The organism is Collimonas sp. GW821-FHT07E08 (assembly GCF_059418905.1).
In genome coordinates this window covers 1-229,254 of sequence record NZ_JBWKQR010000010.1, presented here as the reverse complement: position 1 = coordinate 229,254, position 229,254 = coordinate 1, and the positions used below count along the sequence as shown (strand labels likewise).

The following is a 229,254-nucleotide window of genomic DNA, read 5'->3' as shown; positions in this document are numbered from 1 at the left end:
GCTGTGGCGGGTGCATCAGCCGGCGGTGCTGCTGGTGACGCACGATGTCGATGAGGCGGTGCTGCTGGCCGATCGCGTGCTGGTGCTGGACGGCGGCCGCATCGTCGCCGACCTGCGCATCGACCAGCAGCGTCCGCGCAGCGCCGAAAACCACGCTTTCCAGAAAGTGCGGACGCAACTGCTGCAGCTGCTGGGAGTTGAACTCGATGCTGACGCCGGCGCACCCAAGCCTGTATTGCACCTGGTCCCGCCGTCGCCGGCAGCGCCCTTCAACCTGAGCAATTTTTCGATCTGAATCCATGTCAGCCAACCACCTCACCCCGTTGCCAACGCCCGCGCCGTCAATCCTCGACACGCCCGAATTCGAGCAGCTGCTGGCCGCGCTCAGCGCCGAATTTGCCGCCAGCGCCGCCCAGCACGATCGCGACGGCAGTTTCCCGCACCGCAATTTCGAACGCTTGCATGAACACGGCTTGCTGGCGCTGACCGTACCGCGCGCCTTTGGCGGACTGGCTGCCAGCCTGGCGCAAACGCGCAAGGTGATCGCCGCCGTCGCCTATGGCGACCCATCCACCGCCCTGGTGCTGACCATGCAGTACCTGCAGCACACGGCAACCCCGCGCACCACGCGCTGGCCTCAGCACCTATACCGGCAGGTTGCAGCCGATGCGGTGCGCGACGGCGCCCTGATCAATGCATTGCGGGTCGAGCCGGAACTCGGCACGCCGGCGCGCGGCGGCTTGCCGGCGACGGTAGCGCGGCGGGTGCCGGAAGGCTGGCGCATCAGCGGCCGCAAACTGTATTCGACCGGCATCCCGCGCCTGACCTGGCTCACCGTCTGGGCCCGCAGCGACGACCCGGAACCGCTGGTGGGCGCCTGGCTGGTGCGCCGCGACACGCCTGGCATCTCGGTGATCGAAAGCTGGGATCACCTGGGCATGCGCGCCACCGGCAGCCACGAAGTGGTGTTCGACGACGTGCTGGTGCCGGCCGAGCATGCGGTCGATGTGGCGCCGGCCACCAGCCCGCCGGAACTGGATCCATCCTTGCTGCTGTGGATGTCGGTGCTGCTCGGCGCCATCTACGACGGCGTCGCCCGTGCTGCCCGCGACTGGCTGGTCGAATGGCTGCAAACGCGGGCGCCGGCCAATCTCGGCGCCGCGCTGGCGACCCTGCCGCGCTTCCAGGAAGTGGTCGGCCAGCTCGACGCCTGGCTGTTCTCCAACCGTGTCTTGCTCGATGCGGCGATTGCCGGCAACGCCGGCGCCGGCGACGCCAGCCGCATCAAATACCTGGTCACCACCCAGGCCATCGCGGTGGTGGAAAAAGCCATCGAAATCAGCGGCAATCCCGGGCTGTCGCGCAGCAACGCGCTGGAACGGCATTACCGCAACGTGCTGTGCAGCCGCATCCATACGCCGCAGAACGACACCATCCTGGTAGCCGGCGGCCGCGCGGCGTTCGCCGGCCAGCCGCAACCGCAGTCGCCAGTGCAAGCACCGGCCGGCGCAGTACGCGCCGCCTGAACCATCATCCATTTCAAACAAGGATCTGACATGAGCATCGAATTCATCGGCATCTCTGCCACCCAGGAAACTTCCGAAACGCTGTTGCCGCATGGCCCCGCAATCGATAAAAGTTATGTCGGCGCGATTGCCCGCGCCCACGAATACGCCGGCTTCGACCGGGTGCTGGTGGCGCACAGCAGCAGTTCGGTGGACGGTTTCCAGGTCGCCGCCTTCATCGCCCACCAGACTGAACGGCTCGGCATCCTGCTGGCGCACCGGCCCGGCTTCGTGGCGCCGACCCTGGCCGCGCGCCAGCTGGCCACGCTCGACCAGTTCAGCGACGGCCGCCTGGCTGTGCACATCATCAGCGGCGGCGACGATACCGAACAACAGCGCGACGGCGATTTCCTGAATCACGACGAGCGCTACCAGCGCACCGACGAATACCTGGAAGTGGTGCGGAAAACCTGGACTTCCAGCGGCCCGTTCGACCACGAAGGCCGGCATTACCGCGTCAAGGGTCAGAACGCGGTGGTGCGTTCGCCGCAAAAACCGCATTTGCCGATCTATTTCGGCGGCTCCTCGGACATCGCGATCGAAGTCGCCGGCAAGCATGCCGACGTCTACGCGCTGTGGGGCGAATCGCTGGCGCAGGTAAAGGAAACCGTGGACAAGGTGCGCGCCGCCGCCGGCCGCCACGGCCGTGCCGACAAGATCCGCTTCAGCCTGTCGCTGCGCCCGATCCTGGGCGCCACTGAAGAACAAGCCTGGGCGCGCGCCGACAGCATCCTGGAACAGGCCACCGCCAACGTCAGCAACAACGTGTTTTTCGCCAGCCGCACGCAGCAGCCGAAGAACGTCGGTTCGCAGCGCCTGCTGGCGGCCGCGGCGCAGGGCAAGGTGGTCGACAAGCGCCTGTGGACCGGGATCACCGCGCTGACCAAGGCCGCCGGCAATTCGACGGCGCTGGTCGGCACGCCGGAACAGGTGACGGAATCGCTGCTCGACTACTACGACCTCGGCATCACGACCTTCCTGATCCGCGGTTTCGACCCGGTCGCCGATGCCCTGCAATACGGCCGCGAACTGCTGCCGCTGGTGCGCGCCGCGGTAGCGCAACGCGAAGCGGCCGACCAGGCGTCGGCCCAGCAAGCGGCCTGAGCGGCGCCTCCCATGAGCGAAATCGTGGTCGCCAGCCAGTTCGATCCTGCCGTCAACCTGCAGCTCGCGCAGCAAGCCAGCGTGCGCGTCGTCGACCTGCCGCCCGGTCCGCTGGCCGTCCTGCCTGGCGACGCCAGCGTGCTGTTTGCGCTGCCGTTCAGCAAATCCGGCAACGCCGCCGCCCAGGCGGCGCCGATACCGCAAGGCTGGCCGTTCAAACTGAACTGGGTGCAGCTGGCGTCGGTGGGCATCGACTATTACCCGCCATGGCTGTTCCAGGGCCCGGTGGTCACCTCGGCGCGCGGCACGGCGTCGGACGCCATCGCCGAATACGTGCTGGCGGCCATCTTCAGCGCCGCCAAACGCATTCCTGATATCTGGCTGGAAGACGCCAGCCAATGGAAACGACAATCGCTGACGCTGGTGCAAGGCAGCGTGCTGGGCTTGTACGGTTTCGGCTCGATCGGCCGCGCACTGGCGCAACGGGCGCAGGCGCTCGGCTTGCGCGTGCTGGCCGTGCGCCGCTCGGATGCGCCGTTTGAAATCGAAGGCGTGGAAGGCGTCGCCAGCCTGGCTGAACTGGCGGCGCGTTCCGACCACCTGGTGCTGGCCGCTCCCGCCACCGCGGCCACCCGCCATGCGATCAGCCATGCGGTGCTGGCGCAAGCCAAGCCCGGCCTGCACCTGATCAACATCGCCCGCGGCAGCCTGGTCGACGACCAGGCGCTGCTGGCGGCGCTGGACGCCGGCCGCATCGGCCTGGCGACGCTGGACGTGACCGAGCCGGAGCCGCTGCCGGCCGGACATCGCTTTTACAGCCATCCGCAAATACGCCTGTCGCCGCACATTTCGCCCAGCACCGACCATATCGTGCAGGCGCTGCTCGACAAATTCCTCGGCAACCTGCAACGCTTCCGCAGCGGCCAGCCTTTGACCGACGTGGTTGACCTGGCGCGCGGCTATTGAACCCATTCTCACCAACAGGACCACAGACATGAGCACCTCTCCCCTGCATAGCGCGCCGCTGTCCAAGCCGCACCTGCGCGTAGTCGGCAATCCGCACCCGCGGCCGGCGATCTACTCGGCCCCGCGCGACGCCGACGGCAACATCATCTTTGCCGAGCCGCCGCCGCCACCCACGGTGGAAGCCGCGCGCCTGTACCGCAAGCAGCGGCTGGCGGCCTCGTTCCGGCTGTTCGCCCGCTACGGCTACGACATGGGCGGCGCCGGCCACATCACCGCGCGCGACCCGGAACATCCCGACCAGTTCTGGGTCAACCCGGCCGGTGTCTACTTCGGCCATATCCGGGTCTCGGACCTGCTGCTGGTCAGCCACAGCGGCAAGATCCTGCATGGCGACGGCCTGCTCAACCGCGCTGCCTTCGCCATCCATTCCGAACTGCACAAGGCGCGCCCGGACGTGATCGCCGCCGCCCATTCGCACGGCTTGTGGGGCAAGGCTTTCTCGGCGCAGGGGCGCCTGCTCGATCCGCTGACCCAGGATTCCTGCGCTTTCTACGGCGACCATGTGATTTTTTCCGAATACAGCGGCGTGGTGCTGGACACCAGCGAAGGCGAGCGGATCGCCCGCACGCTAGGCCCGCACAAGGCGGCCATCCTGCAAAACCATGGATTGCTGACAGTCGGCGGCTCGGTCGAATCGGCGGTGTGGCGCTACATCGCCATGGAAAACGCGGCCCAGGCGCAGCTGATCTCGGAAGCGGCTGGCCCGACCAAGCCGTTGTCGCAGGAGGTGGCCCGGCACACCGCTTCGCAGATCGGCAGCGACGCCGGCGGCTGGTTCAGCTTCCAGCCGCTGTGGGATGTGGTGACCCGCGAAGAACCGGACCTGTTCGACTAAACCAAGGATGACGATGACGCATCACTATTCGACCGGCCTGAACCGCCGCCGTTTCCTGCAAGCCGGCGCAAGCCTGGGAGCGGGCCTGAGCCTCGGTTTCGGCGCGCGCAACCTGCTGGCGGCGCCGCTGTCGCCCGACACCCTGCTGCGGGTTGCTTCCTACAAGGGCGACGCCACGTCTTTCTACAAAGACGTCGGCGCCGCCGACTTTCCCTACCGGGTCAGCTACGCCGAATTCGCCGGCGGCAACCTGATCGTCGAAGCCATCTCCGGCGGCTCCATCGATCTCGGCGCCATGAGTGAAATCCCGCCGATCTTTTCGGTGCAAAGCGGCGCGCCGCTGAAACTGATCGCGGTGCTGCGCGGCGACGTCAACAACCAGGTGCTGCTGGTGCCGCCGCAATCGGCCGTACGCGACGTCGCCGGACTCAAAGGCTTGCGCGTAGGTTACGTGCGTTCGACCACATCGCATTACCTGCTGCTGCGCTTCCTCAAGGAAAAGGGCTTGAGCTTCGCCGACATCAAGCCGGTCAGCCTGTCGCCGCAGGACGGCCTGGCAGCCTTCCAGAGCGGCCAGCTGGATGCCTGGGTGATCTACGGCCCGCTGATCCAGCTGGCGCGCAAGCAAGGCGCGCGCATCATCAAGACCGGCCTCGGCTACCTGTCCGGCAACTACCTGCTGGCGGCGCATGCCAAGGCCATCGCCGATCCTGCCAGGCACGCTGCCATCGGCGACTACCTGCTGCGCGAGCGCAAGGTCTACGAGTGGATCAACCGCAACCCCGATGCCTATGCGGCCAGGCTGGCGCAGGTCACCGGGCTGCCGAAATGGCTGTTCGACGAACAGCGCAAGCTGCAAAGCCAGCCTACGGCGCTGGTCGCCGTCGACGACGCCGCAGTCCGCTCGCAACAGCAGGTGGCGGACGTCTTCACCGACAACAAGGTGCTGGACCGCCGCATCGATGTCAGCGGCTTGTGGGACCGCAGTTTCAACAGCGTGCTAGCATAAGCCGGCCTGATATCCGCCTGCCGATTTTCCCATTTCAAGAAAGATCACAATGAAAAAAAACAAGATGCTTCCCGGCCTTGCATTTGGCGCTCTCCTGCTCGCCGCCGGCGCCGCCGACGCCCAGGAAATCAAACGCATTCCCCTGCCGAACTCCGACTTTCCCATCCTGCAGGCGGTAGTGGTGCCGCCGAACGCCAGCACCATCTATCTCAGCGGCATCCTGCCCGAGGTCAGCAACAAGGATGCGCCAAAGGGATCGCTCGAAGCGTTCGGCGATACGGAAACGCAAACCGTTTCGGTGTTCCGCCGCATCGAAGCCGCCCTCGCCAGCCAGGGCCTGACGCTGGGCGACGTCATCCAGCTCAAGGTATTCCTGGTGGGCGATCCGCGCAAGGACGGCAAGCTCGATTTCACCGGTTTCCAGGCCGGTTACACCAGGTTCTTTGCAACCAAGGAACAGCCTAACAAACCGGTGCGCTCGGCCTTCCAGATCGCCGGCCTGGCGTTGCCCGGCGCGCTGGTGGAAATCGAAGCGACGGCAGCGAAAGTGCGCTGAACCGCAAACCGCATCCATCCCGCCTGAGCCCGTCCTTCCTCACTCTCAGGCCTGTGCAATGCGCAGGCCGGGACCTCTGCCTGTACTCGACGCCAACGCCATTCCAGCCTCCCGGAAGGCTGGTCGCCGCCCACTCAATCATCTTCACTTCATTCTCATTTCGCATATTTGCATAGAACAATAATTACGTTCTATTATTATCATTTGCTGTATACCATCGCTCAATCGACTAATCACCAGGGAGAGCGAAATGGGCAATACAGCATACGGAAAAACCAGGCGCCAGATAAAACTCGGCACAACCATCCAGGGCGCGGGCACCACCCAATCGGGTTGGAAACACCCGGATGTGGCGCTCGACGCCAGCACCGATTTCGCGCATTACAAGCAGGTGGCGCAAAAAGCCGAGGCAGCGAAATTCGACTTCCTGTTCATTGTCGACAGTACCTTCATCACGCCAAAATCGGCGCCGCATTACCTGAACCGGCTGGAGCCGCTGACCGCGCTGTCTGCCCTGTCCACGGTGACCAGCCGCCTGGGCCTTGTCGGCACGCTGTCGGTCTCTTTCACCGAACCGTTTACGGCAGCCAGGCAGTTTGCTTCGCTCGACCTGCTCAGCCAAGGCCGAGCAGGCTGGAACGTGGTGACTACCGGGCTGGAAGGCGCCGCGCTGAACTACAGCAAGACCGAGCATCTTGCGCACGACGTGCGCTACAAGCTGGCCGCCGAGCACCTGGAAGTGGTCCAGGGCTTGTGGGACTCGTGGGAGGACGATGCCTTTGTCGGTGACCGCAAGACCGGTGTTTTCTTCGATCCCGAGAAACTGCATGCGCTGGATCACAAGGGCGAATTTTTCTCGGTCAAGGGACCGCTGAACATTGCCCGCTCGAAGCAAGGCCAGCCGGTGATCTTCCAGGCCGGCAGTTCGGAAGACGGCCGCAACCTGGCCGCCAGGAGCGCCGATGCCATCTTCACCATCCACGACACTTTCGAGCAGGCGCAAGAGTTCTACCAGGACATCAAGCGCCGCACCGCGGCTTTCGGCCGTGCGCCGGAAGAGATCCTGGTGCTGCCCGGCATCGACCCCATCATCGGCCGCACCGTGGAAGAGGCTGAGCGCAAGTACCAGGAACGAGTCGACCTGATCACCATCGAGGAAGCGCTGGATCAGCTGGGACGGCCGTTTACCTATTTCGACTTCTCCGCCTACCCGCTGGATGCGCCGTTTCCCGAGCTGGGCGAGATCGGCAGCAACAGCTACCGCAGCTATACCGACAAGATCAAGAAGGTCGCCAAGGAAGAGCAGCTGACATTGCGCCAGACCGCATTGCGTTTTGCCGTGCCGCGCAGCAGCTTCATCGGCACGCCGGAACAGGTCGCCGACATCGCGCAAAAATGGTTCGAGCAAGGCGCCGCCGACGGCTTCATCATCGGCACCACTGCCGCCGCCGGCCTCAACGACTTCATCGACCTGGTAGTGCCCATCCTGCAGGCGCGCGGCCTGTTCCGCAGCGAATATGAACACGACACCTTGCGCGGCAACCTGGGCTTGCGATTCGCCGAAAACAGGCACACGCAAGCAACGCAAGCCGCCAAGAAAATCGCGGCATAAGAACAGATACCAATCAGGCAACCAAGCAAGGGGAAAGCATGTCGTCAGCATCACCTGATAAGCAGTCCAGAGCAATATCCCGCAAGCTCAAGCTCAGCGGCGCCGCCATCGCCGTCGGCAGCCTGTTTGCGGCAGGCCAGGCGATGGCCGCCGATAGCGCCAATATCGGCAACGTCCAGGATGTGATCGTCACCACCGGCACCCGCGATAAGCAAAAAGCGGCACGGGAAAGCCTGAGCCCAATCGATGTCGTCAGCGCGGCGGAACTGCAGAAGACCGGCCAGACCGACCTGCGCGATGCGCTGGTCAAGCTGTCGCCCTCGATCACGCGCCAGGCGCTGGGCGCCGACGCCGCCAACCTGACCAGCGCCCTCACCATGCGCGGTCTCAGCCCGAACCATGTGCTGGTGCTGGTCAACGGCAAACGCCGCCATGCCTCGGCCAACATCACCGCCGACTCGGGGCCGCAGCAAGGATCGACGCCGGTCGACATCGACCTGATCCCGGTCAGCGCGGTCGACCACATCGAGATCCTGCGCGATGGCGCTGCCGCGCAGTACGGTTCGGATGCGATCGCCGGCGTCATCAACATCATCCTCAAATCCTCCAGCCGCGGCGGCGCCGCCAGCACCAGCGCCGGCCAGTACAATGCCGGCGACGGCCTGAACTGGGGCGGCGCGGCCGATATCGGCACGCAGCTCGGCCGCGACGGTTTCCTGCACCTGAGCGCCGAGTACCGCAACCAGGACCATACCAACCGCGGCGGCCTCGACAGCCGCACCGGCACCAAGGTCAACAAGATCCTGGGCGATCCGCAAATCGAGCGCGAATCGGTCGCCTTCAACGCCGGTTATGCGCTCAACAACGATGTCGAGCTGTACAGCTTCGGCACCTACGCGCACCGCACCAGCGCCAGCTACCAGAATTACCGCCTGCCGTCAGTGTTGCCGGCGCTTTACCCCAACGGCTTCACGCCGCAGGAAACCAGCAGCGAGGACGATTATTCGCTGACCGGCGGCGCCCGCGGCGACCGTCTCGGCGCCTGGCATTGGGACCTGAGCTCCACCTACGGCGGCGACGACATCGACATCGGCATGCGTGATTCCGCCAACACCAGCCTGTTCGCCGCCACCGGCAGTACGCCCACGGGTTTCCACCTGGCGCAATACAAGAACTTCCAATGGACCAACAACCTGGAGCTGGGACGACCGCTCGACCTCGGGTTCCTGCCGGCTCCCCTGAATCTCTCGCTCGGCGCCGAGCACCGGCGGGAGACGTATGAAGTCGGCGCCGGCGACGCCGCCTCGTCGTTCGGCAGCGGCGCCCAGGCCTTGCCGGGGCTGGGTGCGCTCAGCGTCGGCAAGTTCTCGCGCAATGTGCTGGCCAGCTACCTGGATCTATCGACCAGGTTGACGCCGCAATGGGAAGTCGACCTGGCCGGCCGCTTCGAACACTACAGCGACGCCGGCAACACCACCAACGGCAAGTTTTCGACGCGCTATGAACTCGATCCGCGCCTGGCCGTGCGCGCCACCGTCAGCACCGGCTTCCGGGCGCCGTCGCTGGCGCAGGAGTATTACACCAGCCTGGCGGTATCGCCCACCAGCGCCACCGGTTTGCTAGGCGTGAATTCGGCCGCCGCCAAAAGCCTGGGAGCGCAGCCGCTCAAGCCGGAAAAATCGACCAGCTTCAACCTCGGCATCGTCGCCGAACCGATCGACAAGCTGAGCGTCACTGTCGACGCCTACCAGATCGGCATCAAGGACCGCATCGTGCAAGGCGGCAGCTATTCCGGCCAGACCGCGATCAACGCCCTGACCTCCTCCGGCCTCAACCTGCCGTCCGGCCTGACTTCGGTGCAGGCCAGCTATTTCGCCAACGGCGTCGATACCCGCACGCGCGGCGTCGACATCGTCGCCACCTACAAGACCAGCCTGAAAGAATGGGGCAGGATCGACTGGGATCTCGGCGCCAACCTCAACCAGACCAGCGTCACCAGGGTAGCCAAGGACGCCAACGGCAATATCCTGCTCAACGCGCAGCAGATCGGCTACCTGACCAGCGCCACACCGCGCAACAAGCTGATCCTGGGCGGCGTCTGGAGCAAGGACAAATGGGGCGCCAGCCTGCACCTGACGCGTTTCGGCAAGACTTCCACCGAAGCCACCTACTACACCGGGCCAAACGCATTCTCGACCACCACCTTCAACCACATCGAGAACACGCCCAAGTTCATCACCGACCTGGAAGTGCGCTACGCCTTCACCGGCAATTTCCAGGTGGCGCTGGGGGCCAACAACCTGTTTAATATCTATCCAGCCAAGCTGCCTGTGGAAAACCGCTACCTGGGCGTGTCGCAGTACAACATCTACTCGTCCCAGATCGGCGTCAACGGCGGTTTCTATTACCTGAGAGCCAACTACAAGTTTTGATTCGTGCACAATCCTAGGACGATATAAAACATGCAAAACACTATCAGCAGGCGTCAATTGTTATCACTGGTCGGCAAGGCGGCGGGCGGCGCCGCCATGTACCAAGCCATGAGCAGCCTTGGTTTCGCCGCCCAGTCTACCTATAGCGGACCGCTGCAACTGCAGGGCGCGCCGCGCAACACCACGATCCTGGTCCTGGGCGCCGGCATCGCCGGGCTGGTGGCGGCCTACGAGCTGCGGCAGGCGGGATACCAGGTCAAGGTGCTGGAATACAACAAGCGCGCCGGCGGCCGCGCCTGGACCCTGCGCGGCGGCGACGAATACACCGAACTGGGCGGCGCCAGGCAGCGTTGCGAATTCGACCAGGGCCACTACCTCAATCCCGGCCCCTGGCGCATCCCCTACAACCACCACGCCGTGCTGGACTACGCCAAGCGCCTTGGCGTGCCGCTGGAACCCTTCATCCAGGTCAATTACAACGCCTACCTGCATGCGAAAAAGGCCTACGGCGGCAAACCGCAGCGCTATCGCGAAGTGCAAGCCGACTATCACGGCTACGTTGCCGAACTGCTGGGCAAAGCGGTCAACAAGAACCAGCTCGATGCACCCTTGACACGCGAAGACCAGGAGAGACTGCTGGAGTCGTTGAAAAGCTGGGGCGCGCTTGACAAGGATTACCGCTACCAGTCCGGCCCGCTCAGCAGCGACCGCCGCGGCTACGATGTCAGCCACGGCGGCGGCCTGATGCAGGCCTCAGTGCCGTCCAAGCCGCTGGAACTGAAGGAACTGCTGCAATCGGGCCTGTGGCAAAAGCTGGCCGCAGGCAGCGTACAGGAATTCCAGAGCGCCATTTTCCAGCCGGTCGGCGGCATGGACCAGATCGTGCAGGCGCTGTACCGCCAGGTGCGCGACCTGGTGCAGCTCAACGCCAAGGTAAGCAAGATCGAGCAAGGCGCCGACGGCGTCACAGTTACCTACACCGACACCGACGGCGATGGCGCTCCCCGCCAAGCCAAGGCCGACTGGCTGCTGTGCACCATCCCGCTGTCGATCCTGAGCCAGATCGAGATCGACGCCGGCCAGCCGCTGCAAGATGCGATACGCGCAGTGCCCTATGAAAATTCGGTGAAGATCGGCCTGCAGTTCAAGCGCCGCTTCTGGGAACAGGATGAGCATATCTATGGCGGCATCAGCTATACCGACCAGGCCATCTCCACCATCGGTTATCCCTCGACAGGTTTCGGCCATCCCGGCAAAGGCGTCTTGCTGGGCGCCTACATATGGGGCCCGAACGCCTACGAATTCGGCGCCCTGGCGCCGCAGCAGCGGATACAGCTGGCGCTGCGGCAAGGGGCGCAGCTGCATCCGCAATATCCGGCGGAATTCGAGAATGGAATTGCGGTCAGCTGGAACCGGGTGCCTTTCATCAACGGCTGCTTCGGCGCCTGGACCGATGAATTGCGGGCGCAGCACTATAACAACCTGTGCCAGATCGACGGCCGCATCGCGCTGGCCGGCGAACATGCGTCCTATATCCCGGCCTGGCAGGAAGGCGCGGTCCTGTCTTCGCTGGACGCCATCAGCCGCTTGCACGCGCGTATCAAATCCAAGGCATGAATCGGAAAACCATGAAGAACAGCAGAATCGTTTGGCGGCTGGCGCAAGCCGCACTTCTTTGCAGCCTCGGCAGCACGGCACTGGCCGCCAGCGACGCCAGCGACGTTCCGCTGTCGGACGGCTGGCGCTTTGCCGAGCAAGACGGCGAAAGCCTGTACCGGGCCAGCTGCCAGGGTTGCCACATGGCCAAGGGCGAAGGTGCGGCAGGCGCCGGCCGTTTCCCGGCGCTGGCCGACAATCCGCGCCTGGCGAGCGCCGCCTATCCGGTCTATAACGTGCTGCACGGCTTGCATGGCATGCCCAGCTTCGGCAAATACATGAGCGACGACCAGGTCGCCGCGGTGGTCAACTTTACCCGCACCCATCTGGGCAACCACTATCCCGACGCGGTAACGGCGGAGGATGTCCGCAAACTGCGATGAGCCGCGGCGCCTCGCTCGCCATTTTTCTTATCAGCCGGAAAGAGAACATGAAAATTGCATTTACCCAGCCGGCGCTGATGCGCTGGATACTGGCCGCGGCCGTTGCGCTTGGCTGCCACGCGGCGCTGCATGCGGCCGACACCCCGGTATTGCGGGTCGGCGACCAGCGCCAAGGGACGCGCGGCATCCTGGAAGCGTCCGGCCTGCTGAAGGACCTGCCGTACCGCATCGAGTGGTCCGATTTCCCGGCGGCGCAACCGCTGGGCGAAGCCCTCAACGCCGGCGTCATCGATACCGGTGCGCTGGGCGATGCGCCGCTGATCTTCGCCCTCGCCGCCGGCGCCCGGGCGCGCGCGGTGAGCGTTTCGAAACTGCAGTCGGACGGCCTGGCGATTGTCGCCGGCGCCAATTCGACGGTGACCGACGTCGTCAGCCTGAAAGGCCGGCGCGTCGCCACCACGCGCGGCTCGATCGGCCACTTCCTGGTGATCGTCGCCCTGCAGAAGGCGGGACTCAAGGTCAACGACATCAACCTGCTGTTCCTCAATCCATCCGACGCCAAGGCGGCGCTGGCGGCCGGCGCGGTCGATGCCTGGTCGACCTGGGATCCTTATGTCGCCATCGAAGAACTGCATGACCACGCCAAGGTCGTCGTCAATGCCGTCGGCTTGCGCGATTCGTATACCTACCAGGCCGCTACCGACGACGCCATCCGCAACAAGCGCGCCATCCTGGCGGATTTCCTGCAGCGCGTGGCCGACGGCCAGCGCTGGGCGCTGGCCCATCCGCAACAGGTCGCGGAAGCGCAGGCGCGCATTACCGGCTTGCCGAAAGAAGTGCTGACCTATGTCTACGCCCGCGCCAAGCTGCATCCGGTGCCGATCGACGCGGCGGTGATGCGGGCCCAGCAGCATACCGCCGACGTCTACGAAAGCGCCGGCGTCATCCCGCGCCATCTTGACGTCAGGCCCAGCTTCGATACCAGCTTCACCCTGAAATAGCGCATTCCCCTGCTATTTTTTATTATGCTCAATTTTCATATTTTATTATTATAAATAATTCGTTTTGTAATAATAAGACTCCCCCTATCATCACTTCACGATAGCAGCCGGCATCGCGCCGGCGCTGCCTTCAAGCTCAAGCCCGGACACAGGGCGCATTCCAGAAGACATCGCGTCGCCATATCAACCACACAGGGGAGTTTCATGCGGTCATTGCATCAACACAAGCGCCGGCGGGTGCGCAGCCTATCTTTCGCCACACTGCTGTCGGCGGGCCTTGCCGGCAGCTGCAGCCTGGCTCATGCGCAGCAGGAACCAGGCAACGACGGCGGGAAAAAGGCTGCCGCCAGCGTCGGCCAGGTGCAAGACGTGGTGGTCACTACCGGCGTGCGCGGCGAACAGCGCACGGTGGCCGACAGTCCGGCCCCGATCGACGTCATCAACGGCGAGCAGTTGCAGCATACCGGCCGCGCCGAGCTGAGCGAAGCGCTGGCGCGCCTGCTCCCTTCATTCAATTTCGGCACCAACATCGCCGGCGTCAATTCGGTGATCCGCCCGGTCAGCAACCGCGGCCTGGGCCCGGCCTACACGCTGGTGCTGGTGAACGGCAAGCGGCGCCACAATTCGGCGCTGCTGACCAACGGCGGCGGCGACAGCAGCGGCGTCAACGCCGTCGACCTCGACACCATTCCATTGTCCGCCGTCGACCATATCGAAGTGCTGAAAGACAGCGCGGCGGCGCAGTACGGGTCCGATGCGGTAGCAGGCGTGGTCAACGTGGTCTTGAAAACCGCCAGCCACGGCGGCAGCTTCAGCGTCGATTACGGCAGCCTGTACGGCGGCAACGGCAACCTGGACAACCGCAAGGTGGCAGGCGACATCGGTTTCGAGCTGCCCAACGACGGCTTCATCCATTTCAGCGCCGACGCCCGCAAGCGCGGCCAGTCCTGGTGGAACCTGCCGGCCACCAACACCAACGTCTATTCGCCCGCCAGCAATCCCAAGAACGCCAGCTGGAACCGCGACGGCGCGCACAACGGCGATCCGGGCGTGGAAGCCTACAACGTCGCCTACAACGCCGAATTGCCGCTCAAGAACGGCATCACCCTGTATTCGTTCGCCACCGCGGGCACCAGCAATGTCGTCTCCGGCAACAACTTCCGCCGCCCGAACGGCCTGGCCACCATCTCGCAGATCTACCCTGACGGCTATTTCGCGCTGAACAACGCTAGCTCTTACGATTTCCAGGTGACGGCCGGCGCCAAGGGCAAGTTCGACGGCTGGAACTGGGACCTGAGCAGCGGCTACGGCAAGAACCATGTGCGCCAGTACAGCAACCTGACCATCAATCCCTCGCTGGGACCGGCCTCGCCGACCAGCTTCGATGAACTGGCCACGTTCCAGTTCGAGCAATGGACCACCAACGCCGATTTCACCAAAGCCTTCAACCTCGGCCTGGCCAAGCCGGTGCAGCTGTCCTGGGGCCTGGAGCAGCGCAGCGAACGTTTCTCCACCTATGCCGGCGATCCGCTCGGTTACATCAACGGCGGCTACGTCTTCAAGCCGGGCGACCAGGCCGGCAATCCGAATGTCGGCAGCCCGGCCTCGGTAGGCGCACAAGGTGCGATCGCGCTGGCGCCGCAAGACGCCGCCAATATCCGCCGCAACGTGCAGGCGGCCTATGCCGACGCCGGTTTTTACCCGACCGACAAATGGTTTGTCGACCTTGCCGTGCGCGGCGAGCATTACGACGACAGCGCCGGCAACACCATCAGCGGCAAGCTCAATTCGCGCTATGACCTGACGCCGCAGATCGCCGTGCGCGGCACCGTCGGCTCCGGTTTCCGCGCGCCGTCGCTGACCCAGATCGGTTATGCCCAGACCGACAACCGCACCAACATCAACCCGGTCACCGGCGCGGTTGGCCCCAGCCTGTCGAAACTGTTGCTTAACGATTCGCCGCTGGCGCGTGCGCTCGGCGCGCAAGACCTGAAGCCGGAGAAATCGGTCAATTTCGGCCTCGGCGTAGTCCTGAAACCGGCTGACAACCTCAACATCACGCTGGACGCCTACCAGGTCACGATCAAGGACCGGATCATCCGCACCGGCTACCTGTTCGGCCCGGCCTTGTCGCCGCTGCTGCAATCGTATGGATTGACGGGCAGCGAATGGGTGCAGTATTTCGCCAACGGCGTCGATACCCGCACCCGCGGCCTCGACCTCGTAGCCGACACCACCACCGATTTCGGCCGCCTCGGCGTAGTGCGCTGGAACGCCGCGCTCAACTGGAACCGCACCGATATCACCAGCATCAAGGCGACCCCGGCCCAGTTGAACGGGCTCGGCCCCAATCCGGGCGGCAGCCTGACCTGGTTCGGTTATTCGGCCGGCGGCGGCATCGGCGAACTGACCTCGGCCCAGCCGCGCACCAAGCTGATCCTGGGCGGACGCTGGCTGGTGCGCGATTTCGACATCAACCTGCAGGCCACCCGCTACGACTCCTACCTGTGGCGCACCACGCCAACCCTGTCCTACAAGTTCGGCGCTAAATGGATCACCGACCTCGACGTCACCTATGCACTGACCAAATCCATCAAGCTGACCGTGGGCGCGGCCAACCTGTTCGACGTCAGGCCTGACAAGAACGGCCCGGGCGACGCCAGCACCGGCGCTTCCAGCTTCTATTACGGTCCGTCGCCGTTTGCGCCGACCGGCGGTTTCTACTATGCCAAGGCGACCTATGAGTTCTAGGCACGCACCGCTCGCCGCCTTGCTTCTGCTGGCCGCCCTGGCCTGCGCCGGCTGCGGCAGGCAGCAGCCGACGCCGGCAGCCAAGTCAGGTCCGCCCGATCTCAGCAAGGTCACGCTGGTGCTTGGCGACCAGGTCAATTTCACACGCACCAAGGCCGAAGCCGCGGGCGTGCTGGAAGGTTTGCCTTACAAGATCGAATGGGCCAGTTTCCAGGGTGCGGCGCCCCTGTTCGAGGCAGTGCGTTCCGGCGATGTCGATACCGCGCCGGCGGCCGATACGCCGGTGCTGGCAGCGGCTGCCGGCGGTGCGCCGATCAAGCTGGTGGCGGCGGCGGTGTCGCCGACCGCGCCTGCCGGAGTAGCCATACTGGTGCCGGCGGGATCGCCGATCAAGAATGTGGCGGACCTCAAGGGCCGTTCTGTCATCGTCTCCTCCGCACGCGGCAGCGTAGCGCAATACGTCTTGTTCGGCGCGCTGCGCGAGGCCGGCCTGACCGAGCATGACCTGACCATCGGTTTCATGCTGCCCGGCGACGCCTCCGTGGCTTTCTCGTCCGGCAAGATCGAAGCCTGGGCCACCTTCGGCACTTACCAGGCGTCGGCCGAACTGCACGGCGCCCACGTGCTGCGCGACGGCGTCGGCATCTACAGCGGCACCGGCCTCATCGCCGCGTCCGACAAGGCGCTGGCCGATCCCGGAAAACGCGCAGCGCTGGCCGATGTATTGCAACGGCTGGCGCGCGCCAACGAATGGGTGGCAGAGCATCCCGCCGAATACGCCAAGGTGTTCGCCAGGCTGACCGGCCTGCCGGACGACGTGGTGGCGCTGGTGCTGAAGCGCGAGCATCCGAAACTGGTGCCGGTCGATGCGCAGATCACCGCGCAGCTGCAAAAGATCGCCGACACCTTTTATGAAGCCAAGCTGTTCCCGATCCGGGTCGACGCCGCCAAGCTGGCCGATACCCGGGTTTTCCCGCCGCCTTGAAGCTTGATCCTGAACCGCAGCGGCATTTCCTGTCTGTCCATCCAACTAAGCGAGGCATCATGACCACACCACGACAACTCAAACTCGGTTTCATGCTGCATGGCGTCGGCCCCGGCTGGGGCGACTGGCGCCATGCCGATGCGCATCCGGGCGCCAGCATCGATATCGATTTCTACACCCGCCAGGCGCGCCTGGCCGAAGCCGGGAAATTCGACTTCCTGTTCGTCGCCGACAGCGTGCACATCACCGAAAAATCCAGTCCGCATTACCTGAACCGCTTCGAGCCGCTGACCATCCTGTCGGCGCTGGCGGTGGTGACTTCCCGCATCGGCCTGGTCGGCACACTGACCGTCAGCTACAGCGAACCCTACACGGTAGCGCGCCAGTTCGCTTCGCTGGACCACATCAGCCGCGGCCGCGCCGGCTGGAACGTGGTGACTTCCTGGCTGTCCGGCAGCGCAGCCAACTACGGCAAGCCGCAGCATCCGCCGCATGAGGTGCGCTACCGGATCGCCGCCGAACACCTGCAGACCGTGCAGGGCCTGTGGGATTCCTGGGAAGACGATGCGCTGACCCATGACAAGGCCGGCGGCCAGTTTTTCGATCCCGGCAAACTGCATGCACTGAATCACCAGGGCGCCTACTTTTCCGTACGCGGGCCGCTCAACATCAGCCGTTCGCAGCAAGGACAGCCGGTGATCTTCCAGGCCGGCGCATCGGAAGAAGGACGCAATTTTTCGGCGCGCCATGCCGACGCGTTCTTTACCGCCAGCGAGTCGTTCGAATCGAGCCAGGCTTATTACAAGGATATCAAGGCGCGCGCCGTCAGCTTCGGCCGCGACGCCGGCCGCATCGGCGTGTTTCCCGGGCTGCGCAGCATTGTCGGCGCCACCGAGGAAGAAGCGGAACGCAAATACCAGGAAGCGCTGGCGCTGATCCGCATCGAAGATGCCTTGCCGATGCTGGGCCGTGCTTTCAACGACCATGACTTCACGGCCTATCCGCTAGACGCGCCGTTCCCCGACGTCGCCGCCTTCGGCCACGACAGCAACCGCAGCACCGCCGAGCGCATCGTCAAGCTGGCGCAGGACGAAAACCTGAGCCTGCGCCAGATCGCCCTGCGCTTCGTCAGCCCGCGCCGCGAATTCGTCGGCACCGCGGAGCACGTGGCCGATTCCATCCAGCGCTGGTTCGACGGCGCCGCCGCCGACGGTTTTATCCTGGTGGAGACCCTGCCACGCCAGCTGGACGCCTTCGTCGAGCTGGTAGTGCCGTTGCTGCAGGCGCGCGGCATCTTCCGCCACGACTACAGCCATGACACCTTGCGCGGCCATCTCGGGCTGGATGTGCCGGAAAACCGCTACACCAGCGCGCGCCGCCTTGCAGCCTAGCCGCCTTCCCTTACCTGACTGGAGCATGCCATGCCAAACCACCACAAGGAATCCGTACGCCAGCTGCTGGCCGACCTGCACGCCGAACGCGTCGCCACGATGGACCCGAAGGCGTTGAAAATCAATATCGACCAGCGCCAGCTGCTGGTCGATACGGCAGACCGCAAACGTTTCGCCAAGGCCGGCGACACGCTTGCATCTTTTAGCCTGCAGGAAGTCAACATCGGCGAGCTCACCCTCGACAGCCTGCTGGAACGAGGCCCGGCAGTACTCATCTTCTTCCGCTTCGCCGGCTGCCCCGCCTGCAACATCGCCCTTCCCTACTACCAGCGCCAGCTGGCCCCCGCCCTGAAAAAACTGGACGCAACCCTGGCAGCTGTCAGTCCGCAAGTCCCGGAACGCCTGATCGACATCAAGCTGCGCCACAATTTCGATTTCCTGGTAGCGTCAGACATCGACAACAAGCTGGCCCGCCAGCTAGGCATCCTGTACACCTTCGACCAGCCTTCGCAACAAGCCGCAACCGCCGGCGGCAAGCCCATCGGCGAAGTCACAGGCACCGGCACCTGGGAACTGCCGATGCCAACCGTGCTGGTCATCGACCGTGACCGCACAATACGCTTCATCGACGTCGCACCCGACTGGCTGGTAAGGACAGAAGCGGAACCGATACTGGATGCAGTCAAGGAAATCGTCGCGGAGCAGGAACTGTCGGCGTAGCACCGCTATTGGTTTTGACGTTGGGGTTGCTGTTGAAGTTGCTTTTGGGGACCCGGCCGAAGGGAGGGCAACGGCTTTGCGGTCGCCTTTTCTTTGCTTACTTTCTTTTGGCCGGGCCGCCCCCGGCTTGTGCCCACGGAGTAGTAAACGTTTTAAGTAACGACGAACGAAGGCCGTCGAATGCCACAGCAAGCACTCCGTAGGCCGTTAAATGGGGTCAGAGTAATTTTCGCAAAGGGCGCGAAAAAAAACTCTGACCCCATTTAACTACTGTTTTGACGGTTCCGACACCAAGGCAATCTTGGAGTATCCGGCGTCGTTGATCTCACCCATGGTCTCGATTACCTTGCCATACGCCAGCGACTTGTCGCCGCGTATGTTGATGCGCCGCTCCAGGTCCCCCTCCGACGCCTGCTTCAAGGCCGCCACCAACGACGCCTTGCTCACTTCATTCTTGTCAACGTAAATCTTGCCCTCTCCATCCAGGCTGACAGCAATCGGCAATTTCTCCTCCTTCAAAGGCTTGGCATTAGAGGTAGGCAAATCCACCTTCACCCCCGACGCCATCAACGGCGCCGCCACCATGAACACAATCAGCAGCACCAGCATCACATCCACCAGCGGCGTAACGTTGATATCGCTCACCGGCCCGCCCAGCTGCCCCGCCGCATTGTTCGACAATTTGACCGCCATCTCAAGCCCCCTGCGCAACCAGTTTCGCGCCACCCTTATGCGCATGCTGCTCCAGGCTGATCGTCTTGCCATGCAGCTCATGCCCGCCCTCGGTATCCACCAGCGGCTCCCCCGACTCCAGCTGCCGCGACAGCTGCACCTCGGTGATGCCGATCAAGGTATTGAGCCGGTTAGCGTAGCTGTTCAATTCACCCGAGGCACGGTTATAAGCGATCACGGCAGGAATCGCCGCCACCAGCCCCAGCGCCGTCGCAAACAACGCCTCGGCGATACCCGGCGCCACCACCGACAAACTGGTGTTGTTGGACGCCGCAATTCCCTGGAAGGCGTTCATGATGCCCCACACCGTACCGAACAAGCCGACGAACGGCGCCACCGAACCGACCGTAGCCAGCACCGGCAAGCCGCGCTGCAGCTTTTCGATCTCGATGCCGCTAGCGATCTGCGCCACGCGGTTGATTCTTTCCTTCAGGCTGTCGCGCTCGGCTTCGCTCTGGTGCAAGCCTTGCTGGTGGCTTTCCTGCCATTCGCCGACGATGGCGCGGTAGATCCGGGCAAACGGATCGGCCGGCCGGTTTTTCAGCGCCAGGCCAAGCTTGGTGAGCGAGCGCTGGCCGGCCAGCGCATCGATCCAGGCGCGGGCCCGCTGCTGCAGGCTGCGGAAGCGGAACAGTTTTTCGATGGCGACGCCCCAGCTGGCGACCGAAGCCAGCGCCAGCAACAGCATGATCGCCTTGACGATGGCGTCGGCTTGCAAGAACAACTGCAACGGCGACAGATGCGCGGATAGTTCGGTTGGATGCATGGTCTACTCCTGGAAAAAAATGCGTGTTTAGTTAACTTTGAAAACGATGGCGCCCGCCAGCAGGTAAGAGCTGCCGCCGAGGTCGGGCAGTTTCGGGAATGGCGCCGCGCCCTTGATGGCTTCCACGGCGGCATCGTCCAGCGTATCGCTGCCGGAAGTCTGGATATCGTATTTGAGCAGTTCGCCTTGCGGGCTCAGCGTCAGCCTGTAAGCCACGCGGCCTTCTTCCCTGCGCATCTTTGCCGCGCGCGGATAGCTGGTATGGCGGCTGATGCGGCTATAGACCTGGTTCACATAGTCGCTGGGAATGCCGTCGTTGCTGATTACCCGCGGCTTTGACGGGGCCGGCGGCGCTTCAGGCGCAGCGGCCTTGACCGGATCCGCGGCAGCCGGTGCGACCGGCACGGCCGGGGTGGCAGGCAGCGCTGCAATTTCCGCCTGTTCCGCTGCAACCGGCGTACTACGCGGCGCCGGCGTCGGCAACGGCCTGGCGCTGCTGGCTTTCGCCTGCGGTTTTTGCGGCACTACCTTGGGCGGCGGCGGAGGCTCGGGCGGCGCCAGCTGCCTGGGCGCCAGCACCAGTTCAATCACCCGTTCCGGCGCTGCCGGCGGCAACACGCGCTGTGAAAAACCCCATATGGCGGCAATTGCAGCCACATGCAGGCCGAGCGAGGTCAGCGCGCCGGGCTTTTTCCACCACGAGCGGCCGCTTTCGAGCGACGCCGCGAACACGTCGTTCGGGTGGGATAAGGTAATAATGCTCATGGCAGATGCCTTGCGATTAGATATTCCGATGCGGTCGGCGAAAAGCGCCGGTGCGAGACAGCAATAGCGATACTAATCTCAGCAACAATATGAATAAAAGAATTATTTTTTATATGCAAGTATAAAAAAATTACATAATATATTCTGTATCCGCGGCGCCGGCCGGTTCACCGGCGCGAGTGCTGCCAAGTGCAGCCAGCGCATAAGAAAATAGTAAATAATTCGTTTAATCCAAGGTGGCGCGACATTAACCTGCACGCCTTATGCTTATCGAAAAAGAAAAGGGAAAGATGCCTCATCCACACAATTCCGGCCGGCTGCGTGACTTTGTCACCGCATTTGCCGCCCTGCTCGACAACCGGCCGCCGGAAGCGCAGATCCTGCGCGACGGCGGCGCCCTGCTGCATGCACTGATCGCGGTCGACGACTGGCTGCCGGAGGCCTACGCCCAGCCGCAACCGGAGCGCTACCAGCAATACCTGCTGCATGCCGATTCGGCCGAACGGTTTTCGATAGTCAGTTTTGTCTGGGGGCCGGGGCAGACAACGCCGATCCACGACCATACGGTATGGGGCTTGATCGGCATGCTGCGCGGCGCCGAGTATGCGCAAGCCTACAAGCGCAACGCCGGCGGCGGCCTGCAGGCAGACGGCGCGGCGCTCAAGCTGACGCCGGGCACGGTCGAAACGCTGTCGCCGAGCGCCGGCGACATCCATCAGGTGCGCAATGCCTATGCCGATAGCGTCTCGATCAGCATCCATGTCTACGGCGCCAACATCGGCGCGGTGCAGCGCTCCGTATATGCCGAAGACGGCAGCAGCAAAACCTTCATCTCAGGCTACTCCAACACCCACTTGCCGAATATCTGGGACCGTTCCAGCGAATTGAAAAAAACATGACCAATCTCCGCCAAGCCACTTTTGCCGCACTCTCGTTCCAGCAGATCCATGCCGCACTGCTGGCGCGCCAGGAAATCGCGCTGCTCGACGTGCGCGAAGAAGCGCCGTTCGCCGAAGCGCACCCGCTGTTCGCCGCCAACCTGCCGCTGGGACGCATCGAACTGGAAGCCTATGCGCGCATACCGCGGCGCGACACTGTCGTCGTGGTCTACGACGACGGCGAAGGGCTGGCCGGGCCAGCCGCGCAACGCCTGCTGCAGCTCGGCTACAGCGCCGTGCATCTGCTTGACGGCGGTCTGCAGGGCTGGCGCGACGCCGGCGGCGAAATCTTCCGCGACGTCAATGCGCCCAGCAAGGCGTTTGGCGAACTGGTGGAATCGCAACGCCACACGCCGTCGCTGTCGGCGCCCGAGGTCAAGGCCCTGCTGGATGCCGATGCCGACGTGGTGGTGCTCGATGCGCGCCGTTTCGATGAATACAACACCATGAGCATCCCCGGCAGCGTCAGCGTGCCCGGCGCCGAACTGGTGCTGCGCGTGCGCGCGCTGGCGCCGCGTCCGGAAACCCGGGTCATCGTCAATTGCGCCGGACGCACGCGCAGCATCATCGGCAGCCAGTCGCTGATCAACGCCGGCATCCCGAATCCGGTCAGCGCCTTGCGTAACGGCACCATCGGCTGGACACTGGCCGGGCAGCAGCTGGAACACGGCAAGACGCAGCGTTTTGCCGAGCGTCCCACGGATCCCGCCGGCAGCGGCCACCACCTGCAGGCAGCCAGGTCGAGCCGGCAAGTGGCGGACCGCGCCCGGGTCGGCCGCGCCGGCCTGGCGGCGCTGGCGCAATGGAACGATGAAACCGGCCGCACCACCTACCGTTTCGACGTCCGCACGCCGGAAGAATATGCCGCCGGCCACCTGCCCGGCTTCAGTTCCGCTCCGGGCGGCCAGCTGGTGCAGGAAACCGACCACGCGGCGCCGGTGCGCGGCGCCCGTATCGTGCTGGCGGACGACGATGGCGTGCGCGCCAACATGACCGCCTCCTGGCTGGCGCAGATGGGATGGGAAGTCCACGTGCTGGACGGCTTGCAGTCGGCGCATTTCAGCGAAAGCGGCCATCCGGCGCAGGTCTTGCCGCCGGCGCCGCCGCACGAACCGGTCACCCCACAGCAGCTGGCGCACTGGCTGCAAGACGGGCCGGGCACCGTGCTGCTCGATTTCACCAGCAGCGCCAACTACGTCAAGCAGCACATCCCCGGCGCGCGCTTCGCGCTGCGCTCGCAATTGGCGCAAGTATTGCAGCAGGCGCCAGGCGCCGAGCGTTATGTGCTGACCTGCGGCAGCAGCCTGCTGGCAGGTTACGCGGCCGGCGACGTGCAACGGCTGAGCAGCAAGCCGGTGTTTGTGCTGAAAGGCGGCACGGCTGCCTGGATCGCCGCCGGCTTGCCGCTGGAGCCGGGGGAAACCGCGCTGGCATCTCCTCGCATCGACCGTTACCGGCGGCCATATGAAGGCACCGACAACCCGGTCGCAGCGATGCAGGCATACCTGGATTGGGAATACGGCCTGGTGGCGCAGCTGGCGGCCGACGGCAGCCACGGATTTTTTGTAATCTGACGATCTGAAACTGCGGCAAGAGTTTATGTTTTGCGGAAGCTGGTGCGGTACTCATTGGGCGACACGCCCAGCCGCCGGTTGAACACGATGCGCATGCGGTCGGCGTTGCCGAAGCCGCAATCGTAGGCAATCGCCTTCAGCGCTGCATCGCTGCTCTCCAGCAGGCTGCGGGCCGCGTCGACCCGCGCGCGCTCGACAAATTCATGCGGGGTAAGCTGGCTCACCTCGACAAACACGCGGGCGAAATTGCGCGCACTCATGCCTGCCACGGCGGCAAGCTTCGCCACCGTGAAATTCTCGCCGATGTGTTCCATGACATAAGCCTGGACTTTGGCTACCGGCGAATTTTCATCCGCCGGCGCGCTGAGGAAAGGGCTGAACTGCGACTGGCCGCCGCGGCGCTGCGCCACCACCACCAGCCGTTTGGCGACCGCAAGCGCCAGGCGCGGCCCATGGTCTTCCGCCACCAGCGCTAAAGAAACGTCGATGCCGGCCGTCACCCCTGCCGACGTCACCAGGTTGCCGTCGCGGATGTAGATGCGATCGAGTTCGACCCGGGCGCGTGGGAAACGCAGCGCCAGGTGCGAGGCATTCTGCCAATGGGTGGTGACGTGGCGCCCGTCCAGCAATCCGGCATGGCCCAAGGCAAAAGCGCCGGTGCATATCGCGCCGTAGCGTTGGCTGTGCATGGCCGCCTTGAGAAGCCACGCGGTCATGCCTTGGTCCGGTGCATCGTCCGGCAAGGACGGGCCGCCGGCGACCAGGGCGATATCGTAGCTGCCGCCGGATTCCGCGAATGTGCGGTCCGGCAGCAAGCGCATGCCGTTCGAAGCGCGCACCGGCTCGTGGCTGGCGCCCACCAGGGTCAGCGCGTAGCCGGCACCGGCGGCAAGAAAGCCGTTGGCTTCTGCAAACACGTCCAGCGGCCCCGCCACATCGAGCGCCTGGACACCCGGGAAAATCGCAATCGCAACAGTACGCATTCAAAACGCCTTTGACCGCCTCTGAAAAATCGTGCCCGCCTTGAGCGGCGCTGGCAGGAAAAACCGTACGCTTGGCCGCGTTCAGCGCATGCCTGGCATTGTAGCGGAGCCGGCCTGGATTTACAGTGGACTGCATCGTCATTTGACAGCCAACCCTTTACCAGGAGCATGCAATGAGCAACACTATCGCCGGCATCACCATTCCCGACAGCGCCATGGCGCGCGCCGCCACCCAGCTGGTGCGCGACACCGAATCAGACCTGCTGTTCCACCATTCCACCCGCGTGTTCCTGTTCGGCGCGCTGGCCGGCGCCCGCAAAGGGCTGCACTACAATCCCGAACTGCTGTACGTCGGCGCCATGTTCCATGACATGGGGCTGGTCGGCAGCTACAGCAGCAAGCACGACCGTTTCGAAGTGGACGGCGCAAACGCCGCGCGCGATTTCCTGCGCGGTTACGGCATCGCCGAATACGATATCGAACAGGTATGGGACGCCATCGCGCTGCATACCACACCCGGTATCCCGCAATACAAAAAGCCGGTGGTAGCGCTGGTGACGGCTGGAGTCGAAATGGATGTCCTGGGCATGGCTTACGACGAATTCAGCGAAGAACAGCGCAACCAGGTAGTGCAGGCGCATCCGCGCGGCCCCGGCTTCAAGCAAGGCATCATCGACGCCTTCGCCCAGGGAACCATGCACAAGCCGCAAACCACCTTCGGCAACGTCAAGGCCGACGTGCTGGCGCTGAAAGATCCCGGCTACAGGCGGATCGACTTTTGCAGCCTGATCCTGGGCTCTTCCTGGAACGACGGCAAGCAGCATGCCGCCCACTGCCAGGATCCTGATCACCGGCACGGATAACTGCAGCTCAAACGTCGCTGACCAGGCCGGCGGCAAGCGCCCGCTCCTGGTCCTTGAAAATCGCCATGGCCGTGCTCATGCGCTTGAAGCCCAGTTTTTTGTAAAAACCTTCCTTGCCCGGGACGGCGTAGAGAATGATTTTCTTGTGGCCGGCGGACAAGTCCCTCAGTTTACTGATGATGGCCTTGCCCAGGCCCTGCCCCTGGAAGTCAGGATGTATCGCGACGTCGCAGATATAAGAGCAATCGATGCCGTCCGCCAGCGCCCGGCCGGCGCCGGCCAGGATGCCGCCATCGAATACGAAGCATTTGAACATGCTGTTGGTAAACGCCGTTTTCAGGTCGTCCGGATGCTTCTCTCCCAGCGGCGCTATCTTGTAAAGATGGGAAAGCGCTGCCCAGTCCATGTTTTCCTGCGCGAAAACCCAGTCCATTGTTGCTCCTCCATATCAGTCGGTTTGCCATTATGTGAGGAAAATTGGCAGTAGCACAGAAAATTACTGGTTTTGCCGGGGCTTATCGCTTGTTTAGAATGAGTTCACATCAACAAGAACCGCTAACCTCGAAAGATATTCGATATGCAAAATGAAAAACGGCCGGCATTTCCAACCGAATGGCAAGCGCTGGTTGACCAGGCTGCCGATGCGCTGCGCAAGCTGGCGCTGGATGAAGAGGCCAAGGCCAGGTTTTGCGGCGACCCGGCGCTGCGCCCGTTCATGCACCGTGTCGCCAGGCGCTATGTCGCCGGCCAGACCATCCCGGATGTGCTGCAACGGATCGGCCAGATCAATGCCCGGGGACATGCCGCATCGGCGGAATACATGGGCGAGAGCTGCCGCGACGAAGCCAGGGCCAATGCGGAGACCGGCGTGTTCCTTGCGCTGCTCGGCGCCATCGACGGCGCGAACCTGGATTGTTCGGTCTCGCTTGACTTGTCCCACATCGGTTCCGTGGTCGACCCTGAACTGGGTTTCCTGAACGCCAGGAAAATAGCGCAGGCAGCCGCCGCCAGCGGCCGCGAAGTCATGATTTCGATGGAAGGTTCGGAGCGCGCCGACAATATCTACGCCACGTATGGCCGCTTGCATGCCGACGCCGGACTCGCGAATGTCGGCATCACGGTTCCTGCCAGGCTGCACCGCAGCGCCGGCGATTTGCCGAGGCTGATGCAGTATCCGGGCCGCATCCGCCTGGTGAAAGGCGCCTTTCTCGAGCCGGAACAGCTTGCCTGCAGCCGCAACAGCCCCGAATTGGCGGTGAACTACCGGCGCTTCGCGGCCGGGTTGCTGACCAGCGGGCACAAGTGCTCGATTGCCACCCATGACCGCGCCATACAGGATGAGCTGGCGGATCTGCTCGTCCAGCACGGCTTGCAAGGCCAGCAACACTATGAATTTGAATCGCTCATCGGCCTCGGCACAGAACAAATTGACAGCCTGCAAAAACGCGGCTTCCGCACGCGCGAATATGCGGTCTATGGCGAAGAATATTTCCTCTATGTGCTTAACCGGATCGCGGAAGAGCCGGTACGGCTCTACCAGGCGCTGCTCGACCTCATGCAGCCGGAACCGACGGCTTGAATAGTCCTTTGCGCAAAATAAGATAGACATTTCGCACGATAGTGCTAAACTTCGGTGCATGGATACCCATACCGAAAAAAGCGAGCTCACCCTGGCAGCCATTGTCAATACGGCACTGGACATGGTCGCCACCCAGGGCCTGGAGAGCCTGTCCCTGGGCGAGGTAGCGAAACGGCTCGGCATCAGCAAGAGCGGCGTGTTTTCCCGCGTCGGTTCGCGCGAAGCGCTGCACGAAGCGGTGCTGGACGAATTCGACCGCCGTTTTTCGGCCGCCGTGTTCGAGCCGGCGATGACGCAGGCGCGCGGCCTGCCGCGCCTCAATGCGCTGGTGATGAACTGGATCACGCGCACCTGCAATGTCACCGGCTGCATCTATGTCGCCGGCGCCTTCGAGTACGACGATGTCGACACCCCCATGCGCGAACGGCTGCAGCACAACGTGCTGCGCTGGCGCGGCGTCTTGCGGCGCGCCATCATCCAGGCGCTGGACGCCGGCCACCTGCGGCCTGACACCGATCCTGAACAGCTGGCGTTCGAGATCTACAGCCTGATGGTCGGCCTGATGCACGACGCGCGTTTTCTGCGCGATCCGAAGGCACCCGACCGGGTGCGCAACGCCTACGAACGCCTGACCTCGACCTACCGCAGCTTCAACTACCACGGATGACGCCTTCGGCAGCACAGGTCATCGATTTTTAACGCGCAAATTTCGCACGAGTGTGCGATAAAGGAAATATCATGCTGGTTATCGCCGGATTCGCCCTTCTCGCAGCTGCCCTGGCCCTGTGGCGCCTGGTTTGGCTGACAGCACAAGCCCTGCCCGCCTGCAACGACGACTTCATCTTCTATTGACCTGGAAAAATCACGGCAGTTTGCGCCAGACGCTGGCCAGCCATGGCTGCTGGTCGCGCGGCAATCCCTCGGGACGATAGTAATGCTCGAGTTCGGCAAAACCGGCGTCCGCCATGAAACTGCGCCACGCGGCGAGGTCGTGGTAAGCGCCGTAGCGGCCGCGGTTCCAGCCTTCTTCGTTGCCGCCGCGCGGATTGGAGCTGAACAGCACGCCGCCGGGTTTCAGCGTGGCATGGAACTGGCGCAGCACGCGCGGCAGTTCCTGGCTGGGGATATGGAACAATGCGGCGTTGGCGAAGATGCCGTCGAAACGGCTGTCGGGAAAGTCGAGCTTGAGGAAATCCTGGTGCCAGACTTCGCAGCCGCTGTCGGCGCGCGCCATCTCGACGAAGCGCGCCGCGCCTTCGACGCCGATGGCGATATGGCCGAGCTTGCTGAACGTGCGCAGGTCGCGCCCGGGGCCGCAGCCGACGTCCAGGATGGTGAACGGCGGCGCACCCTGGATATGGCGCAGCAGCGCCGCGATATTCTGGCTGACGTCGTGGTCGCGGGTGCCGTCGCGGAAATCGTCGGCGTGCTGGTTGTAATGCTCCAGGGTAAGAGCGGCAATTTTTTCGAGATCGGAAGGCGGTAGTATCATGCAGCTACTGTAGCGCACCGGGGAAGAATATCCAATACGCTTCGCCTGCGTTGCCGAAACCTCAAGCCTTCCGCTCCCCGGGTATCGGGCGGATAATGGCTTTTCAAGCACCGCCCGCCACCGCCGCGGCCTTCTCAAACTCAAGCAAAGGAGTCACGCCAAATGTCTGCCGAACAAGCGAAATTCGTGTGGTACGACCTGATGACCAGCGACGCCAAGGCCGCCGAATCTTTCTATCAAAGCGTAGTCGGCTGGAACATGCAGGATGCCGGCATGGGCGACCGTTCCTACACCATATTGTCAGCCGGGCCGACCATGGTCGGCGGCCTGATGCCGATCCCGGAAGACGCGCGCGCCATGGGCGTGAAACCTGGCTGGAACGGCTACATAGGCGTCAGCGACGTCGATGCCTATGCGGCGCGGGTCGCGGCGGCCGGCGGCGCGATCCGGCGGCCGCCCGACGACATTCCCGGCATCGGCCGCTTCGCCGTGGCGACCGATCCATACGGCGCGGCATTCATCCTGTTCAAAGGCAACAGCGACGAACAGCCGGCGCCGGTAGCGGCCGGCACGCCGGGCCACGTCGGCTGGCATGAACTGCATGCCGGCGACGGCGAAAAGGCGTTTACCTTTTATGCCGACCTGTTCGGCTGGACCAAGGACGAAGCGCTCGACATGGGTCCGCTCGGCATCTACCAGACCTTCGCCGCCGGCGGCGCGGCAATCGGCGGCATGATGACCAAGACCGAGGACATGCCGGCCGCCTGCTGGCTGTATTACGTCAATGTCGAATCGGTCGACGCCGCCGTTGCCCGCATCGGCCACGGCGGCGGCAAGGTCATCATGGGTCCGCACCAGGTCCCGGGCGGCAGCTGGATCGTGCAGGGCCTGGATCCGCAAGGCGCGATGTTTGCCCTGGTCTCGGCGCACCGCTGAGACCGCGGCGGCAATGCGCCGCAAACCGCATAAGGATATGACAATCGATTATTTGCGGCGCCTGTGCTTAAGCAGGTGTAATGCTGTTTTCAGGATCGCCTTGCCTGCCGGATGACACCGTGGCGAGCAAGGCCGTTCCGCTTTCCGAGCCTTCTCATGACTATCGCCAGCACCTTGCCGCCATCCACCGCAACCGCCGTCCAGCAATTTGAAATCCGTCCGGTCGAGGGGCCGCTGGGCGCGGAAATCACCGGCCTCGACCTGCAGCTGCCGGTATCCGGCCAGGACCTGGCCCGCATCCGCGCAGCGCTGGTCAAGCACGGCTTGCTGGTGTTCCGCGAACAGCGCATCACGCCGCAGCAGCACGTGGCGTTCAGCCGCCGCTTCGGCCCGCTGCAGGTCCATGTGCTGAACCGCTTCCACCTGCAAGGCTATCCGGAAATCCTGATCGTCTCCAACGTGGTCCAGGACGGCCAGCCGATCGGCCTGGTGGACGCCGGCGCCGACTGGCATTCCGACCTGTCCTATATGCCCAAGCCGAGCCTGGGCTCGCTGCTGCATGCGCAGGAACTGCCGGCGGAACAGGGCGACACCTCTTTCGCCAACATGTTCCTGGCCTACGAAACCCTGCCTGCCGACGTCAAGCGCACGCTGGAAGGACGGCGCGCCGTGCATTCCTACGTGTACCGCTACCGGCGCCTGCAGAAACTGTCTCCCTGGCGCGCCGACCTGACCCAGAAGCAGATCGACGAAGTGCCTGAAGTGGAGCATCCGGTGATCCGCGTGCATCCCGAAAGCGGCCGCAAGGCGCTGTTCGTCAGCGAAGGCTTCACCTCGCACATCGTCGGCCTGCCCAAGGACGAGAGCGACGCCCTGCTGCGCTACCTGCACGAGCACGCCATACGGCCCGAAAACGTCTACCGCCACCGGTGGCGCGCGCACGACATGGTGTTCTGGGATAACCGCAGCACCGTGCACTATGCGCCGATCACGCCGCAGCATCTGCGCCGCACGCTGTACCGCACTACCGTCGAAGGCGATGTGCCGGTCTGAACCTTTCGCGGCTGCTTATACACCCCATTTTTCCCGGGCATGCGACAGCCATTGCATCAGGTCTTCCTGGATGGCGCCGATCGGCATGTCTTCGGGAGCCAGCGGAATCGACTGTATCGCGGCGCGCCAGTCGAGGTAATTCGGCGGGCTGCCCAAGGCTGGCTGTGGTTGCCGGCTGCGCCACAGCTCGCGGAGACGGTCCAGTTCGCGCAACCCTATCGTAACCAGTTCATGGCGTGCGGGTGGCTGCTTGCCTTTTGGCGCGCTTTCATCTTTTACCGGTTTGCTCGCTTTGAGCGGCTCGCTGGCGGTCAACGGTGTTCCAGCCTGCGGCCCCAAGACCGGAGGCTCCGATTCAACGACCGGCCTTGGCGGCAGGCGGGCGACGGTCTGCGCCAAGTCGTCCCACGTCGCTCCCGACTGCACCCGGGGATCAATGCCCTGCTCCATGATGGCGTCAGACTGCTGCCTCAGCAGCGCCGCCTGCTCGCCGCCGTCTGCGCCAAGGTAGGCACGCCAGGCTATGGCATTGGCAAGATCGCTGCTCAAGCCGATCTGGATATGCTGCGACTTGAGCGATTCCCGCAGGATGCGGAAAACCTTGACTGCGATGCCTTCCGGCAGGCTCGGCAGCAGCTTGCGCAACTTTTGCAGCGTCAGCGTATCGCGCTCGGCGACGCTTCCGTGCCGGTCCAGCAAACCGGTCGTCTGCAGCTGCCTGAACAGCGCTTGGGCCTTTTCCTGCGGCGTGTCCGTAACCAGCCGCGAAAAAAAACCGCCAACCCCGGTAGCAAGCGGAAACAGCGCTTCCAGCCGCCCGAGATCAATCGGCTTGGGCATCAGCTTGGCACGTTGCGTCGGCCCGAAGACGCCCGGCGCCGTGATGCCTTTCAGGTAATAACGCAATTTTGTGTACAGCGCAAAATAACGGTCTTCGTCCGACAGCAGCGGACCGCCGTCGCCGGCCAGCGCGCCGTACATGATGTACTGCCAGGTGTCGTCGACATTTTTTGCCGAATCGTCGTCCTCGATGCCGATGATGCCGCGTTCGCGGTCGCTGGCCGCGAAACCTTCCAGCGTGACCCAGTCGCCGCCCGATTGCAGGATCTTGGTAGCGTAATGGAAAGCACCGCCAGAACCTGCGACATAGGTCTTGAGCCGCTGCGCATTCTGTTCCGTGATCTTGTTGCCTAACAAGGTGGCGGCGGTGACGTCGCAGGCGCGGTACAGGAGCACGTTGTCCGGACCGTCGACGGCCTCGACTTGGCGCGCCTGGAAGCCGGCGTTATGGAACGACATCAGGTCGACCGGCAGGTCCACCGGCAATGCTGCCGCCAGCGCCGCGACGGCAGCCCGCAATTCAAGCAAGGTGGCGCGCAGAATCGGCGTGCGAGCGAAGCGTGCCAGATTTTCTTCCGCCCTGAAATAAGGAGCCAGCTGTTCCAGCCGTGCTGCGATAGCACCGCGGGTAATGTCGGTGGAATACAGCGCGCTCTCCAGCGTAGCGACGATCTGGCCGGCATCGGCTATCGCTCCGGGTTCGTCGTCGCGGTAAGAGGCCAGCGTCAGCTGGCTGAGGATGAGTTTCTTGAACAGTTCAAGCCTGCGCACCGAGGCCGCCAGTGCGGGATTGATGAAAGCCGGATTGACCTGTCCGTCGGACACAACTGCGGCGGCGTCTATCTCGGCGGTTTTTCCGGCGCGGCGGCCTTCGCGAAACGCGCGTATCTCGGGCAGCACCTGGTCCCGGTACTGCGCCTGCAAGTTGTCCTGGCGCGGCGCACGCCGATCGTCCGGCGCATCGCCGCGAACCCTGGCGGTATCGAAACTCAGGCCGACCCGGTAATAGTCGCGCTCGAACAGCCTGGCCGTGCCGGCTGCGTAAAACAGCAACGGCGAAGCGGAGATGGCGTTGTTCATCGCGCCGATCTGGGTTGCGTTTCCCACATAGAAATCGTGGTTGGGCGTTGCCATCCCGGTCACCATGGAGTTATCGTTGGAGACCGAATAGACCCGCGTCGTGACAGGTTCGCGTTCTATCCGGTAAAGCTGGGTTACCGGCATGGCGGCGGCGGGCGCGGCGCGGCATTCGCCGACGACCGCCGCTGCCGGACCGTAGCGCGTGGCGCGGGCGCCCATGACGTCGGCTTCCTGTTCCAGCCTGCGGTCGTCGTTGAGCGCCACCCCCCTGTCTTGTCTGCTAGCCGCCACCCGGCCCTGCGCCTGCTGCACCAGGTGCCAGGCTTCGTGCGGCAGGCGCCGCTCCTGTCCCGGCGCCAGGTGGATGTCGCTGCCTTGCGCATAGGCATGCGCCCGCAGCTGCGCCGGCCTGGTCGAGTCGTAGTGTACCTTGACATGGTCAAGAGCCAGTCCCGACAGGCCTTCGATCCCTGCCTTCAAATTGTCCGGCAAGCCGTTTCGGCTGACAGCGGCGGCTTCGCGCCGCTGCAACGGGCTGCGCACATACCGGTATGCGCCCATCGGCGCCAGATGGCCGGTGCCGAATGCAGTGGCGCCGGTTCGCTCCGGCAGGTGTTCGCGCACATCGGATGCCGGCTGCGGCGCCGCTTGCGTGCTCAGTTTTTGCACGGATCGCGTCCGCTAGCGGCAGTTGGACGACAGTTAGTCATCGTTATCCCAGCTGAAATCGGCTGCGCTGAACACCTTGCCCAGCTTGTGGTATTCCCGCTCGGTAGCTTGCAGGATATGCTGCTGCGTCACTGCCTGCTGTTGCGCCGCGGCCAGGAAGGCGGCGCTGAGCGCGATGTTGTTGATGTTGCCGCCGCTGAGCGGCGCTTTCTCCGCCAGCAGCGGCAGGTCCAGGTCGGCGGCCAGCGGCGTTGCCGCCGGAAAGGCGTTGCGCCACAGCTGCAGGCGCTGCTCCCTGCCCGGGAACGGGTATTCGATCATGAACTTGAAGCGGCGGGTAAACGCCTTGTCCATGTTCTTCAGCAGGTTGGTCGACAGGATGACGATGCCGGGATAACTTTCTATGCGCTGCAGCAGGTAGCCGGTCTGCAGGTTGGCGTAGCGGTCGTGCGCATCCTTGGTTTCGGTGCGCTTGGAAAACAGGCTTTCGGCTTCGTCGAAAAACAGGACGATATTCATCGCTTCGGCCTGGTCGAACAGCTGCGCCAGGTGTTTTTCGGTTTCGCCTATGTATTTGCTGACGATGCTGGCGAGGTCGATCTTGTACAGGCCCAGGTTGAGCTCGTTGGCGATGATCGAAGCCGCCATGGTCTTGCCGGTGCCCGACGGCCCGTAAAACAGCACGCACAGGTTCCTGCTGTTCTGGTTCTTGCTGTCGAATCCCCAGCTTTCTATTACCTGGTGGCGGTTTTGCGCATACTGCAACACCTCTTGCAGCCAGCGCCTGGTGTCGGCCGGCAGCACGATGTCGCTGAAACGGTAAGCAGTCTTGACTTCCTGCGCCACGCTCAGCTGCTCGCGGTTGCTTTGCTCGCGGCAGGCGTCGAGCAGCAGTTCGGTCATGCTTTCGGCGTCGGGATTGAGCACGCTGCGGCTGGACGCTTCCTTGATCGCCAGCAGGATCTGCTGTTCCGTAAACAGGTAGTTGTTGACCAGCTGCGTCAGCGCCGCCTGGTCCGGATCGAAGCCGGAGGCCGGCAGGTGGCGCAGCCAGACCTGCCGCCGCAGCTGCGTATCCGGCGCCGTGCTCTTGATCAGGATCGGCAGCGCCTGGTGGGCGCTGTACTGGTGGGCAATGTCGCTCAGGCGCCGCGCCGGACCGTTCAGCACCGCCATGTAGCGCTGGCTGTCGAGCAGCGTGCCGCAGACATCCTCCAGCAGGTCGTCGGCGCTGTCCTGGCTGCAGATCCATTGGCAATGGAGCAGCACCAGCACCCGGTTGCACAGCAAGGCGTCGCGGCACAGCAAGCGCAAGCGCGCCAGCAGCGCGGCGCGGTTCTTCCGTTCGCTCAGGTAGGTTTGCCAGACCGCCTTGCCGTCGAGCAGGACGCAATGCATGCCGATTTTCCCGAAGGTGGCGGCGCACAAGCTTTGCTGCAATGGCAGGTCGGGGCCTTGCAGGTGCAGCAGGTAACTGGACAAATGCGTGCATTCCCTGCCGGCATGCTCTATGAAGTGCGACAGCTGCTGCTTCACCTTTTCGTCGACCAGGTGGTCGCCGAGTTCCAGCCGGCTGCCGATTTCCGCCAGGGGCTGCTCCAGCCGCAGTTGCGGCGCGGCGCGCGCCAGCAGATAAGAGACGATGGCAGGATTGAGGCGATAGCCGCCGCTCATGGCGCCGAGGCGGCTGCCGGCCGCCAGCTCGACCAGGTCCCAGTGGCGCAAGGCGGCGTCGCTCATCAGGCTCTGCTGCATGTCGATGCGGTCGGCCAGGCTGCCGCCCAGCATCGTGGCGGCGCTGGCCAGGGAGGTAAAACCGTCGCCGGCGCCGCTGGCATCCGCATCGCCGAACGCTTGCAGGATGGTGCAATAGCGCTGGTCCAGTTCGCCCAGGAAGGCGCACAGCAGCAATTCCTGGTCGCGCCGGCCGAGCTGGAACAACAGCGCCAGGTGCACCCAGGGCAGGAATACCTGGGCCCGGACGCTGGCGGCGCTGCGTTGCGCCAGTTGTTCCCACTGACGTTGCAAGCTGGCGCCGAGCCGGGCCAGCTGTTGCTGCAATTGCAGCGAAGGCAGCTGGCGGCGGCTGGCCTGGCGGTATAAGGCGGCGATCCTGTCATCCGTCTCTGCCGGATTCGCGGCCGGCGCCTCGGCCAGCTGGCGCAGCAGCAAGCCGCGCTCTATCATGCCGTCGCCCAGCTGCTGCAGCGCCTGCAGCAAATCCTGGTTATCGCCATAGGCGCTGCCGTCAATGCTGCTCATCGGGGTCCAGGCCTTGCGGCGGCTTGTCGAAATCGAGCAGCAGCACCAGGCGCTCGGCGTCGCCGCGGTTCCAGGCCTGGTGTTCCACGGTATCGTCGAACACCAGGCACTGGCCGGGAATCCAGCGCCGCACCTGGCGGCCGACGCGGATACCGCAATCGCCGCTGGCGCGCAACGCCAGGTGCAGACGCAGCACCTGGTCGCTGTAGCCGACATGCGGCAGGATCTCGGCACCGGGGGCCAGCCGCGAAAAACCGGCGGCCGACAGGCCCGGCACCAGTTGCAGCAGGCCGGCGGTGTGCGGGCAAAAGATGCAGTTTTCCAGCAGCGGCTGCTGTCCCACGTAGAGCCCGTACACATCCCAGCCGTGGCTATACAGGTTGGTTTCCGGCCAGGCATCGAATTCCTGCCCGGGCAAAGCCAGGCATTCGGCCAGGATCGCTTGCCAGTGCCGGGTCAGCATCTGGGTAAAGGCAAATTGGCTTGGGACGAAAAACATAAGGTGGCTCCTTCGGTTGGCAGGCATTACCAGAACAGGCGCCACTGGCCATCGAACCAGGCGCCGTGGCCTTGCAGCGTGATGCGGTATTGCCCGTCCTGCACCGGCAGGCCGCGCGCCTGGTGATAATAGTCGCCGGAATGCACGAACAGGCTGCCGGCCTGGTAGGCCACCAGGCGGCTGGCGCAGCCCTGCAGCAGCTGCATCTGCTCCTGGCCGCCCAGGTCGCCGATATCGGCCATGCGCAGCGGCCAGATCTTCATGCCTGCGCCCCCCTGCGGCAGAGATAGCGCCAGGGTAAACGACAAGGTGGGCAGCGGCGCGCCGGCCACCACGGCTGGCAGCCCGAGCGCCAGGTGCGCCGTATCGGTATGGATCGGATTGCCGGGAAAACCATGGCCGTCGCGCCGCTGGAACCATGCGCCATGCAGGATATCGTGCTGGTCGCAGGCGGCGAAATCGGCGTGGCCGCCGAAAATATGGAACCCGGGCAGCGCCGCGTCCGGCAGGAAACCGACCGGCTGTCCCAGCCGTTCCTGCAGGCTGGCCAGCAAGGTCGCATAGACCTCGCCGAAATTTTCGCGCAGGAACGGGTTGTATTGCTGCGCCAGCCGCAGGTACGGCTTGGCCGGATTGCCGGTGATGTCGTAGTAGTTGGTCGCGCCCAATGTATAGAACGGCAGGTGCGGATGGCGCGGCAGCCAGAAAGCGTCAAGGTCGAGCAGGCGCTGGACGATGTCGGCGGCTGCAGCCTGGCTGAACAGCTGCAGCTGGAACTCGGGATGGATGGTCGGGGTCGGCATGGGTTTACCAGTACAACAGAATTTGCTGCCCGAGCCGTACCCCGTGGCCTTGCAGCGTGATGCGTTCAAGATCGCCGTCGCACCTGAGCACGGCCTGGTGCGACGCCAGGCCGCTGTGCACCACCAGCTGCCCGCTGCGGTAAGGATGGAAATCCGGCTCGGCGGCCGTGGCGCCGTCGCGCCAGAGATTCAATCCGCTGCGTTCAGGCGTGCTGAGCGGCAGGGTGAAACTGAACATGTCGTCGTCGCCGAGCGCATGTCCCGGAAACACATCGCGGTACTGCAGGTCGCGGTGCACGCTGGCGACCGGCAGGCTGAAGGCCGGATGCGGCAGGTAGATATGGAAACCGGGCCATGCGGCGGCGTCCGTCATGCCGGCCGGCGCGCCGAAGTGATCGCCCAGCAGCGTCGCCAGCGATTGCAGCAGCGGGCCGAAATGGCTTTCCAGCATGCGGTTGTTGCGGCTGCGCAGCGCCAGGTCATGATAGGCGCTGCCTGCGCCGCAATCCAGGTATGCCGCCAGGCCCAGCGTAAAGAACGGCGCCTCGGCATGCCGCGGACGCCAATGGCGCCGCAGCAGCAGCGTGCGCAGCACCCAGTCCTCGCATTCGGCTTCATCCAGCAAGTCGAAGGTAGCCAGCTGGGCGTGGCCGGCGGCCGCTAGCACGGCTTGTCCGCCGAAGCTGGCCGGCCGTGGTTCACAGGTCGCCGCGGTTGCCGTCGCCGACGATGCGCACCAGCGCCCGCGTCAGCAGCCGCCGCTCGTTGTTGCCGAACTGCTTGTCCAGCACCTGCTGCATGTTGTCGAGGAACAGGCCGATGTTGCGGTTGATCAGCGACAGGTCGCGCCGGTTGGCGTCGTTGTCGTTGATCTGCACCAGCGCTCGCACGCCGGCTTCGATCAGGCCGTTTTGCTGGGTGCTGAAGGCATGGCCGCTGAGTTTGCCGAAGCTGGCGATCAATTCTTGCAGGGCTTGCGGATCGACGGTGTTGTCCGTTTTCTGTCCCTGCGGCGCCGCCGAGCAGACGATCTTTTGCAGGCGTCCGAGGAACTGCTGGCGGTCCTGCTCGCTGCTGCCTTGGTTGACGCTGTCGCCGAGGATATGCGCCAGGTCGAGCACCCGGCTGTCGATCGCCTGTTGCGCCGACAGCAGCATGCTGCCTTGTACCTTGCCCGATTGCAGTTCGTCGCGCAGCGTGGTCATGGCCTGTTTCATGATGCTGGCTTGCTGGCCGGCCGGCACCCCTGCATGTCCGTGCGCGCCATCGAGGTCGGGAATCCAGTAAAACTCGACTTGCGGCGCCTGGCCGATTTCTGTGTTCCAGGTCAGCCGCAGGCTCCAGGTCTCGCCTTTGCGCACCGGCATGGTAAACGAGCCGGGCATGGGGATAAGGATCGTGTTCACGCCCTTTTTCCCGTTCTGCATGGTGTAACTGTATGCCAGGCCGGTGGCGTAGACAAAGCTGGTGTTGCTGCCGCTGCTGTCGACGGTAAAGCCTTCCAGGGTGCCGAGGTAATTGGCGCTGAAGGTCGGCTGGCCGACTGTCGCCATGACAAAGCCGTCGCTGGTCGCGACCTGGGTGAAGCTGGTGCCGCCGTCGACCAGGTCGGACTGGTTATACGCGGTGCGGGTTCCGAAACTGCCGTTTGCAATGGTATTCATGATCATTCCTTATGGGTGAACATCGATAAGAATTGCGGCTGGTTGCGACTGAAAAAAAACGGATTGCGGACGGCGCCCCCGTCCTAACTGCCATCGGCGTCTCCCGAACCGTCCCCGACCAGGCGTACCAGCGCCCGCGTCAGCAGCCGCCGCTCGTTGGCGCCGAACTGTAGCTGCAGCACCTGCTGCACGTTGTCGAGGAACAGGTTGATGTTGTTCTTGATCAGGTTCAGGTCGCGCCGGTTGGCCTGGTTGTCGTTGATCTGCACCAGGGCCCGCACGCCGGCGGCCAGCAAGCCGCGTTGCGCCGGGCTGAAGTCGTGGGCGGTGACCTTGCCGAAGGTATCGATCAGCTCCTCGACGTTTTGCCCGAAGCCAGGCAAGGTCGACGCTTGCGCCGGCAATCCCGGGGCGCAGACGATTTTCTGCAGGTCGCGGATAAATTGTTCCCGGTCCGACGGCTCGCTGCTCATGTGCGTCGCGTCGCCCAGAATCTGGGTAAGGTCGCCGACCCGGCGCTGGATGGCTTGCTGCGCGCTGGCCTGCATGCTGCTGCTGATGCGGCCTGCCGCCAGGTCGTCGCGCAGGCTTTGCAGGGTGGCCGCCATGCCGCCGCCTGGCAGCATGGCGGCCGGTGCCGACGCCGTGGCGTTCAGTGCGGCGGGCGCCGGCCCCAGCGGTATCCAGTAGAACTCGACGTCGGGCGCCGCGCCGACCGCGGCGACCCAGGTCAGGGTGAGGGTCCAGGTCTCGCCTTTCTTGACCGGCAAGGTAAAAGAGCCCGGCACCGGGATCGAAATGGTTTGCGCGCTCTTCTTGCCATCCTGTACGTAGTATTGGTAAGCCAGCGCGGTTGCATAGGCAAAGCTGGTCTGGTTGCCGTTGCCGTCGGTAGTGACGCCGGCCAGGCTGCCGCAATAATTGGCGTTCCAGGCCGGCTGGCCGACGACAGCCATGACGTAGCCATCGGTGCTCGCCTTCTGCTGGAACGTGGTGCCGCCATTGGTCAGGCTCGACTGGTTGAAGGCCACACGGTCGCCTATGATCTGCACGCTGCCGTCGGCGTTGATCTTGGTTCCCGCCGCCTGCAGCGCTGCGCCCGCCAGGCTGGCGCCCTGCACCTTCTGGTCGCTGACGATGTTGCCGCTGGCGTGGACGTTGCCTGTCGTCTCAAGCTGGTACGGCGCGCCGCTCGCGCCCACCGCGACGTTGGTCTTGCTTACCGTCAGCAGCGACGAACCGCTCTCGCCTACATCCAGCAGCTTGTCGCTGCTGCCGTCGCCCTTCACCGTGATGCTTTTGCTGGCAGTCAGGGTCTCCACCTGCAGGTCCTTGATATCCACGCTGCTGCCGCTGAAGTTGACGTCGCCCTTGACCTGCAAGGCGTACTTGTTCTGGATTTCTTCCGGTCGGTAGTTGATCGCCACCGTGTTCGGCGTGGCGGGGATGTTGTTGGTAGCGACGATCATCGCCGGCGGAATTCCCTGGCCGCTGGACGGCAGCACGCCGTTGGCGTTATTGGCGGCAAAATAGCCCAGCAGCGAAGGCGTCACCACATAAGCCGACACCGCGGCCGGAAAGATTCCTGTGAGCTGGTCCTTGCTGCCCGGCAGGATCAGCGTCAATTCAGTCTGGCTGATGACCGACTGCACGAACATGGTCTGCGGCAGCGAGATGGACGGCGGAATGATCAGGAGGTCGCCTGGCTGGTATCCGCTGAAATCGGTTTTGTCGCCGGTCACCTGCACGCCCTTGGTGGTGATCGTGCCGACGCCGTCCTTGGCCGGACCGCTGCCCGGCTGATATGTGTATGGCGAGCCGCTGACGTCGATCGCAAACGGCGTCGCCAAGGTCAGCGAAGTCGCGCTGGCGACGGCAACCACGGCGCTGCTCTGGCTGATGCTGGTTTTGGGATCGAAACGGCCGATGATGATCTTGCCGCCAACAGCGGCGGTGCTCTTGAAACTGCTGCCCTTGCCGGTGATGATGCTGCCGTTGCTGCTGATCTGTCCTTGCCCTGGTTTCCTGTCGGCGCCCGGCGCCTGGTAGCTGTAGGCCCAATCCAGCACCTCAAGCGGCAGCTGTTCCTGCAGCCGCAGCTGGGTGTCGCTGAGGATTTCGGCGATGACGCCGGCCTGCTCGACCAGCATGCCGACAGTGATCGTGTCGCCGACCGTGACTTCATCCAGGAACGCCGTCTGGTAACCCTGCAAGACATTGTTGCTGATGGCGGTGACCTGCCCCTTGCCGATGAACGACTGGCCGCCGCCGACGCTGAGCGAAGCCAGCGGGGTCTTGTCGCGGATGCCGACGTTGCCTTCGGTGTAGTACAGGTTGCTGGTCGGGGTGCCGATGGTTTCCCGGATCCAGTAACTGAGGATTGGCAGCCCTTGCAGCTTGGAGCCGTTACCCTCGAAACTCTGGGCCTGGATCGGGCCGCTGGATATCATCGAGCCGGTCCGGATCTGCCCCTGCACATTCAGGTCGTCGGCCTGGATCTTGCCGTTGACGTCGAGCGCCGCCGCCGGGCTGCGGTCGGTCAAGGCGATGCCGACCTTGCGGTCGGCGGTGATCACCAGCGCATTGGGGCCGGCGCCAGCCAGGCCGGCGCTGGTGGCCGATTGCATGCCGAGGCCGACCGTGCCGTCGATATTGATGCGCAGCAGGCTGCTGGCGCTGCCGGTGGCGAAACGCACCAGCGTCGAACGCACATAGGTGTAGCTGATGCTTTGCAGGACCGGATTGAATGCCGCCTCTACCGTGACTTGCAGGCTGCCCGGGTTAATGGCGACAATTGTGCGCCGCTGCGCCAGGCCGAAGCTGGTCTGGCCGTTGCTCATGGTGATCACCGGCGGATCCGAAATCAGCACGTCGCCGACCTGGAAATACGGCGACAGCGTCTTCGACAAAGTCACCAGCGGACCGTCTGACGATAGTGTCCCCTGGCCTTTGAAAGTAATGGCGTCGACCTGCAGGTTGGCCAGCGGCTGGGGATTGCCGACGCCGAGGTTATTGCGGGTGGTCAGCAGCCCCATGAATTCGCTGCGCGGCGCATCCACTTCCAGGTAAGCCTGGTCGCCGCTGCTTTCCTTTTTTGCGCGGATGCTGGGATAACCGTCGCTGTCCGCGTTGCCGAGGAAACCGGCGAGCGCGTCCGGCAAGTTGATGCGGTGGACGCCGGCGCCTTCAGTCACAAAATTCAAGGCGCCCAGGGTCGAGCCGACATAGCGCCGCTCGATGTTGCCCGAACGATAGGTCAGCTGGTTGATCGCGCCCTGGGTGGTGAAGCTGATCACGGCCAGCAGGATGTTCATGGCCGGCTGCTGCAGGTTGCGCACATACTGGATCAGCGGCTGCTCCACGATCCGCTTGTAGCCGGCAACGCCGGTCTCGTTGCTGTAATCGGCATACACCTGGTTGTAGCTGATGCTGAGAAAATAGGTCGCTCCCGCCACCACATTGGCCAGCCTGACTACCTGCGGCTGCAGCAGGATGATCTGGCGGCCCAGGCCGTCGATCGCCATGCCTGGGCTGACCTCTACCTGGCTGGCGCTGCTTTCGGCGTCCCAGAACACCTCGAGCCCGCTGGCGATGCCGCAGATGTACAGGCTTTGATTGTTGAAGCTCTGGATATCCATGTGGTACTGCTGCTCGCAAGCGAAATCGGCGGTCAGCAAGGCTTCGCCGGCGAAATAATTTGGACGTTGAATCAATGGACTGCTCATGGTGCGATTCCTGTCAGGCGTTCTCAAGCGTGGAAGAATTGGACAAGGCCAGCCAGTTCACCTGCGCCGACGGCTCGCTGCTGGCGCGGGTTTCTATCGCCACCAGGTCCAAGGTGAACTGCGAAGTGCCGACATTGCTGACGCTGACCGCATAGGGGACGGAACCGACCACGGTGGCGTGGACGCTGGGCGGCACGTTGAAAGCTGGTCCCTCCGCGGCCAGGTAAAACACCTGTTGCGACGGCGCCCGGTCGCCGACTTTCAGCAGCGTGCGGGTATCGAACGTGACGCTGCCGTGGCGCGCGCCGTCCAGGCCCTGCGCCAGGCTCGACTGGATTGCCGCCGGCTTGCCCAGCACGGCCGGCAGGCGGCTGGTGACCGGTTGCCGGCTGTCGGCAATGCTTTTGATGATGCCGGGGTTGGCGCTGTCCATCGTTACCGTGGCGAGGATGATCGAATAGCTCGGCGGATAGGTCAATGAAGCGCTTTGCAGCACGGCGGCCTGGTCCAGGGTGTCGGTGGAAACATTGGGAGTGGGCGGGTATACCGCATACAGCCCGTAGCTGTCGCCCAGGTTGGTCGCTGCCGGCACCATGTTGCCGCTGGTGCCGGGAAACACCAGGAAATCGCCGCTGGAATCGAAGCCGACGCCGGGCGCCACCACCAGGGTATTGTTCTGCAGCGTGACGTCGAAGCCGTTCAGCACGCCTGGGGTGTACAGGCACTGGTTCTGCAGCTTGATCCAGTTGGAAAAATAATTCTGCTCCAGCGTCATGTTTTGCGCGGTGAGGAACATGCCGTCATGATAATTAAGGCGCACCGCGACGTCGGATGGAATGGGTGGAATGAACGCGCTCATTTATTTTTCCCTTGAAGGCCCAGAAAAGTGTTGATGCCCAGCGTTGCGGCATTGCATATTTGCGTCTCCGGCGTGACCGCCTGCAACTGCATGCTGGGAAAAATGGTGGTGGTGAAACGGCTGGCGGCCGGCTTGATGGCGGCCAGCAGCTGCTGCAGTTGCTGCTGCAGGCGCAGGACCTGCTGCGTGTTCTGGCTGGTGAGGACGAAGCCGCTGTTGAGCGCATTGGGCAGCGTGATCTGCACATTGAACAGCCACGGAAAATAGCCCGACACCACCTGGCTGCCGGCGTGGTAGCGCTCTTGCAGGATAAACGCTCCCTGCGCCTGGCCGGCGACGCGGATGCAGGGCGGGACCGGGTTGCTGACCGTTAGCGTGATCGGCCCCTTGACCGGCACGGCCTTGGCCGGGAATCCGTCTACCGGCATCTGGTACTGCACGCCTTGGATGGTCATTGGCAGGTCCAGCAGCAAATCGAGCATGAAGCCCAGCCCCTGCGGCGTGCCGCGCAACCGGTACAGCGCCAGGATCTGCGCCGTCACCATGCGTTTCTTGTCAATGTTCCAGCTGTTGTCCAGCGTCAGGTCGACCCATCCGCCGAGCCAGTTCAGGAAGCTGTTGAGCCAGGCTTCGATCCCGCTTTGGGCCGAGCCCGCGGCGGGCTGCCCGGCGACGTAGGCTGCCAGCGGATTGGTCACTGGCGGCACCCCGATGTAACTGTCGAGGTTGGCCAGGATGGCCTGCTGCTGGTTCGGCTTTGCAGCCGAAATCGGCGGGATGAAATCCGTGCTGGCCGGATCGAACAGGAAACTGAGGCGCGGATAAAACAGGTTGCCGGCGACGTCCGCGTTCAGCAATTCCTGGATGCCGCGGCGCCCGTCCAGGGCGCCGTCGCCGATGCCGGTCAGCAGCTTCTCGAATATCTTGAGATAGTCGCCGACAAACGCCGAATCCTTGCCGCTGTAGATCGCCGGCAGGTAGCGCTGGTAGCTGGATGGCTGCTTGCTCATGGCTGGCTGCTCGCAGTGATGTCAAGGCAGCGCAAGCGCGGCAAGCCCTGGTACAGCATGGCGCTGCGCCCCGACGGCAAGTCGGCCAGCGTGGTGTTGGCGCCGAGCTGCGCCATCTGGTTGAGGACGATGGTAGGGATGAAGTTATAGTCCATGCTTTCCAGCGCAGCCACGCCCGGCACGCTCAGGATCAGGTGCAGCAGGTCGTCGGCCTGCGGCGCCTGGCCGTAAGGCCAGCCGCGGCCATCGGGACCGCCGGCCGGCAGCAGGTAGCCGAACAGCAGGTTCACCAGCGCATCCAGCGTGACCGACATGACCGTGGCCGCGCTGCAGCGGATCGACAAGGTCAGGTCGATCGCGGTCAGCTGCGCCATCTGCACCCGCACCGCGCTGCCCGCAATCACGCGCGGCTGCAGGTAGTAATTCACCTGGTTCAGCAAAGTCTGTTCCCGCGCGCGCTCGTCTTTTCCCTGCAACAGCAGCAGCCGGCGCATGGTCGTGCTGGAATAGGCATATTGCTGCTTGTTGGGATACAGCGGATAGACATAGTTCCAGGGCGCGTCGCTCAAGAGATAGGCGGTGCTGGCCTGCTCTGCTGCCTGCGCGTATGCTTGCTGCACATACAGCGGAACCGGCACCGGGATGCTGGAGTGGGTTTTCTTTTGCTGCGCCACGGCTTGGTCATACAGCAATTCGATCATGCGGTTGCTCTGCATCGCCACGACCTCGATATTCGGCAAGGTCAGGGCCAGGTATGGGCTTTGCAGGTAAAGCAATATTTCCTTTTGCAGCGTCGCCTTGCCGGCCGCCTGCCCTTGCTCGATTTGCGCCAGCGCCGCCTGCAGTGCCAGGAAATCGAAATCGTAGTAGGTCTGGGCAGCCTTGCTGTATTCGGTCTGGTTGCTGCTGAAGGCCAGCCCCAGCACCCAGCGCAGGAAGTTTTCGTCGGTCAGGGTCGGGATCTGGTTGGCCTGGTACAGCAGCGATTCATCCAGCCAGGCCAGCAGCTGCAGCAAGGTGATGCCGGGATCGCTGTCGTTATAGTCGGTCCACAGCTTGGTGTATTGGGGAATCTTGCGCACCAGCTCGACCACCAGCTGCTGGTAGGTCTTCCGGTCGAGGTCGGGCAATTCGAAGCTCATCGCCCTACTCCAGGTAAAGTAACAACGTCATCTGGCCGGCCACCGGCAGCTGCGCCGGCAATAGCGCGATGTTGCCGTTCTGGTGGCCGTTCAGGTTCAGGCCGAGCACGGTTTCGACCTGCGGCAGCGTGCGCAGGAAACGGCTGACCGCGGAAGCCTGCACGGTTTCCCCGAAGCGCCAGCCTTGCTGTCCGGGACCGCCGAACACCGGCTGGAAAAACGCCTGCAGCTGGCGTCCTATGTTTTGCTGGAGGGCGTTTTTCTGGTCTGGCGCACAGCTGACCGCCAGCTGCGCGCTGACATCGATCGCCACGAAATCCGGCGCCCGGGTGCTGATGCGCGGCGCCAGCGGCGCCAGGCACGCCAGCTTGACGGCGGCCGCTACCTGGTTCAGGATTTCCGGGCTGGTGTAAGGCGCCGGCGCGCTGCTGAGCGCCAGCAAGACGATGCTGATGTCTTGTTGCGGCGTTTCCAGCGCGCGCGCCTGCGCCACCTGCTGGCAAGACTGCGCCGCCAGCGCGCTCAGCTCGCTCAGCTCGACCGCATAACCGCCCGCTTTCACCAGCGCCGGGCTGTTCGCGGCGATATCTGCCACTGTATCGCCGTTGACGCCGCCCGCCGCCGGCGCCGGATTGTCGACGCCGTCGATGTTGCTGATGCCGGGCCGCAGCATGGTCAGGCGATGCGCGCCGGCATTGCCCGCCAGTCCCTGCGTATAGTCGTAATGGGCGGCGACGATGTTGTTGTAGCCGCGCGGCGGGACCATGCCGTTGTAGCCGTCGCCGAAAGTCACCAGGCCGTTCTGGCAATCCAGCGTGTAGACGCGGTCGGTGGGGCCGCAGAACGTGAAATTGTCGACCTGCCGCCATTGCCGGCTGATTTCGCTGCCGGCAGTGGCGTCGCCGGTGCTGTCTTGCGCGGCGTCGTCCTGGGCGACGGTGTCGAGCCCGCGCGCTTCGATCACCTGCAGGTCCAGGTTCGGCAGCACCGGCGTGTAGTCCAGCGCGAAAGTCTGCGACGGCTGCTCGTTGCTTGAGCCCAGCACCTCATCGTCGACGCCGGTGATGTTGCTGGCCATGACCGTATTCGGATAGATGCCGTAGACCCGGATGGTGCGGCTGACATGCGGGTTGTTGATGCGGAACCAGTACGCTGTCTGCGAATACAGGTAGGACGCAGGCATGCCGGCCGGCACGGTGAAACCGACGATGCCGGAACGGCTCAGCCCGTAGCTGCTGTCGTCCACCGGCAGCGCCTGCCATGCCTGGCCGTCGTAGTAGTCCCATTGCAGGCGGCTGCCTGGCGCGGCGCTTTCCTGTTGCAGGTAGAAATACAGGGTCAGCTTGTTGCCCAAGGTGTATTTGTCGAAATCGGCTGTGCTGAAGGCAAAATAAAACCCGGTAAGCACCTCTTCCACCGGCTTGAAAGGGCTGAACAGGAAGCGGCTCATGGTAAAGGCGTTGTAGCTCCAGTAGCGGGTCGGTGGCGCCGCATAGCTGTAGCCGATCTGCAGCGACTGGATATACGGCGGATAAAACTGCGACTGGCTGAACTGGTAGGAAAAATTGACGCCCTCGACATCGTTCAGGTAGGCGATCACGCTGTTTTTCTGCTCCGGCGTCAGGATCGCGGCGGGAATGCTTTCTATCGTATCGGCCACGCTGGTGGTGGTGAAACCGCCGGCCTCGCCATAACCGCCGGCGGCGATCACCGCGCGTATCCACAAGCCGGTGCCGCCGGCGACCGTGGTTTCACCCAGCGCCGGGCATTGGAACTGGATCCGGGTCGGACCGTCGGGATTGTCGTGCTGCAGGTTGCTGGTGGTGTCGACAAACTGGTACTGGCTGGCCTGGGCCAAGGTCTGGTTGAACGACTGCCATTGTTTGCCGTCCCAGAATTGCCAATACAGGGTGACCGGATACTCGACGGCGACCGCGGTCAGCTGGAAGGAAATGTTGACCAGCGCGCCCTTGCGCGCAAAGACGCTGTCGCTGCGGATATAAAAGGCGTCGCCGGCTTGCGGCGACTGGCCGAAAGGATAGGCGCCGTTCGTGATGTCGAGCAGCACCACGTTGCATGCGGCTTGCTGCGGCTGGATCGCATCGCCCTTGAACGTGCATTGGATGCCGGTGATGACCGGCAGCTGCTGCGCCAGCGACGCCAGCACCTTGACCTGCGGGCTGGGCTTGACCAGCAGCCAGTATTCCCGCTGCTGGTCCGGCTCGGCCAGCAGGACGTCGTCGGTGAAACCGGCGCCCGGGTCTTCCTGCCGATAGATTTCCTGCTGCACCTGGGCAATCGTCAGCGCCGCCGCCTGCGGCTTCTGGTCGAGCCGGATTTCCAGCTGCTGGGCGTCGGCCGATTGCGTCAGCTTCGCGCTCAGCGGCGTCAGCGCGCCGTCGAACCACTGTCCGAAATAATCGCTGTAGAGCTGCTTGCCGTACAGCGTGATGGTGATGCTTTGCAGGGCCGGATCGGGCTTGAACAGCTGGCTGTCGCCCATGATGAACCAGTGGCCCAGCGCTTGCTCGGCCGGATCCGCGGTTTCGTCGGCGACGAACAGCGGCACTCCCTCTGTGCTGGCGGCGCTCGAAGCCAAGGCCGGCATGGCGTCGATGTACTGGTCTTGCGCCGGCATGATGGTCATGGCAGCACACAGGCTGGCCGGCACCACCAGCAAGTCCTGGTTGGTCTGGAAGCGGACGGCCTGGGCATCGGCGTCGAGCACCGCCGTCTGCGCCGGCACCGTCTTCGCCGGCTGCTCCGGCTTGAGCGTGAATTGCAGCGGCGCCTGTGCTGCCAGCGGCGGCCGCAGCTGCATGCCCATGCACTGGAAAAATGCCTGCCGCCTTTGGTTCGGAATCTGGTTTTCGATCCCTGCCGTATAGGCCGCCAGCTGTGCAAACAGGTTCAGCAAGACCAGGCCCGGATCCTGGTTGACCGCCTGCGCCGCGCCGACCGGATCCGGCGTGGCCGCGGTCAAGGCCGCCGGCCAGTAGGCGCTCCATTCGGGAGCGTAGGTCTGGGCCAGCTTCAGCGCCTGCTGATAAAACTGCTCGGCAGTGCGGAAGTCCAGGATCGGGTCAGCCATGGCGCGCCGGATTACCTGGCCAAATGCATGACGTTAGGCTGGACATCCGGCTCCTTGCCTTGCATCTGGTCCAGCAGCTCCTGCAGCGCCTGGATTGCGCCGCTGATCCTGAGCAGGGTTTGCTGCAAGTCTTTTTGCTGCGCTTCGAGGGAGCGCAGCTGCGTTTGCCCGGCCTGGTAATTGTCTTTCAGTTCTCTGATTCTGGCCTCGATGATTTCGTGGTTCATGCTTGACTCCGGTTTTATTTAAGATAAAAAGGAAACACCAGGTTGGCCGGCTGGTTGCGGTCGCGGATCAGGTAGTCGACCGCGATCTGCAGGCAGTTCGGCTGCTGCGGCGTAATCGTCACGTTCACCTGCAAGGTCTGGATGCGCGGCTCCCAGCGGTCCAGCGCCTGCTTCACATACAGCTGCGCCAGGCTGACGGCGGTGGCGTTGCCGGCCGCGAACACCAGTTCGTTGATGCGGCAGCCGAAGGCTGGCAGCATCACCCGCTCGCCAGGCGCGGTTTGCAGGATGATCAGCAGCGCCTGCCGGATGTCCTCGGCGCCGGCCGCCAGCTGCACCTTGCCGCCGCTGGTTGCCACCGGGAAGGCCCAGCCCTGGCCGAGGAAATCGCTGTCCGCCGAGCCGTTCATCCTATGTTCACCGTGCTCAAGCCCAGCACCTGCACCGTGGGCGGCGGCCCCTGCGGCCCGGCCGGCGGCACATCGTGGCAGGTTTCGCAGAAGTCGCCGGCGCGCGCCGCCGCCTTGCCGTTGATACGCACCGTCATGCTGCCCATCACTACCCGGCCCAGGTTGGTGGGCGGAACCTGGAAGGCGCCGCTGGCGGGTATGTGCGGCGGCATGTTTTGCGCCATCGAGCCCACGGTCGCCGCCGGCCGGCTGTTGATGCGCACATTCAGGCTGGTGTTGAGCGTGATCTTGCCGTTGAACGGAAACGGCTGCGGCGTCGGCACCGGCCCGCCCGGGCTCGGCACCAGCACGATATGGATATCGGCAGCGTTGACGATGCTGTCGCCCTGCCTGGCGGCGCCTTGTGCCATGTTTGCTCCTAGTTCAAGTCGATCATGGCGGCCGACAGCTTGATGCTCTGCCCGCCCTGCAGCTGCATGGAGGAACCCGACAAGTCCGCCTTGACGCTGCCGGCTGTGTTCTGCACCACCACCTGCGCCCCGCTGATGGTCAGCGTGCCCTTGGCGCTGATGGCGAAATCGCCTTCGCTGCTGATCGATATCTTGTTGTTGGCGGTATCGATCACGATGCGGTTGTTCTTGCTGTCGGTAATGGTGATGTTTTCCTTTTCGGAGTCGTCCAACGTGATGGTTTTCCCACCCTTGGTCTTGATCACGCGGACGTCCTGCTGCTGCGCGGCTTCCAGCGGCGGTTTCTGCACGCCGTTCCACATGAAGCCCAGTACATAGGCCTGGCTGGCGTCGCCGTCGGCAAACGCCAGCAGCGCCGAATCGCCCGGCTGCGGCAGGAAAAACGCGCCGTAGCCGGGGCCGGCGAAAAAGCTCATGACTTGCAGCCAGCCGGATTCGATTTCCTGTCCCTTCAGGATGAACTTGACCTTGACCCGGCCCAGTCCCTTGTCGTCCTTGGTGTTGCTGACCGTGCCCAGGGTCACGCCCAGCGTCATGCTGCCCGAAGAAAATCCTTCATCCATGTTCATACGCCCGTCCTTCTCAGTTTGAATTCAGTCTGGTAGCCTTCGTTGACGTCGTAGCTGTGGACGCTGGAAGTGATGTAATAAATGCCGTTGAAGCGCTGGCTCAGGCCGCTCAGCTTGACATTGACGCCGGCCACCATGTCCGGGTCGCCCAGCACGCTGGTGCTGCCTTCGATGAACTGGTTCAGGTTGCGCTTGTACTGCGCATTGGCGATTGCCTGCAGGGCTTCCGGGGTGCTGAGGTCGGGCCGCTCCAGCTGGATGTCCGAATCCGGAAAGGCCTGCGCCAGCTGGTAGCCGGTTTCCTTGCCGCCCATCTTGTCCTGCGAACTGCCGGAGGACGCCGCCGTCAGCACCTTGTTCGATGCAACGTCATATCCCTTCACCGTGACCTGCTTGCCCATGGTCGGCAATTTCAGGTTGAGCCTGAGGTCGCTGATATCCGTCGGATAGTTCATGGTCTTGACCGGGCTGCCGCCCTCCGCCGACGGTCGGAACACCAGGGTGGTGTCGTCCATCAGCAGCTCGTAGTTGAGCTGCGCGCAACGGCCCATCAGGAAATCGTAGTCGGAGGAATTGTTTTGCAGCACATAGTCGTTGACCATGGCCGGACTGCCCGACAACTTCACGGTCAGGCCGGCCGCGCGCGCCACCTGGGAAACGATTTCATTGTCGTCCAGGTTCAGGTAGGTCCTGGTGCGGGTGCCGAATTTCAGCCAGTACATGCGGTCGAAACCACGGATGGTGGCGGTGGAATAGTCGCTGAAATGCGGCTCGATCGCCGTGATTTGCGCGCTGACCATCTGCTGCAGGCTGTCGAGGCCGAGGAATACCGTGATTTCGTCGCCCGGCTTGAAGATATCCAGGTTGACATCCTGCCAGGCGCCGCCGGATGAAACGATGTTCAGGGTAAAGCTGAACATGGTGGGAATGTTTATCTCGTCTTCCACGCGCACGCTCTGGATCGCCGCGATCACCGAGGTCGGCAAGGCGCTCCGATTTTTCAGTATGCGGAACCCGCCGGTCTGGACGCTAGGCATTGCTGCCTCCGTTGTTGTATGTCTCGCCGTGGACGTCGATGATCACCAGCATGCGTCCGATGTCATGGCGGCCGGGAAAATTCAGCGGATCGTAGATATTGTTGCTTGCGGCGATCAGGCGCCACTGGCTGGCGTCGCCCAGGGCCTGCTGCGCAATCAGGTACAGGCGGTCGTTTTCCTTGACGCGCCACAGCTGGCGGCAATTGAATTTGCCTTGCGCGCGCTGGTCCTCTTCCTTGGTCAGCACCGATTTGAAGGTGACCGACAGTTCCGCCCGCACCGGCACGCCGGAGCTGAGGAACATCGTGAACTTCTGGTCAAGCTTGCTGATCATGCCGACGAACAGCGGGCCGGCCCAGGTGAAAACGACTACCGGCGGTTCGCGCCGTTCGGCGTTGCCGACCGTCGGTTGGGTCAGCGCCACGATCTTGTTGGTCTTGGCGCGGACGTCGGTCTGCTGTTCGTAGGTATCGAAAAACAGGGAAACCGTCAGGTCGTCGTCGTCGACCCGCTGGAACTGGATATTCGAACCTTGCCCCAGCAGCACTACCGTCTTGTTGAGGGACAGTTCGGTCGGGTTGTACATGACAGGAATTTCTTCCTGGGTCTGCTGCACCACGATTTTGGCCATTTCCAGCATCAGCGCCCCCTGCGGTAACGGTCGATGCCGGCACGCTGCTCTATGCTGGCGTGCACCTGCCGCGCCAGCGCCTGCACCAGCTGCGGCGACAGCATCGCCGCCGTCACCACGCTGCGGATATGCTGCTGGTTCTGACGGTCATGCATGATCTCGCGCACCACCTTGGTATGCACCGTATGCTCGATGCGCTCGATCTGCCGCTGCACCTCCGCCTGCCTGGTTTGCGCCTGGCGCCGGTAAGCCAGCGTGGCGGTGAATCCAGCCTGGTAGGGCTGGAGAGAGACCTGGTCGCCGGCAACCGGGCCGTTCATCGGCGCAAGCAAGGTAATGGCTGCCGTCGGCGACGGCGATGAACCAGGCGCTGCCGCGACTTGCAATTGCATGCGGGCCGTCCTTGCGCCGGTTGCCGGCAATCGCGGCAAGATGGATTTATAGACAAAGCCTTGCGCCGTGCCGTCACGTCCGGCACGGCCAGTGCTTCCTGCGATCTGCTGCGCCTGGCTGCCGGACCTGGCATGCAGGCGGTTCCTGCCGGCCAGCTGCGGCAACAGGACATCGCCACGGCGAGCGACGTCCTGACGGCGCAGGGCCTGGTTTTTCCGTATATAGAAACGCTGTTCTTGCCTGGCTATGAAATCATGCCTGTCCAGATAACGGGAATACCGCAACTCCAAGCGCATTTCTGGCGCCGTGGGTTGTGCTGGGCCCATGCCGGACCCGAGCTCCCGCAGCTTGCCTGCCGCATGGATGGGCTGCGGCGAGCCCGGGCGACGGCTGGCGGCCGGCGCGCGGTTTATGGCTCGCACTGCATTGCGCTGAGGCGATGCGGAGCGGAACAATCGTTGCGGCGCTCGCAGCGCTGTTTGCCTGATGATGCCGGCCAGGCGCTGCACCAGCGTCGTTACCGGATGCTTTGCCTGCGCAGCCTGCGTGTACGGCATCAGCAGTGTCAGCGAGGATGCGGCGGAATGGCCCGCCCGCCCGGGCATGGGCTCGGCGACAATTCGTTGAAAATGATCGGCCTGGCCAGGCAATGCCAGGCGCTGCGGCCGTTGCTGGACACGCCCCTTTTTTCCGGATCGCTGCGAACCTGCACCCTCAGCCGGCACGGCCGCGGAACGGAGCAGCGCCTGCCGCTGCAGCACGATGCTGCCAATGCGCCCGATTGCAGGAACGGCGAGCAGCAACCGCGATACCTGCTGCAGGCGTTGCAGGTCATGCTTTTCGAAACGGCTCTCTACCTGCCGCTGCGTTTCTTGCAATATCTGCTGGCGGATTTCCTGAGAAACGGCGGGATGGAGGTGCTGCTGCACCAGCCGCAGCCAATGATGGTGCTGCGAGATATAGTGCGCGATCTTGCCTGGCGGAGCCGACCGCGGCATGTGCAGGAACGCCAGGTCCAGCCCCGGCCAGTATTCCGGCCAGCCCAGGCCGTGGCCGGCCAGCGCCAGCCTGCCGGCGGCGATGCCGGCCTGGAAATCCCTGGCCGCGCCGGCGCACGCCAGGTGCATGGCGTGGTGCCTCCTGCTTGCAAGGGAAACTGGCGTCGGCCTGGTCATCAGCCGCCGCTCCCGCTGTTTTTCTTGATCCCTTCGTGCGCCAGCGTAAAGCTCTGGCTGGCCACCAGGTTCTGGCCCGCGTCCAGGCTCGGGCCCTGCCACTCGATCGGCCAGGCATTGTAGAAATTCCAGCTGACGGTAGGATTGCCTTCATCGTCCAGCAGGTAGATCGAACCGTTCTGGCGTTTGATCTTGCCGTTCAGGGCGGCCTGGTACCACAGCCACATCGGATCCAGCGCGGTGATGCCTGCCTTGAGCACCAGGTCGACATACGTCACCTGCCCGCCAAGCTTGTATTCGAGATCGTTGACGCCGCCCTGGCGCACGCTCTTGACTTCGATCTTTGACTGCAGGCCTTCGACCGTGGTGAAGCCGCCGACCACGATGCCACCGACCTCCACGTAAAAATTGTACGACTTGAAAGGGTTCGCCGGCGGGCCGGATTTGCGCTGCGATACTGCGCCGGATGGATTGCGGCCGGTAGCCATGTCATGCTCCCAAATTTAGGCTTTTGTGCCGATCGTCGCTGTTCATGGCCTGGTTGATCTTGCTGATCTCCCCGCACCAGCGGCGGCGCTCTGCGTGTTCCATTGCCAGGATTTCCCCGTACGACCAGTGAAAGTGGTATGCCAGAAAAGCAATTTCCGCATACAGCTGGTCGGGCGCTACAGGGAAGCGCGCTTTCCCGCGGCTTCGAAACTCTCGATCTGCACCACCTTGTCTTCGCCGTCGACCTGGTTGATGCGGTTGTACAGGTTCTGCAGGTAAGAGAAATCGGCGGCGAACAGGTCTTCGATGACCTTGGTGTTGATCATGTCCAGGCTGCCCAGCCGCACGATCACGCGCGACAGGACGATGATGGTCAGGTAGGCCGGGTTGCTCTGCACCCGGTGGTCTTTCAACGGCAGGATTTCGTCGCCGGCGGTGGCCAGCCGCATCACGCCGTTCTTGTGCAGGTTGCCGTCGCCGTCGCGGTAGCCGAGCGGCAGGGTAAATTCGATTTCGGTGCTGATTGCGTTCATGCTGGCTGCTCCCGGTTAAGACACTCTGGTCATGTATTCGATGGTCAGTTCGAAGGTTTCCACCATCACGTCGCTGCTCGAGGCGTTCAGGCCGGTGCTCTCGTATTTGCTGGGCCAGGCGTTGATGACGTTCCAGCGCGCCTTGGCCGCGCCGCCGGCGTCGAGCAGTATCAGCGAGATGTTTTTCTGCGCGCCTTTGGCGGTGGACCCCTGCAAGGCCACCAGCTGGTGCCAGTTGTACAGTTCCATCGAATCGGTCAAGCCCTTTTTCAGGCTCAGCTTGCCGTAAGTGGTCAGGCCGGAAAACGAACGTTTGTAGACCGGATCGGTGCCTTCCCGGTATTCCACCGTTTCGACCGTGCTGTCCGGGATCGTGGCTTCCGAAAACGCCGCGACCTGGATGCCCGAGATCTCCACCTGGAAGCGGAAACCGCGGTAGGGATTGGTGAGTTGTGTGGCCATGGTGATTCTCCGCAGTCAAATTGGTTTGGAAAGAGGCAGGTCCGTTTCCCCGTTTCCGTCATGAGCCGGAATCCGGGCCAGCGATTTTCTGCGTCATGCGGATGATGACGAACTCGGCAGGAAACACCGGGGCCAGGCCGACATCGATATATAGCTGGCCCAGCGAGCGTGTCTCGGGCGGATTGTTGGAGGCGTCGCAAGTCACGAAGAACGCCTCCGCCGCGCTGGCGCCGAACAGGCCGCCCGACTGCCACAGGGTGGTCAGGAAAGCGCTGATGTCGCGCGTCACCGATGCCCAGGTCTGCTGGTCGTTGGGTTCGAACACCACCCATTGCAAACTCTGCTTCAGGCTTTGCTCGACATAGATGAACAGGCGCCTGACGCTGACATAAGTCCATTCGCTGCCGTTCGCAGCCAGCGTGCGGGCGCCCCAGATCACATTGCCGTAGTTGAGGAAATTGCGGACCGCATTGATGCCGTTCGGATTCAGGAGGTCCTGGTCCGAATCGGTGAGCTGGGTCTGCACCTGCACCACGCTCAGCAGCGCGCCGTCGTTGACCCCGGCCGGCGACTTCCAGACGCCGACATTATTGTCGGTATAGGCGTAACGGCCGAGCGAGGGACCGGACGGCGGCATCGGCACATTGGCGCCGGCGATCGGGTTGTAGATCCAGACCCACGGATAGTAGATGGCGCCGTAGCTGGAATTGAGCGCCGGCGAGGTGGCGCTGCCCGACTTGAAATTGCCGATGCCCTGGACATCCAGGCCGAACGGCGGATCGCTGACATAGAACAGGTTCTTGGCGCCTTCGCAAAACAGCAGCCCGCCGTTGATGGCGGTAGCTTGCGAGGCCTGGTTCGGATTGCCGCCGGCGTCGGCAGCGTTGACTGTGTCCGGGATGGCCAGCAGGCTGATGCCCTGCACGGTGCTGAGCGTGTTGGTGGCGCTCTCGAAATCCCAGGTGGTCGCTGCGCCCCCTGCCAGCGGCGTCGCGCTCTTGCCGCTGTTGGGCGGACGCGTGGTGCCGCTGGTCTCCACCCGCACAAACATCGAAGTCGTATTGACCGCGTTCGCCAGTGCGCCGCCCGGGCTCATGCTGGCCGCGGTGAAGCCGTTGAAAGACTCTAGCACGTAATACAGCGTGTCGCCGATCTTGGTCGGCTGCAGGTTGTTCTGCACCACATAGGCTTGCAAGGTGGCGCCGGACGATCCCGCAGGCAAAGCCTTGAGCGCCGTCGGATCGATCACCACGCTCAGATTGAACACCAGCGAAACCGCGGTGTCGGGGCCGCTGGCGTTGCTGATCGCAAATTTCAGGATATTGGCCCAGGTGCCGGGGGTGACCGCGGTCATCTTGATGCCGCTGGCCGATCCGGTAGCCGCCTTGCCGTTGCCTTTGCTGTCGACGGCGCGCACCACGTAGCAGGCGGTGCCGCCCTCGTTGAAGAATTCGAATACGGCCCACGACACCATGCCGTACCAGACCAGCCCGCCGAACTGGCGCTGGTAGGCGTTCCAGCTGGTGATCAGGGTCGGCTGCGCGGACGGGCCGAACTCGGTGACGCCGACGAAGGCTGCGGTCGAGGTCGACGCGCCCTGGATGTTGCGGGCGCTCGGCACTTCTTCGATGTAAATGCCGGGGTGACGATAGGTGGTTGCCAAGATGATTCCTTCTTAACAATTAACGCATTTCAATATCCACAAACTGCGTGGTTGCGGATTGCAGCAGCAACTGCTTTTCTACGCTTGCATAACCAGCCTTGCTAAAACTCAGCACTACTTGCGTATCCTGGGCCAGCTTGCCGCCCAGGGCCAGCGCATAGCGGCCGTCGTACTTGCCGTAATCCGAACTCAGCGTGGCGGCGCTCTTCGGTTTTCCCTGCCAGTTCGGATAACTGGCGCTGACGCTGACGCCGGCCAGCGGCGATTTGCTGCCGGCCTGCAGCACCTGGCCGCGGATCAGCGTGGTCCCCGGCGGGTAGGGATACAGCGGACTGGGCGCCAGGTAGCAAGGAACGATGGCGGCGGCCAGCGGCAGGCGCAACGGCACCTGGAACGTCACCTCTTGCGCAAAGAACTGCGGCGCCAGGGCGGTAAGCCGGTAATCGCCGTCGTCGAGGTCGCTGAATGCATAAAACGCCTGCGGCTTGGCGAGCGGCATGAACGGCTTCTGGTTCAGCAGGAAGCGCGGCTGGAACCCGACCGCAGGCGCCTGGCTGAAGCCGTCGATCAGCTGCACCACGGCGCTCAGTTTCATGGCAGTTCCTGATAGGCCGGATCGGCCTGGGTCACCATGTCCGCCTGCAGGTCCAGGCCAGATGGAATCCGCACCGGCGACAGCGTGTACAGCTTGGTCAGCTTGTAAGTCTTGTTGGGAAAACCGGCCCAGATATTGCGCAAGGTATCGATCGAACCGGAATCCGGCACGATAGCGATGTTGTCGTTGCCGCTCCGTTTCAGCACCGGATCCAGCCATTCGCCGGACAGCTGGGCGACGTCATGGAACAGCCGCACCAGCTGGTCCACCAGCACCAGCTCCAGTTCGGCCGACCTGGCGTAAGGCACCATCAGGTACAGCAGGTCCACCACCAGCGGGCTCGGCGTCAGCGTCAGCGCGCTCGGCCGCCGCTCGGCCCCGGGCTGGCGGGTCAGGCTGGGCGCCAGGTTGCGCAGGTAGGGATTGAGTTCGGTCTGGTACAGGTAGAGCGACAGCCTGGTTTCATCCTGGCTGTCGATCTCGCCCGGCGAATCGAACACCACCGCCGATTCGGCCTGCAGCTCGGGAATATGGTGGCGGATCAGCCGGCGCAAAGACTCGCTGACGCTGCGCAAGACCTGTCCGCCATCGCTGTTTGGCTGGCTCATCGTTACAGGGTAAACACGGTGTCGGACTGGCTGACGATCTGCGGCTGGCGGTTGCCGATCTGGGCATATACCGTGATGTCGCTGTTGCAGGTAGTCTTCAGGTAAACGTAGTTCAGGTCGCTGGCAGCGTAGACGATATAGGCGTTCAGGTAAAACTCCAACGGGTTGCTGGCGCTCGTGCTTGAGGTATTGTCGGCCAGCACCGAGGTAATGAACGAGAGCGTGTTGACGCCGTACGACATGGACGCCAGCGGAATCGTGCCCATCATGCTGGCCAGCTGGACTCCGCTGGCTTCGGCAAATGGCGGCCCGAGCGACCAGCTGACCTTGCCCAGGCCCTTTTTGGTGGTCAGGGTCAGGTCGATCTTGTTGCCGGCATAGGCGCCGCGGACGGTGAAGCTGATGTTGCGGTAAATGTTTTCCGAACCGACCAGCACCGCGCTGATGCGGCCGTTACGCCATTGCACCGGGCTTTGGGCGCCGATCCTCACGGTCACCACAGCCTCGTTGTTAAGGGTGCAATACCCTTGCAGGTAGTCAACGCCGTCCCGCACCTGCAGGAACAGCGTCAGGGTAAAGCCGCTGCTGGCCTGGTCTATATCCCCGGTGCGGATCGACAGCACCGCATTGTTGAATTCGATCTGCTGGATGCACGATTCGCTTTCGGCGCTTTGCGGCGTGACGTTATACGAAAAACCCAGGCTGTCGCCCGACTTCGCGCCTAGCGACCAGTACGCGCCTGCGGTGGTGAAGGTGAAGTTGAGGTTCGAGTTGGCGGCGACATTCTGGAATTGCAATACCACCGGCAGCAAAGGGAGCGATTCTGGAATGGATGCTGCCGTATCGGGCACGGTGGCCGCGGCAGGCTCGATCGGTTCAACTGGCAGTGCAGTAATCATGACGGCCTTTCACAGGTAAATATCATTCCAGGTCGATGGCAAAGGAACTCAGGCCAATGACGGTGCTGCGGTCGTTGCTCGACTGCAGGGTAACGCTGGCGCCGGGCGGCAGGTCGACCTTGCCCTTGACGCCGTGCTGGTCGGTGCGCAGGTACAGGTTGACCTGTATCTCATTGCAATCCTTGTATGTCTGCAGATACATTTCACGCGCGTTGATCAGGAAATTGCGGACATAGATGACCGGATCGACACGGCTGGAAAAACTCAGGCCGACCAGCCTTTCGCTTTCGCCGCCATCGCTCCAGATGGCGTCCTGGTCGGGCTGCAGCGACAGGAACGCCTTGCTGTTGGCGCGCAGGCTGGTGAAGGTCAGCGTGATCGGCTTGAAGGAATGGCAGTCGCGAAAGCACCGCTCGTTCAGCACATGGCTGGGATTGGCAAGCAAATGCGCACCGAGGTACTGGCGCGCCTGCTCGGGCAGCGTCTTGCGGTCGTTGCTGATCATCTGGGCCACGCTCACGGCCGGCGCCGGCGCGGGTGCTGCCGGCCCGGGACCGGGCGCCGGCTTCGGGTTGGACGGGCCGGCGCCCGCCGCAACCGTGTCCTTGACATTGTTTTTCTCTTTAGCATCCATAGCGGCCGCCATCAGTTGCACATCGGTCGGAAATCAGTTTGGGAACGGAATCGTGAAATTGCCTGTGGGGATGCGGCCGGAATTCGCGTAGCCGAGGAACTGGTATTGGGCATTGACAGGGATGCCGGCCGACTCGAACCTGCCGGACAGGCTGGTGCCCACCGCCTTGAACGGCAGCGTGACCTTGATCGACTGCGGACTGCCGGTGGTGTTTTGCGCTGCCGTCAGCGACAGCGATTTTTGCGCGACGCCGACAGCCGTCAAGGGTGGCGTGGCGCTCCATACCGGACCGATCTGGATCGGCTGGTTGCCGTCCATCGAAATCGCGTTGCTGTCCGTGATGGTGAGCTGCGCCGACAGCGTGTCGGCGCCGTTCTCCGTGGTGAAACTGAATGCAATGGTGTATTCCATAGCCAATCTCCTCTAAGACGGCCGGACTCCGCATCCAAGCGGAATCCGGCCGCACAGCAATGCTGCGGACCATCGGGAACGCCAGGGCTGTTACTTACCCCAAGGGAATTGCGAGAAAGTCTGGTTGACCATCTGCGGCTGGGCAAAGCCAACCTGGGCCTGCACCATCACGCCAGGATCGGACAGCGAGCGCAGGCTGAAATTCTGAATGCCCGCCTGCGCCACCAGGTACAGCGTGACATTGAAGGACAAGGCGCCGCCGCCACCGCCACCGGAAGAAACAGTCGAGACTTTCACCGAGGAGGCGGTGATGATGAAGGAGTTCAGCGGCAAGGCGCTGCTTGACCCAGGCACCGTGATATTGATGCCGCCTGAACCATCGAAAGCCGGGCCTGTGCTCCAAGCCACCGGCAGGTCTACTTTCTGCAAATCGATCCAGATATTCTGGCCAGCCTGGGCATTGGTGATTTGCAGTTGCACTTGTTGATAGACAGTTTCGCTCATGATTGAAAAACCTTTCTAAAGAGAATTGGTTGACATCATCCGCCCTCGGGCAAGTGCATGCCCTCGATTATCCGTCGGAAAAAAACGACAAACCAGCGAAGCAAGCGCCTGTTTTTGGTGAGGGATTTTCTTCTATTGCTTGTCGACAATACGCACTCTATTTCCACAAAGCAACCTATCAAATGTGACAGGTTCTAAGCAAAATTTTTGATGGTACGTTGATCTTTTTTGTTTTTTTAATTTGCGGATGGAGAGATTCGGCTAACCGCGCAGATTTCGGCGGACATGCAATTTCGCGAGAAGCGGCTGGGAAGAAACCGCGGCACATAGAGCGGAACGGATCCGTGCCGGCGCTTTGCAGGAATTGGAAACGCGGCGACCGATAAGGTTCAATAAGCTGTAAAAATGGCAGCCTGCGTTTTTATCTTTGGCGCAACCGTAGCGCGCCGATGCTATTGTTGTTTTTAGCTACGGACTGCTGCCGCAACCGGTTTCTGCGCAAATGTTTTCGCACGCTTTCGGCAAATGAAAAGCCGGCAAGGAACTCTTCCTTGCCGGCCATTGGGGGAAACAATCGCGCCCCCGTCAGAAACTGCTGCGGCCGCGCCCTCTGTTCAGCCCAGCGCGGCGGGCGCGGCGTCGCGCACGTCGATCTGCCTGGGGATCAGCTTCAGGTCGAAAAAGGTGTCGGCAATGAGCTGCTGTTCGGCCAGTATCGACCTGGTGATCGGCTCGGTGCCGAAGGACGAGCGGGCAACCAGGGTATCGACGACCGGCTTGGGCAAGCCCCACACCGCCGACAGTTCCGCCGCCAGGTCGCTGCGGTTGGCCCTGCCCCAGGTATCGATCCTGTTAAGTTCCTCGACAGCGATGGCCAGGACATCGCCATTCTTTTGCGAATAATCCCTGGATGAAAAATAATAAGCGCGATTCTTGACGACGCCGCTGGCGTCGGCCAGGATGCGCGCCGACAAGGTCTTCTCGGCAGCCGCCAGGAACGGCTCCCAGATTACCCAGGCATCGACCACGCCTTTCTCGAAGGCGGCGCGGGCGTCGGCCGGCGACAGCCATGCCAGGTTGACGTCGCCATAGTTCAAGCCGTTCTTCTGCAGCAGCTTGACCAGGAAATAGTGGACGTTCGAACCCTTGTTCAAGGCAATCTTTTTTCCCTTCAGGTCGGCCACCGTCCTGATCGCCGATACAGCCGGAATCAGCACCGCCTCGACTGCCGGCCGCGGCACGGTGGCGGCGATATAGACAATCGGCGTGCCGTTGGCCTGGGCAAAAATCGGCGGCGCTTCGCCGACGTCGCCGAAATCGATGGAGCCGACATTCAACGCCTCCAGCTGCACCGGCCCGGCGCTGAATTCTATCCATTTGACCGTCACGCCCAGCGGCGCGAGACGCTGCTCCAGCGTGCCGCGCTTTTTCAGCAGGCTAAGCAGGCCTTTCTGGTAACCGACGCGCAGTTCACGTTGCGCCGCGCGTACTGCAAACGGCGCAAAGGCCGCAACGGCAGCCATGCCTATGCTCGCCTGCAGCAGACGGCGTCGGCTTGCCTGGTTTTGATTGTTGTCGCTCATGTTGTCTTCCCGATGGAACGGATTACCCTGGTCAAGCTGCAAGCAGCGCTCAGCTCGAGCTTAATAAGAAGGCAAAACAAAACGAACGAATAAAATCATCTCCAGATAGTTGGAATTCATATATGCGGCAACTCTGGCCTATGATTTGCTGGACAAGCAAGACATTGCAACGGCCGGCCGCATTGGAACTTGATCGACTGCGCCCAACGCTGAGCGGCGCGGCCAATGATGTCGCCTGCCCTCCATGCGGTCCTCCAAATGGCAGGAGAACGCGCTCAATTGAGGCCCGCGCCTCAATTGAGCGAAACATGTTGTCCTTCAGTTTGCCGGCGCCAGCCCAGGCGCCTGTACCCGGGCTTCAGCCGCGGAAATAGCGAGCCGGGGTGAACGGCGTCTTGACCACTTCGATAGGCACCGATTTGCCGCGCACCACGGCTTGCAGCTGCGTGCCGACCTGCGCATGGGCGCTGTCGACATAACCCAGCGCCACCGGACCGCCCACCGTCGGCCCGAAACCGCCGCTGGTGATCTTGCCGACCTGCTTGCCGTCGGCGTCGACCAGCTCGGCGCCTTCGCGCGCCGGCATGCGATCCTTGAGCAGCAGGCCGACCCGCTTGCGGCCGACGCCCTGCTCCAGCTGGCGCTGGATCAGTTCCGCGCCCGGATAACCGCCGGCACGGGCGCCGCCGGCGCGGCGCGCCTTCGACAAAGCCCAGCCCAGGCTGGCTTCGACCGGCGTGGTGCTGCCGTCCATGTCATGGCCGTACAGGCACAGCCCGGCTTCCAGCCGCAGCGAATCGCGCGCGCCGAGGCCGATAGGCGCTACCTCAGGCTGCGCCAGCAGCAGCCGCGCCAAGGTTTCTGCGCCGGCATTCGGCACCGAAATCTCAAAGCCGTCTTCGCCGGTGTAACCGGAACGGCTGATGAAACATTCGCTGCCGGCCAGCGTGACTTTGGCGGTCTGCATGAACACCATCTGCGCCGTGTCCGGCGCCAGGCGCGCCATGACCGCGGCGGCAGCCGGCCCTTGCAAGGCGAGCAGGGAACGGTCGTTCAATTCTTCGATCCGGCAATGGCCGGACAGGTGCTTGCGCAAGTGCTCGGTGTCCTGCTGCTTGCAGGCTGCGTTGACCACCAGGAACAGGTGGTCGCCGGCATTGGCGACCATCAGGTCGTCCAGGATGCCGCCCTGCTGATTGGTGAACAGCGCGTAACGCTGGCGGTTCACCGGCAGGTCGACGATGTCGACCGGCACCAGCGATTCCAGCGCAGCGGCTGCGCCGGCGCCGCTCAGGCGCAGCTGGCCCATGTGCGAAACGTCGAACAGGCCGGCCTGGCTGCGGGTGTGGTTGTGTTCCTTGAGAATGCCGGTCGGATATTGCAGCGGCATGTCGTAGCCTGCAAACGGCACCATCTTGGCGCCGAGCTCCAGGTGCAGCTGGTATAACGGGGTGCGCGCCGCTGCTGCGGCGCTGGTGGTGTCACTCATGTGAAATGTCCTTTATCAAAAGCCTGGTCGGATCGTCGCGGCGGGCGCGCGCATGCCGCATGCGGCGCCCGCCTTGGCCTTATTCGTAATCCGACATCGGCGGGCAGGAACAGACCAGGTTGCGGTCGCCATAGACATTGTCGATCCGTCCGACCGGCGGCCAGTACTTGTCCTGGCGCAGCGATTTCAGCGGAAACACCGCCTGCTCGCGCGAATAGGCGCGCGACCATTCGTCAGTCAGGTCCTGGGCGGTATGCGGCGCATGGCGCAATGCCGTCTGCTCCGCCTTGATGTCGCCGTTCTCGACCGCCCTGATCTCTTCGCGGATCGCGATCATGGCGTCGCAGAAGCGGTCCAGCTCTTGTTTCGATTCGCTTTCTGTCGGTTCTATCATCAGCGTGCCGGCTACCGGGAACGACATGGTAGGCGCATGGAAACCATAGTCGATCAGGCGCTTGGCGACGTCTTCCACCGTGATCCCGGTCTTGTCCTTGAGCGGACGCAGGTCGATGATGCCCTCGTGCGCCACCAGCCCGTCGCTGCCGCTGTACAGCACCGGATAGTGCGGCGCCAGCCGGTGCATGATGTAGTTGGCGTTGAGGATCGCCACCTGGCTCGCCTGGCGCAAGCCTTGCGCGCCCATCAGCGTGATGTAGGCCCAGGTGATCGGCAGGATGCTGGCGCTGCCCCACGGCGCCGCGGAGACCGGCGCAATGCCTTTTTCCAGCATGCGGTGGCCCGGCAGGAACGGCGCCAGGTGGGCCTTGACGCCGATCGGACCGACGCCGGGACCGCCGCCGCCATGCGGAATGCAGAAAGTCTTGTGCAGGTTCAGGTGCGAGACGTCGCCGCCGAAGGTGCCCGGCGCGCACAAGCCGACCATGGCGTTCATGTTGGCGCCGTCGATGTATACCTGGCCGCCGTGGGCATGGACGATGTCGCAGATCTCGCCGATGGCTTCTTCGAACACGCCGTGGGTCGACGGATAGGTGATCATCAGCGCCGCCAGGTCCTTGGCGTGCTGGTCGGCCTTGGCGCGCAGGTCGGCGACGTTGACATTGCCTTGTTCGTCGCATTGCACCACCACCACCTGCATGCCGGCCATGTGGGCGGTAGCCGGATTGGTGCCGTGGGCGGAACTCGGGATCAGGCAGATATTGCGCTGGCCTTCGCCGCGGCTATGGTGGTAGGCGCGGATCGCCAGCAAGCCGGCGTACTCGCCCTGCGAACCGGCGTTCGGCTGCAGCGATACCGCATCGTAGCCGGTGCAGACACACAGCATCTGCTCCAGGTCGGCCACCAGCTGCTGGTAGCCCTGGGCCTGGTTGAGCGGCGCAAACGGATGCAGGGAACCGAATTCCGGCCAGGTCACCGGGATCATTTCGGTGGTGGCGTTGAGCTTCATGGTGCAGGAGCCGAGCGGTATCATGCTGCGGTCCAGCGCCAGGTCCTTGTCTGCCAGCGCGCGCAGGTAACGCAGCATCTGAGTTTCCGAATGATGGCTGTTGAATACCGGATGCGTCAGGTAGGCGCTGCTGCGCGCCAGCGCTGCCGGTATTTTTTCTTCGGCGCTGGCTTCCAGAGCGCTGAACGAAGGCAGCGGCTTGCCGATGGCAAAGATGCTCCACAGCGCTTCGACGTCGGCGCGGGTGCTGGTTTCATCCAGCGCGATGCCGACGCTGCCGTCGTCGATCAGGCGCAGGTTGACCGACTGGCTGCGCGCCGCGGCATGGATATCCTGGGTATGGCCGCCGGTATGCACGGTGATGGTGTCGAAGAAGCTGGCGGTCGGCACCGCATGGTGCAGCTGGCGCAAGCCCTCGGCCAGGACCGCGGTCAGCCGGTGCACCCGTTGCGCGATCGTCTTCAAGCCTTGCGGGCCATGGTAAACCGCGTACATGCTGGCGATATTGGCCAGCAGCACCTGCGCCGTGCAGACGTTGCTGGTGGCCTTTTCGCGGCGGATATGCTGTTCGCGGGTCTGCATCGCCAGCCGGTAAGCCGGTTCGCCGCGGCTGTCGATCGACACGCCGACCAGGCGTCCTGGCATGACGCGCTTGTGCGCATCCAGGGTGGCGAAATACGCTGCGTGCGGACCGCCGTAGCCGAGCGGCACGCCGAAACGCTGGGCGGTGCCGATCACGACGTCGGCGCCGAATTCTCCCGGCGGCGTCAGCAAGGTCAGCGCCAGCAGGTCGGCCGCAACCACCACCAGCGCCTGTTTCTCGTGCGCCAGGCGCGCGCTAGCCGCGTAGTCGTTGATCTCGCCGTTCAGGGTCGGGTATTGCAGCAGCACGCCGAAACAGTCCAGCCGTTCCAGGTCCTTGAGATGATCGCCGACCACCACCTCGACGCCGATCGGCGCAGCGCGGGTGCGCAGCACGTCGATGGTCTGCGGGAAGCAGTCTTGCGAGACGAAAAAGATGTTGCTCTTGCTTTTCGACAGGCGCTGGCAGAAGGTCATCGCTTCGGCCGCGGCTGTGGCTTCATCCAGCAGGGAGGCGTTGGCGATTTCCATGCCGGTGAGGTCGGTCACCATGGTCTGGAAATTCAGCAGCGCTTCCAGCCGTCCCTGGGAAATTTCAGGCTGGTACGGCGTGTAGGCGGTGTACCAGGCCGGGTTTTCCAGCAGGTTGCGCAGGATGACGGTCGGCGTGTGGCAATTGTAATAGCCCATGCCGATATGGGATTTGAACAGCTGGTTCTTGCCGGCGATTTCGCGCAAGGCTGCCAGCGTTTCCGCTTCGCTGCGCGGGGCGCCGAGTTTCAGCGGATGGCGCTCGAGGATGGCGCTCGGCACGATTTTCTTGATAAGCGCCTCGATCGAGTCGAAACCGAGGGCAGCCAGCATGGCCTGTTGCTGGGATTGATCCGGGCCGATATGGCGTTCAATGAAATCGGCATGTTGTGCCAGATCTTCAAGAGCAGGCCGTGATTGTGTCATGGGTGCTTCCTTCATTTAATGAACAGTAGAGTTGCGCTTACTTGAGTCCGGCCTTCAAGCCAGGCCCTTGATCATGTCGTCATAAGCTGCTTTGTCCATCAGACTGCTCAACTCGGCGGCATCGTCTATTTTCATCTTGAAGAACCAGCCTTCGCCCAGCGGATCTTCGTTGACCTTTTCGGGCGCATCCGCCAGCGCTTCATTGATTTCGACCACCGTGCCGGCAACCGGCATGTTGATTTCACTGGCAGCCTTGACCGATTCGATCACCGCGGCTTCTTCGCCCTTGGCGATCGCGGCGCCGACTTCCGGCAGCTGCACAAAAACTAGGTCGCCCAGATGGTCTTGCGCGTAAGCAGTGATGCCGACCGTCACCAGGCCATCGTCCCCAACACGCAACCACTCGTGTTCAACCGTGTATTTTTCCTGACCCATGCCCATCTCCTTTATAAAAAACCATGATATTCAAATGACTTATCGAATTTTACGACCGAAACGCCCTGCATGATACCGCCAAACCAGTTCGATTCGACAGCGGGGCATGGAGAGGAATCGGCCAGGGAGAGCTAAGGCCTTGATTCTGCGGGAATTATCGGCGGCAGGAGCAAAAGCGCCGGGAAACCGGCTGAAGGCAGCAGCCGGCTAGCGGTAAAACGCGGTGGGCGTGCTGCCGAAATGTTTCTTGAACATGGCGCTGAATGCGCTCTGGCTGCTGTAGCCCTGGTCTTGCGCGGCGGCGGCGACCTTGCCGCCGCGCGCCAGCTGTTCCATGGCTTGCAGCAGCCTCGCTTGCTGGCGCCAATGGCCGAAACGCATGCCGGTCTGGCGCAGGAACAGGCGGTGCAAGGTGCTGGTGGAGATGCCAAGCTGGCCGGCCCAGGTTTCGATTGTTACCTGCTTGCCGGGAGTCGCCATCAGCAGTTCGCACAGGCTGCGCAGGCGCGCCGCCAGCGGCAACGGCAAATAGAGGGGAAGCACGGTTACCGACGCCAGCTCGTGCAGCAGCAGCTGCAGCATGTGCCAGTTGCGTGCGGCGGCGTCATGCGCGGCCGGATTGCCGTGGGCGGCGGCGATCAGTTCGCGCAGCAAGGGCGAAATATCCAGCACACAGCTGCACGCCGGCAAATGCGGCGAAGCGGCGACGTCCAGCAGCAGCGTGCGCAGCTCGACCTCGCCGTGCATGCGCACCTGGTGATCGACGTGCGCCTGCAGCCAGACCGCCCGGCCCGGCGGCACCATCCAGCGCCCGGCTGCCGCATCGACCGTCATCACGCCCTTGGTCGCATACAGCAGCTGGGCGCAGGAATGGCGGTGCAGCGGGATGACGTGGCCATCCGGGTAGTCCGCGGCCGAGGTCACGACCGACGCATCGGCGGCGTTCAGCGCCTGGTAATCTGATCCTGCTGTCATGTCGTCGGCCTGGGGGGGGGTCAGATCACCTTCTCTTCACGCAGCGCGGCAATGTAATCCTTGCCGTAGCCGAGCTGCGCCAGCACTTCTTCGGTATGCTCGCCCAGCAGAGGCGAGCGCGTGACTTCGGTCGGGCTGTCGGACATCTTGATCGGATTGCCCACCGTCAAGTACTTGCCGCGTGTCGGGTGGTCGATTTCGACGATGGTGCCGGTCTGGCGCAGCGATTCGTCTTCGGCGATTTCCTTCATCGACAGGATCGGCCCGCATGGGATGTCGTACTGGTTCAGGATATCCATGGCCTCGAACTTGGTCTTGCTCATGGTCCATTGTTCGATGCGGGCAAAGATCGGCTTCAGGTGCAGCAGGCGTGCCGCCGGCGTGGCGTAAGCCTCGTCGGTGATCCAGCCCTCCTCGCCGATCACCTTGCAGACCGCCGGCCAGACCGCGCCCTGGGTGATGAAATAGATGTAGGCGTTCGGATCGGCTTCCCAGCCCTTGCATTTCAGGATCGAGCCGGGCTGGCCGCCGCCGGAAGCATTGCCGGCGCGCGGCACCGCCGCGCCGAACTTGCTGTCCGGGTATTGCGGGTATTCGTGCATGGTGCCGGTGCGTTCCAGCCGCTGCTGGTCGCGCAGCTTGACGCGGCACAGGTTCAATACCGCATCCTGCATCGGCGCCAGCACTTTCTGGCCGCGGCCCGAAGTGTGGCGCTGGAACAGCGCGCTGACGATCCCCAGCGCCAGGTGCAGGCCGGTGCCGCTGTCGCCGATCTGGGCGCCGGTGACCATCGGCGGACCGTCGTCGAAGCCGGTGGTGGAAGCCGCGCCGCCGGCGCACTGGGCGACGTTTTCATAGACCTTGCAGTCCTCGTATTTGCCAGGACCGAAACCCTTGACCGAAGCCACGATCATGCGCGGATTCAGTTCCTGGATGCGCTCCCAGGTAAATCCCATGCGGTCCAATGCACCCGGTGCAAAATTCTCCACCAGCACGTCGCAATCCTTGATCAGGGTTTCCAGCACTTCCTTGCCCTTGGGGTTCTTGGTGTCCAGCGTGATCGAGCGCTTGTTATGGTTCAGCATCGTGAAATACAGACTGTCGACCCCAGGGATGTCGCGCAGCTGCCCGCGCGTGGCGTCGCCCTCGCCTGCGCGTTCGACCTTGATCACATCGGCGCCGAACCATGCCAGCAGCTGGGTGCAGGTCGGCCCTGACTGGACATGGGTGAAATCGAGAATGCGCACGCCATCCAGTGCTTTGCTCATGAAAATCTCCTGTTTATATTTATATTTTCACCGTGCTTTTACCTGATAGCCGGTTCTGTCACGATCTTAACTGGATTCAGCCGCTTGTGTAGTCAAGGCAGTCAGCCTGGCTTCCAGTTCCGCCAGCCGTTTGCGCAGGGCGCGGTCCTCGGCGAAACGGCTGCTTTCATCGCGGATGACGGCAACGATCGCCGCCACCTTGTTATCCGCCGTGTGCAGCAGCGCCACCGTGAACGCGATCGACAGGGCATGGCCGTCCTTGTGCACCGCCGGCACCCGCAGCACGTCGTTGCCGTAGCGGGTAATGCCGGTATCCATGGTCTTTTGATAACCATCCCAGTGCCGCTGGCGCTGGCGTTCGGGAATGATCAGGTCGAGCGACTGCCCTAGCGCTTCTCCTTGGGTAAAACCGAACATGCGCTCGGCCGCCGGATTCCACAAGGTGATGGCGCCCCTGGCGTCTGAAATAACGATGGCGTCGCCGACTGCTTCCACCAGCTGCCTGAGATCCAGTTCGGTTGACATATTGCTGCTCCTTGTTGAGGCCCGCATGTAAAAACGGCGTCCTGGGCGGACGCCGTCAACCGTCCTGGGGACGACTCATGAGGTAATTACTCGCCTGCTGCCATCCTCAGACTGCCTGTGCTTTATGCAGTTCGGCAATCTGTCCGGCGCTGTAGCCCAGCACGTCCGCCAGCACCTCGTCGGTATGCTCGCCCAGCAGCGGCGAACCTGTGATTTCCGGCGTCAGGTCGGAGAACTTGATCGGACTGCCGACGGTCAGGTATTTGCCGCGTTCCTTGTGGTCGACTTCGGTGATGGTGCCGCTGGCGCGCAGCGACGGATCGTTGGCCAGCTCTTTCATGGTCAGCACCGGTGCGCAAGGAATGTCGAACTTGCGCAGGATGTCGACCGCTTCGAACTTGGTCTTGTCCTTCAGCCATACTTCTATGGTGTCGAAAATTTCGGTGATATGCGGCTGGCGCGCCTTCGGTGTGTTGTAGGCCGGATCTTCTATCCATTCATCCTTGCCGATCGCCTTGCAGATTGGCGCCCAGGCATGGCCCTGGATGGTGAAATAGATATACGCGTTCGGATCGTTTTCCCAGCCCTTGCACTTGAGCACCCAGCCTGGCTGGCCGCCGCCGCCGGCATTGCCGCCGCGCGGCACCACATCGCTGAATGTGCCGTGCGGGTATTGCGGATACTCTTCCAGGTAGCCCAGCTTGTCCAGGCGCTGCTGGTCGCGCAGCTTGACGCGGCACAGGTTCAGCACGCTGTCTTGCATCGACACCGCGACGCGTTGTCCCTTGCCGGTCTTGTCGCGTCCGATCAGTGCGGTCAGGATGCCGATCGCCAGGTGCATGCCGGTGTTGCTGTCGCCCAGGGCGGCGGCGCTGACGGTTGGCGGACCGTCCCAGAAGCCGGTGGTGGAAGCTGCGCCGCCGGCGCACTGGGCGACGTTTTCGTAGACTTTCAAGTCATCGTAATGGTGGCCGTCGCTGAAGCCTTTGACCGAAGCCACGATCATCTTCGGATTCAGTTCGTTGATGCGTTCCCAGGAAAAACCCATGCGGTCCAGCGCGCCCGGTCCGAAATTTTCGACCAGCACGTCGGATTCCTTGATCAGCTTTTCCAGCACCAGCTTGCCTTCAGGCTTTTTGGTGTCGAGCGTGAGCGACCGCTTGTTGCTGTTCAACATGGTGAAGTACAGGGCATCGACGTCAGGGATATCGCGCAGCTGCGAACGGGTCACGTCGCCGGAACCCGGACGTTCGACCTTGATCACATCGGCGCCGAACCATGCCAGCAATTGCGTGCATGCAGGACCGGCCTGCACGTGCGTGAAGTCGATGATGCGGATGCCGTCCAGTGGTTTTGCCTTGCTTGTTTCTTTGCTCATTTCAAATCTCCTGTTCAACTTGATCGAATTTTTTATGGTGGCCAAGCGGCTTATTTGTACATGGTCTGGGCCATGGTTCCCGGGGCGTACACCGCAGGATCGACCCAGATATTGACCACCGCGCAACGCCGCGTCTTGCGCACCGCTTCCCGCGCCCGCTGCAGCGCCCCGGCAATCTGCGCCGGATCGTGCACCTCTTCGCCATGCCCGCCCAGCATCTCCGCAAACTTGCCGTATGGGATGTCGCTCAGCAGGTTGCCCACATTGCCGCGCTCTTCACCGTACTTCGCCAACTGCCCGTAGCGGATCTGGTTCATCGCCGAGTTGTTGCCGATCACCGCGATGTACGGCACGCCAAAACGGTTCGCCGTCTCCATGTCGAACGACGTCATGCTGAACGCGCCGTCGCCGTAGTAGCACATCACTTCCTTCTCCGGATTGGCCAAGCCCGCCGCTATCGCAAAACCGGTACCCACGCCCAAGCTGCCCAAGGCGCCCGGATCCATCCATTGCCCAGGATTGCGCGGACGCACCGCCTGCGCCGAGATCGTCACCACGTCGCCGCCGTCGCCGATATAGATCGTGTCGTCGTTGAGGAACTCGTTGATTTCATACGCCACCCGGTATGGATGGATCGGCGAACTGTTCGACTTGAACAGCGGCATCAGCTTCTCGGTCGCAATCGCTTCCTGCTGCTGCAGCTGCTTCATCCACGAGCGCCGCTTCTCTTGCGCCGTCTTGTTGATGCGCCCGCTCGCCGCCTGCAGCACCGCGCCCAGGATCGTCCCCGGATCGCCCACCAGGCCCAGCGTGATGTCGCGGTTCTTGCCCACCGTACGGTAATCCTGGTCGATCTGGATCACTTTCGCGTTCAGGCCCAGGCGTTTGCCGTAACCCATGCGGAAGTCGAACGGCGTGCCCACGATCAGGATCACGTCGGCCTTGTCGAATCCTTCGCGCCGGGTGCGGTCGAAGTGATGCGGGTCGCCCGGCGGCAGCAGGCCGCGCGAGGCGCCGTTGAAGTACGCCGGGATATCCAGACCGCGCACCAGGTCGATCGCTTCCTTGTGCCCGCGCGAAGACCAGACCTGGCCGCCGTACAGCACCACCGGACGTTCCGCCTGCACCAGGATGTCGGCCAGCTTCTCGATATCGGCCACATCGCCCAGCGATTTCACGGAAGCACGATACTGGCCGGCAGCAGGAATCACCGCCTTGCTGATATCGATCTCGCGGTCCAGCACGTCGCGCGGGATTTCCAGGTAGGCCGGACCAGGAGCGCCGGCAAAGCAGGCGCGGATCGCCATCGACACCATGTCGGCAACCCGTTCCGTGGAACGCACGCCTTCGGAAAACTTGGTGATCGGACGCATCATTTCGGTATGCGGCAAATCTTGCAGCGAACCCATCATGTGCTGCGTGATGCCGCCCTGGCCGCCGATATGCAGCACCGGGCTTTCCGAACGGAACGCCGTCGCAATCCCGGTCACCGCATTGGTGCAGCCCGGACCTGCCGTCGTCACCACCACGCCCAGCTTGCCGGTCTGGCGCGCATAACCGTCGGCAGCGTGCGCGGCAACTTGTTCATGCCGCACATCGATGATGCGGATGCCTTCGTCGATGCAGCCATCGTAGATATCGATGATATGGCCGCCGCACAAGGTAAAGATGGTGTCCACGCCTTCGTTCTTCAGCGCGCGCGCCACCAGGTGCCCGCCAGACACCACGCCGGCTTCCCGGCTCTTGCGCTTGAGCGTATCGTCGGCAGTCGTGCTCGACACGACGCCAGGCGCTACCTTCGATTCGGTTATCACTGCTGCCATTGCTCCTCCTGTTATCGGTTATCTGCCTCGGCAATACCTCTTGCATTGCTTTAGCTTGATGCCATCTTAGCCAGCTCATGGAGAGGACGGCATTGACCTCGGTCAAGTTTTCACGCATCATCTTCGTAGCTGTCGACCATCCCTTAAAACGCTTCCATGACCCTCATAGAAAACCACCCAGAGAAAAACATCATCCGTGTTCAGCTCAGGCAAAATAATGTTTTAAAAGACTTGGACGAGAGCGAAATGCTCGAGTTGGAATCGCATCTGGTCGTAGTCGATGGCGGTAAAGGAGAAATTCTGCTGCACCAGGGCATCCATGAGATGGAGCAATATTTCATCCTGGACGGCATCCTCAAACGCGTGGTGACAAACCAGCAAGCCAAGGAAATGATCCTGCGCTTCGCCGACGAGCGCGACATGGAGACCAGCTACGCCGCGTGGCGCCTGAAAACGCCGACCCCGTACAGCATCGTGTGCGTATCCAAGGCGCGGGTTGCCAAACTGCCATTGCAGCAATGGGCGGCGTTCATGGACAAGCATCCGAAACTCAAGCAAGCTTTTGAATACGAAGTGATGCGCCTGATGAGCGAAATCATGGCGCACACCATCACCTTGCACTTGCTGGATGCGCCAGGCCGCGTGCATCGCTTCTTGCGCAAGCATCCTGACCTGTATGACCGCATGCCGAAAAAAGAACTTGCGACCTACCTGAATATTTCCCCGGAGACCCTGAGCAGGTTGAAACACCAGGGAAAAATCTGAGCAAATCCAGATAAATCCAAGCAACGATGCGGCATCGTGCATACCCTGTGTATACACGATGCCGCCAAAACACTGAATCCAGCCCACGCAGCCCTCAACCCTGGCCGCATCGATCAAATACTGTTGTATTCCTGGCGGATCCTCTTATATTGCAGCGCGAGATATTGACAGATGGCATACCTGTTATTGGATAATGTCATTAGAAAAGTCATTATTCAAAATATATAATGCAAAGCAGCATAAGAGATTCTTACTTTGACAGGAGCACTACCGTGACTACAGCAACCAACAGCTACACCCCGGCAAGCAGCACTGGTTTTTCCGCAAAAGTGGCAGGCATCGCCTATGCTGTAGCCGCGACTCTTCTGGCCGTCGGCCTGCGCGAGTCCCTCGACGCAGCAACTACCGGCGACAAGACAGACGCCACCTACACCTGGGGCTTGTAATTCCCAGCGCCGCGCGCTCACTCCGGTGATGCCTGCAGGTGTAGCAAAAAACAGCCGATCATCGATCGGCTGTTTTATTTTTAGCAGCCGATTCACAGCGCTCGGCAACCTTCCGGAACAGCGCTCCCGCGCCGCAACATAATATAGATATCCGGTCAGGTTATATCATCAGGAAAACCCAGGGCCAAATCAGGAAGATTGAGCCCGATCAATGCGCGGCCCGCGGCATTTTCGTAGACTGATCCGATTGCCAACTACCGGGATCGGATTCCATGCGCGCCATCACCATCACCGCCTTTGGCGGACCAGAGGTCTTGCAGGTCAGCGAGTAGCCTGTGCCTGCCTTCAAGCCCGGCGAACTGCTGATCAAAGTGCAAGCCGCCGGCGTCAATCGTCCTGACGTATTGCAGCGCGCCGGCCACTATCCGGTGCCGCCCGGCGCCTCCGCACTGCCCGGCCTGGAAATCGCGGGAGAAATTGTCGACGGCGATTTCAGCAATACTGCCTGGCGCAAAGGCGACCTGGCGTGCGCGCTGGTCCAGGGCGGCGCCTACGCCGAATACTGCACGGCGCCGGCGGCGCTGTGCCTGCCGGTTCCTGCCGGCTGGAGCGTGCTGGAAGCGGCCTCGCTGCCGGAAACCTTTTTTACCGTATGGAGCAATGTATTTGACCGCTGCCGCCTGGCTCCGGGCGAAACCTTGCTGGTCCAGGGCGGCGCTTCCGGCATCGGCGTCGCTGCGATCCAGATCGCGACCGCGCTGGGGCACCGGGTGTTCGCCACCGCCGGCTCCGACGAAAAATGCCGCGCCTGCGAAGTGCTGGGAGCGGAACGCGGCATCAATTACCGCACGGAAGATTTTGTCGGAGCAGTCAAGACCCTGACCCAAGGCAAAGGCGCGGATGTGATTCTCGACATGGTGGCGGGCGACTATATCCAGCGCGAGCTGAACTGCCTGGCCGACGACGGCAGGCTGGTGTTCATCGCCATGCTTGGCGGCGCCAAGGCAAACGTCCATTTCGGCCAGGTCCTGCTGCGCCGGCTGACGGTGACCGGATCAACCCTGCGGCCCAGGCCGGTAGCGTTCAAGGCCGCCATTGCCAGCCAGCTGCGCACCCAAGTCTGGCCGCTGCTGGAGAGCGGGAAAATCAAGCCGGTGATTTTCCAGACTTTCCCGCTCGAACAGGCTGCGCAGGCCCATGCGCTGATGGAAACCAATGCGCATATCGGCAAGATCATGCTTTCGCTGTGACAGATTGGCCGCAATAGGCAGAAATAGGCAGCCGCGGGACGACGCCAGGCGCCGCCCCGCGCACCAGGATCAAGTCGAACGTTTCACCGCAGCCGCTGCGTGCGGATCGAACGCTGAGGAATAGGCAGGAACTCCCTTGTCGACCCAGCGCTTGCGCATCGGCGCCAGCACGAATTTGGCGACCAGGCCGGCGCCGATGGTAATGATGGAGGCGGCAAGGAATACCCGGTTCCAGGCGCCGCCGGCGGACAACACCGAGGTCAGCGGCACCAGCAAGGCCGCGGTGCCCTTCGCGGTGTAAAGCGTACCCGCATTGCCGGCGGCGAACTTGCTGCCGAAGGTGTCGGCGCAGATCGCCGGGAAGATGGAAAATATCTCGCCCCAGAACAGGAACACCAAGGCCGCAAACAGCATGAAGGCATACGGGTTATGGCCGTATTCCATCAACCCCAGCAAGGCCACGCCTTCACCGATGAAAACGATGAACATGGTGTTTTCACGGCCGATCTTGTCGGATATGAAGCCGCACAGCGGCCGTGTGAAGCCGTTGCAAAGATTATCGATGGACAGCGTCATGGTGAGCAACGGCAAGGTCACGCCCAACAGCGTCATCGGCAGCTTGGCGATGCCGAAATCCTTGGCGATCGGCGCCAGCTGCGCGGTGGCCATCAGGCCGCCGGCGGCGACGGCGACGAACAGCACATAGATCAGCCAGAACACCGGCGTCTTGATCATCTGTCCGGCCGTGTAGTCGATTTTTGTCATGGTGATCTTTTTGGACACCACCACGCCCGCTGGCGGCACCGGCCTCACCATCATCAAGGCCAGCAGGAAAATGCATACGCCCTGCAGGATGCCGAAGAACAGGAACGCCCTTTCGTAGCCGGACGACTGGATCATGTTGGCGATCGGGATCACTGTCACCGCGGCGCCGGCGCCGAAGCCGGCAGCGGTCAGGCCAGCCGCCAGGCCGCGCCGGTCGGGGAACCATTTCAGCGCATTGCCGACGCAGGTGCCGTAGACGCAGCCGGCGCCTATGCCAGAGATGATCGCCGCGGCATACAGTTCGAACAGGTTGGTCGCCATCGAGTTGATCACCCATCCGGCGCCGGCAAACAGCGCGCCCATGGCGATCACCGGGCGCGGGCCGAATTTGTCGACCAGCCAGCCCTCGATCGGCACCAGCCAGGTTTCCGTCACGATGAAAATGGAAAACGATAATTGAATTGCCGCCTGGCCCCAATGATGCTTGGCATCCATGGGATTGACGAACAATGTCCAGGCATATTGCAGATTGGCGACCAAGCCCATGCAGATGATGCCGATAATCAGTTGAATCCAACGATTAGGAGCTCGCTTGGCGTTACTGGTGTCCATGTATCTTGTCTCCTGATGATTTTAGGATGCTTATTTATTATGGGTGCGCGTTATTGAATACATATCATTCTGGTGCTACCGCAAATATCCCTGTGGCGGCAATATACGGAACTTGCGCCATGATTCATTTTGCGAGAATTTCCTGGCTTAATCCTTGACGACGGTTAAGATTGCCCACTTTGCCGCCGTGCCGGACCAGCCATGCGCCGCGCTTCAGGCGACGCGCTGCAGCTGCACCTGGCCGCGCTCTTCCTCGAAGGTCTTGGCCAGCAGTTTCACCAAGGCGTAGACCGTATCGAGATGCGGCGTCGGCGTCTGCGTCAGGCGCGCCAGTTCGATCACCGAACCTACCAGTGCATCGATTTCCAGCGCGCGCCCTGCTTCCACATCTTTCAGCATCGAAGTTTTATGCTTGCCGATTTTTTCGGCGCCGGCGATCCGCTTGTCGAGCGGTACGCGGAAGGTGATCCCGAGCTTGTGGGCGATGGCCTGGGCCTCGGTCATCAGCGCAGCGGCCAGCGCGCGCGACAAGGGAAACTGGCAGATGTCGACCAGCGTCGAATGGGTCAGCGCGCTGATCGGATTGAAACTCAGGTTGCCCCACAGCTTGAGCCAGATTTCAGAACGGATGTCGTCCAGCACCGGCGCCTTGAAGCCAGCGTTCACGAAGCATTCCGAAATGCGCGTCACGCGTTCGCTGTGGGAACCGTCCAGCTCTCCCAAGGGAAAACGTTCGCCTTCAAAATGGCGCACCACGCCCGGCGCTACCAGCTCGGAGGCCGGATACACCACGCAGCCGATTACCCGCGATGCCGGGATTTTTTCGCTGATCTCGCCGGTCGGGTCGACCGTTTTCAGAATGCTGCCTTCCAGCGCGCCGCCATGCTTGTGGAAGTACCAATAAGGAATGCCGTTCTGCATGGTGACGATCGCCGTCTCCGGCCCCAGCAAGTGATGCAGCTGGTCGGCGATGCTTTCCAGCTGGTGCGCCTTCAGCGCCAGGATCACCAGGTCCTGGCGCCCGGCCAGCCGGTAGTTGTCGGTGGCCTTGGCCCGGGCGATGTGTTCCGAGCCATCCTCCAGGATCAGCTTCATGCCGTTGCGGCTGATGGCGTCGAGGTTGGCGCCGCGCACGATAAACGTGACGTCTTCGCCGGCCAGCGACAGCTTGGCACCGACATAGCCGCCAATGGCGCCGGCTCCTACAATTGCGATTTTCATGATTGCTCCGTGCTAGTAATAAAAAACCTGGAGGCCCTGCTGCTGCAGCAGCTTGCGCCTACTCAAAACGGTTGCTGAGCTTGCCGATGCCTTCGATCTCGATTTCCACCGTGCTGCCCGGCTTCATCGAGCCGACCCCGACCGAGGTGCCGCACAAGATGATGTCGCCGGGATAAAGCGTCATGTCCTGGGAAATCAGGCTTACCAGCTGCGCTGCTGAAAACAGCATGTCGCTGACCGGGTAATCCTGCCGCACTTCGCCGTTCAAGATGGTCCTGACTGTCAGCGTTTCCGGATCCAGCCCGCTCGCCACCACCGGCCCGAACGGGCAGAACGTGTCGCAGCCCTTGGCGCGCACCCACTGTGCAAACGACGGGTCGCGGTTCAGGATGTCGGCTACCGTGACGTCGTTGGCGCAGGTATAGCCAAAGATGTATTTGCCGGCCTCGGCTTCCGCAACCCGGCTGGCGCTCTTGCCGATCACGATGCCCAGCTCGCCCTCGAACACCACCTTGCCGCCGGCGGCCGGCTGGCGGATGGTTTCCTGCGGATCCAGGTAAGAATTCGGCGACTTGATCAGGTAAAGCGGTTCAGCCGGCCGCGCCAGGTTCAGTTTGGCGCCGAGCGCGCCGAAGTTGTTCCACAGCGCCAGGATCTTGCTGGGCTGGGTCGGCATCAGCACCTTCACCTCGGCCAGGTCGACAAACAAGCCGGACGGCTTCGGTGCGGCGAACATGGCGCCTTCCCATATCTGGACCCGCTTGCCTTCCAGGGTGCCGAAGCGGATCGTGTTTTGGTATGTAAACCGTAACCAGCGCTGTATCATTTTCAATCTTCCCCGACCTGTTAAGAATTTGACGGCATCGCCCAGGACCGCAGCCAGGCCATGCAAATATTTGGCGCACACCTGCCCTGTCGCATCCGGTTGCGGATGCGGGCAAGCTGCTGCTATATGGATAAAATGGCGCGAGAGAATGACGCGAGAACCGGAGCGCTGATGCGGACTGCCTTATCCGCCCAGGTTCTTGAGGGGATCACCCGCAAGAACCTCCGGACAAGATCCGATGATGGTCAGACCAGGCGGTCAGGAACGCGGCCTAGCGCTTTCAGTTCTGCTTCTTTCACTTCGTGTTCCGGAATCGATTCATCCATGATCGCCTTTCGCATCGGTTTCAATACAAACCACGCCAGCAAGGCAGCTACCGCATTCATCACGCTGCTGACGACAAACACCGCTTCCCAGCTGCCGGTGGCGGCCGTCAGCATGCTGGAAAATGGCACCAGCAAGGCCGCGGTGCCTTTGGCGGTGTACAAGAGACCGGCGTTGGCTGCCGCATACTTGCTGCCGAACGTGTCGGCGCAGGTGGACGGAAACAGGCTGTAGATTTCGCCCCAGGCAAAAAACACCAGGCCGGTCAGGATCACGAACAGCAGCGGGTCGGCGCCGAATTTATACAGCATCAGGATGCCGAACGATTCCAGCGCAAAGCAGATGAACATGGTCTGTTCGCGTCCGATCTGGTCCGACACCCAGCCGAAGAACGGCCGCGTCAATCCGTTCAGGACGCGGTCGATCGCCAGTGCAAAAGTCAGCGCAGGCAAGACCAGGCCCATGATGTTGACCGGCACGTCCATGACCTTGAAATCCTTGGCGATCGGCCCCAGCTGCGCCGTCGCCATCAGGCCGCCGGCGGCGACCGTGACGAACATCAGGTACATGATCCAGAACACTGGCTGCCGCAGCACTTCGCTCGGCCGGTAGTCGCGCCGGCCCTGCTGCACCTTGATCTTCAAGGCCGCGCTGCCCTTCTTCAGGTAGCTCGGCGCGGCCTTCAGTCCCAGCGCGATCAGGAACACGATCACGCCTTGGCCGATGCCGAAGTAGAAGAATGCGGCTTCATAACCGCTGCTCTTGATCATGGCCGAAATCGGGATGATGGTGATCGCCGAACCGGCGCCGAAGCCGGCCGCGGTAAGCCCCGCCGCCAGCCCTCGCCGGTCCGGAAACCATTTCAGCGCATTGCCGACGCAGGTGCCGTACACGGCGCCGGCGCCGACGCCGCTGATGGCGGCCGCGATGTACAGCATCGGCAAGGAAGACGCGAAGGAATTCAATACCCAGCCCAGGCCGCACAGGATGCCGCCCACCAGCACCACCGGGCGCGGGCCCAGCTTGTCGACCAGGTAGCCTTCGATAGGCACCAGCCAGGTCTCGGTCAGCACGAACACGGTAAAGGCTATCTGGATCGCGGCCTTGCTCCAGCCGTATTTTTCAGAAATAGGATTGACAAACAAGGTCCAACCGTACTGCAGGTTGGCAATCATGGCCATGCAGATGATCCCCATCACAAGCTGCCACCATCGATGGGAATTCGATACCTTGCCCCCCAGGGCACTGTCTTGATTCATGTCTCCGTCTCCAAATTATGGTTGGTTTTCTACGTCGCCATGAACACCGCATTGTGCCTAGCATTGCGCATGGGCGACCAAGAGTTCTATGTCTGCCATGCATCCCTTATCCGTCCGCGTCGCCGTCTTTTGCAGCAATCGCGGAAAATGCATGGTCGCACTGATTGTGCGAGGACTTGTGCCGGCGATCCTTGACTGCGGTCAAGATTAGTAGTTTTCTGTCCCTAAAAAATACCGGGCCAGCCGGGAACAAGTCGAATTCATTAATTCACATGCAACCTGGCGCTTGCGGCTGCGGTTGCAGCCCTGCGCTTGTATCGAAAACCGTGCTGCTTCAGACGCCGACTTCGGCCCGCTGCACTTCCGCCCAGTTGACGCTGAAGCCCGGCTGGCTGCCGGAGGCCTTGATGTTTTCCAGGCATTGCGCCCTGGCGCATTCGATCGCCTTGATCAGGAAATCGGCGTCGTAGGCATTCAGCAAATGGCGCTGGTGGGTTTCGATATAGGTGCAGATCACGTTCTTTTCGCCGGCGCCTGCCAGCAGCGAACGGTAGGTATCGTAATCCCAGTGCCAGCTCAAGCCCAGCTCGTGGAAAGCGGCGTTATAGGCATACAGCGATGTTTCTTCGGCAGGGTCAAAAAAGGTACGCTCGATGGTGATGCTGGCCATGATTCATTTCCTCCTAAATACACGTTTCAGTGATTGGAATTGCCTGATGAATTCATCTGCATTTATCTCCAGACTTGAAGCCATGGTAGGGAAAATAAATCATTAGTCATAGTTAAAGTTTTTGTGCATAATCATTAGCATATACTTATAATACAAAAGGAGGCCGGAATGAAGAACGCTACGCTGCGGCAGCTGAAAACCTTCGAGACCGTGGCGCGCCATCTCAGCTACTCGCGGGCGGCTGAAGAATTGCACCTGACGCAGCCAGCTGTGTCGCTGCAGGTCAAGCAGCTTGAGGAGCATGCAGGCTTGCCCTTGTTCGAGCAGCTGGGAAAGAAGATCTACCTGACCGCCGCGGGCGTGGAAATGCTGCGGCACGGGCGCATGATCATCCAGCAGTTTCGTGAAGCCGAAGACGCCATGGCGCAACTGAAAGGCGTGTCCGGCGGCAGGCTGAATGTCGCCGTGATCAGCGCCGGCGATTATTTTTTCCCGCGCCTGCTGGCAGAGTTCCAGCGCCGCCATGAAAACGTCAGCCTCAAGCTGACCGTGCATAACCGCGAGGAGCTGCTGCGCAACCTGCAGGATAACCAGACCGACCTGGCGATCATGGTCAGGCCGCCGGAAGACCCCGGCATGGTACGGCGCGCATTCGCGCCCCACCCTTACGTCATCGTGGCCTCGCCCCAGCATCCGCTGGCAGGCAAGAAACGGATTCCGATGGCGCGCCTGATGCGCGAACCGTTCATCGTGCGCGAAAGAGGCTCGGATACCTGGAATTCCATGCAGGAGAGTTTTGGCGACCACCTGGCGCAGCTCAATGTGGCCATGGAGATCAAGAGTTTCGAAACCATCAAGCAGGCAGTGATCGCCGGCATGGGCGTCAGTTTCCTGTCGGTCCACACCATCGGCCTGGAACTGCAGGTCGGCAACCTGGTGGTGCTCGATGTCCAGGGTTTTCCGGCGATGCTGAACTGGTACGTGGTGCACCGCCAGCACAAGCAGCTGCCGCCGGTGGCGATAGCTTTCGAGAACTTTCTGATGAGCGACGGCGCTCAGCTGATTGAAACGTTTACCCGTTTCAAATTGAAGCCCTAGGGACAGGCTCCTAGGCCGCCTTCAATTCTTTTGTTTTCCTTGGCCGTCCGCCCAGCTTGCCGTTTTCGCGTGCGGCCCTGGCTTTCGCCTCGGTGGATATCTTGCCGCCCATTTTGCCGATCTCGGACGCCATCCAGCGTTTCGACCCGAGAAAACCTTCCAGCAGCGCCGGCAGGTACAAGTCGGCATCCAGGCGCGGAAAATGAATCCCCAGGCCGGAAGGCGTAATTTCGGCGTCGGCAAGCTCGGCCTGGTGCGCATGCTCCAGGCCTTGCACGTGCTTGGGAGAAAATGCCAGCTCCAGGCCGGAGGCAAGCACAATGACGATGCGCGCTACGCGGCGGTCATAACGCACCTCCACCGCGGCGGGGAATGTTTTCCTGGCAGCGGCGGCGCGCTGGTTGGCCGCTTCAAAAACCTTATCGGTAATGTCCATGTATCTGACTCCACTTGTCGCAAAGAGCAGCCAGGCAGGCGTTAAGCCCGCTCGCAATTTTGTTCAGCTCTCTCTGGGGAAACGCATAATTCTCTCGCAATTCGGCTGGTCCATCCGGGCAATGCAGGTTAAACACTGCCTCGCATCCGCGCCCGATAACATGAACGTGGGCTGGGCGATGATCGTTTGGATAAATCGTTACACGCAGTCCGGAAATTGCCAGTACAGTGGGCATTATAGCAAAAACCCAAGCGTGCTGGGTTATTTTTATTTGTCAGAAATTTAACTTTACTCCAAGTTTGCATAAGGAAAATCAAAAATCGCAGGCGCCTGTCAGAGCACCGCCGCGCGATGGCTGCGCAGGGTCTCCAGCACAATGTCCATCAGGTCCGCGCCGTCGTGCTGGTCCACATGCTGCAGCAGGGAATGCCGCATGCGCGGCTCCCAGAAGCGCTTGATGTGGCTGGCGATGTCGCTTTGCGCCTGCTCCCTGTCTGGCATGGTTTCAAAGAAACTGCCGATCTGGTTCGCCATTTTTATAAGATTGTCCGGATTCATTTTTTTTCCCCTTGCTGGATTGCTTCATTTGCTTACCGCATCCGCCAGCTGACCAGCCTCGCCCGCCAGCAGCCCCAGTTGTTCGCGGTTGAAGCGGCTGTATTGCTGCTGCCATTCGGACGGCTGCGCCACCGGCATTACCTGGACCGCCGTGACCTTGTACTCCGGACAATTGGTAGCCCAGTCGGAATTGTCGGTAGTGATGACATTCGCACCCGATTCCGGAAAGTGGAAGGTGGTGTACACCACGCCAGGCTGCACCCGCTCCGTCACCGTAGCCCGCAATACCGTCTGCCCGGCGCGCGACTCGATGCCGACCCAATCGTCATCCTTGATGCCGCGATCCTCGGCGTCGTGCGGATGGATCTCCAGCCGGTCCTCGCTGTGCCATTCGACATTCTCGGTGCGCCGGGTCTGGGCGCCGACGTTGTATTGCGACAGGATGCGTCCGGTGGTCAGGATCAGCGGATATTTTTGCGTGACTTTTTCGTCGGTGGCGATGTATTGGGTATTGATGAACTTGCCCTTGCCGCGTACGAACTCGTCGATGTGCATGATCGGCGTGCCATCCGGCGCGGCGTCATTGCATGGCCACTGGATGCTGCCCAGTTTTTCCAGCTTGGCGTAGCTGACGCCATGGAAGGTCGGCGTCAGCGCCGCGATTTCGTCCATGATTTCGGATGGGTGCTTGTACGGCATGTCATATCCCAGCGCCTTGGCCAGGGCGATCGTGACTTCCCAGTCCGACAAGCCGGCTTTGGCCGGCATCACCTTGCGCACGCGCGAAATGCGCCGTTCGGCATTGGTGAACGTGCCGTCCTTTTCCAGGAACGACGATCCCGGCAGGAAGACATGCGCATACTTGGCTGTCTCGTTGAGGAAAATGTCCTGCACCACGATGCATTCCATGTTCGACAGCGCCGCCGTCACATGCTGGGTGTTCGGATCGGACTGCACGATATCCTCGCCTTCGCAGTACAGGCCCATGAAACTGCCGTCCATGGCGGCGTCGAACATGTTCGGGATGCGCAAACCAGGCTCAGGGCTCAGCGTGACGCCCCAGGCTTGTTCGAATTCGCTGCGGGCAATGCTGTCCGAGATATGGCGGTAGCCTGGCAATTCATGCGGGAAGGAACCCATGTCGCAAGCGCCCTGCACATTGTTCTGGCCGCGCAGCGGATTGACGCCGACGCCTTCGCGGCCGACGTTGCCGGTGACCATGGCCAGGTTGGCGATGCCGATCACGGTAGTCGAACCCTGTGCATGCTCGGTGACGCCCAGGCCGTAGTAGATCGCGCCGTTGCCGGCAGTGGCAAACAGGCGCGCGGCGCCGCGCATCTCTGCGGCCGGTATGCCGGTGACGGCTTCCATCGCTTCCGGCGAATTGTCCGGGCGCAGCACGAAGGCCTTCCAGTCGGCATACGATTGCCGGTCGCAGCGCTCGGCGATGAAATCGGCTTGTTCCAAGCCTTCCGAAAGGATCACATGGGCCAAGGCTGTGACTACCGCGACATTGGTGCCGGGCCGCAGCTTCAGGTGGTAGTCGGCCTGTACGTGCGGCGACTTCACCATTTCAGTGGTGCGCGGATCGACCACGATCAGCTTGGCGCCCTGGCGCAGGCGACGTTTCATTTGCGAAGCAAACACCGGATGGCCGGAAGCCGGATTGGCGCCGATGATCATGATCACATCCGATTGCATGACCGAATCGAAAGTCTGGGTGCCGGCCGATTCGCCCAGCGTTTGCTTCAAGCCGTAGCCGGTCGGCGAATGGCAGACGCGGGCGCAGGTATCGACGTTGTTGTTGCCGAAAGCAGCGCGCACCAGCTTTTGCACCAGGTAGGTTTCTTCATTGGTGCAACGGGAGGAAGTGATGCCGCCTATCGCATCCTTGCCATGCTTGGCCTGGATCCGGCGGAATTCGCTGGCGGCATACGCCAGCGCTTCGTCCCACGACACTTCGCGCCACGGATCGGTGATCTTGCTGCGTATCATCGGCTTGGTGATGCGGTCCTTGTGGGTCGCGTAACCCCAGGCAAAACGCCCCTTGACGCAAGAATGGCCGTGGTTGGCCTGGCCGTCCTTGTGCGGCACCATGCGCACCACTTCGTTGCCCTTCATCTCGGCCTTGAACGAGCAGCCGACGCCGCAATAGGCGCAAGTGGTGATCTTGCTGTGCTCGGCCTGGCCCATCATGATCACGGTCTTTTCGGTCAGGGTCGCGGTCGGGCAAGCCTGCACGCAGGCGCCGCAGGACACGCATTCCGAATCCATGAAATCTTGCATCTGGCCGGCCGAGACGCGCGATTCGAAACCGCGGCCATCGATCGTCAGCGCGAACGTACCCTGGGTTTCTTCGCAGGCGCGCACGCAGCGGTTGCAGACGATGCATTTGGATGGATCGTAGGTGAAGTAAGGATTCGACTCATCCTTTTTCATCTTCAGGTGATTGTCGCCTTCATAACCGTAGCGGACTTCGCGCAAGCCGGTCACGCCTGCCATGTCTTGCAGCTCGCAATTGCCGTTGGTGGGGCAAGTCAGGCAATCGAGCGGATGGTCGGAGATGTACAGTTCCATCACGCCGCGCCGGATATCGGCCAGCTTGGGTGTCTGGGTCCTGACCTTCATGCCCGGCTCGCACGGCGTGGTGCAAGACGCCGGATAACCTCTGCGTCCCTCTATTTCGACCAGGCACAGGCGGCAGGAACCGAACGGCTCCAGGCTGTCGGTCGCGCACAGCTTGGGCACGCTGATACCGGCATCCATGGCAGCGCGCATCACCGACGTGCCCGCCGGCACATCGACATTGACGCCGTCTATCTCCAGAGTGATCATCCGTTCCGACAGCCGCGCCGGCGTGCCGTAGTCTATTTCATTGAGCTGGTTCATTCTCTGTTTCTCCTGTTTTCCGCTGCATCCAGGTGTACGACCTGGACGCAATGGCTTGACGCTCTGTTCGTGCTTCGGTTGACGCTTAGGCCGCCTTGCCGACTGCTGCAGGCGGCGCGCCAAAATCTTCCGGGAAATGGTTCAGGGCCGACAGCACCGGCAACGGCGTCATGCTGCCCATCGCGCACAGGGAACCGTTGACCATGGTGTCGCACAAATCGCGCAGCAGGTGGATCTGCTGCTGGCGCTGGCCCTGGTTCGCCGGGCTTGCATTGGCGATGATCTTGTCGATCACTTCCACGCCGCGGGTCGAACCGATGCGGCAAGGCGTGCATTTGCCGCAGGACTCGGTCACGCAGAATTCCATCGAATAGCGTGCCTGTTGCGCCATGTCGACGCTATCGTCGAACACCACCATGCCGCCATGGCCGACCGTGCCGCCGACGGCGGCAAAGGCTTCGTAGTCGAGCGGCGTATCGAACAGCGACGGCGGCAGGTAGGGCCCCAGCGGGCCGCCAACCTGCACCGCGCGCATGGCGCGGCCGCTTTCGGTGCCGCCGCCGAAATCGAACAGCAGTTCGCGCAAGGTCACGCCAAACGCTTTCTCCACCAGGCCGCCGTATTTGATGTTGCCTGCCAGTTGCATCGGCAAGGTGCCCATCGAACGTCCCTGCCCGAAATTCTTGTAGAACGCCGCGCCGCGCGCCAGCACTATCGGTACGCTGGCCAGCGTGATCACGTTGTTGATCACGGTGGGCTTGCCGAACAGGCCCTCGATGGCGGGCAGCGGCGGCTTGGCGCGCACCACGCCGCGCTTGCCTTCCAGGCTTTCCAGCAAGGCGGTTTCCTCGCCGCACACATAAGCGCCGGCGCCCTTGCGCACTTCCAGCTGGAAATCCTTGCCGAAACCGAGGATGTTACGGCCCAGGAAACCGCGCGTGTTAGCGATGGCGATCGCTTCGTTCAATACCGCAATCGCGTGCGGATATTCCGAGCGGACGTAGATATAACCGCAGGTCGCGCCAACCGCCAGCGCAGCGATCGTCATGCCTTCGATCAGCACGAAGGGATCGTCTTCCATCACCATGCGGTCGGAAAAGGTGCCGGAGTCGCCTTCGTCGGCGTTGCAGACGATGTATTTCTGGGCAGCCTGCGCGCCCAGCACCGTCTTCCATTTGATGCCGGTCGGGAAAGCCGCGCCGCCGCGGCCGCGCAAGCCCGAGTCCAGCACTTCCTGCACGATGTCGGCGCTTTGCATGGCCAGGGCGTTTTGCAAGCCCAGGTAGCCTTCGTGCGCCAGGTAGTCGTCCAGCGATACCGGATCGGTGATACCGACGCGTGCAAAAGTCAGGCGTTCCTGGTTCTTCAAGTAAGGAATTTCATCGACCAGCCCCAAAGCCAGGCGATGCTGGCCGCCCGCCAGGAAATCGGCATCGAACAGGCCGGCGACGTCATCCGGTTCAACCGGCCCGTAGCCGGTGCGGCCGGCGGCGGTTGCCACCTCGACCAGCGGCTCCAGCCAGAACATGCCGCGCGAACCGTTGCGCACCAGCGTGATTTCCTGGCCGCGCCTGGCCGCTTCGGCCACGATCGCTTCGGCAACTTCATTTGCGCCCAAGGCCAGCGCGGTGGAATCGCGTGGTACGTAGACGGTAATGCTCATGTTCATATTGCTCATGACGCACCTCGCTTAGCTTGCAGCAGCCGGTCCAGCTTGCCGTGGCTGACCCTGGCATGCAATTCATCGTTGATCATGATGGCCGGGCCGCAAGCGCACTGGCCCAGGCAGTACACGGCTTCCAGGCTGAATTCGCCATCCTTGGCGGTGCCGTGGAAATCGCAGCCTAGCGCTGTCTTGGCGTGGGCTTCGAGTGCTGCCGAGCCGCGCGCCTGGCAAGCCTCGGCGCGGCAGATCTGCACCACGTGGCGGCCCGCAGGCTGCTGGCGGAAATAATGATAGAAACTGATCACGCCGTGCACTTCCGCACGCGAAAGGTTGAGTTCTTGCGCGATCATCGGCACGCTTTCGGACGGGATATAACCGGCCGACTCCTGGATCGCATGGAGGATAGGCAGCAGCGCGCCAGGCAATGCCTTTTGCGCCGCGATCAGCGAAGCGATGTGATCCATGTCTACAACTTGATGCATTTCCATTACGGCTCTCCTGCGTGCCGATGCATCCGGATGAACGGTCGTCATCCAGATGCATCGGTTTGCAACATGATGGCTAAACAGCTTATTTGTACATGGTCTGGGCCATGGTTCCCGGGGCATACACCGCAGGATCGACCCAGATATTGACCACCGCGCAACGCCGCGTCTTGCGCACCGCTTCCCGCGCCCGCTGCAGCGCCCCGGCAATCTGCGCCGGATCGCGCACCTCTTCGCCATGCCCGCCCAGCATCTCGGCAAACTTGCCGTATGGGATGTCGCTCAGCAGGTTGCCCACATTGCCGCGTTCTTCTCCGTACTTCGCCAGCTGCCCGTAGCGGATCTGGTTCATCGCCGAGTTGTTGCCGATCACCGCGATGTACGGCACGCCAAATCGGTTCGCCGTCTCCATGTCGAACGACGTCATGCTGAACGCGCCGTCGCCGTAGTAGCACATCACTTCCTTCTCCGGATTGGCCAAGCCCGCCGCTATCGCAAAACCGGTACCCACGCCCAGGCTGCCCAAGGCGCCCGGATCCATCCATTGCCCAGGATTGCGCGGACGCACCGCCTGCGCCGAGATCGTCACCACGTCGCCGCCGTCGCCGATATAGATCGTGTCGTCGTTGAGGAATTCGTTGATTTCATACGCCACCCGGTATGGATGGATCGGCGAACTGTTCGACTTGAACAGCGGCATCAGCTTCTCGGTCGCAATCGCTTCCTGCTGCTGCAGCTGCTTCATCCACGAGCGCCGCTTCTCTTGCGCCGTCTTGTTGATGCGCCCGCTCGCCGCCTGCAGCACCGCGCCCAGGATCGTCCCCGGATCGCCCACCAGGCCCAGCGTGATGTCGCGGTTCTTGCCCACCGTACGGTAATCCTGGTCGATCTGGATCACTTTCGCGTTCAGGCCCAGGCGTTTGCCGTAGCCCATGCGGAAGTCGAACGGCGTGCCCACGATCAGGATCACGTCGGCCTTGTCGAATCCTTCGCGCCGGGTGCGGTCGAAGTGATGCGGGTCGCCCGGCGGCAGCAGGCCGCGCGAGGCGCCGTTGAAGTACGCCGGAATATCCAGACCGCGCACCAGGTCGATCGCTTCCTTGTGCCCGCGCGAAGACCAGACCTGGCCGCCGTACAGCACCACCGGACGTTCCGCCTGCACCAGGATGTCGGCCAGCTTCTCGATATCGGCCACATCGCCCAGCGATTTCACGGAAGCGCGATACTGGCCGGCAGCGGGAATCACCGCCTTGCTGATATCGATCTCGCGGTCCAGCACGTCGCGCGGGATTTCCAGGTAAGCCGGACCAGGAGCGCCGGCAAAGCAGGCGCGGATCGCCATCGACACCATGTCGGCAACCCGTTCCGTGGAACGCACGCCTTCGGAGAATTTGGTGATCGGACGCATCATTTCGGTATGCGGCAAATCTTGCAGCGAACCCATCATGTGCTGCGTGATGCCACCCTGGCCGCCGATATGCAGCACCGGGCTTTCCGAACGGAACGCCGTCGCAATCCCGGTCACCGCATTGGTGCAGCCCGGACCTGCCGTCGTCACCACCACGCCCAGCTTGCCGGTCTGGCGCGCATAACCGTCGGCAGCGTGCGCGGCAACTTGTTCATGCCGCACATCGATGATGCGGATGCCTTCGTCGATGCAGCCATCGTAGATATCGATGATATGGCCACCGCACAAGGTAAAGATGGTGTCCACGCCTTCATTCTTCAGCGCACGCGCCACCAGGTGCCCGCCAGACACCACGCCAGCTTCCCGGCTCTTGCGCTTGAGCGTATCGTCGGCAGTCGTGCTCGACACGGCGCCAGGCGCTACCTTCGATTCGGTTATCACTGCTGCCATTGCTCCTCCTGTTATCGGTTATCTGCCTCGGCAATACCTCTTGCATTGCTTTAGCTTGATGCCATCTTAGCCAGCTCATGGAGAGGACAGCATTGACCCCAGTCAAGTTTCCTTCCTTTTGTTTCTCCGGGCGCAGCTATCCCGCGCAACGCAGGCAAGCGGTAGTGAAACAGAGTGGATTTGACAACAACCGGATCTTGCCGATGTGAGATGCAAGGGCTGCTCAGTCCTTGGCGCGCCCATGGCGGCCGGCGCCGAGCGCGAACCTGGCGGCTCCCGCTTCGCCTTCGGCGAATACAACCGGCACGCCTTGCACGCCCTCGCGGCGCAGCGCCTCGGCCAGCGGCAGGTCCCACTGTTCATAGGCGGAACGGCGGTCGGCCAGCATGCATTGCTGCGGAAAGCCGGCGATCTCGCGCGCCAGCTCTTGCGCCGCCGCCAGCGCCGCGCCGGGCGGCGTGACGCGATTGACCAGGCCCATGGCCAGGGCTTCGGCCGCCGTCACCGGACGGCCGGTGAGGATCAGGTCCAGCGCGCGGCCCATGCCGACCAGGCGCGGCAGGCGCACCGTGCCGCCATCGATCAGGGGTACGCCCCAGCGCCGGCAAAACACGCCGAGCACGGCGTCTTCGTCGGCCACCCGCAGGTCGGCCAGCAGGGCCAGTTCCAGCCCGCCGGCTACGGCGCAGCCGTTGATGGCGGCAATCAGCGGCTTCGACAAGGCCATGCGGCTCGGGCCCATCGGGCCGCTGCCGCCGCCATCGGCGCGCAGTTCGTTGCGCAAGGCAGGATCGCCGATAGCGCTAAGGTCGGCGCCGGCACAGAAATGACCGCCGGCACCGGCCAGCACCGCCACCTTCAGCGCCGGCTCGGCTTCAAACCGTTCCAGCGCCAGGCGCAATGCCTCGGCCATCGGGCGGTCGACGGCATTGCGTTTTTCCGGCCGCGCCATGGTGATGGTGCAGATGGCGCCGTCGGTGTCGAACGAAACGGTATGCATGGCCTTGCCTTTCTGCCTGGCAGGCTGGACGCAACGTGCCCAGCCTACATGGTTTCAATTGCCCGCATCTCGCGCGCCGCCACCGACAGCATCGCCAGGTCGACATTGCCGCCCATCTGGAAATCGGTGAGCAGGCGGCGATAACGTTCCAGCGGCGTACGGCTGGCGGCTTGCCACACTTCGATCATGTCCTGCGACTGTTCCAGCGACGGCGACAGCTGGATCACCTTGGCTGTCAAGGCGCGCTGCAAACCTGTCAGGTCGCTCTGCAAGGCGGTGCGCGCCAGGGTCTGCCAGTGCGAGTCGACCGGCAGCGCGCTGGCCCGCTCGCGCATCCAGCCGAAGTTGAGGTTGACGTCCAGTGCGAAATACACTGCCGCCACCAGTTCCAGGCTGCGTCCGGTGGAGGCCGCCACTTCGGCGATGTCCAGCACTGCGCCGATCAGCTCGGCGCTGGCGACCCGCCGCGCCAGCTGCTCAGAGACGCCGGCCTGTATCAAGGCATCGCGTTTTGCCTTGAGCGCTTCGGCGTCGCTGGCCGCCAGCAGCGAGACCAGTTGCGGCCCCAGCTGGTCCGCGGCCTGGCGGAAACGGGCCACCGTGGCTTCGATCGACGCTTCCTGCGCATGGCGATGCAAGAACCAGAAGCTGGCATGTTCGATCAGTCCGCCGACGTCGACAAACATCTGCGCTTGCAAGGCATCCGGCACCAGGTTGTCGAGGGCGTCGATGTCGCGCCAGATTTCCTCGAAGCCGAACACCTCGCGCGCGATGACGCTGGCGCGCAGCACGTCGACCGGGCTGGCGCCGCTTTCATCGGCCAGCTGGTGGACAAAGGTGGCGCCGACCCGGTTGGCCAGCGTGTTCACCAGGTAGGTCGAAATGATCTCGCGCGCCAGCGGATGGCGCTGCATGGCCTCCGGATAGCGTTCGCGCAGCGGCTGCGGGAAATAGGCAGCCAGCGAACTGGCGATGAACGGGTCTGCCGGCAAATCCGAGGCCAGCAGTTCTTCATACAGCCACATCTTGTCGTACGCCATCAGCACCGCGCGTTCCGGCGTGGTCAGTCCTTGCTTGGCGGTCTTGCGCTCCGCGCACTCTTCTTCCGACGGCAGGAATTCGACCGCGCGGTCGAGCCGGCCGGCGCGCTCCAGGAAGCGGATCAGGCGCGACTCCGGCTCCAGCAGGCTGGCGGCGCGGCGGCCCGCCACCGACAGGGACTGGGTCTGGTAGTAGTTGTCGGTCAACACTTGCAGGCCGACTTCTTCAGTCATTTCCGCCAGCAGCTTGTTACGCTGTTTCTCGGTCATCTCGCCTTCGCTGACGATCAGGCCGAGCATGATCTTGATATTCACCTCATGGTCGGAACAGTCGACGCCGGCGGAATTGTCGATGGCGTCAGTACAGATGCGGCCGCCCTTCTGCGCAAACTCGATGCGTCCGAACTGGGTGCAGCCGAGGTTGCCGCCCTCCGCCACCACCTTGCAGTTGAGCTCGGCGCCGTTGACGCGGATCGCATCGTTGCTGCGGTCGCCGACCTGGGCGTGGCTTTCGCGTGCCGCCTTGATGTAGGTGCCGATGCCGCCGTTGTAGAGCAGGTCCACCGGCGCCAGCAGGATGGCGCGTATCAGCTCGGTCGGCGCCAGTTCGCTGGCGGTCACGCCCAGCGCCGCCTGTATTTGCGGCGTCAGCGGAATGGTCTTCAGGCTGCGCGCATAGACGCCGCCGCCGCTGGAGATCAGGCTGGTGTTGTAATCGGCCCAGCTGGAGCGCGGCAAGGCGAACAGGCGCTCGCGCTCGGCAAAACTGGCCGCCGGGTCGGGGTCCGGGTCGAGGAAAATGTGGCGGTGGTCAAAACCCGCCAGCAGCTTGATATGGCGCGACAGCAGCATGCCGTTGCCGAACACGTCGCCGGACATGTCGCCGATGCCGACCACCGTGAAATCCTGTTCCTGGGTATTGACGCCGATTTCGCGGAAGTGGCGCTTGACCGCTTCCCAGGCGCCGCGCGCGGTGATGCCCATTTTCTTGTGGTCGTAGCCGACCGAACCGCCGGAGGCGAAAGCGTCGCCCAGCCAGAAGCCGTATTCGGCGGAGACTGCATTGGCGTAATCGGAGAAGCTGGCGGTGCCCTTGTCGGCCGCCACCACCAGGTAAGGATCGTCGGGATCGTAGCGCACCACGTCTTGCGGCGGCACCACTTTGCCGTCGACCAGGTTATCGGTCAGGTCGAGCAGTCCGCGCAGGAAGTTCTGGTAGCAGGCCACTCCTTCGCGCAGGTAGGCGTCGCGGTCGCTGGCCGGCGGCGCGCTCTTGAGCACGAAACCGCCCTTGGACCCGACCGGCACGATCACGGCATTCTTGACCATCTGCGCCTTCACCAGGCCCAGCACCTCGGTGCGGAAATCCTCGCGCCGGTCAGACCAGCGCAAGCCGCCGCGCGCCACTTTGCCGCCGCGCAGATGGACGCCTTCGAAGCGCGGCGAATAGACCCAGATCTCGAACATCGGCTTGGGCGCGGGCAGCCCCGGCACCTTGGCCGGATCGAACTTGAACGACAGGTAAGGCTTGGGCTGGCCGTCGGCGCCGCGCTGGAAATAATTGGTGCGCAAGGTGGCGCTGATCACGCCCAGGAACTGGCGCAGGATGCGGTCTTCATCGAGATTCGGTACCTGGTCCATAGCTTCTTCGGTCTGCTGCAGCAAAGACTTGGCCTTGGTTTCGGCGCCGGCCGCCTGGGCCGGGTCAAAGCGCACCAGGAACAGCTCCACCAGCTTGCGCGCAATCGCCGGGTTGGCGGTCAGCGCCTGTTCGATATAAGCGTTGCTGAAAGTGGAGCCGACTTGCCGCAGGTAACGGGCATAAGCGCGCAGGATAGTGACTTCGCGCCAGTTGAGCCGGGCCCGCAGCACCAGCCGGTTGAGATCGTCGTTGTCCGCTTCGCCGCTCCAGACGCGGGCGAATGCATCTTCGAACACACCCTTGATGCGTTCGATCTCGACTTCGCTGTCATCCGCGGTCTGCATGCCGAAATCGTGTATCCAGGCCGGCTCGCCGTCCTGCAGTTCGATGCGGTAAGGCCGCTCCTCGTTGACCTTGACGCCCATGTGCTCCAGCATCGGCAGGCTCTGCGACAGCGCCATCGGCTTGCCGGCGCGGTAGATTTTCAGGCGCAGCGACGCCGGCGCCGCTTCGATCGGACGATACAGGCTCATGGCCAGCCCGGTATCCTGCTGCGCGGCTTCCAGCAAGGCGATGTCGTGCACGGCGGTGCGCGCCGAGTAGTCTTCGCGGAAACCGGCCGGGAACGACATCGCATAACGGCGCAGCAGCCGCGTGCCCTGCTCTTCGCCGCGCTGTTCCAGCAGGGCTTCGGTGAGGTCGTCCTGCCAGCGCCGCGTGGCTTGCACGATGCGCGCTTCCAGCTGTTCGACATTGATGTCGGCGACGCTGCCCGGCTCGGTGCGCACCGTGAACTGGATGCGCGCCAGCACCGATTCCGACAGCAGGGGCGTGAATTCGACGCCGGTGCCGTTGAAGGCTTCCAGCAGCAAGTCCTGGATCCGTTCGCGCAGCTCGGTGTTGAAACGGTCGCGCGGCACGAACACCAGGCAGGAAACATAACGGCCGAAAGCGTCGCGCCTTACGAACAGGCGGGTGCGCTGGCGCTCTTCCAGGCGCAGGATGCCGCTGGCGGTATCGAACAGTTCGTCTTCGTCGACCTGGAACAGTTCGTCGCGCGGGTACTGCTCGAGGATGGTGGCCAGGGTCTTGGCCAGGTGCCCGCGCGGAACAAAACCGGCGCGCTCCAGCACCTTCGCCACCTTGCGCCGCACCAGCGGGATCTCGCTGGTCGGCACCATGTAGGCGGTCGAGGTATACAGGCCGACAATGCGGCGCTCGCCGACCACCTTGCCGCCGGCGCCGTAGCGCTTGACGCCGACATAGTCGAGGTAACCGGCGCGGTGCACGGTGGCGCGCGAATTGGCCTTGGTGATGAAAATCGGCGACTGCGCATCGATGATGCCTTGCGCGCTGACCGGCAGCCTGGTCATGTCGGCGCTGTCGGCGGCGCGCAGGGAGTCGCGCAGGATGCCGAGGCCCGAGCCGGCAATGCCTTGCAGGTAGTTTTCGCCGTCGCTGACCACCAGTTCGTAGTCGCGATAGCCGAGAAACGTGAAATGGTCGTCCATCATCCACTCCAGGAAGGCGCGCGCCTCGGCGATTTCACCCTGCTGCGCGGCATCGCCGTTGTCCTGCTGCTTGAGGTCGTCGATCGCGGCGCTGGCTGCCGTCATCATCTGGCGCCAGTCTTCCACCGCGGCGCGCACGTCGCCCAGCACCTTGAGCACGCCGGCCAGGATTTCTTCCATCCTGGCAGCCTCGGTGCAGCGGTCGACTTCTATATGGATGGTCGACTCCAGTTTTGCCTTGTCGCTGTCCTTGCCGCCATTCTCGCTGGCGCGCTGGATTTTCTCGACCTGGCCGGCGGCGTCGCGCCAGACCCTGAACACCGGGTGGATCACCGCATGCAGGGTCAGGCCCAGGCGGTTGATCTCGGTGCTGACCGAATCGACCAGGAACGGCATGTCGTCGTTGACAATCTCGATCACGCTGTGGCCTGACTGCCAGCCATGCTCGTCCACCCGCGGATTGTAGATGCGCACCCGCGGCGCGCCGCTGGCGAAATGCCGCGCAAACTGCCAGTGGGCGACGGCGGCGCCGTACAGGTCGGCGATGTCGCGGCCCAAGACCAGTTCTTCCCCCACTTGCGCGTAATACTCAAGCAGGAACGGCTGCATGGTGGCGAACACTTCCGGCGGCAGGCGATCGCGCGCGAACTCGACCATCTCTGCCAATTTCTGCTGTTTTCTTTCTATGGCGGTGCTGGGCATGGTTTTCTTTCGAACAGTTGAACGGTGGTTAACTTCGAGTCATATCCTGCTTAGATTCTACCTATCGCAGGCGCAAAACCACAGGCTTTTTAAAAAAACAACCCTGTTCGCCCGCTTTGTCATTCTGCGGTAAAAAGCGTGTGCTAGTTTCCATGGCTTGAGAAGCCCCATGGCATAAGGAAGCAGCAACGATGCAAAGATTTCACAATCCGGTCGCAATCCATTTGGGCGCGGGCAGCCTGCAACACCTGCCGCAGGCCATGGGGCCGGGCACGGCAGCCCTGGTGACATTCCCGGAAGCGCGGGCGCTTGGCCTGGTAGCCGAAGTGGAGCAGCTGCTGGGAGACCGGCTTTCTTATGTCATCGACAACGTGCAGCCCAATCCAGACGTCGCCGAACTGGGCGCGATGTACGAACAGTTCTGGCGGCATGGGCAGGCATGCGAGACCATCGTGGCGCTGGGCGGCGGCAGCGTGATCGATACCGCCAAGGCATTGCTGGTCGGCACCGCCAGCGGCAGTTTCCAGGAATTGCTGGCGCTGCTGGCCGACGCCAGGCCGTTTGCGCCGCCCATGGCCAAGAAGCTGGTCGCCATACCGACCACCGCCGGCACCGGCAGCGAAGTCACGCCATGGGCCACCATCTGGGACGCCGGCCAGCAGAAGAAATATTCATTGCACCTCGATTGCACCTGGCCCACGGCAGCCATCGTCGATCCCGCCCTGATGCTGTCCCTGCCCGGGAAAACCACGGTTTCCACCGGGCTGGATGCCTTGTCGCATGCCCTGGAGTCGATCTGGAACATGAACGCCAATCCGATCTCGGACACCTATGCCGTGTCGGCCATCCGTGACATCCTGGCCTGCCTGCCGGCGCTGGCCGCCGACCTCGGCAATCTCGGCCTGCGTTCGGCCATGGCGCTGGCGGCGCTGAAAGCCGGCCTGGCTTTCTCCAACACCAAGACCGCGCTCGCCCATTCCATTTCCTACGAGATGACGCTGCGCCATGGCCTGCCGCATGGCATCGCCTGCTCGTTCATGCTGCCGATGGTGCTGCGCATGGCCTGGGGCGTCGACCCTTCGCGCGACGCCGTACTGCAACAGGTGTTCGGCGCCGGACCCGAGGCGGCGGAACGACAGCTGCGCCAATTCCTGCTGCAGCTTGGGGTCGGCAGCCGCTTTTCCGACTACGGCGTGACGGCCGAAGAAGCACAGCAGATGGTGCGCCGCGCCATGGATGGTGCGCGCGGGAAAAACTTCATCGGCAAGGACGACACGCTTGTTTTTGCCTGAAACCTGCGTCCCTGATTCTCCTCAAAACGTCATCCCTGGCATGCCGGTTTAGCAACAGCGGCCGATCCAGGAAAATCTTCCTCCTCTGCCGCGCCGGCAAAGCCAGGCACTCAGCCTGGCGCTGTTTTCCACCCTCTCCGTTTTTCCCGGCGGGCGCTGCTCCAGCGCATCTCGCCATGTTCTTTTGACACGCCACATCCTCCTAAAAATATCATAAAAACAATAAATCATTATTAAATTCGTTAAAAACCAATTCAATTAAAATGTTTACGTTGATTAAATCGTTTTTAATGATTACCATAATTCCTGAAGGTAACTTGCTGCGTTGCAGTAGTCGTAACAACCGCTTTGGATGATGCTGGGTCCAAGGCTTGAAAGCGAGTACGGACCTTCATTCGCTTTTTTGATAGTCCAATAAGATAAATCTCATGTCACACTCAACACACTTGACCTTCCTCCAGTATGTTTTGGGACAGGAGCTCCCAAGGCGGATTGCCGACACGGCGATCCTGGCGATTGCCGCCAATGCCGTCGCCTATGTCGTTTTCCACACAAACCTCACCGAAGCGGCGCCAGTCCACATGGTGCTGCTGTATTTCTGTTGCGTGCTGGCGTTCATGCTGTTCGCCAAGCTCGATCTCTACACCGCCTGGCCGGAACGGCCCGCTTCGGCCACGTTCGTGCGGCTGGCGGCGTCCTGGGCGCTGGTGCTGATCCTCGGCATTTTCATGAGCCGCATGGTGCCCGGCATCGGCCGCATCTCGCACCACTGGCTGCTGTACTGGTACCTGACTAGCATGGTCCTGCTGCTGTCGTACCGCTTCGCTTCGTTCGTCGCGCTGACGCGCATGCGCAAGCAGGGTTTTAACTTCAAGCGCGTGATCATTGTCGGCTATGGCGAAACCGGGCAGGAAATGCACCGGCGCGCCATGCAGCAGCCGTGGATCGGTTACGAGGTCAACGCCGTGGTCGGCAGCGCCGAACAGACTGAAAACCTGCAGGACGCCAATATCGCGCGCATCAACAAGCTGGAAGACATCCATGCTTACGTCAGCGCCAACCAGATCGATGAAATCTGGATCACCTTGCCGATGAGCGCGGCGGCGCAGCTGCGCCCCCTGCAGATCCACCTGCGCAATACGCTGGTCGACATCCGCTGGGTGCCGGATACGATGGCGATCCAGATGATCAGCCGCCGCATGACCAATTTCCTCGGCACCCCGACCCTGGAACTGAACCGTCCGGCGCCCAGCGGTGCGCGCGGCATCTGCAAGCACCTGCTGGACAAGCTTTTTGCATTGGTAGCGCTAACTGCGCTGACCCCGCTGTTCGTGGCGATCGGCGTCGCCATCAAGATCTCGTCGCCGGGACCGGTATTTTTCAAGCAGGTGCGGCTGGGCCTGAACGGCAAGAAATTCATGATCTACAAATTCCGTTCGATGAAGCTGCACCAGGAACACAACAAGGTCACCCAGGCTACGCAAGGCGATCCGCGCATCACCCGGATCGGCCAGTTCCTGCGCCGCACCAGCCTGGACGAGCTGCCGCAGTTCATCAACGTCCTGCTGGGCGACATGTCGGTCATCGGTCCGCGCCCGCATGCCTTGCAGCACAACCAGATGTATGAAGAGCTGCTCGACCTGTACATGGTGCGCCACCGCGTCAAGCCCGGCATCACCGGCTGGGCCCAGATCCACGGCCACCGCGGCGAAACCGACACCCTGGAGAAAATGGAAAAACGCGTCCAGTTCGACCTGCATTACATACAAAACTGGTCGTTCCTGATGGATTTCCGGATCCTGCTATGGACCGCGTTCAAGGGCTGGAGCGGCAAGACCGCCTATTGATCAACAGCTTGCCTGGCGCCGCCCGCGGCGCTTTTTTTTACAAATCTATCTTCAAGAGTCATCAGCATGCATAAAAAAATCACCAAAGCCGTATTTCCTGTCGCCGGCCTCGGCACCCGCTTCCTGCCCGCCACCAAGGCCAGCCCCAAGGAAATGCTGCCAGTGGTAGACAAGCCCTTGATCCAGTATGCGGTGGAAGAAGCCGCCGCCGCCGGCATCACCGAAATGATTTTTGTCACCGGCCGCAACAAGCGCGCCATCGAAGACCATTTCGACAAAGCCTACGAGCTGGAAGCCGAACTGCTGGCCAAGAACAAGCAGGCGCTGCTGGAAGTGCTGCGCCAGATCAAGCCCAAGAATGTCGAATGTTTTTATGTACGGCAGGCGGAAGCGCTGGGCCTGGGCCATGCCGTGATGTGCGCCGAGCGGCTGGTGCATGGCGAACCGTTTGCCGTGATCCTGGCAGACGACTTGCTGGATGGGACTACGCCAGTCATGCGGCAGATGACCGACTTGTATGCGGACTATGGCAGCAGCATCGTCGGCGTTGAATCGATCGCCCCGGTGCAGAGCCGTTCCTACGGCGTGGTGGCCGGCACGCCGGCCGGCGAACGCCTGCACAAGCTGCACGGCATCGTTGAAAAACCGGCGCCGGAAGACGCGCCGTCCAACCTGGGCGTGGTGGGACGCTACATCCTGAACGCCTCGATTTTCGACCACCTGCACACGCTCCAGCCAGGCTCGGGCGGCGAACTGCAGCTGACCGACGCCATTGCCTCGCTGCTGCGTCAAGAAGCAGTGATGGCCTACCAGTTCGAAGGCACCCGCTACGACTGCGGCAGCAAGCTCGGCTACCTGCAAGCTTCGGTAAAATTCGCGCTGAAACACCCTGAAGTCAAAAAGGAATTCCGCGAATTCCTCAACAACTTCGTCGCCGACAAGATCTAGGACCGGCCGGCCCTAGTCGTATAGCGTAACCGCCATTGGCGACGGGCCTGCGTTGAGGTCAACGCTGGAAGCTCCTTCCGGACAGGGCTTATCGCCCTGCTGCGGATAAAATTCGCTGATCACGCAGCGCTGTCCCTTGCTCCGCGGAATCGAGAAACCGCCGCCAGGACGCGCCGCAGAACTCCATACGACGTGGACACTGCGTTTTGCCGAAGCCCCTGGCTGGCTATTCAACACCAGCTGATACGCGTCCCCTACTTTCTCGCTGCCGGCCAGCTGGGTATCTTTCAGCTTGCCCAGCAAATGCTTGAGCGCGGGCAGAGCCAGCTTGGCCTGGCCGCTGCTGTCGGTCAGGCCGTAGTTCTGTTCGCGCGCAGCCCGGTCCGGCCCGGTATCTTGCCACTGGTAGATATTCACCAGCGGAATGCCGGCGAATACCGTGGACAGGTATTCCCTGAGCACCAGTTGCGCCTGGCCGCCCTGGTCCCGGGCCGCGGTAAAGTTGGAATATCCCCATTCGGATGCAATCATCGGCAGTTCGCCCTTGCCGTACTTGCGCAGCAGCTCGCGACTCTTGGACGCATCGTCGGCCAGCGTCTCCGGGATTTTCCGGTATGGATGCACCGAAACGCCGCTCAGGCAATTTTGCAGCGAGATGGCCAGCAGCTTGTCATCGGGGATTTTAGGCTGCAGGTTGGGCAGCTTGGCAAAGCCGAAGCCAAAGATGTTTTTCCTGGCGCCGCCCTTTTGCTGTTCCAGCGCCGCGCAGATTTTCTGGATTGCCGGCACCAGGCCGGTTTGCAGCATGCCCGGCTTCAGGAAAGTCGGATTATCCGGTTCGTTCCATAATTCCCACAGGATGTTGGGATCCGCGTACTGGTTCAAGGTGGTCAGCGCGAATTTGGAGAAATTGTCGGCCGCATCCAGCGGCGTCATGGCGGCCGACATCATCCGCTTCGGCTGCACCCAGACCGTAGCGCCGCCGAACAGGGTGATGATCGGTTTCAGCTGGGCCTTGCGCAAGCGCTCCAGCAGTTCCGAAAAGTCCTGCGGCTTGTCGCTGACCGGCGGACGGGTGCCGAACCTGACGTATTCGAAGCCGGCATCCTTGATGGCCGCCAGCTGCTGGCTGGTTATTTGCGATGGATTGATCTGGACGCTGATGGCCGCCGGATAGGCGGAGTGGATGCCGTATTTTTCCCACGCAGACGCATGAGAAGCCGCCAATACGCCGCACACAGGAATAAGCCATGCTGCAGGTAGTTTCATCTTTTGCTCCGGTCGAATAGGATCCTGTTGGACGGTAAAGGCGCTAATTGGTTTACCGCAGGCGAGAAAATAGTTTCTGGTAGCTGGCGATGAACTGGCCGGGAGAAAAACGCGTCAGGTAAGAGGCGCGCGCCGCTTCTGCGTAGTCGCCCAGGCTGGCGCGGTTCAGGTTTTCCAGCTTCTCGGCCAGGTCGTCCGCGGTGCAGTTGAAGATCAGGCCGTTGACCGCATGCTCGACGATATCGGGCAAGGCGCCGCGGTTGCTGGCGACTACCGGAACATAGCTGCGGAAGGCTTCCAGCGCCGTCAGGCCGAATCCTTCGGCGCGCGACGGCATCACCAGCACATCGGCCAGGTCGTAATAGGCGTTGATCTCGGCCTGCCCGATCCAGCCGTAATAATGCACGTTGGCGGCTTCCAGCATTTCGATCTGCAGGTTCGCCAGCACCGGCGCGCCGACGATGTGATACACATATTTCGGCCGTTTCTTTTGCAGGATGCGGATGGCGTCCACCAGGATATCGTAGCCCTTCTGGTGATCCAGCCTGCCGACAAACAGTATATGCAGGTGGCCGTCGTCCGGGTCTTCCTTGGCCGGCGGCAGGATGCGGTCAAGGACGGTATTCTGGATCAGGATGCAGTTGCGGGAGAAACCGAACTTGCGATTGTTGACGTGTTCGTAGCGCGAGATATCGATCACCGCGTTCGGAATGTAAGACATGATTTTTTCGATGGCGCGGGTAACCAGGGTCACCGATTTGCTGCGGTCGCGGAAACTGGCCCAGCCATGGGCGCAATAAATGGTCTTCACCTTCCGTCCCAGCCATGGCTTGGCCAGGCACAGCGCAACGCCGGCGAAGGTGCTGTGGGCATAGACCATGTCCGGGCGCGATTTCCGCACCTGGCGCACGATCGCAAGCGCCAGCTTGAACGGCCCCAGCCCGCCGCGCGAATGAGAGTGATGGTGCACGCGCTCCGCTTTCAGCTGGTCGGCCTGGGCGGCTGGCACCAGGTAGTCGAAACGGCAGTTGAAATCGGCGCTGAGGCGCTCCAGGGTTTCCAGGTAGGTGGCGACGCCGCCCTTGATCGTCTCTGCCACATTCAACACATGCAGCACGGGTTCCTGCTTTTGCATTTAAGTCTCCCGATAGAAATGCGCCGGTGCTGGCGCTGCTGCCGGGTGGCGCGAGAGGATGCGCCCCGGCTGAAGGTAATCGATGCCGAATACGCAGAAAGCATAAGCGGTCAGGTGACGGAAAAACGACCCAAGGTCAGGCTCGAAGAAGGTCTGGATGGCGAAATTGGCGACCAGCAGCAGGAACAGCGGATGTTTGTGGTTATGCCGCCGGAACATGAGGAAGGTCAGCAGCCATAGCGTGAAAGACAGAAATATCTCTTGCACGCGCAGGGAGAAAATGGGAGCGAAATAAAAGCGCAGTGCGGCAAAACCGGCGTTCGGGAAAGCCGTCATGATGCCGTTCGGCGTCAGGACATTCGAGAAAATGGTCTTCGAATCGGACAGCCCTTCTCTTTCCATGTTGATGATGTCGCGCGCCTGCTGCAGCTGGTTCCAGAAATCCCCCGGCAGCACCAGGCAAGCCGCCATGATGCCCAGCACGATCACGGCGCGCAGCTTGCCGCGCGTGCTGAACACGATATGCATGACCGCCATGATGGCGGCGATCAGCACGTAGTAGATGCGGAACTGCCACGCATACAACAGGTAGATCGCAATCACCAGCGCCGTCTTGCCATGGTTGGATATGCGCCAGGTGCAGACATAGCACACCAGCAGGTTCAGCAGGATGACGATGATCTCTTTCGACAGCTTCAGGTTGAACAGCGTGAACGACAGCATCAGGATGCAGGCAAACGCCAGGTCGACCAGCCGCAGCGATTTCCTGCTGATATAGAAGATCACCGAGCAAGTAGCAACCAGCAGCAGCACTTGCGACCAGGCTGACCCGAGGAAAGAAAAAATCACTGCCGTGCTGACGAACGAATTCTGTTCGGCCAGGCTGAGGTCGGTATATTTCATCAGGTCGATGATCGTGGTTTCATCGGTAAAGAAATAACTCGGGAGGAACGCCCGCTGGTACATATAAATGAGTGCGGTCAGCACCAGCATCAAGATCCCGCAAATGAGCCGGATATCGGGTGCGATGCGTTTGTCGAATAAGGAACGCATGGTTGCCTATGCCGCCGCCGTGACAGCCCTCGCCGCTGGATCCGGCCCTGGCGCGGGCGCTTTGCCCGCCAGGCCGGAACGCTCCAGCAAGGCGGCGATCTCGGTTGTCAATTGCTGCGTCAGGCGCAGCTTCTCGCCGGCGCCGTCGACTTGCAGCGCCTGGTACAGCAGCTTGAAAGTGCGGGTGACGTCTGGCACCGGCGCCGGCATGAAAAAGCGGCCGCGCCCGGTGAGCTCGAAAAACGACTGGACCTTGCTGTCCCAGTTCAGGCCGATGCTCGGGATATCCAACGCGTAGGCGACAATGTTGGCGTGCAGCCGGTGCGCGATGATGCAGTCGCATTGGCCGATGTTGGCCACCAGCTGCGACGGCACCCCGGGGCGCGGCAGGTTGACGATTTCCGGATCCAGCCCGGCCGCCAGCGCATCCTTGAACGCCTCGTCTTCCGGCGAACCGTTGGTAAACAGGTGGACCCGGTATCCCAGCGTCACTGCCTGGATCGCCAGTTCCTGGAAATATTTTCCGATGCGCTTGCTGTAATCCTGTTTTTCCATTCCGGCCTGGTTCAATTCCAGCGGACTGGAGATGCAGATTCCGAGCACGTTGCCGGTCGCGCGCGGCGGCAGGAAGGCGGCAAACGTCTGCTGCGAATAGATGCCTGGATCCGGCGTCACCTTGACATCCAGCGGCTGTCCCAGGATCAGCTTCAGGTTCTGCGCCGAAGCGATATCGCGGGTGCTGGCCTGGATCGGCGCCAGGTTTTCCCAGGTGCGCTTGGTCAGGCCGGTGCCGGCGCTCGACATGCTCTTCGACACGCCGACGCCGAATACGGCGACCTTGCCGGATTTTCCGGCAGCCTTGACCGCCTTCGACAGCAGGAACAGCTTGACCGGGAAATTCAGGTGCACGTCCAGCAGCAGCTGGCCGCCGCCGACCACGACCAGGTCAGCGTCGGCCAGCTGGCTTACCCACTTGCGGCGCCAGCGCAGGAAATACTGCAGGCTGAAATAGGTACAGACTGCGTACGGACGCAGCAGCTTCGGCACTTTGCTGACCAGCGATTTTTTCGAGATCCCGGCCTTCACATAATCGTCGCGGCCGGCAATGTCGAGCGCGCTGACCTGCGCGCCGGGAACCCGCTCCAGCAGCAACTGCTTGATGTTTTCATAGATGACGCCATCGCCCAAGTTGGGGCTATAGGGAACAGCGCAGATCACGATTTTCATATGGCCACCACTTTCAGACTTTTACGGATTTGATAAAACATGATGAAAGCAGCGAGTCCGAGGCCGAATACGGTCGGCACGAACACCGTGCTGACCGAGGTCGCCGGGCGCGTGACAAACACCAGCACGAAGCACAGGAAGCCGCCGGCCACCGCCCAGCTGGCGTGGTGGGTCAGCTTGAGCGCCTTCAATACGGTGCGCGTGCCCTGGATCGCCGCCAGGATCATCGGCAGCAGGAAGTAGTCGCGCATGTCGAGGCCGCTGTATTTGGCGCCGAACAGCAAGCCGACCAGCAATTGTCCCGAGAGCCACAGCACCAGGCCGTACACCAGGCTGGAAGCTAGCGTCGTCGCGATCAGCATGCGCGCCATGGCGGCAAACCTGGACGACTTTTCATCGGCCAGCCGCGCCAGCCTCGGCAGGCCGAAGTTCGAGATGGCGATGTTCAGGTACTGCGCCGGCAGCACCAGCGTCATCACCACCCGGAAATTGGCCGCCAGGTCCGCCTGTTGCCTGGACATGTAATAGATCACCAGGCCGTGGGTCATGGCCCAGACCATGACCTGGCTCAGGGAATTGTTCAGGCCGAAGCTGAGCCAGGAGATTTTTTCGCCGGGCACGGGATTCGGATGGGCGTCTTTCTTCTTCGAGCCGATGGCGACCAGTCCGCTGGCCAGCAGCAAAGGCAAGCCGATAGCCGCCAGCAGCTCGCTCAGCTGATAACGGCTGTCCTTGGGAATCATCGCAATTGCCGCGAACACGCCAGCCAGCTGGGCCAGCGCCGGGATCACGGATTTCAAGCTTTTGTTGTCCAGGATCGCAACCGAGCGCACGGTCCAGTACGCCACGAAACCTGCCAGCGCCAGGATCAGTGCATAAATGAAATACGGCGGCGTATCGGGGATGCGCAAGACCAGGTAGGCCACGACCAGCAAGCTCAGCAGCGCCACCGGCAGGTGCAGCTGCAGCAACAGCTTGCGGCCGATCGAATAATTCGATTTGGCGAACACCAGCAACGGTTCCATGACCGTGCAGCCGTGCACGATGTTGAGCAGGATCACCGCCGAATAGATCGCGGAAAACGAGGCGAACGCCTCCACGCTCAGGTAGCGCGCCAGCAGCGCCTGGGTGGAAAAAAACGACAGTGTGAATACTGCTTGCTCAAAAATCACTTGCAGCAGCGCCTTGGCTTTTTTCATGTGCGGGTGCGGTCAGGATTTGACGTCTTGCGGTTTATAGGAATAGGCGGTGTAGCGATAACGTCCCGAATTGCCGTAGCCGTATCGGCGCGTATCCAGCCTGAGGCCGTTGAAGATCACGCCTTTCGCATGGACGCCGCTCTGCGCCAGGCGCTTCATGGATTCGACGATTTCGCCCAGCTTGGTGGTCTCGGCCCGAGCCACCAGGAATGCCGTGCCTGCCAGCGCCGCCAGGATGCCGGTGTCCGACGCCGCCAGCACCGGCGGCGTATCGATCAGCACCAGGTCATAGGAAGCGGAAAATTCTTGCAGCAGTTCGGACATGCGCCCGACCAGGAACAGTTCGGCAGGATTCGGCGGCAAGGTGCCGGTGGAAATGAAATCCAGGTTTGGCACGATGCCTTTATGCAGCGCTTCGTTCAGCTTGCTGCCGCCGGAAATCAGCTCGGACAGGCCTTTGCCGCGGCCCATGCCGAAATACTGGTTCAGGTGGCCCTTGCGCAGGTCGGCGTCGATCAGCAATACGCGCTTCCCGGAAGAGGCAATCACGGCCGCCAGGTTGGCGGAGATGAAGGATTTGCCGACCCCTGGCGCCGGGCCGGTCAGCAGCACGATGTTGTTGTGCGCTTCCAGCATGGCGAACTGCAATGCGGTGCGCAGGCTGCGCAAGCTTTCGATCGCCGTATCGTGCGGCTCGGACACCGCCAGCAGCGCCATCTCCTTGGATTTCGTCTTGATCTTGTAATTCAGCAGCTGCTGGGCGTCGCTCAGCGGCACGGTCGAATACACGCTCAGGCCGGCGTGGCGCTCGATGTCTTCAGGGTTGCTGACGCCGCCGTACAGGATATTGCGCAGCACCGCCGTCACCACGCCGAAGAACAGGCCGAGCAGCAGCGCAAGCGCGAACACCAGCGGCTTTTTCGGGATGACCGGGATTTCCGGCAGCGCAGCGGAATCGACCACGCGCACGTTGCCGATCTTGCCTGCCTTGAGCAGTTTCAACTGCTGGATATTATTCAGCAAGCCGGTATACAGGCTGGTGTTGACGGTCACGTCGCGCATCAGGCGCAATACATCCTGCTCGCTGTTCGGCAATGTCTTGATGCGTCCCGAGATCTTGCCTTGCTCGCTCTGCAGCGCGCCGATCTGGCGATCGATGGCCAGGATCGACGGATGCGAATCGGCAAAGCGGGTGGAAAGGTCCTTGCGCTTCTGCCTCAGCTCCAGGATCTGGGTGTCGGTCGATACCGACTGCTGCAGCACCAGCTTGGCTTCTTCGCCCATGTCGATGGTGCCGACCCGTTCGCGCAAGGCGTTGTACAGGTTTTCCGCCTTGTCCAGCTCGGCCTTCAGCTCCGGCAGCTGGCCGTCCAGGAAATCCAGCGACTTGGTGGCCTCGGCCGATTTGCGCTCGACGTTCTGCTGCACGTACTGGCGGCCGATTTCATTCATGGTGGCGCTCACCAGGTAGGGGTCCGGCCCCAGCAGCTCGGCGCCGATGACGCCGGACTGCTTGCCCTTTTCGGCGATATTGAGCTGGTCTTGCAAATCCTGTATGGTCTTCAGGCGCGAATTGCGCACCAGCTTGAACACGATGCCAGGCTTGGCCCGCATCTGCGCCACGTGCAGCTCGATCACGCCGGCGGCCACGGTGAATTTCTCAGTCTTGCCGACCGTGCCTTCGAACACCTGGTCGAACGCCGAGCTGGCCAGGCTGTAGCGGCCCTTGCCGAGGTTGGTCAGCTTGAAGGTTTCGGTTTCCAGCACCTGCGGCACATTGAAGACGTCGGCATCGATCTTTTCGCTGCCCCAGGCATAACCGCCCATGCCAAGCAGGCCGGGCTCCGACAGGTCCAGGTTATGGCGCGCGATCAAGGCGCCGATGACCGGGAAATATTTCGGCCCCTGGTCGATGAACAGATGCAGGTTGTCGACGCTCCTGGACACCACCAGGCGCGAGCCGAGGATTTCTATTTCGGCCGGCGCGGTGGACTTCACGTCGAACATCGCCGACATGTCGGCCAGCATGTTGCTGGCGGCGGCGCTGGGAGAATTGTCTTCCACCTGCACCAGGATGTCGGCCTTGTAGATGGGCGTGCCGAGGAAAGCGTACAAAGCGCCAAGCAGCAAAAAGCCGGCAGTGATCAGACCGATCAACCAGCGGTTGTCCAGCAGAATATCGAGAATGGCCGCAAGGCTGATTTCCTCATGCTTGTCGGTAAAATTTTGTTGCAGCGGATTGAGTGAAGTCATGGATTATTCAGCTGGTTGGCAAATATTGATAGAGGTACTGACAACATGCATTGCTTGCGAAGGACACGCATCGGCATCGCGCGGCGCCGCCTGGCGGCAAATTCGCAACAGACACGCAACAGGTTCGCCGGCGGTCGCTAGTTGACCGAATCGATGCGCTTTACCCAGTCGTCCACGCCTTGTTCGATCAGGCGCAGGCAACTCTCGAACTCATCGCGCGGACGTTTGTAGGGATCGAACACATCGAACTGGCTGAACTGCCCCAGCCGGAACAATTTGCCGCGCGTGGTCGGGTACTGCTTTTCAATATGCTGTTTCTGCTCGATATCCATCACCAGAATCAGGTCGGCGGACTCGCACAGCCAGGACTGCAGCTGCTGCGCCCGGTGGTCGCGGATGTCGATATCGCGCTGCTCCATCAATTCAATCGACTCCTGCGCGGCGGGCTGCCCTATCAGCGCGCCGATGCCGGCCGAACGGCAATGCAGTCCCGGCAGTTTTTTTGCGAACAGCGCCGCCGCCATGGGGCTGCGGCAGATGTTTCCTATGCAGACGATGAGAATGGACTTGATCAATTTTTCTTATCCACAGCGTTACGCGAATTGACCGCGGTAGTAGAAGTGCCGACCAGCAGTGCAAACACACGGCTGAAACGGACCAGGCCTGGGGCATCGACATACACTACGTCCTTGGCCTGCAGCGGGAAATTTTCCGCCAGCGCCATGCCCACCGGCGATTTACTGTCAAGATGGAACACTTTCGGCATGGTGCCGTCGGGAGCAGCCCGCACCACATAGATCGCGCTTGGATCGCTGGTGTTGGCGTCGACGCCTCCGGCGCCGTTCAATGCATCGCTCAGTGTGAGGCGGCCGTTGCTGCGCAAGGGCAGCAAGCCGGGACTGCGCACTTCGCCGGAAACCGAGACCTGGTTGTCGCTCAGCGGCGCAACCCGCAGCACGTCGCCGTTCTGCAAGATGATGTCGGAAGGGCTGAGGTTGCGCGCGATCAGGTCCGGCACGCTGATTTCATAGCTCTTGGCGCCGCGCACCAGCGTAATCCGGCTGGCGTCGCCGCTGGGCGGAATGCCGCCGGCCTGGTTGATCGCTTCCGACAGCGTCATCGGCACATCGCTCATCTGCTTGACCCCGGCCGAACGCACTTCGCCGTCGACATAGATCTTCTGGCTGCGGTAGCCGATGACGCGCAAGGTGATCTGCGGATCGCGTATATATTTGGCCAGCAGCCCGCGCAATTTCTTTTGCGCCTCTACTTCGGTATATCCTTCCGCCTTGAACAGCCCGACGTAAGGGAACTGCACTTCGCCTTCGTTGCTGATCACATAACCCGGCAGCGTCTGCGCGGTCATGCCGCTGTTGGACAGGTTGCCGGTAGCGCCCAGGGTGTAGGTAAGGTTAGGAACCACCAGTTCAGGATGATCCCAGACGATGATCGACAATATGTCGGCCGGCCCCATGCGATACGGCTGCGGCTTGCCGATCAGTTCCCGGTACTGCTCGCCTTGCCCGGATAGCCGCATGCGTTCGGCGTTTTCCTGCTGCACCAGCTTGAGGGTGATCGGCGTGATCACCGGGACCGACTCAGGATCGCTTGCATCCAGTGGCGAATAGGAATCGAATTTCATGCCTGGGGCAAAGGCACAACCGCCCAGCGCAAACACAAGAGTTAGCAGCAATATTTTTTTCAATTTAATTCACACCGATCCAATTTAACGATACGCAGCTCGAACCAACCCAGGCAATCATGTGAATTTAAAATCAAAAAAACAACAAAAATCGTTTAAAATCACATAAATACCGATTTCAACGATTTTATAGTATTTTTTATTTGAATGACCAGAGATAATTCAATCCGCCTGCAATTAAATGCATTTCAGGCGGCAAAGACCCCTGAACTACCTGGCGCGACGCTCCTCCAATCAGTTGGTGGCGGCTATTTGATAAATTGATAAAATGCGTTCCGATAGATACGTTTGATAGAATGTGCAGCTTGTCCCGCGCCGCCTAACTCCTTAACTGCCCAATTAACCGCCCAATCAATCGCCCAATGTCAGCAGTGAAACTCAATCAAAGCGATGTCACTACGCAAGAAGCAGCCAAGCTGCTGGGAATTTCCGTCACCTCGGTGCAGCAGCTGGTGGAGCGCGGGGTCCTGGTGGCATGGAAGACGCAAGGCGGACACCGCCGCATTCCGCGCGAAGCCATCGAAGCGCTGAAGGCCGAACGCAGCGACCTGCCGATGGACAAGGGCCGTACCGCGCTGTCTTCGACACTGAGCGCATTGATCGTCGAAGACAATGCCCTGCAGCGGATGGTGTATGAGAAGCAGATCGCTTCCTGGGATATCGCGCTGGAGACGCGCTTTTGCGACAACGGCTACCAGGCGCTGATAGAAATCGCCCAGCGCAAGTACGATATCCTGCTGCTCGATATCGTCATGGAAGGCATCGACGGTTATGAGATTGTCAAAACGGTGCTCGCCAATCCCGACCTCAGGCATATCGACATCGCCGTCCTCACCACGCTCAGCAGGGACGAGCTCGATGCGCGCGGCGGCTTGCCTGACGAGGTCCTGTTTTTCCAGAAGCCTATCGTGTTCGAAGAGCTGCGCGGTTTCTTGCGCGGCTGTGCGGCACGCAAGGCGCGCCAGGCTCGTGCAGCATCCGCTGCTTGAACCAACTCAAGTAAAAATAGCGCAATCAGCGCATATCAACCTGCTGGTATCGCAGGAGACAGGTATCGGCCGCTAATTAGGCAATGAGTTTTATGCTTTCATGGATGGGTATCACCAAAGTCGGCGGCAGCACCATCATGCTTCCCGCCGCCGTTGCGATTGCAGCGTGGCTGCTGGCGGCACGCGCGCAACGTCTGTTCTGGGCATGGTGCCTGCTGTTCGGTTCCGCTTTGCTGCTGGTCGCCGCCTCGAAGATTGCGTTCGTCGGCTGGGGCATAGGCATAGACGAACTGGATTTCACCGGTTTCAGCGGCCACGCCATGCGCTCCGCGGCGATCATCCCCCTGCTCTTCTATTTCCTGTTCCAGCAGAAAACCGCTGCCGTGCGGCAGCTTGCGGTAGTGTCTGGCATGGCCTTCGCGGCGCTGATCAGCCTGTCGCGCGTGGTGCTGGATTTTCACTCGGTCTCGGAAGCGCTCAGCGGCTGGCTGCTGGGCGGCGCAGTCAGCCTCGCTTTCATCTGGTGCGCTGAAAGCCTGCCCAAGCCGGTGTTGAACCGCACCTTGATGGCAGTCAGTTTTGTGCTGCTGCTGGCGGCTTCTTTTGCCCGGCCGATACCGACCCAACTCTTGATCGACAAGGCTGCATTGTTATTGTCGGGCCATTCTGCTCTGGCTGCCGAAAGCCGCCGTCACGCCGTGGAAAAATGCTGCGAGCCGCCGGCGCAACAGCCGGCGCCTTGACGCTTCAGTGCTGGAGCTCCAGGCTTTCCAGCTCCAGCAGGAAGTCGCGCACTTCATCCATCGTCAGCGCGATTTCATTTTGCAGCTCGAGGATTTTTTCCGTTGTACAGACCCGTTTTTTCCGGTTGAACTCGATCTCTATCTGATCCAGCAAGCGCACGGCGGCATCAGCGCCAGAGATGAGCAACGTGCCCTTGAGCGCATGGCATTCCTGCGTCGTGGCGCCTACACTCCCGGCCTGCACGGCCGCTTTCAGGCGCGCGAACTGTTCGTTGCCGACTTGCAGAAACAGTTTGCACAAATCGACAAAAACGCCTTTGTCGTTATAGGAATGCTTTAAAAACATTTCCGGGCTGAAGTGATGGCAGATATAAGATTGCATGGTCGGCGGTTGGTTATGTTCCTGAAGCGCTACATCGAACAACGCAAGACAGCGCTTCAACTGGCAGGATCCACTGCTGCCAGGATCTGGACACGGGTCGCCGGCTTGATGACTACGGCATCGAAACCTGCCGCCCGGATCGACAACAACTCCTCCTCCATCGCAAATGCGGTGTACGCCACCATGCGAGGAACCACCTCGTGACTGCCGTCCTTGACCAGGCGGCAGAATTCTTTTCCGTTTATATCGCGCATGCCGACGTCGGTCAACACCACATCGACTGTATTTTTTTCCAGGTAACGCAGAGCCTCGGAAGCTCCGGCAAACACGTGGACCGTATGTCCCGCCCTGGTCAGGATGATCCTGGCGAGGTTGCTGTTGAGAGGATTATCATCCACTACCAATATGTTTTTCATTCACACCTAATCACTGTAAAGCCTTGTTCAAACCGGTATCGTGAAGGCAAAAATCGAACCTTTGCCGACCCGCGACCGTACGGCGATGGTGCCGCCCATGAATTTCACCAATTCCTTGGCCAGCGCCAGGCCCAGGCCGCTGCCGGCTTGCGCCCGCATGTCCGAGCCGTCCACCTGGGCAAATTTTTCAAAGATGACGCGCTGCAATTCCATCGGGATGCCTTCGCCCGTATCCACCACCCGGAATATCAGCACGCCGTCGCCCTGCAGCACGCGCACCGTTACCGCTCCCTGATCCGTATATTTCAACGCATTGTGGATCAGGTTGTTGAGCACCCTGATCAGCTTGCCGCGATCGCAGGCAAACTCGATCGGCAGCGCCGGGCTCAGCACCAGCCTCAAGTCGATCCCCTTGCGCATCGCGGTGGACGCATGGCTGGCAACAATTTTCTGCATCAGCTCGCGCAAATTTTCGGACGCGATGAAAACTTCCATTTTCCCCGCCGCGATGCGCTCCAGGTCGAGCACGGTATTGACCAGCAAGAGCAGATGCGTGCCGCTGTCATGTATTGCCTGCGCAAAATGTTGCTCGTCGGTTCCGACCAGATCTTCCCGCAACAGTTCCGCATAACCCAAAATTCCGTTCAGCGGCGTGCGCAATTCGTGCGACATATTGGCAAGGAACTGCGACTTGGCCTGGTTGGCAAGAGTCGCCACGCGCCCGGTGCTCACCAGGCCGTTCGCCATGAACAGGATGAAGGCGGTGAACACCACCACCACACCGGTGGAAAATGCCGCCAGCACATAACCGCGAAAGCGGTTGTTATAGAACGGCTGCATCGCTTCCTCGACCGAAATGCCGACAATCACCATCAGCGGATAATTTTCCAGCTGGCGATAGGCATACGTCCGCTGCTTGCCGTCGACCACGCCGTTGCTGGTCAGGTAGCCTTGCTGGTGCTGCCTCATCACGGCAAACGACGGCCTGCCAGAAAAATCCATGCCGATCGCCTTGGCGCCGTCCGGCTCGCGCGCCTTGATCGTGCCTTCATCGCCGACCACGCTGATAGCGCCGTCGCGGCCGATATTGATCTGGTGATAAAAACGCGTCACCGCCTCGTTGCTTATCGAGACGCCGACAATGCCGCTGAAGCTGCCGTCGGGCCGGTTAAGGCGTCGGCTGGCTTGCATCGACCATTCCCCCGAGACGCGGTCGCGCGCCGGTTTGGCGAGGAACATCAGCTGGCCGGAATCGTGCCCCTGGTGCAATTGCATATGGCCTGCGACGAGTCCGTCGTTGAGCACGATATCGTCGTTGGCGTAGACCTGCTTTCCATGTTCGTCAAGGATAAAAAAACGGTTCGCCAGGTTGCCTTGCATTAGCCACGCGTCCCGATACTCGAGGCTGTTCATTTTTGCGCCGAAACGCTCGTACTGGAATTTCAGCAGGTCGCTGGCTTCATCGGCCTGCTCGATGACATGGCTGATATTCTCATCGAACGCCCGGGCCACGTTCTGTGCATCGCGCCCGACTTTTTCCAGTTCGCGCTGCGTTTCGCTGGCTTCGTCATATAAGGTAACCACCCATATGCATGCGATTAATGCGCTTGCAAAAAAAAAGATCGCGAGCCGGATATCCGACCGGCGCGGCAAAGCTATTGCTGCATCTGACTTCTGTATTTTTTTCAGCACGGCGGTAAAACTAAAATCGGTCATTGGCAAAACGACCATTGAAATACGTTGTCATTAAAAGAAGATTTCCTGTTTCTTGCATTGACTTGCCTCCACAGCAGGAATATCCGCTACGTCGGGCCCCACAAACAGAGCGCCTTAACCGCCTATGGTTCAATTTCGCCAGCCAAAGAATTATTGCCGCACTGCAATAATAATATAATAGCCCATCTTTTTACTACTGTCAGAATTGTCAGCCGCAACGCGCGCCCGCACTGAAGATGCTTGCAATTTGAAAACGAAAAGGCTACTTTCTAAACTAGGCAGGGTCGCAAAATAATTATTCGAATTGCAGGTTTGTCTGAAGGGATGACTGATGAAAACCGTCGCGCAGATTCTCAAGACCAAGCAGAACCAAACCGTCTACACGATTGCTCCTGACGCCAAGGTGTTCGACGCCATCAAGATGATGTCGGACAAAAGCGTCGGTGCGCTGCTGGTGACGGTGCAGGGGAAAATCGTCGGCATCGTCACCGAACGCGACTATGCCAGGAAGATGATACTCAAGGGCCGCTCGTCGACCGACACTTCGGTGCGCGACATCATGACGTCCTCCGTCATGTATGTGCGCCTGGACGACACCAATGAACAATGCATGGCGCTGATGACCGAGAACCGCCTGCGCCACCTGCCGATCCTGGACGATGACAAGCTGGTCGGCATCATCTCTATCGGCGACTTGGTGAAAGACATCATTTCGGAGCAGCAATTCATCATCCAGCAGCTCGAACACTACATCATGGGACACCCGGCCTGAGCGATTCAGGTATATATTGGAAGCAGCATATTGCAAGCTGCACATTGGAAGTACCTACCGCACGGTGGCCCCAGATGAAACGCTGGCTAATCCTGTCTTTATGTCTCGTGCTCGCCGCCTGCGCGGCCCCGCCGCCGGCGCCGCAAGCTGACAAGCTGTTCAGCGACCGCTTGTTTGCCCCGCCCTCGCAGCACATCAGCGCCGATAATGTATTTGCCGTCAGCCACGCCATGCGCCAATACCTGGCCAGCGACGAGAATGCCCACCAGATGCGCGTAAAGGGCATACAGCAAGGCTTGTTCGATGCGCTGTACAGCAAGAACCGGCTGCAGCTGGAGTACAGCTCAGAACACACCCGCAATGCCGCCGAGACCTTTGCGGCGCGCAGCGGCAATTGCCTGTCGCTGGTGATCATGACCGCTGCCTTCGCCAAGGAACTGGGGCTGCCGGTGCGCTACCAGACCATACTCATGGACCAGGCATGGAGCCGCAACGACGACCTCTATTTTGCCAGCGGCCATGTCAACCTCACCCTCGGCAAACGGCCCAGCGCCATCCGCACCCCGCTCGACCATAGCCGCCTGATGACGATTGATTTCCTGCCGCCGGAAGATACCGAAGGCCAGCGCCGGCTGGACATCGAAGAGAATACCGTGGTGGCGATGTACATGAATAACCAGGCTGCCGAAGCCCTCGCCATGCATCGGCTGGACGACGCTTACTGGTGGGCGCGCGAAGCGATCCGGCAGGACCCGGGTTTCCTCGCTTCCTACAATACGCTGGGAGTGGTGTACCGGCGCCACGGCAATTTGCTGGAAGCCGAACGCACATTCCGCCAGGTGCATGAACGCGAACCGGACAACACCGTGGTCATGTTCAACCTGATCGGCGTCCTTAACGATCTCGGCAAATCAGCGGAAGCAAAACCGCTGGCGGCCAGGCTGGCGCAATTGCAGCCGGAAGCCCCCTTCCAGGCATTCAACCTCGGCATGGCGGCAATGCGCGCCGGCGATTACAAGGCTGCGAAGCTGCACTTCAGCAGGGAAATTGCGCGCGATCCCTACTATCATGAATTCCAGTACTGGCTAGGCATTGCCTGCCTGCGCCTGGGAGAAATCGACCAGGCGGTCAAGCACTTGAGCATCGCCATGCAAAACAGCACGACCAGCAACGACCACGACCTGTATGCAGCCAAGCTCGACCGGGTCAAGTCTTACCGCGCTCCGCTCTTGATTCATTAAGCAGCGCTGCCGCGGCTCACAGTGCGCTGATCGCATGAGCCCGCATAGGGCTTGCCGGCTCGCCCAGGATGCGCGCAAAGCGACAGATTCGCGCAGTCGCGCGCCAATCGTCGATACCTGCCTGGCGCACATCTTGTTTGTTATGCCTTGCATTTTCACGAAGACGATACTCAGCTGTTTCACATAAATTATTGGCGTGGAAATTGCGCAACAAGATAGTTAAATGATGTCAATTATCAGGTTTATTTGCCAAGAACGATCTATGATAAAACTGTCTCCATACAAAAGAGGTGCCGACATGGGATGGCTTAACAGATTGGCGATAAAATATATCCAGACGCCTGAAAAGCTGGCAGAAAATGAACTCCGCGATACACGCCTGGCGCTGTATCAGTCAGAAAGGCAATTGCTGGAAGCGGAAATGCGGGTTGATTATTACCGTAACGTTCTCGGCTTCCTCGAAGCGATTGCCGCCGACGGCGTCGAAAGCGTGGCCGATTCGCAGAGGCCCAAGCACACACCCCAACCACAAGGCCCGCAGCGGCTTACACCAGATCTGAACGCGTACCGCGGAGCTGCTTGACGCGCCAGGATTAAGCCGGTGACAGCAGCGCAATGAACCGGCGCGGCGGTCGCCGCGCCCGCTGGTTGCGTACTGCTGATAATTGATGAAGTGAAGCGCAGAGCTCGCATAGCTGCTGCGGAGCGATCTATTTTTTTGGATCTGCAGTTGCCGGCGCGGCCGCCGCAGCCGGTTCAAATTTCGTGATCACGTAACCGACCGGTATCCATTTGTCGCCGGCCTGCACCATCGATACTTTTTCGACAGTCGGCGCTTTGGCGAAGCGGCCGGTAAACGCGATATTCAAATACTCTCCCGGCGGCAAGTCGGGTGGATTGGTCACATGCACAATCTGCGCCCATTGACGGCTGCCCAACGGCCCCAGTTCGTTCTTCACCGCGCTCAGGTATTTCAGCCAGTCTTCCTTGCTGGTGCTTTTTTGCATGGCAGGTCCGCTGCTGCTCCACATCCGCTCGGCCTGGTTGCTGTCCGCCAGCGCCACCCACTGCGAGGCGGTTGCGATAGCGCCGTCGATCGACGCAGTCGTTTGCGCGTGTGCGGGACTGGAAGCCAGCATGCCGGCCAGCGCAAATCCGGCGGCGCAAGAAATATTCTTCAGCGATAGCAAGGTAGTCATTTTTCTCTTTCCGTGAAATTGATACGGGTTCCAGAAAATCGCCGACAGCCGATTCTTGCCAGAAAGTCTAGCATATCGGCTTTGATTGCTGGTTGACGACGGCGGCAGGAAAAGCACAAATCCAGCGGCATTAAAAAGAAATCCGTACAGGCCTGTTTCCTGTGTTGCTGCGTTATCATTGCGCTATGTATCCAACCCCGTCCCGCTACATAAAACCAGAGCAATGGGCCGTGACTTTCATGCGCACCCTGAGCAGCTGGTGGCATATGCTGCACCTGGTCGGCATCGCGCTGGCCATGGGCGTTTCACCGTCGACCTATCACCGGGCCAACCGCAGCGCGACCTACCGCTATATCTATAGCGGCACATGGCAGATCCTGCCCTGGTTCACCCTGCTGTCGACCTTGCTCAGCCTGGTGCTGATCCGTATCGTGCTGGTCACCGCGCTTAGCTACGGCCTGTCGCGCTATGCGCTGGAAATGATGGTGCGGGTGCTGGTGCTGGAACTGATCCCGCTGTCGGCAGCCCTGTTCGTGGCGCTGCGCGCCGGCCTGGCGTTCAACGGCGCGCAGCTGCCGGCGGCCGCCGCCGGCCAGACCGCAACCGCGCCAGACATCGCACAATTGCAGCTGGACCTGGTGCCGCGCGTGATTGCCAGCGCCTTCTCGGTGATGAGCCTGGCCACTGTGAGCGGCATGATCGTCCTGCTGCTGGCGTATATCAATGTCTACGGCGTCACGCCCTGGGGCCTGCTCGATTACACGCGTACCGTAGGGCGGGTGTTCGATCCGGCGGTTACGCTCGGTTTCGCCCTGAAGACCCTGCTGTTCGGACTGGCGGTGGCGGTCGTCCCGACCGCCGCGATTCTTGAAAGCGCGCGCCGCAATACCACGCTGTCATCCACCCTGCAGCCAGGCGCCACGCGCCTGCTGTTCGTGCTGGTCCTGATCGAAGTCGGGGCGCTGGCAGCGAAATACATCTAATCTGGAAAGCGACCATGGCACTTGCTCCCGAATCTCCTTCTGTCCAGCCACCCGCCAATGTTGAGCTCAAGGCGCTGCTGCTGCTGATCCTGATGGCTGCGCTGGTGTGCGGTTTTGTGCTGTACGTGATGTACGCGCGCGGGGTATTCGAATCCACCCAGCGCCTGGTGCTGGTGGCTGACGACTCCGAGGGCGTGCTGGTGGGCATGGACCTGACCTTCTCCGGCTTCCCCATCGGCCGCGTGCAACGCATCGATCTCGGTTCGGATGGCAAGGCGCGCATCCTGATCGATGTCCCGAGCAAAGACGCCAACTGGCTGCGCACCAGCAGCGTATTTACATTGGAGCGCGGGCTGGTCGGCGACACCCGCATCCGCGCCTTTACCGGCGTGCTCGACGATCCGCTGCTGCCGCCCGACTCGGTGCGCACCGTGCTGCGCGGCGATACCGCGGCGGAAATCCCGCGCCTGGTGGCGACCGCCAGGGAACTGCTGGAAAACCTGCAGACCATCACCGCCGCCGATTCCAGCCTCAACACCAGCCTGGCCAATGTGCAGGCCGTAACCGGCCGCCTGAACGGACAATATGGCGTGCTGGGCGGCGCCTTGGGCGGCGACGAAAATGCCAAGAAAATCATCGCTACGCTGGATCGCGTCAACGCGCTGCTGACCAAGGCCGACCAGCGCGTATTCGGCCAGCCCGGCCAGCGCGGCGTGATGGACGATGCCCAGGCCGCCGTCGTCCAGCTCAACAATGTATTGAGCGATGCCCGCACCAGCCTCAAGAAAGTGGACGCCGTGCTGGCCGAGGCGCAAGCAGTAGGCAGCAATGCCCGCATCGCCAGCAACGACCTGGGCGCACTGCGCGCCGAAGTCGACGCCAGCTTGCGCAAGGTGACCCAGCTGGTCGACGAAATCAACCGCAAATGGCCTTTCGCCCGCAACACGGAGCTCAAACTGCCATGAAGATCGCCTCTCCCCTCGCCTTCGGCGCCGCATTGCTGACCCTCGCCGCTTGCAGCAGCAAACCGCCCGCACCTGAATGGCAGGGCAACGCCTTCGGTTCCATGCAAAGTTTTTCGTCAGCCTATTTGAGCGGCAATACGCGCGTAGCCGACATCGAATTCGCACGCGCCCGCGATGCGGTCGCCAGCACCGGCCGCGCCGACCTGGTAGCGCGCGTCGAACTGACGCGCTGCGCCACGCGCGCCGCCAGCCTGGAGTTCGACAACTGCGCCGGGTTCCAGCCGCTGGCGCCGGACGCCGACGCCGGCGAGCGCAGTTATGCGGCTTACCTGAACGGCCAGTGGCAGGGATTGGACCCTGGTTTGCTGCCGCCCCAGCACAGGACGGTGGTCAGCAGCGGCCGCATCGGCGATATCGAAGATCCGCTGGCGCGCCTGGTGGCGGCCGGCGCCCTGCTGCAAAGCGGAAGGCTGACGCCGCCCGACATCGCCAATGCGGTCGAGACAGCATCGGCCCAAGGCTGGCGCCGGCCCTTGCTGGCCTGGCTAGGAGTGCAATTGCAACGCGCCAAGGCCGCGGCTGACCGCGAAGCCCAGGCGCGCATCCAGCGCCGCATCGACCTGGCGGCCAAGCCTCTCCCCTGAAACAGTCAGGGCGGCGGCGTCAGCGCCGCGCAATTGGAGGTGATCGGTTGGCCGGCAAACAGTTTCTGCACGAACGGCTTTGAATCGACCAGCGACGCCAGCACCGTGCCGTCGTGATCCTGGCCGGCGTAATAATGCTGTTCGATGGTGCTGCCGGCCGTGCAAGCGTCTTTCGCAAACTGATACTGGACCACGGTCGGGATATCGGTATCCAGGGTCCCGGTGCCGACAAATACCGGCGCCGCGAACTTGACCGTCGGATAGTTGGACGACTGCAAGGTTTGCGTAGCCCAGGCAGTGACGTCGCCGTTGAACACATCGGCAGTGACCAGCTTGTTCTGCATGATGTTGTCTTCAATCGGCCCCAGGCACTGGCTCGCCGCCACCGCATAAAACGCCTTGCCCTTGGCGGTCAGGTGATCCGACAGCAGGAAACCCGGCACTACCCGTTCGGCGGTGGCGTAACCCAGCCAGGCATACGCTTCCAGCGTGCCCAGCACCGAGGTAAAACCGCTGGCAGGCACTTGCGCCGTCAACGCGTTCAGATAGGCCAGCACACTTTGCAGCTGGTAAGGAACGCCGGTCGCGACCGTTCCCAGCAGCTTGATTTCGGGCGCATAGCTGGGCGCGTAGGCGGCGGTTGCAATCGCTCCCTGCGCCCCTTGCGATTGGCCGACGATCACCACCGAGCCGGACAGCTGCGGGAAATTCTTGGAAACCGCGCGGATGCTGTCGAGCACGCTGTAGGCTTCCGGCCGCGCATGCAGGTAGGGATGCAGGCCGGGCGTGCCCAATCCCTGGTAATCGGTGGACACCACCGCATAACCTTGCGCCAGCCAGGCATTCAGGTAATCCACGTCGCGCGGATCGCGCACTGTCCACGACGGCGCGCAGACGTCGGCCACGCCGACCGTACCGTGGGCCCAGGCGATCAGCGGCCAGCCGCCGACCGGCGGCGCGCCCTTGGGCAGCTGCAAGTCGCCGGAAACGTAGATCGCGGTCTTGCCGTCGTCGCCATCGGTCGAGCTGTACAGGATGCGCACAGCCTGCGCGGCATTCGACAGCACCTGGCCGGCCGGCAGCGGTTCCTGCTGCAGCAGCACGCCGGGTGTGGCGGGAACAGTCCCGCTCCAGAGGTAAAACGAAGATACGCCGCCATCGGCGGTAAACGCCTTCGATTGCGGGACGACGTTATCGCTGCCGCCGCCACCGCCGCAAGCGCCGAGCGCCAGGCTCGACAGGACTGCGGCTATCAATTTCAAAGAACGGCTGAACTGGGTATGGCGCATGACTTTTGTCCCCTCAATATTTTTTATGTAAATTGAGCCGAGTCCAAAATGGCTGTTGCCATTATGCATCATTATTTGCGGAATCCGCGCCGCCGAGCCCGCCTCAGCGCAGCGATTCCTGCTCCAGCCAGTCGCAAAAATGCTTGATCAAGGGCACTTCGGCCTGGTGCCGCGCCACTATCCACCAGTAGCTCCTGGCGCGGATCACCGGTTCAGCCAGCGGGATCACCAGGCGGCCGCTGGCCAGCTCGTCGGCAATCAGCGGCAACGGCCCGAGCGCTACGCCGAGGCCGTCGACGGCGGCTTGCAAAGCCAGATAAAAATGATTGAACGACTGTTTTTTCTTGCACAGGGCCGGCGCCACGCCGGCTTGCGCCAGCCATTCCGGCCAGGCGTCGGGGCGCGTATCGGAATGCAGCAAGGTATGCGCGGCCAGGTCGCCGGCGGCCCGGATAGGCGCACGCGCCAGCAATGCCGGGCTGCAGACCGGCAACTCGCTTTCGCCCAGGAATTCGCCGCTGACGCAGTTCGGCCAGTGCCCCGGGCCGCGCCGTATCGCAACGTCGAACAGCTCGCCCGACTCACCCAAGGGCTGCTGCGCGGCAGAGGTCGACAATTTCAGCTCGACCCCCGGATACAGGCGCTGGAAGCCGCTCAGGCGCGGCAGCAGCCAGCGCATGGCGAAGGTCGTCAAGGAGTTGATGTGCAATACGCGCACCGTCCCGGATTCACGCAGCTGCCTGGTGGCGGTGGCGATATTATCGAAAGCCGCCTGCACGGTCAGCAGGTAGCGCCGGCCGTCGTCGGTCAGCTGCACCCGCTTGCCGATACGATGGAACACTTGCATGCCCAGCCAGGCTTCCAGGGCCGCCACCTGGCGGCTGACGGCGCCGTGCGTCACGTGCAGCTCTTCGGCGGCGGCTGAGAAATTCTCAAAGCGGGCGGCGACTTCAAATGCGCGCAGCGCTTGCAGAGGAGGTAGTTGACGAGACATGCTTGTGATTATAGATCACAAACAAGCAGTAAAAAAGTCGATTTGTGAGGCTTTAAAAGTTCTGTAACATGCGTCTATCGAATCAATATTCATCGCTCTTTAGGGTAAAACAAATGATTTTTCCGAAAAATGCCGGGAAATTGCATCAACCCTCCACCTTGTGACAAATTCTAGGAGAAGACATGAATACGACCACCGATTTCTGGGACGCCAAGCAGTACATGCACTTCGGCAATGAACGCCTGCGTCCCGCCCTCGATCTGCTGGCGTATGTCCCCGAGCAGGAACCGCAGCGGGTAGTCGACCTCGGTTGCGGCACCGGCAACATCTCCGCCCTGTTAAAGGCGCGCTGGCCGGCAGCCGACGTGCTCGGCGTCGACAGCTCGGCCAACATGCTCGAAGCAGCCGCCGCCTCGGTGCCGGAATGCCGCTTCGAGCGCGCCGACCTGGCGCACTGGCAGCCGGAAGGATTGCTGGACGTGATTTACTCCAATGCGACGCTGCAGTGGCTGCCGGACCATCCCACCCTGTTTCCGCGTTTGCTGTCATTCCTGCGCAGCGGCTCCTGGCTGGCGGTGCAGATGCCGGCGATGCACGACGCGCCGCTGAGGAAAATGCAGCTGGAACTGGCCAGGTCGCCATCGTTTGCGCCTTACCTGCGCGGGGTGCCGCAACAGCCTTCGATCCTGAGCGCTGAAAACTATTACGACCTGCTGAGCTCCCGCACCGGCAAGCTGGATATCTGGGAAACCACTTACCTGCATACCTTGCGCGGCGCCGACGCTGTCGCCGAATGGGCTGCGGGCACCAGCTTGCGGCCTTACCTGGAGGCGCTGCCGGAAGACAAGCGCGCGCCCTTCCGCGCCGCCTATGCCGAGGCGATGCGGGACGCCTATCCGCAGCGCGAGAACGGCGTCACGCTGCTGCCGTTCAAGCGGCTTTTCATCGTCGCCAATGTTTGAGCCTCAATATAATATGCAATGACTACAGAAACCATCACCACCAGCCAGGACATGGCGCGCGCCGCGCCGTCCACCCGCGAACTGTTCTCCGGCTTCCTGATGCTGGGACTGATCGGCTTCGGCGGCGTGCTGCCGCTGGCGCGCCGCATGATCGTCGAGCAGCGCCGCTGGCTGACGCCGGCGCAGTTCACCGACATGCTTGGCCTGTGCCAGTTCCTGCCGGGCGGCAATATCATCAACCTGTCTGTCGCGATAGGCTTGCACTTCCGCGGCGTCGGCGGCGCCCTGGCTTCCCTGCTGGGACTGATCGCCGCGCCGTCGGCGATCGTGATTGCGCTTGGCGTGGTCTACCAGCATTTCCAGGACAATCCCTCGGTGCAGCACATGTTCGCCGGCCTGGCCGCGGCGGCTTCCGGGCTGCTGATCTCGATGGCGCTGAAAATGCTGGCGCCGATCTTGAAAAAGCCGCTGCCGCTGTTTATCGCCTGCCTGTTTTTTGTCTCGATCGCCCTGCTGCGCCTGCCTTTGCTGCCGACCATGCTGGTGCTGGCGCCGCTCAGCGTGATCGCTGCCTGGAAGCTGCCGTCATGACCGATACCCTGCTCGCCCTTGCAACGATTTTCAGCCAGCTGTCGCTGCTCGCTTTTGGCGGCGGCAACACCATCCTGCCGGAAATGCAGCGCCAGGTGGTCGACATCCACCACTGGATGTCGCCCCAGGATTTCAGCGCCATGTTCGCCCTGGCGCAAGCAGCGCCGGGGCCGAACATGATGGTGGTGACGCTGGTCGGCTGGCATGTCGCCGGCTGGCCTGGGGTACTGGTCACCAGCCTGGCGAAATTCGGCCCCTCGTCGCTGCTGACCGGCGTCGTCCTGCACCTGTGGCAGCGCTTCAAGGACCGCCCGTGGCGCGCCACGGTGCAAGCCGGGCTGGTGCCGATGACAGTCGGCCTGGTGGCTGCCAGCGCCGCCCTGATTACCGAGGCCTCGACCCACGCCTGGGGCCTGGCGCTGATCGCCGCGGCTTGCGCCTTTGCGACCTACAAGAGCAAGGTGCATCCGCTGTGGGTGCTGGCCGCCGGCGCGCTGCTAGGCTTGAGCGGGATTGGTCAGGTATAGTCGGTGCTGGACGGCTGCGGCCGCTTTTCACACTTGGCTTTTGTCTGACCAACTATGCAAATTTCCGGCATCCATCACGTCGCCGTCATCGCCTCCGACTACCAGCGCTCCAAGCGTTTTTATACCGAGCTGCTGGGCTTGGCCATCGTCGCCGAAACCTACCGCGAGCAGCGCGATTCCTACAAACTCGACCTGCGCACCCCGGACGGCGTACAGATAGAACTGTTTTCCTTCCCGTCGCCGCCGCCGCGCCCGAGCCGGCCGGAAGCCTGCGGCTTGCGCCACCTGGCGTTCCGGGTGCCCGACGTCGCCCTGGCGGCGCAGGAATTGCGCGGCCAGGGCGTCGCCGTGGAAGACATCCGTATCGATGAATTCACCGGCAAGCGCTTCACTTTTTTCGCCGACCCTGACGGTTTGCCGCTGGAGCTGTATGAGCACTGAGCAATTCGAGTAGCCGTTCTGACAAGCATGGCGGCGCTGGTCCTAAACCCGCCCACCTGTTAGACTTCCCTCCCTTTTAAGCTGGCGACAACCTCATCGTGAAAACCTCATCCTTCTCCACCCTCCCGCTGGCGCCGGCGTTACTCAGCAACCTGGATAGCCTTGGCTACCACGAAATGACCACCATCCAGGCGCAGAGCCTGCCGGTGATCCTCGAGCGGCGCGACCTGATCGCCCAGGCCAAGACCGGCAGCGGCAAGACCGCGGCCTTCGGCATCGGCATCCTGCACAAGCTCAATCCCAGCTATTTCGCGATCCAGGCGCTGGTGCTGTGTCCTACGCGCGAGCTGGCGGACCAGGTCGCCAAGGAACTGCGGCGGCTGGCGCGCTTCGCCGACAACGTCAAGATCCTGACCTTGTGCGGCGGCACGCCGATGGGCCCGCAGATAGGTTCGCTGGAACATGGCGCCCATATCATCGTCGGCACGCCGGGACGCATCCGCGACCATATCGGCCGCGGCAGCATCAACCTCGGCACCGTGCAGACGCTGGTGCTGGACGAAGCCGACCGCATGGTCGACATGGGCTTTTACGAAGAAATCTCAGGCATCGTCAGCGCCTGCCCGGCACGCCGCCAGACCCTGCTGTTTTCCGCGACCTATCCGGACGACATCCGCAAGGCCAGTACGGAATTCCTGCGCGATGCGGTCGAGGTCAAGGTAGAAGCACAGCACGATACCGGCCGCATCGAGCAGCGTTTTTACGAAGTTAGCTACGAGGGCCGCAATGCGGCCGTGGCGCAGCTGCTGAACCACTACAGGCCGGTCTCGACCATCGCCTTTTGCAACACCAAGATCCATTGCCGCGAACTGGCCGACGAGTTGCGCGCGCAGGGCTTCAGCGCGCTGGCGCTGTACGGCGAACTGGAGCAGCGCGAACGCGATGAAATCCTGGTGCGCTTCGCCAACCAGAGCTGCTCGGTGCTGGTCGCCACCGACGTTGCCGCCCGCGGCCTCGACATCCAGACCCTGGGCGCGGTGATCAACGTCGACGTTTCCAAGGACACTGAAGTCCATATCCACCGCGTCGGCCGCACCGGCCGCGGCCAGGACCGGGGACTGGCGCTGAGCTTGTGCGCGCCGAACGAAAAGAAATGGGTCAAGCTGATCGAGGACTACCAGCAAGGACCGGTCAGCTGGTTCGACCTCGATGCGCTGGAACCGGCCGAAGGCGAACCGCTCACCGCGCCCATGCTGACGCTATGCATCATGGGCGGCAAGAAAGACAAGCTGCGCCCGGGCGACCTGCTGGGCGCGCTGACCGGCGATGTCGGCCTGAGCAAGGAACAGGTCGGCAAGATCAGCGTGTTCGAATTCGTGACTTATGTGGCGCTGGATAAACGCATCGCCAAGCAGGCATTCGGCAAACTTAGCAACGGCAATATCAAGGGCAAGAACTTCAAGATGCGGTTCATTTAAATCCAGGCGCCGGCGGGTAGCATCAGAGATATAGACAAATCAACAATTATTTTTGTATGTTCACTCAAACCCCACGGCGGCAAAAGTGTGTTAAATTTCCCAATGGAAACTTTTTTGTGAGCGCGGAAATCCGAGGCCCGCGCCGCAACTGAAGCCAGAAAAGGCATACAGGTCGCGATTCCAAGTGCTAGCTGATGTGACGTTGCAATCCCGTTTCCCAAGCCGTTCCCTGTCGATGGCCTGAACGCGGTTTTGCGGCAGAAGAAAAGAATTTCCTTCCATGAAAAACACACATTTTTTACGGGAGTGCAGGTATGTTTAGTTGGCAAGAGCAGCAAATGCAATCTATGTTGGGCGCGAAATCCGCCCCCGTCCTTTTTAACGCCTTGTCCGGGGTCGCCAAGCAGCTCGGTTTTGACTACTGCGCTTACGACATGCGCTTGCCCTGGCCTGTAGCCGAACCCAAGGTCGTCAGCCTGAACAACTACCCGACGACCTGGCAGCAGCGCTACATGCAGCAGCGCTACGAAAAAATCGACCCCACCGTGGCGCATGGCAGGCATTCGAACCTGCCCATGGTCTGGTCCGACAAGCATGTCGCCAGCAACCGCTCGTTCTGGGAAGATGCGCGCTCGCATGGCCTGCACGCGGGCTGGGCGCAATCCTGCCATGACGCCAAAGGCATTTCCGGCCTGCTCAACCTGTCGCGTTCGGATGACAGCGTCTCGCACAAGGAATTGCGTGAAATCTCGCTCAGGCTGTCGTGGCTGGTGGGGGTTGCGCATGAGGGCCTGTCGCTGCTGCTGATCGAAAAACACATGCCGGAAGCCGCCACGCAGCTGACTTCGCGCGAAATCGAAGTGCTGCGCTGGACCGCCGACGGCAAGACGTCGGGCGAAGTCAGCGAGATCATGAACATCACCGACCGCACGGTGAATTTCCATATCTCGAATACCTTGAAAAAGCTCAACGCCACCAACAAGACCGCAGCGGCCATCAAGGCCGCGATGTTCGGTATCCTGTAACCGCTCCGGGCGCTTCCCCGGCGCCTGAATCCCGCGCAAACCCTGTCAATCCGGCCCTGGCCGGATTTTTTTTGCGCGCCCCTGCCTCACATGCCGCCATGTCCCACCTGTCAACCTTGACAGTTACGCCAAGCGCCCCATGCATTTCAAAATTAATTCACTAATTCTGACTAAGGACACCATTGATGAACGTTATTTCCGGGGCCGCCGCCGAGTTGTCAAGTGAACTATTTTCGAAAATCTCCAGCTACCGCCACAAGGTTTTTGTCGAAACCCTGCAATGGAAACTGGAGACCAAGGATGGCGCAGAACTGGATCAGTTTGACCATGCCGACACGATCTATGTGGTGGCGCAGGACAACCGCGGCGAAGTCAACGGCTGCGCCCGCCTGCTGCCGACCAACCAGCCCTATCTGCTGAGCGAAGTATTCCCGCAGCTGCTGAAAGGCGCCGCGCCGCCATGCACCACCGAAGTATGGGAACTGTCGCGCTTTGCCGCAGTCGATTTCAGCAAGAAAAACGAAACGCCGCTGGGACAGGTTTCTTCATCCAACGCCTACCAGCTGCTGCAAGCCTCGATCGACTGCGCCGCCCACCGCGGCGCCAAGCGCCTGATCACCGTTTCGCCGATAGGCATCGAGCGCTGGCTGCTGCGCGGCGGTTTTAAAGCGCACCGTTCGGGGCCGCCCATGCTGGTCGATGGCCATCGCATTTTTGCCTGCCTGATCGACGTCTAGGGCCTGTTAACATTTGATTTGGGAGTGCGAACGCGCGGCAGGCGTTGCGTGCCTAGGCGCGGCGACGCGACGTAGCGGTGCTACGGCAAGGAGCGGATGGCCGCCCCGAGCAACAACGGCATGCGACGCCTGCAGCCGTTCTGCGTTTTCCGGGTCTTGCGGTAACAACGGCGCCAGGAGCCAGGTGCACAATCAGGCCTCGCGGCAACGCTGCCGGCGGCGATTGACATGCGATGGAAACCTCCCTTATTGTGAATCACGATATCAACGCAATAAGGAAACAGCACAATGAGCATCTGGGGCAAAGCCAATCTATTGCGGGCGCGCGACGGCCATGAGGCCAAGGTGCTGTCGGTCGAGCTGTTCTTCGACCTGGTCTATGTCTTTGCAGTTACCCAGCTATCCCACCATCTGCTGGAAAACCTGACGCCCCTGGGAGCCATCCAGACCCTGGTCTTGTGGTTTGCGGTCTGGCTGGTCTGGCAATACACCTGCTGGGTGACCAACTGGTTCGACCCGGACGCCATGCCGATCCGGCTGCTGCTGTTCGCCATCATGCTGGTCGGCCTGGTGATGTCGGCGGTATTGCCGGATGCATTCGGCGAACGCGGCCTGGTTTTTGCGGTGTGCTACGCCAGCATGCAGATCGGCCGCACCCTGTTTGTGGTATTCCACCTGGGCCGCCACCATGCCCTGAGCAAGAATTTCCAGCGCATGCTTGGCTGGCTGTGCATCTCGGGCGCATTCTGGATTGCCGGTGGCCTGTCGCAAGGTTATTACCGGCTGCTGTTCTGGACGCTGGCGGTAGCCTGCGAATACCTGTCGCCGATGATCGGCCTGTGGCTGCCGGTGCTGGGCCGCTCGCGGACCCAGGAATGGACCATAGAAGGCGGCCACATGGCCGAGCGCTGCCAGCTGTTCGTGATCGTCGCGCTGGGCGAGTCGATCCTGGTGACCGGCGCCACCATCGGCCACATGGCGAACTGGGATGCGCCGACACTGATCGCTTTCCTGGTGGCTTTCGTTGGAAGCCTGGCGATGTGGTGGATCTACTTCGACACCAGCAGCCAGGCCGGCACCGAAGCCATCGTCGAATCCAAGGATCCGGGACGGATCGGCGCGTATTTCCATTACACCCATGTCCTCATCGTCGCCGGCGTAATCATCACCGCGGTCGGCAACGAGCTGGCGATCGCCCATCCGGCCGGCCACATAGAGACCAAATCGCTGGCGGTGCTGGTCGGCGGGCCGATGGCTTACCTGCTCGGCAACGGCATCTACAAGACCGTGGTCTACCGCCTGTTTCCGTTCTCGCATGTAATCGGACTGGCGCTGCTGGCGATACTGGTCCCGTTCGCGTATTACACCGACCAGCTGATGATTTCCGGCCTGACCACCGTGATACTGATCGTCGTCGCCATCCAGGAAAGCATTTCGCGGCGCCGCACGCGGCGCGCCGAATGAGGCAAGGGAACTAAGCCGGGCTGGCGACCCCGGTGCCAGCAGCGCCCGCAGCCCGCAGGCGCGCCACATCACGCGCCGGTGGCGAGCCGAACATGCGGTTGTATTCGCGGCTGAATTGCGAAGGACTTTCATAACCCACCAGGTGTCCTGCGGTGGCGGCATCGCCGACCTGGGTAAACAACAGCCGGCGCGCCTCCTGCAGCCTGAGCTGTTTCTGGTACTGCAACGGCGTCATCGCCGTCACCGCCTTGAAATGATGATGCAGCGAAGAAGAACTCATGTTCGCTTCGCGCGCCAGGTTTTCTATCCGCAGCGGCAGCCGGTAGTCGCGCTTGATCAGTTCGATCGCCTTGACCACGTGCTGCGACTGGCTGTCGGACATGGCGATCTGCTGCAGCATGCCGCCCTGCTCATCCTGCAGCAGCCGGTACAGGATTTCACGCATCGCCAGCGGCGCCAGCACCGGGATGTCCTGCGGCGTCGCCAGCAGCTGCATCAGGCGCAGCACCGCATCGAGCAGGCTGGAATTGGCCCTGCTGACAAACATGCCGCGCGCCGGCAGATCCGGCTTTCTTGCTCGTACCTCGCCGGCCATGATCATGTCGCCGATGTCCTTCGGATCAAGGTCCAGGCGCACGCACAGGTAAGGCAACTCCGGCGTGGCTTGCGTTACGTGGCCCATGACCGGCAGGTCGACCGACACCACCAGGTACTGGGCCGAATTGTAGACATAGACTTCGTCAGCCAGCATCGCCTGCTTCTGCCCTTGGGCAATGATGCACAGGGCCGGCTTATGCAAGCTGTGGGCAGGCGCCGAGGGTTGCGACAGCCGCATCAGGTTGAGCGGCGCTATCGCCGTCTGGTGCACGCCGTCGGCGCCGGTGTATTGCTCAATCAGGCGCGCCAGCTCGATTTGCTTGATCGACACCAGCGGGTCGGCGGCGGTCTCTTGGATTGATCCTGAATCTTTCATTTCCAGCCTCGTTTTCAGCATTTGCAGGGTTTGACCGAGTCTACTATTTTTCGATCTGGCGCGGCGGCGCCGGGCCGCACATCTGGAGGATCAGGCAAGAAGTCGCGACGAAGCGACTATCCCGGGCTGGTTCCCGGCCGCTACATTGATAAGCATGTCTGGCGCCGACGGCGCGGGACCTGACCACATCAAGGAGAAACACATGTCTGGAATCAAGGATAAGGTTGTCATCGTCACCGGCGCCAGCAGCGGCATCGGCGAAGCCACCGCCCGCATACTGGCGGCGCATGGCGCCCGGGTAGTGCTCGGCGCGCGCCGCACCGAACGCCTGGAAGTCCTGGCGGGATTGATCCGCACGGCTGGCGGCATAGCAGAATACCAAGCCCTGGATGTCACCAGACGCAGCCAGCTTGAGGATATCGTGGCGCTCGCCAAAAGCCGCTTCGGCCGGGTCGACGTCATCGTCAACAATGCCGGGGTGATGCGGCTGTCGACGCTGGACCGGCTGAAGGTGGACGAATGGGAACGCATGGTGGATGTCAACATCAAGGGCGTCCTGTACGGCATTGCCGCCGCCTTGCCCGTCATGCAAGCCCAGGGCAGCGGCCAGATCATCAACGTAGCTTCGGTCGGCGGCCACCGGGTGGTGCCCAGCGCGGCGGTATATTGCGCCACCAAGTTTGCGGTGCGGGCGATTTCCGACGGTTTGCGCCAGGAAGTCGACAACATCCGGGTGACGGTGATTTCGCCGGGAGTGACTGAATCGGAGCTGGCAGACAGCATCACCGACCCTGCCGCCAAGCTGGGAATGGAGGCTTACCGCAAGGTCTTCATTACGGCGGAGGCAGTCGCCCGCACCATCCTGTTTGCCATCGAACAGCCGGCGGACGTCGACCTCAGCGAGATCGTGGTGCGCCCGACGGCAAGTGCAGCCTAAGATCGTTGCGTGATGAAAAAAACAGGCCAGCCGGTCACGGCTGGCCTGTCCCACCCCCCTGAATCGAAAACTACGTGCGCCCTTCCCAAGGCACGTACTTGCGCTGCAGCCAGCGCAGGCCATATTCAAAACCGGAAGCAATCAGGGCGATCACCAGGATTCCCATGATGACGACATCGGTCACCAGGAATTGCGCCGCCGACTGGATCATGAAACCCAGCCCGCGCGTGGCCGCAATCAGCTCCGCCGCCACCAGGGTCGACCAGCCGACGCCCAGTCCGATGCGGATCCCGGTCAGCACGTCCGGCACCGCCGACGGCAGGATGACAAAACGGACCAGCTGCCAGCGCGACGCCCCCAGCGACTGCGCCGCCCGCAAGCGGTTCTGGTCGACGCGCCGCACCCCATGCAAGGTGGCGATCGCCAGCGGGGCGAAAATCGCCAGGTAGATCAGCAGCACCTTGGACAGTTCGCCGATGCCGAACCAGATCACGATCAGCGGCAAATAAGCCAAAGGCGGGATCGGCCGGTAAAACTCGATCAGCGGATCGAACACCGCGCGCGCACGGCTGCTCAGGCCGATCAGGATGCCCACCGGGATGGCGCTGGCGATGGCCAGCAGCAGCGCGGCGAATACCCGGGCGACGCTGGTGGCGGCATGCTGCCACAAGGTGGCGTCGACAAAACCGTCGAGCGCCACTGCCTTGAATTTGCCCAGCACCGCCAGCGGCGACGGCAGGAACAGCGGCGGCACCAGCGCCAGGGCGCTGGCCAGCCACCACAAACCCAGCAAACCCGCCACCGTCAGCAGAGTGATGCTGCGCTCTGAAATGACGCGCCGGGCCTTGGTTTTCGGAACTTCCTGGCGCCGCTGGGCAGCGCTTGCCGACACCTCAGGCTCCTGCGGCAACTCAAGTTCAAGCGGTGAAAACGTCACGGACAATTCGCTCATGCCGACACCTCCTCCAGCCCGGCGTCGTTGCGTACAGCCTGGCGCGGATGCAGCAGCTGCTCCAGGATTTCCTCCCGCATGCCGACGAAGCGCGGATCGGACTTGATGCTGCGCGCCGGTTCGCCGGCAGCGAAACGCGCCCCGAATTCAAGCTGGCGCACGCTCTCCACCCGCCCTGGCCGCGCCCGCAGCAGCACCAGGTCGGTCGCCAGGAACAAGGCTTCTTCCACGCTATGGGTAATCATGAAGATGCCTTTGCCGGAGGTTTTCCAGACTTGCAGCAGATGTTCTTGCATGTGTTCGCGCGTCAAGGCGTCGAGCGCTCCCAGCGGCTCGTCCAGCAACAGGAAACGCGGATCCACCGCCAGCGCGCGCGCCAGGCTGACGCGCTGGCGCATGCCGCCGGACAGTTCCCAGATGGCGGCGTCGGCGTAATCCTGCAGCCCGGTCAGCGCCAGGTATTCGCGCGCCTTGGCCTGGCGCTGCTGCAACGGCTGGCCGGCCAGGCGCAGCCCGAACGCCACATTTTCCTGCACCGTCTGCCATGGCAGCAAGGTATCGTTCTGGAACACCACGCCGCGCTCCGCGCCCGGCCCCGTGACCGGCACGCTGTCGAGGCTGACAGAACCCGAACTCGGCGCCAGGAACCCGGCGATCAGGTTGAGCAAGGTTGTCTTGCCGCAGCCGGATTCGCCGATCACCACGGTAAACCGGCCGTCATGCAGATCCAGCGACAGATCGTGCAAGACCGGCCGTACGGCGCCGGGGTAGCGCACCCCCACGGATTGCAGGCGGATCATGCCAACTCCTTATTGCAGCGCGGCTTGTTTGGCAAACGCCGGATTGACATAGGATTGGTAGTCCGGCAATACGCGTTCGACCTTCTTTTGCTCTTGCAGGAAACTGGAAGTCGCCGCCAGCGCCTTGACCGTCGAACCGCTCAGCAGCTGCTCCTGTTCGCTCAAGACAGGAAAGCCGCTGCCGGCCAGCAGCTCGGCGATGTCGCTCTGCTTGGCGGCGGTCAGGCGCGCGATTTTCTCGAACTGCGGCGAACCGGCTTTCCAGTCCGCGCCATGGCTGCGGTAATCGGCGTAGGCTTTGCCGGTGACCTTGACGAAGGCGGTCACGAAATCGGGATGCTTTTGCGCAAAATCCTTGCGCACGATCCAGGCGTCGAATGTCGGCGCGCCCCACTTGGCGACCTCAGCCGAATTGGTCAGGATCTTGCCGGATTCCTTGACCTTGCCCAGCGCCGGATCCCAGACATAGGCGGCGTCGATATCGCCGCGTTGCCATGCCGCGGTGATTTCCTGCGGCCGCAGGTTCAGGATCTGCACCTTGGAGGCAGGAATGCCCCAGTGCTTGAGCGCCGCCAGCAGGCTGTAGTGGGTGGTCGAAACGAACGGCACCGCGATCTTCTTGCCGGCCAGGTCCTGCGCCGTCTTGATGCCGCTGCCGTTACGCACCACCAGCGCTTCGGCCTGGCCGATCTGGGCCGCGACCAGGATGGTTTCTATCGGCAGTTCACGGCTTGCGGCTGCTGCCAGCGGGCTGCTGCCGACATAACCCACCTGGATGTCGCCGGACGCCACCGCAGTGATCACGTCGGCGCCGCTGTCGAATTTTTTCCAGTTGATTTTCCAGCCGCTGGCCTTTTCATACGCGCCGTCAGCCTGGGCCACTTTGGCTGGCTCGACCACCGTCTGGTAAGCAATATTGACTTCCTGTTCGGCGGCTCCGGCGCGGCCGGCCAGCACCGCGATGACGGAAGCAGCCGCCAAGGCTGGCAAACGTTTGAAAATATTGGCAATCATGCAAACCCTCGTTGTGATTGAATCGATCAATGGAATTGAATAGCCTGGCTGATGCAGCGCTAAGGCTCTGGCCCAAAGTTAATCGATTCAGGCAACTTGCAGAACGAAGCTTTTCGGCAATGCTTATATGGTTTTCGCCTGGCGCAGGCGGCCTAAAGAGATAACAAAGTATCCTTTTAAACAAATAAGATACTAAACTATCTTTTTCATATAAAGATACTATACTATCTTTATATCCATAAAAGATAGTTTATTAATCCCATGAAAACCTTGAACGAACTCTCTGCCATCCTGCGCCAAGCCAAGGACCGGCTGGCCTTGCCGGTCATTGCCATGAGCCGCGCCAGCGGGCTGACGACGGTAACGATACGCGGCGTCCTGGCCGGCAAGAACGACCCTCGCCTCAGCACCTTGATGACGATTGCCGATCAGCTGGGACTGGAACTGACGCTGCTGCCCAAGGCCGTGGCCTCTTCGATTGCCGCAAATGCGCCGGCCGAGGAAGAAGTGCAAAGCCTGGTGGCTGCGGCGCTGGCGCGGCAGGGAGCGCGCCAATGAACCTGAGCGCGCTGGATATCTTCGTGGCAGAGCGCCTGGTGGGCGTCCTGTTTCAGTACGGCGACATGGTGCGTTTCCAGGTCGACCCGGCCTACGCGCAAGACCCGCAGCGGCCAACCTTGTCGCTTTCCATGCGCGCCGCCACGCCGCAGCAGGACATGGCCTTGCTGCTCAACCCTCTGGCGGCGATGTTCAACTCGCCAGGCCAGATGCGGCTGCCCGCCTTCTTCCAGAACCTGTTGCCGGAAGGCGTATTGCGCAAGCAGATCGCGTTCGAGCGCAAATGCGCGGAAGACGACCATTTCGAGCTGCTGGCAGCCTGCGGCCGCGACTTGCCGGGCGCGGTCAAGGCCATCCCGACCAGGCTGACGCGGGCGACGATGACGCGGCTGGTGACGCAAGACAAGGAAGCCATCGAAGAAAGCGTGATTGCCGCGCCGCTGGTGGACGGCGTCTCGATCTCTGGCATGCAGCCAAAACTGGCCCTGATCCTGGAAGGCGGCAGGTATGTCAGCCGCACCCGCCACAAAGACGCTCACATCATCGGCAAGCTGCCCACCGCGCAATACGACCGCCTGCCGGAAGTCGAACACTTGTCGCTGCAGCTGGCGCAAGCCGCCGGCGTAACCGTATGCAGCGCCAGCCTGCAGCCGCTGGCCGCGATCATGGCCGAGCATCCGCATGCGGCGGAAGAGCATCAGCAATTCCTGGCCGTGCAGCGTTTCGACCGCGACCAGCCAGGCCGCCTCCATGTCGAAGATTTTTGCCAGATACTGGCGGTCGATCCTGACAAAAAATATACAGGCGCCAGCTACGCCGACATGGCGCTGGTGATGCAAGCCGTGCCGGGACTGGGCGAAGCTGCCTGCCATGAGCTGCTGCGCCGCATCGCCGTCAACGAACTGATCGGCAATTACGACGCCCACCTGAAAAATTTCGGCGTCCGCTACCTGGCCGACGGCAGCATCGAATTCTCGCCTGCTTATGACGTCGTGGCGTACAGCGTGTACCTGAACGGCAGCGGCCATGCCCTCAAGTTTGCCGACGGCCAGGCCAAGCGCTCATTCCTGTCGCCGCTTACCTTGCGCGCCTTCGCCAACCGCAGCGGCCTGCTGGAGCCGCCGCTGCGCCACGTTATCAGCGAGGTCTGCAAAAAAGCCCTGGCGGCGTGGCCGGACCTGATTGCCGCCAGCCAGTTGCTGCCGCACCAGAAAACCAGGCTGACCGACTACTTCATGGAGCGCGGCATCATCGCCGGCTTGCGCGCAAGACAGGCCAGGCAGAGCGCAAAAGCCGCAGCCGGTTAACGCCTGGCGCCATCGATGCAAAAAACGCCCGCCATGCGAAAAAATGGCCGGAATCCGCTAATATCACACCCTTCCCCCGTTTAAGGACAAGCAATGCCAGCAACCGCAGACCAAGCCCAGCCAGGAATCCTCGAAGCACTCGCGCCACTCGGCCGTTCACTCACGTTCCGCCTCGGCGGCCACAGTCCGCAAGCAGCGCTGGCACGGCTGCGCGAAGTTTTTGCGGCGGACTGGGGCGTGGTCGGACTGGGCGCACCCCTGGTCCAGGCGCTGGAGCAGCATGTCGGCGGCCTGCGCCCGTTTCCGGCGCTTGAAGGACAAGGCTGCGCGGCGCCGTCGACCCAGCAGGCCATGTGGATCCTGCTGCGCGGCAGCGACCGCAGCAGCCTGTTCGAGCGCACCGCGCAACTGGTCGAGCTGCTGGGCGACGGATTGGTGTTGGAAGACGCGCTGGATACTTTCCGCTATCGCGACGGCCGCGACCTGACCGGCTACGAAGACGGCACCGAGAATCCCAAGGCGGCGGCAGCCATCGCCGCCGCGCTGGTGGCGGACGGCGCGGGACGCCAAGGCTCAAGCTTTGTCGCGGTACAGCGCTGGATCCACGACCTGCCGCGTTTCCGCGGGTTCCCCGCCGCGCAGCGCGACGCCACCATCGGCCGCCAGATCGCCGACAACGAGGAAATCGAAGATGCGCCGGAATCGGCCCACGCCAAACGTACCGCACAGGAAAGTTTTACACCCGAGGCCTACATGGTGCGCCGCTCCATGCCATGGGACAACGGCTTGCAGCAAGGGACCGAGTTCATCGCCTACGGCGAATCCAGCGACCGCTTCGAAAACGTCCTGCGCCGCATGCTGGGCCATGAAGACGGCATCGTCGACGCCCTGTTCAGTTTTTCGCGCCCGGTCACCGGCGGCTACTACTGGTGTCCGCCGCTGCAGGACGGCCGCCTCGACCTGTCCAGCATCGGCATCTGAGCCGGCACCGGCATGACAACCATCCAGCTCTCCCTGCCTGCCGCGCGCGCACTGCAACTGGCGGCCCAGGGGTTGCTCAGTCCGGTGCGCAAGAAAGCCGCCAAGCAAGACGTGCTGGCCGCCATCCGGCAAATGGGTGTGCTGCAGATAGACACGATCCACGTGGTGGCGCGCAGCCCTTACCTGGTGCTGTGGAGCCGGCTCGGCAATTACCAGCAGTGCTGGCTGGACGAGTTGCTGGAGGAACGTCGGCTGTTCGAATACTGGGCGCATGAAGCCAGCTTCCTGCCGATCGAGGATTACGGCCTGTACCGGCACCGCATGATCGACCCCGGCTCCATGGGCTGGAAGTATTCGGCCAAATGGATGGAAGAGCATGGCGCCGCCATAGAGCTGCTGCTGCAGCATATCCGCCAGCACGGCCCGGTGCGTTCTGCCGATTTCAAGCGTACCGACGGCAAGGGCGGCGGCTGGTGGGAATGGAAACCGGAGAAGCGTTCGCTCGAAGTGCTGTTCACGGCCGGCCGCCTGATGATCGCCAAGCGCCACAATTTCCATCGCATCTACGATCTCGCCGAGCGCATCTTGCCGGATTGGGACGATGCCCGCATGCCGTCCATCGCGGAAACCCAGCGCGCCCTGCTGCTCAAGGCGGTGCAAGCGATGGGAATAGCAAAAGCCAGCTGGATCGGCGACTACTTCCGCACCGCCAAGAGCCGCCCCAGCCCCGATCCCGAGATCCTGGCCGACGACGGCAGCCTGCTGCGGGCCGCGGTGGACGGCTGGCAGCAGCCGCTGTACATCCATCCGGCGCACCGCGAACTGGCGCTGGCCGCCGCCGGCGGCTTGCTGAAACCCAGCGCCACCAGCCTGCTCTCGCCTTTCGATCCGCTGGTGTGGGACCGCAAGCGGGCGCTGGAACTGTTCGATTTCGATTACCGGCTTGAGTGTTACACGCCTGAAGCCAAGCGCAGCTACGGTTATTTCACGCTGCCTATCCTGCATCGCGGCGCGCTGGCGGGACGGCTGGACGCCAAGGCGCACCGCAGCCAGGGCGTGTTCCAGGTCAAGGCGCTGTACCTGGAGCCCGGCGTCCGCACCAGCCAGAGATTCGTGACCGAACTGGCGGCGACACTGCAGCGTTTTGCCGCCTGGCACGGCACGCCGCAGGTGGCCATCGACCAATGCACGCCACGTGCCTTGCGCGCCATGCTCAAGGCAGCGCTGGCTTAGGGCCTTGCTGCCGGCAAGCCTAGCCGGCGTTCAGCAGGTTCCTGTCGATACCTATGCCAAAAGCGCGTGGCCGCCCGATGCCGTAACCCTGGGCGAAATCGACGCCGATCTCGGTCAGCGTGCCGATAATCCGCTCATTGACGGCAAATTCGGCAATCGTCTGTTTCCCCATCAAATGGCCGATCTTGTTGATCGCCTCCACCATCGCATAATCGGTCGGGCTGTTCATCATGTCTTTGACAAAACCGCCGTCGATCTTGATGAAGTCGACCGGCAGGTTCTTCAGGTAGGCAAAGGAAGACATGCCGGCGCCGAAATCGTCCAGCGCAAAACGATAGCCTATGCTCCTCAGTTCCTGGATAAAGTGCGCCGCTTTGGCAAAATTGGCTATCGCGCTGGTCTCGGTAATCTCAAAGCAGATGATCTGCGGCGCGATGCCGTATTTGACGTGCTGTTCCTGCACAAAATTGAGGAAATTGCTGTCGCCTATGCTGGTGCCGGAAAGGTTGATGGCGCAGGTCTGGATTTCCCGGCCGCGCCCTTGCAGACGCATTTTGGCCAGGGTGGCGAATACCGTCGAGACCACCCAGCGATCGACGGCCGGCATCAGGTTGTAGCGTTCCGCGGCAGGAATGAACACCATCGGCAGCACCAGGTTGTCGTCCTTGTCCAGCATGCGCAGCAGTATCTCGAAATGCGCGCCGTGGCTGGGCGGCTTGCCCAACGCGGCGATTTCCTGCGAGAACAGGCAGAACCGCCCGTGCGTGAGCGCCTCGTTGATACGGGTAATCCACTCCATCTCGCCGTGCCGTATCGACAGCTCGCTATCGTCCAGCCGATACTCGTGCACCCGGTTGCGGCCTTTCTCCTTGGCCAGGTAGCAGGCGGCGTCGACCGCGCTCATGATCTGGCCCAGCGTATGCATTTCGCCCGCCAGGTTGATCAGGCCGATGCTGACGCCGATGGTGAACGGCTTGTTGGTCCACACGAACTGGAAGTCGGCAACGGTCTGCCGCAGTCCTTCGGCAATCCGCAGCGAGTGCTCGACCGGGCAATTCTCCAGCAACACGCCGAATTCATCGCCGCCCAGGCGCGCAATGGTGTCGGTATCGCGCAGGCGCTGTTTCAGCAAGACGCTGACCTGCCGGATCAGCTCGTCGCCGGCGGCATGGCCGCAGGTGTCGTTGACCACCTTGAACTGGTCCAGGTCCAGGTACAGCACCGCATGCTGGCGCTGCTGGTCGCGCGAGGTAATCATCGCCACCGTCAGGCGCCGTTCGAACTCGCGCCGGTTGATGAGCCCGGTCAGTTCGTCGTGGCTGGCCTGGTACGACAGCTGGGCCGCATATTCGCGGTCCTTGCTGACATCGTGCAGCACCAGCACCGTGCCGATGGTTTCGCCGCTCAGGTTGCGGATCGGCTCGGCCGACAGGTTAACCGCGACTTCGCTGCCGTCGTCGCAGACCAGCAGCAGATTGGAAGCCCTGTCGGCGGGCATGCTGTTGTCGAGGATCTGGGGAATCAGGTCGGGAATCCGGTTGCCAGAGCTTTCGCCCACCACATTGAGGATTTTTTCCAGCGGCAAGCCGCGCGCCGAGGCTAGCGTCCAGCGGGTCAGGATTTCCGCCGTCGGGTTCAGGTACTCGACCAGGCCGTCGGTGCTGAGCGTAATCACCGCCTCGCCGATCGACTCCAGCGTCACCTGGGCGCGCTCCTTGGCGGCATACAGCTGTTCTTCGGAGCGCTTGCGGGCGGTGATGTCGGTAAACGAACCGGCCATGCGCACCGGCTCCCCCGCGGCGTTGCTGGTCGATTGCGCGCACGAACGCACCCAGCGCAATTCTCCTCCCTTGGTGACAATCCGGAATTCGATGTCGCACGGCGAATTGTCATGCAAGTGCGAAGTCAGTTTGGCGCGTACCGCATCCAGGTCGGAAGGATAGATACAGTTAAGGAACTGCAGCGGGGTCGGCTCGTCGTCTTCCAGGGAATAACCCAGCAATTCCTTCAGGCGCGGCGAATAGTAGATATTGTCGGCCTCGATGTCCCAGTCCCACAGGCCGTCGTTGCTGCCCAGCATCGCCAGGTGCAGCCGCTCCTGGCTGACCTTCAGCGCTTCTTCGAACTGGTTGCTCTTGGTCAGGATATAGCGGGAAATCCAGCTGCCGAAAACCATCAGCCCGACAGCGATGACCAGCGTCGCAAGCAGCAGCAGGCGCTGGACCTGGCGCGACGATTCGCCTAGGCTGGCTGAAAAGCGCAATTCGAGGGGCGTCAATTCCGCATCTATCTCGCGGATGCGGGCAACGCTGGCGATCATTGCCTGTGGATCGGGGTTGCCGGCATTGATCGCCGCGTGCAGACGGCCGGCTTCCGTGCTCAGTTCCTCGATCAGCTTGTCGCCGACCTTCCAGTTCGCGACCGGTTCCCGCAGCAGGCTGAAATTCTTGAAGTTGCGGTACAGGCTGACGATGCCGTCAATGTCGTCGGGGTGATTGCCGCCGTCGAGGAAACCCTGGCGCACCACTTGCAGGTCGGGATCGGCTTTATCCAGTTCGTCCCTGGCGCGCCGGTCGCCGATCGGCACCGCCAGCGCCTTCAGCACCTTCTGGTAGTCGAGGTCGGCATGCGTCACCGTATACTGGTTCAGGTGGAATACCGCCTCCTTCTGCGCCTTCGACCACAAGCTCTCGCCGCCGACAAAGGCGCGCACCGAAGACAGGATATTCATGCTGAACGCCAGCAGCCCCACCATCAAGGCGACGATCGCCAGGAAAGGCAAGATCACCTTGACCCAGCGCATGCCGCCGTCCATGGTGAAAAATTTCTTCAATCGCTGCATCACAAAACCTCACTGATAAAAACAGCACAGTCAGAAAGCTTTAGCGGAATTGCAGGAAATTGCGAAAAACAACACTACTTGAAAGCGGGGCCCGAATGGCCCATCATACGACCAATAGTTTCCTATTGGCAAATTCATTGGCAACGGATAAAAAAAACAGATAAAACAATGCGCGGCTTGCAGCGGGAAAGCAGCCATGAACCGACCATCTGAAGGTATTGGGATAACCACGGTCGGGGCTCGCCGCAGGCCGGGAAATCGCGCCGCGGGCCCAGCGCAAAATTGTCTGAACGTTACCGATACCAGCCGTGCTACCATCGCCGCCTTGCTGTCTTTCTCTTGTCTTTTTTACTTGCCTCATCCATGACCCAGTCTTTGCTCGTCGATAACGCGGCCGCCAGCGATTTTTCTGCCCATCCAGACATTTTGCAGGGGCCGCTGCGGCCTGAGCTGATACGGGAGGAGGTACTGGCAGACCTGCTCGAAGCCACCGCCGCGCGCCTGCCGGACCAGGTCGCCATGGTGTTCGGCGAACGCCGGCTGACTTACCGGGAACTCAACCACTACGCAGACCTGGTCGCTGCGCGCCTGATCGCGGCGGGCGTCGGCCCGGGCCAGATCGTCGGCCTTTGGCTGCCGCGCGGAATCGACCTGCTGGTGATGCAGGCCGGCATTGCCAAGAGCGGGGCCGCCTGGCTGCCGCTGGACGCGGATACGCCGCCGGACCGGATCGCCGTCTGCCTGGAGGACGCGCAAGCGCCGGGCATCGTCAGCTGCCAGCAATTCGCGCCGCGCCTGGACCCGGGCCAATGCCAGGTCTGGACCGCCGAACAGCTGCTGGCGCCCTCCGAGGCGCCGCCGCTGCGGCGCCGGCACGTACGGAGCAGCGATCCGGCGTATGTCATCTACACCTCCGGTTCGACCGGCAAACCGAAGGGCATCGCCATCACCCAAGGCGCGATCTGTCATTTCCTGCGCAGTGAAAACGCGGTGCTGGGCGTTGCCGCCAGCGACCGCGTTTACCAGGGCTTTTCGGTAGCCTTCGACATGTCGTTCGAAGAAATCTGGATCAGCTACCTGGCCGGCGCCACGCTCTGGATCGCCCCCAAGGAACTCGCCTCGGATCCGGAAGCCTTGCCGCTCGCGCTGGCGGCACAGGGCGTTACCGTATTGCATGCGGTGCCGACCCTGCTGGCCCTGTTCAACCAGGATGTGCCAAACCTGCGCATCATCAACCTGGGCGGCGAAATGTGCCCCGAGGCGCTGGTCAGCCGCTGGGCCAAACCGGAATCCGGCCGCCATATCTTCAACACCTACGGTCCGACCGAAGCAACGGTATCGGCCAGCCTGGCTGAACTGCACGCCAACGAAGCGGTGACCATAGGCCGGCCCTTGCCCAATTACGGTTTGCTGGTGATTAAGGTGGTAACTGAGCCGGCGCTGGAAAACGGCTTGCTCTTGCTGCCGCGCGGCGAAGTCGGCGAATTGTGCATTACCGGCCCCGGCGTTGCCAAAGGCTATCTGGGGCGCCCGGAACTGACCGCCGAGAAATTCCTGGCCAATCCCTGGGCCAGCGGCGAACATGACCGCCGCCTGTACCGCACCGGCGACCTGGCCCGGATCGAGGCCGACGGCCGGGTCCAATGCCTGGGCCGCACCGACGACCAGGTAAAGATCCGCGGCTTCCGCGTCGAATTGGGTGAAATCGAAGAAGTATTGGCGCGCCAGCCGGGAGTCGGCACGGTGGCGGTGATATTGCGCCAGGAAGACGGCATCGACCAGCTGATCGCCTTCATCGTCGCCGAAAGCGGCACGGAAATCGTTCCGGCGACGCTGCGCAGCGCGCTGGCCGAACGGCTGCCGCCCTATATGGTGCCGGGCTTCTTCGAAGCGATGCAGGAGATGCCGCGCCTGACATCCGGCAAGATCGACCGCAAGGCGCTGAAAGCCCGGCCGCTGGCGGCGATCAGCGCCGGCGGCCTTGATTCCGACGTCCCTGAAACGCCGGCCGAAGTCGCCTTGTTCACGGCGCTTAACAAACTGTTCCCCGGCCAGCCTATCCAGCGCAGCGCCGATTTCTTCAACGATCTCGGCGGCCATTCGCTGTTCGCGGCAAAACTTGCCTCCGCCCTGCGCGCCAATCCCGATTTTGCCCACGTGACGGTGCGCGACATTTACATGAACCGTACCGTAGGGCGCATCGCCCAGGTGCTGGCCGTGGCGCCGGCGGCCGGCATCGAGGTCGACACCAGCTGGAGCCCACCGTCGGACCTCAAGCGCTGGCTGTGCGGCGCTGCGCAGGCTGCCGCCGTGCCGTGGCTGGTGGCTATGCGCATGATGCAATGGCTGGCGCCGTTTTTCACTTATCACTTTTTCACCGGCGATCCGGGCGATTCGATTGCCCTCGCAATCGTGGTGTCGGTGGGCGTGTTCCTGCTGGCCACCCTGTTTGAGTTCGCCATCGCGATCGCCGCCAAATGGCTGATCGCGGGACGCCTGAAAGCAGGCCGCTATCCGCTCTGGGGCCTGACCTATTACCGCTGGTGGCTGGCGGACCGCCTGATCGAGGCGGCGCCGGCCTACCTGCTGAGCGGCTCGACCTTGTACAGCTGGTGGCTGCGGGCGCTGGGTGCGCGCATCGGCTCGGAAGTCATCATCGGCTCCATGACCTTGCGCGCGCACGACCTGCTTACCATAGAGGACGGCGTGAGCATCGGCAATGCCGTCAACTTTGAAAACGCCCGCGTCGAACATGGCGAGCTGTGGCTGGGGCCGATCACGCTGCAGCGTGAAAGCTGCATCGGTTCCTATGTCGTCATGGAAGGCAACACGAACGTCGGCGCCTTCGGCCATGTGGAGGGCCAAAGCGCCATCAGCGAAGGCCAGGCGGTGCCGGCCGGCCGCATCTGGACCGGCTCGCCGGCGCGCGATGCGGGCGCTTTCGACCAGGCATCCAAACCGCCGCGGCCGCCGGTTACGCGCAGGCGCCAGCTGGGCGAGTCGGTATTTTTCCTGTTCGGCGCCTTCCTGATCACCACCCTGTTCTTCATGCCGGTGTTCCCCAGCTTCATCCTGATCGACTGGCTCGACGATACCGATCGTTTCCCTTGGCTGCAAAGCAACGGCAATGTGCCGTTCCAGCTATCCAAATATTTCGTCATGGCGTTCCCCGCTACTGCGGTGCTGATCGTGTGCACCGCCCTGCTCTCGGCCGGCATCCGCTGGAGCCTGCTGCCGCGCATGCGGGCCGGCAGCTGGCCGGTGCGCAGCAATGTCTATTGCAGCAAATGGCTGGTCAACCAGATCCAGGAATCCAGCCTGAGCGTCTTGCACGGCGTCTACGCCACTGTCTACGCGCCCTACTGGTACCGCCTGCTGGGCGCAAAGGTAGGCCGCCATGCCGAGATTTCGACAGCGCTGGGCGTGGTGCCTGACATGCTGACCCTGGGCGACGATACCTTTATCGCCGACGCCGTATTGCTCGGCGACGAACAGATCGACGGCGGCTGGATGACCATGAAACCGACCGTGATCTCGCGCCGCAGCTTCGTCGGCAACGGCGCTTATGTGCCAGACGGCAGCATCTTGCCGGAAAACGTCTTGATCGGCGTCCATTCGCGTACGCCAGACAACGACCGCATGCGCCCGGGCGACACCTGGCTCGGTTCGCCGCCGATCAACCTGCCGGCGCGCGAGCAGACCAGCGGTTTCCCGGAACACCTGACGTTCCGTCCATCGCGCCGGCGCCGCCTGGGCCGTTCGCTGGTGGAAGGCTTCCGCATCGTTTCGCCGCATGCGATCGTGATCGCGGTCGGCTATACCGTGGTGCTGAACCTGATGCCGCTGGCCGGCGCCGGCCAATGGGGCGAGGTGATTTCCTTGCTCACCAGCGCCGGCCTGCTGTACGGCATCGGAACCTTCATCTTCATCGCCGCCCTCAAGTGGCTGCTGATCGGGCGCTACAAGAAATGCAGCGTGCCCATGTGGACGCGGTTCGTCTGGCTGTCGGAGGGTGTCACCAACCTGTATGAAGGGATCGCGATACCCAACTTCATGAATTACCTGCGCGGCACGCCGTGGCTGCCGCTGGCCTTGAACCTGCTGGGCTGCCATATCGGGCGCGGGGTTTACATGAATACCACCGACATCACCGAGTTCGACTGCGTCACCATCGGCGACTACAGCGAACTGAACGCCCAGGCTTGTCCGCAGACCCACCTGTTCGAAGACCGGGTCATGAAGATCGACCATGTCCACATCGGCAGCCGGGTCTACATGGGGCCGCGCAGCTTTGTGCTGTATAGCGCGACGGTCAACGACAATGCCAAGCTGGGCGCGCTGACGCTGGTGATGAAAGGCGAATCGATCCCGGCGGGCACCAACTGGCGCGGCTGCCCGGCGGCGCCGGCAAAAAACTGAAAGGCGGCTGGGTTTCATCGTTGGCAGCCGCGGCCAGGAGACTTATCAGCCTGGCCGCATTTTCTGCTGCCGACGCCGGATGGAACCAGGCAAAAATTGGGCCAGAAAAGAAAAAAACCGCATAAACATTGATGTTTATGCGGTTTCTCTTTACTTCCAACACCAGTTGCCTGGTGCCCACGGAGGGACTCGAACCCCCACACCTTGCGGCACATGGACCTGAACCATGCGCGTCTACCAATTCCGCCACGTGGGCCGTAATGCGAAGCCCCGTAAGACTCACTGCAATTCCGAAGACAGAATAATACGTGCATTTGATAGCTGCGGTCAATCGGAGTTTGCGATTTTTATGCAATTATTTACTGCCCTTCATAGACGACGCCCCAAATCGGCGCCAGATCAACGCTGCAACATCCATTCATGGGCCGGATCGTTCTTGAAATGCCATTCGCGCCTGGGACCTGCCATCACGTTCAGGTAATAGCTGTCGTAGCCGTGCGGCGCCACTACCGGGTGATATCCGCGCGGCACCATGACCACATCGTGGTTTTCCACCGCCATCGATTCATCCAGCGAACGATCGTCGGTGTACACGCGCTGGAACGCAAAACCCTGCGGCGGATTGAGGCGGTGGTAATAGGTCTCTTCAAGCGAACTCTCTTGCGGCAGGTTGTCGGTATCGTGCTTGTGCGGCGGGTAACTTGAAGAATGGCCGCCGGGCGTCACGACTTCCACCACCAGCAAGTGATCGGCCGGTTCGGTCTGCGGCAGGATGTCGCAGACGTAACGGGTATTGCTGCCCTGCCCGCGCACCGAACGCTTGGCCATGCCGGGTTCGATCAGGCGCGCTGCCAGGCTGCCATGGCCGGGGGCGCTGCAAACCGCAATCTCGGCATCGCCATGGGCGCTGATGGTGACCGCATGGCTGTGCGGCACGTACACGGCATACGGCGAACTTTGGTCAAACACGCTTTGCCGTTCGCCGATTTCTTTCCATGCGTGGTCGCCGGCCTGCACGCTGACCACGCCGCGCAGCACCACGATGCATACCTCGCGCTCGGCGGTATCGAAGCGGATCCGTTCAGCAGCCGCCAGGCGATAGGCGGCAAAGCCGACAAAACGCCAGTTGGCCGATTGCGGCGTGACGCTGACGATTTCCCGCCCTTGCGCCTGGCCTTTGACAAGCAAGCTCATGCTGCCTCCCTCTCGTTGCCGATGGCTTGCACCAGCTCGGCCAGATGGCGGTAGCCCATTTCGGCATATTGATAGCTCGGGGCGACGGCTGGATCCTGCTCCGCCTCGACCACCAGCCAGCCGGCGTAGCCATGGCGATGCAGCAGGCGCAGCAGGCCGCCGAAATCGATGGCGCCATCGCCCGGCACCGTAAACGCGCCGTTGATCACGGCCTGCAGGAAACTCCAGTTGCCGTTGCGCGCCATCTTCACCACTGCCGGCCGCACATCCTTGCAGTGGACGTGGCAGACGCGCTTGGGACAAGTTTCCAGCAGCTGCTCCAGCACTTGCACGGGGTCGCCGCCGGCAAAGGTGATATGGCCGCTGTCGAACAGCAGGCCGACTTCGTCGCCGGTCAGCGCCATCAGGCGTTCGACATCGGCTGGCGTTTCGACGTAAGCGCCCATGTGATGGTGGTAGGCCAGGCGCACGCCGTGCGACAAGGTAAAGCGCGCAAACGCCGTCAGCCGTTCAGCGTATTGCTGCCACTCCGGGTCGGTCAGGAAACGCGGCCGCTTGTACAGGGGATCCGGCCGGCCCTGGATGGCGTTGGCGACTTCGCCGTACACCATGACCTTGGAGCCGTTTTCCGCCAGCAGCCGCAGGTGCGGGCCGACGGCGGCGATTTCATCCTCGACCGAGCCGGTCGCCAGGCGTCCGGAATACCAGCCCGAAATGCATTCCAGCCGGTATTTGCCGAGCACGGCCGCCAGCGCCGCCGGCTCCTTGGGAAACTTGTTGCCCAGCTCGAAGCCGCGATAACCGATCTGGGCGCCTTCCGCCAGCGCCGTTTCCAACGGCGTCTCGCCGCCCAGCGACGGCAGGTCGTCGTTCATCCAGGAAATCGGGTTGATGCCGATCTTTACGTTAAATGTCATGGTTTCTCTCGCTGCATTACATTATTAACACTCACTCTATTAAGCCTCACACTTTTTGGCTATGGCGCGCTTGTTCGTATTCGGCCCGCGCGGCCTGCACCTGCTGCCGCCCGGATACCTCCGGCACCGCCACTTCCCACCAGCAGCCGCCATCCTCGGTGGTACGCGCGGGGTCGGTATCGATGCATACCAGGTAGGTACGGTCGGCGGCGCGCGCCCGCTGCAGCGCCGCTTCCAGCTGGGCGATGGTCTTGACGTTTTCCGCCAGCGCGCCAAGCGACCTGGCATGCGCGGCGAAATCGATGGCCGGCGCGCCCTGCGGTCCTTGCAGGCAATCCTCCAGCATGTTGTTGAACGGCGCGCCGCCGCAAGCCTGCTGCAGGCGGTTGATGCAGCCGTAGCCGCGGTTGTCCAGCACCACGACGATCAGTTTCTTGTCCAGCATGACCGACGTGGCGATCTCCGAATTCATCATCAGGTAGCTGCCGTCGCCCACCATCACGATCACGTCGCGGTCCGGCTGCGCCAGCTTGACGCCGAGCGCGCCGGCAATCTCGTAGCCCATGCACGAATAGCCGTATTCGACGTGGTAGCCGCCCGGGGTCGAGGTGCGCCACAGCTTGTGCAGCTCGGCCGGCAAGGTGCCGGCGGCGCACACCACGATGTCGTGCACGGTCGAATCGATGCTGGAACGCTGCACCGCGCCGATCACTTCGCCGTCATACGGCAAGGCCGGCGCTTCTATTTCCCGCTGGCCGGTGATCTTGTCGACCGTGGTCCGCCAGCTGCTGGCCTGTTCCAGCGCCAGCGCGTGCCAGCCGGTGCTGGAACGCCAGTCCTGCAAGCCTTGCGACAAGGCAGCCAGCCCCAGCCGGGCGTCGGACAGCATCGGCGTGCCCTGCCACTTCATGGCATCGACCGCATTGACATTGATGCTCAGCAGTTTTGCCTGGCCGAACAGGGAGTGCGAACCGGTAGTGAAATCCTGCAGCCGGGTACCGACTGCAATCACCACATCGGCCTTCTGCGCCAAGGCGTTGGCAGCCGGCGAACCGGTTACGCCAAGCGCGCCCAGCTGCAGGGGATGGCGCCAGGCCAAGGCGCTTTTGCCGGCCTGGGTTTCCGCCACCGGCACCGCATGTTTTTCAGCAAACGCACGCAGCGCTTCGGTGGCTTCGCCGTACAGCACACCGCCGCCGGCCACGATCAAGGGCTGCCGGGCGTTTTTCAGCAACGCCAGCGCCTCCTGCAGCTCGTCCGACGCCGGTCCGCGGGCGCGGAACCTGACCGTCTGCGGCGCAAAAAAATCGACCGGATAGTCGTAAGCCATGGCCTGCACGTCCTGCGGCAACGCCAGCGTCACCGGGCCGCATTCGGCGGCGTCGGTCAGCACCTGGATCGCGCGCGGCAAGGCTGTCAGCAACTGCTCCGGATAGCAGATGCGGTCAAAATAACGCGACAGGGGTTTGAATGCATCATTGGCAGACACGCCGCCGTCCTGGAAATTTTCCACCTGCTGCAGCACCGGATCGGGCCGCCGCGAAACGAAGATATCGCCCGGCAGCAGCAACACCGGCAAACGGTTCACATGCGCCAGCGCCGCTGCCGTCAACAGGTTGGTGGCGCCCGGCCCGATCGAGCTGGTGACCGCCATCATGCGCCGTCGCATGTTGGTCTTGGCATAGGCGATGGCAGCATGGGCCATGGCTTGTTCGTTATGCGCACGATAGGTCGGCAGCTGTTCCCGATGCTGGTACAGGGCCTCGCCCAGGCCGGCCACGTTGCCATGGCCGAAGATGGCGAAGACGCCGCCGAACAACGGCGCCTGGCCGCCTGCCGTATCGACCCGCAAGGCGGCCAGGTAGCGCACCAATGCTTGCGCCATGGTCAGGCGTATGGTTTTTGCATTCATGCTGCGCGCTCCGCTGCCGGTTCTTCGCTGCGGCTGGCTTGCCAGACGCCGATGAGTTTCTCGAAAGTTGTCCTTACCTGCCGGATCAAGGCGGCATCGTCTATCTGCCCTTGCAGCCACAGCTTGGACGGTTCATGGAAAATCGTCCGCCCCACCATGAAACCGCGGCAGGTCTTGCTGTGCCGCGAGGCACGGAAACCCGCGGCCAGTTCTTCTACCGGCGCCGCCAGCCCCAGCAGCACCACGCCGCGGCAATAGGGATCGCGCTCGGCAATCAGGCTGTCGATCGCCTGCCACTGCTGGGCCGACATCGATTCCAGTTTCCACCATTCGGGGTAGATTCCCAGGTTGTACAGGCGCTTGATGCCGCGCAGCACGGTATCCTCAGCCTTCGGCAAATCCTTGGGCGGGATGATTTCCAGCAGCAGTTCATGGCCGCTGACCTGCACCGCCTCATACAGGCCGCGGATCTGCGCTTCCTGCTCCAGGCGCTTTTCTACCGCATCGTCCGGATGAAACTGCACCAGGCACTTGACTACATGTTCCTTGGGCCAGCTCAGCAGATGCGAACCAATCGAACGGCCGTAGTCGAATTCCAGCGGATTCGAGAGCGGCAGTTCGACTGTGCGGCCGATCCACCAGCCGCGTCCGGTCGCCGCATTCAGCGCATCCTGGCCATACCGGTCATCGGCCAATATGCCTATCTTCCCTGGCAGGCCCAACGCCTGCTCGGTGGCGGCCACGGCCTGCACCAGCAGCTGCTTGAGCTGCGGCAAGCGCGCTTCGCTGACGCCCGATTCGCGCGCCAGTTCAAAGAACTGGTTGCGATGGTCGAAGGCGAATACATTCACCTCATCCCAGGTTTTGCGCGGCGCCGTGACCCGGTGCAGCCGCTGCAGGTGCGCGTCCCGGTCGGGCCGCTGCATGCGTTCCGCATGGTCAAGGAAATAGGCCAGTTCGACCGGCGTCGGCATCGCCGGCGCGCAGGCATGGCGCGACACCACCAGGGCGCCGCAGGCATTGGCGTATCGGCAGCAGCTTTCATCGTCTTCGCCGTTCAGCCAGCCCTTCAGGAATCCCGACAGGAAAGCATCGCCGGCGCCCAGCACATTGAGCACCTCGACTTGCACGCCCTGGTAGTTGAAACCTTCATCCAGCGAGTTGGGAATGGCGCCATGGATCACGGCACATCCTAGCGGGCCGCGCTTGACCACCAGCGTTGCCTGGCTCACTGCGCGCACCGCTTGCAAGGAAGCGATGATGTCGCGGCCGCCGCCGGCGATCATGAATTCTTCTTCGGTGCCGACCACCAGGTCGAATTTCGGCAAGATCCCTTGCAGGTGCACCGTCACGCCGTCGTTGGCGATGAAACGCGTCTCGCCGTCGCCCTTTTGCGTCAGCCCCCATAGCACCGGCCGGTAGTCGATATCGAGCACCGTGCGGACATTGTTGCGGCGTGCATATTCCAGCGCCAGGCTGCTGCTGCGGTGCACCTGCTGCGTTGAAAAATGGGTGCCGGTAATCAGCAGCGCCTTGCTGGAGGCGATGAACGCCTCATCGATGTCCTCTTCGGCCAGCGCCATGTCGGCGCAATTGTCCCGGTAGAAAATCAAAGGAAAAGTGTCCTTGTCTTTCAAGCCCAGCATCACCAGCGCGGTCAGCCGCTCCGGATCGACCTTGACCTGGCTGACATCGCAGCCCTCGGCCGCCAGCGCCGCCGTCAGGAACTGGCCGTTATGCTCGTTGCCTACCCGCGCCAGCATCGCCGATTTCAGGCCCAGCCTGGCGCAGCCGAAAGCGATGTTGGCGGAAGACCCGCCCAGGTATTTGGCAAAACTGCTGACATCCGCCAGCGGCGCGCCGATCTGCTGCGCATACAGGTCTACCGCCAGGCGCCCGATGCAAACCACATCGAGCTTGCGCCCAGATGCGAAGGTATTGTTAGTGTTTAGCATGAGTGCCTTCCTTTAAACCTGTATGCCTTCCAACTGATTCATCAGCGTCTGCATTTCCGCGCCGCCCGCCATCATGTCCAGGACTTCATCCTTGGTGACGTTGTCCTTGGTGAAGGTGCCCATTGATTTGCCACGGTTGAGCAAGGTGAAGGAATCTCCGATCGGATAGGCGTGATGCACATTGTGGGTAATGAAAATCACCGAAATGCCGCGTTCGCGGGCCTTGTGGATCAGCTTGAGCACATTGAACGACTGCTTCACGCCGAGCGCCGCGGTCGGTTCGTCCAGGATCAGGACGCGGGCGCCGAAATGAATCGCGCGGGCAATCGCCAGGCATTGCTTTTCGCCGCCCGACATGGTGCCTATCGCATGATGCGGATCGCGCACCATGATGCCCATTTCAGCCAGCTTTGCGCGCGCAGTCTCGGCCGCGTAGTTGATATCCATGACGGTGATGCCGAACACTTTCTTGGTCGGCTCGCGCCCCATGAAGAAATTGCGCGCCACCGACAGCAGCGGCACCAGCGCCAGGTCCTGGTACACGGTGGCCACGCCGACATCCAGCGCCTCTTTCGGCGAATTGAAGGAGACCGGCTTGCCGTCCACCAGGTACTCCCCTTCGGAGGGCTTGTGCACGCCCGCCAGCGTCTTGATCAAGGTCGACTTGCCGGCGCCGTTGTCGCCCAGCAGACAATGCACCTCGCCTTTTTTCAGGCGCAAGGTGACATTTTGCAGGGCGATCACCGAACCGAAATACTTGCTGACATTTTCCAGGGCTAAAATGGTATCGCTCATGATTACCTCGCCTCCGTCACGCGGCGACGGACATAGTTGTTGAACAATACCGCCACCAGCAGCATCACGCCGAGGAACACACGGAACCAGTCGGAATTGAGATTGGTATAGGTGATGCCGATCTGCACCACGCCGAAAATCAGGGCGCCGAAGCAGGCGCCGATCACCGAACCGTAACCGCCGGTCAGCAAGGCGCCGCCGATCACGGCAGCGATGATGGCTTCGAACTCCTTTTGCAGGCCGCGGTCGGCCGCGGCCGAGCCGACGTCGGCTACCTGCAGCACGGCAAACAGGCAGGCGCAAAAGGCGGTAAACACAAACAGCGATGTCTTGACCCGCTTCACCGGCACGCCGACATTCTTGGCGGCGTTGGCGTCGCCGCCGACAGCGAAGATCCAGTTGCCGAACCGGGTGCGCGCCAGGACAAAGCTGGCCCCCAGCGCCAGCACCAGCCACCAGACGATGACTTTGGGGATGCCGGCGACCAGCGGCTGGCCATTGCTCATGGCAGCGATCCAGCCATGGCTGGCCATCCAGCGGAACAGTCCGCTGCCGAGATTGCCGGTGAACAGCCAGCTGCCCAGCCAGTCGTTGGCCGCCAGGTCGCCGACGCCGCTGACGATGGTGCGGTTGGCGAACATGATCGACAGCGCCAGCGTCAGGCCGCGCAAGATGAACATGAACGCCAGCGTGACGATGAAGGAAGGCAGCCGGGTCTTGACCACCAGGTAGCCGTTGAGCCAGCCCAATGCCATCGAACCGGCGAAGGCAAACATGACCGCCAGCCAGAACGGCCAGTGGAAGTAGACAGTGGGAATCGCCACCATCATGCCGGCAAAGCCGATCATCGAACCGATCGACAGGTCGAACTCGCCGGCGATCATCAGCACGCAGGCGCCGATCGAAATCAGGCCCAGGTAGGCCGCCACCTGCATCCAGTTGACCACGCCGTCCAGGTTGAACATGCCGGAATCGCCGGCGGCAAAACCGAATACGATAAAGACCAGGATAGCGCCTGCCAGCGAGGCGAATTCCGGCCGTCCGAGGAAGCGCTTCAAGGAGCCTTCCTGGCGCACCCGTTCGTCTTTCGGCGCGCTCTTCTGCTGCGCCGGGCCACTGCCGTCCGCGCCTAGCTTGTCAGCGTGCGCACTGCTTGAATTCATGGTTGTATCTCCTGCATGTATTAACTTAACCGCGTTAGCCGCGTGTCGGACCGGCCGGTTGAGGCATGGCGAGATGCGGTGGGCGTAACAAGGCCCGGGGTGCATCGTCCCCCTGGATTTCCGCCTGGCTGCCCGCGCCGTCGCCGTCACGGGCAGCCGTGTAAGACAGGGCCCCGATCAGCGGTACTGGCCGGCGTATTTCAACACTTTGTCGAGATTGTCCTTGGTGATGTAGCCTGGACCGGAACTGATGTGGCGCGGTCCGTAGAGCGGCGCCAGGCCATATTCGGCCAGCCGTGCCTGGAATTTCGGATTGGCTTTCAGCTTGGCCTGGATGGTGGCGACATCAGTGGTCTTGTTTTGCGTCATGATGGCCAGCACGGCGACCGGGATATAACCTTGCAGGTAGGGCTGCTGGTCAATCGCAAACTGCACCGAGCCGTCCTTGATGCCTTTGGCGACTTCTTCGGAGAGGTCGAAGGTGGCGAACCACATCTTGCCTTTCAAGCCCATCTTTTGCAGCGCGCGCAGGCTTGGCGAGGCTGAATCCGGACCGAGCGCCAGCACTGCCTGGGTGCCGGGATTGTTGCGCAGGTAGGCGCTGACCTTGCTCTCTATGCCGGTCGGGTCCTGGCCTGCGTCCAGCGTCGATTTTTTATAGTCGGCGCCGATGGCTTCGGCAAAACCGCGGCAGCGTTCAAACGAGGACGGGTTGGTAGCGTAATGGTTGACGCACAGGAAAGACTTGATGCCAGCGGCCTTGGCCTTTTCCCCGGCGCCCTTGCCTGCATCGTATTCCGGCTGGCCGACGTGCATCACCGCGCCCAGCTCTTCACTTTGCTGCTGGGTGCCGGAATTGATGGTGACCAGCGGGATCTTCTTGGCCGTGACGTTTTCCATGGCTTTTTTCAGCACGCTGAAATCGGCAATGCTGGCGATCACGCCATCGTAGTGGCGGGCCGCCGCCTGTTCGATCAGGCGCGACATGTCGGCCAGGTCGCCGTTCGGCGGGTTGCGGTAATCGACCGTGACGTTAAAATCTTCGCCGGCCTGCTTGATGGCGTTCTTGATGGTGTTCCACCAGGAATCGGAGTCCGGTGCGTGGCTGATCAGGACGAATTTTTCATTTGCGGCATAACTGGGGTTCATGGCGCCAAAGCTCATCGCCAGCGCCGTCACCATCAAGGCCCTGGCCAGGCCCTTGCATCTGAGTCGTTGCATAGTTGTCTCCGTTGTTGTTTTGTTCACTAGCTTTTAGGCTGATCGCCCGGATCCGACAGCGTCGTCGGTATTAAACAATAGAACAAGCAGGTGCAATATGCAACGTTTTTTTCAATTAAATTTAAATTAGAATTTTATTTTCACTTGCCAAATTTTCTTTATAATTGCTTCACGACATAAACCAGAAAGAACACCATGGCAGATACGCCGACTGTCGACCAGCTGATGCTGCAAATCGCCGAACAATACGCAACGCTTTCGCGCCAGCTGAAGATTATCGCCACCTATGTGGAACAGCATCGCAGCAGCCTGATGCTGGAACGGATCAGCGACATCGCCGAGCATTGCGATGTGCAGCCGTCCGCCATCGTGCGTTTTGCCAAGCAGTTCGGCTTCAGCGGCTTCAGCGAGATGCAGGCGGTGTTTCGCGACGCCTATACGGCGCAGGCGATACCGTCGCAAAACTACCAGCAGCGGATACGCAAGCTGATCGACGCCAAGCCGACCCCGCTCACCGGCGGCTCGATGGCGCGCGAATTCATCGCCGCCAGCCGCAGCGGCCTGGACGAGCTGTTGAACGGCATGGACGACGTGCAGTTCGACGCCGCGGTCAAGCTGCTGCAGAAGGCCGATAACATCTACGTGATCGGCGTGCGCCGCTCTTTCCCCATCGCCAGCTACATCGTGTACGCCTTGCAGCACACCAACAAGCGCGTGCACCTGCTGTCAGGCCTGGGCGGCATGATCCGCGAGCAGATCCGCAGCATCGGCAAGAATGACGTCGTGATCGCGATCAGCTTTACTCCTTACGGCAAGGAAACCCAGGCTTGCGTGCGGCTGGCGCACCACCACCAGGCCAAGTCGCTGGTCATCACCGACAGCCAGCTGAGTCCGCTGGCGCGGCACGCGTCTGTCTTGCTGACGGTGAAAGAAGGCAGCGCCTTCGCCTTCCGTTCGCTGACCAATGCGATGTGCCTGTGCCAGGCGCTGTTTATAGCCTTGGCTTATAGGTTAGAGCTTAATGTAGAAGAAACCGGCGCAATTGAAGGTTATGATGAATAAAAAGCACTGAAACTGCGCTAATATTTCCCAGGCAATGCCGCCGCACATTCACAATGACGTTCTGAGGTGGCATGCCTTAAGGAAAGTCATGACGGAACTTAAACATATCCCGAGCAAACGCCCGCAGGCGCAGAAGTCGAACCTTCCTGCGGGCAACTGCCATGCAGGCGTATTGGACACAAGGGTCAGCAAACTTGAAGAGTTTGCAGGAGACGCGCGTGAGCGCCTTTCCCGTATAGAAACAAGGCTGGATACCTGCGCCACAAAATCCGATTTGAAAGACCTCGAATCCACCATGCACAGAGAATTTTCCAGCATGCATAAGGAGTTTTCTAACATGCATAAGGAATTCTCTAACCTGCATAAAGAATTCTCCAGCATGCGCAAGGAGTTGCATGGACTGACCTGGAAACTGATCGGCGCGACAGGCATGCTGGTTTCAATCGTCTATTTCATCGCGCCCCAGGTAAAGCCTTAATCCCGGTCCATCCCTTCTTTTCCCATCACGCCTGCCGGTCCAGCCCAATGCTGCTGCATGCGACACGGCAATGACAGCTACAGCAACACCGCCTGCCTTGACAGCAGCGACTCACGCAAGGCAATACCGATCCGGGTCGCCTCGGTAGCGTCATCCAGGGTGAGCTCCAGCTTTTGCTCGCGGCGTATCGCATCCACGAAAGTACTGACCTCGGTCAGGAAGGCATCCTCAAAACGCTCGAAGAAACTGGGCAGGCATTCGTTGCGGACGCCATGGGCATCGGCAATCTCCACACGGTTCTTGCGCGGATTGCCGCCCACTGTCAGGCGTCCCGCCGTCCCCGTGATTTCCGTCATGGTGTCATGCCCGTGCGCCATCGTGCGCGAGGCATAAAAGGTGGCAATCTTGCCGTTGTCGAACTCGCAAATGGCGACGCCGTTATCGACGTCCTGGAACTGCTGCAGGTCCTGGTGGATGGCGCGGGTGCCGCCGGCATAGACCCGGACCGCCCGCGGGTTGCCGAGCAGCCAGCGCGCCAGGTCGATATCGTGCACGCTGCAATCGAGGAAGATGCCGCCGCTGGTGGCGGCGAACTTGACGAAAAACCCATCCGGATCGTGCTGGTCGCAAGTCTGCGAATACACCATGAACGGCGCACCGATGGCGCCCTGCTGGATTTTCTGGTACGCATCCTGGTAGCTGGCGTCGAAACGGCGCACAAAGCCGATCATCACCTTCAGCTGCGGATGGCGTGCCGCCTCGGCGCTGACCCGGCGGCAATCTTCCAGGTCCAGCGACAAGGGTTTTTCGCAAAACACGTGTTTGCCGGCTTGCAAGGCTTGGATGATCTGCTGCGGGTGCAAGGATGTCGGCGTCACCAGGAACACCGCATCCAGCCCGTCATGCGCCAGCAAGGCTTGGTAATCGGCATACAGGTAAGGCACCTGCAACGTGTCGCGCGCCCATTCGAGTTCCGCCGGCAAGGGACTGCAAGCTGCCACCAGCTCAGCGCCGGCCACCCGCGACATCAGGTTTTCCGCATGGCGCCGCCCTAGCCTGCCAAGGCCGACGATGCCAACTTTCAATGTCCGCGGCCGGCTCATTTGGCCAGCTCGATGGTGCGGTTTTCACGCCACGACAGGGTTGCCGCCTCAGCCAGCTCCAGGGCCTTGACGCCGTCTTCTATCGTGGTGCGCACGGCAACCCGGTTGACCACCGCATCAAAGAAATGGGCGATCTCGCTGGCATAGGCAGCGCGATAGCGCTCCAGGAAAAAATGTTCCGGCTTGTCCTGGCTGACGCTGTGCCCGGTGGCGGCGCTCACTTCGGTCGGCTTGTGATTGCCGGCCTGCAGCATGCCTTTGCTGCCCAGCACTTCGAAACGCTGGTCGTAGCCATAGGCGGCGCGGCGGCTGGTATTGATCTGGCACAGGCGGCCGCGCCGGCTGCGGATGGTGACAGCGGTGCAATCGATGTCGCCGGCTTCGGCGATCGCCGGGTCGGTCAGGCAGCTGCCGGTGGCCGAGATGCTGACAGCCTCGTCATCCAGTATCCAGCGGAAAATGTCGAAATCGTGGATCAGCATGTCCTTGAATATGCCGCCCGAGCTCTTGATATACGGCACCGGCGGCGCGCCAGGATCGCGGCTGGTGACGATCAGCATTTCCGGGTCGCCGATTTCCCCTGCGGCCAGGCGCGTCTTCAGCGCATGGAATGTCGGATCGAAGCGGCGCTGGAAACCGATCATGCAAGTCACGCCGGCGTCCGCCACCGCGCGCGCGCATGCCTTGGCGCGCTCCAGCGTCAGGTCGACCGGCTTTTCGCAAAAGATCGCCTTGCCTGCCGCCGCCGCCCGCATGATCAGCTCTGCGTGGGTGTCGGTGCTGGAAGCAATCAGCACCGCGCCGATGCCGGGATCGGCCAGGACGCTATCGATATCCGCCACTTGCGCGCCGTGCTGCGCCGCCAGTTCCTGCGCCGCCTGGAGGTTGACGTCGCTCACATATTTCAGCCTGGCGCCCGGCTGCAGCACCAGGTTGCCCGCATGGATCTTGCCGATACGGCCGGCGCCGAATACCGCAACGTTCATCATGGTTCATCTCCGTGTCTATGTTTGTATTTTGGTCTGCTTGCCGCTTTCTGCCATTGTAGGCACGATTCCCAAAAATAGAAACAATTTTTCGTTTAATTTTTTAATCGAATATTTTTTGCATGACAGGCAAGCTACATTGACTGCCATGCATTTCCAGGATTTAACGCAAGCGCAGCTTGTAGCGCGCGGCAAGCGTGGCGAGCACGCTCAGCAATGCCCCGCCGATCACGTAAAAGGTCACCGCCAGCTTGTTCTCTGTAACCGCAATCAGCCAGGTAATCGTCATGCCTGCAAAGCCGCCGAAAATCATCACCGCGATGTTGTAGCTCAGGGACATGCCGGTGCCACGGGTCTGGACAGGAAAAATGTCAGACAGCAGCGCCGGCATCGAGGCGAAATACATGGTCATCAGCAAGCCGATGACGCCTTGCACCAGCAGCAGGTTGATAAAGCTCGGGTTGAGCGACAGCCAGGAAAACAACGGGTAAGTCAGCAGCACGAACAGCACGCTGCTGCCCAGCATGAACGGGGTGCGGCCATATCTGTCGGACAACTGGCCGACCACCGGCGAAAACAGCAGCATGATCAGGCCGGCCAGGATGGTGGCGCTGAACGAGGCAGTCGAAGTCATGCCCAGCTGCTTGACCGCATAGGTCGGCATGTACACCACCAGGTAGACCGACACGGTAGCCATGATGACGCTGCCGGAACCGATCAGCAGGCGCATCTTCTGGCTCGCCATGATGTCGCGCAGCGGCGTGCGGGTGGCGTCGGCCTGGGCGAACTCAGGCGACTCTTCCAGGTTCTTGCGGATGTAATAGCCGGCCGGCCCGATCAGCAGTCCGAAGAAAAACGGCAAGCGCCAGCCCCAGGATTCCAGCTGCTCGGTGGAGAGCTGCGACGACAGCAGCGCACCCGCCAGCGCCGCCAGCACGATGCTCAGGCCCTGGCTGGCGACCTGCCAGCTGGAAAAGAATCCGCGCCGGTGCGGCGCATGCTCCACCAGGAAAGCGGTCGAGCTGCCGAATTCGCCGCCGGCGGAAAAACCTTGCAGCAAGCGCGCCAGCACGATACCAGCCGGCGCCCACAGGCCGATCTGCGCGTAGGTCGGCATGATGGCGATCAGCAAGGTGCCGATCATCATCAGCAGGATCGACAGCGTCAAGGCCGCCTTGCGGCCGACCCGGTCGGAATAGGCGCCGATGACGACCGCTCCCAGCGGCCGCATGAAAAACGAGACGCCGAAGGTGGCAAAGGTAATCAGCAGCGAGACGGTCTGGTTCGAGGTCGGGAAAAACAGCTTGGCGATGGTGACCGCCATGGCGCTGTACAGCAAGACATCGAACCATTCCAGGGCATTGCCGATGGACGATGAAATGACTGCGCGCCAGGTCTGCGGGTGCTGTTCGAAAGGCGTTGCGACGGTGCTTCTGCTTGCAATGCTGCTCATAGACATATCCTTTTTTTGTTTGACCACGGTGATACCCCGGTTTCGGTTATTTTCTGAACCCTTTCTTGCGCTTGAATTCTCCCTCTCCTTGCCCTTTCCCTATCCAGTTTTGATGTTGCATCACAGCATGGATTCATCTTGCCAGCCACGCGGCGAGCACGTATAAAACAAATGTAATCGATTACATTTAATTTGGCCACAGCAAACGAATTCCTCACATGCCGCCTAAATCCACGTCTGCCTCGATCTCCGCTGTCGCCCTGCATGCCGGCGTATCGGTGGCTACCGTATCACGCGTCATGAACGACATGGATGGCGTGCGGCCAGGGACCCGCGACAAGGTCATGGCCTCCGTGACGGCGCTCGGCTACCGCCTGAACCACCTGGCGCGCAACCTGCGCACCGCCGCCAGCCGCCTGCTGCTGACCATGGTGCCGGACGTCGGCAATCCGTTTTATTCGGAGATCGTGCGCGGCATCGACAGCGTGGCGCGCGAGCACGGTTATTTCGTCATGCTGTGCGATACCGGCGCCGAAGCCGGACGCGAAAGCGCCTACTTCGACCTGTTGCGCACCCACCGCGCCGACGGCGCAATCTGCCTCGATCCCGACACCGTGCAGCACGCCCTGGCCAACGAATCGAATGTCCTGCCGTGGGTCGCCTGCTGCGAATTCGATCCCGGCATCGCCGTGCCGTATGTCGGCGTCGACAACTACCGCGCCGCCGGCGACGCCGTGCGCCACCTGATAGCCCGCGGCCATACCCGGATCGGCCTGGTCAACTCGGACCAGCGCTATCGCTATGCGCGCGAGCGCCAGCGCGGTTACCTTGACGCCTTGCAGTCCGCCGGATTGCAGGCGCGCCCGGAATGGCGGCGCCAGGTCGACAGCCTGGACTACGAAGCCGGCAAGCACGCCACCCTGCAAATGATGGCGCAGCCGGACGCGCCCACGGCCGTATTCGCAGTATCGGACACGCTGGCCATCGGCGCCCTGAGCGCCCTGCGCCAGATGAACAAACGGGTGCCGGAGGAAGTTGCCGTGGTGGGTTTCGACGATATCGCCATCGCCGCGCAGACCTGGCCGGCGCTGACCACCATCGCCCAGCCCATGCGTGCCCTCGGCGAAACCGCGGCGCAGCTGTTGCTGCAGCGGCTGGCTGATCCGGAAGCGACGGTGCAAGGCGTGCTGCTGCCTCACCAGCTGGTCCAGAGAGAAAGCAGCTGACCATGAGCGTCGCCGTCCGCTTCGAGAATATCCGCAAGGATTTTGGCGCGGTGCGTGTGCTGCATGGCGTCAGCTTCGACCTGGAACTGGGCCGGGTCTACGGTTTGCTGGGTGAAAACGGCGCCGGCAAATCGACCTTGATGAAGATACTTGCCGGTTATGAAAACATCACTGAAGGCGAACTGCTCATCGACGGCCAAAGCCGCCATTTCACCGGTTCGCGCCAGGCCGAGGCATGCGGCATCGTCCTGATCCACCAGGAATTCAATCTGGCCGAGCACCTGACCATCGCCCAGAACATTTTCCTCGGCCATGAAAAACGCAAGGGCTGGCTGCTGGATGACGCCGCCATGCGCAGCGAAGCCGCAGCCTGCCTGGCCCAGGTGGGGCTGGACTTGAGCCCTGACACCAAGGTCAGCGCCCTGATCGTCGCCGAGAAACAGCTGGTGGAAATTGCCAAGGCGTTGTCGCGCAAGGCGCGCCTGCTGATCATGGACGAGCCCAGCGCAACGCTGACATCGAGCGAGACGCAAAGGCTGTTTGCCCTGATGGCGCAGCTCAAGCAGCAAGGCGTCACCATCATCTACATCTCGCACAAGCTCGACGAAATCGAACACCACACGGATGAAGTCATCATCATGCGCGACGGCCGTTTCATCACCCGCGAACCGACCGCCAGCCTGGACCGCCACCAGATGGCGAACCTGATGGTGGGACGCGACGTGTCGGACATGTTCCCGCCCAAGATGCTGCCGGCGGCGGATGCCCCGGTCCTGCTCAAGGTGGAAAACCTGGTGGTGCCAGGCTGGATCCCAGACCTCGGTTTTGAAGTGCGCGCCGGCGAAATCCTGGGTTTTGCCGGACTGGTCGGCGCCGGCCGCACCGAAGCCATGGAAGCGCTGATCGGCCTGCGCCCGCGCAGCGGCGGCCGCATCGCCATCGGCGGCAAGCAGCTGGACCTGCGCAGCCCGCGGCAAGCCATGCAGCACGGCCTGACTTACCTGAGCGAAGACCGCAAGGGCAAGGGCTTGCATGTCGATCTCGGCCTGCGCGAAAACCTGACCCTGATGACGCTGGAGCGATACAGCCACCCCCTGCTCGACCTGCAGGCTGAAAAACAGGCGCTCGCCCGCGCCATCCAGGATTTCAACATCCGCACCGGCAATCCGCAGGTGAAGGCGCGCATGCTGTCCGGCGGCAACCAGCAAAAGCTGGCGCTGGCCAAATACCTGCACGCCGATCCGCGCGTGGTGATCCTGGACGAGCCGACCCGCGGCGTCGACGTCGGCGCCAAGCGCGACATCTATTTCCTGATCCAGCGCCTGGCGGCCGAAGGCCGGGCGGTGATCGTCATTTCATCCGAACTGATCGAACTGATCGGCCTGTGCCATCGCGTCGCCGTCATGCGCGCAGGCGTTGTAAAAACCACGCTGGCCAGCGACCAGCTGACCGAAGAGGAGTTGATTTCCCATGCTACCGGCACCCGTTGATTCCCGCGCATCCGCCCGGTTCTTCCAGTACCTCAATCATCTGAAGGGGCTGGGCCCGGTGCTCGGACTGGTCGGCCTGTGCATCGCCGGCACCTTGCTCAACGGCGATTTCGCCACCGTCGACAACCTGATGAACGTGCTGACCCGCACCGCCTTCATCGGCATCATCGCGGTTGGCATGACGTTTGTCATCATCTCCGGCGGCATCGACCTCTCGGTCGGCTCGATGGCGGCGCTGATCGCCGGCAGCATGATTTATTTCATGAACATGCTGATGAGCGCAGGCGCCCTCGGACCGCTGGCCATCGTCACGACCGGCATCGCGATGGCGCTGCTGCTCGGCCTGGCCTTCGGCTTCCTGCACGGCTTGCTGATCACCAAGGGCAAGATCGAAGCATTCATCGTCACGCTTGGAACGCTGGGCATCTTCCGCTCTGTGCTGACCTACCTGGCCAATGGCGGCGCGCTGACGCTGGACAACCAGCTGTCGGATTTGTACAGCCCGGTCTACTACACCAACCTGCTGGGCGTGCCGATCCCGATCTGGGTGTTCCTGGCGGTAGCGCTGGGCGGTGCGCTGATCCTGAACCGCACCGCGTTCGGCCGCCACGTACAGGCGATCGGCTCGAACGAACAGGTAGCCCGTTACGCCGCCATCCGGGTCGATTTCGTCAAGACCTGCACTTATATGCTGCTGGGCGTGTGCGTCGGCATCGCCACCGTGCTGTACGTGCCGCGCCTGGGTTCGGCATCTCCCACTACCGGCCTGCTGTGGGAGCTGGAAGCGATTGCCGCCGTGGTGGTGGGCGGCACAGCGCTCAAAGGCGGATCCGGCCGTATCGTCGGCACCGTGGTAGGAGCGATCCTGCTGTCCGTGATCAGCAACATCCTTAACCTGACCAGCATCATCAGCGTGTACCTGAACGCGGCAGTGCAAGGCGTGGTCATCATCGCAGTAGCTTATTTCCAGCGCGGCCGGCATTGAGGGCTCCTGCCGGCGGCGCCATGTTGTTTGTCGTTTGTAGTTTCAAAACCGGATGCCGATAGCGGCACCACCACCTGGAGGAGATACCATGCATTCGATCCATCGTATGTTTAGCCGCGGCTTGCTGGCGGGCGCTGCACTGGCCGCATTTTCATATGGCGCCGCCCTGCCCGCCCGCGCCGCCGAAAAGGTCACGCTCGGCGTCGCCATTCCGACCGCTACCCACAGTTTCACTTCCGGCATCGTGTGGTGGGCCAATGAAGCCAAGAAAGAACTGGAAAAAGCCCATCCCGACCTGAAGATCATCGTCAAGACCTCGGCCGCGGCATCGGAACAGGCCAACCAGCTGCAAGACATGCTGACCGTCAACAAGATCAATGCCCTGGTGATCTTCCCGCTGGAATCGGCGGCGCTTACCCAGCCGGTGGCGCAGGTCAAGGGCAAGGGTGTGTATGTCACCGTGGTTGACCGCGGCCTGACCAATACCGCGGCCCAGGACGCTTATGTCGCCGGCGACAACACGGCGTTCGGCAAGCTGCCGGCCGAGTACCTGGCCAAGCAGATGAACGGCAAGGGCAACATCGTGGTGCTGCGCGGCATCCCGACCACGCTGGATAACGAACGTTTCGATGCCTTCAGCGCTGTCATGAAAGCCCATCCTGACATCAAGATCCTCGACGCCAAATACGGCAACTGGAACCGCGACGACGCCTTCAAGGTCATGCAGGACTACCTGACCCGCTTCCGCCAGATCGACGCGGTCTGGGCGGCCGATGACGATATGGCGGTCGGCGTGCAGAAAGCCATCGACCAGGCCAAGCGCAGCGACATCAAGGAAATCTTCGGCGGCGCCGGCGCCAAGGGTGCTGTCAAGAAAATCATCGACGGCGACAAGATGATCAAGGCTGACGTATCGTATTCGCCGAAATTCATCTACGACGCCATCAAGATGACCGCCGAAGCCCGCCTCAAGGGTGAGAAGCTGCCGGCGACCACCATCATCCCTTCGGTCCTGATCACCAACCAGAACGCCAAGCAGTTTTATTTCCCCGACTCGCCGTTTTAAAGCAGGACCGCGCTGCTTCGGCGGCGCAGTCCTGCATGTTCTGCACGAAAGGAATGCACCGTGAAAACGATACTAGGTCCGGCCCTGTTTCTGGCCCAGTACATGGGCGGCAAGGCCCCGTTCGACACCCTGGAAAACCTGGCCAGGTGGGCATCCGCGCTGGGCTACAAGGCCCTGCAGCTGCCTACCGACGCGCGCCTGTTCAACCTTGAACTGGCAGCGCAAAGCCAGGCGTATTGCGACGATATCGCCGGCATGCTGGCGCAGCACGGCTTGCAGGTCAGCGAACTGTCGACCCACCTGCAAGGGCAGCTGCTGGCGGTCCATCCGGCCTACGATGTGCTGTTCGACGGTTTCGCGCCGCCGGCGTTGCGTGGCGACGTGGCGGCGCGCACTGCCTGGGCCGAGGATCAGCTGCACTGCGCGGCCATCGCTTCGCGCCGGCTCGGCTTGCACGCGCATGTCACTTTTTCCGGCGCCCTGGCCTGGCCCTACCTGTATCCCTGGCCGCAACGTCCGGCAGGACTGGTGGAAACCGCATTCGCCGAACTGGCGCGGCGCTGGCGCCCCGTGCTGGACGCCTTCGACGACGCCGGCGTCGATCTTTGTTATGAACTGCATCCCGGCGAAGACCTGCATGACGGCGTGACTTTCGAACGTTTCCTGGAAGCGGTCGACCACCATCCGCGCGCCAGCATCCTGTACGATCCCAGCCACTTCCTGCTGCAGCAGCTGGACTACCTGGCCTTCATCGACATCTACCACCGGCGCATCAAGGCGTTCCACGTCAAGGATGCGGAATTCCGCCCCACTGGCCGGCAAGGCGTCTACGGCGGATTTTCCGACTGGCAGGAACGGGCCGGACGCTTCCGCTCGCTGGGCGACGGCCAGGTCGATTTCAAGGCCATCTTTTCCAAGATGGCGCAGTACGATTTTCCCGGCTGGGCGGTGCTGGAATGGGAATGCGCGCTCAAGCATCCCGAAGACGGCGCGGCCGAAGGCGCGCAATTCATCCGCAGCCATATCATCCGCGTCAGCGAACGCGCTTTCGACGATTTTGCCGGCGCCCAGGTGCCAGCCTCGCAGATTGCACACATATTAGGATTGGACTAGACATGGGAATCAACCACGGCAAACAGGAAACCAGGCTGCCACGGCGCTTGCGGCTGGGCATGGTGGGCGGCGGCGACGGCGCTTTCATCGGCGCGGTGCACCGCATGGCGGCACGGCTCGACGATCACTACGAACTGGTGGCGGGAGCGCTGTCCGGCAACCCGCTGCGGGCGGCATCGAGCGCCGCCGCGATACGCCTGGAGCGCAGCCGCAGCTATTCCGACTATCGCGAGATGGCGCGGCGCGAAGCCGCCCGCCCGGACGGTATCGATGTGGTGGCGATTGTCACGCCCAACTACCTGCACGCGCCGGTCGCCACCGCGTTCCTGGAAGCCGGCATCCACGTCATCTGCGACAAGCCGCTCGCCGTTTCCCTGCAAGAGGCGCAAGCGCTGGCCGCCCTGGCGCAACGCAAGAACCTGGTGTTTGCCCTGACCCATACGTATACCGGCTACCCGATGGTGCGCCATGCCAAGGAACTGGTTGAATCCGGCGCGCTCGGCGAACTGCGCCTGCTGCAAGTGGAGTATTCCCAGGATTGGCTGGCCGACGAAATACCCGCCGCGACGGCCGCCGCCAACGGCGGCACGCAAGATCCGGCGGCGCTCGGCTGGCGCTCCGATCCGGCGCGCAACGGTCCGGCGGGCACCCTCGGCGACGTCGGCAGCCACGCTTACCAGCTGGCGCAATACGTCAGCGGCGCGACCCCGGACCAACTGCTGGCCGAGCTGCATACCTTCGTGCCGGGCCGGCTGGTCGACGACCATGTGCAAGTGATGCTGCGCTACGCCAACGGCGCCCGCGGCACGCTGTGGGCAAGCCAGGTCGCCACCGGCTGCGAGAATGCGCTGCGGCTGCGCCTGTACGGCAGCAAGGCCAGCCTGGCGTTTGACCAGGAGAACCCGAACCAGCTATGGTTCACGCCGCAAGGCGGCCAGGCGCAATGCCTCACGCGCGGCCGTGTGCAAGGCCTAGCCGCGGAACATGCCACCCGGGTCCCGGCCGGCCATCCGGAAGGCTACCTGGAAGCGTTTGCCCAGCTGTATGTCGACGCGGCCCAGCAGATCGCCGCGCGCAACGATGGCCGCCCCATTCCGAGCCATAGCCGTTTCCTCACCACGGTCGAGGATGGCGTGCAAGGGATGGAATTCATCGAAGCGGTGCTGCGCAGCCACGCGCAGGATGCCAGCTGGGTCAGCCTGGCACAACAGGCATAGGCGGCACAGGCGTAAAAAAGCCCCGTTGCCTGAGCAACGGGGCTTTTTGTTCAGCGCGCTTGGTTATCGCGATACGCCCTTTTTGCTCCAGGCTTCCAGCTGGTGCGGACGCAGGCTGTCGTATTCCTCGAAAGGCTGGTGGATCCACGGATTGGTCGGCAGGTAATCGACGTAGAAATCCGGTTTCAGCGAAGAACATGCCTTCCACCAGATCACTGCCGATTTCACCTCGGTCACCGGCGCATAGTTTTCCTTCAGGTGATGCAGGACCTTGTCCAGCGTCACGCCGGAATCGACCAGGTCGTCCACCACCAGCACCCGGCCGGACAAGGCGCCGCGGCTCATGGTGATGTGCTTGCCGATGTCGAGTTCGCTGCGCACCGTGCCGGCATCTTCGCGGTAGGAACTGGTCGACAGGATCGCCAGCGGCACGTCGAAAATGCGCGAAAACACGTCGCCCGGACGCAGGCCGCCGCGCGCCAGGCACAAGACCTGGTCGAACTGCCAGCCGGATGCGTGCACGTTCAATACCAGTTTTTCAATTATGCGGTGATATTCATCCCACGAGACCCACAGGTCTTTATCATCTGATTTGTTCATATTGCTTTTATTTAAATGGATGGCGTAAAACGATGGTTTCTTCACGGTCAGGACCGGTCGAAACCATATCGATAGGCACGCCTACCAATTCTTCGATGCGCTTGATGTAGGCACGCGCCGTGGCCGGCAAGGCGTCCATCGATTTGGCGCCGACCGTGGATTCGCTCCAGCCCGGCATTTCTTCGTAGATCGGCTGGCACAGCGCAGCGTCTTCGGCGCCGACCGGGAAGATGTCGACGGTCTTGCCGTTGAGCGTGTAGCCGGTGCACAGCTTCAGCGTTTCCAGGCCGTCCAGTACGTCCAGCTTGGTCAGGCACATGCCGGACACGCCGTTGATCTGCACCGAACGCTTGAGCAGCGCGGCGTCGAACCAGCCGCAGCGGCGGGCGCGGCCGGTGACGGTGCCGAACTCGTGGCCGACGCTGGCCAGGTGCTTGCCGACGCCCTGGTCGGTTGGCAGTTCCGACGGGAACGGGCCGGAACCGACGCGCGTGGTGTAAGCCTTGGTGATGCCCAGGATGTAATGCAGCATGTTAGGGCCGACACCGCTGCCGGCAGCGGCATTGCCGGCCACGCAGTTGCTCGAGGTAACGAATGGATAGGTGCCGTGATCGACATCCAGCAGGCTGCCCTGCGCGCCTTCGAACAGCAGGCTGGCGCCGTTGTTGTAAGCGGCGTACAGGTCGCTCGAGACGTCGGCCACCATCGGCCGCAGGCGCGGTACGGTCGCCAGGGCGTCGTCCAGCGTCTTCTGGTAATCGACCGCCGGCGCCTTGAGGTAATTGGTCAGGACAAAGTTGTGGTATTCCAGGTTGGCCGCCAGCTTTTCCGCAAAACGCTTCTCGTTGAGCAGGTCGGCCACGCGGATCGCGCGACGGGCAACCTTGTCTTCATAGGCCGGGCCGATGCCCTTGCCGGTGGTGCCGATCTTGGCGTCGCCGCGCGCTGCTTCACGCGCTGCATCGAGTGCGGTGTGGTAAGGCAGGATGATCGGGCATGCTTCCGAAATCTTCAGGCGCGATGCGACTTCCACCCCGGCCACCTGCAGCTTGTCGATCTCGCGCAGCAGGTCGGGCACCGACAGCACCACGCCGTTGCCGATGTAGCAGGCGACGCCGGGGCGCATGATGCCGGACGGGATCAGCTGCAATGCCGTCTTGTGACCGCCGATGACCAATGTATGGCCAGCGTTATGGCCGCCCTGAAAACGCACGACTGCCTGTGCGTGGTCGGTAAGCCAGTCAACGATCTTGCCTTTTCCTTCGTCGCCCCATTGGGTGCCAATCACAACGACGTTTTTTGCGGTGCTTTTCTGTAACATCACTTAGTCCAAATTTTTGATAATCCAGTTTCCATTTTCGAGTACAACCGCGCGGTCGCAATCGAACTCGTCTTGATCGTTTTCATGACCGGGCAGACTCTGGATCACAACTTCCCCAGCCTTGCGCAATTCAACGATCTTTTCCTTCAAACCTGCTTCAATGCCCCAAGGCGCATGGATCGCGCGCTTGCGGGTTGCTACCGGAATCAGTCTTGCCAGCTCTCGCAAATCCATCGAGAAGCCGGTGGCGGGACGCGAACGGCCGAACGCCGCGCCAACGTCGTAGCGGCCGCCGCGCAGTATCGCATTCGGCAGGCCCGGCACGTAGGCGGCGAAAATCAGCCCGCTTTCGTAATGATACCCGCGTAAATCGGCTAAATCGACGGTAACGCAATCTTTCCCGGCTGCTTCCGCCAAAGTTTCCAGTTCGTCCAGTGCCTTGGCGATGGCCGGCAGCGCCGGCAGCACCTGCCGCGCCTGCTGCAAAACGCCGGCGTCGCCATATAAACCTGGCAAGGCCAGCAAGGCGGCCCGGGTGTCCGGCTTGTAGCTGACGCTGATAGTGCGCAGACCAGGTAGATCCTTGGCTTCCAGCAATGCAACCAGCTCGGATTCGTCCAGCTTGGCGGCGTCGTCGCCGCCGATAATCGTGCGCAAGATGCCAACATGGCACAAATCCAGGCGTACCTGGGTGATCCCGGCCAGCGCCAGGGTCGCCAGCGCCAGTTCCTGGATCTCGGCATCGGCTTCGAGCCCCAGGTGGCCGTAGATTTCGGCGCCGATCTGCAACGGCTCGCGGGTGGCGTGCAAGCCGATCTGGCGGGTATGCAAGACGCTGCCGACGTAACACAGCCGGGTGACCGATTCGCGGTTCAACAGGTGGGCGTCGATGCGCGCCACCTGGGTGGTCATGTCGGCACGGATGCCGAGGGTGCGGCCGGACAGCTGGTCGACCAGCTTGAAGGTGCGCAGGTCGGTATCCTGGCCGGCGCCGGCCAGCAGCGATTCCAGGTATTCCAGCATGGGCGGCATGACCAGCTCGTAGCCGTACAGGCGGAAATTATCCAGTATCAGGCGCCGCAGGTCTTCGATCTTGCGCGCTTCGGACGGCAAGACGTCGGCGATGTTTTCAGGGAGAAGCCAATTTGGCATAGGAAAAATGAATCTAGGGAAAATTACTTTTGTGGATCAATTCGGCTAAAGACCGGGGGATTCGGTTACCAATAAAACAAACACAGTTATATGGCCGTCGAAAATAAGGAATGGCGCCTCAAGCGAGGGCGCCATTCCCAGACAACTTTAGCCCTGCAGCAAAAATCTATTTCTTTGCAGGCGCTACCGCTCCGCCGCCGGCCGGACTACGGAAATATTTAAAGAATTCCGAGTTCGGATCAATCACCATCAAGTCCTGGCGGGTCTTGAAGCTCGCGCGGTAAGCTTCAAGGCTGCGATAGAACTTGTAGAACTCGGGATTCTGGCCGAATGCCTGGGCATAAATCTGCGAAGCCTTGGCATCGCCTTCACCACGCATCTTTTCCGCATCGCGATACGCTTCCGCCAGGATCACGGTCCGCTGCTTGTCGGCGTCGGCACGGATCTTTTCCGAATCGGCCGAACCGGTCGAACGCAATTCATTGGCAACCCGCAAGCGCTCGGACTTCATGCGGTCGTAAACCGAGGCATTGATCTGGTCGACGTAATCGACCCGCTTCAGGCGCACATCGATGATTTCGACACCGATCTGCTTGGATTCGTCCTGCACCTTTTGACGAATCGAATCCATCACCTTGCCGCGCTGGCCCGAAATCACTTCACGCACGGTGCGCTTGGTGATTTCATCATTCAACGCGGCTTTGACGATTTGCGACATGCGGTCCTGGGCGCGTTTTTCATCGCCGCCGAAACTGACGAAATACAGTTTCGGATCGGTGATCCGCCATTTCACAAAGGCGTCGATCAGGATATTCATTTTTTCCGCGGTAATAAAACGGTCTGTATCCGGCGGATCGATGGTCAGGACCCGTTTATCGAGGAACAGCACGTTCTGGAACGGCGGCGGCAACTTGAAATGCAGGCCGGGCTGGTTGATCACCTGTTTGACTTCGCCAAAAGCGAACAGGATCGCATACTGGCGCTGGTCGACCACGAAGATGGTCGAAAATACCAGCCACAGCGCGGCGAACACGAATATCAGCAGGGAGATGAGACGATTCATTATCGGCCCTCCCGATCGCGGGAGTCGCGGCTGTCACGCGAACGGTCATCCGGCTGCGGCCGCGTCTCCACGGTGCTGGCGCCGTCCTTCATTCCCGGCGACGCTGCGCCGGCGCTGCCCGCTGTGCTGCCCGAGCCCGGCACGGCGTTAGCCACCGATTGTGAAATCAGCTTGTCCAATGGCAAATACAATAAATTGCTCCCACTCTTGGCGTCGACCATCACCTTGGTCGTATTTGCGAAAATCTGCTGCATGGTATCCAGGTACATCCGGTCCCGCGTGACGGCAGGCGCTTTCTGGTACTCGGTCAGGACCTGCTTGAAACGCGAGGCATCGCCCTCGGCATTGGCCGTGACGCGGGCGCTGTACGCTTCCGCTTCCTGCAGCAAGCGCGATGCCGCGCCGCGCGCCTTCGGAATCACGTCGTTGGCGTAAGCCTGGCCTTCGTTCTTCTGGCGCTCGCGGTCCTGGCCTGCTTTCACCGCATCGTCAAACGCGGCCTGCACCTGTTCCGGCGGCTGCACGCCTTGCATCGTGACATTGGTGATCTGCACGCCGGCCTTGTAGCGGTCGAGGATCTGCTGCATCAGCTGGCTCGTATCGAGCGCCACTTTTTCCCGCCCTTCGTACAGGACGAAATCCATCTTGTTCTTGCCGACGATTTCACGAATCGAGGTTTCCGCCACCTGGCGCACGGTTTCTTCCGGATCGCGGACGTTGAAAACCCAGTCGGATGCGCTTTTCAGCGTGTACTGGACGGCAAACTGGATATCGATGATGTTTTCGTCATCGGTCAGCATTAGGGCTTCTTTGGGTTGCTTGTTCTTGGCGTTGGCGCGATAGCCGACCTCGACCGTACGCACCTGGGACACGTTGACGATTTCATGGCTCTGGATCGGGTAAGGCCAGCGCCAGTTAAAACCAGGAGTGGTCGAATGGCTGTACTTGCCGAAAGTCATCACGACGCCGGTCTGGCCTTCCTGCACGGTAAAGAAACCGCTGGCCAGCCACAGCAAGGCAACCACCGCCGCAATCGCGCCGACGCCGACGCCGGCGCCTTTCATGCCCGGATTGAAGCCGCCCCCACTGGGATCGCCGCCACCGCCGTTTTTGTTGCCCAGCAGGCGCGTCAGGCGCTGGTTGAAATCCTGCCACAGCTTGTCCAGGTCCGGGGGGCCGTTGTTTGGCTTTTTGCCATCGTTATTTTGCTTGTTGTCATTTTGCGAATTCCGGCCCCATTGCGGGTCGTTCAACGAAAATTTAACACCAAGTTTTTTGAATAAGGTACCAAGCATTCGATCGTTATCTTTAAGTAAATGAAACAAATAGGTTGGAATGCTCGTTAGAGGCGCTTGCTTTCAAAACTTTAGAACGGTGTTACAGCTGCTGCGTATTGCCGACGGCCGGTATCGAATATGCCGCTGCCACCTGATCGTCGTCCGCCTGATCGCCGGATGTCCGGTTGCCGGTCACGAATTCGGCGATAGCCTGCCGCAATAAATCCAGGCCCTGGCCCTTTTGCGCGCTAACAAAAACTCGCTGAATTTTATCATACTCATCACGTTCGACCGCCGGCTCCAGTTCCGCCGCGTCAATCTTGTTCCACACCAGAACCTGTGGAATATGGTCGGCGCCGATTTCCTTCAGCACCAGGTTTACCTGCTCGATCTGCTCCATGCGCGCCGGACTGGCCGCATCCACCACATGCAATAGCAAATCGGCATGGATGGTCTCTTCCAGGGTCGCCCGGAATGCCGCCACCAGCTGATGCGGCAATTCGCGGATGAATCCGACCGTGTCGGAAATCACCACACTGCCCGCCTCGCCCAGGTAAACCCGCCTGGAGGTGGTGTCCAGCGTAGCGAACAACTGATCCGCCGCATACACGCCGGCCTTCGCCAGCGCGTTGAACAAGGTTGATTTGCCGGCATTGGTGTAACCCACCAGCGAAATCGAAATAGTGGCGCTGCGCCCGCGCGCGCGCCGTTGCGTTGCATGCTGCCGGTGCAGCTTGTCGAGCCTGGCGCGCAGGGCCTTGACCCGGTCGCCCAGCAAGCGGCGGTCGGTTTCCAGCTGGGTTTCACCCGGACCGCGCAAGCCGATACCACCCTTTTGCCGTTCCAAGTGAGTCCAGCCGCGGATCAGCCGCGTCGCCAGATGTTGCAGCTGTGCAAGCTCCACCTGTACTTTACCCTCATGGCTTTTGGCTCTTTGGGCAAAGATGTCGAGTATCAGGCTGGTGCGATCCAGTACTCTTACTTTCAGTACACGTTCGAGATTGCGTTGCTGGGCTGGCGACAGCGCATGATTGAAAATGACTATTTCAAGTTCATCGTCAAACACGGCGTCGGCTATTTCCTGTGCCTTGCCTGAACCGACAAACAAGGCGGCGTCAGGACTGCCGCGCCTGCCGGTGATGGTGACGAGCGGCACCGCGCCGGCAGACTTGGCCAGCAAAGACAGTTCTTCGAGACTTGCGGCAAAGTCGCCTTTGCCGAAGTCCACTCCGACTAGCGCTGCGCGCATAGGATTTTTTGAGTTGCTGCTACGGCCCTCGCCGATGGCAAATAGTTATTCTGCTTCAGATTCAAGATTCAGATTGACAGCGCGTGCAGGAACTACGGTTGAGATGGCGTGTTTGTATACCATTTGGGTAACGGTATTACGCAGTAAAACGACGTATTGATCGAAGGATTCGATATGGCCTTGGAGCTTGATGCCGTTGACCAGGTAGATGGAAACCGGAACATGCTCTTTACGCAAGGCGTTCAAAAACGGGTCTTGTAACAATTGCCCTTTATTACTCATGGCTACTCCACTGTGTTGTTGTGATTAGAAGTCAGATGCAAACTGAAATCGAGAATAAACTCTGCGAATGACTCGGTGGGTGTTTTACGAATGTAAACGATTTTCGGATTTACTGCTCAGAAAAAAGTGTTTTTAAAAAATTATTTTTCCTGGCGAGCGTATGGATTCCGACTGGATCTGAACTCGATGCGTAATGGAGTCCCAACCAGCGAAAAAGTTTCTCTGAAATGTTTTTCCAGATAACGCTTATAGTTGTCTTCGATCGATTCCAGGGCGTTGCCGTGGATGACGACGATAGGCGGATTCATGCCGCCCTGGTGGGCATAACGCAGCTTCGGACGGATCGAACCCTTGCGCCGCGGCTGCTGGTGCTCTACCGCCTCGATCAAGGCGCGCGTCAGCTTCGGCGTAGTCAGGTTGGACATGGCCGCTGCGTACGCAGAATCTATCGACTTCATCAAAGGCGTGATGCCGGTGGATTTCAGCGCGGAAATAAAATGGAATTTCGCAAATGAAAGGAAGTTCAGCTTGCGATCCATATCCATCTTGATTTCATCGCGGCGGTCGCTGGTCAGGCCATCCCACTTGTTGACGCCAACCACCAGCGCGCGCCCGGTTTCCAGCACGAAGCCGGCGATGTGCGCGTCCTGCTCGGAGATATCCTGCTGCGCATCGAGCAGCAGCAAGACCACATTGGCTTCCGAGATCGACTGCAAAGTCTTGACCACGGAAAATTTCTCGATGGCCTCGAATACCTTGCCGCGGCGGCGGATGCCGGCAGTGTCGATCAAGGTGTACTTCTTGCCGTCGCGTTCGAACGGGATTTCGATCGAGTCGCGGGTGGTGCCCGGCATGTCGAACGCGATCACGCGCTCTTCGCCCAGCAAGGTATTGACCAGGGTCGACTTGCCGACGTTAGGACGGCCGACGATGGCGATCTTGACGCCGCGGTCCTTGTCTTCCGGCTCCGCCTCTTCCGACGGCCGCTGCGAGAAAGCCAGGTCCAGCGACTCTTCCACCAGGTCGGTCACGCCGTCGCCATGGGCGGCCGAAATGACATAGGGATCGCCCATGCCGAGTTCGTAGAATTCAGCGGTGACCGACGTGTATTTCATGCCTTCGGATTTGTTCACCACCAGCATCACGGAACGGCCCGATTTGCGCAGGAAATCGGTGATGGTCTTGTCGTGCGGCGTCAGGCCCTGGCGGCCGTCGACGATGAAAATCACGATATCGGCTTCCGCCACCGCCTGCTTGGTCTGCTTCGCCATTTCGTGCATGATGCCGTCTTTGGCAACCGGCTCGAAACCGCCAGTATCGATCACCAGGAATGGCCGTTCACCGACCCGCCCTTCGCCGTAATGGCGATCGCGAGTCAAGCCGGGCAAATCGGCGACCAAGGCATCGCGTGAACGCGTCAGGCGATTGAACAAGGTCGATTTGCCGACATTGGGACGTCCTACAAGTGCAATTACTGGCTTCATTAAGTTGTTTTCACTAAGTTGTTACTCTGTCGCAATCGCGATCAGTGTTCCGGATTTTGTTTGAAAAATCACGTTGGAGCCTGCCACCACCGGGTTCGGCAGGACCGCACTGCTGTCCGCGCGAATCCGTGCGATCAGGGCGCCGTCGTCGCGCGACAGGAAGTGGATATATCCTTCATAGTCGCCCACGACTACCGCCTTAGGCAAGACGGCAGGCGTAGTCAGCACACGGTTGGCAAGCTTCTTGTTTTGCCATACTACAGCACCGCTGTCCAAGGTGAACGCAGACACCGCGCCATGCTCGTCTGCCGCATAGATGTTCTTGCCGTCGCTGCCGACGCCGACATCGCTGGAAAACGGCTTGGCCCAGTGCGCGGTGCCGCTGCCGGCATCAAAGCAGCCGACCCGGCCCTGGTAGGCCACGGCGCAGACATCACGGCCGACAATCACCGGCATGCCGGAAGCGTCGGCTACCCGCTCCAGCTCGGTGGTGCCGCGCGGATCGCCGATCGCCATTTCCCACCAGGGACCGCCGTTAGTCAGGTTCAACGCCGACAAGCGCCCCCCCGGCAGGGACAGGAAAGTTGCCTGCGGAACAACCAGGATGCCCGGCGCCGAACGCAGGGTCAGCGGCGGCAAGGTGCGCAGCACGGCCCAGCGACGCTCGCCGGTTGCCGCATCATAAGCGGCGATCCGGTTGTCCTGGCTGCGCACGACCACCAGCCCCTGGCCTACAGCCGGAGCCGACAAGATCTCGCTGGAGGCTTGCGCCTGCCAGATTTTTTTACCCTGGCCGTCAAACGCCAGCACAATGCCCTTTTCGCCTGCCACCGCGACGGTGTTGCCGTCGCTGCCGGCGCCGGCGGTCAGGCGCGTACCCGCGCTGATGCGCCAGGCAACCGTGCCGTTGGCGGCGTTGATGCGCGCCACGGTGCCGTCAGCCGCTGCGGCAAACACGCTGTCGCCGGCAACCACAGGCGAGAAAGCGAAGATCGAAGCGCTGCCGATCGACTGTTTCCAGACCGGTTGCACCTTGAGGCTTTGTGTAAATTCAACCAAAGGCGCAGGCAGGTTGCTTGTCTTCTTGCTACTGAACAAGGAACAGCCGCCCAATATCAAGAAAGCACCGGCACAGGCAACAGCTCGCAAAGTCTTCACACGCATATTCTTCCTTTTTCCGAATTATCAGGCCGCGGCTTTGGCTGGAGCTCCGCCAATCGCATCAAGTTTCAATTGAATCAATTCCTTGCCAGGATTCTTGCTATCCATCTTGTCCAGCGCCAGCTGGTAGGCGGCGCGCGCCTCGTCCAGCTTGTTCTGCGCTACCAGGATGTCGCCCTTGCGGTCAGCCGCTGCGCTGGCGAAAGGCGCCGGCAGGTCTGCCGCCAGCACTTTCAAGCCGTCGTCATAAGCTTTCTGGTCGAGCAGGATGCCGGCCAGGCGGATCCGGGCCAGCGCCTTGTAGTCTTCGTCGCGGCCGTGGTCAACCACCCATTGCAGCTGCTCCTTCGCGGCATTCAGGTCGTTGGCGTCAAAAGCCACCTTGGCCGCCGACAAGGCGGCCATGCCGGCGTAAGCGGTGCGGCCGAACTTCTGCTGTATGTCGGCAGCGGCGCGCTGCACCTTGGCGTTGTCCTTGCCGGCAACAGCCTTTTGCTGCTCGTCGTATAGCTGCGAAGCCTGCAAGGACTGGCTGCGCTGGTAATAATTCCAGCCGGACCAGCCGGCGTAGGCAGCCAGGGCAATAATCAGCACCCAGGTGGTCAGATTGCCGTATTTGTTCCACCAATCCTTAAGCGTTGCCAGTTGTTCCTGTTCGTCGAGATCGAATGCCATATGATTTTAGTTTTTAGTAATGAATTAATGATGATAGTGGACGTGGTCGCCATGGTCGTGGTCGTGGCCGTGATCGTCGCCGGCGCCGACGATCTGGTCGACCAGATAATCGCTGACCGCATCGAAAGGTACGACACTTTGATTGCCGGCACTAGTTTTTTCGGCATCGCCATCGACTTCGGCGCGCAGGGTCTTGACGGTCGCAGTCTGGTTCGCCACTTCGTCCTCGCCGATAATGATGGCGTAGGCAGCGCCGCTGGCGTCAGCGCGTTTCATCTGCGACTTGAAGCTGCCGCCGGCATTGGACGAGGCGCAATGTAGCACAACATCCAGTCCGGCATTGCGCAAACGCTCGGCCAGCACGAACGATTGCAGCTGCGCTGCTTCGCCCTGGTGCACCAGGTACACATCGCATTCGTTGCGCACGGCCTGCTCGCCGTTGGCGCGCATCAGTTCCAGCAAGCGCTCGACGCCCATCGCAAAACCGCAGGCCGGGGTCGGCTTGCCGCCAAACATTTCCACCAGCGGATCGTAACGGCCGCCGCCGCATACCGTGCCTTGCGAACCGAGCTGGTCGGTGACCCACTCGAACACGGTGCGGTTGTAGTAATCCATGCCGCGCACCAGCCGTGGGTTGATGGTGAAAGGAATATTGTTGTGGTTCAGGATCTTTTGCACGCCTTCAAAGTGCGCCAGCGATTCCGTGCCCAGGTAGGACAGCAGTTGCGGCGCGCCGTTAACCATTTCCTGCATGACCGGATTCTTGGTGTCCAGGATACGCAATGGATTGGAATGCAGGCGGCGTTGCGCATCGGTGTCCAGCAAGTCCTTGTGCTGTTCAAAGTAGGCGATCAGGTCGGCACGGTGGCGGTTGCGTTCCTCCGCATCGCCGATCGAATTCAGTTGCAGCTTCACATCCTGCAAGCCGAGGTCGTCCCACAGACGCTGGCACATCATGATCAGTTCGGCGTCGATATCCGGACCGGTAAAGCCGAGGGCTTCGGCGCCGACCTGGTGGAACTGGCGGTAGCGGCCGCGCTGCGGGCGCTCATGGCGGAACATCGGGCCGTTGTACCAGAGCCGCTTGGGGCCGTCGTAAGTCAGGTTATGTTCGATCGCGGCGCGCACCACGCCGGCGGTGCTTTCCGGACGCAAGGTCAGGTTGTCGCCGTTCATCGAATCGGTAAACGAATACATTTCCTTTTCGACGATATCGGTCACGGCGCCAAGGCCGCGTGCAAACAAGGCGGTAGGTTCGACGATAGGCGTGCGGATTTTCTGGAAACCGTAGCTCTTCAGCACCGACTCCACCGTGTTTTCAAACAATTCCCACAAGGCAGCATCGGCCGGCAGGATATCGTTCATACCTTTTACGCCGACGATTTTTTCGGCTTTCTTATTTTCAGACATTCTTTTTCAATACGCAGGTAATGATTAATATTTATTCGGATCAGGCTGCTGCCTGGCCGTAGTGGCTCTTCACGTAATCCAGCACCACTGCCTGGAACTCTTCGGCAATCCGTTCGCCGCGCAGCGTCAGTTTTTTCTCGCCATCGATGAACACCGGCGCCGCCGGCGATTCGCCGGTGCCAGGCAAGCTGATGCCGATGTTCGCATGCTTGGATTCGCCCGGGCCGTTCACGATGCAGCCCATCACCGCCACATTCATGCCTTCGACGCCTGGGTAGGCTTTTTTCCAGACCGGCATCTGGTCGCGCAGGTAGGTCTGGATCTTGTCCGCCAGGTCCTGGAACACGGTCGAGGTGGTGCGGCCGCAACCCGGACAGGCAATCACCATCGGCGCGAACTTGCGCAAGCCCATGGTTTGCAGGATTTCCTGGCCGACGATCACTTCCCGCGTGCGGTCGCCGCCCGGTTCCGGCGTCAGCGAAATCCGGATGGTGTCTCCTATGCCTTCTTGCAGCAGCACCGACAACGCTGCGGTCGAAGCGACAATGCCTTTGCTGCCCATGCCTGCTTCGGTCAGGCCGAGATGCAAAGGATAATCGCAGCGCCGCGCCAATTCGCGGTAGACGGCGATCAGGTCCTGCACGCCCGACACCTTGCACGACAGGATGATGCGGTCGGCCGCCAATCCGAGCTCTTCGGCGCGCTGCGCATTTTCTATCGCGGAGGTCACCAGTGCTTCATACATGACTGCTTGCGCCGGCCACGGCTGGCTGCGCAAGGCGTTTTCGTCCATGATGCGCGCCAGCAGCGCCTGGTCCAGGCTGCCCCAGTTGACGCCGATGCGAACCGGCTTGCCGTACCTGCAGGCGGCTTCGATCATTTGTGCGTACTGCGTGTCGCGCTTGGCGCCCTTGCCGACATTGCCCGGGTTGATGCGGTACTTCGACAATGCCTGGGCGCACTCGGGAAAATCGTTCAGCAGGGTATGGCCGTTGTAGTGGAAATCCCCCACCAGCGGCACGTCTATCCCCATCTTGTCCAGTTGCTCGCGGATCGCCGGCACGGCCGCCGCCGCTTCCGGATTGTTCACGGTAATGCGCACCAGCTCGGAACCGGCGCGCGCCAGATCCTTGATCTGGATCGCGGTACCGATCGCATCAGCGGTATCGGTATTGGTCATCGACTGCACCACCACCGGCGCGCCGCCGCCAACCACGATCTTGCGATCGCCGTAGCTGATCGTTGCGCCGCGGCTAAGGCGGCGCACGCTCGGCCCTGAACTTATTGGCAAATTCGTCTGCGGCATGGGCTGCTCTCTTTCCATCACGCTTATTTCAGGTTCAATCTGGCCACATTGGTTTTGGAGCCGGCCTTGAGGTCAACCGGCACACCGCGCAGCGTCGCGTCGACGCCGGCAAGATTGCCGATGATGATATTGACCGGCTGCGACATATCCACCGTTTCCGTACTGCCCGCCTTGGCCAGGCGCGAGATCAGCACGGTATTGTCGGCGCGCTTGATTTCGACCCATGAATCCTGGCGGAAGTTCAGGCTCAGCTCACCGCCGCTGGCTGGCGCCGGACTCACTACCTGGGTGTTCGCCGGCGCTGCATCGACGCCAGTCTCGGGCACCGCCGCCGCACTCGCGGCAGGGGCAGGAGCGGCAGTCAAAGGCGCGTTGGCCGCTGCATCGACAGCCTGGGTTTCGACGGCAGGCGCTGCGGCCTTGCCTTCCGTGCTTGCCGCGCTGCTCGCGGCGGCCGATTTTTCTGCCAGCGACTGCAGCGTATTCTGCACCACGGGTATCACGTCCAGCCGTATCGCCACCGCCAGCAGCAACAGCAATACCGCCAGCACCACCAGCCATTTATAAGCAAATTTATTGCGCCCCATCAAACTGAAGCGGGATTCGGAGAAAGGCGTCGACAAAGGACTGCCATGCACCGTGCTGGCTGTCGGCTGCGCAGTCACGGCCGGTGAAATGGTCGCCAGCAAGGCGGTCGCATCCAGGCCCAGCAGCTTTGCGTAGGAACGGATAAAGCCGCGCGTCATCACCATGGTAGGCAACGCAGCGAAATTATCGTTTTCCATGGCGTCGATCTGGCGCGGCGCCAGCTTCAGGTGGCTGGCCACATCCTGCACCGACCAGCCCAGTTCTTGCCGCCTGCCTGCCAGCTGCTCGCCGAGCGATAGCGGCACGGCGCTGGCGGCTTCAGGAACTGCGCTTTCCTCGCCTGCGAGGTCGGCATCCGCGATTTTCAGCTGTCCATGCTCACTCATCAAACGCCCCGCGCTGATATGCAGCGAATTCAGGGGAGCCACCAAAACGACGGCGCAATTGCGTCGCCAAACTTGCCTCTGCAGCTGTGTCACCCAACTTGCGCTCCACTTTGATGGCTGTCCATAATGCTTCCGCATTCTGCACATCGGTTTTCAATACGAGACCGATATAAAACCGGGCCCGTTCATAATCGTTGCGGTCATACGCCAGCTGCGCCAGCTTGGCGTTCGTCAGGGGATTGCTGGCATCGAACTGGAACGCCTGCGACAGGTAGCGCTGCGCCGCCGCGGTATCGTTGAATTTGAGGCTGCAGACCCCGGCGTTGGTCAGGGCTTTTGCCGGCGACTGGTAGTTGCGGCTCTTCAGCGCCGTCTCGAATTGCGCGATCGATTCCTTGGCGCGGCCGTTCTGGCACAGGAACCAGCCATAGTTGTTGGCGTAATCCGGATTGCTCGGCGACAGCCGCAGGGCGTGCTGGAAATTGTCGTCGGCCAGGCGATTTTCAGACATCTCCATGTAGATCAGTCCACGCACGCTATAGGCATCGCCCAATTCAGGATCCGCCACCAAAGCCTGCTTGATCTCGTCCAGCGCGACTTCCAGCTGGTGCTGTTCGTAATAACCGATCGCCAGCTGCAAACGAATGCCGGCGCGGCGCTGCGCTTCGGTCTGGTCTGAGCTGGTCGCCAGTTCGCGGCGCGAACCGCCCTCGCTGTCGCTGCTCGACGGAGGCGTGGTGCAAGCACTCAAGCCGGTCAATAACGACAAGGTAGCCGTGGCGAACACCAGCCGGCATTGCCAGCTCCCTAGCTTGCTGCTTACTTTTTCTATCACTGAGACACCTCGATGATACGGCCAAAATTCTTCCCGAATTTCTGTTGATATTCGGTCATTTTCTGCATGCGTTCCTGCACCCGAGTCCGGTCTTGCACTTCGCCGGCGAGCTGGCCGCAGGCAGCGTCGATATCGTCGCCGCGCGTCTTGCGCACGGTGGTGACGATGCCGGCGTCCATCAGGACCTGGGCGAAAGCCTTGATGCGCGGATTGTTCGAGCGCTTCAATCCCGACTCGGGAAAAGGATTGAACGGGATCAGGTTGAATTTGCAAGGTACGGCTGGCCCGCCTGCGTGGCCCTGTACCAGCGCGATCAGTTCGCGCGCATGGGCGTCGGTATCGTTGACGCCATCCAGCATGCAATATTCAAAAGTGATGAAATCGCGCGGCGCGAATTCCAGGTAGCGCTTGCAGGCCGCCATCAGCTCGCGCAGCGGATATTTCTTGTTGAGCGGCACCAGGCCGTCGCGCAAGGTGTCGTTGGAAGCATGCAGCGATACCGCCATCGCTACCGCGCAGTCCTGCGACAGCTTGTCGATCATCGGCACTACGCCGCTGGTAGACAAGGTCACGCGGCGGCGCGACAGGCCGTAGGCGTTATCGTCCAGCATCAGCTTGAGCGCGGTCACCGTCGGCTCATAGTTCAGCAAGGGTTCGCCCATGCCCATCATCACCACGTTGGTGATCTGGCGCTCGCCTTTGTGGCCGGGCTCGATGCCCTTGGATTTGCGCAACTCAAACTCGGCCATCCATAACTGGCCGATGATTTCACCGACGGTCAGGTTGCGGCTGAAGCCTTGCTTGCCGGTGGAGCAGAAGCGGCAGTTCACGGCGCAGCCGGCCTGGGTCGAAATGCACAGGGTGCCGCGGTTTTCTTCGGGAATGAACACCGTCTCCACCGCATTGCCCTGGCCGACGTCGAGCAGCCATTTGCGGGTGCCGTCGGTTGAAGTATGATCGCTGATCACGGCGGGAGCGGCAATCATTGCCCGCGTCGCCAGCTTGTCACGCAATGACTTGGCCAGATCTGTCATTGCATCGAAATCGTGTGCGCCGAATTGATGAATCCAGCGCAGCAGTTGTTTTGCGCGAAACGGCTTCTCACCCAACTCGCCGCAATAAGCGGTCAGTTGTGCGGGATCCAGATCCAGCAGGTTGGTGAGAGCAGTCATGGCATTTCCAATTCAAAATAATTGCAGGACAGGGGCGCCGTGCGGCGCGCCTCCCTGCCCCCAACTATGCAAAGCATTTAAAACAATTACGCTGGGAAGAAATAAGCGATTTCAACCTTCGCCGCTTCCACTGCGTCCGAACCGTGCACTGCGTTGGCATCGATCGAGTCAGCGAAGTCAGCACGGATGGTGCCTTTTTCTGCCTTCTTAGGATCGGTTGCGCCCATCAGGTCGCGGTGCTTCAGTACTGCGTTTTCGCCTTCCAGCGCTTGGATCATCACTGGGCCGGAGATCATGAAATCGACCAGGTCCTTGAAGAAAGGACGCTCGCGGTGAACCGCGTAGAAACCTTCTGCTTCTGCGCGCGACAGGTGCGTCATGCGGGCAGCAACGATTTTCAGGCCAGCGTTTTCAAAACGGGTGTAAATCTGACCGATTACGTTCTTTGCCACTGCGTCCGGTTTGATAATCGACAGGGTGCGTTCAATTGCCATCTGAAAAACTCCAATAAAATGAAAGGGTTAAGCTGCTTATTTAAATGACTGGTTAATAGTTCAATCAACCTTTGATTTTAACACGAAACACCCATGTAGAATCGTCAAAACCAGCCAAAACGCAAGCCGCGTGCCATAGAAAACCCTTAAAAAAGGTCTGAGAACCACTTTGCGGCCTTGTTGTCTCATGTAATGATGTTGAAGTAGATGCTATGATCGCAACAGTTTAATACTTTTGCAATTTCCAAAGGAGTCCCTGATGAACCCGAACCTGCAACCGACCTACTCTCCCGGCAGCACCGCGCTGAGCGTACAGCACCGCGTGCTGCGCAACACCTACTGGCTGCTGGCCCTGTCCATGCTGCCGACGATTGCCGGCGCCTGGCTGGGGGTACAGATGGACTTCAGCTTCTTCGGAAAAAGTCCGCTGATCGGCTTCATGGCCATAGCGTTTGGTTTCTTCTATGCAATTGAAAAGACCAAGAACTCCGGCTGGGGCGTGCTGCTCCTGCTCGGCTTCACTTTCTTCATGGGCCTGATGCTGTCGCGCCTGATCGGCCATACGCTGGTCGGCTTCTCGAACGGCGCCTCGCTGATCATGATGGCTTTCGGCGGCACCGCCAGCGTATTTGTCGTCATGGCAAGCATCGCCACGGTCAGCAAGCGCGATTTCTCGAACATGGGGAAATGGCTGTTTGCCGGTGTCGTGGTGCTGCTGCTGGCTTCGCTGGCCAATGTTTTCCTGCAGATCCCGGCGCTCTACCTGGCGGTATCGGTGATCGCCATCGCGATTTTCTCGGCCTACATCCTGTACGACGTGCAACGCATCATCAATGGCGGCGAAACCAATTACATCTCGGCAACGCTGAGCCTGTACCTGGATGTCTACAATATTTTTGTCAACCTGCTGTCCCTGCTGGGAATTTTCGGCGGCAATCGAAACTAAGCAATGCTGCATGCAATAAAAAACCGGCCAAGGCCGGTTTTTTTTATTGCCGGGCGAATCGCATCACGGCAAATCGAATACCGCGATCGATTCCACATGCGCGGTATGCGGGAACATGTTCACCACCCCGGCCTGGCTCAGGCGATAGCCGCCGGCGATCAGCAAACCGGCATCGCGCGCCAGGGTCGACGGATTGCACGAAACGTACACGATCCGCTTCGGCATCAGCGCCGGATCGATTGCCGCCAGGCCAATAATCGCCTCACACACTGCCGCTGCGCCGTCGCGCGGCGGATCGATCAGCATGCGGTCGAATTTGCCCAGCGCGACAAAATCCTCCGGGCTCGCCTCAAACAGGTTGCGGCAATAAAAAGTGGTTTTGGCCGACAGCTGGTTGACCGCGGCATTCTCGCCGGCACGGTTGATCAGCGCCTGGCTGCCTTCGATCCCGACCACCTGCTGCGCCTGGGTCGCCAGCGGCAGCGTGAAATTTCCCAGGCCGCAGAACAGGTCGGCGACCCGTTCGCCCGGCTGCACATCCAGCAAACGCAAGGCGCGCGCCACCAGCACCCGGTTGATCTGATGGTTCACCTGGGTGAAATCGGTGGGCTTGAACGGCATGCGCACGCCGAATTCGGGCAAGGTATAGTACAGCTCGCCCTGCTCCGGATAAAACGGATAGGCGCTGTCCGGGCCAGCGGTTTGCAGCCACCAGTTCACACTGTATTGGTCGGCGAACGCCTTGAGCTTGATTTCGTCGTCCGCCGTCGGCGTCGCCATGATGCGCAGCACCAGCGCCGTCACCTTGCCCTGCGGCCCCTCGCCCACCGCCAGCTCGATCTGCGGGATCTGGTCGATCAGGCTCAGCGAAGCAATCAGGTGGCGCAGCGGCACCAGCATCGCCGATACATTCGGCGGCAATATTTCGCAGGTTTTCATGTCGGTGATGAAAGACGATTTCCTTTCATGGAAACCGACCAGCACCCCGCCCTTTTTAGGTACGTTGCGCACCGAAATGCGGGCCCGGTAGCGATAACCCCAGGTCGGCCCGTAAATCGGCCGCAGCATGGATTCTGCCTTGACCTTGCCGATATGCCACAGGTTATCTTCCAGTACGCGCTGCTTGATCGCCACCTGCGCCGTCGGCTCCAGGTGCTGCATGGCGCAGCCGCCGCACATGCCGAATACCGGGCACTGCGGCTTCACCCGCAACACCGATTCCTTGTGCAGGGCGGTCATGGTGGCCGCTTCCCATTTCGGCTTCTTGCGATACGACACAAAACTCACACGTTCGCCCGGCAAGGCGCCTTCTACAAAAATGACCTTGCCCTGGGTGCCGTCTTCATTTTGCAGGTGGCCGATGCCGCGCGCATCCATGTCGAGGGATTTGATATCGATAGTATCTTGTTGCATAGGAAGCAGTTATTCGTCGCCAGGGGCGACAGCAGAAAGAAAATGGTGCGAGATTATAGCGCTAGCAGCCTGTCGGACTTAGGGGGTCGAAGCGAAAAAATAGCTGGGCGAGGACAGATTTTGCCGGATTCGCAGTGTCAATAGCCTAGCTATTGACCAAGAAGCCGGTGAAATATGGTCCGCCCAGGTATTTTTGCAGCCGATCATCCTAAGTCCGACAGGCTGCTAGGCCGGGCAGGTTTAAAGAAAGGAGTCTTTGCCGACGCCTTTGGCGCCCAGCAAGCGTTTCAGCTTGAGCAACGCTTCCTGCTGGATCTGCCGCACCCGCTCGCGGGTGACGCCGATTTCGGCCGCCAGCTCTTCCAGCGTCGACGGATCGTCGTTGTCCAGGCCGAAGCGGCGCATGATGACGTTGCGCTGCTTGTCGGTCAGCTTTTCCAGCCAGACCCGGACCAGGATCGACATTTCCTGCTGCTCGGCGCGCGAATCGGGATTTTCCTCGGTCGCGCTCGGCAGCAAGTCCATCAGGCTGGCCAGCGGATCCTGGTCCAGCGGCGCATCCAGCGATGCCGCGTGTTCGGACAGGGCCAGCACATCCTGCACATCTTCCACCGGCCGGTCCACCAGATGGGCGATGTCTTCGGCGCTGGCGTCCTTGCCGTCGTGGTGCTGCGCTTCCAGGTGGTATTTGGCGCGCAGGATCTGGTTCAGCTCGCGCACCATGTGCACCGGCAAACGCACGGTGCGCGCCTGGTTCATGATGGCGCGCTCGATGCTTTGGCGTATCCACCAGGTAGCGTAGGTAGAGAAACGGAAACCGCGCTCCGGCTCGAACTTGTCGATCGCCCGCATCAGGCCCAGGTTGCCTTCCTCGATCAAATCGAGCAAGGCGACGCCGCGGTTGATATAGTGTTTCGCAATCGAGACCACCAGCCGCAGGTTGTGCTCGATCATTTTCTGCCGGGCTTCGAAATTGCCTTGTTTCGCCAGGGTGGCGAAATGCACTTCCTCGGTCACCGACAGCAGCGGCCGGGTGCCGATCTGGTTCAGGTAGTGCTGCGTGGTGTCGGTCGACAGCTCGGCGGCAAGGACTTTCTTGAGCTCCTCGACGCCATCGACCACCACCACCACGCCGTCGACCACGACTTCGTCGTCGACGTCCTGCTCGGCGGCGACAGCATCAACATCATCTTGCCCATCATCGGCAATCTGCTCCGATGCATCGTCAAGCTCGTCATCCTGATGATCTGTCGGCCGTTTGCTCATTTATCGACTAGGTAAGAATTTCGATGGATCCACAGGTTTGCCTTGCTGGCGGATTTCGAAATGCAGCTTGACCGCATCGCTGTCCGAATTACCCATTTCGGCAATTTTCTGGCCCTTGCTCACCGTCTGCCCCTCTTTTACCAGGATGCTCTTATTATGCGCGTAAGCGGACAACAAGTTGCTGGTATGTTTGATGATAACCAAATTACCGTAGCCGCGAATGCCGCTGCCGGCATACATTATCTTGCCGCCCGCCGCGGCGACCACGGCCTGTCCGGCTTTGCCCGCGATATCGATGCCTTTCTTGCCCTGGTCGAAAGCGCCCACCTGCTTGCCTTCAGCCGGCCACATCCAGTCCACCTTGTCTTCGTCGCCGGATGCCGGCGCGGCTGTCGAGGCTGCGCTGCCAGCTGCGGCGGCGGCAGGCGCCGCCACGGCCGGCGTCGGCGCCGGTTTCGGCGCCTCGCTGGACGGCCCGGCATCGGGCTTTTGCAGTTCAGCCAATGCGCTGTCGGAATACGGGCGCTTGTCGCCGCGCGGTCCGCTCTTGTTGCCGCCGCTGGCGGCAGCCGCCGCCGACGGCGCGGATCCCAGGGAACGCACCTCGACCCCCGAACCGGAAGCTACGCTGCCGGCCTGAGCGCCCCCGGCCGAACCGGAGCCGCTACCTGGAGGCTGCACCCGCAGCACCTGGCCAACCTTGATGTCGTTGGCGTTGTCCAGCTTGTTCCAGGCCACGATATCGCGATAGCTCTGGCCGAATTCAAGCGCGATCCGGTACAAGGTGTCGCCCTGCTTCACTGTATAAGAACCGCCTCCTTCAGCGGCCCGCGGTGTTTCCGGCGCAGCCGCGGTAGCTACCGCACCGCTGCCGCCTGGCCGACGTTCGACTACCGGCGCCGGAGTGCGCGGAGTGGTACAGGCGGCCAGTGTACCTACCATTAATCCCAAAGCTATAAAGCGTGTTTTCTTCATTCTCATTACATTAATTATGTATATGCGACATGGTCGCTGATTATTCGTCAATTCACTCGTCAATTCTTTTTGCCCGCCGCCGCTCAAACCGTTCCGGCACGCAAAGGCACAAAATGACAGTCTTCCAGAGTGGTGCTGGTCCAATCAAATTTACTTGTACGCTGGATGAGCTGCAGTACCTGGTGACGGGCGCCGACCGGGGCCACCAGGCGGCCGCCGATCGTCATCTGGTCCAGTAAGGCTTGCGGCACTTCGAGGCCGGCTGCTGCCAGGATGATACCGTCGAACGGGGCCACCTGCGGCAGCCCAAGCATACCATCTCCGTAATGCAAACGGATGTTGGCAATCCGCAGCGGACGCAAGTTGCTTCTTGCCAGTTCGTGCAAGGGCTTGATCCGCTCTATCGAATAGACTTCCTTCGCAACCAGGGACAGCACGGCCGCCTGGTAACCGCAGCCGGTGCCGATTTCCAGCACGCGGTTCAAGACTCCGCCTTGCTGGTTGTCGCGCATGATTTCGATCATGCGCGCCACGATGTACGGCTGCGAAATGGTCTGGTGGTGGCCGATCGGCAGCGAGGCGTCGATGTATGCCTGGCTCGACAAGCCCGGCTCCATGAACATGTGGCGCGGCACGGTTGCCATCGCGGCCAGCACCTTGGCGTCGCTGACGCCTTGCCTGGCGACCCGCTCCACCATGGCTTTGCGCACGCCGTCGGAAACCATCGACCCCGAGCGGTCGACATGGCTTGCGGCCTGCGCCGGCCGTGCCATCGCCTTGCTTGCCGGCGCTGCGGGCGGCGCGCCGGCGGCAGTTCGCGGCGTCGGCCGGGAGTTTTCCCAGGCGGCATTTTTTGTTGCCGTCTGCGGCGTGGCGACGCTGCGTTTGTTCTGGTCGGCGCCGGGTTTCTTCTTGTCCGCAAGCGACGACAGCGTCAGCGGAAAACGCTTGGCCTTGTCGGTCATGACAAATCTTTCCTCAGCGCAGCCAGTTGCGCCGCATGGGTCAGGTCTACCTGCAAGGGAGTAACCGAGACATGGCCGTTGGCCGTCGCATGGAAATCGGTGCCTTCGCCGGCATCGCGCGCCGCGCCGGGCGGCCCGATCCAGTAGATGTCGCGGCCGTGCGGATCCTTGTCCTTGATGACCGCCTCCGATTCATGCCGCTTGCCCAGGCGGGTCGCCATGATCGGTTTCAGCTGGTCGTAAGGCAGGTTGGGAATATTCACGTTCAGCAGGTAAGGCTGCGGCAGGTTGGCGAAGCGGCGCTCGACGATCTCCCGCGCCACCATGGCCGCCGTCTCCAGCTCGTCCCAGCCTTTGTGCAGTTGCGAAAAGGCGATGGCGGGAATGCCGAACAGGAAGCCTTCGGTGGCAGCCGCCACCGTGCCGGAATACAGGGTGTCGTCGCCCATGTTCTGGCCCTGGTTAATGCCGGATACGATCAGGTCCGGCCGAAAATTCAGCAAGCCGGTCAAGGCAATGTGCACACAGTCGGATGGCGTCCCATTGACAAAATAGAATCCGTTTTCGGCGCGCTGCACGGATAAGGGCCGGTCCAGGGTCAGCGAATTGGAAGAGCCGGAACGGTTGCTGTCCGGGGCTACCACCACGATTTCGGCTATCGGCGCCAGCACATCCGCCAAGGCGATGATGCCCGGCGCCAGGTAACCATCGTCGTTGCTGATCAAAATTTTCATATCTGGATTTTACCCGAAGCAATGTTACTCATTTATGAAGATTTTGGAATTTTACCGAAGTGCCGTTTAAAGACACTTTGACCTGTGTTTTAGTTGCCATTCCCCTATGTAAACAAGGCAATTGCAACATTATGTTGCAGCGCCATATAAAAGCCACAGCGAATGCTTAAAAAGAGGTATTGTTAGCGCTATCAAGGCTATTTAGGCCGAAGGAGTCACAATGAAATCGTACCGAGTCCGCAACACCGTCGTCGCCAGTCCTTTGAGCGCCTGGACCGACCTGCTGTTCAAAACCGGCGAAATGATGAATGCCTCGGCTGAAGTAATTGGCCATCGCACCGCCCGCATGGCCCTGGCCGGACCGGCGCCAAGCCAGAGCGACCGTCATGAATTCAACCTGATGAGCCAGGAAAAAATGGAAGCCGCAGCCGAGTCGGCGCATGCCATGGCGATCCGCATGATGAGCTTGCACCAGGAAGTGGCCCGGCTGGCGATCCAGCACATGCTGGACGGCACCGCCAACCTGTTGTCGGTGGTCAGCAGCAGCACGCTGCATCAATCGGGACATCGCCAGAGCAAGCTGGCGCACGACACCATGCGCAACTCGGCGGAAGCCGTGTCGCAGCTCAATACCTCGCTGGCGCACATTGCGCAAACCGGCCTGCAGCCGATCCATGCGCGCGCAACCGCCAATGCGAAGCGTCTGAAGAAACTCTGAAAAAAGGCTGGCGACCGCGCCAGCGGATAGGAAACCGTCCGTGGAATCAACTGCCGTTCAGTTGCTGCAGCCAGGCTGCCGGGGTTGCCCCGCTCAGGCAGGTCCGCCGTACCGGATACAAACGATCGCGGCTGCACAGGGCAATCGCCAGGCCATGCTGCACCCAGGTGCGCGCGTGCCATCCCGGTCCTGAACGCAAGCGCGCGCCGGCGGCCGCCTGCTCAGGCAATGGCGCCTCGCTGCCCTGGGTCGACATGAGTTTGAACAGAGCCTCTTTGCTGCTCCACAAGGCGTAGAAATCCGCCACTTTATCTTGCGCGGCACGGCTGGATAGCCAGTTGCTCTCCGCGGCGGAAAAAGCGGCGCGGCCGATGGCGTCGACGTCGCGTCCGGGATCCAGCGTCTCTATGTCGAGGCCGAGTGCAGTATCGATGCTGGCCGCGCAAGCGACCCAGCCGCGGCTGTGCGACAAGCTGAAATGGGGGGTCGCAGCCGCCGCCAGCCGTATCAAGGGCGCCTGGCTTTTACGCTCGGTAACCTGCACGGCATCAAATGCGGCTCCAGCCAGGTGCGCGGCAGCGAAACGCAACAATATCCGCCCCAGCAAAAATTCGCGCTGGCGTACAGGCCGCACAAAACGCCGGTAACGCAACAGCTCCGCCTCGCTCAGGCAAGCAAGAAAGCGATCGCGCTGATCGTCCGCCAGGTGATTCGCGTCGTGCAGCAGGATGACGGCGGACGGCATCGGCGATGCTAGTCCAGGCGCTTGAATATCAATGATGTATTGATGCCGCCAAACGCAAAATTGTTCGACATCACATATTCGCACTGCAAGCTGCGGCCCTGGTCGACGATATAGTCCAGCTCTGCGCACAGCGGATCCAGCTGCTTCAAGTTGATGGTCGGCGCAAACCAGCCGGAGCGCATCATTTCGATAGCTATCCAAGCCTCCAGCGCGCCGCATGCCCCCAAGGTGTGGCCGGTATAACTCTTCAGCGAACTGACCGCCACCTGCCGGCCGAATACCGCGGCGGTGGCATGCGACTCGGCGATATCGCCCTGCTCGGTGCCGGTGCCGTGGGCATTGATATAGCCGATCGCGCTTGCAGGCAAGCCGGCGTCGGCCAGCGCCAGCGTCATCGCCACCTGCATGGTGTCGGCGTTCGGATGGGTGACGTGGCAGCCGTCGCTGTTGGTGCCGAAGCCGACCACTTCGGCGTACATCTTGGCGCCCCTGGCGCGCGCATGCTCGAAATCTTCCAGGATCAGGCTGCCGGCGCCCTCGCCGATCACCAGGCCGTCGCGGCTGCTGTCGAACGGGCTCGGCGTCAAGGCCGGCGTGTCGTTGCGCACGCTGGTGGCGAACAGGGTATCGAATACCGCCGCTTCGGTGGCGCACAGTTCCTCGGCGCCGCCGGCGACCATGATGGCCTGGCGGCCGCTGCGGATCGCTTCATAAGCGTAGCCGATGCCCTGGCTGCCGGAAGTGCAGGCGCTGGACGTGGTGATCACGCGCCCGGTGATGCCGAAGAACACACCGATGTTGACCGGCGCCGTGTGCGCCATCATCTTGATGTAGGTTGTGGCGTTGATGCCGCGCGTGCTGCGTTCGTCCATCATCCTGCCGAAATCGCCGATCGCCTTCGGGGTGCCGGCGGAGGAACCGTAGGCCACGCCGCAGGCGCCGCTTTTCAGTACCGGATCGTCAAGCAGGCCGGCATCGGCCAGCGCCAGTTCGCTGGCGCGGGTTGCCATCAAGGCGACCCGTCCCATGCTGCGCATGGTCTTGCGGGTATAGCGCTCGGACAAGCCGAATTCAGCGGCCGGCGCCGCCAGCTGGGTGTTCAAGCCCTCGTAGCCGGCCCACTCGTCCATCCGCACGATGGCGTTGCGATAGCTGCCGAGGTGGCTGCGGATGGCGTCCCAGTCGTTGCCGATCGGGCTGATGCCGGCCATGCCGGTCACCACTACCCGCCGTTCTGTCAGCGTGCGCGTCATGCCATGCCTCCGTTGACCGAAATCACCTGGCGCGTAATGTACGCAGCATCGGCATGCATCAGGAAGGCCACCGTCGCCGCCACCTCTTCCGGCTTGCCGACCCGGCGCGCCGGAATCAGCTTGAGCGCCTCGTCCAGCGGCACCTCGCTGACCATGTCGGTATCGATCAGGCCGGGAGCGACGCAATTGACCGTGATGTTGCGCTTGGCCAGTTCGATCGCCAGCGCCTTGGTGGCGCCGATGATGCCCGCCTTGGCAGCGCTGTAGTTGACCTGGCCGCGGTTGCCGATCAATCCCGACACCGACGCCAGGGTGACGATGCGGCCAGGCGCGCGCCGTTGCACCATCGGCATCACCAGCGGATTGAGCACGTTGTAGAAACCGTCCAGGTTGGTCTTCAGCACCAGGTCCCAATCCTCGCCCGGCATGGCAGGAAACGCATTGTCGCGCGCCACCCCGGCGTTGCATACCACGCCGTAATAACAGCCGTGCTGCTCGACATCCGCCAGCAAGGCGGCGGCGCTGGCCTGGCGGTCGCCTATGTCGAATTGCAGGACGCGCGCTTGCACGCCCAGCTCCCGCACCGCCTGCGCAACGGCATCGGCTGCCGCACGCTGCTGGTGGCAATGCAAGACGATATCGTAGCCCTCGCGCGCCAGCCGCAATGCAATCGCCTTGCCGATGCCGCGGCTGGAGCCTGTGACCAGCACGCTCTGGTCCGGGCGGGCAGCCGGCGCTGCCTGGTTCGATTCCACGCTTGTTTCCAACATCATTCAGTACTTCCCTCAAGAAAAACAGCCGCGTCAGCCGGCTGGAACACGGTAATGGTAGCGCTGGCCAGCTGCTGCCCGGCGGCATGGATGCGGCATTCGAACGATCCTATCCCATTGTCGGCCTGCAGCAGCCTTTGCACATGGACTTGCAGCACGCTGCCGACGGCAAAACCGGGGCAGCCCGCTTCATAGCGCCGCGTACCCAGCAAGAAGCCGATTTTGACCGCTTCGCCGCGCAGCTGTGCGGCATGCCCGGCATAGGCGGCAATCGCCTGCGCCATATATTCGACGCCGACCCAGGCCGGCACGCCCTGCCCGTCGCAAAATAGGCTGTCCGGACGGATCGTCACCTCCGCCAGCAAATCTTCCGTCCCGGCTTCCAGCAACCGGTCCAGCAGCACCATGGCGCCGGAATGCGGTAAAAACCGGCGGATATCCTGAGACTCCATCGCGCTCGGCTGATCCATCATTCACGCCCCAGCAGCAAACTTGCATTGGCGCCGCCAAATGCGAAAGAGTTACTCAAGGCCCAACGCAACGGATGTCCGAGGCGCGCGCCGACCGGCTGCAGGTTCAGCTGCGGCAGGCCGGGATCGCCGGCGCCGTCCCACAAATGCGGCGGCAGCTCGCCCTGCGGATTGTTATCCTGCATCGCCAGCCAGCATAAACCCGCCTCCACCGCACCGGCAGCCCCCAGCGCGTGCCCGGTAAACGGCTTGGTCGAACTGAGCGCCACGTGGTCGGCAAACATTGCGGCGATCACGCGCCCTTCCATGGCATCGTTCTGCATGGTGGCTGTGCCATGCAGGTTGATGTAATCGATTTGCCGCGGGCTCACGCCGGCGCGCGCCAGGGCTTGTTCGATCGCGCCGCGGGCGCCGGCGCCGGACGGATCCGGCGCAGAAATATGATACCCGTCGGAAGATTCGCCCCAGCCGCGCAGGCTCACGGCGGCCTCTGCCTTGCTCATTAAAAACAGGGCCGCGCCCTCGCCGATATTGATGCCGTTGCGATTGGCGCTGAACGGGTTGCAGCGCGTTGCACTGACCGATTCCAGGGCGCCGAAGCCGGCCACGGTAAATGCGCACAGCGAATCGACGCCGCCGGTCAGCACCGCGTCGCACAGTCCCATCCCGATCAGGCGGGCGGCGCTAGCCATCGCCTTGCTGCTCGATGCGCAGGCGCTGGAATGCACGTAAGCGGGCCCGGTCACGCCCAGCACCGACGCCAGGGTAGCGGCCGGCGATGCCATTTCTTGCTGCTCGTAAGCAAAATCGGCGGGGAATCCTGCATGTTGCAAACGATAGCGAAACGCCGCTTCGCTCTGCGCGATCCCGGATGTACTGGTGCCAAGCACAATCGCTACCCGATCCGCGCCAAATTGCCGGATGGCGGCATCGACTTGCGGCCGGATCTGCGCCAGCGCCGCCAAGGCAAGCTGGTTGTTGCGGCTGCGCTGGCCCGGCGGCAACGCGCTGAGGTCGGGCAGCGCGCTCTCGACGCAGCCCAGCGCCAGCTCCCGGCCCGGCGAATAGCGGCTGGTCATGGCGACGCCGCTGTCGCCGGCGAACAGGCGGCGGCTGATCTCCGCGTGGCTTTCGCCAAGCGGACACACCATGCCGAGTTGATTAAGATAAAACATGTTTATGGCGTTGCAGTTGGCAAAGAAGCAGCAGGAGCAGCAGCATCGCTGACCGACTCGATCGTCAGGCGGTAGTGATAGCGCAGGTTATTCAATTCCACTTTACCGTCCCATGGCGTCGGCGCGCTGTAATCGATCACCATGACCGGTTCTCCCTGCAGCGACAGCGTACGCCGCAATCCTTGCTGTTCGATCTGCCAGCCCGCCGGCAACGCCTCGCGGATCGCCGCCAGCGGCCACAACGTCAATTGCGTATCTTCCATCACATCCTCCACCCGTACCTGGGATGGCAGCATGGGATGGCGCCAGGACTGCAACGTCTTGCCATCATAATTCATGCTCAGCACGCGCTGGCCAAGCACCAGTCCAACCATGCTGAACTGCTGCGGGTCGACTTCCAGCGCGGCGTCAAGCTGGTCGACGCGGCCATGGCGCTCTACCGTCAAATGCTGCTGCAAGCTGATATTCGCCCCCAGGGACGCCGGCGCCAGCTTCAGCCCCAGCCGCGCCGGCGCTTGCGATGCCGGCGCGGTTGTACAGGCGGCAAGCGCCAGCAGGCAAGCCGACAAAGCCAAACGCAGCCAGCCGCCGCGGCATGCCGGGTTCAACTGCATATTTCCTCCAGAGCCTTCAGGCGCCGCTTGCTTTCCTTTGCATACGGATTGCTGTCGTCCCAGGCATAACCGGCCAGGATGGCGGCAATCATGCGGCGCACTTCCGGCTGTTGTTTTTCATAAAAAATGACTTTTTGGAAACCGCCCGAATACCAGGAGTCGACAAAGGTACGGAAAGTATCGACGCCTTTTTTCAACGGTATCGCATATTCGCTTTCCCAGTCGACCGTTTCTCCTGCGAACTGGCGCTGCAGGGCGGCGGCAGCCAGGCTGGCCGACTTCAGCGCGATCGTGACGCCGGACGAAAACACCGGGTCCAGGAATTCCCCGGCGTTGCCGAGCAAGGCATAACCCTTGCCCCACAAGGACCTGACGTTGGAAGAATAACCCACGATCTGGCGTGCCGGCGTATCCCAGGCGGCGTTCTCCAGCAAGGCGCGCGATGCCGGATCCTGCATCACCAGCGCCTGCAGGCGTTCGGTCTCGCTGCCTTTGAATTGTTCCAGGAACGCGGTTTCCGCCACCACGCCGATGGAGCAACGGCCACCGGCAAAAGGAATCAGCCAGTACCAGACATCGCAATGTTCGGGATGCACCGTGATGCGGATCTTGTTGCGGTCGAAACCAGGCACGGCGATGCCATCTTCGATGTGGGTGAAAATCGCGCCGCGCACCGGGAAATTCGATGGCGACTCCAGCTGCAGCAAGCGCGACAGCACCCGGCCGAAACCGCTGGCGTCCAGCACAAAACCTGCTTCCACAATATATTCCGAACCGCCCGCATCGCGCACAGTGACGCGCGGCCTTTCGGCAGCGCCGTCAAACGCCGTGACCGTGTGCCGGTAACGCACCTGCGCGCCCTGGCGTTCGGCTTCGTCGGCCAGCACCTGGTCAAACTGGGCGCGCTGCACCTGGTAGGTGGTGCCCCAGCCTGCCGAGTGCTTGTCGCGGAAGTCGAAATCGGTATAGCGGTCTCCGCGCACGAACGCGGCGCCGTTCTTGTACTGGAATCCCGCTTCCACCACGGCTTGCAGCATGCCCGCCTGTTGCAGGTATTCCATGCTTTGCGGCAGCAGGCTCTCGCCTATGCTGAAACGCGGGAACTGTTCCCGCTCCAGCACCAGCACCTGCCGCCCTTGCTTGAGCAGCAAGGCCGCCGCCACTGAACCTGCCGGGCCGGCGCCGATCACCAGGACATCGCATTGCTCAATTCTTGTCTGCATTTTCTATTTCCTGTTGTGAATCCTGGCTAAAACAAGGGGCGATCAGCCAAACGACCGCGATGCCGATCAGCATCGTGAATCCGAACGCATGCAGCGGCGGCGTCGCCGACAAGGCCAGCAAGCCGAACGACAGCAAGGCGCTGGCGGCCGACAGGCCGACCGTGAGCCAGGCGAAGCGTTCGCGCTGCATGCTTTGTTCCTGCAAGAAAATGCCGTAGTCGACGCCCAGGCCGAGGATCAGCATCAGCGCCAGTACATGGAATAATTGCAAGGGCTGTCCCAGCAAGCCAAGCGTGGCCAGGGTTGCGATGCTGGCAACCGCCGGCGGCGCCAGCACGCGCCAGGCAGCGCTGCGATAGCGGACAAACAGCAGCAGGAAAATCGCCGCATACGCACCTAGCAGCACCCATCCCATATATTGCCGGTAGTGACCCAGGACCGAAGAGATTTCACTCACCTTGTCGACCCACGACACGCCCTCCAGCTGCCCGGCGGCCTGTTTCAGGAGCGGTAAATCGCCGTAGTTGTCCAGCCCGCGCAGCGCCACTATGCTGGCGTAGACGCGGCCTTGCGCGCCTTCTACTTCTCCCAGCCAAAGATGGCGCGAAGGCTCGCTGGCCGCGCTCTTCAGGAACTCAGCCGGCGTCAGGCCGCGGCCGCCGTTGGCGCTTGCCGCCGCGCTCAGCGCTCGATCGCGCATTTGCGCTACCCAGCTGCCGTCTTCGCCCAGCTGCGCGGCCAATGCCTTCAAGGGACCGTCGGCAGCAAGCAGGGTTTGCGCAACCAGGGCCCGGTTCGCCGCTTGTTCCTGTATCGAAGGTATCCAGTTGGACATTGCCTGGTAGCCGCTGATGACATGCTTCGCAATCAAGGGTTCCAGGCGCTGCTTCAATCTTTCCTCGCGCTGCAATACCTGTTCCGCACTGGCGCCGCGCACCAGGTAGAACTGCACCGGCGTAGGCGCATCGAGCAGTTTGCCCAGTTTGATCTGGTCTGCCAGCAGCGCTTTTGGCGGCGTCTGCAGGGAGCGGATGTCGTCGTTCACCGTCAGGCGCATCATGCCGGCCACGGCAAAAATGCCGAACAGCAGCACCGCCAGCGCTGACCCGCGATTCAAGCCCAGCAACGGCCAATGGCGCCGGGTCTGGCCGAACCAGCCGGCAAAGGCGGAACTCTGCAAGGTATGCGCGGTTACTAGGGACGGGAACCAGAAAACCACCGTCAGCCAGGCAAACAGCAGGCCCAGCACCGAGAACACGGCCATCTGCCGCAAGCCTGGAAACGGCGTCAGCGCCAGGCCGACATAACCGATCACCGCCGCGGCCAAGGTCAGCATCAAGCCTGGCATCAGGCGCCGCAGCAACTGCCACGACCCTAGCGACTGGCCGGCGGCGACTCGGCTGCACAGGAAATAAATCCCGTAATCCTGGGCCACGCCGATCAGGCTGGCGCCGAACACCAGGGTCAGCAAATGCACTTGTCCGAAAATCATCCAGCACAGGGAAAACGACGCCAGGCAGCCGATGCCTATCGACAGCATGATCAGCAAAATCGGCCGCAATGAACGGAAGGTCAGCCACATCAGCAGGATGACGCCGAGCAGCGAACCGATGCCAATGGTCGACATTTCCCGGCTGGCCTGGGCGCTGCCGGCGCCGGCATGCAACACCACCCCGGCGCTGACCAGTTCGACCGCAGGCACGGCCTTGCGGGCGGCGGCGCCGGCCTGTTCCAGCAGCGGCAATAACGCCTGCTGGGTCGCCATCGAGAATGCCGGCTGCCGCAAGTTCATCAGCAGCACGATGTAAGGACGCCCCTTGTCTTCCACGAACAGGTAGCCGTCGCGCGGACGCACCGGCGTTTCCTGCGCGCGCGCCTGCACCCAGCCGGTAAACAAGCCGAAGGGATCGTCTTGCCAGGCGCCCAGCTTGGGGCCGGAGAATGGGCTGTACAGTTGCTGCAAGGCGGTGTCGACCCAATACTTGGACGGCTGCCGGCGCAGCGCTTCCTGCTGCGCCGGCGTCAGCAGGCTGAGCCGCATCTGCTGCGACGGCGCCAGCCAGTCTTGCTGGTTCTGCGCCGACAGCTGGACCCCGCTCTGCAGCAACGCCGGCTGCCTGGCCAGCACCGCGCCATAGGCATCGGCGGCGGCGCGGGCATGTTCCCAGTCGTCGGCGCCCACCAGCACGATCAGCCGTTGCTGGGCAGCATCGACCATGTGGGTGAACGCCTGCTGCAGCACCGGGTCGCGCTGCTCCACCGGCAACAAGGCCATGATGTCGGTATCCGGCACCACGCCCTTGACCAGCCACAGGTAGCCGCCATGCGCCAGCAGCAAGGCCACCGCCAGCGCCCATGCCAGCGCCGCGCGCCTGGCCCAGCCGGCGCTGCCGCCATGGCCGGGATTACTCAAATGCCGCCCCTTCTTCAGCGCTCATGGCGCCGCTGCCGCTCTGCAGCGCGGAAAAACTGATTTCGGTACGATCGCCGCTGGCTTCGTCGATGCTCACAGTCTTGACATAAGCGCCGCCAGTCAAGGCCAGCGTGCCGATCGCCTTGGCCAGCGCCGGCTCGCGCGCCTTCAGCGCGACCTTCCAGCTGTTGCCCTGCACGCTGCCATCCAGCTCAAACAGGGTTTCCAGCTGGCTGAGATCGCCCGCCAGCAACGAGAACAGCACGCTGTTGATCATCCTCACCACCGGCTCCTGCTTGGCGTCCATGCGCATCGCAACCCGGCCGCCCTGCATCTGCACGATCTCGTCACGCTTCAGGCGCAGCGTATTGGGGAACGGCTGCAAGGTACGCCACAGGACGCCCTTGCCGTTGACCACGCAAAAACGGCCGTTGGACAACAACGGTTTCTTGATGCCGACCAGCTGCTTGCTCTGGTCGAAGCGGCCGCACAGGACCGGCGGCCGCACCAGCATTGCCTGGATCTTTTCCACCGGCGCGGCGGCGAATGCCGGCCATGCGGTACAAGTCAAAAGGACGGCGCCAAGAACAACAGTGAGGCTTCGTTTCATATCTGTTCGATTCCTAATTTTTGAAATAGCACGGGAGGCGATGCAAAGCACATTTCACCGCTCGCCATCTCCACCGCCACTTGCGTGGTGGTGCCGCGGCTGAGGCGCCGGCCGCTGGCGCTGTCGGTAATCACGTAGGCGATCCGGAGCCGGTTTTCCCATTCGATGATGCTGGCGCGCACCTTGATGCGTTGCCCGAAAGTCGCAGGATGGGCGTAGCGCAGGTGCAGGTCGATGATCGGCCAGGTATACCCGGACGCTTGCATCTGCGGATAGTTGTAGTCCAGCTGGTCCAGCAGCGCGCAGCGCGCCACTTCCAAATATCGGACGTAATTGCCGTGCCAGACGATCTGCATCGGATCGAGATCATAGAATTGCACTTGCAGTTCCAGCTCCGCCGACCAGCGGTGTTTATGCGGGTTTGCCATGCTCTTACTCGTACAAAGCCCAGTGCTGGAGGCGTATGCGCTCCAGCAGACGGCGCAAATCGGGTTCCAGCATGCGGTCTTCCTGTATCACGGCAATATCGGCCCCAAGCAGTTCCATCATCTGCTGCAGGTTGTGCTGCGGCTGCGCGCCGCCATCGAGCCGGCAGCGCAGCCAGACGCCTTGCCGCACGCTGACCAGCAATGCCGCCACCACCTGCTCGGTCAATTGCAGCACGCGCAGGCAGTCGCGGGCGGCGATCGTGCCCATGCTGACCTTATCCTGGTTGTGGCACTCGGTGGAGCGTGAAAACACCGAGGCCGGCATGGTTTGCTTGAGCGCTTCGGCAGTCCAGGCCGAGGCGCTGATCTGCAACGCCTTCAGGCCGTGGTTGATGCTGGCGCGCGCGCCCTCGGCGCCTGACAGGTTGGCAGGCAGGCCGTGGTTATAGCGGCTGTCGACCAGCAACGCCATCTGCCGGTCGAGCAGGTCGGCGACGTTGGCGACCGCGTTTTTCATGCTGTCCATGGCGAATGCGATGTGGCCGCCGTAGAAATGGCCGCCGTGCAGCACCCGCTCGTTTTCAGCATCGATGATCGGATTGTCGTTGGCGCTGTTCAGTTCGTTTTCAATCGACGCGCGCATCCATGGCAAAGCATCGGCCAGCACGCCGATGACATGCGGCGCGCAGCGGATCGAATAGCGATCCTGCAGACGCTGCTGGTTGCGCGGCGCGTCGGTCACCGGCAAGTCCTGGCGCAGCCATGCCGCCACCTGCTGCTGGCCGGCATGCGGCTTGACCGCAAACAATTCGGCATCGAAATGATGGGCGTTGCCGTCCAGGGCGAAACTGGCCATGGCCGTGATGCGGGTGGCGATGCGCACCAGGTACTGCGCCCGTTCGTAAGCCAGGCACGCCAGGGCCGTCATCACCGCGGTGCCGTTCATGATCGCCAGGCCCTCTTTCGGCCGCAGGCGCAGCGGCGCGATGCCGGCGCTTGCCAGGGCCTCGGCGGCGCTGACCGCGACGCCGTCGCGCCAGACTTCCCGTTCACCGCAGAGCACGGCGGCCAGGTAGGACAGCGGCGTCAGGTCGCCGCTGGCGCCGACCGATCCTTCGGACGGGATCAAGGGCAGCAGGTCTTCCTTGAGCAGGCGGGCAATCTGTTCCAGCAGGCCGACGCTGACGCCGGAATAGCCTTTGCTGAGCGACGCCAGGCGCGCCGCCATGATGGCCCGCGTCTGCGCCGGGCTGAACAGTTCGCCCAGGCCGCAGCCGTGGTAGGTATACAAATGATGCGGCAATTCAGCGATCAGTTCGGCCGGGACGTTGACGGTGCACGAATCGCCGTAGCCGGTCGTCACGCCATAAATGGTGCCGTCTTCGCGCAGCAGGCGGTCCAGGAAATCGGCGCCGCGCGCGATCGCCGCGCGGAAAGCCGGCGCTTCGGACAGGCTGGCCTGCGCCGCTCCCGATGCGATGTCGACGATGTCTTCGATCGTCAGCCGGCCGTGGTCAAAACAGACCGTGCGTTGCGGCGGCGCGCCCGGCGTTGCCGAGGACAGGTTTTTCAGTTCAGCGAGAAGCATCTTTGTACCCGGTTAAATGCCAGAAATCGTAAAAATTGAACCATTGCAGCGGAGCCTTCAGGCAAAAGAACTCCAGCCTTGCCGCATAGGCTGCGGCCAGTTCATGCAGGACTTGATCGCGGCTTTTGCGCGGCAAATGGATCGACTCTCGAAACAGTTCGAAATGACATTCGGAATGACCGTTCTTGGTCATTGAGAACAGCAGGTAGACCGGACACTGCAGCAAGCTTGCCAGCACATAGGGGCCGATCGGGAAGGCGGCGGTTTCACCCAGGAACGGGGCTTGCGCTACGCGCGGCACGGGCGACACCGGAATGCGGTCGCCGGCGATCGCGACAAATTCGCCGCGCCCGACCTTTTCAGCCAGCAGCATCGCGGTAGCGGGCGTCATTTCAGTGACCTGCATCAGGTTCAGCTGGCTGTCCGGATCGAGTTTCGCCAGCAGCCGGTTAAACGCCTGGGCGTGCTTGGTATGCACCAGCACCGTAATCCGCAACTCATGGTGCCGGCGCGACAGCACCCGGCACAGTTCAAGATTGCCCAGGTGCGCGCAAATGAGCAAGCCGCCGCGCTGCGCCTGGACGTTTTCCAGCATCTGCTCGCGCCCGAACGACACCACGTTCGCGGTCTTGAACAGGCCGCCCCACAGCAGCATCTTGTCCAGGATGTTTTCGGCAAAGGCGGCGAAATGCCGGAACACGCCGCGCCAGTCCGGCCGGATCCGGTTAAGGCGGGCCAGCGCCGGATCGAAAGCGCACAGCCGCCGCAGATACGCCATCGACGCGCGCCGCGCGGCCGGCTTGCTCAGCAGGTACCAGCCCAGCACCGGATACAGGGCGAAGCGGAACGGCCAGCGGCCGGCAAACCGGTATATCCCGAACAGCAGACGCATGCCGCCCACAAAGCCGGCTTCGTTGATCTGCGCCCAATGGCGCTGGCCGGCGCTCAAGCTTGCCTCCGTGCCAGCCGCAGGCGCCGGCCCAGCAAGCGCGGCGCACGCAACAGCATGCCGAAAAACAAGGTGGCATGGAGACGCGAGATCAGCAGGTTGTCGAGGCCCATCCGGAAATGCGAAACGCCATCCAGCGGATAGGTGACCCGGGTCGGCAGGTTGACGACGGATACGCCGTCCCAATAAAGGCGCACCAGCACTTCGGTATCGAAATCCATGCGCTCGCCCAGTTTCCTGCGTTGTATCAGGCGCACCAGGGACGGCAAGGGATAGATCCGGAATCCGCACATCGAATCCTTGATATCCAGCGACAAGGTGTTGATCCAGACCCAGACATGCGTCAGGTAGCGCGCATACAAGCGCACCGGCGGCACGCTTTCGTCATATTGCGGGCAGCCGGCAATCACGCTGCGCGGCTGGGCCGCGGCTTGCTGCAGGAAACTGGGAATATCGCCGGTGCAATGCTGGCCGTCGGCGTCGATCTGCAATGCGTGGGTGAAACCAGCCGCGGCAGCATGCCGGACGCCGGTCAGCACGGCGCCGCCCTTGCCGCGGTTGACGCTGTGGCGCAGCAAGGTGACCGTTCCAGGATTAGCCCTTGCCAGTTCATCCAGCACTGCCGCGCACGGAGCCGAGCTGGCATCGTCGACCAGCACGCAAGGCAGCTGGTGCGCCAGCACTGCTGCCAGCACCGTGCCGATGGCATGCTCGTGGTCATAGACCGGGATCACCGCGCACGGCTTGAACTGTTCAGCTTGCGGCATGGCCTGCTCCAAAAGTGACGCGGCCGCTGGCGTGCTGTCCCGCCGCCGAGAACATGCGAAAAGCCAGGCTGCCCTTTTGCGTATCGTGCAGCAACTCCAGCTGCACCACCATGCCCGGCGTAATCACGCGCTGGAATTTCAAGCCGAGCATGCCGAGGAATTGCGGCGCCAGAACGAAGTAGCGACGGCCATAGCTGATCGCCCAGTCGAGCTGCACCACGCCAGGCAAGATCGGCGCGCCCTCGAAGTGGCCGTTGAAATACAAGAGGTCTGCCGGCACCGTCAGCTCCATCAGCACGCGATGGGGTTCTTGCTCCAGCAAGCGCTCGGCAGGCTTGCGCGGCGCTTCGGCCAGGTCGGCGCCGGCTTGCGGCTGCAGCAGCGCCAGCAGGTCGGCGCGGGTAGTCTTGCCTTGCGCGTTAACCGGCATCGCATCCAGGTAACGCCAGCTGCGCGGCAGCGCAATCGCTTCCACCGCATGCGCCATGCCATCGCGCAGCAGGCGGTTCAAGGCCAGCTTGCCTTGCGCCGCGAGTATATCCGCGCCGGCTGCCGACAGCACCACGAAGGCGGCAATCCGCTGCCGCTGCTGCGATTCCGGCTGGTCCACCAGCAGCACGCGCGCATCCGCCACCTGCGCCATTGTCGTCAGTTGCCGCTCCAGCGCATCCAGGGAAATGCGTTTTTCCTCGACCTTGACGATACGATCGACGCGCCCCTTCAAACGAAAATGCTGCCGGTCGACCGCCTGCACCTGGTCAGCCAGCGCATGCCAGCCGGCATCCGGCAAATGGGGCGAACGAATTTCAAGCACATCGTCGGCGGCGACGCGCCAGGCGACTGCCGGCATCACTTGCCAGCTGTCGTCCGTGCCGGCGCGACGCTGGCGCCAGGCCACGCCGCCGGTTTCGGAACTGCCGTAGACCTCGACCGGGACCGAGCCGAGCGCGTGCCCGGCGGCAGCCGCCACTTCGGGCGGCAATGGGCCGCCGGATGAAAATATGGTGCATATTGCCGCGGCCTGCCCCGCAGAAAATGCGGCCGGCAAACGCTTCAGGTGGGCGGGACTGGAGACCAGGACAACCGGCTTGGCGCCAGGCTGCGGCTGGAATTCTTCCAGGTAGTCAAGCTGCCGCGCATGCATCGCGCGACCGGCAGCCAAAGGCCACAGCACCTTGAACAGCAAGCCGTAGATATGCTGGTGCGAAACCGTCGCAACGACATCGGCGTTGCCCATCCGGCCGCCGAACAAGAGCTCCAGGGTCGCTACTTCGGCAGCCAGCTGCGACAGGAATTTCGGGACTGCCTGCGGCTCGCCGGTGCTGCCGGAGGTATAAATCACCAGTCCGGGAAAATCCGGCTGCAGGGCCTGGAATGCCGGCCTGGCGCCGCCGGCCTCGGCAGCGGTCAACGCTGCATCGGTCAACGGCGCACATTGCGGCGGGAAATCGCCCAGGTAACCGTCGACCAGCGTGCCCAGGCTGGCGCAGGTAGCCGGCAGCACATCGCCTGGCAGGTAGACTGTCTTGCCGACTTGCCAGGCGCCCAGCAGGATACAGGCGAAGGCGGCGGCATCGCTGGAGTACAAGGCGAAACGCGACCCCGCGTGCGCCGACAGCAGACGCCGCCAGGCAGCGACCTGGGCAGCCAGCCAGGCATGGCTCAGCGGCTTGCCGTCGCGCCATGCAAACGGCCGCTGCTGCCGCTGCTCGGGCAGCTCGCTCAACAATGTCAGCAGATTGGGGGAATCAGGCATGTGGTCCATCCGGCTGCCGTTCCAGGCGGCGGTGGCGGCGCCTGACGACGATCCGCACCAGGTATTCGCCGGCAAACAGGCAGCCCATCAATACGTAAGCCAGCACGCCGTTATACAGCGACCAGACCGCGGCGGAAGCCCAGACCGCTGTCACCATGGCCAGCGTGCCGTTGATGACAAAAAAACCGCACCATACCTGGGTCACCCGGCGCGTGTAGGCGACCGCATAGGCAGGCAATGCCGGGTCGCTCAGGCGCGCCATGCGCTCGATCACCGATGGCGGCGCATGCAGGCTGTAGCCAAACACTGCCAGCATGCCGAGGTTGACCAGCACCGGATACAGCTTCAACGGCAGCAAGGCGTTGTTCCATATCGCCAGCGCCGCCAGCAGCAAGGCGCCCGCCAGCCACCAGCGGCTGCTGCGGTTCAGCTTCAGCGCCGGCAGCCGGCTGGCCGCGGCCAGCACCAGCAGCAAAGCCAGCAGGCGCGGTTCGACGCGCCCGTGTCCGAGCCAGATCGCGAGCGGATAGAGCAAAGTGACCAGCAAGCTCGCTACGGTAGGCAAATGGCGCTTGATATTCTGCACGGGATCCTTGAGCGCCTTACTTTTCTTCCTCGGCCAGCAAGGCAGCCAGCGCCTCGACCACGTCCTGCACCGTGCGCACCGCCTTGAATACGTCCGGCTGCAAGCGCTTGCCGGTCAGCTGCTTGAGCTTGACCACCAGGTCCACCGCGTCGATGCTGTCGATATCCAGGTCGGTATACAGGTTGGCCTGGGGCGTCACCTGGTCCTTGTCGATCTCGAACATTTCATGCAGCACGTTTACCAGCCACAGGTAGATTTCTTCCTTGCTCATCGAATTGGTCAATATCATGTCACACCGTCACTTCTTTCTATTGCTGGCAATCATTGCAGCCAACGTGCGTACCGAGGCAAAGTGATTGCGCGTCTCGGCCGAATCCGCCGACAATGAAATGCCGTAGCGCTTCTGGATCGCCACCCCCAGTTCCAGCGCATCGATCGAATCCAGGCCGAGGCCGTCGACAAACAACGGCGCATCGCTGACGATGTCGGCCGGCGTTATGTCTTCCAACTGCAGGACATCGATGATGACCTGCTTCACTTCTTCTTCAAGCTGCTGCATAACCCTGGCTTTCTTTCCTAAAATAATCTTGCAGGTAGGCGGTCAGATGCCTGGCTGCCAACCCTTCGCTACCGGCTTTTGCGAGAAACCCATGGACATCTATATCTTCTTTTACTTCAATGCTGAAGTGGGCGGCAATCGGCGGCACTTGCCACCATTTGACGCCCTTGCCCAAGGTCGGCGGCAGGCAGCGGATCACCACCGGCGTCACGTTCGACAGGCTGCGCACCGCAATGTTGGCTGCGCCGCGCTTTAAATTGATCTGACCGTCGCCGGCGGTGCGAGTGCCCTCTGGAAAAATGATCAGGTTGCTGCCGCGCTGCAAGGAGCTAATGCAATCCTCGACCAGTCCGTCGCCGTAATCGTTGCTGATGTAGCCGGCGGCGCTCACCGGCCCGCGGGTAAACGGGTTGTCCCAGAGCCGCCCTTTGACAATGCAGTCGGCGCGCTTGACGAAGGCCATCAGAAACACCGTATCGATCAGGGTCGGATGATTTGCCAGGATCAGCAAACCTTGCCGGTCCAGCCGCTCCAGCCCGCTGATATCGTATTTCAGCACGCCCAGCCCGCGCATGCATCCGACAAAAGCGCGAAACGCCAGGCGGATCACACGACGCGCCATCAGCACCCGTCGTTGCCTTTCCCATATCAACAAATTCAATACAGGAAACACCAGGACACGCAACAGCAAACCGCCGACAGCGAACAGCACGAAGCTGAAACCGGTCGCCAGCACGCGCCAGTAGCGGTTGACACAGCGGTTGACACGCTTAAGCAAGGCGCCCCCAACGCCAGCGGCGCGCGTCGGCCATCCGGACCAGTTCGCGGTCCCTGCGCAAATAAAAAGCCAGCACATCCAGGCCGGCCGGCTGCCGGCCACTGCCTGGCGCCGGCTGCACGGCATGCGTTTCATCGCTGCCAGCGCCGCTCCACGACAGTGAAATGCCGTTGCCGGACTCGGCACTTTCCGCCTGCATCAGCCAGGCCCAGGCAAACGGCTGCTCCTGGCAATCCTCAAATTCGTGAAACACATCCGGCAACACGCCGTCATACACCACCAGCAGCACCTCGGCAGCGCCATCCGCAAGCAAGCCGCAGGCTTCAATCACCGCATGTTCTACGCCGCTATGCCCGCCCGCCAAGGCGGCATGGCTGGCCTGGTCCTGGCGCGCGATCGAAAACAGGCCGGCGGCGGCGTTGTGGACCGACAAACTGAAAGAAGTGGGAGACAGGGGCTGGCCTTGGGCCAAGTCCTCCAGCAGTTCTACCGAGCGCGTGCACTCGCCGTGGCGGGAGCAAAACACGGTCGGCACGCCGCTCCTGCCGTCGAGGCAGCGATAGGCTGCTTCCAGCGCCATTTTTCCCATGGCGCCGGCACGCCGGCGCAACATCGCGGGCATGGCGGAAACGGCCGCCTCGCCATTGCCTTTGATGGCATACGGCTTTTCGGCCCACGCCTGCCATGCGGCAGCCGTATCCAGGCCGGGCGCCCACGCCGCGTCAGACACAATTGAAAACCTGACTCCCCCGAGTCTCATCTCACCATTCTCCAACACCCATCCAATCGATTCTATTTTCGGCCAGCAATCTAGGGAGTTGAACCGACGGCAATTCCTGCATTTTGGGCGGCATTATAAAGTATTTAAAACAAGGAAACTTACTCAATCACGCAGTAACATGATCCGCAGTAACATGATCTTTAACCATTGCCTCCAATGTCTCATGCCATGGTGTTTTTTACGCCGGAATATACAGTAAGTTACAGTATGTTTTAGCATTAAAATACACAGGATACGGCCCAAAACTGGTCAATTCTAATAAATTGCAGTCGCTTTGACGATCAAAAACAACACAATCCAAGCGACTGGGTTGCGGGCTATGCAGGCTTCCGTATCTGTGCAGCATTGCTACCCGCAAGGTGCCCGGTTCTCGTCATCGGCCGCCGATTGCCGTCATCCTTGCCGGCGCGGATAACCTTCGGCGGTGATCCGCTCCCAGACCCTGGTTTTCTCTTCCTCGGTCATGAAGACCCAGTGCGCCACTTCGTTGACGGTACGGCCGCAACCGCGGCAGACATCGTCGAAAGTGGTGGAACAAACCGCCACGCAGGGAGTATCGGGACGTTGCGGAGGAGACTCTGACATGCTGACCTTTTAAGATGTGAAGCGTTGCTGCGGTTGACGCCGGGCGTAGCCGGGCCCTCCATTTTATAACAGCAGCAGGATGGACGCCTCTCCATGGCGACGATCTTGCCACGGTGGTTACTATCATTTCAGCAATACATTTGCGACGATAGGCGCGAAGCAATATACAATCTTTACTGAACATGTTTGCCAATTGGTAAAACAGTATTGCGCAATGGATATCAGAAAGAAAATAAAGTCATGGAGCAAAAAGCGCCGCGTCGCACCCGCGAAAAAATCATGGACCTGTCGTTACGGCTCTTCAACGAGTTCGGCGAACCCAACATCACCACCACCATCATCGCCGACGAGATGAAGATCTCGCCGGGCAACCTGTATTACCATTTCCGGAACAAGGACGATATCGTCAATTCGATCTTCGTCACCTTCGAAGAAGAAATCAGCCGCATGCTTGCCATGACGCAGGGGCAGCGGCCTACCATGCACGACGTCTGGCATTACCTGCACCACATGTTCCAGCTGATCTGGCGTTATCGTTTTTTCTATCGCGACCTCAACGACCTGTTGTCGCGCAACCGCACCCTGGAACTCCATTTCAAGGAAATCTTCGGCCACAAGATCGCCGTGGTCAAGGAACTGTGCCAGGGCCTGCACGAAGACCAGACGCTGCAGGCCAGCCCGGCCGAGATCGACGCCCTGTCGTCGAACATGGTGGTGGTAGCCAGCTACTGGCTGTCTTACCAGTATGTCCTGAATCCGCGCCAGTACACCGAACAGGCAGTGGTCGAGCATGCGCTGGCAAGCGGCTGTTACCAGGTTCTCTCGCTCATGCATCCGTACCTGCGCGGCGAAACCCTGCTGCACTTCGAGCAGCTGAAGACAAAATACCTGCAAACCAACGCCTGACCGATGCAGCGGCGCCCTGCCGCTGCAGTCACATCACCTTCCATATTCTCTAACCATGCAAGAAATCAAATCCCTCTGCGTTTATTGCGGCTCTTCCCCAGGCGCCACGCCGGTTTATGCGGACGCGGCGCGCGGCTTGGCGCAAGCCATGGTCAAGCAAGGCATCGCCCTGGTATACGGCGGCGGCAACGTCGGCCTGATGGGCATCATTGCCGATGAAGTGCTGCGCCTCGGCGGCCAGGCCACCGGCGTGATTCCCCAAGCCTTGCTGCAAAAGGAGCTGGGCCACAAAGGCTTGACGCAACTGCATATCGTCAAGGACATGCATGAACGCAAGGCGATGATGGCGGATTTGTCGGACGGCTTTATCGCCATGCCTGGCGGCGTCGGCACGCTGGAAGAATTGTTTGAAGTGTTTACCTGGGCCCAGCTGGGCTTTCACCAGAAACCGATCGGGCTGCTGAACGTCGACGGCTTTTATGATGGCTTGCTGCAGTTCATCCAGCACATGGTGTCGCAGCGCTTCCTGAAAGGCGAACAGGCGGAAATCCTGATAGCGGCGGCACAAGGCGAAGAGCTGCTGCAACGGTTCAAGTCGTTTGTTCCGCATCTCGTGCCGAAATGGCTGGATCGCGACACCATCTGAAATGCAGGCGGGTGGACACGCGACGTGCCCGCCCCGCCTTATAGCCATGCCAGGCTACGCTTGCAGCGCCTGCCGGAAGTCTTCCACCAGGTCGGCGGTATCTTCGATGCCGACCGACACCCGGATCAGCGATTCGCCGATGCCCATGGCGGCGCGGCGCTCAGCGCCCATCTCATAGAAAATCGTATGCGCGACGGCGATCACCAGGGTCCGGTTGTCGCCCAGGTGCGTGCCGGAAATCGCCAGCTTGAGCCGGTTCAGGTAATCGAAACAGTCGATATCCTGCTTCAACTCGAAACTGAACAGATAGCCGTTTGAGCGAAACAGGTCCGCCGCCAACGCGTGTTGCGGATGCGACGCCAAGCCCGGGTAATACACCGCGGCCACCCGCGGATCGGCTTCCAGCATCTGCGCCACGGCCAGGGCGCTGGCGCTGCTGCGCTCCATGCGCAACGCGATGGTTTCTGCGCCGACGGCAATATGATGCGCCGCCTCGGGCCCGAGCGAAGCGCCGAAGTCGCGCAGGCTCTTGGCGCGCATCTGCGCCAGCCCCCATTGCGGTTGCGGATTGCGCTTGTAGACGTCGAGGATATTGGGGAACCGGCTCCAGTCAAACAGGCCGGTGTCGGTGACTGCGCCGCCCAGGGCGTTGCCATGGCCGCCGATGGACTTGGTCAGCGAATTGATCACCAGGCCCGCGCCCACGTGCCGGGGCTGGAACAGGTATGGCGAAGTCATGGTGTTGTCGACCACGAACAAAATGCCGCGCGCCTGGCACAGCTCGCCGATGCGCTTGAGGTCGGCAACCTGGGTGCGCGGATTGGCGATGGTTTCCACGAACACGACACGGGTAGCCGGCGTCAGCGCCATCTCTACCTGCGCCACATCGGTAGCGTCGACCATGGTCACCTTGCCGCCCTGGCCGCTGTAGGTCTGCCACATGCTCGCGGTGTTGCCGAACAAAAATGCCGACGACACCACGTGGTCGCCTTCGCGCAGCAAGCCTTGTATCACGGCGCCGATCGCTGCCATGCCGGAAGCGAAACAGATGGTCGCCAGGCCGCCTTCCATCTTGGTGACCTTGTCCTCCAGCGCCGCCACGGTCGGGTTGCCCTGGCGGCCGTAACGGTAGCCGGACTGCTTGCCCTGGAATACCTCGGCCAGCTGGCGCGCATCGCCATAGCCCCAGGTCACCGACGTGTGGATCGGCTTGTGCGGCGCGCCGTGCTCGATGGTTTTCTGGCGGTCGCTGTGCAGGATGGTGGTGGTGAAACCGTATTTTTGAGTCATGTTTGATCGCTACTTATTCGGGAACTTCGGCAAGCGCAGGATGGACCAGTACCTGGCCACCCTGCGCTTGCGGTCCCGCAATGACAAGACTAGTCGACTTGCGCCAGGCTCAGGTTCAGCTGCGAACGTACCGCGTCTTCGCTTTCAGGCTTGGGATTGTTGCGTGCGAACTCGATGCGGTCGAGGTAGTCGCGCGAAATATCGCCGGTGATGTAGTTGCCGTCGAAACAGGACGCTTCGAAATTCCGCAGCAATGGATTGACGTCGGAAATCGAACGCTTGAGGGCGTCGATATCCTGGTACACCAGCGCATCGGCGGTAATTTCGCGGCACACTTCTTCATCGCTGCGGCCGTAGGCAATCAGTTCGCCGCGGGTCGGCATGTCGATGCCGTAGACGTTGGGGAACTTCACCGGCGGCGCGGCCGAGGCGAAGATCACGCGCTTGGCGCCGGAATCGCGCGCCATCTGCACGATCTCGCGGCTGGTGGTGCCGCGCACGATCGAATCGTCGACCAGCAGCACGGTCTTGCCCTTGAACTCGGAGCCGATCGCATTGAGTTTCTGGCGTACCGATTTCTTGCGGATCGCCTGTCCCGGCATCAGGAAGGTGCGGCCGATGTAACGGTTCTTGATGAAACCTTCGCGATACTCGATATTCAGCTTGAGCGCCAGCTGGATTGCGGCCGGACGCGACGAATCAGGGATCGGCATGACCACGTCGATATCGCCGCTGTGGAATTCGCGCTTGATCTTGTCGGCCAGGTATTCGCCCATCTTCAGGCGGGTGGCGTACACCGAGGCGCCGTCGATGATCGAATCGGGACGGGCCAGGTACACGAATTCAAAGGCGCACGGATTCAGGGTCGGATTGTCGGCGCACTGCTGGTTGTACATCTGGCCGTCGATGTCGATGAAGATCGCTTCGCCCGGCGTTACGTCGCGCAGGAAACGGAAACCCAAACCTTCCAGCGCAACCGATTCGCTGGCGATGACGTATTCGGTGCCCTTGTCGGTTTCGTTAAGGCCGATGCACAGCGGCCGGATGCCGTACGGATCGCGGAACGCCAGCAAACCGTGGCCGGCAATCTGCGCCACCACGGCGTAAGAACCGCGCACCCGCTTGTGGACATTGGCCACGGCCTTGAACAAGACGCCAGGATCGAGCGAATAGCCCCTGGTCTCTTGCTGGATCTCGTGCGCCAGCACGTTGAGCAATACTTCGGTATCGGAATCGGTGTTGATATGGCGGCGATCGTTCTTGAACATCTCGATCTTCAGCTGCTCGGCGTTGGTCAGGTTGCCGTTGTGCGCCAGGATGATGCCGAACGGCGCATTGACGTAGAACGGTTGCGCCTCTTCCGCGCTGGCGGTGCCGGCGGTCGGATAACGCACCTGGCCGATGCCGTAGTTGCCCGGCAAGGAACGCATGTTGCGGGTACGGAAGACGTCGCGCACCAGGCCGTTGGCCTTGTGCATGAAAAATCCGTTGCCGTGGTTGGTTGCGATCCCCGCAGCATCCTGGCCGCGATGCTGCAAAAGCAACAAGGCATCATAGATGAGCTGATTGGCGGGGTTCTGGGAAGCGATGCCGACTATGCCACACATGGTGGACTCCTAAACAATAAACAATCCGGTACTAGAGGGACTTGCAGGGGTTGCGCAAGTCCTGTCAAACAAATTCAAAACTTCAAGTGGCTGGCGAACTGCCCCGGCAAATAGGGTATTGCCGTCCGCGCGGCAGCCTCCGCCAGCGGGCTCAGCATCGCATCGCGCCAGAAAGGCTGTTGCGGAATTGCCGTAGCGCCACACACCAGCACCGCCGCCAGCACCAGCACCAGGCCGCGCGCCAGTCCGAACAGCACGCCCAGCCCGTGGTCCACCACCCCCAGGCCGCTGGCCTTGACCATGGCATCGACGGTCATGCTCAACAACATCATTAATAACCTTACGCCAATAAACAGGGCTAGGAAAGCCACGATTAAGCGCGTTACATTTCCCGGAATCGCATCGGGGAGCAATTTTGCCAGATTTTCACCATACGCGTTGGCCACCACCAAGGCGACGACCCAGCTCGCCAACGACAGGATTTCCTTTACCAGGCCGCGCAGGGTGCTGATCACGACCGAGCAGATCAGTACGAAAAAAACCAGATAGTCGAAAATTGTCACGCTGCCTGCATATCCCTGATCAGTGATCCATATGGCGCCGCATGCGGCTTAAATCAAGCCGCCCGCCGTCAGCCTGGAATCAAACTGCCGTTCAGCCCCAGCTTGCCCAGCTTGGCGCGGGTTTTTTCAGCTTCTTCCTTGCTGCTGAACGGGCCGACGCGGATACGGATGCGTTCACCCGCCTGGGTCGGGACTTTTTGCGTATAGGAGCGGATGCCGGCTTCCTTCAGCTTGCCTTGCAGCTCATCGACCTTGTCCTGCGATGCCAGCGCGGCAACCTGCAGCACGAATTTCGCCGGCTTCTTGTCGGCCGCCGGCGCTGCATCGGCTCGTCCTTCCAGGATCGCCTGGGCACGCGCCGCATCGTCATGCTTTTCCGCTACCGGCGCCGGTTTCGGCTCGGGTTTTGGCTTGGCTTCCGGCTTGACCTCCGGCTTTGGCTTGGGTTCCGGCTTGGGTTCCGGTTTTGAGGCGGTTTCAGGCGGCACCACTGCAGCCATCTTGGGCGGCGCAGGAGCGGTCGCGGCGGCATTGTCGGCAGCGGCAGGCTGGACAGCGGCTGCCGGCGGCGCTGGCATCACCGGGGCGCTGGCCGGATCGACTATTTCTTCCTGGCGGTCGAGGCCGCTGCTGTTGCTGAGCGGCGCCGCAGCGCTGGCCGACGCGCTGGCGCTGGCGCCGGGTTTATCGCGCGATGGAATCTGGATCGCAATATCGTCAGCCAGCGGCTTCGGCTCTGAATCGAGGATCATCGGCAAGATGATGACCACCGCCAGCACCAGGGCCACCGCGCCCACCAGGCGGCGCCGGGCGCGCTTCTTTTCCGGCAGCACTGGATCGACCGCTTCGTTGGCCTGGTTGCCAGCCTTGCTTGCCTTGGTTTTGCGGCTGCGCAGCGGCAGTTCGGCCTGCTCGGCGCCGGGACCGATGCCGGTATCGGCCTTGGAACGATAAATACCCTGGTCAGGGTCGGTTTGCTGCTTGTTTTTGCGAAGAAAAGAGAACAAACCCATGCGATATTTTTAGCTAGCTAGTGAGCCGGCGCCATAGGCGCCTGCCGGTCAATCGTCAGTGAAATCCAGACTTCCTGGCTGCCATTACGCCAGCCACGGTCAGGAACGATCCGAAAACCACAATTCTATCATTCTCGCCTGCCCTGCTTAATGCATTTGCATAGGCCAGCTCGGGAGAATCGAAGGAAAGGATGCTGCTTTGCGCATCCGCCCCCTGCTCTGCAGGGACACCCGCTTCCAGCAAACGTTCTTTCAACTGTTCACCGCTGGCTGCGCGCGGCAGCGGCAAGGCGGTCAGGCACCAGTGGTCGATGCGCGTCTTGAGCTGCGCCACGATGCCTTCGATATCCTTGTCCAGCATGGCGCCGAATACCGCATAGGTGTACGGATGAAACCCCATGTTGTCGAGGTTCTGGGCCAGGGTCGCCGCGGCGTGCGGATTGTGGGCGACGTCCAGGATCACCAGCGGCTGTCCTGGCAAGACCTGGAAACGGCCCGGCAAGTCCATCATGACAAAGCCGCTGCGCACCTCCTGCGCACTGACCGGCAGGCGGTCGCGCAAGGCTTCCAGCGCCGCCAGCGCCGCCGAGGCATTGAGCAGCTGGTTGGCGCCGCGCAGGCTGGGATAGCCGAGCGCATTGCGGCGCTGGCCGCGACCGCCGTAATTCCACTGCTGCTTGTCGCCGGTGTAGTTGAAATCGCGGCCCAGCAGCCAAAGGTCGGCGCCGATCGCGTTGGCATGGTCGATCAGGGATTGCGGCGGCACCGGGTCGCTGCACACCGCGGTTTTGCCGGCCCGGAAGATGCCGGCCTTTTCAAAGCCGATTTTCTCGCGGGTGTCGCCCAGGTATTCGATGTGGTCGATGTCGACGCTGGTGACGATGGAGACGTCGGCATCGACGATATTGACCGCATCCAGGCGCCCGCCCAGGCCGACTTCCAGGATCACCACGTCGAGTTTCGCCTCTGCCAGCAAATGCATGATGGCTAGCGTGGTGAATTCAAAATATGTCAGGGAAATGTCGCCGCGCTGCGCTTCCACCGCCTCAAAGCTGGCGATCAGGGCCGCATCCGAGGCCGATTCGCCGCCGATGCGGGCGCGCTCGTTGAAATCGAGGAAATGCGGCTTGATATACAGGCCGACCCTGTAACCGGCGCGCAGCAGTATCGATTCCAGCATGGCGCAGGTCGAGCCCTTGCCGTTGGTGCCGGCCACCATGATCACAGGGCAGTCGAATTGCAGCTGCAACCGGTCTTTCACCTGCACTACCCGGTCCAGGCCCATGTCGATGGTTTTGAAATGGCGCGACTCCAGCAGGGCGAGCCAGCCGGCCAGCGTCACGGGCTTGGCGGGAATATTTGACATTTTGACATCCGACTAAAAACAAAAGGCCTGAACCGCAACAGTTCAGGCCCTGGGGCGAAATTCACATCAAGCGATGGATTCGACTGGCTGGTCCTGCAGCAACGCCAGCAGACGCGCGATTTCTTCACGCATCTTGCGACGGTCGACGATCATGTCGACGGCGCCCTTGGTAACCAGGAATTCAGCGCGCTGGAAGCCTTCAGGCAGCTTTTCGCGCACGGTGTTCTCGATCACGCGCGGGCCGGCAAAGCCGATCAGCGCCTTCGGTTCGGCGATCACGACGTCGCCCATGAAGGCGAACGAAGCGGACACGCCGCCCATGGTCGGATCGGTCAGGACGCTGATGAACGGCAGCTTCTTCTCTGACAGCTTGGTCAGCATCGAGGTGGTCTTGGCCATTTGCATCAGGGACAGCAGGCCCTCTTGCATGCGCGCGCCGCCGGTGGCAGTGATGCAGATGAACGGCACCTTCTGCTCCAGTGCAACCTGGGCCCCGCGCACAAAACGCTCGCCCACCACCGAACCCATGGAACCGCCCATGAATTCAAACTCGAACGCCGCCACCACCACCGGCAACGTCATGATGGAACCGCCCAGCACCACCAGCGCATCGGTTTCACCGGTAGCGTCCATGGCGGCCTTCAGGCGGTCAGGGTATTTTTTACTGTCTTTGAACTTGAGCGTGTCGATCGGCAGGGTTTCCTGGCCGATCTCATAGCGGCCGCCGGCGTCCAGCAAGGCGTCCAGGCGTTCGCGTGCACGTATCCGCATGTGATGGTTGCACTTCGGGCAAACATGGATGTTCGACTCCAGGTCGGTGCGATACAAAACCGCTTCGCATGACGGGCATTTGACCCACAATCCCTCGGGGATCGATTTACGGGTTGCCGAGTCGCTGCGCTGAATACGTGGGGGTAGTAATTTTTCTAGCCAACTCATAGAGCGACCTCCTTCAGATTTTTTTCCTGCCGAATTGTACCTTCATCCCCAAATCGGCGAAATAGCTAATCAAGCCAGCCAATCCAGGAAATATTTGCCACTTTGGCATGCAAATCACTCGTCCAGCGCCTTCCTGATCCCTGACAGGAAGCTTTCTACCGCAGCTACAGCCTGTTCCGGCGGCGTATTCTCCAGTTCCTGGATAATCCGGCTGCCGATCACCACCGCATCCGACACCTGCGCCACAGCCTTGGCGGTAGCCGCATCGCGGATGCCGAAACCGACGCCGATTGGCAATTTGACATGTTTGCGGATCGCCGCCACCCGGGCCGCCACTTCGCCGGTATCGATATTGGCGGCGCCGGTCACGCCTTTCAATGAAACATAATACGTGAATCCGCTGCTGACCTTGGCCACCTGCATTATCCGCTCTTCGGTCGAGGTCGGCGCCAGCAGGAAAATCGGATCCATGCCGTTGGCTTGCATCTTTTCGGCAAACTCTTCGCATTCTTCAGGCGGATAGTCGACCACGATGCTGCCATCGACCCCAGCTTCCTTTGCGGCAGCGATGAAGGCATCGACACCCATCCGCTCCAGCGGATTGGCGTACCCCATCAGCACCACCGGCGTGCTGCTGTCGGTCTGCCGGAACTGGCGCACATAGCCCAGGACGTCATGCAGGCTGACGCCGAACTTGAGCGCCCGTTCGCAAGCGCGCTGGATCACCGGGCCTTCTGCCATCGGGTCGGAAAACGGCACCCCCAGTTCCAGGATGTCGGCGCCGCCCCTGACCAGCGCATGCATCAGCGGCACGGTCAGTTCCGGCGCCGGGTCGCCGGCGGTGATGAAAGGGATCAAGCCTTTTTTATTGTTTGCAGCGAGCGCTGCCAAGGTAGTCTGGATTCGGGACATGGTATCTATTGGATGAGGTGATCAGGACTGCAGGGCGGGATTGCCGCCCTGCCCTTGGCTGCTACAGCTTCAGGCGTTCGGCAACCGTATGCATGTCCTTGTCGCCGCGGCCTGACAAATTGGCCAGGACAATCCTGTCCTTGGGCAAGGTCGCCGCCAGCTTGGCCGCATATGCCAGGGCATGGCTCGATTCCAGCGCCGGGATGATGCCTTCGATGCGGCAGCAGGTATGGAACGCCGCCAGCGCCTCGTCGTCAGTCACGGTTTCGTAGGTGGCGCGGCCGGAATCCTTGAGCCAGGCGTGTTCAGGGCCGACGCCAGGATAATCCAGGCCGGCCGAAATCGAATGGGTCTCGATGATCTGGCCGTTGGCGTCTTGCAGCAGGTAAGTACGGTTGCCATGCAGCACGCCCGGCGAACCCAGCGTCAGCGAAGCCGAATGCTTGCCGCTGGCAAGCCCCTCGCCCGCGGCTTCCACCCCGACCAGGGCGACATCGCGATGATCGATATAGGGATAAAAAATGCCCATCGCATTCGAGCCGCCGCCGACACAGGCGACCACGTGGTCAGGCTGGCGCCCTGTCATCTCGGGCATCTGCACCAGGCACTCATTGCCGATCACCGACTGGAAGTCGCGCACCATCATCGGATAAGGATGCGGGCCGGCCACCGTGCCGATGATGTAGAAAGTGTCTTCGACGTTGGTGACCCAGTCGCGCATGGCTTCGTTGAGCGCATCCTTCAAGGTCTTGGAGCCGGATTCGACCGGCACCACCTTCGCCCCCAGCAGGTTCATGCGATACACGTTCTGCATCTGGCGCTTGACGTCTTCGCTGCCCATGTACACCACGCATTCAAGGCCGAAGCGCGCGCAAATGGTGGCAGTCGCCACGCCATGCTGGCCGGCGCCGGTTTCGGCGATCACGCGCGGCTTGCCCATGCGCTTGGCCAGCAAGGCCTGGCCGATCACGTTGTTGATCTTGTGGGCGCCGGTGTGGTTCAGGTCCTCGCGCTTGAAATAGATCTGCGCGCCGCCCATCTGCTCGGACCAGCGCTTGGCGTGGTAAATCGGGCTGGGACGGCCGACATAGTGCTTCAGCTCGCTGTGGAATTCGGCCAGGAATTGCGGTTCGTTCTGGTATTTGGCGTAAGCCTGCTGCAGCTCGCTCAATGCAAGCGTCAGGGTTTCCGAGACGAAGCTGCCGCCGTACATGCCGAAATGGCCCTTGGCGTCCGGCAGGTTGTACCGGGCGCTCTGGCGCAAGGTGGTATTGGCGAGCGGCTGGCGCTCGGCGTATTGCTCGAGGGGAGTGAATTCTTTCATGGCATATCTCTCTGTATTGGTTGCTGAGCCTGCCCGCCGGACCTTGGAAAACGGCTGCTAGAGTCCGGCCGGATCGGCGTCCGCCTGCCGTACCGCGGCAATGAATGCGCGAATCTTGGCGGCGTCCTTGATGCCCTTGTCTTGCTCGACGCCACTGCTGATGTCGACCGCAAAGGGACGTACGCGCTTTACCGCGTCAGTCGCATTGTGCACGCTCAAGCCACCACTTAAAACGACCTGAGGCGCGAGTTCTTTTGGGATGAGAGACCAATCAAATACCTTTCCACTGCCGCCATAAGCTTCAACCAGGGTATCGAGCAGCAATCCTGCAAACAAATGGCTGCTGTCACGATATGCCTGTGCGTATTCTAGCAAATCGGCGGCCGTTGTAGCACTGCCGATGCGCATGGCGCGGATAAACGGCCGGTTTACCGCCTGCGCCAGCGCCGCGCACTGCTCTACCGTTTCGTCGCCGTGGAATTGCAGCAGAGATACCGGCGCCAGCGCCACGATCTCCTGCAGCTGCCTTGGCTCGACGTTGACAAACAGGCCGACCGTGGTGATGAACGGCGGCACCTTGGCCAGCAGGCCGCCAGCCTGCTGCGGCGTGACGTAGCGCGGGCTTTTCGGATAGAACACGAAACCCAGCGCATCGGCGCCCGCCGCAACGGCGGCTTGCACATCCTGCTCGCGGGTCAGGCCGCAGATCTTGATTCTGGTGCGGTGGTTCATCGGATTCAGTCTAATCGGAAACACATCGGAAAGCGCAATATAGCATCTTTAAACATGACAAATCGACAGCAGAATTTCCGCTGCCTATAACCAGGGCAACAGCGCGGCCGCCTGCTGCGGCAGCTGCCACTTCGGGTCATAAGCCACTCGCGCCAGATACAAGCCGTCGGGCATGAAAGTCGGCGCCGCGCGGCCGCGGTCACGCTGGACCAGCAACTCGGCCAGCCATTCCGGCGGCTTGCTGGCGCTGCCCGCATAGATCAGGGAGCCGACGATATTGCGCACCATATGATGCAGGAAAGCGTTGGCGCGCAAGCTGAACACGATCAGGTCGCCGCGCCGCTCGATGCGGATCTCTTCCATCGTGCGCACCGGCGACTTGGCCTGGCATTCCACCGCGCGGAACGCGGAAAAGTCGTGGGTGCCGACCAGGTGCGCCGCGGCCTGGCGCATCAGCTCCAGCTCCAGCGGCCGGAACACCCAGCCGGCCTTGCCTTCCAGCAGCGGGGAACGGACCGGGTTGTTGTACAGCAGGTAGTGATAGGTCCTGGCGGTGGCGCTGAAGCGCGCGTGGAATTGATCTTCGCCGGCGCTGGAAGATCCCGCCGGCAGTTCATGCGCCCAGCGCACCGCGATCGACGGCGGCAGGAATGCGTTCAGGCCGCGCACCCAGGAGAATGTTTCACGCGACAATGCCGTATCAAAATGCACGACCTGCTCCAGCGCATGCACGCCGGAGTCGGTACGGCCGGCGCAAGTCGTGCCGATTGCGCCCTGCGTGAATTTTTCCAAGGCGGCCTCCAGCCGGTCCTGCACGGTCTTGCCGCTAGGCTGGGTCTGCCATCCTTGCCAAGGCGCGCCGTCATACTGCACGCCGAGAACGATACGATTCAATCCGGTTCCAATCTCAAAAAAAGCAAACGGGCGCCAGCATAACGCCGCGCCCGTCAAAAGCAAAATGCTAAGGGTATTGTACTAGCTACATTACAGCTTGGTCAGCAACGACTTGGCTGCATCGACCTGCTCTGCGCTACCGCCCTTCAAGACTTCTTCCAGCAGTTCGCGCGCGCCTTCCTTGTCGCCGATTTCCTTGTACGCAACGGCCAGGTCGAGCTTGGTCGCCATTTCGGGATTGGCTGTCGCCGACGATGCAGTATCAGCTATTGCAGGCGCTGCAGGAGCAGCGCTGGCGGCCGGCGCATGGATCGCACTGTCCAGGTCCAGGTTCATGCCGGCCAGGTTGAACTCCAGCGGCGCGACCATAGGTTCCGCATGCTGGGCATACGAAGGTGCTGGCGGCGCCTTGGCCGGCTTGGTTTCCGATGGAATATCAATATGGGCATGGGCCGGTTCGTAGTTCGAAGGCTGGCCGCCTGCCGGCAGTTCCAGCGAGCTGAACGCCATTGCCGGCGCAGCGCTCTTTTCCACGGCTTTCGGCGCCGCGGCCGGAGCTGCCGCAGGCTTATGGTCCAGTTCGAAGTCGAGCGCGTCGAGCATGGATTTGCCGGCGTCGTGAGAAGCCGACAGCAACACGGTGTTCTGGTTGGCCGATGTTTCGCTGCCGAGTTCTTCCAGGTCAAAATCCATGTCAGCCGCTTGCGGCGCAGCTGCAGCGCTGCCTTGCTTGCCCAGTTCGGTGGCTGTCAGCGGCGCCAGCAGCTGGGCCGGCGCGGCCGGTTGCACCAGTTCAGGAATCGGCGCAACAGCATGCGGTTCGGTCGGCGCTGTCAATGAATTGAAGTCGAGGCCATCCATCGGCTGGGTCGGTGCGGTAATCGAATCAGCCTTCGCAATCACCTGGTCCTGCAGCTTGCCGCCGCCATACAAAGGGTTGGTCGGATCGACATTCTGGCCCAGTGCAGCAGCCTGCTGCCAGTCTTCGCCTTCGCCGCGGGTCAGGCTGTAGAGTTCGCTGGCCAGGATTTCAAAGGAGCGCGGATCTTTGCGGTTGGCGTAGATTTCCAGCAGCTTGACGCGGATCGCGTTGCGGTTTGGCTGGTTGCGCAGGGCTTCTTTCAGGATTTCCTCGGCTTGCGCATCGCGTCCGTATGCGATATAGACATCAGCTTCGGCGACCGGGTCGACATTGGTATCCAGGTGGCTGACCGACGGCACGAAATTCGAATTGAAGATGCTGTTCTTGGTGTCGACGCTCTGTCCGCCGGTCGAACCGAACAGGGAGTTGCCCTTCAGGCCGGTATTTGTCATCGGCGCTCCGCTGCTGTCCAGGAAAGCCTGCTGGCGCGCGCGGTTGCGACGGTAACGGAACAGTCCGAGCCCGGCCAGCAAAGCCACCAGAACGCCGCCAACCGGCAGCAGCAATGGATTTTCGGTAATGCTTTCGATGAAACTCGGCTCAGGCGGCGGCGGTGCGGCTACCTTTGGCTTGGCTGGCGCCGGCGCCGGGGCAGTAGGCGCAGCGGCAACCGCTGCTGCAGCGGCTGGCGCGGCGCTGGCGACGCCTGTATCGACAATGGCAGCAGGAGCCGAGCTGACAGCGGCTGGTTCAGCCGCGGCTGGCGCCGGCACCGGGACGGCTGCCACTGCAGGAACCGCTGCCGCAGGTGCAGCTGCTGCCGGCGGCGGGGTGACCGGGACGGCAGCGGCTGGCGCCGCCGCTGCAGGAGTTGCAGGCTTCACATTGGCAGCCTGGTTTTGCAGGTCGGCCAGGTTCTTGTTCTTCAATTCCAGCGTCTTTTGCAGGTCGCTGACATTCTTTTCCAGTTCCTTGACGCGCGCTTGCGCTTCGGCGGCAGCTTTTTCCCGTGCGATCTTCTCTTCTGTCGCCGCAGTGGCGGCAGCCGCTGCCTTGGCGTCTGCTGCCTTGGCGTCGGCGGCTGCGCCGCGCGACAATTTCAGCTTGTCCTTGGACTCGCTGGCCGGCGTGGCTTGTTCTTCCACCTTGGCGGTAATCTTGCCGCCGCTGCTTTGCCTGGATTCAGCAGCCGCATTCGGCGCAGCCGACTCAACCATCCCGGCCAGCTTGTTGCGATAGCTCTTGAAATCGTTCGATTGCGCCAGCACTATGTTGCGGGCTTCCGATTTGCTGACGCTGCGTGCGCTGTCGGCATCCGGGATCGACAGGATCTGGCCCGAGCGCAGGCGATTCATGTTCTTGCCGACAAACGCGCCTTCGTTGCTGCGGTACAACGCTACCAGCATCTGGTCCAGCGAGATGCCGGCCGGCAGGTTTTCGCTGGCGATGCGGGCCAGCGAATCGCCCTTCTTGACTTGGTAATCGCCGCTCGCAGGCGCCGCTGCTGCGCTGGAGGACTTGGCAGGGCTGCCGGCAGTCGAGGCCGAGGCAACCGGCTTGCTTGCGCTGCTGGCAGGAGCGGTCGCGCCGCCGGCGACTGCCCTGGCGGCTGCTGCACGAGTAGCATCGGTAATGGTCGAAGCGACGCCGCCTTGCGACTGTACCGGGCTGGCCTGGGCAGGGGCCGAACGAGGAGCGGCATTGAGAGCCCCGGTCGTAGCACGCGGCGCTGCAGGCGCGGCCGCGATCTGCGCCGGCTGGGCCTGGCGCTGGCCGGCCGGATCGAGCAACAGGGTGTATTCGCGCACCAGGCGCGCCTTGGTGCCGCCCAGTTCCATCAGCATGTCGACAAACGGCTCATTGATGGGCTGGGTCGAAGTGACCCGCACAAAACGGCGGCCATTGCGCTGATCGATGGCGAACTGCAACGACATCAGGGCCGGGTTGAAATCGATGTTGGCTTGCTGATAAGTTTCCGGGCTGGCCAGTTTCGCCACCAGCGTGCCGGCTTCGTCCGCGCTTACCGAGGTAAGCTCAATTTCTGCACGTAACGGTTGTCCCAGCGAGGACAGCACAGTTAATTTACCCAGTCCGGCAGCCTCGACGCTGGACACCATCAGCAGGGTGGAAACCACGGCTGCAGTGAGGGTCTTTAAACCGGTGGAAATAAATTTATTCGAAGAATTCAGGTGCATGTTGTGTGGCATGAAGGACTGTCCGTTGACGTATAAGGAAACAAATCTTGCTGAAAGCAAATACTGTACCCAGTTTTTTTAAAAATCAATATCCAGATTGACATTAGTCTGGCGCTTCGCAAATGCGATCCCATTTATGAAGCACTCGCACATTAGCGTAACAACATTCTGCAAATACAAACAGATACGCTAAGCCCGCCAGGACTTTCTTCAAGAAAATACTTAGCGGGCCATATTGCAAGTCGGCAACAATATCACAACTACTGCAACAAGTCAGGTGTCCAGCACAATCCGCAGCATGCGACGCAACGGTTCTGCCGCACCCCACAATAACTGGTCGCCTACGGTAAAGGCTGACAAATAATCGCCACCCATCTGCAGTTTGCGCAGACGACCGACAGGAATTGTCAGGCTGCCGGTCACTGCCGCCGGGGTCAGATCGCGCATTGATGACTCTTTGTCATTAGGCACCACCTTCACCCACTGGTTGTTACTGGCGATGATGTCATTGATTTCGTCCAGCGGCACATCTTTTTTCAGTTTGATGGTCAATGCCTGCGAATGGCAGCGCATGGCGCCGATGCGGATGCACAGGCCATCCACCGGGATTACCTTGCCGCCATTGCTGAAACCCTCGCCGCGGCCAAGGATCTTGTTGGTCTCGGCGCCGGCTTTCCATTCTTCTTTTGACAAGCCCTCGCCCAGGTCCTTGTCGATCCAGGGAATCAGGTTGCCGCCCAGCGGCACGCCGAACTGCCTGGTTTCGTCGGCCGACAGGGAATGCTGCTTGCCCAGCACCTTGCGGTCGATTTCCAGGATCGCCGATTTCGGATCGTCCAGCAGCGCCTTGACTTCGGCGTTGATGGAGCCGAACTGGGTCAGCAGTTCGCGCATGTGCTGCGCGCCGCCGCCGGAAGCCGCCTGGTAGGTCATGGAGGTCATCCACTCGATCAGGTCTTGCTGGAACAGGCCGCCCAGGCCCATCATCATGCAGGAGACGGTGCAGTTGCCGCCGATGTAGTTCTTCACGCCGCGCTGCAAGCCGTCCTTGATGACATCCAGGTTGACCGGATCCAGCACGATAATGGCGTCGTCTTTCATGCGCAGGGTGGAGGCGGCGTCAATCCAGTAGCCGTTCCAGCCGGCGGCGCGCAGCTGCGGGAAAATCTCGCTGGTGTAGTCGCCGCCCTGGCAGGTAATGATGATGTCGCATTTTTTCAGGGCTTCAATATCGGTGGCGTCCTTCAACGTTGTTTCGTTTTTCGCCAGCGCCGGGGCTTTGCCGCCGGCATTTGAAGTTGAAAAGAATACCGGTTCGATATGGGCGAAATCGCCCTCTTCCTGCATACGCTGCAACAAGACCGAACCCACCATGCCACGCCAACCGACCAAACCAACCAGTTTCATCATGATTCCCTAACAAAATCGGGGAAAAGCCCCGCACTCCACGACAGACCCACCTGCCAAATTTTTTTATGCCAGCGCCTTGACCACCGCCGCACCCATTTCGCCGGTGCCGACCTTGGTGGTGCCGGCCTCATAAATGTCCGCGGTGCGCAAGCCTTGCGCCAAGACCTTCTTGACGGCGTTATCGATGCGATCGGCCTGCTCCGCCTTGTTGAGCGAAAAGCGCAGCATCATGGCGGCCGACAGGATGGTCGCCAGCGGATTGGCAATGCCTTTGCCGGCGATGTCCGGCGCCGAACCATGCGACGGCTCGTACAAGCCCTTGTTGCTGGCGTCCAGCGAAGCCGACGGCAGCATGCCGATCGAACCGGTCAGCATGGCGGCCTGGTCCGACAGGATATCGCCGAACATGTTGCCGGTGACGATGACGTCGAATTTCTTCGGCGCCCGCACCAGTTGCATCGCAGCGTTATCGACATACATGTGATCCAGCGCAACGTCAGGATATTCCTTATGCACATCAGTGACGATGTCTTTCCAGAACTGGAAGGTTTCCAGCACATTGGCCTTGTCGACGCTGGTCAGGCGCTTGCCGCGCTTTTGCGCCGCCTGGAAGGCGACGTGTGCGATGCGGCGGATTTCCGGCTCGGCGTAGCGCATGGTGTCGAAACCTTCGCGTTCGCCCTTGAACGCGCCGTCCGGCGCGGTGCGCACACCGCGCGGCTGGCCAAAATAGATGTCGCCTGTAAGTTCTCGGATGATCAGGATATCCAGCCCGGACACCACTTCAGGCTTCAGCGTCGAGGCGTTGGCCAGCTCCGGATACAGGATCGCCGGACGCAGGTTGGCGAACAGGCCCAGGTGCTTGCGCAGGCCAAGAATCGCCTGCTCCGGGCGCAGCGAACGCTCCAGGGTATCGTATTGCCAGTCGCCGACAGCGCCAAACAGGATGGCATCAGCTTCTTTTGCCAGCTTCAGGGTGCCTTCCGGCAGCGGATGGCCGTGCGCAGCATAGCCGGCGCCGCCGACCGGCGCGCTTTCCAGTTCAAATTTTTCACCCAGCGCGTTCAATACATTGACCGCTTGCTCAACGATTTCCGGACCGATGCCATCACCTGGCAAAATTGCTATCTTCATTTTTTCCTGGATTGAATAATTCAAAAAACGATTGCAGACGAGCTGCTTAAATGGTGTTTCCCAGCCAAGGCTGCGCAAACAGATGGCGCTCCTCGAAATCGCGGATCTTGTCGGATTGGCGCAGGGTCAGGCCGATATCGTCGAGACCGTTCAGCAGGCAATATTTGCGGAACTCGCCCACTTCAAACGGAAACGCAATGTTGCCGTTGGCGGTGCTCACCAGCTGCTTTTCGAGATCGATCTGCAGCCGATAACCGGGGAATGCCTTGACTTCGTCGAACAGGCGATCGATCTGCGCTTCGGGCAGCACCAACGGCAGCAAGCCGTTCTTGAAACAGTTGTTGAAGAAAATGTCGGCAAAACTGGGCGCGATGACGGCACGGAAACCGTACTGGTCCAGCGCCCAAGGCGCATGCTCACGCGACGAACCGCAGCCGAAGTTCTTCCGGGTCAGCAGGATCGAAGCGCCCTGGTAGCGCTGCTGGTTCAGGACAAAATCAGGATTCAGCGGACGGCGCGAATTGTCCATGCCCGGCTCGCCATGGTCCAGGTAACGCCACTCGTCAAACAGGTTCGGGCCGAAACCGGTCCGCTGGATAGATTTCAGGAACTGCTTCGGGATAATCGCGTCGGTATCCACGTTCGCACGGTCCAGCGGCGCTACCAAGCCATCCAGTACAGTAAATTTATTCATCTCTTTTATTCCAATTTGCCCGCTAGCGCGAGGCGATCACTTGCCTTGAATTTTTTCGCCGACGTGTTCCACATCCTTGCCGAAGCCGTGGAAAGTATTGCAAGCGCTCAATGCATAGGCGCTGGCCAGCAAAACACACAGGGTGACTATTTTTTTCATCTTGGTCCTTCCGTAATAATGTATAGCGAACAGGTTATAAAGCACGCACGTCAACAAAATGGCCGGCAATGCCGGCAGCGGCAGCCATCGCCGGACTGACCAGGTGGGTGCGGCCGCCGGCGCCCTGGCGGCCTTCGAAATTGCGGTTCGAGGTGGACGCGCAACGCTCGCCCGGCTCCAGCCGGTCCGCATTCATGGCCAGGCACATCGAGCAGCCCGGTTCACGCCATTCGAAACCGGCGTCCTTGAAAATCTTGTCCAGGCCTTCGCGTTCGGCTTGTTCCTTGACCAGTCCCGAACCCGGCACCACCATCGCCAGCTTGACGTTGGAAGCGCGGAACTTGCCGCGCACCACCGCCGCCGCCGCGCGCAGGTCTTCAATCCGCGAATTGGTGCAGGAGCCGATGAATACCTTGTCGATGCGGATGTCTTCAATCGCGGTGTTTGGTTTCAGCGCCATGTAAGCCAGCGCCTTTTCCATGCCGTCGCGCTTGGTGGCGTCTTTTTCCTTGTCCGGATCGGGCACGCGGCCGTCCACCGCCACCACCATCTCGGGCGAAGTGCCCCAGGTGACCTGCGGCTTGACTTCGGCGGCGTCCAGCGTCACCACCATGTCGAATTTGGCGCCCGGATCGGAATGCAGGGTGCGCCAGTAGGTCACGGCACGCTCCCAATGCGGCCCGGCCGGCGAAAACGGCCGGCCCTTGACGTAGTTCAGCGTGGTGTCGTCGACGGCGATCATGCCGGCGCGCGCGCCCGCTTCAATCGCCATGTTGCAGACTGTCATGCGGCCTTCCATCGACAACGCGCGGATCGCCGAGCCGGCGAATTCGATCGCGTAACCGGTGCCGCCGGCGGTGCCGATGCGGCCGATCACGGCCAGCACGATATCCTTGGCGGTCACGCCTGCAGGTATCGCGCCGTCGACCTGCACCAGCATCGACTTCGATTTCTTGGTCAGCAAGGTCTGGGTAGCCAGCACATGCTCCACTTCGGAGGTGCCGATGCCGTGCGCCAGGCAGCCGAAGGCGCCGTGGGTCGAAGTGTGGGAATCGCCGCAGACCACGGTCATGCCAGGCAGGGTCGCGCCCTGCTCGGGACCGATCACGTGGACGATGCCCTGGCGATGGTCGTTCATGCCGAAATAAGTCAGGTCGTAGCTCTTGGCGTTGGCGTCCAGGGTTTCCACCTGCAGGCGCGAGACCGGGTCGGCGATGCCGTTGGCGCGGCCGGTAGTCGGCACGTTGTGGTCGGCCACCATCAGGTTGGCCGACTGCCGCCATGGCTTGCGGCCGGCCAGCTTCAGCCCCTCGAAAGCCTGAGGGCTGGTGACCTCATGCAAAAGATGTCGATCAATATACAGAATCGCCGTGCCGTCCTGCTCGGTATGGACGACGTGGGATTCCCAAAGTTTATCGTAGAGCGTTTTAAGCATGATCCAGGGCGGCTTCGAGACCGCGCAAAACAGTGAATTTAGCTCTTGATTATGCCATAGAAGCAGCCCGCCAATACCCAGGAACGTCGTGAAAATGAGATTCCCGGCCCTGGCATGTTGCTTATATTCACGTATTGCAGCCCCGGAAACGCCAAAGCTGTAAATTGTTTAGCTCTTTCTCATTTAGCCGCTTTGCCGCGCAGATAGCCGGACAGATCAAGTTTTCCGGTCGCCAGCGCGGTTCCCAGCAAGATGACCAGGCAGCCGAGGACCATGCCGGCCGTCACTTGCTCCTTCAGGAAAATGGCGCCCCAGACCACCCCGAAGATCGGGATCAGGAAGGTCACCGAAGCCGCATAGGCCGAGCCGACGCGGTCCAGCAGCCGGTAGAAGATCGCGTAGGCCACGCCGGTGCACAGCACTCCCAGCGCCAGCACTGAATACCAGGCGGTGCTGGACACCGGCGCCGCCGGCCAATACAGCACCGCCAGCGGCAACAGCACCATGGTCGCCGCCAGCTGGCTGCCGCAGGCCACGACAAAAGGCGGCACGCCGGCCAGGCGGGTTTTCGAATAGTTGATCGCAAAACCATAGGACAGCGTAGCCAGCAGCACGGCGCCGGTCGCCAGCCAGACTCCGGGCTGTCCCTCGCCGATCTTGTCCCACACCAGCACCACCACGCCCGCCATGCCGACCAGCATGCCGATCACTTGCGGCCGGCTCATCGGCGTTTTCAGCCAGACGAACGCGATCAGGCCGGTCCATAACGGCACGGTGGCGTTCAAGACGGCATCGAAACCGGCATTCACATACAAGGTCGAATAGGCAAACAGCGAAAACGGCAAGGCTGAATTGGTGACGCCGACCACCAGCAGCGGCCACAACTTGCTGCGCACCTGGCCGCGTGCGGCAGCCGAACGCAATACCGGCAGCAGCACCAGCGCGGCGATGCCGACGCGCAAGGCGATCAACGGCACCGGACCGAATTCCGGCGTACCGACGCGCATGAAAAGAAACGATGCGCCCCAGATGGCCGCGAGAGAAAACAATTCCGCAATATTCATGGCTGGCTTTTTGATTTGGATTGAGTGCTCCGGCAGCCTTCGGCAGCGGGACACAAATTGACATGCGGCAATATATCCGATAATCGCGGCCGCGTAAAAAATTCAAGCTACCGAGGCCTATGCCGATCGCAAAAAAATCCGCTCAGCACCGAGATGCACACTCCTCCCTCTCATAAAAATCCGCCCGCGCATCACATGCGGAAAGCAACGCTCCACATGCCATCTCAGCGAAACAATCCGGAATCTGC

At 61.8% G+C, this 229,254-nt stretch carries 209 protein-coding genes, 1 tRNA gene and 1 pseudogene (1 of these 211 only partly in view); 65 read left to right on the top strand and 146 right to left on the bottom strand.

Annotated elements, in window-relative coordinates:
* From AC07RZ_RS15150 to AC07RZ_RS15075, 16 genes are all read left to right on the top strand, one after another.
* A protein-coding gene (locus AC07RZ_RS15150; RefSeq protein ID WP_494668527.1) for an ABC transporter ATP-binding protein crosses the window boundary here: on the top strand, positions 1-295 show its 3' end. It extends 575 nt beyond the left edge of the window; the window shows 295 of its 870 coding nt (coding positions 576-870); the start codon falls outside the window, past its left edge; the stop codon is at positions 293-295.
* A gap of 4 nt (positions 296-299) precedes the next feature.
* Entirely contained in the window at positions 300-1,526 is a 1,227-nt protein-coding gene (locus AC07RZ_RS15145) for an acyl-CoA dehydrogenase family protein (RefSeq protein WP_494668526.1), read from the top strand.
* A 30-nt stretch (positions 1,527-1,556) separates the two neighbouring features.
* Positions 1,557-2,669, top strand: coding sequence for an LLM class flavin-dependent oxidoreductase (locus AC07RZ_RS15140; RefSeq protein ID WP_494668525.1), 1,113 nt, complete (start codon positions 1,557-1,559; stop codon positions 2,667-2,669).
* Between the two features lie 12 nt (positions 2,670-2,681).
* A complete protein-coding gene (locus tag AC07RZ_RS15135; RefSeq protein WP_494668524.1) occupies positions 2,682-3,635 on the top strand; it encodes a D-isomer specific 2-hydroxyacid dehydrogenase family protein in 954 nt (317 codons plus the stop codon).
* Between the two features lie 28 nt (positions 3,636-3,663).
* Positions 3,664-4,530 (top strand): class II aldolase/adducin family protein, encoded by an 867-nt coding sequence (locus AC07RZ_RS15130; RefSeq protein WP_494668523.1) that lies wholly within the window; start codon positions 3,664-3,666, stop codon positions 4,528-4,530.
* 13 nt (positions 4,531-4,543) lie between these two features.
* On the top strand, positions 4,544-5,539 hold the full coding sequence (locus AC07RZ_RS15125) for an ABC transporter substrate-binding protein (RefSeq protein WP_494668522.1): 996 nt from the start codon (positions 4,544-4,546) through the stop codon (positions 5,537-5,539).
* A gap of 49 nt (positions 5,540-5,588) precedes the next feature.
* Positions 5,589-6,095, top strand: coding sequence for a RidA family protein (locus AC07RZ_RS15120; RefSeq protein WP_494668521.1), 507 nt, complete (start codon positions 5,589-5,591; stop codon positions 6,093-6,095).
* Between the two features lie 250 nt (positions 6,096-6,345).
* Complete coding sequence (locus AC07RZ_RS15115; RefSeq protein ID WP_494668520.1) at positions 6,346-7,707, top strand: LLM class flavin-dependent oxidoreductase; 1,362 nt, start codon at positions 6,346-6,348, stop codon at positions 7,705-7,707.
* Between the two features lie 38 nt (positions 7,708-7,745).
* The gene (locus AC07RZ_RS15110; RefSeq protein ID WP_494668519.1) at positions 7,746-10,139 is read left to right on the top strand and encodes a TonB-dependent receptor plug domain-containing protein; all 2,394 of its coding nucleotides are present in this window, start codon (positions 7,746-7,748) and stop codon (positions 10,137-10,139) included.
* Between the two features lie 30 nt (positions 10,140-10,169).
* Entirely contained in the window at positions 10,170-11,756 is a 1,587-nt protein-coding gene (locus AC07RZ_RS15105; protein WP_494668518.1) for a flavin monoamine oxidase family protein, read from the top strand.
* An 11-nt stretch (positions 11,757-11,767) separates the two neighbouring features.
* Complete coding sequence (locus AC07RZ_RS15100) at positions 11,768-12,178, top strand: c-type cytochrome (RefSeq protein WP_494668517.1); 411 nt, start codon at positions 11,768-11,770, stop codon at positions 12,176-12,178.
* A 47-nt stretch (positions 12,179-12,225) separates the two neighbouring features.
* Entirely contained in the window at positions 12,226-13,179 is a 954-nt protein-coding gene (locus AC07RZ_RS15095; RefSeq protein ID WP_494668516.1) for an aliphatic sulfonate ABC transporter substrate-binding protein, read from the top strand.
* 204 nt (positions 13,180-13,383) lie between these two features.
* On the top strand, positions 13,384-15,930 hold the full coding sequence (locus tag AC07RZ_RS15090) for a TonB-dependent receptor plug domain-containing protein (protein WP_494668515.1): 2,547 nt from the start codon (positions 13,384-13,386) through the stop codon (positions 15,928-15,930).
* A complete protein-coding gene (locus tag AC07RZ_RS15085; RefSeq protein ID WP_494668514.1) occupies positions 15,920-16,915 on the top strand; it encodes an ABC transporter substrate-binding protein in 996 nt (331 codons plus the stop codon). The genes AC07RZ_RS15090 and AC07RZ_RS15085 overlap by 11 nt, the downstream gene beginning before the upstream one ends.
* Positions 16,916-16,974: 59 nt before the next feature.
* The gene (locus AC07RZ_RS15080; RefSeq protein ID WP_494668513.1) at positions 16,975-18,306 is read left to right on the top strand and encodes an LLM class flavin-dependent oxidoreductase; all 1,332 of its coding nucleotides are present in this window, start codon (positions 16,975-16,977) and stop codon (positions 18,304-18,306) included.
* A gap of 30 nt (positions 18,307-18,336) precedes the next feature.
* Positions 18,337-19,026 carry a peroxiredoxin-like family protein gene (locus tag AC07RZ_RS15075; RefSeq protein ID WP_494668512.1) on the top strand — a complete coding sequence of 230 codons (690 nt, stop codon included), beginning with the start codon at positions 18,337-18,339 and terminating at the stop codon, positions 19,024-19,026.
* A 267-nt stretch (positions 19,027-19,293) separates the two neighbouring features.
* Here AC07RZ_RS15075 and AC07RZ_RS15070 read toward each other — a convergent pair whose 3' ends face one another.
* The 3 genes from AC07RZ_RS15070 to AC07RZ_RS15060 are packed head-to-tail and all read right to left on the bottom strand — an operon-like array spanning position 19,294 to position 21,289.
* Positions 19,294-19,719 carry an ExbD/TolR family protein gene (locus AC07RZ_RS15070; RefSeq protein WP_494668511.1) on the bottom strand — a complete coding sequence of 142 codons (426 nt, stop codon included), beginning with the start codon at positions 19,717-19,719 and terminating at the stop codon, positions 19,294-19,296.
* A gap of 1 nt (position 19,720) precedes the next feature.
* The gene (gene tolQ / locus AC07RZ_RS15065) at positions 19,721-20,524 is read right to left on the bottom strand and encodes a protein TolQ (protein ID WP_494668510.1); all 804 of its coding nucleotides are present in this window, start codon (positions 20,522-20,524) and stop codon (positions 19,721-19,723) included.
* Between the two features lie 27 nt (positions 20,525-20,551).
* Positions 20,552-21,289 (bottom strand): energy transducer TonB, encoded by a 738-nt coding sequence (locus AC07RZ_RS15060; protein ID WP_494668509.1) that lies wholly within the window; start codon positions 21,287-21,289, stop codon positions 20,552-20,554.
* Positions 21,290-21,579: 290 nt separating this feature from the next.
* Between AC07RZ_RS15060 and AC07RZ_RS15055 the strand changes: the two genes are divergently transcribed.
* Positions 21,580-22,188, top strand: coding sequence for a cysteine dioxygenase family protein (locus tag AC07RZ_RS15055; RefSeq protein ID WP_494668508.1), 609 nt, complete (start codon positions 21,580-21,582; stop codon positions 22,186-22,188).
* The gene (locus AC07RZ_RS15050) at positions 22,185-23,801 is read left to right on the top strand and encodes a rhodanese homology domain-containing protein (protein ID WP_494668507.1); all 1,617 of its coding nucleotides are present in this window, start codon (positions 22,185-22,187) and stop codon (positions 23,799-23,801) included. Before AC07RZ_RS15055 ends, AC07RZ_RS15050 begins: the two co-directional genes overlap by 4 nt.
* 23 nt (positions 23,802-23,824) lie before the next feature.
* Here AC07RZ_RS15050 and AC07RZ_RS15045 read toward each other — a convergent pair whose 3' ends face one another.
* A complete protein-coding gene (locus AC07RZ_RS15045) occupies positions 23,825-24,784 on the bottom strand; it encodes a GlxA family transcriptional regulator (RefSeq protein ID WP_494668506.1) in 960 nt (319 codons plus the stop codon).
* A 173-nt stretch (positions 24,785-24,957) separates the two neighbouring features.
* Between AC07RZ_RS15045 and AC07RZ_RS15040 the strand changes: the two genes are divergently transcribed.
* On the top strand, positions 24,958-25,647 hold the full coding sequence (locus AC07RZ_RS15040) for an HD domain-containing protein (RefSeq protein WP_494668505.1): 690 nt from the start codon (positions 24,958-24,960) through the stop codon (positions 25,645-25,647).
* Between the two features lie 7 nt (positions 25,648-25,654).
* Here AC07RZ_RS15040 and AC07RZ_RS15035 read toward each other — a convergent pair whose 3' ends face one another.
* On the bottom strand, positions 25,655-26,080 hold the full coding sequence (locus tag AC07RZ_RS15035) for a GNAT family N-acetyltransferase (protein WP_494668504.1): 426 nt from the start codon (positions 26,078-26,080) through the stop codon (positions 25,655-25,657).
* Between the two features lie 144 nt (positions 26,081-26,224).
* Between AC07RZ_RS15035 and AC07RZ_RS15030 the strand changes: the two genes are divergently transcribed.
* Positions 26,225-27,226, top strand: a complete 1,002-nt coding sequence (locus AC07RZ_RS15030) for a proline dehydrogenase family protein (RefSeq protein WP_494668503.1) — start codon at positions 26,225-26,227, stop codon at positions 27,224-27,226.
* Between the two features lie 58 nt (positions 27,227-27,284).
* Positions 27,285-27,893 carry a TetR/AcrR family transcriptional regulator gene (locus tag AC07RZ_RS15025; RefSeq protein WP_494668502.1) on the top strand — a complete coding sequence of 203 codons (609 nt, stop codon included), beginning with the start codon at positions 27,285-27,287 and terminating at the stop codon, positions 27,891-27,893.
* Positions 27,894-28,088: 195 nt separating this feature from the next.
* Here AC07RZ_RS15025 and AC07RZ_RS15020 read toward each other — a convergent pair whose 3' ends face one another.
* Positions 28,089-28,718: a class I SAM-dependent methyltransferase gene (locus tag AC07RZ_RS15020; RefSeq protein WP_494668501.1), complete on the bottom strand. Its 630-nt coding sequence runs from the start codon at positions 28,716-28,718 to the stop codon at positions 28,089-28,091.
* A gap of 162 nt (positions 28,719-28,880) precedes the next feature.
* Here AC07RZ_RS15020 and AC07RZ_RS15015 point away from each other — a divergent pair, with 162 nt between their 5' ends.
* Both AC07RZ_RS15015 and AC07RZ_RS15010 read left to right on the top strand, forming a co-directional pair.
* Positions 28,881-29,654: a VOC family protein gene (locus AC07RZ_RS15015; RefSeq protein WP_494668500.1), complete on the top strand. Its 774-nt coding sequence runs from the start codon at positions 28,881-28,883 to the stop codon at positions 29,652-29,654.
* Positions 29,655-29,810: 156 nt separating this feature from the next.
* Positions 29,811-30,707, top strand: coding sequence for a TauD/TfdA dioxygenase family protein (locus AC07RZ_RS15010; RefSeq protein WP_494668499.1), 897 nt, complete (start codon positions 29,811-29,813; stop codon positions 30,705-30,707).
* Between the two features lie 15 nt (positions 30,708-30,722).
* Here AC07RZ_RS15010 and AC07RZ_RS15005 read toward each other — a convergent pair whose 3' ends face one another.
* The 29 genes from AC07RZ_RS15005 to AC07RZ_RS14865 all read right to left on the bottom strand — a co-directional run bounded on the left by AC07RZ_RS15005 (position 30,723) and on the right by AC07RZ_RS14865 (position 60,061).
* Positions 30,723-33,296, bottom strand: a complete 2,574-nt coding sequence (locus tag AC07RZ_RS15005) for an eCIS core domain-containing protein (protein ID WP_494668498.1) — start codon at positions 33,294-33,296, stop codon at positions 30,723-30,725.
* Between the two features lie 33 nt (positions 33,297-33,329).
* A complete protein-coding gene (locus AC07RZ_RS15000; RefSeq protein WP_494668497.1) occupies positions 33,330-35,558 on the bottom strand; it encodes an ATP-binding protein in 2,229 nt (742 codons plus the stop codon).
* Positions 35,545-36,057 (bottom strand): aspartyl/asparaginyl beta-hydroxylase domain-containing protein, encoded by a 513-nt coding sequence (locus AC07RZ_RS14995; RefSeq protein ID WP_494668496.1) that lies wholly within the window; start codon positions 36,055-36,057, stop codon positions 35,545-35,547. The genes AC07RZ_RS15000 and AC07RZ_RS14995 overlap by 14 nt, the downstream gene beginning before the upstream one ends.
* Before the next feature lie 26 nt (positions 36,058-36,083).
* Positions 36,084-36,860, bottom strand: coding sequence for a hypothetical protein (locus AC07RZ_RS14990; protein ID WP_494668495.1), 777 nt, complete (start codon positions 36,858-36,860; stop codon positions 36,084-36,086).
* A gap of 4 nt (positions 36,861-36,864) precedes the next feature.
* Positions 36,865-37,527 (bottom strand): hypothetical protein, encoded by a 663-nt coding sequence (locus AC07RZ_RS14985; protein ID WP_494668494.1) that lies wholly within the window; start codon positions 37,525-37,527, stop codon positions 36,865-36,867.
* Positions 37,528-37,558: 31 nt separating this feature from the next.
* Positions 37,559-38,524, bottom strand: a complete 966-nt coding sequence (locus AC07RZ_RS14980) for a hypothetical protein (protein ID WP_144737863.1) — start codon at positions 38,522-38,524, stop codon at positions 37,559-37,561.
* Between the two features lie 83 nt (positions 38,525-38,607).
* A complete protein-coding gene (locus AC07RZ_RS14975; RefSeq protein ID WP_494668493.1) occupies positions 38,608-42,249 on the bottom strand; it encodes a hypothetical protein in 3,642 nt (1,213 codons plus the stop codon).
* A 13-nt stretch (positions 42,250-42,262) separates the two neighbouring features.
* On the bottom strand, positions 42,263-43,108 hold the full coding sequence (locus AC07RZ_RS14970) for a hypothetical protein (protein WP_494668492.1): 846 nt from the start codon (positions 43,106-43,108) through the stop codon (positions 42,263-42,265).
* Entirely contained in the window at positions 43,105-44,118 is a 1,014-nt protein-coding gene (locus tag AC07RZ_RS14965; protein WP_494668491.1) for a phage tail protein, read from the bottom strand. The genes AC07RZ_RS14970 and AC07RZ_RS14965 overlap by 4 nt, the downstream gene beginning before the upstream one ends.
* Positions 44,115-45,260 carry a hypothetical protein gene (locus tag AC07RZ_RS14960; RefSeq protein WP_494668490.1) on the bottom strand — a complete coding sequence of 382 codons (1,146 nt, stop codon included), beginning with the start codon at positions 45,258-45,260 and terminating at the stop codon, positions 44,115-44,117. The genes AC07RZ_RS14965 and AC07RZ_RS14960 overlap by 4 nt, the downstream gene beginning before the upstream one ends.
* Before the next feature lie 4 nt (positions 45,261-45,264).
* Positions 45,265-48,351: a baseplate J/gp47 family protein gene (locus AC07RZ_RS14955; RefSeq protein WP_494668489.1), complete on the bottom strand. Its 3,087-nt coding sequence runs from the start codon at positions 48,349-48,351 to the stop codon at positions 45,265-45,267.
* A gap of 11 nt (positions 48,352-48,362) precedes the next feature.
* Positions 48,363-48,578 carry a hypothetical protein gene (locus AC07RZ_RS14950; protein ID WP_494668488.1) on the bottom strand — a complete coding sequence of 72 codons (216 nt, stop codon included), beginning with the start codon at positions 48,576-48,578 and terminating at the stop codon, positions 48,363-48,365.
* Between the two features lie 14 nt (positions 48,579-48,592).
* Positions 48,593-48,988, bottom strand: a complete 396-nt coding sequence (locus AC07RZ_RS14945; RefSeq protein WP_494668487.1) for a GPW/gp25 family protein — start codon at positions 48,986-48,988, stop codon at positions 48,593-48,595.
* Positions 48,985-49,398 carry a PAAR domain-containing protein gene (locus AC07RZ_RS14940; RefSeq protein WP_144737870.1) on the bottom strand — a complete coding sequence of 138 codons (414 nt, stop codon included), beginning with the start codon at positions 49,396-49,398 and terminating at the stop codon, positions 48,985-48,987. The genes AC07RZ_RS14945 and AC07RZ_RS14940 overlap by 4 nt, the downstream gene beginning before the upstream one ends.
* A gap of 8 nt (positions 49,399-49,406) precedes the next feature.
* Positions 49,407-50,027 (bottom strand): phage baseplate assembly protein V, encoded by a 621-nt coding sequence (locus AC07RZ_RS14935; RefSeq protein ID WP_494668486.1) that lies wholly within the window; start codon positions 50,025-50,027, stop codon positions 49,407-49,409.
* Positions 50,024-51,064, bottom strand: coding sequence for a phage late control D family protein (locus AC07RZ_RS14930; protein ID WP_494668485.1), 1,041 nt, complete (start codon positions 51,062-51,064; stop codon positions 50,024-50,026). The genes AC07RZ_RS14935 and AC07RZ_RS14930 overlap by 4 nt, the downstream gene beginning before the upstream one ends.
* Positions 51,057-51,704 (bottom strand): CIS tube protein, encoded by a 648-nt coding sequence (locus tag AC07RZ_RS14925; protein WP_494668484.1) that lies wholly within the window; start codon positions 51,702-51,704, stop codon positions 51,057-51,059. Before AC07RZ_RS14925 ends, AC07RZ_RS14930 begins: the two co-directional genes overlap by 8 nt.
* A complete protein-coding gene (locus tag AC07RZ_RS14920; protein ID WP_494668483.1) occupies positions 51,704-53,215 on the bottom strand; it encodes a hypothetical protein in 1,512 nt (503 codons plus the stop codon). The genes AC07RZ_RS14925 and AC07RZ_RS14920 overlap by 1 nt, the downstream gene beginning before the upstream one ends.
* Before the next feature lie 47 nt (positions 53,216-53,262).
* Entirely contained in the window at positions 53,263-53,751 is a 489-nt protein-coding gene (locus tag AC07RZ_RS14915) for a phage tail protein (protein WP_144737875.1), read from the bottom strand.
* Position 53,752: 1 nt separating this feature from the next.
* Complete coding sequence (locus AC07RZ_RS14910) at positions 53,753-53,917, bottom strand: DUF6760 family protein (RefSeq protein WP_494668547.1); 165 nt, start codon at positions 53,915-53,917, stop codon at positions 53,753-53,755.
* A gap of 11 nt (positions 53,918-53,928) precedes the next feature.
* Positions 53,929-54,285: a hypothetical protein gene (locus AC07RZ_RS14905; RefSeq protein ID WP_144737876.1), complete on the bottom strand. Its 357-nt coding sequence runs from the start codon at positions 54,283-54,285 to the stop codon at positions 53,929-53,931.
* Positions 54,286-54,300: 15 nt separating this feature from the next.
* A complete protein-coding gene (locus tag AC07RZ_RS14900; protein ID WP_092392591.1) occupies positions 54,301-54,747 on the bottom strand; it encodes a phage tail protein in 447 nt (148 codons plus the stop codon).
* 58 nt (positions 54,748-54,805) lie between these two features.
* Positions 54,806-56,410, bottom strand: coding sequence for a phage tail sheath family protein (locus AC07RZ_RS14895; protein WP_494668482.1), 1,605 nt, complete (start codon positions 56,408-56,410; stop codon positions 54,806-54,808).
* A gap of 19 nt (positions 56,411-56,429) precedes the next feature.
* Complete coding sequence (locus AC07RZ_RS14890) at positions 56,430-57,005, bottom strand: peptidase associated/transthyretin-like domain-containing protein (RefSeq protein WP_144737878.1); 576 nt, start codon at positions 57,003-57,005, stop codon at positions 56,430-56,432.
* Positions 57,002-57,613, bottom strand: coding sequence for a Pvc16 family protein (locus AC07RZ_RS14885; RefSeq protein WP_144737879.1), 612 nt, complete (start codon positions 57,611-57,613; stop codon positions 57,002-57,004). The genes AC07RZ_RS14890 and AC07RZ_RS14885 overlap by 4 nt, the downstream gene beginning before the upstream one ends.
* Before the next feature lie 2 nt (positions 57,614-57,615).
* Positions 57,616-58,512 (bottom strand): hypothetical protein, encoded by an 897-nt coding sequence (locus AC07RZ_RS14880; RefSeq protein ID WP_144737880.1) that lies wholly within the window; start codon positions 58,510-58,512, stop codon positions 57,616-57,618.
* 22 nt (positions 58,513-58,534) lie between these two features.
* Positions 58,535-59,146: a hypothetical protein gene (locus AC07RZ_RS14875; protein ID WP_494668481.1), complete on the bottom strand. Its 612-nt coding sequence runs from the start codon at positions 59,144-59,146 to the stop codon at positions 58,535-58,537.
* Between the two features lie 33 nt (positions 59,147-59,179).
* Positions 59,180-59,557 (bottom strand): hypothetical protein, encoded by a 378-nt coding sequence (locus tag AC07RZ_RS14870; protein ID WP_342830984.1) that lies wholly within the window; start codon positions 59,555-59,557, stop codon positions 59,180-59,182.
* A gap of 90 nt (positions 59,558-59,647) precedes the next feature.
* A complete protein-coding gene (locus tag AC07RZ_RS14865; protein WP_144737883.1) occupies positions 59,648-60,061 on the bottom strand; it encodes a hypothetical protein in 414 nt (137 codons plus the stop codon).
* 29 nt (positions 60,062-60,090) lie between these two features.
* Here AC07RZ_RS14865 and AC07RZ_RS14860 point away from each other — a divergent pair, with 29 nt between their 5' ends.
* Entirely contained in the window at positions 60,091-60,249 is a 159-nt protein-coding gene (locus AC07RZ_RS14860; RefSeq protein WP_494668480.1) for a hypothetical protein, read from the top strand.
* A 426-nt stretch (positions 60,250-60,675) separates the two neighbouring features.
* Here AC07RZ_RS14860 and AC07RZ_RS14855 read toward each other — a convergent pair whose 3' ends face one another.
* From AC07RZ_RS14855 to AC07RZ_RS14815, 9 genes are all read right to left on the bottom strand, one after another.
* On the bottom strand, positions 60,676-61,644 hold the full coding sequence (locus AC07RZ_RS14855) for a sulfonate ABC transporter substrate-binding protein (protein ID WP_494668479.1): 969 nt from the start codon (positions 61,642-61,644) through the stop codon (positions 60,676-60,678).
* A gap of 358 nt (positions 61,645-62,002) precedes the next feature.
* Positions 62,003-63,133 carry a glycine cleavage system aminomethyltransferase GcvT gene (gene gcvT / locus AC07RZ_RS14850; protein ID WP_494668478.1) on the bottom strand — a complete coding sequence of 377 codons (1,131 nt, stop codon included), beginning with the start codon at positions 63,131-63,133 and terminating at the stop codon, positions 62,003-62,005.
* Positions 63,134-63,212: 79 nt separating this feature from the next.
* The gene (gene gcvP, locus AC07RZ_RS14845; RefSeq protein WP_494668477.1) at positions 63,213-66,077 is read right to left on the bottom strand and encodes an aminomethyl-transferring glycine dehydrogenase; all 2,865 of its coding nucleotides are present in this window, start codon (positions 66,075-66,077) and stop codon (positions 63,213-63,215) included.
* Between the two features lie 54 nt (positions 66,078-66,131).
* A complete protein-coding gene (gene gcvH / locus AC07RZ_RS14840) occupies positions 66,132-66,512 on the bottom strand; it encodes a glycine cleavage system protein GcvH (protein WP_494668476.1) in 381 nt (126 codons plus the stop codon).
* Between the two features lie 207 nt (positions 66,513-66,719).
* Positions 66,720-67,487, bottom strand: coding sequence for an AraC family transcriptional regulator (locus tag AC07RZ_RS14835; RefSeq protein WP_494668475.1), 768 nt, complete (start codon positions 67,485-67,487; stop codon positions 66,720-66,722).
* Between the two features lie 20 nt (positions 67,488-67,507).
* Positions 67,508-68,755 (bottom strand): formyl-CoA transferase, encoded by a 1,248-nt coding sequence (frc, locus tag AC07RZ_RS14830; protein ID WP_494668474.1) that lies wholly within the window; start codon positions 68,753-68,755, stop codon positions 67,508-67,510.
* A 66-nt stretch (positions 68,756-68,821) separates the two neighbouring features.
* Complete coding sequence (locus tag AC07RZ_RS14825) at positions 68,822-69,280, bottom strand: PAS domain-containing protein (RefSeq protein ID WP_494668473.1); 459 nt, start codon at positions 69,278-69,280, stop codon at positions 68,822-68,824.
* Positions 69,281-69,386: 106 nt separating this feature from the next.
* On the bottom strand, positions 69,387-70,658 hold the full coding sequence (gene frc, locus AC07RZ_RS14820; RefSeq protein ID WP_092392565.1) for a formyl-CoA transferase: 1,272 nt from the start codon (positions 70,656-70,658) through the stop codon (positions 69,387-69,389).
* 50 nt (positions 70,659-70,708) lie between these two features.
* Positions 70,709-72,481: a thiamine pyrophosphate-binding protein gene (locus tag AC07RZ_RS14815; RefSeq protein WP_494668472.1), complete on the bottom strand. Its 1,773-nt coding sequence runs from the start codon at positions 72,479-72,481 to the stop codon at positions 70,709-70,711.
* Between the two features lie 156 nt (positions 72,482-72,637).
* Here AC07RZ_RS14815 and AC07RZ_RS14810 point away from each other — a divergent pair, with 156 nt between their 5' ends.
* The 3 genes and pseudogenes from AC07RZ_RS14810 to AC07RZ_RS14800 all read left to right on the top strand — a co-directional run bounded on the left by AC07RZ_RS14810 (position 72,638) and on the right by AC07RZ_RS14800 (position 74,942).
* Entirely contained in the window at positions 72,638-73,246 is a 609-nt protein-coding gene (locus tag AC07RZ_RS14810; RefSeq protein ID WP_144742770.1) for a Crp/Fnr family transcriptional regulator, read from the top strand.
* A 272-nt stretch (positions 73,247-73,518) separates the two neighbouring features.
* On the top strand, positions 73,519-73,692 hold the full coding sequence (locus AC07RZ_RS14805) for a hypothetical protein (RefSeq protein WP_186450685.1): 174 nt from the start codon (positions 73,519-73,521) through the stop codon (positions 73,690-73,692).
* A 272-nt stretch (positions 73,693-73,964) separates the two neighbouring features.
* Positions 73,965-74,942: pseudogene (locus tag AC07RZ_RS14800) on the top strand (NAD(P)H-quinone oxidoreductase).
* Positions 74,943-75,011: 69 nt separating this feature from the next.
* Here the strand turns inward: AC07RZ_RS14800 and oxlT (AC07RZ_RS14795) are convergent.
* From oxlT (AC07RZ_RS14795) to AC07RZ_RS14775, 5 genes are all read right to left on the bottom strand, one after another.
* A complete protein-coding gene (gene oxlT / locus AC07RZ_RS14795; protein WP_494668471.1) occupies positions 75,012-76,319 on the bottom strand; it encodes an oxalate/formate MFS antiporter in 1,308 nt (435 codons plus the stop codon).
* A gap of 213 nt (positions 76,320-76,532) precedes the next feature.
* Entirely contained in the window at positions 76,533-77,540 is a 1,008-nt protein-coding gene (locus tag AC07RZ_RS14790; protein ID WP_494668470.1) for a 2-dehydropantoate 2-reductase, read from the bottom strand.
* 58 nt (positions 77,541-77,598) lie between these two features.
* Positions 77,599-78,366, bottom strand: a complete 768-nt coding sequence (locus AC07RZ_RS14785) for a fumarylacetoacetate hydrolase family protein (protein ID WP_494668469.1) — start codon at positions 78,364-78,366, stop codon at positions 77,599-77,601.
* A gap of 245 nt (positions 78,367-78,611) precedes the next feature.
* Positions 78,612-79,949 carry an oxalate/formate MFS antiporter gene (gene oxlT / locus AC07RZ_RS14780; RefSeq protein WP_494668468.1) on the bottom strand — a complete coding sequence of 446 codons (1,338 nt, stop codon included), beginning with the start codon at positions 79,947-79,949 and terminating at the stop codon, positions 78,612-78,614.
* Between the two features lie 334 nt (positions 79,950-80,283).
* Positions 80,284-80,619: an HAD family hydrolase gene (locus AC07RZ_RS14775; RefSeq protein WP_494668467.1), complete on the bottom strand. Its 336-nt coding sequence runs from the start codon at positions 80,617-80,619 to the stop codon at positions 80,284-80,286.
* A 168-nt stretch (positions 80,620-80,787) separates the two neighbouring features.
* Between AC07RZ_RS14775 and AC07RZ_RS14770 the strand changes: the two genes are divergently transcribed.
* Positions 80,788-81,717 (top strand): LysR family transcriptional regulator, encoded by a 930-nt coding sequence (locus AC07RZ_RS14770; protein ID WP_494668466.1) that lies wholly within the window; start codon positions 80,788-80,790, stop codon positions 81,715-81,717.
* A gap of 10 nt (positions 81,718-81,727) precedes the next feature.
* On the opposite strand, the gene AC07RZ_RS14765 is transcribed toward AC07RZ_RS14770, so the two are convergent.
* The 9 genes from AC07RZ_RS14765 to AC07RZ_RS14725 form a co-directional block, all read right to left on the bottom strand.
* Entirely contained in the window at positions 81,728-82,153 is a 426-nt protein-coding gene (locus AC07RZ_RS14765) for a DUF2442 domain-containing protein (RefSeq protein WP_144742762.1), read from the bottom strand.
* Complete coding sequence (locus tag AC07RZ_RS14760; RefSeq protein ID WP_494668465.1) at positions 82,137-82,388, bottom strand: DUF4160 domain-containing protein; 252 nt, start codon at positions 82,386-82,388, stop codon at positions 82,137-82,139. Before AC07RZ_RS14760 ends, AC07RZ_RS14765 begins: the two co-directional genes overlap by 17 nt.
* 98 nt (positions 82,389-82,486) lie before the next feature.
* Entirely contained in the window at positions 82,487-82,711 is a 225-nt protein-coding gene (locus AC07RZ_RS14755; protein ID WP_494668464.1) for a formate dehydrogenase subunit delta, read from the bottom strand.
* Between the two features lie 24 nt (positions 82,712-82,735).
* Positions 82,736-85,600, bottom strand: coding sequence for a formate dehydrogenase subunit alpha (gene fdhF / locus AC07RZ_RS14750; protein ID WP_494668463.1), 2,865 nt, complete (start codon positions 85,598-85,600; stop codon positions 82,736-82,738).
* Between the two features lie 85 nt (positions 85,601-85,685).
* Entirely contained in the window at positions 85,686-87,263 is a 1,578-nt protein-coding gene (locus tag AC07RZ_RS14745) for a formate dehydrogenase beta subunit (RefSeq protein WP_494668546.1), read from the bottom strand.
* 11 nt (positions 87,264-87,274) lie between these two features.
* On the bottom strand, positions 87,275-87,754 hold the full coding sequence (locus AC07RZ_RS14740) for a formate dehydrogenase subunit gamma (RefSeq protein ID WP_494668462.1): 480 nt from the start codon (positions 87,752-87,754) through the stop codon (positions 87,275-87,277).
* A gap of 82 nt (positions 87,755-87,836) precedes the next feature.
* Positions 87,837-89,609: a thiamine pyrophosphate-binding protein gene (locus AC07RZ_RS14735; protein ID WP_494668461.1), complete on the bottom strand. Its 1,773-nt coding sequence runs from the start codon at positions 89,607-89,609 to the stop codon at positions 87,837-87,839.
* Positions 89,610-89,832: 223 nt separating this feature from the next.
* A complete protein-coding gene (locus AC07RZ_RS14730; RefSeq protein ID WP_144742485.1) occupies positions 89,833-90,609 on the bottom strand; it encodes a crotonase/enoyl-CoA hydratase family protein in 777 nt (258 codons plus the stop codon).
* 44 nt (positions 90,610-90,653) lie between these two features.
* Complete coding sequence (locus AC07RZ_RS14725) at positions 90,654-95,489, bottom strand: NAD-glutamate dehydrogenase (protein ID WP_494668545.1); 4,836 nt, start codon at positions 95,487-95,489, stop codon at positions 90,654-90,656.
* Between the two features lie 206 nt (positions 95,490-95,695).
* Here AC07RZ_RS14725 and psrA point away from each other — a divergent pair, with 206 nt between their 5' ends.
* From psrA to galU, 3 genes are all read left to right on the top strand, one after another.
* On the top strand, positions 95,696-96,796 hold the full coding sequence (gene psrA, locus AC07RZ_RS14720; protein ID WP_494668460.1) for an iron-containing alcohol dehydrogenase PsrA: 1,101 nt from the start codon (positions 95,696-95,698) through the stop codon (positions 96,794-96,796).
* A 428-nt stretch (positions 96,797-97,224) separates the two neighbouring features.
* The gene (locus AC07RZ_RS14715; RefSeq protein ID WP_494668459.1) at positions 97,225-98,643 is read left to right on the top strand and encodes an undecaprenyl-phosphate glucose phosphotransferase; all 1,419 of its coding nucleotides are present in this window, start codon (positions 97,225-97,227) and stop codon (positions 98,641-98,643) included.
* Between the two features lie 66 nt (positions 98,644-98,709).
* On the top strand, positions 98,710-99,591 hold the full coding sequence (gene galU, locus AC07RZ_RS14710) for a UTP--glucose-1-phosphate uridylyltransferase GalU (RefSeq protein ID WP_494668458.1): 882 nt from the start codon (positions 98,710-98,712) through the stop codon (positions 99,589-99,591).
* Between the two features lie 12 nt (positions 99,592-99,603).
* Here the strand turns inward: galU and AC07RZ_RS14705 are convergent, their stop codons facing one another.
* The 8 genes from AC07RZ_RS14705 to AC07RZ_RS14670 all read right to left on the bottom strand — a co-directional run bounded on the left by AC07RZ_RS14705 (position 99,604) and on the right by AC07RZ_RS14670 (position 109,420).
* Positions 99,604-100,860 carry a glycoside hydrolase 5 family protein gene (locus AC07RZ_RS14705; protein ID WP_494668457.1) on the bottom strand — a complete coding sequence of 419 codons (1,257 nt, stop codon included), beginning with the start codon at positions 100,858-100,860 and terminating at the stop codon, positions 99,604-99,606.
* Positions 100,861-100,912: 52 nt separating this feature from the next.
* On the bottom strand, positions 100,913-101,995 hold the full coding sequence (locus AC07RZ_RS14700) for a glycosyltransferase family 4 protein (protein ID WP_494668456.1): 1,083 nt from the start codon (positions 101,993-101,995) through the stop codon (positions 100,913-100,915).
* The gene (locus AC07RZ_RS14695; RefSeq protein ID WP_494668455.1) at positions 101,996-103,048 is read right to left on the bottom strand and encodes a hypothetical protein; all 1,053 of its coding nucleotides are present in this window, start codon (positions 103,046-103,048) and stop codon (positions 101,996-101,998) included.
* A gap of 6 nt (positions 103,049-103,054) precedes the next feature.
* Positions 103,055-104,275, bottom strand: a complete 1,221-nt coding sequence (locus AC07RZ_RS14690) for a polysaccharide pyruvyl transferase family protein (protein WP_494668454.1) — start codon at positions 104,273-104,275, stop codon at positions 103,055-103,057.
* Complete coding sequence (locus AC07RZ_RS14685) at positions 104,272-105,474, bottom strand: hypothetical protein (protein ID WP_494668453.1); 1,203 nt, start codon at positions 105,472-105,474, stop codon at positions 104,272-104,274. The genes AC07RZ_RS14690 and AC07RZ_RS14685 overlap by 4 nt, the downstream gene beginning before the upstream one ends.
* A 12-nt stretch (positions 105,475-105,486) precedes the next feature.
* Positions 105,487-107,727: a polysaccharide biosynthesis tyrosine autokinase gene (locus AC07RZ_RS14680; RefSeq protein WP_494668452.1), complete on the bottom strand. Its 2,241-nt coding sequence runs from the start codon at positions 107,725-107,727 to the stop codon at positions 105,487-105,489.
* A gap of 137 nt (positions 107,728-107,864) precedes the next feature.
* Positions 107,865-108,302: a low molecular weight protein-tyrosine-phosphatase gene (locus AC07RZ_RS14675; RefSeq protein ID WP_494668451.1), complete on the bottom strand. Its 438-nt coding sequence runs from the start codon at positions 108,300-108,302 to the stop codon at positions 107,865-107,867.
* Positions 108,299-109,420, bottom strand: a complete 1,122-nt coding sequence (locus AC07RZ_RS14670; RefSeq protein ID WP_342830867.1) for a polysaccharide biosynthesis/export family protein — start codon at positions 109,418-109,420, stop codon at positions 108,299-108,301. The genes AC07RZ_RS14675 and AC07RZ_RS14670 overlap by 4 nt, the downstream gene beginning before the upstream one ends.
* A 371-nt stretch (positions 109,421-109,791) precedes the next feature.
* Between AC07RZ_RS14670 and AC07RZ_RS14665 the strand changes: the two genes are divergently transcribed.
* A complete protein-coding gene (locus AC07RZ_RS14665; RefSeq protein WP_092392536.1) occupies positions 109,792-110,418 on the top strand; it encodes a helix-turn-helix domain-containing protein in 627 nt (208 codons plus the stop codon).
* A gap of 104 nt (positions 110,419-110,522) precedes the next feature.
* On the top strand, positions 110,523-111,161 hold the full coding sequence (locus AC07RZ_RS14660; RefSeq protein ID WP_494668450.1) for a phosphatase PAP2 family protein: 639 nt from the start codon (positions 110,523-110,525) through the stop codon (positions 111,159-111,161).
* Between the two features lie 4 nt (positions 111,162-111,165).
* Here AC07RZ_RS14660 and AC07RZ_RS14655 read toward each other — a convergent pair whose 3' ends face one another.
* The 3 genes from AC07RZ_RS14655 to AC07RZ_RS14645 are packed head-to-tail and all read right to left on the bottom strand — an operon-like array spanning position 111,166 to position 113,543.
* Positions 111,166-111,585, bottom strand: coding sequence for an Hpt domain-containing protein (locus AC07RZ_RS14655; RefSeq protein ID WP_494668449.1), 420 nt, complete (start codon positions 111,583-111,585; stop codon positions 111,166-111,168).
* Between the two features lie 14 nt (positions 111,586-111,599).
* Positions 111,600-111,959, bottom strand: coding sequence for a response regulator (locus AC07RZ_RS14650; RefSeq protein WP_092392531.1), 360 nt, complete (start codon positions 111,957-111,959; stop codon positions 111,600-111,602).
* 27 nt (positions 111,960-111,986) lie between these two features.
* Complete coding sequence (locus AC07RZ_RS14645) at positions 111,987-113,543, bottom strand: cache domain-containing sensor histidine kinase (RefSeq protein ID WP_494668448.1); 1,557 nt, start codon at positions 113,541-113,543, stop codon at positions 111,987-111,989.
* A 463-nt stretch (positions 113,544-114,006) separates the two neighbouring features.
* Between AC07RZ_RS14645 and AC07RZ_RS14640 the strand changes: the two genes are divergently transcribed.
* From AC07RZ_RS14640 to AC07RZ_RS14630, 3 genes are all read left to right on the top strand, one after another.
* Positions 114,007-114,447, top strand: a complete 441-nt coding sequence (locus AC07RZ_RS14640; RefSeq protein WP_092392527.1) for a CBS domain-containing protein — start codon at positions 114,007-114,009, stop codon at positions 114,445-114,447.
* A 74-nt stretch (positions 114,448-114,521) separates the two neighbouring features.
* The gene (locus tag AC07RZ_RS14635) at positions 114,522-115,688 is read left to right on the top strand and encodes a tetratricopeptide repeat protein (protein WP_494668447.1); all 1,167 of its coding nucleotides are present in this window, start codon (positions 114,522-114,524) and stop codon (positions 115,686-115,688) included.
* Positions 115,689-115,911: 223 nt separating this feature from the next.
* On the top strand, positions 115,912-116,271 hold the full coding sequence (locus AC07RZ_RS14630; protein WP_494668446.1) for a hypothetical protein: 360 nt from the start codon (positions 115,912-115,914) through the stop codon (positions 116,269-116,271).
* Positions 116,272-116,398: 127 nt separating this feature from the next.
* Here AC07RZ_RS14630 and AC07RZ_RS14625 read toward each other — a convergent pair whose 3' ends face one another.
* Complete coding sequence (locus AC07RZ_RS14625) at positions 116,399-116,887, bottom strand: DUF4019 domain-containing protein (RefSeq protein ID WP_144742467.1); 489 nt, start codon at positions 116,885-116,887, stop codon at positions 116,399-116,401.
* Positions 116,888-117,126: 239 nt separating this feature from the next.
* Between AC07RZ_RS14625 and AC07RZ_RS14620 the strand changes: the two genes are divergently transcribed.
* The 3 genes from AC07RZ_RS14620 to AC07RZ_RS14610 are packed head-to-tail and all read left to right on the top strand — an operon-like array spanning position 117,127 to position 119,479.
* Complete coding sequence (locus AC07RZ_RS14620) at positions 117,127-117,870, top strand: ABC transporter permease (protein ID WP_494668544.1); 744 nt, start codon at positions 117,127-117,129, stop codon at positions 117,868-117,870.
* 14 nt (positions 117,871-117,884) lie between these two features.
* Positions 117,885-118,835 (top strand): MlaD family protein, encoded by a 951-nt coding sequence (locus tag AC07RZ_RS14615; protein ID WP_144742465.1) that lies wholly within the window; start codon positions 117,885-117,887, stop codon positions 118,833-118,835.
* Positions 118,832-119,479, top strand: a complete 648-nt coding sequence (locus AC07RZ_RS14610) for a hypothetical protein (RefSeq protein WP_494668445.1) — start codon at positions 118,832-118,834, stop codon at positions 119,477-119,479. The genes AC07RZ_RS14615 and AC07RZ_RS14610 overlap by 4 nt, the downstream gene beginning before the upstream one ends.
* Before the next feature lie 5 nt (positions 119,480-119,484).
* Here AC07RZ_RS14610 and AC07RZ_RS14605 read toward each other — a convergent pair whose 3' ends face one another.
* Entirely contained in the window at positions 119,485-120,768 is a 1,284-nt protein-coding gene (locus AC07RZ_RS14605; protein ID WP_494668444.1) for a lipase family protein, read from the bottom strand.
* A 103-nt stretch (positions 120,769-120,871) separates the two neighbouring features.
* Entirely contained in the window at positions 120,872-121,762 is an 891-nt protein-coding gene (locus tag AC07RZ_RS14600) for a transcriptional regulator GcvA (RefSeq protein WP_092392511.1), read from the bottom strand.
* A 182-nt stretch (positions 121,763-121,944) separates the two neighbouring features.
* Here AC07RZ_RS14600 and AC07RZ_RS14595 point away from each other — a divergent pair, with 182 nt between their 5' ends.
* From AC07RZ_RS14595 to AC07RZ_RS14560, 8 genes are all read left to right on the top strand, one after another.
* Positions 121,945-122,724, top strand: coding sequence for a methyltransferase domain-containing protein (locus tag AC07RZ_RS14595; RefSeq protein WP_494668443.1), 780 nt, complete (start codon positions 121,945-121,947; stop codon positions 122,722-122,724).
* Positions 122,725-122,742: 18 nt separating this feature from the next.
* Complete coding sequence (locus tag AC07RZ_RS14590) at positions 122,743-123,315, top strand: chromate transporter (protein ID WP_494668442.1); 573 nt, start codon at positions 122,743-122,745, stop codon at positions 123,313-123,315.
* Positions 123,312-123,842, top strand: coding sequence for a chromate transporter (locus tag AC07RZ_RS14585; RefSeq protein WP_494668441.1), 531 nt, complete (start codon positions 123,312-123,314; stop codon positions 123,840-123,842). Before AC07RZ_RS14590 ends, AC07RZ_RS14585 begins: the two co-directional genes overlap by 4 nt.
* Before the next feature lie 54 nt (positions 123,843-123,896).
* Entirely contained in the window at positions 123,897-124,283 is a 387-nt protein-coding gene (gloA2, locus tag AC07RZ_RS14580) for an SMU1112c/YaeR family gloxylase I-like metalloprotein (protein WP_494668440.1), read from the top strand.
* A 98-nt stretch (positions 124,284-124,381) separates the two neighbouring features.
* The gene (gene dbpA, locus AC07RZ_RS14575; RefSeq protein WP_494668439.1) at positions 124,382-125,761 is read left to right on the top strand and encodes an ATP-dependent RNA helicase DbpA; all 1,380 of its coding nucleotides are present in this window, start codon (positions 124,382-124,384) and stop codon (positions 125,759-125,761) included.
* A 338-nt stretch (positions 125,762-126,099) separates the two neighbouring features.
* A complete protein-coding gene (locus AC07RZ_RS14570) occupies positions 126,100-126,786 on the top strand; it encodes an autoinducer binding domain-containing protein (RefSeq protein WP_494668438.1) in 687 nt (228 codons plus the stop codon).
* Between the two features lie 185 nt (positions 126,787-126,971).
* Positions 126,972-127,523 carry an acyl-homoserine-lactone synthase gene (locus AC07RZ_RS14565; protein WP_092392497.1) on the top strand — a complete coding sequence of 184 codons (552 nt, stop codon included), beginning with the start codon at positions 126,972-126,974 and terminating at the stop codon, positions 127,521-127,523.
* A gap of 288 nt (positions 127,524-127,811) precedes the next feature.
* Entirely contained in the window at positions 127,812-128,987 is a 1,176-nt protein-coding gene (locus tag AC07RZ_RS14560) for a low temperature requirement protein A (protein ID WP_494668437.1), read from the top strand.
* A gap of 10 nt (positions 128,988-128,997) precedes the next feature.
* On the opposite strand, the gene AC07RZ_RS14555 is transcribed toward AC07RZ_RS14560, so the two are convergent.
* Entirely contained in the window at positions 128,998-129,960 is a 963-nt protein-coding gene (locus tag AC07RZ_RS14555; protein WP_494668436.1) for an AraC family transcriptional regulator, read from the bottom strand.
* Between the two features lie 202 nt (positions 129,961-130,162).
* Here AC07RZ_RS14555 and AC07RZ_RS14550 point away from each other — a divergent pair, with 202 nt between their 5' ends.
* Entirely contained in the window at positions 130,163-130,897 is a 735-nt protein-coding gene (locus AC07RZ_RS14550) for an SDR family oxidoreductase (protein WP_494668435.1), read from the top strand.
* 70 nt (positions 130,898-130,967) lie between these two features.
* Here the strand turns inward: AC07RZ_RS14550 and tauC are convergent, their stop codons facing one another.
* From tauC to tauA, 3 genes are read right to left on the bottom strand one after another with little or no spacing between them, the layout of a single operon-like run.
* On the bottom strand, positions 130,968-131,849 hold the full coding sequence (gene tauC / locus AC07RZ_RS14545) for a taurine ABC transporter permease TauC (protein ID WP_494668434.1): 882 nt from the start codon (positions 131,847-131,849) through the stop codon (positions 130,968-130,970).
* Positions 131,846-132,649, bottom strand: a complete 804-nt coding sequence (locus tag AC07RZ_RS14540) for a taurine ABC transporter ATP-binding protein (protein WP_494668433.1) — start codon at positions 132,647-132,649, stop codon at positions 131,846-131,848. The genes tauC and AC07RZ_RS14540 overlap by 4 nt, the downstream gene beginning before the upstream one ends.
* A gap of 9 nt (positions 132,650-132,658) precedes the next feature.
* Positions 132,659-133,663: a taurine ABC transporter substrate-binding protein gene (gene tauA / locus AC07RZ_RS14535; RefSeq protein ID WP_494668432.1), complete on the bottom strand. Its 1,005-nt coding sequence runs from the start codon at positions 133,661-133,663 to the stop codon at positions 132,659-132,661.
* 270 nt (positions 133,664-133,933) lie between these two features.
* Between tauA and AC07RZ_RS14530 the strand changes: the two genes are divergently transcribed.
* The 4 genes from AC07RZ_RS14530 to AC07RZ_RS14515 all read left to right on the top strand — a co-directional run bounded on the left by AC07RZ_RS14530 (position 133,934) and on the right by AC07RZ_RS14515 (position 137,742).
* A complete protein-coding gene (locus tag AC07RZ_RS14530; RefSeq protein ID WP_494668431.1) occupies positions 133,934-134,221 on the top strand; it encodes a helix-turn-helix domain-containing protein in 288 nt (95 codons plus the stop codon).
* Positions 134,218-135,528 (top strand): type II toxin-antitoxin system HipA family toxin, encoded by a 1,311-nt coding sequence (locus tag AC07RZ_RS14525; protein ID WP_494668430.1) that lies wholly within the window; start codon positions 134,218-134,220, stop codon positions 135,526-135,528. Before AC07RZ_RS14530 ends, AC07RZ_RS14525 begins: the two co-directional genes overlap by 4 nt.
* A gap of 93 nt (positions 135,529-135,621) precedes the next feature.
* Positions 135,622-136,509: a Dyp-type peroxidase gene (locus tag AC07RZ_RS14520; protein WP_494668429.1), complete on the top strand. Its 888-nt coding sequence runs from the start codon at positions 135,622-135,624 to the stop codon at positions 136,507-136,509.
* 12 nt (positions 136,510-136,521) lie between these two features.
* On the top strand, positions 136,522-137,742 hold the full coding sequence (locus AC07RZ_RS14515; RefSeq protein ID WP_494668428.1) for a winged helix-turn-helix domain-containing protein: 1,221 nt from the start codon (positions 136,522-136,524) through the stop codon (positions 137,740-137,742).
* Between the two features lie 19 nt (positions 137,743-137,761).
* On the opposite strand, the gene AC07RZ_RS14510 is transcribed toward AC07RZ_RS14515, so the two are convergent.
* Entirely contained in the window at positions 137,762-140,584 is a 2,823-nt protein-coding gene (locus AC07RZ_RS14510) for an EAL domain-containing protein (protein WP_494668427.1), read from the bottom strand.
* 363 nt (positions 140,585-140,947) lie between these two features.
* Here AC07RZ_RS14510 and AC07RZ_RS14505 point away from each other — a divergent pair, with 363 nt between their 5' ends.
* Positions 140,948-145,003 carry a Pls/PosA family non-ribosomal peptide synthetase gene (locus AC07RZ_RS14505; RefSeq protein ID WP_494668426.1) on the top strand — a complete coding sequence of 1,352 codons (4,056 nt, stop codon included), beginning with the start codon at positions 140,948-140,950 and terminating at the stop codon, positions 145,001-145,003.
* A gap of 171 nt (positions 145,004-145,174) precedes the next feature.
* Here AC07RZ_RS14505 and AC07RZ_RS14500 read toward each other — a convergent pair.
* The 8 genes from AC07RZ_RS14500 to AC07RZ_RS14465 all read right to left on the bottom strand — a co-directional run bounded on the left by AC07RZ_RS14500 (position 145,175) and on the right by AC07RZ_RS14465 (position 154,160).
* Positions 145,175-145,259: transfer RNA gene (locus AC07RZ_RS14500), tRNA-Leu, on the bottom strand.
* A gap of 143 nt (positions 145,260-145,402) precedes the next feature.
* Positions 145,403-146,197 (bottom strand): 5-deoxy-glucuronate isomerase, encoded by a 795-nt coding sequence (iolB, locus tag AC07RZ_RS14495; protein ID WP_092392472.1) that lies wholly within the window; start codon positions 146,195-146,197, stop codon positions 145,403-145,405.
* Positions 146,194-147,114, bottom strand: a complete 921-nt coding sequence (gene iolE / locus AC07RZ_RS14490) for a myo-inosose-2 dehydratase (protein WP_494668425.1) — start codon at positions 147,112-147,114, stop codon at positions 146,194-146,196. The genes iolB and iolE overlap by 4 nt, the downstream gene beginning before the upstream one ends.
* 46 nt (positions 147,115-147,160) lie before the next feature.
* Positions 147,161-149,026, bottom strand: a complete 1,866-nt coding sequence (gene iolD / locus AC07RZ_RS14485) for a 3D-(3,5/4)-trihydroxycyclohexane-1,2-dione acylhydrolase (decyclizing) (protein ID WP_494668424.1) — start codon at positions 149,024-149,026, stop codon at positions 147,161-147,163.
* Complete coding sequence (locus AC07RZ_RS14480; protein ID WP_494668423.1) at positions 149,023-150,981, bottom strand: bifunctional 5-dehydro-2-deoxygluconokinase/5-dehydro-2-deoxyphosphogluconate aldolase; 1,959 nt, start codon at positions 150,979-150,981, stop codon at positions 149,023-149,025. Before AC07RZ_RS14480 ends, iolD begins: the two co-directional genes overlap by 4 nt.
* Before the next feature lie 12 nt (positions 150,982-150,993).
* Positions 150,994-151,776 carry an ATP-binding cassette domain-containing protein gene (locus tag AC07RZ_RS14475; protein ID WP_144742440.1) on the bottom strand — a complete coding sequence of 261 codons (783 nt, stop codon included), beginning with the start codon at positions 151,774-151,776 and terminating at the stop codon, positions 150,994-150,996.
* A 2-nt stretch (positions 151,777-151,778) separates the two neighbouring features.
* Positions 151,779-152,939: an ABC transporter permease gene (locus AC07RZ_RS14470; protein WP_494668422.1), complete on the bottom strand. Its 1,161-nt coding sequence runs from the start codon at positions 152,937-152,939 to the stop codon at positions 151,779-151,781.
* A 177-nt stretch (positions 152,940-153,116) separates the two neighbouring features.
* A complete protein-coding gene (locus AC07RZ_RS14465) occupies positions 153,117-154,160 on the bottom strand; it encodes a substrate-binding domain-containing protein (RefSeq protein WP_144742439.1) in 1,044 nt (347 codons plus the stop codon).
* A 195-nt stretch (positions 154,161-154,355) separates the two neighbouring features.
* Between AC07RZ_RS14465 and AC07RZ_RS14460 the strand changes: the two genes are divergently transcribed.
* Positions 154,356-155,222 (top strand): MurR/RpiR family transcriptional regulator, encoded by an 867-nt coding sequence (locus AC07RZ_RS14460; protein WP_144742438.1) that lies wholly within the window; start codon positions 154,356-154,358, stop codon positions 155,220-155,222.
* 88 nt (positions 155,223-155,310) lie between these two features.
* Positions 155,311-155,700, top strand: coding sequence for a hypothetical protein (locus AC07RZ_RS14455; RefSeq protein WP_494668421.1), 390 nt, complete (start codon positions 155,311-155,313; stop codon positions 155,698-155,700).
* 77 nt (positions 155,701-155,777) lie between these two features.
* Here the strand turns inward: AC07RZ_RS14455 and AC07RZ_RS14450 are convergent, their stop codons facing one another.
* The 3 genes from AC07RZ_RS14450 to AC07RZ_RS14440 all read right to left on the bottom strand — a co-directional run bounded on the left by AC07RZ_RS14450 (position 155,778) and on the right by AC07RZ_RS14440 (position 159,242).
* Positions 155,778-156,803, bottom strand: coding sequence for a Gfo/Idh/MocA family oxidoreductase (locus AC07RZ_RS14450; RefSeq protein WP_494668420.1), 1,026 nt, complete (start codon positions 156,801-156,803; stop codon positions 155,778-155,780).
* The gene (gene iolG, locus AC07RZ_RS14445) at positions 156,800-157,792 is read right to left on the bottom strand and encodes an inositol 2-dehydrogenase (RefSeq protein ID WP_144742435.1); all 993 of its coding nucleotides are present in this window, start codon (positions 157,790-157,792) and stop codon (positions 156,800-156,802) included. The genes AC07RZ_RS14450 and iolG overlap by 4 nt, the downstream gene beginning before the upstream one ends.
* Positions 157,793-157,952: 160 nt before the next feature.
* Positions 157,953-159,242 carry an MFS transporter gene (locus AC07RZ_RS14440; RefSeq protein ID WP_494668419.1) on the bottom strand — a complete coding sequence of 430 codons (1,290 nt, stop codon included), beginning with the start codon at positions 159,240-159,242 and terminating at the stop codon, positions 157,953-157,955.
* A gap of 218 nt (positions 159,243-159,460) precedes the next feature.
* Between AC07RZ_RS14440 and AC07RZ_RS14435 the strand changes: the two genes are divergently transcribed.
* The 6 genes from AC07RZ_RS14435 (at position 159,461) to AC07RZ_RS14410 (ending at position 166,339) form a co-directional block, all read left to right on the top strand.
* Positions 159,461-160,468 carry a LacI family DNA-binding transcriptional regulator gene (locus AC07RZ_RS14435; protein ID WP_494668418.1) on the top strand — a complete coding sequence of 336 codons (1,008 nt, stop codon included), beginning with the start codon at positions 159,461-159,463 and terminating at the stop codon, positions 160,466-160,468.
* Positions 160,469-160,470: 2 nt separating this feature from the next.
* Entirely contained in the window at positions 160,471-161,958 is a 1,488-nt protein-coding gene (locus tag AC07RZ_RS14430; RefSeq protein WP_494668417.1) for a sugar ABC transporter ATP-binding protein, read from the top strand.
* Entirely contained in the window at positions 161,939-162,943 is a 1,005-nt protein-coding gene (locus tag AC07RZ_RS14425) for an ABC transporter permease (protein ID WP_494668416.1), read from the top strand. Before AC07RZ_RS14430 ends, AC07RZ_RS14425 begins: the two co-directional genes overlap by 20 nt.
* An 88-nt stretch (positions 162,944-163,031) precedes the next feature.
* Positions 163,032-164,009: a substrate-binding domain-containing protein gene (locus AC07RZ_RS14420; protein ID WP_494668415.1), complete on the top strand. Its 978-nt coding sequence runs from the start codon at positions 163,032-163,034 to the stop codon at positions 164,007-164,009.
* A 60-nt stretch (positions 164,010-164,069) separates the two neighbouring features.
* A complete protein-coding gene (locus AC07RZ_RS14415; RefSeq protein ID WP_494668414.1) occupies positions 164,070-165,122 on the top strand; it encodes a sugar phosphate isomerase/epimerase family protein in 1,053 nt (350 codons plus the stop codon).
* Between the two features lie 2 nt (positions 165,123-165,124).
* Positions 165,125-166,339: a Gfo/Idh/MocA family protein gene (locus AC07RZ_RS14410; protein ID WP_494668413.1), complete on the top strand. Its 1,215-nt coding sequence runs from the start codon at positions 165,125-165,127 to the stop codon at positions 166,337-166,339.
* Between the two features lie 63 nt (positions 166,340-166,402).
* On the opposite strand, the gene AC07RZ_RS14405 is transcribed toward AC07RZ_RS14410, so the two are convergent.
* The 16 genes from AC07RZ_RS14405 to ndk all read right to left on the bottom strand — a co-directional run bounded on the left by AC07RZ_RS14405 (position 166,403) and on the right by ndk (position 182,794).
* Complete coding sequence (locus AC07RZ_RS14405; RefSeq protein WP_014005912.1) at positions 166,403-166,939, bottom strand: phosphoribosyltransferase; 537 nt, start codon at positions 166,937-166,939, stop codon at positions 166,403-166,405.
* Between the two features lie 7 nt (positions 166,940-166,946).
* Positions 166,947-168,260 carry an adenylosuccinate synthase gene (locus AC07RZ_RS14400; protein ID WP_092392437.1) on the bottom strand — a complete coding sequence of 438 codons (1,314 nt, stop codon included), beginning with the start codon at positions 168,258-168,260 and terminating at the stop codon, positions 166,947-166,949.
* Positions 168,261-168,263: 3 nt separating this feature from the next.
* Positions 168,264-169,412, bottom strand: coding sequence for an ATP phosphoribosyltransferase regulatory subunit (locus AC07RZ_RS14395; RefSeq protein ID WP_494668412.1), 1,149 nt, complete (start codon positions 169,410-169,412; stop codon positions 168,264-168,266).
* Between the two features lie 166 nt (positions 169,413-169,578).
* Positions 169,579-170,475: a protease modulator HflC gene (gene hflC, locus AC07RZ_RS14390; protein WP_092392433.1), complete on the bottom strand. Its 897-nt coding sequence runs from the start codon at positions 170,473-170,475 to the stop codon at positions 169,579-169,581.
* Complete coding sequence (hflK, locus tag AC07RZ_RS14385; RefSeq protein ID WP_494668411.1) at positions 170,475-171,770, bottom strand: FtsH protease activity modulator HflK; 1,296 nt, start codon at positions 171,768-171,770, stop codon at positions 170,475-170,477. The genes hflC and hflK overlap by 1 nt, the downstream gene beginning before the upstream one ends.
* Before the next feature lie 82 nt (positions 171,771-171,852).
* The gene (hflX, locus tag AC07RZ_RS14380) at positions 171,853-173,001 is read right to left on the bottom strand and encodes a GTPase HflX (protein ID WP_494668410.1); all 1,149 of its coding nucleotides are present in this window, start codon (positions 172,999-173,001) and stop codon (positions 171,853-171,855) included.
* Between the two features lie 45 nt (positions 173,002-173,046).
* Positions 173,047-173,283, bottom strand: a complete 237-nt coding sequence (gene hfq / locus AC07RZ_RS14375) for an RNA chaperone Hfq (RefSeq protein ID WP_019141241.1) — start codon at positions 173,281-173,283, stop codon at positions 173,047-173,049.
* Positions 173,284-173,423: 140 nt separating this feature from the next.
* Positions 173,424-174,767 carry a ribosome biogenesis GTPase Der gene (der, locus tag AC07RZ_RS14370; protein WP_144742424.1) on the bottom strand — a complete coding sequence of 448 codons (1,344 nt, stop codon included), beginning with the start codon at positions 174,765-174,767 and terminating at the stop codon, positions 173,424-173,426.
* Positions 174,768-174,788: 21 nt separating this feature from the next.
* On the bottom strand, positions 174,789-175,931 hold the full coding sequence (gene bamB, locus AC07RZ_RS14365) for an outer membrane protein assembly factor BamB (protein ID WP_494668409.1): 1,143 nt from the start codon (positions 175,929-175,931) through the stop codon (positions 174,789-174,791).
* A 21-nt stretch (positions 175,932-175,952) separates the two neighbouring features.
* Positions 175,953-176,603, bottom strand: a complete 651-nt coding sequence (locus AC07RZ_RS14360; protein ID WP_092392423.1) for a tetratricopeptide repeat protein — start codon at positions 176,601-176,603, stop codon at positions 175,953-175,955.
* A 24-nt stretch (positions 176,604-176,627) separates the two neighbouring features.
* A complete protein-coding gene (gene hisS, locus AC07RZ_RS14355; protein WP_494668408.1) occupies positions 176,628-178,013 on the bottom strand; it encodes a histidine--tRNA ligase in 1,386 nt (461 codons plus the stop codon).
* A 40-nt stretch (positions 178,014-178,053) separates the two neighbouring features.
* The gene (gene ispG, locus AC07RZ_RS14350; protein WP_494668407.1) at positions 178,054-179,319 is read right to left on the bottom strand and encodes a flavodoxin-dependent (E)-4-hydroxy-3-methylbut-2-enyl-diphosphate synthase; all 1,266 of its coding nucleotides are present in this window, start codon (positions 179,317-179,319) and stop codon (positions 178,054-178,056) included.
* Between the two features lie 23 nt (positions 179,320-179,342).
* A complete protein-coding gene (locus tag AC07RZ_RS14345) occupies positions 179,343-180,293 on the bottom strand; it encodes a RodZ domain-containing protein (RefSeq protein WP_494668406.1) in 951 nt (316 codons plus the stop codon).
* Complete coding sequence (gene pilW / locus AC07RZ_RS14340; RefSeq protein ID WP_494668405.1) at positions 180,286-181,128, bottom strand: type IV pilus biogenesis/stability protein PilW; 843 nt, start codon at positions 181,126-181,128, stop codon at positions 180,286-180,288. The genes AC07RZ_RS14345 and pilW overlap by 8 nt, the downstream gene beginning before the upstream one ends.
* The gene (gene rlmN / locus AC07RZ_RS14335) at positions 181,125-182,300 is read right to left on the bottom strand and encodes a dual-specificity RNA methyltransferase RlmN (protein WP_494668404.1); all 1,176 of its coding nucleotides are present in this window, start codon (positions 182,298-182,300) and stop codon (positions 181,125-181,127) included. The genes pilW and rlmN overlap by 4 nt, the downstream gene beginning before the upstream one ends.
* 86 nt (positions 182,301-182,386) lie before the next feature.
* Entirely contained in the window at positions 182,387-182,794 is a 408-nt protein-coding gene (gene ndk / locus AC07RZ_RS14330; protein ID WP_014005898.1) for a nucleoside-diphosphate kinase, read from the bottom strand.
* A gap of 259 nt (positions 182,795-183,053) precedes the next feature.
* Between ndk and AC07RZ_RS14325 the strand changes: the two genes are divergently transcribed.
* Positions 183,054-183,740 carry a Bax inhibitor-1/YccA family protein gene (locus AC07RZ_RS14325; RefSeq protein WP_494668403.1) on the top strand — a complete coding sequence of 229 codons (687 nt, stop codon included), beginning with the start codon at positions 183,054-183,056 and terminating at the stop codon, positions 183,738-183,740.
* A 63-nt stretch (positions 183,741-183,803) separates the two neighbouring features.
* Here AC07RZ_RS14325 and rlmD read toward each other — a convergent pair whose 3' ends face one another.
* From rlmD to surE, 5 genes are all read right to left on the bottom strand, one after another.
* The gene (gene rlmD / locus AC07RZ_RS14320; RefSeq protein ID WP_494668402.1) at positions 183,804-185,153 is read right to left on the bottom strand and encodes a 23S rRNA (uracil(1939)-C(5))-methyltransferase RlmD; all 1,350 of its coding nucleotides are present in this window, start codon (positions 185,151-185,153) and stop codon (positions 183,804-183,806) included.
* Between the two features lie 240 nt (positions 185,154-185,393).
* Positions 185,394-186,419, bottom strand: coding sequence for an RNA polymerase sigma factor RpoS (gene rpoS / locus AC07RZ_RS14315; protein WP_494668401.1), 1,026 nt, complete (start codon positions 186,417-186,419; stop codon positions 185,394-185,396).
* On the bottom strand, positions 186,420-187,394 hold the full coding sequence (locus AC07RZ_RS14310; protein ID WP_144736460.1) for a peptidoglycan DD-metalloendopeptidase family protein: 975 nt from the start codon (positions 187,392-187,394) through the stop codon (positions 186,420-186,422). It lies immediately after the preceding gene.
* An 83-nt stretch (positions 187,395-187,477) separates the two neighbouring features.
* Positions 187,478-188,359, bottom strand: a complete 882-nt coding sequence (locus tag AC07RZ_RS14305) for a protein-L-isoaspartate(D-aspartate) O-methyltransferase (protein WP_494668400.1) — start codon at positions 188,357-188,359, stop codon at positions 187,478-187,480.
* Entirely contained in the window at positions 188,356-189,093 is a 738-nt protein-coding gene (gene surE, locus AC07RZ_RS14300) for a 5'/3'-nucleotidase SurE (RefSeq protein WP_144736456.1), read from the bottom strand. The genes AC07RZ_RS14305 and surE overlap by 4 nt, the downstream gene beginning before the upstream one ends.
* A gap of 220 nt (positions 189,094-189,313) precedes the next feature.
* On the opposite strand from surE, the gene AC07RZ_RS14295 reads away from it, so the two are divergent.
* On the top strand, positions 189,314-189,811 hold the full coding sequence (locus AC07RZ_RS14295) for a polyhydroxyalkanoate granule-associated phasin (RefSeq protein ID WP_494668399.1): 498 nt from the start codon (positions 189,314-189,316) through the stop codon (positions 189,809-189,811).
* Between the two features lie 46 nt (positions 189,812-189,857).
* Here AC07RZ_RS14295 and AC07RZ_RS14290 read toward each other — a convergent pair whose 3' ends face one another.
* From AC07RZ_RS14290 to AC07RZ_RS14195, 20 genes are all read right to left on the bottom strand, one after another.
* Positions 189,858-190,556, bottom strand: a complete 699-nt coding sequence (locus AC07RZ_RS14290; RefSeq protein ID WP_494668398.1) for a 4'-phosphopantetheinyl transferase family protein — start codon at positions 190,554-190,556, stop codon at positions 189,858-189,860.
* A gap of 8 nt (positions 190,557-190,564) precedes the next feature.
* Positions 190,565-191,809, bottom strand: a complete 1,245-nt coding sequence (locus AC07RZ_RS14285) for a beta-ketoacyl-ACP synthase (RefSeq protein ID WP_494668397.1) — start codon at positions 191,807-191,809, stop codon at positions 190,565-190,567.
* The gene (locus AC07RZ_RS14280; RefSeq protein WP_494668543.1) at positions 191,806-192,579 is read right to left on the bottom strand and encodes a 3-ketoacyl-ACP reductase FabG2; all 774 of its coding nucleotides are present in this window, start codon (positions 192,577-192,579) and stop codon (positions 191,806-191,808) included. The genes AC07RZ_RS14285 and AC07RZ_RS14280 overlap by 4 nt, the downstream gene beginning before the upstream one ends.
* The gene (locus AC07RZ_RS14275; protein ID WP_494668396.1) at positions 192,579-193,052 is read right to left on the bottom strand and encodes a hotdog family protein; all 474 of its coding nucleotides are present in this window, start codon (positions 193,050-193,052) and stop codon (positions 192,579-192,581) included. Before AC07RZ_RS14275 ends, AC07RZ_RS14280 begins: the two co-directional genes overlap by 1 nt.
* Positions 193,049-194,224, bottom strand: coding sequence for a beta-ketoacyl-ACP synthase (locus tag AC07RZ_RS14270; protein ID WP_494668395.1), 1,176 nt, complete (start codon positions 194,222-194,224; stop codon positions 193,049-193,051). Before AC07RZ_RS14270 ends, AC07RZ_RS14275 begins: the two co-directional genes overlap by 4 nt.
* Positions 194,225-194,226: 2 nt before the next feature.
* Complete coding sequence (locus AC07RZ_RS14265) at positions 194,227-194,838, bottom strand: DUF3261 domain-containing protein (protein WP_494668394.1); 612 nt, start codon at positions 194,836-194,838, stop codon at positions 194,227-194,229.
* The gene (locus AC07RZ_RS14260) at positions 194,829-196,061 is read right to left on the bottom strand and encodes an NAD(P)/FAD-dependent oxidoreductase (RefSeq protein WP_494668393.1); all 1,233 of its coding nucleotides are present in this window, start codon (positions 196,059-196,061) and stop codon (positions 194,829-194,831) included. The genes AC07RZ_RS14265 and AC07RZ_RS14260 overlap by 10 nt, the downstream gene beginning before the upstream one ends.
* Positions 196,045-198,474 carry an MMPL family transporter gene (locus AC07RZ_RS14255; protein ID WP_494668392.1) on the bottom strand — a complete coding sequence of 810 codons (2,430 nt, stop codon included), beginning with the start codon at positions 198,472-198,474 and terminating at the stop codon, positions 196,045-196,047. The genes AC07RZ_RS14260 and AC07RZ_RS14255 overlap by 17 nt, the downstream gene beginning before the upstream one ends.
* Positions 198,467-199,084 (bottom strand): outer membrane lipoprotein carrier protein LolA, encoded by a 618-nt coding sequence (locus AC07RZ_RS14250; RefSeq protein ID WP_494668391.1) that lies wholly within the window; start codon positions 199,082-199,084, stop codon positions 198,467-198,469. The genes AC07RZ_RS14255 and AC07RZ_RS14250 overlap by 8 nt, the downstream gene beginning before the upstream one ends.
* A complete protein-coding gene (locus AC07RZ_RS14245) occupies positions 199,081-199,512 on the bottom strand; it encodes an acyl-CoA thioesterase (RefSeq protein ID WP_494668390.1) in 432 nt (143 codons plus the stop codon). The genes AC07RZ_RS14250 and AC07RZ_RS14245 overlap by 4 nt, the downstream gene beginning before the upstream one ends.
* A 4-nt stretch (positions 199,513-199,516) precedes the next feature.
* Positions 199,517-201,100 carry an HAL/PAL/TAL family ammonia-lyase gene (locus tag AC07RZ_RS14240; RefSeq protein ID WP_494668389.1) on the bottom strand — a complete coding sequence of 528 codons (1,584 nt, stop codon included), beginning with the start codon at positions 201,098-201,100 and terminating at the stop codon, positions 199,517-199,519.
* A complete protein-coding gene (locus AC07RZ_RS14235; RefSeq protein ID WP_494668388.1) occupies positions 201,087-202,049 on the bottom strand; it encodes a lysophospholipid acyltransferase family protein in 963 nt (320 codons plus the stop codon). Before AC07RZ_RS14235 ends, AC07RZ_RS14240 begins: the two co-directional genes overlap by 14 nt.
* Complete coding sequence (locus AC07RZ_RS14230) at positions 202,046-202,816, bottom strand: glycosyltransferase family 2 protein (RefSeq protein ID WP_494668387.1); 771 nt, start codon at positions 202,814-202,816, stop codon at positions 202,046-202,048. The genes AC07RZ_RS14235 and AC07RZ_RS14230 overlap by 4 nt, the downstream gene beginning before the upstream one ends.
* The gene (locus AC07RZ_RS14225) at positions 202,803-204,572 is read right to left on the bottom strand and encodes an ApeI family dehydratase (protein ID WP_494668386.1); all 1,770 of its coding nucleotides are present in this window, start codon (positions 204,570-204,572) and stop codon (positions 202,803-202,805) included. Before AC07RZ_RS14225 ends, AC07RZ_RS14230 begins: the two co-directional genes overlap by 14 nt.
* Entirely contained in the window at positions 204,565-205,158 is a 594-nt protein-coding gene (locus AC07RZ_RS14220; protein WP_494668385.1) for a COG4648 family protein, read from the bottom strand. The genes AC07RZ_RS14225 and AC07RZ_RS14220 overlap by 8 nt, the downstream gene beginning before the upstream one ends.
* Before the next feature lie 16 nt (positions 205,159-205,174).
* Entirely contained in the window at positions 205,175-205,447 is a 273-nt protein-coding gene (locus AC07RZ_RS14215; protein WP_494668384.1) for an acyl carrier protein, read from the bottom strand.
* A 9-nt stretch (positions 205,448-205,456) separates the two neighbouring features.
* Positions 205,457-205,717, bottom strand: coding sequence for a phosphopantetheine-binding protein (locus AC07RZ_RS14210; RefSeq protein WP_038489570.1), 261 nt, complete (start codon positions 205,715-205,717; stop codon positions 205,457-205,459).
* Positions 205,704-206,495: a lysophospholipid acyltransferase family protein gene (locus AC07RZ_RS14205; RefSeq protein WP_494668383.1), complete on the bottom strand. Its 792-nt coding sequence runs from the start codon at positions 206,493-206,495 to the stop codon at positions 205,704-205,706. Before AC07RZ_RS14205 ends, AC07RZ_RS14210 begins: the two co-directional genes overlap by 14 nt.
* Positions 206,488-207,225, bottom strand: coding sequence for a beta-ketoacyl synthase chain length factor (locus AC07RZ_RS14200; protein WP_494668382.1), 738 nt, complete (start codon positions 207,223-207,225; stop codon positions 206,488-206,490). The genes AC07RZ_RS14205 and AC07RZ_RS14200 overlap by 8 nt, the downstream gene beginning before the upstream one ends.
* Before the next feature lie 444 nt (positions 207,226-207,669).
* Positions 207,670-207,861, bottom strand: coding sequence for a DUF1289 domain-containing protein (locus AC07RZ_RS14195; protein ID WP_092392354.1), 192 nt, complete (start codon positions 207,859-207,861; stop codon positions 207,670-207,672).
* Positions 207,862-208,101: 240 nt separating this feature from the next.
* On the opposite strand from AC07RZ_RS14195, the gene AC07RZ_RS14190 reads away from it, so the two are divergent.
* Together AC07RZ_RS14190 and AC07RZ_RS14185 are read left to right on the top strand one after the other, a co-directional pair.
* Complete coding sequence (locus AC07RZ_RS14190) at positions 208,102-208,767, top strand: TetR/AcrR family transcriptional regulator (RefSeq protein WP_041741656.1); 666 nt, start codon at positions 208,102-208,104, stop codon at positions 208,765-208,767.
* A gap of 64 nt (positions 208,768-208,831) precedes the next feature.
* A complete protein-coding gene (locus tag AC07RZ_RS14185) occupies positions 208,832-209,413 on the top strand; it encodes an LOG family protein (protein WP_494668542.1) in 582 nt (193 codons plus the stop codon).
* Between the two features lie 54 nt (positions 209,414-209,467).
* Here the strand turns inward: AC07RZ_RS14185 and AC07RZ_RS14180 are convergent, their stop codons facing one another.
* The 17 genes from AC07RZ_RS14180 to AC07RZ_RS14100 form a co-directional block, all read right to left on the bottom strand.
* Complete coding sequence (locus tag AC07RZ_RS14180) at positions 209,468-210,703, bottom strand: cystathionine gamma-synthase family protein (RefSeq protein WP_494668381.1); 1,236 nt, start codon at positions 210,701-210,703, stop codon at positions 209,468-209,470.
* A gap of 89 nt (positions 210,704-210,792) precedes the next feature.
* Positions 210,793-212,310, bottom strand: a complete 1,518-nt coding sequence (purF, locus tag AC07RZ_RS14175; protein WP_092392350.1) for an amidophosphoribosyltransferase — start codon at positions 212,308-212,310, stop codon at positions 210,793-210,795.
* A gap of 74 nt (positions 212,311-212,384) precedes the next feature.
* Positions 212,385-212,873: a CvpA family protein gene (locus tag AC07RZ_RS14170; RefSeq protein WP_144736420.1), complete on the bottom strand. Its 489-nt coding sequence runs from the start codon at positions 212,871-212,873 to the stop codon at positions 212,385-212,387.
* Between the two features lie 68 nt (positions 212,874-212,941).
* Positions 212,942-213,886, bottom strand: a complete 945-nt coding sequence (locus AC07RZ_RS14165; RefSeq protein ID WP_494668380.1) for an SPOR domain-containing protein — start codon at positions 213,884-213,886, stop codon at positions 212,942-212,944.
* A gap of 55 nt (positions 213,887-213,941) precedes the next feature.
* On the bottom strand, positions 213,942-215,252 hold the full coding sequence (gene folC / locus AC07RZ_RS14160) for a bifunctional tetrahydrofolate synthase/dihydrofolate synthase (RefSeq protein ID WP_494668379.1): 1,311 nt from the start codon (positions 215,250-215,252) through the stop codon (positions 213,942-213,944).
* A 66-nt stretch (positions 215,253-215,318) separates the two neighbouring features.
* Positions 215,319-216,191 carry an acetyl-CoA carboxylase, carboxyltransferase subunit beta gene (accD, locus tag AC07RZ_RS14155; RefSeq protein WP_014005861.1) on the bottom strand — a complete coding sequence of 291 codons (873 nt, stop codon included), beginning with the start codon at positions 216,189-216,191 and terminating at the stop codon, positions 215,319-215,321.
* A gap of 114 nt (positions 216,192-216,305) precedes the next feature.
* Positions 216,306-217,103, bottom strand: coding sequence for a tryptophan synthase subunit alpha (gene trpA / locus AC07RZ_RS14150; RefSeq protein ID WP_092392344.1), 798 nt, complete (start codon positions 217,101-217,103; stop codon positions 216,306-216,308).
* A 61-nt stretch (positions 217,104-217,164) separates the two neighbouring features.
* Positions 217,165-218,427 (bottom strand): tryptophan synthase subunit beta, encoded by a 1,263-nt coding sequence (gene trpB, locus AC07RZ_RS14145; protein ID WP_494668378.1) that lies wholly within the window; start codon positions 218,425-218,427, stop codon positions 217,165-217,167.
* Between the two features lie 57 nt (positions 218,428-218,484).
* The gene (locus tag AC07RZ_RS14140) at positions 218,485-219,159 is read right to left on the bottom strand and encodes a phosphoribosylanthranilate isomerase (RefSeq protein ID WP_494668377.1); all 675 of its coding nucleotides are present in this window, start codon (positions 219,157-219,159) and stop codon (positions 218,485-218,487) included.
* Between the two features lie 84 nt (positions 219,160-219,243).
* The gene (gene truA / locus AC07RZ_RS14135) at positions 219,244-220,053 is read right to left on the bottom strand and encodes a tRNA pseudouridine(38-40) synthase TruA (RefSeq protein WP_494668376.1); all 810 of its coding nucleotides are present in this window, start codon (positions 220,051-220,053) and stop codon (positions 219,244-219,246) included.
* A 90-nt stretch (positions 220,054-220,143) separates the two neighbouring features.
* The gene (locus tag AC07RZ_RS14130) at positions 220,144-223,122 is read right to left on the bottom strand and encodes a motility hub landmark protein FimV (RefSeq protein WP_494668375.1); all 2,979 of its coding nucleotides are present in this window, start codon (positions 223,120-223,122) and stop codon (positions 220,144-220,146) included.
* A 261-nt stretch (positions 223,123-223,383) separates the two neighbouring features.
* On the bottom strand, positions 223,384-224,517 hold the full coding sequence (gene asd / locus AC07RZ_RS14125; protein WP_144736535.1) for an aspartate-semialdehyde dehydrogenase: 1,134 nt from the start codon (positions 224,515-224,517) through the stop codon (positions 223,384-223,386).
* Between the two features lie 66 nt (positions 224,518-224,583).
* A complete protein-coding gene (leuB, locus tag AC07RZ_RS14120; RefSeq protein WP_144736406.1) occupies positions 224,584-225,654 on the bottom strand; it encodes a 3-isopropylmalate dehydrogenase in 1,071 nt (356 codons plus the stop codon).
* A gap of 46 nt (positions 225,655-225,700) precedes the next feature.
* Positions 225,701-226,348 carry a 3-isopropylmalate dehydratase small subunit gene (gene leuD / locus AC07RZ_RS14115; protein ID WP_092392332.1) on the bottom strand — a complete coding sequence of 216 codons (648 nt, stop codon included), beginning with the start codon at positions 226,346-226,348 and terminating at the stop codon, positions 225,701-225,703.
* A 36-nt stretch (positions 226,349-226,384) separates the two neighbouring features.
* The gene (locus tag AC07RZ_RS14110; protein ID WP_050808536.1) at positions 226,385-226,507 is read right to left on the bottom strand and encodes an entericidin A/B family lipoprotein; all 123 of its coding nucleotides are present in this window, start codon (positions 226,505-226,507) and stop codon (positions 226,385-226,387) included.
* A gap of 34 nt (positions 226,508-226,541) precedes the next feature.
* Positions 226,542-227,942, bottom strand: coding sequence for a 3-isopropylmalate dehydratase large subunit (gene leuC, locus AC07RZ_RS14105; RefSeq protein WP_144736404.1), 1,401 nt, complete (start codon positions 227,940-227,942; stop codon positions 226,542-226,544).
* A 179-nt stretch (positions 227,943-228,121) separates the two neighbouring features.
* Positions 228,122-229,006, bottom strand: coding sequence for a DMT family transporter (locus AC07RZ_RS14100; protein ID WP_494668374.1), 885 nt, complete (start codon positions 229,004-229,006; stop codon positions 228,122-228,124).
* Positions 229,007-229,254: the final 248 nt, after the last annotated feature.

Bases quoted from the DNA above. Each gene is read 5' to 3' on its own strand.
- AC07RZ_RS14920 (WP_494668483.1), bottom strand. From the start codon at position 53,215: ATGCACCTGGCGTGCGCCGGCGCGGCCAGGGATTTCCAGGCCGGCATC.
- AC07RZ_RS14865 (WP_144737883.1), bottom strand. From the start codon at position 60,061: ATGAGCGAAACTGTCTATCAACAAGTGCAACTGCAAATCACCAATGCC.
- oxlT (WP_494668468.1), bottom strand. From the start codon at position 79,949: ATGAATCAAGACAGTGCCCTGGGGGGCAAGGTATCGAATTCCCATCGA.
- AC07RZ_RS14810 (WP_144742770.1), top strand. From the start codon at position 72,638: ATGACCCTCATAGAAAACCACCCAGAGAAAAACATCATCCGTGTTCAG.
- AC07RZ_RS15000 (WP_494668497.1), bottom strand. From the start codon at position 35,558: ATGAGCAGCATTGACGGCAGCGCCTATGGCGATAACCAGGATTTGCTG.
- frc (WP_494668474.1), bottom strand. From the start codon at position 68,755: ATGAGCAAAGCACTGGATGGCGTGCGCATTCTCGATTTCACCCATGTC.
- AC07RZ_RS14480 (WP_494668423.1), bottom strand. From the start codon at position 150,981: ATGCTAAACACTAACAATACCTTCGCATCTGGGCGCAAGCTCGATGTG.
- AC07RZ_RS14540 (WP_494668433.1), bottom strand. From the start codon at position 132,649: ATGATCCGCCTGCAATCCGTGGGGGTGCGCTACCCCGGCGCCGTACGG.
- hflC (WP_092392433.1), bottom strand. From the start codon at position 170,475: ATGAATCGTCTCATCTCCCTGCTGATATTCGTGTTCGCCGCGCTGTGG.
- AC07RZ_RS14310 (WP_144736460.1), bottom strand. From the start codon at position 187,394: ATGAAGAAAACACGCTTTATAGCTTTGGGATTAATGGTAGGTACACTG.
- AC07RZ_RS14400 (WP_092392437.1), bottom strand. From the start codon at position 168,260: ATGTTACAGAAAAGCACCGCAAAAAACGTCGTTGTGATTGGCACCCAA.
- AC07RZ_RS14475 (WP_144742440.1), bottom strand. From the start codon at position 151,776: ATGAGCGATACCATTTTAGCCCTGGAAAATGTCAGCAAGTATTTCGGT.
- leuB (WP_144736406.1), bottom strand. From the start codon at position 225,654: ATGAAGATAGCAATTTTGCCAGGTGATGGCATCGGTCCGGAAATCGTT.
- AC07RZ_RS14770 (WP_494668466.1), top strand. From the start codon at position 80,788: ATGAAGAACGCTACGCTGCGGCAGCTGAAAACCTTCGAGACCGTGGCG.
- AC07RZ_RS14825 (WP_494668473.1), bottom strand. From the start codon at position 69,280: ATGTCAACCGAACTGGATCTCAGGCAGCTGGTGGAAGCAGTCGGCGAC.
- AC07RZ_RS14180 (WP_494668381.1), bottom strand. From the start codon at position 210,703: ATGACTCAAAAATACGGTTTCACCACCACCATCCTGCACAGCGACCGC.
- tolQ (WP_494668510.1), bottom strand. From the start codon at position 20,524: ATGCATCCAACCGAACTATCCGCGCATCTGTCGCCGTTGCAGTTGTTC.
- AC07RZ_RS14260 (WP_494668393.1), bottom strand. From the start codon at position 196,061: ATGCAGACAAGAATTGAGCAATGCGATGTCCTGGTGATCGGCGCCGGC.
- AC07RZ_RS14595 (WP_494668443.1), top strand. From the start codon at position 121,945: ATGAATACGACCACCGATTTCTGGGACGCCAAGCAGTACATGCACTTC.
- AC07RZ_RS14650 (WP_092392531.1), bottom strand. From the start codon at position 111,959: ATGAAAAACATATTGGTAGTGGATGATAATCCTCTCAACAGCAACCTC.
- iolB (WP_092392472.1), bottom strand. From the start codon at position 146,197: ATGAGCTTGCTTGTCAAAGGCCAGGCGCAAGGGCGGGAAATCGTCAGC.
- AC07RZ_RS14450 (WP_494668420.1), bottom strand. From the start codon at position 156,803: ATGAGCCGGCCGCGGACATTGAAAGTTGGCATCGTCGGCCTTGGCAGG.
- AC07RZ_RS14660 (WP_494668450.1), top strand. From the start codon at position 110,523: ATGGGTATCACCAAAGTCGGCGGCAGCACCATCATGCTTCCCGCCGCC.
- AC07RZ_RS14610 (WP_494668445.1), top strand. From the start codon at position 118,832: ATGAAGATCGCCTCTCCCCTCGCCTTCGGCGCCGCATTGCTGACCCTC.
- AC07RZ_RS14890 (WP_144737878.1), bottom strand. From the start codon at position 57,005: ATGAAACTGAGCGCCGTGGTGCAGCTGATCGACGGCTTCAGCCAGGCG.
- AC07RZ_RS15085 (WP_494668514.1), top strand. From the start codon at position 15,920: ATGAGTTCTAGGCACGCACCGCTCGCCGCCTTGCTTCTGCTGGCCGCC.
- AC07RZ_RS15070 (WP_494668511.1), bottom strand. From the start codon at position 19,719: ATGGCGGTCAAATTGTCGAACAATGCGGCGGGGCAGCTGGGCGGGCCG.
- trpB (WP_494668378.1), bottom strand. From the start codon at position 218,427: ATGAAAGAATTCACTCCCCTCGAGCAATACGCCGAGCGCCAGCCGCTC.
- AC07RZ_RS15090 (WP_494668515.1), top strand. From the start codon at position 13,384: ATGCGGTCATTGCATCAACACAAGCGCCGGCGGGTGCGCAGCCTATCT.
- gcvT (WP_494668478.1), bottom strand. From the start codon at position 63,133: ATGAGTGACACCACCAGCGCCGCAGCAGCGGCGCGCACCCCGTTATAC.
- AC07RZ_RS14620 (WP_494668544.1), top strand. From the start codon at position 117,127: ATGCGCACCCTGAGCAGCTGGTGGCATATGCTGCACCTGGTCGGCATC.
- AC07RZ_RS14965 (WP_494668491.1), bottom strand. From the start codon at position 44,118: ATGAGCAAGCAGCCATCCAGCTACCAGCGCTACCTGCCGGCGATCTAC.
- AC07RZ_RS14550 (WP_494668435.1), top strand. From the start codon at position 130,163: ATGTCTGGAATCAAGGATAAGGTTGTCATCGTCACCGGCGCCAGCAGC.
- AC07RZ_RS14605 (WP_494668444.1), bottom strand. From the start codon at position 120,768: ATGCGCCATACCCAGTTCAGCCGTTCTTTGAAATTGATAGCCGCAGTC.
- AC07RZ_RS14930 (WP_494668485.1), bottom strand. From the start codon at position 51,064: ATGCCTAGCGTCCAGACCGGCGGGTTCCGCATACTGAAAAATCGGAGC.
- AC07RZ_RS15075 (WP_494668512.1), top strand. From the start codon at position 18,337: ATGCCAAACCACCACAAGGAATCCGTACGCCAGCTGCTGGCCGACCTG.
- AC07RZ_RS14430 (WP_494668417.1), top strand. From the start codon at position 160,471: ATGAGCGTCGCCGTCCGCTTCGAGAATATCCGCAAGGATTTTGGCGCG.
- AC07RZ_RS14695 (WP_494668455.1), bottom strand. From the start codon at position 103,048: ATGCGTTCCTTATTCGACAAACGCATCGCACCCGATATCCGGCTCATT.
- AC07RZ_RS14980 (WP_144737863.1), bottom strand. From the start codon at position 38,524: ATGAATACCATTGCAAACGGCAGTTTCGGAACCCGCACCGCGTATAAC.
- gcvH (WP_494668476.1), bottom strand. From the start codon at position 66,512: ATGGGTCAGGAAAAATACACGGTTGAACACGAGTGGTTGCGTGTTGGG.
- AC07RZ_RS14640 (WP_092392527.1), top strand. From the start codon at position 114,007: ATGAAAACCGTCGCGCAGATTCTCAAGACCAAGCAGAACCAAACCGTC.
- AC07RZ_RS14925 (WP_494668484.1), bottom strand. From the start codon at position 51,704: ATGCTGGAAATGGCCAAAATCGTGGTGCAGCAGACCCAGGAAGAAATT.
- AC07RZ_RS14740 (WP_494668462.1), bottom strand. From the start codon at position 87,754: ATGGAAATGCATCAAGTTGTAGACATGGATCACATCGCTTCGCTGATC.
- rlmD (WP_494668402.1), bottom strand. From the start codon at position 185,153: ATGCAACAAGATACTATCGATATCAAATCCCTCGACATGGATGCGCGC.
- AC07RZ_RS14455 (WP_494668421.1), top strand. From the start codon at position 155,311: ATGACGGAACTTAAACATATCCCGAGCAAACGCCCGCAGGCGCAGAAG.
- AC07RZ_RS14765 (WP_144742762.1), bottom strand. From the start codon at position 82,153: ATGGACATTACCGATAAGGTTTTTGAAGCGGCCAACCAGCGCGCCGCC.
- AC07RZ_RS15120 (WP_494668521.1), top strand. From the start codon at position 5,589: ATGAAAAAAAACAAGATGCTTCCCGGCCTTGCATTTGGCGCTCTCCTG.
- surE (WP_144736456.1), bottom strand. From the start codon at position 189,093: ATGAAAATTTTGATCAGCAACGACGATGGTTACCTGGCGCCGGGCATC.
- hflK (WP_494668411.1), bottom strand. From the start codon at position 171,770: ATGCTTGGTACCTTATTCAAAAAACTTGGTGTTAAATTTTCGTTGAAC.
- AC07RZ_RS14140 (WP_494668377.1), bottom strand. From the start codon at position 219,159: ATGAACCACCGCACCAGAATCAAGATCTGCGGCCTGACCCGCGAGCAG.
- AC07RZ_RS15095 (WP_494668516.1), top strand. From the start codon at position 12,226: ATGAAAATTGCATTTACCCAGCCGGCGCTGATGCGCTGGATACTGGCC.
- AC07RZ_RS14940 (WP_144737870.1), bottom strand. From the start codon at position 49,398: ATGGCACAAGGCGCCGCCAGGCAGGGCGACAGCATCGTCAACGCTGCC.
- asd (WP_144736535.1), bottom strand. From the start codon at position 224,517: ATGAAACTGGTTGGTTTGGTCGGTTGGCGTGGCATGGTGGGTTCGGTC.
- AC07RZ_RS14905 (WP_144737876.1), bottom strand. From the start codon at position 54,285: ATGAACGCAATCAGCACCGAAATCGAATTTACCCTGCCGCTCGGCTAC.
- AC07RZ_RS14680 (WP_494668452.1), bottom strand. From the start codon at position 107,727: ATGACTTCACTCAATCCGCTGCAACAAAATTTTACCGACAAGCATGAG.
- frc (WP_092392565.1), bottom strand. From the start codon at position 70,658: ATGAGCAAAGAAACAAGCAAGGCAAAACCACTGGACGGCATCCGCATC.
- AC07RZ_RS14775 (WP_494668467.1), bottom strand. From the start codon at position 80,619: ATGGCCAGCATCACCATCGAGCGTACCTTTTTTGACCCTGCCGAAGAA.
- gloA2 (WP_494668440.1), top strand. From the start codon at position 123,897: ATGCAAATTTCCGGCATCCATCACGTCGCCGTCATCGCCTCCGACTAC.
- hfq (WP_019141241.1), bottom strand. From the start codon at position 173,283: ATGAGTAATAAAGGGCAATTGTTACAAGACCCGTTTTTGAACGCCTTG.
- AC07RZ_RS14745 (WP_494668546.1), bottom strand. From the start codon at position 87,263: ATGAGCATTACCGTCTACGTACCACGCGATTCCACCGCGCTGGCCTTG.
- AC07RZ_RS15025 (WP_494668502.1), top strand. From the start codon at position 27,285: ATGGATACCCATACCGAAAAAAGCGAGCTCACCCTGGCAGCCATTGTC.
- trpA (WP_092392344.1), bottom strand. From the start codon at position 217,103: ATGTCCCGAATCCAGACTACCTTGGCAGCGCTCGCTGCAAACAATAAA.
- ndk (WP_014005898.1), bottom strand. From the start codon at position 182,794: ATGGCAATTGAACGCACCCTGTCGATTATCAAACCGGACGCAGTGGCA.
- AC07RZ_RS14295 (WP_494668399.1), top strand. From the start codon at position 189,314: ATGAAATCGTACCGAGTCCGCAACACCGTCGTCGCCAGTCCTTTGAGC.
- AC07RZ_RS14465 (WP_144742439.1), bottom strand. From the start codon at position 154,160: ATGCAACGACTCAGATGCAAGGGCCTGGCCAGGGCCTTGATGGTGACG.
- AC07RZ_RS14935 (WP_494668486.1), bottom strand. From the start codon at position 50,027: ATGAACATGGATGAAGGATTTTCTTCGGGCAGCATGACGCTGGGCGTG.
- AC07RZ_RS14360 (WP_092392423.1), bottom strand. From the start codon at position 176,603: ATGGCATTCGATCTCGACGAACAGGAACAACTGGCAACGCTTAAGGAT.
- AC07RZ_RS14900 (WP_092392591.1), bottom strand. From the start codon at position 54,747: ATGGCCACACAACTCACCAATCCCTACCGCGGTTTCCGCTTCCAGGTG.
- AC07RZ_RS15130 (WP_494668523.1), top strand. From the start codon at position 3,664: ATGAGCACCTCTCCCCTGCATAGCGCGCCGCTGTCCAAGCCGCACCTG.
- AC07RZ_RS14970 (WP_494668492.1), bottom strand. From the start codon at position 43,108: ATGAGCGCGTTCATTCCACCCATTCCATCCGACGTCGCGGTGCGCCTT.
- AC07RZ_RS14815 (WP_494668472.1), bottom strand. From the start codon at position 72,481: ATGGCAGCAGTGATAACCGAATCGAAGGTAGCGCCTGGCGTCGTGTCG.
- hisS (WP_494668408.1), bottom strand. From the start codon at position 178,013: ATGTCTGAAAATAAGAAAGCCGAAAAAATCGTCGGCGTAAAAGGTATG.
- leuC (WP_144736404.1), bottom strand. From the start codon at position 227,942: ATGCTTAAAACGCTCTACGATAAACTTTGGGAATCCCACGTCGTCCAT.
- AC07RZ_RS14395 (WP_494668412.1), bottom strand. From the start codon at position 169,412: ATGCCAAATTGGCTTCTCCCTGAAAACATCGCCGACGTCTTGCCGTCC.
- AC07RZ_RS14615 (WP_144742465.1), top strand. From the start codon at position 117,885: ATGGCACTTGCTCCCGAATCTCCTTCTGTCCAGCCACCCGCCAATGTT.
- AC07RZ_RS14585 (WP_494668441.1), top strand. From the start codon at position 123,312: ATGACCGATACCCTGCTCGCCCTTGCAACGATTTTCAGCCAGCTGTCG.
- AC07RZ_RS14435 (WP_494668418.1), top strand. From the start codon at position 159,461: ATGCCGCCTAAATCCACGTCTGCCTCGATCTCCGCTGTCGCCCTGCAT.
- AC07RZ_RS14885 (WP_144737879.1), bottom strand. From the start codon at position 57,613: ATGAGCCAGCCAAACAGCGATGGCGGACAGGTCTTGCGCAGCGTCAGC.
- ispG (WP_494668407.1), bottom strand. From the start codon at position 179,319: ATGCCGCAGACGAATTTGCCAATAAGTTCAGGGCCGAGCGTGCGCCGC.
- AC07RZ_RS14425 (WP_494668416.1), top strand. From the start codon at position 161,939: ATGCTACCGGCACCCGTTGATTCCCGCGCATCCGCCCGGTTCTTCCAG.
- AC07RZ_RS14440 (WP_494668419.1), bottom strand. From the start codon at position 159,242: ATGAGCAGCATTGCAAGCAGAAGCACCGTCGCAACGCCTTTCGAACAG.
- tauC (WP_494668434.1), bottom strand. From the start codon at position 131,849: ATGAGCGAATTGTCCGTGACGTTTTCACCGCTTGAACTTGAGTTGCCG.
- AC07RZ_RS14735 (WP_494668461.1), bottom strand. From the start codon at position 89,609: ATGGCAGCAGTGATAACCGAATCGAAGGTAGCGCCTGGCGCCGTGTCG.
- AC07RZ_RS14515 (WP_494668428.1), top strand. From the start codon at position 136,522: ATGACAACCATCCAGCTCTCCCTGCCTGCCGCGCGCGCACTGCAACTG.
- purF (WP_092392350.1), bottom strand. From the start codon at position 212,310: ATGTGTGGCATAGTCGGCATCGCTTCCCAGAACCCCGCCAATCAGCTC.
- AC07RZ_RS14520 (WP_494668429.1), top strand. From the start codon at position 135,622: ATGCCAGCAACCGCAGACCAAGCCCAGCCAGGAATCCTCGAAGCACTC.
- AC07RZ_RS14165 (WP_494668380.1), bottom strand. From the start codon at position 213,886: ATGGGTTTGTTCTCTTTTCTTCGCAAAAACAAGCAGCAAACCGACCCT.
- bamB (WP_494668409.1), bottom strand. From the start codon at position 175,931: ATGCGTGTGAAGACTTTGCGAGCTGTTGCCTGTGCCGGTGCTTTCTTG.
- der (WP_144742424.1), bottom strand. From the start codon at position 174,767: ATGAAGCCAGTAATTGCACTTGTAGGACGTCCCAATGTCGGCAAATCG.
- folC (WP_494668379.1), bottom strand. From the start codon at position 215,252: ATGTCAAATATTCCCGCCAAGCCCGTGACGCTGGCCGGCTGGCTCGCC.
- AC07RZ_RS14325 (WP_494668403.1), top strand. From the start codon at position 183,054: ATGAACCCGAACCTGCAACCGACCTACTCTCCCGGCAGCACCGCGCTG.
- AC07RZ_RS14285 (WP_494668397.1), bottom strand. From the start codon at position 191,809: ATGACGCGCACGCTGACAGAACGGCGGGTAGTGGTGACCGGCATGGCC.
- iolE (WP_494668425.1), bottom strand. From the start codon at position 147,114: ATGACATTTAACGTAAAGATCGGCATCAACCCGATTTCCTGGATGAAC.
- AC07RZ_RS14570 (WP_494668438.1), top strand. From the start codon at position 126,100: ATGCAATCTATGTTGGGCGCGAAATCCGCCCCCGTCCTTTTTAACGCC.
- AC07RZ_RS14880 (WP_144737880.1), bottom strand. From the start codon at position 58,512: ATGATTACTGCACTGCCAGTTGAACCGATCGAGCCTGCCGCGGCCACC.
- AC07RZ_RS15080 (WP_494668513.1), top strand. From the start codon at position 16,975: ATGACCACACCACGACAACTCAAACTCGGTTTCATGCTGCATGGCGTC.
- tauA (WP_494668432.1), bottom strand. From the start codon at position 133,663: ATGATTGCCAATATTTTCAAACGTTTGCCAGCCTTGGCGGCTGCTTCC.
- AC07RZ_RS14990 (WP_494668495.1), bottom strand. From the start codon at position 36,860: ATGCCGACCCCGACCATCCATCCCGAGTTCCAGCTGCAGCTGTTCAGC.
- AC07RZ_RS14995 (WP_494668496.1), bottom strand. From the start codon at position 36,057: ATGTTTTTCGTCCCAAGCCAATTTGCCTTTACCCAGATGCTGACCCGG.
- AC07RZ_RS14975 (WP_494668493.1), bottom strand. From the start codon at position 42,249: ATGAGCAGTCCATTGATTCAACGTCCAAATTATTTCGCCGGCGAAGCC.
- AC07RZ_RS14290 (WP_494668398.1), bottom strand. From the start codon at position 190,556: ATGCCGTCCGCCGTCATCCTGCTGCACGACGCGAATCACCTGGCGGAC.
- AC07RZ_RS14345 (WP_494668406.1), bottom strand. From the start codon at position 180,293: ATGAGTGAGCATGGACAGCTGAAAATCGCGGATGCCGACCTCGCAGGC.
- AC07RZ_RS15145 (WP_494668526.1), top strand. From the start codon at position 300: ATGTCAGCCAACCACCTCACCCCGTTGCCAACGCCCGCGCCGTCAATC.
- AC07RZ_RS14265 (WP_494668394.1), bottom strand. From the start codon at position 194,838: ATGCAGTTGAACCCGGCATGCCGCGGCGGCTGGCTGCGTTTGGCTTTG.
- accD (WP_014005861.1), bottom strand. From the start codon at position 216,191: ATGAGTTGGCTAGAAAAATTACTACCCCCACGTATTCAGCGCAGCGAC.
- AC07RZ_RS14715 (WP_494668459.1), top strand. From the start codon at position 97,225: ATGTCACACTCAACACACTTGACCTTCCTCCAGTATGTTTTGGGACAG.
- AC07RZ_RS14565 (WP_092392497.1), top strand. From the start codon at position 126,972: ATGAACGTTATTTCCGGGGCCGCCGCCGAGTTGTCAAGTGAACTATTT.
- AC07RZ_RS14210 (WP_038489570.1), bottom strand. From the start codon at position 205,717: ATGCAGCAGCTTGAAGAAGAAGTGAAGCAGGTCATCATCGATGTCCTG.
- AC07RZ_RS14245 (WP_494668390.1), bottom strand. From the start codon at position 199,512: ATGGCAAACCCGCATAAACACCGCTGGTCGGCGGAGCTGGAACTGCAA.
- AC07RZ_RS14250 (WP_494668391.1), bottom strand. From the start codon at position 199,084: ATGAAACGAAGCCTCACTGTTGTTCTTGGCGCCGTCCTTTTGACTTGT.
- AC07RZ_RS14960 (WP_494668490.1), bottom strand. From the start codon at position 45,260: ATGAGCTTCGAATTGCCCGACCTCGACCGGAAGACCTACCAGCAGCTG.
- AC07RZ_RS14700 (WP_494668456.1), bottom strand. From the start codon at position 101,995: ATGCAAAAGCAGGAACCCGTGCTGCATGTGTTGAATGTGGCAGAGACG.
- AC07RZ_RS15125 (WP_494668522.1), top strand. From the start codon at position 4,544: ATGACGCATCACTATTCGACCGGCCTGAACCGCCGCCGTTTCCTGCAA.
- leuD (WP_092392332.1), bottom strand. From the start codon at position 226,348: ATGAATAAATTTACTGTACTGGATGGCTTGGTAGCGCCGCTGGACCGT.
- AC07RZ_RS14215 (WP_494668384.1), bottom strand. From the start codon at position 205,447: ATGATATTGACCAATTCGATGAGCAAGGAAGAAATCTACCTGTGGCTG.
- AC07RZ_RS14755 (WP_494668464.1), bottom strand. From the start codon at position 82,711: ATGAATCCGGACAATCTTATAAAAATGGCGAACCAGATCGGCAGTTTC.
- AC07RZ_RS15115 (WP_494668520.1), top strand. From the start codon at position 6,346: ATGGGCAATACAGCATACGGAAAAACCAGGCGCCAGATAAAACTCGGC.
- AC07RZ_RS14240 (WP_494668389.1), bottom strand. From the start codon at position 201,100: ATGCTTCTCGCTGAACTGAAAAACCTGTCCTCGGCAACGCCGGGCGCG.
- AC07RZ_RS14600 (WP_092392511.1), bottom strand. From the start codon at position 121,762: ATGTCTCGTCAACTACCTCCTCTGCAAGCGCTGCGCGCATTTGAAGTC.
- AC07RZ_RS14460 (WP_144742438.1), top strand. From the start codon at position 154,356: ATGGCAGATACGCCGACTGTCGACCAGCTGATGCTGCAAATCGCCGAA.
- rpoS (WP_494668401.1), bottom strand. From the start codon at position 186,419: ATGAGCAAACGGCCGACAGATCATCAGGATGACGAGCTTGACGATGCA.
- AC07RZ_RS15055 (WP_494668508.1), top strand. From the start codon at position 21,580: ATGCCTCATCCACACAATTCCGGCCGGCTGCGTGACTTTGTCACCGCA.
- AC07RZ_RS14955 (WP_494668489.1), bottom strand. From the start codon at position 48,351: ATGGCTGACCCGATCCTGGACTTCCGCACTGCCGAGCAGTTTTATCAG.
- AC07RZ_RS14525 (WP_494668430.1), top strand. From the start codon at position 134,218: ATGAACCTGAGCGCGCTGGATATCTTCGTGGCAGAGCGCCTGGTGGGC.
- AC07RZ_RS15045 (WP_494668506.1), bottom strand. From the start codon at position 24,784: ATGCGTACTGTTGCGATTGCGATTTTCCCGGGTGTCCAGGCGCTCGAT.
- AC07RZ_RS14945 (WP_494668487.1), bottom strand. From the start codon at position 48,988: ATGAACGGCTCGGCGGACAGCGATTTCCTCGGCCAGGGCTGGGCCTTC.
- AC07RZ_RS14630 (WP_494668446.1), top strand. From the start codon at position 115,912: ATGATGTCAATTATCAGGTTTATTTGCCAAGAACGATCTATGATAAAA.
- AC07RZ_RS14690 (WP_494668454.1), bottom strand. From the start codon at position 104,275: ATGAAAATCGTGATCTGCGCTGTTCCCTATAGCCCCAACTTGGGCGAT.
- AC07RZ_RS15110 (WP_494668519.1), top strand. From the start codon at position 7,746: ATGTCGTCAGCATCACCTGATAAGCAGTCCAGAGCAATATCCCGCAAG.
- AC07RZ_RS14870 (WP_342830984.1), bottom strand. From the start codon at position 59,557: ATGGAATACACCATTGCATTCAGTTTCACCACGGAGAACGGCGCCGAC.
- iolD (WP_494668424.1), bottom strand. From the start codon at position 149,026: ATGAATGCAAAAACCATACGCCTGACCATGGCGCAAGCATTGGTGCGC.
- AC07RZ_RS15015 (WP_494668500.1), top strand. From the start codon at position 28,881: ATGTCTGCCGAACAAGCGAAATTCGTGTGGTACGACCTGATGACCAGC.
- AC07RZ_RS15030 (WP_494668503.1), top strand. From the start codon at position 26,225: ATGCAAAATGAAAAACGGCCGGCATTTCCAACCGAATGGCAAGCGCTG.
- AC07RZ_RS14685 (WP_494668453.1), bottom strand. From the start codon at position 105,474: ATGAAAAAAGCCAAGGCGCTGCTGCAAGTGATTTTTGAGCAAGCAGTA.
- AC07RZ_RS15040 (WP_494668505.1), top strand. From the start codon at position 24,958: ATGAGCAACACTATCGCCGGCATCACCATTCCCGACAGCGCCATGGCG.
- AC07RZ_RS15060 (WP_494668509.1), bottom strand. From the start codon at position 21,289: ATGAGCATTATTACCTTATCCCACCCGAACGACGTGTTCGCGGCGTCG.
- oxlT (WP_494668471.1), bottom strand. From the start codon at position 76,319: ATGGACACCAGTAACGCCAAGCGAGCTCCTAATCGTTGGATTCAACTG.
- AC07RZ_RS14110 (WP_050808536.1), bottom strand. From the start codon at position 226,507: ATGAAAAAAATAGTCACCCTGTGTGTTTTGCTGGCCAGCGCCTATGCA.
- AC07RZ_RS14730 (WP_144742485.1), bottom strand. From the start codon at position 90,609: ATGCATACCGTTTCGTTCGACACCGACGGCGCCATCTGCACCATCACC.
- AC07RZ_RS14665 (WP_092392536.1), top strand. From the start codon at position 109,792: ATGTCAGCAGTGAAACTCAATCAAAGCGATGTCACTACGCAAGAAGCA.
- AC07RZ_RS14875 (WP_494668481.1), bottom strand. From the start codon at position 59,146: ATGGATGCTAAAGAGAAAAACAATGTCAAGGACACGGTTGCGGCGGGC.
- AC07RZ_RS14590 (WP_494668442.1), top strand. From the start codon at position 122,743: ATGACTACAGAAACCATCACCACCAGCCAGGACATGGCGCGCGCCGCG.
- iolG (WP_144742435.1), bottom strand. From the start codon at position 157,792: ATGATGAACGTTGCGGTATTCGGCGCCGGCCGTATCGGCAAGATCCAT.
- AC07RZ_RS15100 (WP_494668517.1), top strand. From the start codon at position 11,768: ATGAAGAACAGCAGAATCGTTTGGCGGCTGGCGCAAGCCGCACTTCTT.
- AC07RZ_RS14790 (WP_494668470.1), bottom strand. From the start codon at position 77,540: ATGAAAATCGCAATTGTAGGAGCCGGCGCCATTGGCGGCTATGTCGGT.
- AC07RZ_RS14705 (WP_494668457.1), bottom strand. From the start codon at position 100,860: ATGAAACTACCTGCAGCATGGCTTATTCCTGTGTGCGGCGTATTGGCG.
- AC07RZ_RS15050 (WP_494668507.1), top strand. From the start codon at position 22,185: ATGACCAATCTCCGCCAAGCCACTTTTGCCGCACTCTCGTTCCAGCAG.
- AC07RZ_RS14410 (WP_494668413.1), top strand. From the start codon at position 165,125: ATGGGAATCAACCACGGCAAACAGGAAACCAGGCTGCCACGGCGCTTG.
- AC07RZ_RS14275 (WP_494668396.1), bottom strand. From the start codon at position 193,052: ATGATGGATCAGCCGAGCGCGATGGAGTCTCAGGATATCCGCCGGTTT.
- AC07RZ_RS14305 (WP_494668400.1), bottom strand. From the start codon at position 188,359: ATGACCGACAAGGCCAAGCGTTTTCCGCTGACGCTGTCGTCGCTTGCG.
- psrA (WP_494668460.1), top strand. From the start codon at position 95,696: ATGCAAAGATTTCACAATCCGGTCGCAATCCATTTGGGCGCGGGCAGC.
- AC07RZ_RS14195 (WP_092392354.1), bottom strand. From the start codon at position 207,861: ATGTCAGAGTCTCCTCCGCAACGTCCCGATACTCCCTGCGTGGCGGTT.
- AC07RZ_RS14950 (WP_494668488.1), bottom strand. From the start codon at position 48,578: ATGAACCACGAAATCATCGAGGCCAGAATCAGAGAACTGAAAGACAAT.
- AC07RZ_RS14510 (WP_494668427.1), bottom strand. From the start codon at position 140,584: ATGCAGCGATTGAAGAAATTTTTCACCATGGACGGCGGCATGCGCTGG.
- AC07RZ_RS14555 (WP_494668436.1), bottom strand. From the start codon at position 129,960: ATGAAAGATTCAGGATCAATCCAAGAGACCGCCGCCGACCCGCTGGTG.
- AC07RZ_RS14130 (WP_494668375.1), bottom strand. From the start codon at position 223,122: ATGCCACACAACATGCACCTGAATTCTTCGAATAAATTTATTTCCACC.
- AC07RZ_RS14835 (WP_494668475.1), bottom strand. From the start codon at position 67,487: ATGACAGCAGGATCAGATTACCAGGCGCTGAACGCCGCCGATGCGTCG.
- AC07RZ_RS14785 (WP_494668469.1), bottom strand. From the start codon at position 78,366: ATGATACAGCGCTGGTTACGGTTTACATACCAAAACACGATCCGCTTC.
- AC07RZ_RS14505 (WP_494668426.1), top strand. From the start codon at position 140,948: ATGACCCAGTCTTTGCTCGTCGATAACGCGGCCGCCAGCGATTTTTCT.
- galU (WP_494668458.1), top strand. From the start codon at position 98,710: ATGCATAAAAAAATCACCAAAGCCGTATTTCCTGTCGCCGGCCTCGGC.
- AC07RZ_RS15105 (WP_494668518.1), top strand. From the start codon at position 10,170: ATGCAAAACACTATCAGCAGGCGTCAATTGTTATCACTGGTCGGCAAG.
- AC07RZ_RS14625 (WP_144742467.1), bottom strand. From the start codon at position 116,887: ATGACTACCTTGCTATCGCTGAAGAATATTTCTTGCGCCGCCGGATTT.
- hflX (WP_494668410.1), bottom strand. From the start codon at position 173,001: ATGCGCGCAGCGCTAGTCGGAGTGGACTTCGGCAAAGGCGACTTTGCC.
- AC07RZ_RS14470 (WP_494668422.1), bottom strand. From the start codon at position 152,939: ATGAATTCAAGCAGTGCGCACGCTGACAAGCTAGGCGCGGACGGCAGT.
- AC07RZ_RS15035 (WP_494668504.1), bottom strand. From the start codon at position 26,080: ATGGACTGGGTTTTCGCGCAGGAAAACATGGACTGGGCAGCGCTTTCC.
- AC07RZ_RS14270 (WP_494668395.1), bottom strand. From the start codon at position 194,224: ATGTTTTATCTTAATCAACTCGGCATGGTGTGTCCGCTTGGCGAAAGC.
- AC07RZ_RS15140 (WP_494668525.1), top strand. From the start codon at position 1,557: ATGAGCATCGAATTCATCGGCATCTCTGCCACCCAGGAAACTTCCGAA.
- AC07RZ_RS14855 (WP_494668479.1), bottom strand. From the start codon at position 61,644: ATGAGCGACAACAATCAAAACCAGGCAAGCCGACGCCGTCTGCTGCAG.
- fdhF (WP_494668463.1), bottom strand. From the start codon at position 85,600: ATGAACCAGCTCAATGAAATAGACTACGGCACGCCGGCGCGGCTGTCG.
- AC07RZ_RS14560 (WP_494668437.1), top strand. From the start codon at position 127,812: ATGAGCATCTGGGGCAAAGCCAATCTATTGCGGGCGCGCGACGGCCAT.
- AC07RZ_RS14760 (WP_494668465.1), bottom strand. From the start codon at position 82,388: ATGCCCACTGTACTGGCAATTTCCGGACTGCGTGTAACGATTTATCCA.
- AC07RZ_RS14635 (WP_494668447.1), top strand. From the start codon at position 114,522: ATGAAACGCTGGCTAATCCTGTCTTTATGTCTCGTGCTCGCCGCCTGC.
- AC07RZ_RS14915 (WP_144737875.1), bottom strand. From the start codon at position 53,751: ATGGCTACCGGCCGCAATCCATCCGGCGCAGTATCGCAGCGCAAATCC.
- AC07RZ_RS14405 (WP_014005912.1), bottom strand. From the start codon at position 166,939: ATGAACAAATCAGATGATAAAGACCTGTGGGTCTCGTGGGATGAATAT.
- AC07RZ_RS14190 (WP_041741656.1), top strand. From the start codon at position 208,102: ATGGAGCAAAAAGCGCCGCGTCGCACCCGCGAAAAAATCATGGACCTG.
- AC07RZ_RS14225 (WP_494668386.1), bottom strand. From the start codon at position 204,572: ATGCCTGATTCCCCCAATCTGCTGACATTGTTGAGCGAGCTGCCCGAG.
- AC07RZ_RS15020 (WP_494668501.1), bottom strand. From the start codon at position 28,718: ATGATACTACCGCCTTCCGATCTCGAAAAAATTGCCGCTCTTACCCTG.
- AC07RZ_RS14230 (WP_494668387.1), bottom strand. From the start codon at position 202,816: ATGCCGCAAGCTGAACAGTTCAAGCCGTGCGCGGTGATCCCGGTCTAT.
- AC07RZ_RS14100 (WP_494668374.1), bottom strand. From the start codon at position 229,006: ATGAATATTGCGGAATTGTTTTCTCTCGCGGCCATCTGGGGCGCATCG.
- AC07RZ_RS15010 (WP_494668499.1), top strand. From the start codon at position 29,811: ATGACTATCGCCAGCACCTTGCCGCCATCCACCGCAACCGCCGTCCAG.
- AC07RZ_RS14420 (WP_494668415.1), top strand. From the start codon at position 163,032: ATGCATTCGATCCATCGTATGTTTAGCCGCGGCTTGCTGGCGGGCGCT.
- rlmN (WP_494668404.1), bottom strand. From the start codon at position 182,300: ATGACTGCTCTCACCAACCTGCTGGATCTGGATCCCGCACAACTGACC.
- gcvP (WP_494668477.1), bottom strand. From the start codon at position 66,077: ATGACACAATCACGGCCTGCTCTTGAAGATCTGGCACAACATGCCGAT.
- AC07RZ_RS14280 (WP_494668543.1), bottom strand. From the start codon at position 192,579: ATGTTGGAAACAAGCGTGGAATCGAACCAGGCAGCGCCGGCTGCCCGC.
- AC07RZ_RS15135 (WP_494668524.1), top strand. From the start codon at position 2,682: ATGAGCGAAATCGTGGTCGCCAGCCAGTTCGATCCTGCCGTCAACCTG.